Annotated in this window: 190 protein-coding genes, 3 tRNA genes, 1 pseudogene and 1 riboswitch (2 of these 195 running past the window's edge); of the genes and pseudogenes, 76 read left to right on the top strand and 118 right to left on the bottom strand. The window is 72.7% G+C overall.

What is annotated here, in order from left to right:
* On the top strand, positions 1-339 hold the 3' end of the coding sequence (locus ACZ56L_RS09060) for an ABC transporter permease (RefSeq protein ID WP_471062730.1). 2,190 nt of this gene lie to the left of the window's left edge; 339 of the gene's 2,529 nt are visible here — the last part of the coding sequence; its start codon lies off the left edge, out of view; the stop codon is at positions 337-339.
* A gap of 84 nt (positions 340-423) precedes the next feature.
* Here ACZ56L_RS09060 and ACZ56L_RS09055 read toward each other — a convergent pair whose 3' ends face one another.
* From ACZ56L_RS09055 to ACZ56L_RS09000, 12 genes are all read right to left on the bottom strand, one after another.
* Positions 424-1,758 carry a cyclopropane-fatty-acyl-phospholipid synthase family protein gene (locus ACZ56L_RS09055; protein ID WP_345222234.1) on the bottom strand — a complete coding sequence of 445 codons (1,335 nt, stop codon included), beginning with the start codon at positions 1,756-1,758 and terminating at the stop codon, positions 424-426.
* A gap of 221 nt (positions 1,759-1,979) precedes the next feature.
* Positions 1,980-3,386 carry an NAD(P)/FAD-dependent oxidoreductase gene (locus tag ACZ56L_RS09050; protein ID WP_471062727.1) on the bottom strand — a complete coding sequence of 469 codons (1,407 nt, stop codon included), beginning with the start codon at positions 3,384-3,386 and terminating at the stop codon, positions 1,980-1,982.
* A 371-nt stretch (positions 3,387-3,757) separates the two neighbouring features.
* The gene (locus tag ACZ56L_RS09045) at positions 3,758-4,678 is read right to left on the bottom strand and encodes a Ppx/GppA phosphatase family protein (protein WP_471062725.1); all 921 of its coding nucleotides are present in this window, start codon (positions 4,676-4,678) and stop codon (positions 3,758-3,760) included.
* The gene (locus ACZ56L_RS09040; protein ID WP_345222226.1) at positions 4,675-5,211 is read right to left on the bottom strand and encodes a DUF501 domain-containing protein; all 537 of its coding nucleotides are present in this window, start codon (positions 5,209-5,211) and stop codon (positions 4,675-4,677) included. Before ACZ56L_RS09040 ends, ACZ56L_RS09045 begins: the two co-directional genes overlap by 4 nt.
* A gap of 46 nt (positions 5,212-5,257) precedes the next feature.
* Complete coding sequence (locus tag ACZ56L_RS09035; protein ID WP_345222224.1) at positions 5,258-5,743, bottom strand: FtsB family cell division protein; 486 nt, start codon at positions 5,741-5,743, stop codon at positions 5,258-5,260.
* Between the two features lie 108 nt (positions 5,744-5,851).
* On the bottom strand, positions 5,852-7,147 hold the full coding sequence (gene eno, locus ACZ56L_RS09030; RefSeq protein WP_345222221.1) for a phosphopyruvate hydratase: 1,296 nt from the start codon (positions 7,145-7,147) through the stop codon (positions 5,852-5,854).
* Positions 7,148-7,658: 511 nt separating this feature from the next.
* Positions 7,659-8,372 carry a transglycosylase family protein gene (locus tag ACZ56L_RS09025; RefSeq protein ID WP_345222219.1) on the bottom strand — a complete coding sequence of 238 codons (714 nt, stop codon included), beginning with the start codon at positions 8,370-8,372 and terminating at the stop codon, positions 7,659-7,661.
* A 2-nt stretch (positions 8,373-8,374) separates the two neighbouring features.
* Positions 8,375-8,578, bottom strand: a riboswitch (cyclic di-AMP (ydaO/yuaA leader).
* 264 nt (positions 8,579-8,842) lie between these two features.
* Positions 8,843-9,970, bottom strand: a complete 1,128-nt coding sequence (locus ACZ56L_RS09020) for a transglycosylase family protein (RefSeq protein ID WP_471062722.1) — start codon at positions 9,968-9,970, stop codon at positions 8,843-8,845.
* Between the two features lie 115 nt (positions 9,971-10,085).
* Positions 10,086-11,369, bottom strand: coding sequence for a cytochrome P450 family protein (locus ACZ56L_RS09015; RefSeq protein ID WP_471062720.1), 1,284 nt, complete (start codon positions 11,367-11,369; stop codon positions 10,086-10,088).
* 74 nt (positions 11,370-11,443) lie between these two features.
* Positions 11,444-12,493, bottom strand: a complete 1,050-nt coding sequence (locus ACZ56L_RS09010) for a nucleoside triphosphate pyrophosphohydrolase (RefSeq protein ID WP_471062718.1) — start codon at positions 12,491-12,493, stop codon at positions 11,444-11,446.
* Positions 12,494-12,583: 90 nt separating this feature from the next.
* A complete protein-coding gene (locus ACZ56L_RS09005) occupies positions 12,584-13,261 on the bottom strand; it encodes a SurA N-terminal domain-containing protein (RefSeq protein WP_345222210.1) in 678 nt (225 codons plus the stop codon).
* Positions 13,262-13,322: 61 nt separating this feature from the next.
* Positions 13,323-14,351, bottom strand: a complete 1,029-nt coding sequence (locus ACZ56L_RS09000; RefSeq protein ID WP_380836801.1) for a glycosyltransferase family 2 protein — start codon at positions 14,349-14,351, stop codon at positions 13,323-13,325.
* Between the two features lie 122 nt (positions 14,352-14,473).
* Here ACZ56L_RS09000 and ACZ56L_RS08995 point away from each other — a divergent pair, with 122 nt between their 5' ends.
* Positions 14,474-17,005, top strand: coding sequence for a YfhO family protein (locus ACZ56L_RS08995; protein WP_471062715.1), 2,532 nt, complete (start codon positions 14,474-14,476; stop codon positions 17,003-17,005).
* 73 nt (positions 17,006-17,078) lie between these two features.
* Here the strand turns inward: ACZ56L_RS08995 and ACZ56L_RS08990 are convergent, their stop codons facing one another.
* The 5 genes from ACZ56L_RS08990 to ACZ56L_RS08970 all read right to left on the bottom strand — a co-directional run bounded on the left by ACZ56L_RS08990 (position 17,079) and on the right by ACZ56L_RS08970 (position 23,395).
* Complete coding sequence (locus ACZ56L_RS08990; protein WP_471062713.1) at positions 17,079-17,531, bottom strand: GtrA family protein; 453 nt, start codon at positions 17,529-17,531, stop codon at positions 17,079-17,081.
* Positions 17,528-18,439, bottom strand: a complete 912-nt coding sequence (locus tag ACZ56L_RS08985; RefSeq protein WP_345222203.1) for a class I SAM-dependent methyltransferase — start codon at positions 18,437-18,439, stop codon at positions 17,528-17,530. Before ACZ56L_RS08985 ends, ACZ56L_RS08990 begins: the two co-directional genes overlap by 4 nt.
* Positions 18,440-18,850: 411 nt before the next feature.
* Positions 18,851-20,380, bottom strand: coding sequence for a serine/threonine-protein kinase (locus ACZ56L_RS08980; protein WP_401754036.1), 1,530 nt, complete (start codon positions 20,378-20,380; stop codon positions 18,851-18,853).
* Positions 20,377-21,153: a hypothetical protein gene (locus ACZ56L_RS08975; RefSeq protein ID WP_471062710.1), complete on the bottom strand. Its 777-nt coding sequence runs from the start codon at positions 21,151-21,153 to the stop codon at positions 20,377-20,379. Before ACZ56L_RS08975 ends, ACZ56L_RS08980 begins: the two co-directional genes overlap by 4 nt.
* 145 nt (positions 21,154-21,298) lie before the next feature.
* Positions 21,299-23,395, bottom strand: a complete 2,097-nt coding sequence (locus tag ACZ56L_RS08970; protein ID WP_471062708.1) for an N-6 DNA methylase — start codon at positions 23,393-23,395, stop codon at positions 21,299-21,301.
* A 202-nt stretch (positions 23,396-23,597) separates the two neighbouring features.
* Here ACZ56L_RS08970 and ACZ56L_RS08965 point away from each other — a divergent pair, with 202 nt between their 5' ends.
* Positions 23,598-24,548: a hypothetical protein gene (locus ACZ56L_RS08965; protein ID WP_471062706.1), complete on the top strand. Its 951-nt coding sequence runs from the start codon at positions 23,598-23,600 to the stop codon at positions 24,546-24,548.
* Between the two features lie 76 nt (positions 24,549-24,624).
* Here the strand turns inward: ACZ56L_RS08965 and ACZ56L_RS08960 are convergent, their stop codons facing one another.
* The 4 genes from ACZ56L_RS08960 to ACZ56L_RS08945 all read right to left on the bottom strand — a co-directional run bounded on the left by ACZ56L_RS08960 (position 24,625) and on the right by ACZ56L_RS08945 (position 32,937).
* A complete protein-coding gene (locus ACZ56L_RS08960; RefSeq protein WP_471062705.1) occupies positions 24,625-25,350 on the bottom strand; it encodes an HNH endonuclease family protein in 726 nt (241 codons plus the stop codon).
* Between the two features lie 399 nt (positions 25,351-25,749).
* Positions 25,750-29,280 carry a transcription-repair coupling factor gene (gene mfd / locus ACZ56L_RS08955; RefSeq protein ID WP_401754051.1) on the bottom strand — a complete coding sequence of 1,177 codons (3,531 nt, stop codon included), beginning with the start codon at positions 29,278-29,280 and terminating at the stop codon, positions 25,750-25,752.
* A gap of 295 nt (positions 29,281-29,575) precedes the next feature.
* Entirely contained in the window at positions 29,576-32,152 is a 2,577-nt protein-coding gene (locus ACZ56L_RS08950) for an ABC transporter permease (RefSeq protein WP_345222182.1), read from the bottom strand.
* Positions 32,149-32,937 carry an ABC transporter ATP-binding protein gene (locus ACZ56L_RS08945; protein ID WP_345222179.1) on the bottom strand — a complete coding sequence of 263 codons (789 nt, stop codon included), beginning with the start codon at positions 32,935-32,937 and terminating at the stop codon, positions 32,149-32,151. The genes ACZ56L_RS08950 and ACZ56L_RS08945 overlap by 4 nt, the downstream gene beginning before the upstream one ends.
* A gap of 242 nt (positions 32,938-33,179) precedes the next feature.
* Here ACZ56L_RS08945 and ACZ56L_RS08940 point away from each other — a divergent pair, with 242 nt between their 5' ends.
* Positions 33,180-34,916, top strand: a complete 1,737-nt coding sequence (locus ACZ56L_RS08940) for an MDR family MFS transporter (protein WP_471062702.1) — start codon at positions 33,180-33,182, stop codon at positions 34,914-34,916.
* A gap of 387 nt (positions 34,917-35,303) precedes the next feature.
* Here the strand turns inward: ACZ56L_RS08940 and ACZ56L_RS08935 are convergent, their stop codons facing one another.
* The 3 genes from ACZ56L_RS08935 to ACZ56L_RS08925 all read right to left on the bottom strand — a co-directional run bounded on the left by ACZ56L_RS08935 (position 35,304) and on the right by ACZ56L_RS08925 (position 40,040).
* The gene (locus ACZ56L_RS08935; protein ID WP_471062700.1) at positions 35,304-36,191 is read right to left on the bottom strand and encodes a cellulose-binding protein; all 888 of its coding nucleotides are present in this window, start codon (positions 36,189-36,191) and stop codon (positions 35,304-35,306) included.
* A 192-nt stretch (positions 36,192-36,383) separates the two neighbouring features.
* Complete coding sequence (locus ACZ56L_RS08930; RefSeq protein WP_471062698.1) at positions 36,384-39,020, bottom strand: SUKH-4 family immunity protein; 2,637 nt, start codon at positions 39,018-39,020, stop codon at positions 36,384-36,386.
* Between the two features lie 36 nt (positions 39,021-39,056).
* A complete protein-coding gene (locus ACZ56L_RS08925; protein WP_345222172.1) occupies positions 39,057-40,040 on the bottom strand; it encodes an HNH endonuclease in 984 nt (327 codons plus the stop codon).
* A gap of 478 nt (positions 40,041-40,518) precedes the next feature.
* Here ACZ56L_RS08925 and ACZ56L_RS08920 point away from each other — a divergent pair, with 478 nt between their 5' ends.
* Complete coding sequence (locus ACZ56L_RS08920) at positions 40,519-41,121, top strand: YwqJ-related putative deaminase (RefSeq protein WP_471062834.1); 603 nt, start codon at positions 40,519-40,521, stop codon at positions 41,119-41,121.
* A gap of 10 nt (positions 41,122-41,131) precedes the next feature.
* Positions 41,132-41,659, top strand: coding sequence for an SUKH-3 domain-containing protein (locus tag ACZ56L_RS08915; RefSeq protein WP_345222168.1), 528 nt, complete (start codon positions 41,132-41,134; stop codon positions 41,657-41,659).
* A gap of 140 nt (positions 41,660-41,799) precedes the next feature.
* Here ACZ56L_RS08915 and ACZ56L_RS08910 read toward each other — a convergent pair whose 3' ends face one another.
* Complete coding sequence (locus ACZ56L_RS08910; protein WP_468687577.1) at positions 41,800-43,122, bottom strand: sensor histidine kinase; 1,323 nt, start codon at positions 43,120-43,122, stop codon at positions 41,800-41,802.
* 165 nt (positions 43,123-43,287) lie between these two features.
* Between ACZ56L_RS08910 and ACZ56L_RS08905 the strand changes: the two genes are divergently transcribed.
* The 6 genes from ACZ56L_RS08905 to pth all read left to right on the top strand — a co-directional run bounded on the left by ACZ56L_RS08905 (position 43,288) and on the right by pth (position 48,471).
* Positions 43,288-44,154, top strand: a complete 867-nt coding sequence (locus ACZ56L_RS08905; protein WP_401754070.1) for a hypothetical protein — start codon at positions 43,288-43,290, stop codon at positions 44,152-44,154.
* A gap of 14 nt (positions 44,155-44,168) precedes the next feature.
* Positions 44,169-44,240: transfer RNA gene (locus tag ACZ56L_RS08900), tRNA-Gln, on the top strand.
* A 110-nt stretch (positions 44,241-44,350) separates the two neighbouring features.
* Positions 44,351-45,799, top strand: coding sequence for a bifunctional UDP-N-acetylglucosamine diphosphorylase/glucosamine-1-phosphate N-acetyltransferase GlmU (gene glmU, locus ACZ56L_RS08895; protein WP_345222158.1), 1,449 nt, complete (start codon positions 44,351-44,353; stop codon positions 45,797-45,799).
* Positions 45,800-45,901: 102 nt separating this feature from the next.
* Positions 45,902-46,879, top strand: a complete 978-nt coding sequence (locus tag ACZ56L_RS08890; RefSeq protein WP_345222156.1) for a ribose-phosphate diphosphokinase — start codon at positions 45,902-45,904, stop codon at positions 46,877-46,879.
* A 263-nt stretch (positions 46,880-47,142) separates the two neighbouring features.
* Complete coding sequence (locus ACZ56L_RS08885; RefSeq protein ID WP_401754080.1) at positions 47,143-47,727, top strand: 50S ribosomal protein L25/general stress protein Ctc; 585 nt, start codon at positions 47,143-47,145, stop codon at positions 47,725-47,727.
* Between the two features lie 111 nt (positions 47,728-47,838).
* Positions 47,839-48,471: an aminoacyl-tRNA hydrolase gene (pth, locus tag ACZ56L_RS08880; protein WP_345222150.1), complete on the top strand. Its 633-nt coding sequence runs from the start codon at positions 47,839-47,841 to the stop codon at positions 48,469-48,471.
* A gap of 65 nt (positions 48,472-48,536) precedes the next feature.
* Here pth and ACZ56L_RS08875 read toward each other — a convergent pair whose 3' ends face one another.
* Positions 48,537-48,752, bottom strand: a complete 216-nt coding sequence (locus ACZ56L_RS08875; protein ID WP_468687572.1) for a DUF397 domain-containing protein — start codon at positions 48,750-48,752, stop codon at positions 48,537-48,539.
* On the bottom strand, positions 48,749-49,591 hold the full coding sequence (locus tag ACZ56L_RS08870; RefSeq protein WP_468687569.1) for a helix-turn-helix domain-containing protein: 843 nt from the start codon (positions 49,589-49,591) through the stop codon (positions 48,749-48,751). The genes ACZ56L_RS08875 and ACZ56L_RS08870 overlap by 4 nt, the downstream gene beginning before the upstream one ends.
* Positions 49,592-49,670: 79 nt before the next feature.
* Between ACZ56L_RS08870 and ACZ56L_RS08865 the strand changes: the two genes are divergently transcribed.
* Together ACZ56L_RS08865 and ACZ56L_RS08860 are read left to right on the top strand one after the other, a co-directional pair.
* Complete coding sequence (locus tag ACZ56L_RS08865; protein WP_345222135.1) at positions 49,671-49,922, top strand: hypothetical protein; 252 nt, start codon at positions 49,671-49,673, stop codon at positions 49,920-49,922.
* A 5-nt stretch (positions 49,923-49,927) separates the two neighbouring features.
* The gene (locus ACZ56L_RS08860; RefSeq protein ID WP_471062693.1) at positions 49,928-50,131 is read left to right on the top strand and encodes a hypothetical protein; all 204 of its coding nucleotides are present in this window, start codon (positions 49,928-49,930) and stop codon (positions 50,129-50,131) included.
* 63 nt (positions 50,132-50,194) lie between these two features.
* Here the strand turns inward: ACZ56L_RS08860 and ppc are convergent, their stop codons facing one another.
* The gene (gene ppc, locus ACZ56L_RS08855) at positions 50,195-52,924 is read right to left on the bottom strand and encodes a phosphoenolpyruvate carboxylase (RefSeq protein ID WP_345222130.1); all 2,730 of its coding nucleotides are present in this window, start codon (positions 52,922-52,924) and stop codon (positions 50,195-50,197) included.
* A 264-nt stretch (positions 52,925-53,188) separates the two neighbouring features.
* Between ppc and ACZ56L_RS08850 the strand changes: the two genes are divergently transcribed.
* Entirely contained in the window at positions 53,189-54,229 is a 1,041-nt protein-coding gene (locus ACZ56L_RS08850) for an acyl-CoA desaturase (RefSeq protein WP_471062691.1), read from the top strand.
* Positions 54,226-54,933 (top strand): TetR family transcriptional regulator, encoded by a 708-nt coding sequence (locus tag ACZ56L_RS08845; RefSeq protein WP_471062689.1) that lies wholly within the window; start codon positions 54,226-54,228, stop codon positions 54,931-54,933. The genes ACZ56L_RS08850 and ACZ56L_RS08845 overlap by 4 nt, the downstream gene beginning before the upstream one ends.
* 92 nt (positions 54,934-55,025) lie before the next feature.
* On the opposite strand, the gene ACZ56L_RS08840 is transcribed toward ACZ56L_RS08845, so the two are convergent.
* Positions 55,026-55,616 carry a Uma2 family endonuclease gene (locus ACZ56L_RS08840; RefSeq protein ID WP_471062687.1) on the bottom strand — a complete coding sequence of 197 codons (591 nt, stop codon included), beginning with the start codon at positions 55,614-55,616 and terminating at the stop codon, positions 55,026-55,028.
* Positions 55,617-55,758: 142 nt separating this feature from the next.
* Entirely contained in the window at positions 55,759-56,367 is a 609-nt protein-coding gene (locus ACZ56L_RS08835; RefSeq protein WP_471062685.1) for a TetR/AcrR family transcriptional regulator, read from the bottom strand.
* 113 nt (positions 56,368-56,480) lie between these two features.
* Between ACZ56L_RS08835 and ACZ56L_RS08830 the strand changes: the two genes are divergently transcribed.
* Together ACZ56L_RS08830 and ACZ56L_RS08825 are read left to right on the top strand one after the other, a co-directional pair.
* Positions 56,481-56,702: a hypothetical protein gene (locus ACZ56L_RS08830; protein WP_468687558.1), complete on the top strand. Its 222-nt coding sequence runs from the start codon at positions 56,481-56,483 to the stop codon at positions 56,700-56,702.
* A 167-nt stretch (positions 56,703-56,869) separates the two neighbouring features.
* Positions 56,870-57,475 carry a Uma2 family endonuclease gene (locus ACZ56L_RS08825; RefSeq protein ID WP_468687725.1) on the top strand — a complete coding sequence of 202 codons (606 nt, stop codon included), beginning with the start codon at positions 56,870-56,872 and terminating at the stop codon, positions 57,473-57,475.
* Here ACZ56L_RS08825 and ACZ56L_RS08820 read toward each other — a convergent pair.
* Together ACZ56L_RS08820 and ACZ56L_RS08815 are read right to left on the bottom strand one after the other, a co-directional pair.
* On the bottom strand, positions 57,462-57,830 hold the full coding sequence (locus tag ACZ56L_RS08820; RefSeq protein ID WP_401754112.1) for a VOC family protein: 369 nt from the start codon (positions 57,828-57,830) through the stop codon (positions 57,462-57,464). The two genes, ACZ56L_RS08825 and ACZ56L_RS08820, sit on opposite strands and share 14 nt — an antisense overlap.
* Entirely contained in the window at positions 57,827-58,630 is an 804-nt protein-coding gene (locus ACZ56L_RS08815; protein WP_471062682.1) for a trans-aconitate 2-methyltransferase, read from the bottom strand. The genes ACZ56L_RS08820 and ACZ56L_RS08815 overlap by 4 nt, the downstream gene beginning before the upstream one ends.
* An 89-nt stretch (positions 58,631-58,719) precedes the next feature.
* On the opposite strand from ACZ56L_RS08815, the gene tamR reads away from it, so the two are divergent.
* The gene (tamR, locus tag ACZ56L_RS08810; RefSeq protein WP_471062680.1) at positions 58,720-59,220 is read left to right on the top strand and encodes a MarR family transcriptional regulator TamR; all 501 of its coding nucleotides are present in this window, start codon (positions 58,720-58,722) and stop codon (positions 59,218-59,220) included.
* On the opposite strand, the gene ACZ56L_RS08805 is transcribed toward tamR, so the two are convergent.
* The 8 genes from ACZ56L_RS08805 to ACZ56L_RS08770 form a co-directional block, all read right to left on the bottom strand.
* Entirely contained in the window at positions 59,176-59,967 is a 792-nt protein-coding gene (locus ACZ56L_RS08805; protein ID WP_471062679.1) for a LuxR C-terminal-related transcriptional regulator, read from the bottom strand. The genes tamR and ACZ56L_RS08805 overlap by 45 nt on opposite strands.
* Positions 59,968-60,415: 448 nt before the next feature.
* Positions 60,416-61,573, bottom strand: coding sequence for a galactokinase (gene galK / locus ACZ56L_RS08800; protein ID WP_468687550.1), 1,158 nt, complete (start codon positions 61,571-61,573; stop codon positions 60,416-60,418).
* Positions 61,570-62,541 (bottom strand): UDP-glucose 4-epimerase GalE, encoded by a 972-nt coding sequence (gene galE / locus ACZ56L_RS08795; RefSeq protein WP_345222098.1) that lies wholly within the window; start codon positions 62,539-62,541, stop codon positions 61,570-61,572. The genes galK and galE overlap by 4 nt, the downstream gene beginning before the upstream one ends.
* A complete protein-coding gene (galT, locus tag ACZ56L_RS08790) occupies positions 62,542-63,585 on the bottom strand; it encodes a galactose-1-phosphate uridylyltransferase (RefSeq protein WP_345222095.1) in 1,044 nt (347 codons plus the stop codon).
* Positions 63,586-63,742: 157 nt separating this feature from the next.
* A complete protein-coding gene (locus ACZ56L_RS08785; RefSeq protein ID WP_345222092.1) occupies positions 63,743-64,423 on the bottom strand; it encodes a helix-turn-helix transcriptional regulator in 681 nt (226 codons plus the stop codon).
* A gap of 238 nt (positions 64,424-64,661) precedes the next feature.
* Positions 64,662-66,617, bottom strand: a complete 1,956-nt coding sequence (locus tag ACZ56L_RS08780) for an outer membrane protein assembly factor BamB family protein (protein WP_471062675.1) — start codon at positions 66,615-66,617, stop codon at positions 64,662-64,664.
* A 205-nt stretch (positions 66,618-66,822) separates the two neighbouring features.
* Entirely contained in the window at positions 66,823-68,631 is a 1,809-nt protein-coding gene (locus tag ACZ56L_RS08775; RefSeq protein WP_471062673.1) for an outer membrane protein assembly factor BamB family protein, read from the bottom strand.
* A gap of 303 nt (positions 68,632-68,934) precedes the next feature.
* Complete coding sequence (locus ACZ56L_RS08770; protein ID WP_471062671.1) at positions 68,935-70,746, bottom strand: ABC-F family ATP-binding cassette domain-containing protein; 1,812 nt, start codon at positions 70,744-70,746, stop codon at positions 68,935-68,937.
* A 265-nt stretch (positions 70,747-71,011) separates the two neighbouring features.
* Between ACZ56L_RS08770 and ACZ56L_RS08765 the strand changes: the two genes are divergently transcribed.
* The gene (locus ACZ56L_RS08765; protein WP_471062669.1) at positions 71,012-71,908 is read left to right on the top strand and encodes a COG4315 family predicted lipoprotein; all 897 of its coding nucleotides are present in this window, start codon (positions 71,012-71,014) and stop codon (positions 71,906-71,908) included.
* 70 nt (positions 71,909-71,978) lie between these two features.
* On the opposite strand, the gene ACZ56L_RS08760 is transcribed toward ACZ56L_RS08765, so the two are convergent.
* The 6 genes from ACZ56L_RS08760 to rsmI all read right to left on the bottom strand — a co-directional run bounded on the left by ACZ56L_RS08760 (position 71,979) and on the right by rsmI (position 78,085).
* Positions 71,979-72,872, bottom strand: coding sequence for a 4-(cytidine 5'-diphospho)-2-C-methyl-D-erythritol kinase (locus ACZ56L_RS08760; RefSeq protein WP_468687539.1), 894 nt, complete (start codon positions 72,870-72,872; stop codon positions 71,979-71,981).
* A complete protein-coding gene (rsmA, locus tag ACZ56L_RS08755; RefSeq protein WP_401754135.1) occupies positions 72,869-73,741 on the bottom strand; it encodes a 16S rRNA (adenine(1518)-N(6)/adenine(1519)-N(6))-dimethyltransferase RsmA in 873 nt (290 codons plus the stop codon). The genes ACZ56L_RS08760 and rsmA overlap by 4 nt, the downstream gene beginning before the upstream one ends.
* 49 nt (positions 73,742-73,790) lie before the next feature.
* Positions 73,791-75,512 (bottom strand): ubiquitin-like domain-containing protein, encoded by a 1,722-nt coding sequence (locus ACZ56L_RS08750; RefSeq protein WP_471062666.1) that lies wholly within the window; start codon positions 75,510-75,512, stop codon positions 73,791-73,793.
* A gap of 162 nt (positions 75,513-75,674) precedes the next feature.
* The gene (locus ACZ56L_RS08745) at positions 75,675-76,568 is read right to left on the bottom strand and encodes a TatD family hydrolase (protein WP_468687535.1); all 894 of its coding nucleotides are present in this window, start codon (positions 76,566-76,568) and stop codon (positions 75,675-75,677) included.
* A 47-nt stretch (positions 76,569-76,615) separates the two neighbouring features.
* Entirely contained in the window at positions 76,616-77,026 is a 411-nt protein-coding gene (locus ACZ56L_RS08740; RefSeq protein WP_401755590.1) for a hypothetical protein, read from the bottom strand.
* 180 nt (positions 77,027-77,206) lie between these two features.
* Positions 77,207-78,085, bottom strand: coding sequence for a 16S rRNA (cytidine(1402)-2'-O)-methyltransferase (rsmI, locus tag ACZ56L_RS08735; protein WP_468687720.1), 879 nt, complete (start codon positions 78,083-78,085; stop codon positions 77,207-77,209).
* 186 nt (positions 78,086-78,271) lie between these two features.
* On the opposite strand from rsmI, the gene ACZ56L_RS08730 reads away from it, so the two are divergent.
* From ACZ56L_RS08730 to ACZ56L_RS08705, 6 genes are all read left to right on the top strand, one after another.
* Positions 78,272-80,035 carry a dolichyl-phosphate-mannose--protein mannosyltransferase gene (locus tag ACZ56L_RS08730; RefSeq protein ID WP_471062664.1) on the top strand — a complete coding sequence of 588 codons (1,764 nt, stop codon included), beginning with the start codon at positions 78,272-78,274 and terminating at the stop codon, positions 80,033-80,035.
* 276 nt (positions 80,036-80,311) lie between these two features.
* Positions 80,312-80,503 (top strand): hypothetical protein, encoded by a 192-nt coding sequence (locus ACZ56L_RS08725; RefSeq protein ID WP_471062662.1) that lies wholly within the window; start codon positions 80,312-80,314, stop codon positions 80,501-80,503.
* Positions 80,504-80,628: 125 nt separating this feature from the next.
* Positions 80,629-82,275: a penicillin-binding transpeptidase domain-containing protein gene (locus ACZ56L_RS08720; RefSeq protein WP_471062660.1), complete on the top strand. Its 1,647-nt coding sequence runs from the start codon at positions 80,629-80,631 to the stop codon at positions 82,273-82,275.
* A 110-nt stretch (positions 82,276-82,385) separates the two neighbouring features.
* Positions 82,386-82,889, top strand: coding sequence for a YbaK/EbsC family protein (locus tag ACZ56L_RS08715; RefSeq protein WP_401754147.1), 504 nt, complete (start codon positions 82,386-82,388; stop codon positions 82,887-82,889).
* On the top strand, positions 82,886-83,737 hold the full coding sequence (locus tag ACZ56L_RS08710) for an EamA family transporter (RefSeq protein ID WP_468687526.1): 852 nt from the start codon (positions 82,886-82,888) through the stop codon (positions 83,735-83,737). The genes ACZ56L_RS08715 and ACZ56L_RS08710 overlap by 4 nt, the downstream gene beginning before the upstream one ends.
* Positions 83,738-83,922: 185 nt before the next feature.
* On the top strand, positions 83,923-84,825 hold the full coding sequence (locus ACZ56L_RS08705) for a D-alanyl-D-alanine carboxypeptidase family protein (RefSeq protein WP_345222061.1): 903 nt from the start codon (positions 83,923-83,925) through the stop codon (positions 84,823-84,825).
* A 102-nt stretch (positions 84,826-84,927) separates the two neighbouring features.
* Here the strand turns inward: ACZ56L_RS08705 and ACZ56L_RS08700 are convergent, their stop codons facing one another.
* Positions 84,928-86,094 carry a serine hydrolase domain-containing protein gene (locus ACZ56L_RS08700; RefSeq protein ID WP_345222059.1) on the bottom strand — a complete coding sequence of 389 codons (1,167 nt, stop codon included), beginning with the start codon at positions 86,092-86,094 and terminating at the stop codon, positions 84,928-84,930.
* 274 nt (positions 86,095-86,368) lie between these two features.
* Between ACZ56L_RS08700 and ACZ56L_RS08695 the strand changes: the two genes are divergently transcribed.
* Both ACZ56L_RS08695 and ACZ56L_RS08690 read left to right on the top strand, forming a co-directional pair.
* A complete protein-coding gene (locus tag ACZ56L_RS08695) occupies positions 86,369-86,821 on the top strand; it encodes an SsgA family sporulation/cell division regulator (RefSeq protein WP_468687520.1) in 453 nt (150 codons plus the stop codon).
* A 213-nt stretch (positions 86,822-87,034) separates the two neighbouring features.
* Positions 87,035-90,379 carry a S41 family peptidase gene (locus tag ACZ56L_RS08690; RefSeq protein WP_471062656.1) on the top strand — a complete coding sequence of 1,115 codons (3,345 nt, stop codon included), beginning with the start codon at positions 87,035-87,037 and terminating at the stop codon, positions 90,377-90,379.
* Between the two features lie 59 nt (positions 90,380-90,438).
* On the opposite strand, the gene ACZ56L_RS08685 is transcribed toward ACZ56L_RS08690, so the two are convergent.
* The 3 genes from ACZ56L_RS08685 to ACZ56L_RS08675 all read right to left on the bottom strand — a co-directional run bounded on the left by ACZ56L_RS08685 (position 90,439) and on the right by ACZ56L_RS08675 (position 93,802).
* Positions 90,439-91,317 (bottom strand): SDR family oxidoreductase, encoded by an 879-nt coding sequence (locus ACZ56L_RS08685; RefSeq protein WP_401754162.1) that lies wholly within the window; start codon positions 91,315-91,317, stop codon positions 90,439-90,441.
* Positions 91,314-92,219 (bottom strand): alpha/beta fold hydrolase, encoded by a 906-nt coding sequence (locus ACZ56L_RS08680; protein ID WP_471062832.1) that lies wholly within the window; start codon positions 92,217-92,219, stop codon positions 91,314-91,316. Before ACZ56L_RS08680 ends, ACZ56L_RS08685 begins: the two co-directional genes overlap by 4 nt.
* Before the next feature lie 65 nt (positions 92,220-92,284).
* Positions 92,285-93,802 carry a flavin-containing monooxygenase gene (locus ACZ56L_RS08675; protein ID WP_471062654.1) on the bottom strand — a complete coding sequence of 506 codons (1,518 nt, stop codon included), beginning with the start codon at positions 93,800-93,802 and terminating at the stop codon, positions 92,285-92,287.
* A 346-nt stretch (positions 93,803-94,148) separates the two neighbouring features.
* Here ACZ56L_RS08675 and ACZ56L_RS08670 point away from each other — a divergent pair, with 346 nt between their 5' ends.
* Positions 94,149-94,799: a MerR family transcriptional regulator gene (locus ACZ56L_RS08670; protein ID WP_401755598.1), complete on the top strand. Its 651-nt coding sequence runs from the start codon at positions 94,149-94,151 to the stop codon at positions 94,797-94,799.
* 58 nt (positions 94,800-94,857) lie between these two features.
* Here the strand turns inward: ACZ56L_RS08670 and ACZ56L_RS08665 are convergent, their stop codons facing one another.
* On the bottom strand, positions 94,858-95,661 hold the full coding sequence (locus ACZ56L_RS08665) for an exodeoxyribonuclease III (RefSeq protein ID WP_471062652.1): 804 nt from the start codon (positions 95,659-95,661) through the stop codon (positions 94,858-94,860).
* Between the two features lie 55 nt (positions 95,662-95,716).
* Between ACZ56L_RS08665 and ACZ56L_RS08660 the strand changes: the two genes are divergently transcribed.
* A complete protein-coding gene (locus ACZ56L_RS08660; RefSeq protein ID WP_345222045.1) occupies positions 95,717-96,202 on the top strand; it encodes a GNAT family N-acetyltransferase in 486 nt (161 codons plus the stop codon).
* A 357-nt stretch (positions 96,203-96,559) separates the two neighbouring features.
* Positions 96,560-97,345 carry a hypothetical protein gene (locus tag ACZ56L_RS08655; RefSeq protein WP_471062650.1) on the top strand — a complete coding sequence of 262 codons (786 nt, stop codon included), beginning with the start codon at positions 96,560-96,562 and terminating at the stop codon, positions 97,343-97,345.
* A gap of 142 nt (positions 97,346-97,487) precedes the next feature.
* Here ACZ56L_RS08655 and ACZ56L_RS08650 read toward each other — a convergent pair.
* From ACZ56L_RS08650 to galU, 7 genes are all read right to left on the bottom strand, one after another.
* Positions 97,488-97,561 (bottom strand) — tRNA-Ala (locus ACZ56L_RS08650).
* 86 nt (positions 97,562-97,647) lie between these two features.
* On the bottom strand, positions 97,648-98,910 hold the full coding sequence (gene sepX, locus ACZ56L_RS08645; RefSeq protein WP_345222041.1) for a divisome protein SepX/GlpR: 1,263 nt from the start codon (positions 98,908-98,910) through the stop codon (positions 97,648-97,650).
* Between the two features lie 130 nt (positions 98,911-99,040).
* On the bottom strand, positions 99,041-99,640 hold the full coding sequence (locus tag ACZ56L_RS08640; protein ID WP_345222039.1) for a GNAT family N-acetyltransferase: 600 nt from the start codon (positions 99,638-99,640) through the stop codon (positions 99,041-99,043).
* A 17-nt stretch (positions 99,641-99,657) separates the two neighbouring features.
* A complete protein-coding gene (locus ACZ56L_RS08635; protein ID WP_380836786.1) occupies positions 99,658-100,338 on the bottom strand; it encodes a MogA/MoaB family molybdenum cofactor biosynthesis protein in 681 nt (226 codons plus the stop codon).
* Complete coding sequence (gene moaC / locus ACZ56L_RS08630) at positions 100,335-100,814, bottom strand: cyclic pyranopterin monophosphate synthase MoaC (RefSeq protein WP_345222036.1); 480 nt, start codon at positions 100,812-100,814, stop codon at positions 100,335-100,337. The genes ACZ56L_RS08635 and moaC overlap by 4 nt, the downstream gene beginning before the upstream one ends.
* Positions 100,815-100,916: 102 nt before the next feature.
* Positions 100,917-102,269 (bottom strand): molybdotransferase-like divisome protein Glp, encoded by a 1,353-nt coding sequence (gene glp, locus ACZ56L_RS08625; protein WP_471062647.1) that lies wholly within the window; start codon positions 102,267-102,269, stop codon positions 100,917-100,919.
* Between the two features lie 3 nt (positions 102,270-102,272).
* A complete protein-coding gene (gene galU, locus ACZ56L_RS08620; RefSeq protein ID WP_345222031.1) occupies positions 102,273-103,175 on the bottom strand; it encodes a UTP--glucose-1-phosphate uridylyltransferase GalU in 903 nt (300 codons plus the stop codon).
* Between the two features lie 103 nt (positions 103,176-103,278).
* Between galU and ACZ56L_RS08615 the strand changes: the two genes are divergently transcribed.
* On the top strand, positions 103,279-103,944 hold the full coding sequence (locus ACZ56L_RS08615; protein WP_471062830.1) for a 5-formyltetrahydrofolate cyclo-ligase: 666 nt from the start codon (positions 103,279-103,281) through the stop codon (positions 103,942-103,944).
* On the opposite strand, the gene ACZ56L_RS08610 is transcribed toward ACZ56L_RS08615, so the two are convergent.
* Positions 103,922-106,702: a penicillin acylase family protein gene (locus ACZ56L_RS08610; RefSeq protein WP_471062645.1), complete on the bottom strand. Its 2,781-nt coding sequence runs from the start codon at positions 106,700-106,702 to the stop codon at positions 103,922-103,924. The two genes, ACZ56L_RS08615 and ACZ56L_RS08610, sit on opposite strands and share 23 nt — an antisense overlap.
* A 262-nt stretch (positions 106,703-106,964) precedes the next feature.
* Between ACZ56L_RS08610 and ACZ56L_RS08605 the strand changes: the two genes are divergently transcribed.
* The 6 genes from ACZ56L_RS08605 to mscL all read left to right on the top strand — a co-directional run bounded on the left by ACZ56L_RS08605 (position 106,965) and on the right by mscL (position 112,806).
* Positions 106,965-108,560, top strand: a complete 1,596-nt coding sequence (locus tag ACZ56L_RS08605; protein ID WP_471062643.1) for a potassium/proton antiporter — start codon at positions 106,965-106,967, stop codon at positions 108,558-108,560.
* Between the two features lie 206 nt (positions 108,561-108,766).
* Positions 108,767-110,053: an MFS transporter gene (locus ACZ56L_RS08600; protein ID WP_471062642.1), complete on the top strand. Its 1,287-nt coding sequence runs from the start codon at positions 108,767-108,769 to the stop codon at positions 110,051-110,053.
* A gap of 66 nt (positions 110,054-110,119) precedes the next feature.
* On the top strand, positions 110,120-110,452 hold the full coding sequence (locus tag ACZ56L_RS08595; RefSeq protein WP_345222025.1) for an FmdB family zinc ribbon protein: 333 nt from the start codon (positions 110,120-110,122) through the stop codon (positions 110,450-110,452).
* Positions 110,453-110,550: 98 nt separating this feature from the next.
* On the top strand, positions 110,551-111,393 hold the full coding sequence (locus ACZ56L_RS08590) for an S-methyl-5'-thioadenosine phosphorylase (RefSeq protein WP_471062640.1): 843 nt from the start codon (positions 110,551-110,553) through the stop codon (positions 111,391-111,393).
* A gap of 258 nt (positions 111,394-111,651) precedes the next feature.
* The gene (locus tag ACZ56L_RS08585; protein WP_471062638.1) at positions 111,652-112,152 is read left to right on the top strand and encodes a hypothetical protein; all 501 of its coding nucleotides are present in this window, start codon (positions 111,652-111,654) and stop codon (positions 112,150-112,152) included.
* A gap of 186 nt (positions 112,153-112,338) precedes the next feature.
* Entirely contained in the window at positions 112,339-112,806 is a 468-nt protein-coding gene (gene mscL, locus ACZ56L_RS08580) for a large conductance mechanosensitive channel protein MscL (RefSeq protein ID WP_471062636.1), read from the top strand.
* Positions 112,807-112,828: 22 nt separating this feature from the next.
* Here the strand turns inward: mscL and ACZ56L_RS08575 are convergent, their stop codons facing one another.
* From ACZ56L_RS08575 to pflB, 9 genes are all read right to left on the bottom strand, one after another.
* Positions 112,829-113,032 (bottom strand): hypothetical protein, encoded by a 204-nt coding sequence (locus ACZ56L_RS08575; RefSeq protein WP_471062634.1) that lies wholly within the window; start codon positions 113,030-113,032, stop codon positions 112,829-112,831.
* Positions 113,033-113,072: 40 nt separating this feature from the next.
* Positions 113,073-114,500, bottom strand: a complete 1,428-nt coding sequence (locus tag ACZ56L_RS08570) for an MFS transporter (protein ID WP_345222015.1) — start codon at positions 114,498-114,500, stop codon at positions 113,073-113,075.
* A gap of 5 nt (positions 114,501-114,505) precedes the next feature.
* The gene (locus ACZ56L_RS08565) at positions 114,506-114,934 is read right to left on the bottom strand and encodes a hypothetical protein (RefSeq protein ID WP_345222013.1); all 429 of its coding nucleotides are present in this window, start codon (positions 114,932-114,934) and stop codon (positions 114,506-114,508) included.
* A complete protein-coding gene (locus ACZ56L_RS08560; protein WP_471062632.1) occupies positions 114,931-115,620 on the bottom strand; it encodes a Rieske (2Fe-2S) protein in 690 nt (229 codons plus the stop codon). The genes ACZ56L_RS08565 and ACZ56L_RS08560 overlap by 4 nt, the downstream gene beginning before the upstream one ends.
* Complete coding sequence (locus ACZ56L_RS08555) at positions 115,617-116,216, bottom strand: 4Fe-4S dicluster domain-containing protein (protein WP_345222009.1); 600 nt, start codon at positions 116,214-116,216, stop codon at positions 115,617-115,619. The genes ACZ56L_RS08560 and ACZ56L_RS08555 overlap by 4 nt, the downstream gene beginning before the upstream one ends.
* Positions 116,217-116,222: 6 nt before the next feature.
* A complete protein-coding gene (locus ACZ56L_RS08550) occupies positions 116,223-118,511 on the bottom strand; it encodes a molybdopterin oxidoreductase family protein (RefSeq protein WP_471062827.1) in 2,289 nt (762 codons plus the stop codon).
* Positions 118,512-118,576: 65 nt separating this feature from the next.
* The gene (locus tag ACZ56L_RS08545) at positions 118,577-119,662 is read right to left on the bottom strand and encodes an MFS transporter (protein ID WP_471062630.1); all 1,086 of its coding nucleotides are present in this window, start codon (positions 119,660-119,662) and stop codon (positions 118,577-118,579) included.
* Between the two features lie 189 nt (positions 119,663-119,851).
* Entirely contained in the window at positions 119,852-120,679 is an 828-nt protein-coding gene (pflA, locus tag ACZ56L_RS08540) for a pyruvate formate-lyase-activating protein (protein ID WP_471062628.1), read from the bottom strand.
* Between the two features lie 152 nt (positions 120,680-120,831).
* Positions 120,832-123,120 carry a formate C-acetyltransferase gene (gene pflB / locus ACZ56L_RS08535; protein WP_471062626.1) on the bottom strand — a complete coding sequence of 763 codons (2,289 nt, stop codon included), beginning with the start codon at positions 123,118-123,120 and terminating at the stop codon, positions 120,832-120,834.
* Positions 123,121-123,392: 272 nt separating this feature from the next.
* Here pflB and ACZ56L_RS08530 point away from each other — a divergent pair, with 272 nt between their 5' ends.
* From ACZ56L_RS08530 to ACZ56L_RS08520, 3 genes are all read left to right on the top strand, one after another.
* On the top strand, positions 123,393-124,592 hold the full coding sequence (locus ACZ56L_RS08530; RefSeq protein ID WP_471062624.1) for a low temperature requirement protein A: 1,200 nt from the start codon (positions 123,393-123,395) through the stop codon (positions 124,590-124,592).
* A gap of 12 nt (positions 124,593-124,604) precedes the next feature.
* Positions 124,605-125,708 (top strand): P1 family peptidase, encoded by a 1,104-nt coding sequence (locus ACZ56L_RS08525; protein ID WP_471062622.1) that lies wholly within the window; start codon positions 124,605-124,607, stop codon positions 125,706-125,708.
* A 158-nt stretch (positions 125,709-125,866) separates the two neighbouring features.
* Positions 125,867-126,703: a DUF6227 family protein gene (locus ACZ56L_RS08520; RefSeq protein ID WP_345221997.1), complete on the top strand. Its 837-nt coding sequence runs from the start codon at positions 125,867-125,869 to the stop codon at positions 126,701-126,703.
* Positions 126,704-126,756: 53 nt separating this feature from the next.
* On the opposite strand, the gene ACZ56L_RS08515 is transcribed toward ACZ56L_RS08520, so the two are convergent.
* The 4 genes from ACZ56L_RS08515 to ACZ56L_RS08500 form a co-directional block, all read right to left on the bottom strand.
* Complete coding sequence (locus tag ACZ56L_RS08515) at positions 126,757-128,865, bottom strand: PTS fructose transporter subunit IIABC (RefSeq protein ID WP_468687479.1); 2,109 nt, start codon at positions 128,863-128,865, stop codon at positions 126,757-126,759.
* A 73-nt stretch (positions 128,866-128,938) separates the two neighbouring features.
* Positions 128,939-129,886, bottom strand: a complete 948-nt coding sequence (gene pfkB / locus ACZ56L_RS08510; RefSeq protein ID WP_471062620.1) for a 1-phosphofructokinase — start codon at positions 129,884-129,886, stop codon at positions 128,939-128,941.
* Positions 129,887-129,890: 4 nt separating this feature from the next.
* Complete coding sequence (locus ACZ56L_RS08505; RefSeq protein WP_468687477.1) at positions 129,891-130,652, bottom strand: DeoR/GlpR family DNA-binding transcription regulator; 762 nt, start codon at positions 130,650-130,652, stop codon at positions 129,891-129,893.
* A gap of 289 nt (positions 130,653-130,941) precedes the next feature.
* The gene (locus ACZ56L_RS08500; protein ID WP_468687475.1) at positions 130,942-132,510 is read right to left on the bottom strand and encodes an MFS transporter; all 1,569 of its coding nucleotides are present in this window, start codon (positions 132,508-132,510) and stop codon (positions 130,942-130,944) included.
* A 62-nt stretch (positions 132,511-132,572) separates the two neighbouring features.
* Between ACZ56L_RS08500 and ACZ56L_RS08495 the strand changes: the two genes are divergently transcribed.
* Positions 132,573-133,556 (top strand): helix-turn-helix transcriptional regulator, encoded by a 984-nt coding sequence (locus ACZ56L_RS08495; protein WP_345221988.1) that lies wholly within the window; start codon positions 132,573-132,575, stop codon positions 133,554-133,556.
* 264 nt (positions 133,557-133,820) lie between these two features.
* On the opposite strand, the gene ACZ56L_RS08490 is transcribed toward ACZ56L_RS08495, so the two are convergent.
* Positions 133,821-134,819, bottom strand: a complete 999-nt coding sequence (locus ACZ56L_RS08490) for a sigma-70 family RNA polymerase sigma factor (protein WP_345221986.1) — start codon at positions 134,817-134,819, stop codon at positions 133,821-133,823.
* Between the two features lie 515 nt (positions 134,820-135,334).
* Between ACZ56L_RS08490 and ACZ56L_RS08485 the strand changes: the two genes are divergently transcribed.
* A complete protein-coding gene (locus ACZ56L_RS08485; protein ID WP_471062616.1) occupies positions 135,335-136,351 on the top strand; it encodes a questin oxidase family protein in 1,017 nt (338 codons plus the stop codon).
* A gap of 93 nt (positions 136,352-136,444) precedes the next feature.
* Here ACZ56L_RS08485 and ACZ56L_RS08480 read toward each other — a convergent pair whose 3' ends face one another.
* Positions 136,445-137,227 carry a dioxygenase family protein gene (locus ACZ56L_RS08480; RefSeq protein WP_471062614.1) on the bottom strand — a complete coding sequence of 261 codons (783 nt, stop codon included), beginning with the start codon at positions 137,225-137,227 and terminating at the stop codon, positions 136,445-136,447.
* A gap of 130 nt (positions 137,228-137,357) precedes the next feature.
* On the opposite strand from ACZ56L_RS08480, the gene ACZ56L_RS08475 reads away from it, so the two are divergent.
* A complete protein-coding gene (locus tag ACZ56L_RS08475) occupies positions 137,358-137,885 on the top strand; it encodes a MarR family winged helix-turn-helix transcriptional regulator (protein ID WP_345221978.1) in 528 nt (175 codons plus the stop codon).
* 81 nt (positions 137,886-137,966) lie between these two features.
* On the opposite strand, the gene ACZ56L_RS08470 is transcribed toward ACZ56L_RS08475, so the two are convergent.
* Together ACZ56L_RS08470 and ACZ56L_RS08465 are read right to left on the bottom strand one after the other, a co-directional pair.
* Positions 137,967-139,502: an MFS transporter gene (locus ACZ56L_RS08470; RefSeq protein WP_471062612.1), complete on the bottom strand. Its 1,536-nt coding sequence runs from the start codon at positions 139,500-139,502 to the stop codon at positions 137,967-137,969.
* A 97-nt stretch (positions 139,503-139,599) separates the two neighbouring features.
* On the bottom strand, positions 139,600-140,268 hold the full coding sequence (locus ACZ56L_RS08465) for a TetR/AcrR family transcriptional regulator (protein WP_345221974.1): 669 nt from the start codon (positions 140,266-140,268) through the stop codon (positions 139,600-139,602).
* Positions 140,269-140,512: 244 nt separating this feature from the next.
* On the opposite strand from ACZ56L_RS08465, the gene ACZ56L_RS08460 reads away from it, so the two are divergent.
* Positions 140,513-141,922, top strand: coding sequence for a M6 family metalloprotease domain-containing protein (locus tag ACZ56L_RS08460; RefSeq protein WP_471062610.1), 1,410 nt, complete (start codon positions 140,513-140,515; stop codon positions 141,920-141,922).
* Here the strand turns inward: ACZ56L_RS08460 and ACZ56L_RS08455 are convergent.
* A complete protein-coding gene (locus ACZ56L_RS08455; RefSeq protein ID WP_471062609.1) occupies positions 141,909-144,005 on the bottom strand; it encodes a PIG-L family deacetylase in 2,097 nt (698 codons plus the stop codon). The two genes, ACZ56L_RS08460 and ACZ56L_RS08455, sit on opposite strands and share 14 nt — an antisense overlap.
* A gap of 112 nt (positions 144,006-144,117) precedes the next feature.
* Positions 144,118-145,812 carry a stealth family protein gene (locus ACZ56L_RS08450; protein WP_471062825.1) on the bottom strand — a complete coding sequence of 565 codons (1,695 nt, stop codon included), beginning with the start codon at positions 145,810-145,812 and terminating at the stop codon, positions 144,118-144,120.
* A 591-nt stretch (positions 145,813-146,403) separates the two neighbouring features.
* On the opposite strand from ACZ56L_RS08450, the gene ACZ56L_RS08445 reads away from it, so the two are divergent.
* The 3 genes from ACZ56L_RS08445 to ACZ56L_RS08435 all read left to right on the top strand — a co-directional run bounded on the left by ACZ56L_RS08445 (position 146,404) and on the right by ACZ56L_RS08435 (position 150,469).
* Positions 146,404-147,516 carry a hypothetical protein gene (locus ACZ56L_RS08445; protein WP_345221969.1) on the top strand — a complete coding sequence of 371 codons (1,113 nt, stop codon included), beginning with the start codon at positions 146,404-146,406 and terminating at the stop codon, positions 147,514-147,516.
* A complete protein-coding gene (locus ACZ56L_RS08440; RefSeq protein ID WP_471062607.1) occupies positions 147,513-150,365 on the top strand; it encodes a stealth conserved region 3 domain-containing protein in 2,853 nt (950 codons plus the stop codon). Before ACZ56L_RS08445 ends, ACZ56L_RS08440 begins: the two co-directional genes overlap by 4 nt.
* A 31-nt stretch (positions 150,366-150,396) precedes the next feature.
* Positions 150,397-150,469: transfer RNA gene (locus tag ACZ56L_RS08435), tRNA-Arg, on the top strand.
* A gap of 76 nt (positions 150,470-150,545) precedes the next feature.
* Here the strand turns inward: ACZ56L_RS08435 and ACZ56L_RS08430 are convergent.
* From ACZ56L_RS08430 to ACZ56L_RS08420, 3 genes are all read right to left on the bottom strand, one after another.
* Positions 150,546-152,108 carry a DEAD/DEAH box helicase gene (locus tag ACZ56L_RS08430; RefSeq protein ID WP_471062605.1) on the bottom strand — a complete coding sequence of 521 codons (1,563 nt, stop codon included), beginning with the start codon at positions 152,106-152,108 and terminating at the stop codon, positions 150,546-150,548.
* 298 nt (positions 152,109-152,406) lie between these two features.
* Positions 152,407-152,610 carry a cold-shock protein gene (locus ACZ56L_RS08425; protein WP_189825182.1) on the bottom strand — a complete coding sequence of 68 codons (204 nt, stop codon included), beginning with the start codon at positions 152,608-152,610 and terminating at the stop codon, positions 152,407-152,409.
* A gap of 713 nt (positions 152,611-153,323) precedes the next feature.
* Entirely contained in the window at positions 153,324-155,897 is a 2,574-nt protein-coding gene (locus ACZ56L_RS08420; RefSeq protein ID WP_471062603.1) for a D-alanyl-D-alanine carboxypeptidase family protein, read from the bottom strand.
* A gap of 204 nt (positions 155,898-156,101) precedes the next feature.
* Between ACZ56L_RS08420 and ACZ56L_RS08415 the strand changes: the two genes are divergently transcribed.
* The 3 genes from ACZ56L_RS08415 (at position 156,102) to ACZ56L_RS08405 (ending at position 158,553) form a co-directional block, all read left to right on the top strand.
* On the top strand, positions 156,102-156,863 hold the full coding sequence (locus ACZ56L_RS08415) for a GOLPH3/VPS74 family protein (protein ID WP_345221907.1): 762 nt from the start codon (positions 156,102-156,104) through the stop codon (positions 156,861-156,863).
* Between the two features lie 302 nt (positions 156,864-157,165).
* Complete coding sequence (locus tag ACZ56L_RS08410) at positions 157,166-158,029, top strand: helix-turn-helix domain-containing protein (protein WP_345221904.1); 864 nt, start codon at positions 157,166-157,168, stop codon at positions 158,027-158,029.
* Positions 158,030-158,343: 314 nt separating this feature from the next.
* The gene (locus tag ACZ56L_RS08405; RefSeq protein ID WP_401754303.1) at positions 158,344-158,553 is read left to right on the top strand and encodes a DUF397 domain-containing protein; all 210 of its coding nucleotides are present in this window, start codon (positions 158,344-158,346) and stop codon (positions 158,551-158,553) included.
* Between the two features lie 101 nt (positions 158,554-158,654).
* Here ACZ56L_RS08405 and ACZ56L_RS08400 read toward each other — a convergent pair whose 3' ends face one another.
* Positions 158,655-159,494 carry a hypothetical protein gene (locus ACZ56L_RS08400; RefSeq protein ID WP_401754306.1) on the bottom strand — a complete coding sequence of 280 codons (840 nt, stop codon included), beginning with the start codon at positions 159,492-159,494 and terminating at the stop codon, positions 158,655-158,657.
* Positions 159,495-159,574: 80 nt separating this feature from the next.
* Between ACZ56L_RS08400 and ACZ56L_RS08395 the strand changes: the two genes are divergently transcribed.
* On the top strand, positions 159,575-160,369 hold the full coding sequence (locus ACZ56L_RS08395) for an SDR family oxidoreductase (protein WP_471062600.1): 795 nt from the start codon (positions 159,575-159,577) through the stop codon (positions 160,367-160,369).
* A 72-nt stretch (positions 160,370-160,441) separates the two neighbouring features.
* Here the strand turns inward: ACZ56L_RS08395 and ACZ56L_RS08390 are convergent, their stop codons facing one another.
* From ACZ56L_RS08390 to ACZ56L_RS08330, 13 genes and pseudogenes are all read right to left on the bottom strand, one after another.
* Positions 160,442-161,572, bottom strand: a complete 1,131-nt coding sequence (locus ACZ56L_RS08390) for an ADP-ribosylglycohydrolase family protein (RefSeq protein ID WP_471062598.1) — start codon at positions 161,570-161,572, stop codon at positions 160,442-160,444.
* A gap of 146 nt (positions 161,573-161,718) precedes the next feature.
* Positions 161,719-163,161 (bottom strand): flotillin family protein, encoded by a 1,443-nt coding sequence (locus ACZ56L_RS08385; RefSeq protein ID WP_468687447.1) that lies wholly within the window; start codon positions 163,159-163,161, stop codon positions 161,719-161,721.
* A gap of 91 nt (positions 163,162-163,252) precedes the next feature.
* Complete coding sequence (locus ACZ56L_RS08380; RefSeq protein WP_345221890.1) at positions 163,253-163,768, bottom strand: hypothetical protein; 516 nt, start codon at positions 163,766-163,768, stop codon at positions 163,253-163,255.
* Between the two features lie 213 nt (positions 163,769-163,981).
* Entirely contained in the window at positions 163,982-166,597 is a 2,616-nt protein-coding gene (locus tag ACZ56L_RS08375) for a bifunctional FO biosynthesis protein CofGH (protein WP_468687445.1), read from the bottom strand.
* Between the two features lie 623 nt (positions 166,598-167,220).
* Positions 167,221-168,048 carry an LLM class F420-dependent oxidoreductase gene (locus ACZ56L_RS08370; protein ID WP_401754318.1) on the bottom strand — a complete coding sequence of 276 codons (828 nt, stop codon included), beginning with the start codon at positions 168,046-168,048 and terminating at the stop codon, positions 167,221-167,223.
* An 82-nt stretch (positions 168,049-168,130) separates the two neighbouring features.
* A complete protein-coding gene (locus tag ACZ56L_RS08365; RefSeq protein ID WP_345221886.1) occupies positions 168,131-169,729 on the bottom strand; it encodes an APC family permease in 1,599 nt (532 codons plus the stop codon).
* Between the two features lie 377 nt (positions 169,730-170,106).
* A pseudogene (locus ACZ56L_RS08360) lies at positions 170,107-171,765 on the bottom strand (discoidin domain-containing protein); the annotation flags it as partial.
* Positions 171,766-171,972: 207 nt separating this feature from the next.
* The gene (locus ACZ56L_RS08355) at positions 171,973-173,430 is read right to left on the bottom strand and encodes an aldehyde dehydrogenase family protein (protein WP_345221884.1); all 1,458 of its coding nucleotides are present in this window, start codon (positions 173,428-173,430) and stop codon (positions 171,973-171,975) included.
* Positions 173,427-175,169 (bottom strand): N-acyl-D-amino-acid deacylase family protein, encoded by a 1,743-nt coding sequence (locus tag ACZ56L_RS08350; protein ID WP_471062594.1) that lies wholly within the window; start codon positions 175,167-175,169, stop codon positions 173,427-173,429. The genes ACZ56L_RS08355 and ACZ56L_RS08350 overlap by 4 nt, the downstream gene beginning before the upstream one ends.
* A 553-nt stretch (positions 175,170-175,722) precedes the next feature.
* Positions 175,723-176,841, bottom strand: coding sequence for an LLM class flavin-dependent oxidoreductase (locus ACZ56L_RS08345; RefSeq protein WP_345221880.1), 1,119 nt, complete (start codon positions 176,839-176,841; stop codon positions 175,723-175,725).
* Positions 176,842-176,949: 108 nt separating this feature from the next.
* Entirely contained in the window at positions 176,950-177,735 is a 786-nt protein-coding gene (locus tag ACZ56L_RS08340; RefSeq protein WP_471062590.1) for an SDR family NAD(P)-dependent oxidoreductase, read from the bottom strand.
* A gap of 13 nt (positions 177,736-177,748) precedes the next feature.
* Entirely contained in the window at positions 177,749-178,696 is a 948-nt protein-coding gene (locus ACZ56L_RS08335; protein WP_471062588.1) for an LLM class F420-dependent oxidoreductase, read from the bottom strand.
* Positions 178,697-178,792: 96 nt separating this feature from the next.
* Positions 178,793-179,137, bottom strand: a complete 345-nt coding sequence (locus tag ACZ56L_RS08330; protein ID WP_471062586.1) for a YkvA family protein — start codon at positions 179,135-179,137, stop codon at positions 178,793-178,795.
* 203 nt (positions 179,138-179,340) lie between these two features.
* Here ACZ56L_RS08330 and ACZ56L_RS08325 point away from each other — a divergent pair, with 203 nt between their 5' ends.
* A complete protein-coding gene (locus ACZ56L_RS08325) occupies positions 179,341-180,267 on the top strand; it encodes an NAD(P)-dependent oxidoreductase (protein WP_471062584.1) in 927 nt (308 codons plus the stop codon).
* Between the two features lie 75 nt (positions 180,268-180,342).
* On the opposite strand, the gene ACZ56L_RS08320 is transcribed toward ACZ56L_RS08325, so the two are convergent.
* Positions 180,343-180,681, bottom strand: coding sequence for a MerR family transcriptional regulator (locus ACZ56L_RS08320; protein ID WP_345221871.1), 339 nt, complete (start codon positions 180,679-180,681; stop codon positions 180,343-180,345).
* Between the two features lie 668 nt (positions 180,682-181,349).
* A complete protein-coding gene (locus tag ACZ56L_RS08315; protein WP_471062582.1) occupies positions 181,350-182,669 on the bottom strand; it encodes an amidohydrolase family protein in 1,320 nt (439 codons plus the stop codon).
* On the opposite strand from ACZ56L_RS08315, the gene ACZ56L_RS08310 reads away from it, so the two are divergent.
* From ACZ56L_RS08310 to ACZ56L_RS08295, 4 genes are all read left to right on the top strand, one after another.
* Entirely contained in the window at positions 182,668-182,802 is a 135-nt protein-coding gene (locus ACZ56L_RS08310) for a hypothetical protein (RefSeq protein ID WP_471062580.1), read from the top strand. The genes ACZ56L_RS08315 and ACZ56L_RS08310 overlap by 2 nt on opposite strands.
* Before the next feature lie 100 nt (positions 182,803-182,902).
* Positions 182,903-185,851, top strand: a complete 2,949-nt coding sequence (afsR, locus tag ACZ56L_RS08305) for an SARP-family global regulator AfsR (protein ID WP_471062578.1) — start codon at positions 182,903-182,905, stop codon at positions 185,849-185,851.
* Between the two features lie 207 nt (positions 185,852-186,058).
* Positions 186,059-186,202, top strand: coding sequence for a hypothetical protein (locus ACZ56L_RS08300; RefSeq protein WP_468686924.1), 144 nt, complete (start codon positions 186,059-186,061; stop codon positions 186,200-186,202).
* Positions 186,203-186,381: 179 nt separating this feature from the next.
* Positions 186,382-186,756: a DUF6247 family protein gene (locus tag ACZ56L_RS08295; protein ID WP_468686922.1), complete on the top strand. Its 375-nt coding sequence runs from the start codon at positions 186,382-186,384 to the stop codon at positions 186,754-186,756.
* Positions 186,757-186,777: 21 nt separating this feature from the next.
* Here ACZ56L_RS08295 and ACZ56L_RS08290 read toward each other — a convergent pair whose 3' ends face one another.
* Positions 186,778-188,403: a FadD3 family acyl-CoA ligase gene (locus tag ACZ56L_RS08290; protein ID WP_471062575.1), complete on the bottom strand. Its 1,626-nt coding sequence runs from the start codon at positions 188,401-188,403 to the stop codon at positions 186,778-186,780.
* Between the two features lie 108 nt (positions 188,404-188,511).
* Here ACZ56L_RS08290 and ACZ56L_RS08285 point away from each other — a divergent pair, with 108 nt between their 5' ends.
* The 3 genes from ACZ56L_RS08285 (at position 188,512) to ACZ56L_RS08275 (ending at position 190,995) form a co-directional block, all read left to right on the top strand.
* Complete coding sequence (locus tag ACZ56L_RS08285) at positions 188,512-189,660, top strand: lipid-transfer protein (RefSeq protein WP_345221856.1); 1,149 nt, start codon at positions 188,512-188,514, stop codon at positions 189,658-189,660.
* 139 nt (positions 189,661-189,799) lie between these two features.
* Positions 189,800-190,225 (top strand): Zn-ribbon domain-containing OB-fold protein, encoded by a 426-nt coding sequence (locus tag ACZ56L_RS08280; RefSeq protein WP_471062823.1) that lies wholly within the window; start codon positions 189,800-189,802, stop codon positions 190,223-190,225.
* A complete protein-coding gene (locus ACZ56L_RS08275) occupies positions 190,222-190,995 on the top strand; it encodes an enoyl-CoA hydratase/isomerase family protein (RefSeq protein WP_471062572.1) in 774 nt (257 codons plus the stop codon). The genes ACZ56L_RS08280 and ACZ56L_RS08275 overlap by 4 nt, the downstream gene beginning before the upstream one ends.
* 94 nt (positions 190,996-191,089) lie before the next feature.
* Here the strand turns inward: ACZ56L_RS08275 and ACZ56L_RS08270 are convergent, their stop codons facing one another.
* The gene (locus ACZ56L_RS08270; protein WP_345221850.1) at positions 191,090-191,701 is read right to left on the bottom strand and encodes a hypothetical protein; all 612 of its coding nucleotides are present in this window, start codon (positions 191,699-191,701) and stop codon (positions 191,090-191,092) included.
* 231 nt (positions 191,702-191,932) lie between these two features.
* On the opposite strand from ACZ56L_RS08270, the gene ACZ56L_RS08265 reads away from it, so the two are divergent.
* Positions 191,933-192,499: a hypothetical protein gene (locus ACZ56L_RS08265; RefSeq protein WP_471062570.1), complete on the top strand. Its 567-nt coding sequence runs from the start codon at positions 191,933-191,935 to the stop codon at positions 192,497-192,499.
* 127 nt (positions 192,500-192,626) lie between these two features.
* On the opposite strand, the gene afsK is transcribed toward ACZ56L_RS08265, so the two are convergent.
* Positions 192,627-194,996, bottom strand: a complete 2,370-nt coding sequence (afsK, locus tag ACZ56L_RS08260) for a protein serine/threonine kinase AfsK (RefSeq protein WP_471062568.1) — start codon at positions 194,994-194,996, stop codon at positions 192,627-192,629.
* 165 nt (positions 194,997-195,161) lie between these two features.
* Complete coding sequence (locus ACZ56L_RS08255) at positions 195,162-195,977, bottom strand: VOC family protein (protein ID WP_468686904.1); 816 nt, start codon at positions 195,975-195,977, stop codon at positions 195,162-195,164.
* A 247-nt stretch (positions 195,978-196,224) separates the two neighbouring features.
* Here ACZ56L_RS08255 and ACZ56L_RS08250 point away from each other — a divergent pair, with 247 nt between their 5' ends.
* Positions 196,225-196,872: a TetR family transcriptional regulator gene (locus tag ACZ56L_RS08250; RefSeq protein WP_345221842.1), complete on the top strand. Its 648-nt coding sequence runs from the start codon at positions 196,225-196,227 to the stop codon at positions 196,870-196,872.
* A 142-nt stretch (positions 196,873-197,014) separates the two neighbouring features.
* Here ACZ56L_RS08250 and ACZ56L_RS08245 read toward each other — a convergent pair whose 3' ends face one another.
* Together ACZ56L_RS08245 and ACZ56L_RS08240 are read right to left on the bottom strand one after the other, a co-directional pair.
* Positions 197,015-197,590: a nitroreductase family deazaflavin-dependent oxidoreductase gene (locus ACZ56L_RS08245; protein WP_468686898.1), complete on the bottom strand. Its 576-nt coding sequence runs from the start codon at positions 197,588-197,590 to the stop codon at positions 197,015-197,017.
* Positions 197,590-198,708, bottom strand: coding sequence for an acyl-CoA dehydrogenase family protein (locus ACZ56L_RS08240; protein WP_471062565.1), 1,119 nt, complete (start codon positions 198,706-198,708; stop codon positions 197,590-197,592). Before ACZ56L_RS08240 ends, ACZ56L_RS08245 begins: the two co-directional genes overlap by 1 nt.
* Positions 198,709-198,838: 130 nt before the next feature.
* On the opposite strand from ACZ56L_RS08240, the gene ACZ56L_RS08235 reads away from it, so the two are divergent.
* On the top strand, positions 198,839-200,029 hold the full coding sequence (locus tag ACZ56L_RS08235) for a thiolase C-terminal domain-containing protein (RefSeq protein WP_471062563.1): 1,191 nt from the start codon (positions 198,839-198,841) through the stop codon (positions 200,027-200,029).
* 94 nt (positions 200,030-200,123) lie between these two features.
* Complete coding sequence (locus tag ACZ56L_RS08230; RefSeq protein WP_471062561.1) at positions 200,124-200,801, top strand: pyridoxine/pyridoxamine 5'-phosphate oxidase; 678 nt, start codon at positions 200,124-200,126, stop codon at positions 200,799-200,801.
* Positions 200,802-200,815: 14 nt separating this feature from the next.
* Here the strand turns inward: ACZ56L_RS08230 and ACZ56L_RS08225 are convergent, their stop codons facing one another.
* On the bottom strand, positions 200,816-201,253 hold the full coding sequence (locus ACZ56L_RS08225) for a Zn-ribbon domain-containing OB-fold protein (RefSeq protein WP_345221831.1): 438 nt from the start codon (positions 201,251-201,253) through the stop codon (positions 200,816-200,818).
* Positions 201,253-201,702, bottom strand: a complete 450-nt coding sequence (locus ACZ56L_RS08220) for a DoxX family protein (protein WP_345221829.1) — start codon at positions 201,700-201,702, stop codon at positions 201,253-201,255. The genes ACZ56L_RS08225 and ACZ56L_RS08220 overlap by 1 nt, the downstream gene beginning before the upstream one ends.
* Before the next feature lie 174 nt (positions 201,703-201,876).
* Between ACZ56L_RS08220 and ACZ56L_RS08215 the strand changes: the two genes are divergently transcribed.
* The 7 genes from ACZ56L_RS08215 (at position 201,877) to ACZ56L_RS08185 (ending at position 210,079) form a co-directional block, all read left to right on the top strand.
* On the top strand, positions 201,877-202,488 hold the full coding sequence (locus ACZ56L_RS08215) for a dihydrofolate reductase family protein (protein ID WP_471062559.1): 612 nt from the start codon (positions 201,877-201,879) through the stop codon (positions 202,486-202,488).
* 182 nt (positions 202,489-202,670) lie between these two features.
* Positions 202,671-203,864 (top strand): flavin-containing monooxygenase, encoded by a 1,194-nt coding sequence (locus ACZ56L_RS08210; RefSeq protein ID WP_471062557.1) that lies wholly within the window; start codon positions 202,671-202,673, stop codon positions 203,862-203,864.
* Positions 203,865-204,012: 148 nt separating this feature from the next.
* Positions 204,013-204,834: an NmrA family NAD(P)-binding protein gene (locus ACZ56L_RS08205; RefSeq protein WP_471062555.1), complete on the top strand. Its 822-nt coding sequence runs from the start codon at positions 204,013-204,015 to the stop codon at positions 204,832-204,834.
* A gap of 152 nt (positions 204,835-204,986) precedes the next feature.
* On the top strand, positions 204,987-205,649 hold the full coding sequence (locus ACZ56L_RS08200; protein WP_471062553.1) for a DinB family protein: 663 nt from the start codon (positions 204,987-204,989) through the stop codon (positions 205,647-205,649).
* A gap of 303 nt (positions 205,650-205,952) precedes the next feature.
* The gene (locus tag ACZ56L_RS08195; protein ID WP_471062551.1) at positions 205,953-208,256 is read left to right on the top strand and encodes an acetate--CoA ligase family protein; all 2,304 of its coding nucleotides are present in this window, start codon (positions 205,953-205,955) and stop codon (positions 208,254-208,256) included.
* A 298-nt stretch (positions 208,257-208,554) separates the two neighbouring features.
* Entirely contained in the window at positions 208,555-209,403 is an 849-nt protein-coding gene (locus ACZ56L_RS08190; protein WP_468686866.1) for an enoyl-CoA hydratase/isomerase family protein, read from the top strand.
* Between the two features lie 55 nt (positions 209,404-209,458).
* Positions 209,459-210,079, top strand: a complete 621-nt coding sequence (locus ACZ56L_RS08185) for a flavin reductase family protein (RefSeq protein ID WP_468686862.1) — start codon at positions 209,459-209,461, stop codon at positions 210,077-210,079.
* An 18-nt stretch (positions 210,080-210,097) separates the two neighbouring features.
* Here the strand turns inward: ACZ56L_RS08185 and ACZ56L_RS08180 are convergent, their stop codons facing one another.
* Positions 210,098-211,498, bottom strand: a complete 1,401-nt coding sequence (locus ACZ56L_RS08180; RefSeq protein ID WP_468686858.1) for an MFS transporter — start codon at positions 211,496-211,498, stop codon at positions 210,098-210,100.
* Positions 211,499-211,514: 16 nt separating this feature from the next.
* Here ACZ56L_RS08180 and ACZ56L_RS08175 point away from each other — a divergent pair, with 16 nt between their 5' ends.
* Complete coding sequence (locus tag ACZ56L_RS08175) at positions 211,515-212,513, top strand: GlxA family transcriptional regulator (RefSeq protein ID WP_345221811.1); 999 nt, start codon at positions 211,515-211,517, stop codon at positions 212,511-212,513.
* Positions 212,514-212,656: 143 nt separating this feature from the next.
* On the opposite strand, the gene ACZ56L_RS08170 is transcribed toward ACZ56L_RS08175, so the two are convergent.
* Both ACZ56L_RS08170 and ACZ56L_RS08165 read right to left on the bottom strand, forming a co-directional pair.
* Positions 212,657-213,706: a Zn-dependent alcohol dehydrogenase gene (locus ACZ56L_RS08170; protein WP_468686853.1), complete on the bottom strand. Its 1,050-nt coding sequence runs from the start codon at positions 213,704-213,706 to the stop codon at positions 212,657-212,659.
* On the bottom strand, positions 213,703-214,641 hold the full coding sequence (locus ACZ56L_RS08165; RefSeq protein ID WP_468686850.1) for an SDR family NAD(P)-dependent oxidoreductase: 939 nt from the start codon (positions 214,639-214,641) through the stop codon (positions 213,703-213,705). Before ACZ56L_RS08165 ends, ACZ56L_RS08170 begins: the two co-directional genes overlap by 4 nt.
* An 86-nt stretch (positions 214,642-214,727) precedes the next feature.
* Between ACZ56L_RS08165 and ACZ56L_RS08160 the strand changes: the two genes are divergently transcribed.
* The gene (locus ACZ56L_RS08160; RefSeq protein ID WP_345221803.1) at positions 214,728-215,654 is read left to right on the top strand and encodes a cyclase family protein; all 927 of its coding nucleotides are present in this window, start codon (positions 214,728-214,730) and stop codon (positions 215,652-215,654) included.
* A gap of 210 nt (positions 215,655-215,864) precedes the next feature.
* Here ACZ56L_RS08160 and ACZ56L_RS08155 read toward each other — a convergent pair whose 3' ends face one another.
* From ACZ56L_RS08155 to ACZ56L_RS08140, 4 genes are all read right to left on the bottom strand, one after another.
* Positions 215,865-216,644, bottom strand: coding sequence for an ATP-binding protein (locus ACZ56L_RS08155; protein ID WP_471062822.1), 780 nt, complete (start codon positions 216,642-216,644; stop codon positions 215,865-215,867).
* Positions 216,645-217,075: 431 nt separating this feature from the next.
* Positions 217,076-217,972: an acyl-CoA dehydrogenase family protein gene (locus tag ACZ56L_RS08150; RefSeq protein ID WP_471062547.1), complete on the bottom strand. Its 897-nt coding sequence runs from the start codon at positions 217,970-217,972 to the stop codon at positions 217,076-217,078.
* Positions 217,973-217,981: 9 nt separating this feature from the next.
* Complete coding sequence (locus tag ACZ56L_RS08145; RefSeq protein WP_345221795.1) at positions 217,982-219,124, bottom strand: acyl-CoA dehydrogenase family protein; 1,143 nt, start codon at positions 219,122-219,124, stop codon at positions 217,982-217,984.
* Positions 219,124-220,329 (bottom strand): amidohydrolase family protein, encoded by a 1,206-nt coding sequence (locus ACZ56L_RS08140; protein ID WP_345221792.1) that lies wholly within the window; start codon positions 220,327-220,329, stop codon positions 219,124-219,126. Before ACZ56L_RS08140 ends, ACZ56L_RS08145 begins: the two co-directional genes overlap by 1 nt.
* A gap of 153 nt (positions 220,330-220,482) precedes the next feature.
* Here ACZ56L_RS08140 and ACZ56L_RS08135 point away from each other — a divergent pair, with 153 nt between their 5' ends.
* Entirely contained in the window at positions 220,483-222,033 is a 1,551-nt protein-coding gene (locus tag ACZ56L_RS08135; protein ID WP_468686842.1) for a class I adenylate-forming enzyme family protein, read from the top strand.
* A 78-nt stretch (positions 222,034-222,111) separates the two neighbouring features.
* On the opposite strand, the gene ACZ56L_RS08130 is transcribed toward ACZ56L_RS08135, so the two are convergent.
* Entirely contained in the window at positions 222,112-222,639 is a 528-nt protein-coding gene (locus ACZ56L_RS08130; RefSeq protein WP_345221788.1) for an EF-hand domain-containing protein, read from the bottom strand.
* A gap of 104 nt (positions 222,640-222,743) precedes the next feature.
* Entirely contained in the window at positions 222,744-223,118 is a 375-nt protein-coding gene (locus ACZ56L_RS08125) for an STAS domain-containing protein (protein ID WP_471062544.1), read from the bottom strand.
* A gap of 250 nt (positions 223,119-223,368) precedes the next feature.
* On the opposite strand from ACZ56L_RS08125, the gene ACZ56L_RS08120 reads away from it, so the two are divergent.
* Both ACZ56L_RS08120 and ACZ56L_RS08115 read left to right on the top strand, forming a co-directional pair.
* Complete coding sequence (locus tag ACZ56L_RS08120; protein ID WP_345221784.1) at positions 223,369-223,971, top strand: sigma-70 family RNA polymerase sigma factor; 603 nt, start codon at positions 223,369-223,371, stop codon at positions 223,969-223,971.
* Positions 223,968-225,107, top strand: coding sequence for a zf-HC2 domain-containing protein (locus ACZ56L_RS08115; protein WP_471062542.1), 1,140 nt, complete (start codon positions 223,968-223,970; stop codon positions 225,105-225,107). Before ACZ56L_RS08120 ends, ACZ56L_RS08115 begins: the two co-directional genes overlap by 4 nt.
* Positions 225,108-225,147: 40 nt before the next feature.
* On the opposite strand, the gene purU is transcribed toward ACZ56L_RS08115, so the two are convergent.
* The 4 genes from purU to ACZ56L_RS08095 all read right to left on the bottom strand — a co-directional run.
* Positions 225,148-226,029: a formyltetrahydrofolate deformylase gene (gene purU / locus ACZ56L_RS08110; protein ID WP_345221779.1), complete on the bottom strand. Its 882-nt coding sequence runs from the start codon at positions 226,027-226,029 to the stop codon at positions 225,148-225,150.
* Between the two features lie 29 nt (positions 226,030-226,058).
* Positions 226,059-226,574, bottom strand: coding sequence for an SCO4402 family protein (locus ACZ56L_RS08105; RefSeq protein WP_345221777.1), 516 nt, complete (start codon positions 226,572-226,574; stop codon positions 226,059-226,061).
* 64 nt (positions 226,575-226,638) lie between these two features.
* The gene (locus tag ACZ56L_RS08100) at positions 226,639-228,102 is read right to left on the bottom strand and encodes a hypothetical protein (RefSeq protein ID WP_471062540.1); all 1,464 of its coding nucleotides are present in this window, start codon (positions 228,100-228,102) and stop codon (positions 226,639-226,641) included.
* Between the two features lie 260 nt (positions 228,103-228,362).
* Positions 228,363-229,676 carry the 3' portion of a transcriptional regulator gene (locus ACZ56L_RS08095; protein ID WP_471062538.1) on the bottom strand. Its footprint extends 75 nt past the window's final position, so 1,314 of the gene's 1,389 nt are visible here — the last part of the coding sequence; its start codon lies off the right edge, out of view — the gene reads right to left on this strand; the stop codon is at positions 228,363-228,365.

Below are 229,676 nucleotides of genomic sequence, written 5' to 3'. Positions count from 1 at the left end.
GTCAACACCCTCGCGATGTCCGTCTTCGAGCGTCAGCAGGAGATCGGCATGCTGCGGGCGATCGGCCTGGACCGCAGCCGGGTGAAGACCATGATCCGGCTGGAGTCCGTGGTGATCTCGCTGTTCGGCGCGGTCGTCGGCGTCGTCCTCGGCACCTTCATCGCGTGGGCCGTGGGCGAGACGTTCAAGGACAAGATCCCGGCTTACGCCCTGACCATCCCGTGGGACCGCATCGGGGTCTTCCTGCTGCTGGCCGGTGTGGTCGGCGTGCTGGCCGCCATGTGGCCGGCCCGCAGCGCGGCGAAGCTGAACATGCTCTCCGCGATCAAGGCCGAGTAGCCGGGGGAACGGGACGAGGGGGCGGCCCCGCCACGCACGACGTGGTGGGGCCGTCCCCTTTTTCGCGGCCCGCGTCCCAGGGGGTCAGCCGCCCCACACGCGGGACCGCAGCGGCAGCCCGGACGCCCCCGAGGCGGCGGGCTTCACGGCGAGGACCTGGTTCACGCCGATCTTGTTGTGCTCGAAGGAGAGCGCGGAGGCGGCCATGTACAGCCGCCAGACGCGGGCCCGGCCGGGGGTGACCGTCTGCACGGCGGCCTCCCAGTTCTTCTCCAGGCGGGCCACCCAGTGGCGCAGGGTCAGGGCGTAGTGCTCGCGGATCGACTCCAGGTCGCGGACCTCGAACCCGGCCTCCTCCAGCAGGGCGACCGTGCGGCCGACCGGCGCCAGTTCGCCGTCGGGGAAGACGTAGGAGTCGATGAAGGCGTCGACGTGGTACGTCTCCTCGCTGGTGAGCGGGCGCCGGGCGATCTGGTGGTTGAGCAGCCTGCCGCCGGGCTTCAGCAGGGCGTACAGATCGGCCGCGTACTCCCCGTAGCGGACCGCTCCGACGTGCTCGGCCATGCCGATGGAGGAGATGGCGTCGTACGGGCCGAATGGGGCATCCCCTGCTTGAGCGGAGCCGAGAGCTTGGGGAAGGACGTCGCGGTAGTCCTGCACCCGGATCTCGACGCGGTCGGCGAGGCCCTCCTCGGCGACGCGCTCGCGGGCGTGGGCGGCCTGCTCGGCGGAGATGGTGATGCCGGTGACGTGGACGCCGTAGTGGCGGGCGGCGTGCAGGGCCATGGAGCCCCAGCCGCAGCCGACGTCGAGGAGGCGCTGCCCCCGCTTCAGGTCCAGCTTGCGGGCGACGAGGTCGAGCTTGTCGCGCTGGGCGTCTTCGAGGGAGGCGTCGGGGTCGGGGAAGTAGGCGCAGGAGTAGACCATGGACGGCCCGAGGACCAGGGAGTAGAAGTCGTTGCCGACGTCGTAGTGGTGGCTGATGGCTTCCCTGTCGCGACGCCTGGTGTGCAGCCGGCCGGTGTGCCGGCGCAGTTCCTCGGGCGGCGGGGGCGGCGGCGGACAGGGGCCGCCGAGCTTCAGCAGCTCGCGGGCCGCGGCGCGCAGGCGGGGGTCCCGCAGCGCACGGACGGCGCCCGGGCCGTCGCCCTCGCGCTCCCAGATGAGGTCGGCGAGCAGGTCCAGGGCCTCGTAGAGGTCGCCCTCCACGTCGATCTCGCCGGCCACCCACGCGCGGGCGAGCCCCAGCTCGCCGGGCTTCCACAGCAGGCGGCGCACGGCCCTGCGGTCGCGGATCGCGAGGACCGGGGCGCCCGGCGGGCCCGCCTCGCTGCCGTCCCAGGCCCGGATGCGGACGGGGAGCGGGACGGAGAGGAGTTCCTCGGCAAGTCTGGTCAGCCGCAGTGCGGCATCGGCCATGGTGCACACCTCCAGGGTTCGCGATGACGTACGGGCATCGGCGTACTACTCGACATAACACCGGGGGGAGGGCACCGCATCCCGGGTCCGGGTCACGGGAGGGCAAAGCGCATGGTCGTTACACCTGGTTGGGCGCGGAAACGCCGAAGGGGCCGCCCGCACCACGGATGGCGGGCGGCCCCTTCGGACCGGACGTACGGAGCGCGACTGCTGACGAAGCGTCAGGAGGCGTTCGCTTCGGCCTTCTTCGGCTCGACGGCGGCCGGCACCTTCACCGCGTCGACCGGAGCCGGCGCGGGCTTGGCGGCCTCGTAGAACTCCTCGCGGGGAGTCTCCATGGCGCCGAGCGAGACGACCTCGCGCTTGAGGAACATCCCCAGCGTCCAGTCGGCCAGCACGCGGATCTTGCGGTTGAACGTCGGCATCGCCATGCCGTGGTAGCCGCGGTGGGCGTACCAGGCGAGACGGCCCTTGAGCTTGATCTTCATCTTGCCCATGACGATCATCGCGACGCCCTTGTGCAGGCCGAGACCCGCGACCGCGCCCTTGTTGGCGTGGCTGTACTCCTTCTGCGGGAAGCCCCGCATGCCGGAGACCACGTTGTCGCCGAGGACCTTGGCCTGGCGCAGCGCGTGCTGGGCGTTGGGCGGGCACCAGGCGTTCGGGTTGCCGTTCTTGCGGCCGACCAGGTCCGGGACCTGGGCGTTGTCGCCCGCGGCCCAGATGTAGTCGCTGCCCTGCACCTGGAGGGTGGCCTGGGTGTCCACGTGACCGCGCGGGCCGAGCGGCAGACCGTAACGCGCGAGAACCGGGTTCGGCTTGACGCCGGCCGTCCACACGATGGTGTTGGAGTCGACCTCGAGGCCGTTCTTCAGCACGACGTGGCCGTCGACGCAGGAGTCCATGGAGGTCGAGAGGTGGATCTCGACGCCGCGGGACTCCAGGTGCTCCTTGCCCCAGCGGCCCAGGTCCGGGCCCACCTCGGGAAGGATCTTGTCGGCGGCGTCGACGAGGATGAACCGCATGTCGTCGCGCGAGACGTTGGAGTACTGCTTGGCGGCGTCGCGGGCCATGTCCTCGACCTCGCCGATGGTCTCCGCACCCGCGAAGCCACCGCCGACGAAGACGAAGGTGAGCGCGCGGCGGCGGACCTCTTCGTCGTGCGTGGAGTCGGCCTTGTCGAGCTGCTCGATGACGTGGTTGCGCAGGCCGATGGCCTCCTCGACACCCTTCATGCCGATGCCCTGCTCGGCGAGGCCGGGGATCGGGAAGGTGCGGGAGACGGCGCCGAGCGCGACGACCAGGTAGTCGAAGGGCAGCTCGTACGCCTCGCCGACCAGCGGGGAGATCGTGGCGACCTTGCGGTCCTGATCGATGGTGGTGACCCGGCCAGTAAGCACCTCGGCCTTGGGAAGGACGCGTCGCAGCGGTACGACGACGTGCCTCGGCGAGATGTTGCCGGCGGCGGCTTCGGGCAGGAAGGGCTGGTAGGTCATGTACGAGCGCGGGTCGACGACCGTGACGGTCGCTTCCGCATAACGCATCTTCTTGAGAATGCGCTGTGCCGCGTACAGGCCTACGTACCCACCGCCTACTACGAGGATCCTGGGACGCTCCGTGGTGCTCATGGAATCGAGTATCCACCCCGCCGCGGGGGTCCCCTCGTGAGCCCCTTCACAAGGTCTTCGGCACCCTCTGCTACACTGCGCGGCCCACGTGACCCAGGTCATGCCCCGGGCGGGGAACCACTCCTCCTCCCGGCGCGTTGGAAACCCCTTCCCAACTGGCCCGATGGCCCCTTCCGGCGGGTGAACCACTTATCCGCCCCCTACCTCGGCGGCGCGCCCAGAAGCGTCCGTTATGCACACCCCCGGGCCCGAAGGCCCACCCCTTCGGCCCTCCGGCGCGAAAAAGGGGCCCATCGGGCCCCTTTTCCTTGTGAAGAACTTCACGAACTTCGTTCCGCGCCCGGCCTCGCCGCCCTCCGCAGGCACCCGGATCAGGCGATGGACCAGCCGATCCCGTCCAGGATGTCGTGCTCGGAGACCACCACTTCCGAGGCCCCCACGCGCTCCATGAGGGCCAGCAGGATCAGGGCGCCGGGGACGATGACGTCGACGCGGCCGGGGTGCATCGCGGGCACGGCGGCCTTGTCGTCGTGCGTGGCGGACACCAGCCACTCGGTGATCTCGCGGACCTTCTCGTACGGGATCCGGGAGCGGTGGATGGCCTGGGAGTCGTACTCCTCCAGCCCCAGCGCGATCGCGGCGACCGTCGTCACCGAGCCCGCGAGGCCGACCAGCGTGCGGGGGCGGCCGGTGAGCGGCACGGTCTCGGCGGCCAGGTCCAGGGCGGCCGCGATGTCCGCGCGGATCGCGGCGACCTGCTCGGGGGTGGCCGGGGCGGACGGCTGGTGGCGTTCGGTGAGGCGTACGCAGCCGATGTCGACGGAGCGGGCCGCCTCGACGCCCTCCCGGCCGACCACGAGCTCCGTGGAGCCGCCGCCGATGTCCACGACGAGGTAGTCCTCGCCGGAACCGGTCAGCTCCTTGGTGGCGCCGGTGAAGGAGAACGCCGCCTCCTGGTCGCCGGTGATCACCTCGGGCTCGACGCCCAGGATGTCCAGGACACCGGCGACGAACTCGTCCCGGTTCTCGGCGTCGCGGGACGCGGAGGTGGCCACGAAGCGGACCTTCTCGGCGCCGTGCGCCGTGATGATCTCCGCGTACTCGCGGCAGGCGGCGAACGTCCGCTCCAGGGCCTCGGGGGCCAGCCGGCCGGTGCGGTCCACGCCCTGGCCCAGGCGGACGATCGTCATGCGCCGGTCCAGGTCGACCAGCTCGCCCGTCCTCGGGTCGGCGTCCGCGACCAGCAGGCGGATGGAGTTCGTACCGCAGTCGACGGCGGCGACCCGGGTCACCGGGCGGCCTCCGTGTCGGCGCACGGCGTCACGCAGGGGCCCTTGGCCCACCACTCCGGGAGCAGGGCCAGCGCCTCGTCGCCGAAGGGGTTCACGCCGGGGCCGGCCACCAGGGAGTGGCCGACCAGCACGTGCAGGCACTTCACCCGGTCGGGCATCCCGCCCGCGCTGGGGAAGCCCACCAGCTCCTCGATCGCGTCGCGCCGCTCGAGGTAGTCCTCGTGGGCGGCCCGGTACTGCTCGGCCAGCTCCGGGTCGGTGGCGAGCCGCGCCTGCATCTCCTTCATGAGGCCGGAGCCCTCCAGGGTGCCGATGGCGCCCGTGGCCCGCGGGCAGGTCATGTAGTAGAGCGTGGGGAACGGCGTGCCGTCCTCCAGGCGCGGGGCCGTCTCGACCACGTCCGGGTTGCCGCAGGGGCAGCGGTGCGCGATCGCGCGCAGCCCGCGCGGCGGGCGGCCGAGCTGGAGCTTGAACGCCTCGATGTCCCTCTCGGTGGGCTCGGTGCGCGGCGTGGTCGGGGGCGGGGTCTGCATGCGTGCCTTCTGTCGGTCTGTTCCGGTGACGTTCTGCGGTGCGGGTCTACGGTTCGCCGCGGTCGGCCCGGTCGACGCCGTCCCACACGTTGGAGTACCAGGGCCGGTCGGCGGCCCCGTTCCCGTCGGGGCGCCGGGCCGTGCCGGGGGCCTGGGGGTCGTACATGGTGAAACCGGTCTCGCCCGGCTTCACGTAGTGCAGGTGCTCGCGGGAGAGGCGGACGACGTACGCGTCGTCCATCAGGCGGGCCTTGGCGTCGCGGAGCTGCTCCACCCGCCGGTGCGCCTCGTTCCTGGCCCGCTCCTGGTCGGCGATCTCGGTCGCCTGCGAGAAGTAGCTCCGTATCGGATACGCGAGGGCCACCACCAGCGTGCACAGCACGAGCACCAGCAGGGCGGCCCGGCCGGTGAGCCGGGAGCGGCGGGCCTGTCGGCGGGTCTGGGAGCGGTAGACGCGGGCGGCGGTCTGCTCGCCGAGCAGCCGCAGCCGGGTGGTGGTCGAGAACCGGTCGCCCTTGTTGCGTGCGGCCATCCTTGAGTCCTCCCCGTTACGCGCCGACGTCCCCGCACACGGTACGGGACCGGGTACGGGGACGTACGGAGGCGTGGACCCCCGGCGGGGGGCCGGCCCTTGCCGCTGCTACTGGTTCGCGGCGCGGAACCGCGGGAACGCGGAGCGGCCGGCGTACACCGCGGCGTCGTCGAGGATCTCCTCGATGCGCAGCAGCTGGTTGTACTTCGCGACGCGGTCCGAGCGGGCCGGGGCGCCGGTCTTGATCTGGCCGCAGTTCACGGCGACGGCGAGGTCGGCGATGGTGACGTCCTCGGTCTCGCCGGAGCGGTGGCTCATCATGCACTTGAAGCCGTTGCGCTGCGCGAGCTCGACGGCGTCCAGCGTCTCGGTGAGCGAGCCGATCTGGTTGACCTTGACCAGGAGGGCGTTCGCGGAGCCCTCCTCGATGCCGCGGGCCAGGCGCTCGGGGTTGGTGACGAAGAGGTCGTCGCCGACGATCTGGACCTTGGAGCCGATGCGGTCGGTGATGACCTTCCAGCCCGCCCAGTCGTCCTCGTACAGCGGGTCCTCGATGGAGACCAGCGGGTACGCGGAGACGAGCTCCTCGTAGTACTCGGTCATCTCGGCGGCCGAGCGGGACTTGCCCTCGAACTCGTACTTGCCGTCCTTGTAGAACTCGGAGGCGGCGACGTCGAGCGCGAGCGCGATCTGCTCGCCGGGGATGTAACCGGCCTGCTGGATGGCCTCGACGATGAGGTCGAGGGCGGCGCGGTTGGACTCCAGGTTCGGCGCGAAGCCGCCCTCGTCGCCGAGGCCGGTGGACAGGCCCTTGGTCTTCAGCACCTTCTTGAGGGTGTGGTAGACCTCGGCGCCCCAGCGCAGGGCCTCGGAGAAGGACTCGGCGCCGATCGGCGCGATCATGAACTCCTGGATGTCGACGTTGGAGTCGGCGTGCGACCCGCCGTTGAGGATGTTCATCATCGGGACGGGCAGCAGGTGCGCGTTCGGGCCGCCGAGGTAGCGGAACAGCGGCAGGTCGCTGGCCTCGGAGGCGGCGTGCGCGACGGCCAGGGAGACGCCGAGGATGGCGTTGGCGCCCAGCGAGCCCTTGTTCTCGGTGGCGTCCAGGTCGAACATCGCCTGGTCGATCAGGCGCTGCTCGGTGGCGTCGTAGCCGACGAGCTCCGGGCCGATCTGCTCGATGACGGCGAGGACGGCCTTCTCGACGCCCTTGCCCAGGTAGCGGTTCGGGTCGCCGTCACGGAGCTCGATGGCTTCGAAGGCACCGGTGGAGGCGCCGGACGGAACGGCAGCACGACCCGTGCTGCCGTCGTCGAGGCCGACCTCGACCTCGACCGTGGGGTTGCCTCGGGAGTCCAGGATTTCCCGGGCTACGACGACGTCGATGGACGGCACGAGCATCTCCTTATGGGATGTGACGCGAAGGTGGCGGGCCCCCGGAAGGGGCACACGGCGCAGGGTCTCTTTCGGCCTTGCGACAAGAGCCTAACCGGCTCCAGGGCATCGGCCAGCCGATCGACCGCACGCTGGGACGAAAAGATGCCCGAATGCCTGTAATACAGGACGAAGGACCCCGGTGACCTCACCGAGGGTCACGGATCTGTTCTCCCGCGAGCACGGCCCGTGTGCACGCCTGAGTGCTGACGCGCACGGGTGAGCCCTCTCGGGCCGACGCGGCCGGCGGCGCCCGCCCGTACAGGGGACGGCCCCGGCGGGACGCGTTCGGGGGGAAGTCGCGTCCGGCCGGGGCCGGGGTGCGGAAGGGGGCGGGGGTGAGCCGCCCCCTTCCGCTGCGGACTCCGGGCGGGGGTGGGCCGCCGGAGGTCCGCGGTGCGGGAACCGGGCGGGGGTGGGCCGCCGGGGTTCCCGCGGGGCGGGGACGGACGGGGGTGGGCCGTCGGTCCCCGCTGGATCAGCGCAGGTGGAGCTGCTGACCCGGGAAGATGAGGTCGGCGTCGGAGACGACGTCCTCATTGAGGTCTGCGATGTGCTGCCAGCCGCCCTTGACGTTCTTCGCCTCGGCGATCTTCGACAGGGTGTCGCCGGCCTTCACCTGGTACTCGCCGTCACCCTTCTTGATCGGGCCACCGGCCTTGGACTCGACCTTCGGCACCGAGCGGGTCTGGCTGCGGGAGGCGGCCGGGGCCTCGCGCTTCTTCTCCGCCTTGGGGGCGGACTTCACGGACTTGGTGGACTTCGCGGACTTCTGCGAGGAGCCGGAGCCCGTGCTGACGCCCGGGTCGACACCGTCGTTGCTCAGGTTGCCCGCACCGGCGCAGGCCCAGGCGCCGGGGCCCTGGATCTTGAGCAGCTTCTCGGCGGTGGCGATCTGCTGGCCCTTGGTGGCCAGGTCGGCGCGCGGGGCGTACTTGGTGCCACCGGCGGCGGCCCACGAGGAGTTCGTGAACTGCAGGCCGCCGTAGTAGCCGTTGCCCGTGTTGATGGACCAGTTGCCGCCGGACTCGCACTGGGCGACGGCGTCCCAGGTGTCGACGGAGGCGGCGGAGGCCGAGGTGGCCCCCATCAGCGGGGCGGCGACCGCGACACCGGTGACGCCGGCGATGGCGGCGGCACGGGTGGCCTTGGACGGACGGCGGTGCTTGCCCTTGCTGCTGAAAAGCGACATGGATATTCCCTCACCGACGCCTTCGAGGTGAGCTGTCGGGTTCGGGCTGTGAGTTCGCCCGGCCTCCGGTCCGGATTTCCGCACACTGCTTGCTGCGGCATTCCGTTTCGGCGGCTTCACCCCAAGCCGTTCCCGTCACGTCTCTCAACGTCCGGGCCCGGCACTTACCTTGGGTCCCCCGCTCCTGCCTACGGCGCTTTCGCGACGACTGCTGCCGAGGCCCGCCGGCAGGATTCGGCGTGCGGGCTCCGGTGCTCACCGGTGGCGAGCGATGACGACCGTAATCACAGGTGCCCCGGATGTTCAAAGAGGCACATCCGGGACATCTGCCCCGTACTTGCCCTCTCCTCCCTTGCGTTTACGCAGGTCAGAGGGGGCTTACCGGGAGTCGCCCGAAGGGACGCGCCAGTTGGGGCGAAGAGACTCATGTCTCACTTGCGCAAATATGGACACAAGCCCCCCAACCACCCCTACTTTTCGCTCTTCTCCGCCGTCTGACCCTCGCTCAGATCCAGGTGCTGACCAGGCTTGATGAGGTCCGGGTCGGTGCCGAGGGACTTCTTGTTGGCCTCGTAGAGGGCCGACCAGCCGCCGGGGACCTCCGCGGCGTCCGCGATGTGCCAGAGGTTGTCACCGGGGCGCACGGTGTACGACTCCTGCTCGGGCGCGCCGCCCGGCCCCTTCTCGCCGCCGCCCCGCGAGGCGTGCCGCCCGGCGTCCCGCTCGGCGAGTTCCCCTTCGGGCGAATCGTCCGGTGCGAGGGAGGAGTTCTCCGGCGCGGGCACGCCGCGGTGCTTGCCGGTGCCGGACGTGCCCCGGTCCTCGGCGCCCGGGGCGCCGGTGGCGTCGGGCACGCCCGGGGGCGTGGTGGCGTCGCCGCCCGGCCCGGTGCTGGGCGAGACGCTGGAGCCGGGAGTGGGCTCGACGGGGACGGCGGTGCCGGCGTCGGGCGTGCCGGCGTTCGGGTCCGGGGTCGCGGAGGCGTCGCCGCTCGGGACGGCGCCGGGGGTCCGGTCGCCCGGGGCCTGGTCGCCCAGGGGCCGGTCGCCCGCCGGGGTGTCGTCGCCGGGCCCGGCGTCGGCCGCCGCGCCGTCCGCCGCGTCCGGCTTCGCGGAGTGCGCCGGGGGCGTGGGAGGCGTACGGGAGTCGATGCCGGCGATCGCGCCGGGGTCGGCGGCGTCCACCCCCGCCCCGCCGGAACCGGAACCGGACTGCCCGCCGCCGCCCGGGGCGAGCCCGGAGATGACGGCGCAGCTCGGCCAGGCCTGCGGGCCCTCGGCCCGGAAGACCTTCTCGGCCACCTCGATCTGCTGCGAGCGGCTGGCGAGGTCGGCCCGCGGGGCGTAGGCGTCGCCGCCGTACTGCTCCCACTTGTCCTGGGAGAACTGGAGCCCGCCGTAGTGCCCGTTGCCCAGGTCGGCGCTCCACGCACCGCCGCTCTCGCACTCGGCGACGCGGTCCCAGGCACCTGCCTCGACCGCTCCGGCGCTGGTGGCGCCGAGAAGCGGAATCGCGAGCGCGGAGCCGGTGACCCCGGCGGCGACGACGAGTGCGGGGGCCTGACGCGGGCGGCGGTGTTTACCGTTCCCGGAACGCATGCGGTTGCCTTTCGCTGACGGTGACTCGGCTTCTGGCGAAACAGCCGGGTCGCCCGTGAACGTAGCCGCAGTCGAACACCCGTCACAAGTCGGTGCAGCGGAGATCACGTAAAGGTCACATCGCTGCCGACCGGTCATTTCCGGTGCCCCGCACGCCGCTTCCGAACTCCACCGGCAGCGTGCGCAGTCCGCGCATGATGAGCCCGCCGCGCCACCGCAAATCAGCAGGTTCCGCCGCGAGTCGCAGGTCAGGAAGACGGGTCAGCAGGGTCGCCAGCGCGGTCTGCGCTTCGAGCCGCGCGAGGGGCGCGCCGAGGCAGTAGTGGATGCCGTGCCCGTACCCGAGATGCTGATTGTCCCGACGGCTGAGATCGAGGGTGTCCGGATCGTGGAACCGCTCGGGGTCGCGGTCGGCGGCCGCGAGCACGACGAGCACGGGGTCGCCCACCGCGATCGGCTGCCCGCCGAGGGTGAGCGGTTCGGTGGCGTACCGCCAGGTGGCGAGCTCGACGGGCCCGTCATAGCGGAGCAGTTCCTCGACGCCGGTGGCGAGGAGGGCGGTGTCGCCCGCGGCGAGGGCCGCTTGGAGCCGCTCGCGCTGCTCCGGGTGGCGCAGGAGGGCGTAGGTTCCGTTGCCGATCAGGTTGACGGTCGTCTCGAAGCCCGCGAAGAGCAGGATGAACGCCATCGCGGCGGCTTCGTTCTCGGTGAGGTGCTCGCCGTGGTCGCCGGCCCGGATGAGGTCGGAGATGAGGTCGTCCCCGAGGTCCTCGCGCTTGCGGTGGATCAGCTCGGCGAGGTAGTCGCGCATCTTCTTCACCGACCGGGCCACGCCCCCGCGCGGCCCGCCGCCGTGCCGGATCATCATCCCGGCCCAGTCCCGGAAGTCGTCCTGGTCCTCGCGGGGCACGCCCAGCAGGTCGCAGATCGCGTAGATGGGCAGGGGGAAGGCGAACTCGTGGATGAGGTCGGCGGACCCCCGGTCCGCGAAACCGTCGATGAGCCGGTCGGTGAGCTCCTGCACGCGGAGGGCGAACTCGGCGACCGTGCGCGGGGTGAACGCCTTGGACACGAGGCGGCGCAGCCGGGTGTGGTCCGGCGGGTCGATGTTGAGCAGGTGCGTCATGAGGTCGGCACTGCGCTCGCCGGGGATGCCCGTCTTGCCCTTGGCGTGCGCGGAGCCGGCGTGGTTCGCCGGGTTCTTGCTGAGCCGCTGGTCGGCGAGGGCCTGCTTGGCGTCGGCGTACCGGGTCACCAGCCAGGCCTCGACCCCGCTGGGGAGGCGGGTGCGGTGCACGGGCGCGTGCTCGCGGAGCCAGGCGTAGGCGGGGTAGGGGTCGGTGGCGAACTCCCAGGTGAAGAGTTCGGGGGCGGGGTCGGCGGGGGGTGCGGTGCTCACCCGTCGACGGTAGCCCCTGGCGTCCCCGGGCGTTTTCCGAGCCCGGCGGGGCGGTCCCGGCAGCGCCGGGCGGGTCAGGCGGCTCCGGCCTCCGCCGCGAGGATCGCGTCCCGGTACGCGCGCGCGGCGGCGCGCAGGGCGGTTTCGGGGTCGACGCCGTCCGCCTCGGCGCGGGCGGCCAGGGCGAGGAGCTGGTAGCCGATGCCGCCGTCGCCCGGGGGGAGGGGGACGGCGAGGCCCGCCGTGCGGGTGCGGGACGCCAGCTTCGCGGCGAGGGCGAGGGCGGGCTGGGCCAGGGGGACGCCCTCCGTCACCGAGGTGCGCTGCTTCTCGACGGCCTTGGTGCGCAGCCAGGTGGCCTTCACGTCGGCCGGGGTGGCGGCCGTCTCGTCGCCGAAGACGTGGGGGTGGCGGTGGATCAGCTTGTCGATGAGGGTCGCGGCGACGTCGTCGATGGAGAAGGGGCCCTCGTCCGGGTCCGCGTCCGGGTCGGCACCGGCGTCGGCGGGGGCCGGGTCGGCGTCCTCGGCGATGCGGGCGTGGAAGACGACCTGGAGGAGCACGTCGCCGAGTTCCTCGCGGAGCTCGGTGCGGTCGCCCGCCTCGATGGCCTCGACGAGTTCGTACGCCTCCTCGATGCCGTACTTGGCGAGCCCCTCGTGCGTCTGCTGCGAGGACCACGGGCACTCGCGCCGGATGCGGTCCATGACCTGGACCAGGTCGAGGAGGCGGGCGCCGGGGAGGTCGTAGGAGCCGGGGAGCAGTTCCAGGTCGGGCATCTGGACGCGGTGGGAGCCCGCGAGGCGGGCCAGTCCGTCGGTGAGCCGGGCGTCGCCCTCGCCGGAGCCCTCGGAGGAGGGGACGACGACGACGGTCCGGGCGCCGTCGGCGCAGTAGGCGACCAGTTCCTCGGCGTCCGGCGTCTCCCGCGAGACGCGCACCCCGGCCTCGTACAGGTACGGCAGCTGCGGGTGCGCGGGGTCGGCGCACAGCACCCGGTCCGCGGAGCGCAGGGTCTGCCAGGCGGGCCAGGACAGCAGGCCGGGGGCGACCCGGTGGCTGGCGGTGAGCAGGACGATGCGGCCGGGGGCGGCGGGTGCGTCGAGGGGTGCTTCGGTGGTCACCCCACGACCGTACCCGCGCCCGCTCCCCCGCCGCCGCCCCGGTGCCGGGACCGGCCACCGCACCCGTCGCGGCACCGGTCGCCGCTTCGGCTACGGCATCTGCTGGGCCCCGGCGTCGGCGGCCGCCTGGGCCTCCTTGTCCTTGGTCTTCTGGACGATCCACGGCGTCTTCTTCGCGACCAGCATGATCTGCTCGTCGTTCCACGCGCCGAAGCGCGGGTTGACGTTGATCTTCAGGTCCTTGGACGCCTTCGCCAGGACGGCGGTCATCTTCTGCATGCCCTGGTTGGTGGAGAGGTCCGCCCGGTGCCGGGCCGCGAGCTTGGTGAGCTGGATGTCGCGGCGTACCGCGGACTCGATCTGCTCGGGGGCGTACCCCTGGCCGAGGAGGTCGGAGCGCAGGCGCTCCTCCGAGCCCTTCTGCTGCACGGCGGCGGCGCGGGCCTGCTGGACCTCCTTGCGGCTGACCGTGATGCCCGCGTCCTCGGCGGCGCGTTCGACGACCCGGCGGAAGAGGGTGATCTGCAGTTCGGCGCGGGTGAGCTGGCCGGTGCCGCTGATGACCTCCTTGCCCTGCGGGGTCTTCGCCTGGGCGGCGCGTACGGCGTTGGCCTGGCCCTGGAGGGCGGACACCTCGATCCGCTCGCCGCCGACGAGGGCCGCGGCTCCCGGGTGGGACTGGCTGCCGCAGGCGGTGAGGAGGGGGCCTGCGGCGAGCAGTCCGGCGGCGGCGAGGAGGGTTGAGCGGGTGCGCGTACGGCGGTGCAAAGGGTGCCTCCCGGGGGCGGTGATCGTGCGGCGTTGCACAACAGCCTTGCGGTTGTCGATGTTAGGCAGCCGGAGTGGTCCGGGCCACTGGTTCGACCAACGAGTCGCGGGTGAGGGGGGATGCGGCGGCGGGGGCCCCGGGCGCGTTCCCGGCGTCGGCGTCGGTCTCGCCGATGAGGAAGTGCGGGCGGCGCTTCGCCTCGTAGTAGATGCGCCCGACGTATTCGCCGACGACGCCGAGCAGCACCATCTGCACGCCGGAGAGCGCGGTGACGGCGACGAGCAGGGTGACGTATCCGGGAGTTTCCACGCCGTTGACGAGCGCGTCACCGACGATCCACGCGGTGTACGCCAGCGCAACGGCGAGGAGAAGGAGGCCGAGGTAGAGGGCGGCCCGGAGTGGTTTGTTGTTGAAGGAGATGACGCCGTCGAGACCGTAGTTGAGGAGTTTCCCGAAGGTCCATTTGGAACGCCCCTCTTCGCGTACCGCGTTCTCGTAGGCGAAGGTCTCGGTCGGATATCCGATCCAGGCGAAAATGCCTTTGGAGAAACGGTTGTACTCGGTGAGGCGGAGCACGGCGTCGACCGCCCGCCGGGAGAGCAGCCGGAAGTCGCCGACGCCGTCGACGAGTTCCACGTCGACAAGTCGATTCACGAAGCGGTAGTAGGCACGGGCGGTCAGGGTGCGGGTGACGCGGTCGCCCGCCCGGGTGCGGCGGGCGACGACCTGGTCGTTTCCCCGTACGTGCAGGGTGATCATGCGGGCGATGAGCTCGGGCGGGTGCTGGAGGTCGGCGTCCATGATGACGACCGCGTCGCCGCGCGCGTGCCGCAGGCCGGCGAGCATGGCCGCCTCCTTGCCGAAGTTGCGGCTGAAGGAGACGTACCGGGCGCGGGGGTCGTCACCCGCGAGGGACCGGAGATGGCTGAGCGTTTCGTCACCGCTGCCATCGTCCACGTACACGAATTCAAAAGAGATCTCGAAGGGAAAGGCGGGCGCGAACGAGGCGATTTCCCGGGACACGTGCGCGTGAAATCGGCGCACGACTTCCGCCTCGTTGAAACAGGGCACGACGAGGGAGATGAGCATGTGCCATGGGAGCGCGGCCAGATGACGTTCTCTCAGGAGTCGGATGACGGGGAAAGGGCGGTTCGGTTAACGGAATCGCAGGGTGGTGGTGAAAGGGCCGGTGGCGTGTTTACGGTCGAGCCATGCTGAATCGGCTCCGGTTTTCCCGCCCGCGTGTTCGTCCCGTCGTCGCGTCGTCGCTGCTCGCCGCCGTCCTGGCCGCGTTCGCGCACTGCCTGGGGTCGGCGCTGGCGGGCAGCCGGCCCTTCGGCGCGATGAACCGGAACGTGAACGACCTGGGAACGCAGTTCGTCCCCTTCCACGCGCACCTGTGGGACGTGCTGCACGGGCGGGCGGACGGCGGCTGGCTGATCAACTGGCAGTCGGGGTACGGCTCCAGCTTCCTGCCCGACGTGGGCACCTACCTGTCGAGCCCCTTCTCGTGGCTGGTCGCCGTCTTCCCGCGCGAGGAGATCGATCTCGCGGTGTACGTGACGTCGGTGCTGCGGATCGCGGTGGCGGCGGCGGTGATGGCGTGGCTGCTGCTGCGCGTGCGGCCGGGCGGGCGGTGGTGGCTGGCGGGCACGCTGGGGGCGGCGTACGCGCTGTGCGGGTGGTCGGTGATCGAAGCGTCGTACAACCCGATGTGGCTGGACGGGCTGATCGCGTTCCCCCTGCTGTGCGCGGTGGGCGAGGCGATACGGGACGGCCGGCGGCCGGTGCGGTGGTTCTTCGGCGGCGTGCTGCTGGTGGCGTACGTGTGGGTGGCGAACTTCTACACGGCGTACATGGCGACGCTCGGCGCGGGCCTGGTGCTCGCGGCGCGCCTGCTGATGGACGGCGGCCCGTGGCGGCCCCGGCTGCGGGTGGCCGGGAAGGCGTGCGCGGTGGTGGGGCTGGGCGTCGGGCTGTCGGCGCCGCTGCTGCTGACGGTGTACGCGGGGACGCGGCACGCGTATCCGGGGATGGGGCTGACGTTCCGGCCGGCGGGGTGGGAGGACCTGCTGGGGCGGCTGCTGCCGGCGACGTACTCCTTCAGCTCGCCCGCGATGTACGTGAGCGGGGCGGTGCTGGTGCTGGCGTGTGCCCTGCCCTTCCACCGGGGGTTGGCGGCACGGGTGCGGGTGGGGTGGCCGGTGCTGGCGGTACTGGTGGTGCTGTCGATGCAGTGGGGGCCGACGCACTTGGCGTGGCACGCGTTCGCGGAGCCGAACGGGAGCCCGTACCGGCAGACGTTCGTGCTGAGCGGGGTGCTGGTGCTGGCGGGATGGGCGGCGGTGGGCGAGGGGGCGCTGCCGCGCCGGGCGCTGTGGGGTGGCGTGGGGTGCGTGGTGCTGGTGGGCCTGGCGGGGGCCGGCAGTGCCTTCGTGGTGCGGTGGTCGTGGGCGGGCGCGGCCCTGGGACTGGTGGCGGTGGCGGGGGCGCTGGTGCTGCTGGGGCGGGAGCGGGGACAGGGGCGGGCGCGTCGCGGGTATGCGGTGGCGGCGGCGGTGCTGCTGATCGGCGTCACGGTGGGGCAGTCGGCGCTGACGACGGCGTGGGGGGCGAAGCGGAGGGTGGCGGCGCAGGACGACCACGCGCCGTACGGGCCCCGGCAGGTGGCGCACCGGGCGACGATCGCGGAGGTGGACGGCTGGCCCCGGTACCGGACGGACCCGGGCCGGACGCAGACGGTGCACAACGACGCGATGGTGGTCGGCGGCCAGGGCGCTTCGTACTACAGCAGCGTCACGTCGGCGGTCCTGACCCGCACGCTGTCCGCGCTGGGCGACGGCTGGAACGGCAGCGGGCGCGCCCCGCACAGCCTGGACAACCCGGTGACGGACGCGCTGTGGGGGGTGGGGGCGCGGCTGCGGTCGACGTACCGGCAGGGCGCGGACACGGAGTTCACGGTGGTGCGCGGGGAGGCGGCGCCGCTGGTGACGGTGCGCGACGCGCTGCCGGCGGGGGCGGGGTACGGGCGTTCCGCCTTCGCCAACCAGGAACTGCTGCTGGGGGCGCGGGTGTACGAACGGGTGCCGGGGACGGCGGGGACGTGCACGCCGGGGGCGCCGGTGTTCGTGTGGGCGCCGGGACTGAAGGGTTCGGCGCGGCTGGGCGCGGGGCAGCCGGTGGGCTTCGACGCCAGGCGGGGCCGGGTGCGGGCGCCGATGCAGCAGGTGGGAGTGGCTCCCGGGGACGGGCGGGTGCGGGTGCGGCTGGAGGGGTCGGGGAAGCGGGGCGCGGAGGTGGCGTGCCTGCGCGGGGACCGGCTGGCGGCGGCGGTGCGGGAGCTGCGCGGCGCGGCGGAGGTGTCGGGCGTCTCGTTCGGTGACGGAACGGTGGAGGCGCGGGTGCCGGGAGGCACGGGGAACCGGATGGCGGTGGTGGCGGCGCCGAGGATCGCCGGGTGGCGGTGCGGCGTCGCGGGGGCGGAACCCGTCCCGGCCGCTTCCTACTTGGGGATGCTGGCGGTGCCGGTGGGACCGGGGGGCGGACTGGTGCGGTGCGAGTTCCACCCCCCGGGGCTGCGGGCGGGCTCGGCGGTGGGGGGTGCGGCACTCGTGGGTGCGGCGGGGACCGGGGCGGCGATGTGGTGGCGCCGGCGGCGGGGCGGGGCGCCGGGGACGGAGACGCGGACGGGGGCGGCCCCGGTGCGGGAGGGGGAGGTCGCGGGGGTGGGCGCGGGGGCTTGAGGCGTCTCCGGGGCGGTGCGCCCCGGCCGGCCGGGGCGGGAGCCGCCCTGCGCAGGGGGGGCGGGGCGGCCGGTCAGCCGGGGCCCGGGCGGCCCGGCGCGGGGGTGGGACGGGCCGGTTCCGCAGGGGTGTCCGGGACGTCGGCGGCCGGGTCGCCCTCCGTCAGGAGGATGCGCCGGGACAGTACGTACGTGACCGGGATCGCGGCCGCCGCCGCCAGGAGCGGCGCGATCCGCTCCCCCACCCTGCACCACTCCACCAGCACGAACACTCCCACCGACGTCACCACGAAGTTCGTGAGGTTCGTCAGCGGGAAGAGCAGGAACTTCCGCCAGGTCGGGCGGGTCCGGTACGTGAAGTACGTGTTCAGGAAGAAGGAGCCCACCATGCTCACCCCGAACGCCAGCACGTACGCCGGGTAGTACGGCAGCCAGGCGTGCAGCACGAGATAACAGCCGTAGAAGGTCGCGGTGTTGACCCCGCCCACGAGGGCGAAGCGCGCGATCTGGAGGAGTTGCGGGTTCACTGTCCGGGACGCGCCCGCAGGAAGGCCGAGGTGGCCACCCGGCCCAGCAGTTCCAGGCGGGAGCCGCCGTCGGCGAGATGTTCCGCGAGGGCTTCGCCGACGCCCGGCCAGGCGGTGTCGCCGTAGTCGTCGAGGACGACGACGCCCCCGTCGGCGACGACCTCCTCGGCCCAGCGCAGGTCGGTGCGGACGCCCTCGCGGGAGTGGTCGCCGTCGACGATCACGACGCCGTAGCGCCGGTCGGACACCGCGGCCCGTACGTCCGTGTCCTGCGAGAAGCCCCGTTGGATACGGAAGTCGGCGTCGGCGAGCGCGAGGTTCGCCCGTACGACGTCCTCCCGGACGGGAGTGCCCGTGGGGTCGTCCGCCTCCCGCGCGGCGTCCGGCTGGAGCTGCGAGCCGATGAGCGGATCGACGACGGTGAGCCGCGCCTCGACGCCCTCGCGGTGCAGCATCCGCGTGAGGGCGGTGGCGAACAGGCCGTACAGGGTGCCGATTTCGAGCACGTCGGGGTGCTTGGGCGGTGCCAGCAGGGGGATGGTGGCGAGCTTGCCGCAGACGTTGGACGTGCCGCCCGCCATCCGGCCGACGCCGAGGGCCTCCAGGGCGACGACGGTACGGAACGCCGAGGTCACCGCCCGCCGGGCGTGCCCGCTGCCGCTGACGTCGGCCACCTGGGCGACGAGGATGTCGATCTGCCCGGCGGAGGGCATCCGGTGGGCGCCGCGGCCGGTGCGGTCGAGGAGCAGACCGACGGCCGTGCTCTGCTTCTTGAGGGCGTCCACCTCGGCCCGCAGCGCGTCGAGTTCGGCACGGGCCCCCCGCGTCTGGCTGCGTACGCGCTGGTCGACGAGGTCCGCGAGGGGGCGCAGGGCGCGCCGGGCGAGGGGATGCGTCAGCAGGGGCATGGCGGGGACGGTAGGGGATGCGGGGGTGCGGGGCGTGGCGGGCGGCTGTCGACGGGGCGAAGGGGAGGTGTCGGGGCGGGTCGCCGCACCGGGCCCCTGCGGGGGGCTCCGGGACGCCTCCTGGAGGCAGCCGCGATGCTCCCCGAGACCGCCGCGGCTCCCACGGGGTCCCACGGGTCCCACGGGGTCCCACGGGCCTCCCGGCGGGCACCGTGACCCTCCCGGTGGGCGCCGCGCCCCACCCGGCGGGCACCGTGACCCTCCCGGTGGGCGCCGCGCCCCACCCGGTGGGCGCCGCGCCCCGCCCGGGGCCCCCGCGCCCCTCCCGGAGGCGGAGGCTCCTCGACGGGCGCGGGGACCCGCGCGATCAGCCACGGCGCGCCCGCACGGCCCGGGGCCCGCCCCCTCCGCTCAGCGGGGGCCGCCGAACTGCCGCTGCCGGTCCAGCCCGCGCCGGATCTCGCCCACCAGCGGGTGGTACGAGCCGTACACCCGCTCCACGTCGTGGAGCAGCGCCTGCGACTGCCGCCCCGCCTCCCCGTGGTCCCCCATCGCCAGCAGCAACTGCGCGATCCGGTGCCGGAGTTCGAAGGCCCGTGCCGGGTCGCCCCCGGAGACGTAGCCGTTCTCGTAGTACGGGAGCAGTACCCGGTACTCGCCGAGCGCCGCCGCCGGTTCGCCCAACTGCTCCAGGCACTGCGCCGCGTCGTACCGGAACTGGAGCGCCTGCGGGTCCGCCGGCCCCGATTCCGCCGCCCGTTCGTCGGCCAGGCGGCGCAGCTCGGGCAGCGCGCGCCGGTACTGGCCGTCGTCCAGCAGGGTCGCCGCGTACTGCTTGCGCAGGATGCGCACCACCGGGGAGCGCTCGCCGTGCTCGGCGGCGGCCGCCGGGAGGATGTTGCCGAGCAGGTCGACGGCCTGGGTGATGCGGCCCTCGCCGAGGAGCTGCTTGACCTCGTCGACCGCTCCCGCCACGTCGGGTTTCGCGGGAGTCGGCGGCTGCACGGGCGGCGCAGGGGGCGGGGCCGCCGCCCGGTCCGGCCAGGGCGCCTGCGGCCGCAGGAAGGGGCGGGTCGGGTCGAGCGGCCCGGCCGGCAGGCCCCGCGCGGGCAGCAGCGGCGCCAGCCGCTCGTACACCTCGTGCACCGAACCGGGCCGGTGCTGCGGGTCCTTGGCGAGCAGGTGCAGGACGAGCGCCTCCAGGGCCGGCGGCACTTCGGGGCGCGTCCGCCGCACCGGCGCCGGCGCCTCGTACAGGTGCCGGTGCAGGATGCCGAGCGCGGTCGTCCCGGCGAAGGGGACGTCGCCGGTGAGCAGTTCGTGCAGCAGCACGCCGAGTGCGTACAGGTCGGTGTACGGCCCGACCGCGCCGCCCATCGCCTGTTCCGGCGCCATGTACGCGGGGGTGCCGATGGGGGTGCCGGTGTGGGTGAGGCGGGTGGTGTCGGTGTCGAGGACGGAGGCGACGCCGAGGTCGAGGACGGTGAGGGTGCCGTCGGGCTTGACCATGACGTTGCGCGGCTTGAGGTCGCGGTGGACGATCGGCACCGCGTGCACGGCGGCCAGCACCGCGCACAACTGGGCGGCGACGGACACGGTCCACTGCCAGGGGTACGGGTCGTCGTGCTCGGCGAAGTGGTCGGCGAGGTCGGCGCCTTCGACGTACTGCATGACGAGGTAGAGGTCGTCGTCGTCGCTGCCCGCGTCGTGCACGGTGACCAGGCCCGGGTGGTCGACCTGGGCGGTGACGCGGCACTCGCGCACGAAACGGCGGCGCATGTCCTCGGCCTCGGTGGCGGCGTGCATCCGGTCGGGGCGCAGCAGCTTGACGGCGACGCGCCGGTCGAGGCGCTGGTCGTACGCCGTCCAGACCTGGCCCATGCCGCCCTGGCCGATGAGGGTGGCGAGCTCGTAACGGCCCGCGATGACACGGCCGTTCACGGACGGCGTCCCCCGCCCTGGCCGTCCTGGCCGCCCGCGCCGCTCCGGCCGCCCGGACCGCCCTGGCCGTCCCGGGGGTCCTTGCGCAGCAGCTCGCTCAGTTCGTCCAGCTCGGCGCGCACCTGGTTGATCCGGGGCTGCGGCTGCCCGGACGGCTGGTACGGCTGCGGCTGCCCGGACGGCTGGTACGGCTGCGACTGCGGCACGGGAGGCTGCCGATGCACGGGAGGACGCTGGTGCACGGAAGGCTGCTGATGTGCGGGGGGCTGCTGGTGCACGGGCTGTTCCCGTACCGGCGGATACCCGTACGCGGGACCGGCGGTGGGCTGCTGCTGCGGGTATCCGTACGGGCCGACCGGGTGCCCGGGGCCGGCGGGCGGCGGGGTCCCCCACCCGTACGCCGGGGCCGGCGGCTGCCGGAAGTGCTGGACGTCGGCGATCAGGAAGTGCGTCGCGGAGGCGATCGACACGGCGATCAGGATCGCCAGGCAGACGTAGTCGACGCCGTTGGACTGCGTCGGCACGTCCGGGTCGTCGGACGGCGGCGCGCCGAACGCCCCCATGACGATCACCGTGGTGATCACCACGACCAACTGGCCCGCGAACAGCAGCCAGTCCGAGGTCCGCTTGCGCAGGACGGCGGTGCGCAGGGGGGCCGCCCAGGAGAGCAGTCCGCAGGAGCCGAGGGCGAGCACCGTGAACACCACGCGGAGCGTGATCAGCCCGGCGGGCGTGGGCTGGCTGCGCGGCGGCGTGAGGCCGGGGCCGTGCATGGCTGCTCCTGGGGTGACGGCACGTGGCGGAACGTGCTGGGGGACGGACGACGAGCGTATACAGCGACTCCGACAACGGCCCCGGGGTTGTACGGATCGGACCACTATTCCGGGCGGCCGTGCCGACGGCAGCCCCGAGGCCCCCCTACTGCTGCTCCGACGGCTGCTCCGGCGGAACCGTCCCGTCCGCCAGCCCGTCGTACCACCGCTGCACCAGCCGCTCCCCCAGCCTGCCCGCCAGCCGCAGCGCGTCCTCGAACGCGGCGAGCGCGCGGAAGCGGTCGCCGTAGCGGCGCTGGTCGGCGAGCGGCAGCCGGGGCAGTTGGAGGCGGCGCACGTCGAGCCGGGCGGCGGTGGAGGCGTAACTGCTGGCCTGCCGGTTGTTGGCGGTGCCGCGCAGGAACCCGGCGAGGAACCACGGGTCGAGGGCCGCCGGGTCCGGCCGCAGCAGGTGCAGGTTGCGCCCGAGCACGGCCCCCGCTCCCGCCCGGTCGATGACGCGGGCCACCGCGCCGCCGCCCAGCACGGGTACGACGACGTCACCGGGCTCGGTCAGCACGGCGTCGCCGTCCCCGGCGTCGGCGGACGTACCGGACGCCGCGCTTCCGGTGAGTACGTCCTGCTCGGTGAGCACCCGCGCGCCGTCGGGGCCGCCACCGGCCGATCCGGTGCGCAGCACCAGCGCGCCCGCGCGGGCGAGTTCGCCGACGGTGGTGACGGGCCAGTGCGCGGGCGGCGCGCCCGCACCGGCTTCGGCGCCGGCCCCCGTGCCCGTGCGCGGCGTCAGCTCGGCCGTCAGCCGCAGGGTGTCCGCCAGTTCCTCCGTTGCGGTCGCCAGCTCGGCGGCGCCGCCGTCGGCGGCCGGGGGCGGCAGGTGCCGGGCGGGGGCGAGGTCGACGTCGTCGTCGAGGAGTTCGATGACGGGCACGGCGCGGCTCACACCGGGGCGTTCCTCGACGGTGCCCGCGCTGTCGAAGGCCTGCCAGGTGCCGAGCACGGCGGTGTGCAGGGCGGCCCAGTCGAGCCGGTCGCGCCCGGCTTCGGACAGGTCGGCGGTGTCGACGACGAGGAGTTGCGGGGCGTTGCGCGCACCGGGGCCGGTGCCGGTGGCCGGCTTGCGCAGGACCCACAGGTGCAGTGGGACTCCGTACGGCGGGGCCGCGCCCGCGGGCAGGGCGACGACGGCGCGCAGCGCTCCCCGGCGCAACAGGTCGGCGCGGACGCGGCGGCCGGAACGGCGGGAGGCGGCGGCCGGGGGCATCAGCAGCACGGCGGTGCCACCCGGGCGCAGGCGGGCCAGCGCGTGCTGCACCCAGGCGAGTTCGGACTCGGTGCGGGCGGGGAAGCCGTACTCCCAGCGCGGGTCGTAGGCGAGTTCGTCGTGCCCCCAGTTGCGTTCGTTGAACGGCGGGTGACTGACCACCGCGTCCACCGCGACCTGCCGGAACACGTCGGCGCGCAGGGTGTCGGCGGCGGCGGCCCGCACCTCGGTGGCGCGGGCGTCGACGCACAGGGCGAGCCGCAGCGCGGCGAGGGCGGCGAGGTCGGGGTCGGCGTCCTGCGCGTACAGGGTGCTCGGCCGGTCCGCCTCGCCGCCCGCCTCCAGGACGGCGCGGAGCAGGGAGGCGGTGCCGCAGGCGGGGTCGAGGACGGTGCGGGGGCGGCCCGCGAGAGCGGCCATGAGGGCGGCGGGACCGGCGGGGGTGAGCGTGTACTGGCGCGGGTTGGCGTCCAGGTGCCGGCCGAGCAGGAACTCGTAGACCTGCGACGGCCCGTCCTGCGCGGCCAGTTCGGCAGCGGCCCGCAGCAGCGGCACGGAGGAAGCGAGAGCGGCCGGGTCCGGTGTGCGCACGGCCCGCAGCCACTCGCCGCCGAGCCGTCCGTCGAGGACCTGGGCCACGGCCAGGGGCAGGAGTTCGGCGCACCGGGCGTCGGACCCGGCGGCGGCGGTCTTCCACGCCGTCGGCCTCTCCCGTACGAGAAGGAGCGCGCATCCGGTGTGCATCAGGGCGGTGCTGGCACCGGCGGGGTGGCCCGCCACCTGCTGCCAGACGCGCTCGCGCAGGGGGACCTCGGCCAGCTTGCCCTGGGCGCGGAGCCAGGCCTCGACCTCGGCGAGCGCGAAGGAGGGGCTGGTCTCGGTGCCGCCGACCGGCTTGGGGAAGTCGCCGTGACGGCGCCGCCAGTTGCTCACGGCGGCCCTGCCGACTCCGGCCAGCCGGGCGATTCCGGCTGCGGTCACCTCTGTTGCGTTGTCCGGCACCGCGGTTGCCCCTCTCGGCGTATGAGCTGTGTTCCGAGCATACCGACAGTCGCGTTCACACCTCACTTCACAGCGTGAACTCTCCCTTTCTCGTGAACTTGGTTGACTCGGTTCACAGCTTCTGTTGTCATTGACCCAACGCACCCCGTCCCCATCGAGGGCCACCGCCGGAGGGCATCCCATGTCTCAGTACTCGCACCAGCCGACGCACCCGCAGGGCCCCGAGCCGCAGTACTACGGCACGCCCGGAGGCCATGGCGGAGGCCATGGCGGAGGCCATGGCGGCGGGCCCTACGGCGATCACGGCGGCCATGGCGGTCACGGTGGTTACGGTGGTCACGGCGCGCCCCGCGCCGCCCGCAACGGCCTGGGCACCGCAGCCCTGATCCTCGGCATCGTCGGCGCGCTGTCGGGCCTGATCCCGCTGATGTTCTGGCTGGCCGGAATCCTCGGCCTGATCGCGCTGATCCTGGGCCTGACGGGCCACGGCCGGGTCAAGCGCGGCGAGGCGACGAACAAGGGCGTGACCCTGACCGGCGCGGCGCTCGGTCTGGTCTCGCTGGTCCTGTCGGTGGTGGGCGCGGTACTGCTGTTCAAGGCGGTCGACGAGGGGATCAAGGAGGTGGACAAGGCCCTGTCGGGGCAGGAGGCCACCAAGAAGGACGGCACGGCCGGCGGGGCGAAGACCGACGGCAAGGGCGGGGACGACGGCACGGGCGGGTCCGGCGAGAAGGCCACCGACAAGGCGCTCGGCGCGGGCGACTCCGCCGAGTACGGCGACAAGCTGACCGTCACGGTGTCCGCACCGGTGAAGTACACGCCCAGCGCGTACGCGGCGGGTCACACCAAGGGCAACAAGGCCCGTCTGGTGACGGTGGTCATCCACAATGCGGGGACGAAGAAGTTCGACGCCACGGGCGTGCTGGCGACGGCCCGCGCGGGCAAGGACGGCACGCAGGCCGAGCAGATCTTCGACGAGAACGCCGGCACGATGTTCCAGGGCGGCATCCTGCCCGGCAGGAAGGCCACCGTGAAGTACGCCTTCAGCGTCCCGGCCGACGCGAAGAACCTGACCGTCGAGATCACCCCGGGCTTCGAGCACAAGGCGTCGCAGTGGGAGCTCACGCTCTGAGCTCCGGCGGCAGAACGCGCCGCGCCCCGACAGGGCCCCTGGAGGGGGGCGGCCCTGCCGGGGCGCGGTGCGTGCGTCACCGCCCGGCGGGGGCCTCGGTCGGGTTGCCGCCGCTGGGCAGCCCCTGCCGCGGGCAGTCCTTGAGCACCGCCTTCATGGCGTCGCGCTCGCCCGGGGTCACCCACAGCCCGTACTTCTTCTTCACCGCGACCTGCGAGGCGACGTACGCGCACCGGTAGCCCTTGTTCGGCGGGAGCCAGGTGGCGGTGTCGCCGTCGCCCTTCCTGCGGTTCGCGGAGGCCTCGGCGGCCAGCAGGTTCAGCGGGTCGTTGGCGAAGGCCAGCCGCTTGCCCTTGCTCCACTGCTGGGCGCCCTTCTGCCAGGCGTCCGACAGCGCCACCAGGTGGTCGATGTCGACCTTGCTCGCACCGCGCCGGTACTCGACGCGGGTGCCCGTGTACGGGTCGTCGGCCAGCACACCGGAGGAGACCTTGCACTTCTTGGCGTCGCCGAAGGCCACGTCCTTCAGGTCGCGCTTGAGGATGTCGTCGCGGGTTCCGCAGCCGTTGTCGTCGGTGTCGGCCCAGGCGCGCCCGAACGAGGCGCGCTGGTAACCCGTCTTCGGGGCCCGGCCCTTGACGGCGAGGTCGTCCACGGCGGCCAGCGCGGAGCCGGGCTTCCCGACGGTGCCGCCCGGCCCAGAACCCGAACCCGCCCCCGAACCGGGCCCCGTGCCGGACCGCACGGCGTCGCAGCCGACGCCGCCGAGCAGCAGGGCGGCCCCAAGCCCCGCCGCGGACACGGCTTTCCAGGCACTCCTGGACGTACGAGCTGTCACGACGAACCCCACCCCACGACTTCTTCGGCTGTTGCGCACCGGCGGACGGCCCACGCGCGGTCGCACACCGCGAACGGCCCACGCGCGGTCGCACTCCGGCGAGCGGCCCACCCTAGGAATGCCTGCCCCGAACGGACGGACCGACCCGCGACGTACCACCGAAATGTGTCCCGCTCCACATGTCGCGCCGACGGCTCCCGGCGCGCGTGATCCCGTCCCCGGGCGTAGCGTCTGAAAGGTCCCGTTCGTCCGCACCGCAGGCGTCCGGCACCGGACGGCACCTCCGGACCCCCGCCCGCGAGGCCGCTCTTCGCGGTCTCGCGGGCGGTGTCTTGCCCGGCTCCCGGCGGGGGCGGGCCGGTGTCAGCCCAGGATGGTGGTGAGGAACTCGCCCGTCCAGGACAGCAGCTCGCGGCCCACCACCGGCTTTCCGCCGATCTTCCCGCCGGTCGGCCGCGGCACCAGGATCTGGTGCGCGGTCGGCTTGATCACCGTCCGCGGGTACAGCCGCTTCAGCCGCAGCTCCTGCGACTCCCTCAGCTCCACCGGCGCGAACCGGATGTTCGGGCCCTGGAGGACGATCTCCCCGACCCCGCAGGCCCGGGCCAGCATCCGCAGGCCCGCGACCAGGAGCAGGTTCTCCACCGGCTCGGGCAGCTTGCCGTAACGGTCGGTGAGTTCCTCCCGCACCGCCGCGATGTCCGCCTCCGTCGTCGCCGCCGCGATCGCCCGGTACGCCTGGAGGCGCAGCCGCTCACCCGGCGCGTAGTCGTGCGGAACGTGCGCGTCCACCGGGAGTTCGATCTTGACCTCCAGCGGGGCCTCTTCCTCCTCCGTCCCGTCGACCGCCGCCCGGTAGTCGGCCACCGCCTCGCCGACCATGCGGATGTAGAGGTCGAAGCCGACGCCCGCGATGTGGCCGGACTGCTCGCCGCCGAGCAGATTGCCCGCGCCGCGGATCTCCAGGTCCTTCATCGCCACGTACATGCCCGCACCCATCTCCGTGTGCTGGGCGATCGTCGCGAGCCTCTCGTGCGCGGTCTCCGTGAGCGGCTTCTCCGGCGGGTAGAGGAAGTACGCGTAACCACGCTCGCGGCCTCGGCCGACGCGGCCGCGCAACTGGTGGAGCTGCGAGAGACCGAAGTTGTCGCCGCGCTCCACGATCAGGGTGTTCGCGTTGGAGATGTCGATGCCGGACTCGACGATCGTCGTCGACACGAGCACGTCGAACTTCTTCTCCCAGAAGTCCACGACGACCTGTTCGAGCGCCGTCTCCGACATCTGGCCGTGCGCGGTGGCGATGCGCGCCTCGGGCACGATCTCGCGCAGCTTGGCCGCCGCCCGGTCGATGGACTCCACCCGGTTGTGGATGTAGAAGACCTGGCCCTCGCGCAGCAGTTCGCGGCGGACGGCCGCGCCGATCTGCTTCTCCTCGTACGGACCGACGAAGGTCAGCACGGGGTGCCGCTCCTCGGGCGGGGTGGTGATGGTCGACATCTCGCGGATGCCGGTGACCGCCATCTCCAGCGTACGGGGGATGGGTGTCGCCGACATGGTCAGTACGTCGACATTGGCCCTGAGCTTCTTGAGCTGTTCCTTGTGCTCGACGCCGAAGCGCTGCTCCTCGTCCACGACGACCAGCCCCAGGTCCTTGAACCTGGTCTCCTGGGAGAAGAGCCGGTGCGTACCGATGACGATGTCGACCGAGCCGTCCGCGAGCCCCGCGAGGGTGGCCTTCGACTCGGTGTCGGTCTGGAAGCGGCTCAGCGCCCGCACGTTGACGGGGAACTGCGCGTACCGCTCGGTGAACGTGCCGAAGTGCTGCTGCACCAGCAGCGTCGTCGGCACCAGCACCGCCACCTGCTTGCCGTCCTGCACGGCCTTGAAGGCGGCGCGCACCGCGATCTCGGTCTTGCCGTAGCCGACGTCGCCGCAGATCAGCCGGTCCATGGGGACGGACTTCTCCATGTCCTCCTTCACCTCGGCGATGGTGGACAACTGGTCGGGCGTCTCCACGTACGGGAAGGCGTCCTCCAGCTCGCGCTGCCAGGGGGTGTCGGGGCCGAAGGTGTGGCCGGGCGCGGCCATGCGCGCGGAGTACAGCTTGATGAGGTCGGCGGCGATCTCCTTGACGGCCTTCTTGGCCCGCGCCTTGGTCTTCGTCCAGTCGGCGCCGCCGAGCCGGTGCAGCGTCGGGGCCTCGCCGCCGACGTACTTCGTCACCTGCTCCAGTTGGTCGGTGGGGATGTACAGCCGGTCGCCGGGCTGGCCGCGCTTGGCCGGCGCGTACTCGACGAGCAGGTACTCGCGGGTCGCGCCCTGCACCGTGCGCTGCACCATCTCGACGTACCGCCCCACACCGTGCTGCTCGTGCACGATGAAGTCACCGGCCTGGAGGGTGAGCGGGTCGACGGACTTGCGGCGGCGGGCGGGCATCCGCCCGAGTTCCTTGGTGGCGGTGCGCTGGCCGGTCAGGTCCGTCTCGGTGAGGACGGCGAGCTGGAGCGCCGGGTCGACGAAGCCGTTGTCGAGGCCGCCGCAGGCGACGTGCACGACGTTCGGGGAGAGCTCGGCGAGGCCGGATTCCAGGCGTGCGGCGATGCCCTCACCCGACAGGACCTCGACCGTACGGGCGGCGGTCCCGTGCCCCTCGGTCACGAACACCACGCGCCAGCCGTCGGCCAGCCACCCCTTGGTGTCGGCGAGGGCCTTGGCCGTGTCGCCCCGGTACAGCTCGGGGGCGTGCATGCCGAGCTTGAGGGTGTCGTCCTCGAACTCCGCGTCGTCGGCGGCGAACGGCGAGACCGACCACCACATCATCCCGAGCTCGCGCGCCCGGTCCCGGACGTCGGCGATGCCCCACAGCGAGGCCGCGCCGACGTCGATCGGCGCCTCGCCGCCGCCGGCGGTGGCCGCCCACGACGCCTGGAGGAACTCCTGGCTGGTCGCGACGAGGTCCGCGGCCCGCGTCCGCACCCGCTCGGGGTCGCAGACGACCGTCATCGAGCCGCCGGGCAGCACGTCGAGCAGCAGCTCCATGTCGTCGACGAGAACCGGGGCGAGGGACTCCATGCCCTCGACCGCGATGCCCTCGGCGATCTTGTGCAGCAGCTCGCCCAGCTCGGGGTGCTCCTCGGCCAGCGCGGCGGCCCTCTGCCGCACGTCGTCCGTCAGCAGCAGCTCCCGGCACGGCGGCGCCCACACCCCGTGTTCGGCGACCTCCAGGGACCGCTGGTCGGCGACCTTGAAGTACCGGATCTCCTCGACGTCGTCGCCCCAGAACTCCACCCGCAGGGGGTGCTCCTCGGTCGGCGGGAACACGTCCAGGATTCCGCCCCGTACGGCGAACTCGCCGCGCTTCTCGACCAGTTCCACCCGCTGGTACGCGGCCGCCGCCAGCGCGTCGGTGACCGCTCCCAGCTCGGCGGTCTGCCCGGACCTGATGGACACCGGCACGAGATCGCCGAGCCCCTTGACCTGCGGTTGCAGCACGGACCGCACGGGAGCCACGACGACGCTGACGGGTCCCGCGGCCGGGTCGTCGGGGCTCGGGTGGGCGAGCCTGCGCAGGACGGCGAGCCGCCGCCCGACGGTGTCCGACCGGGGGGAGAGCCGCTCGTGCGGCAGGGTCTCCCAGGCCGGGAACTCCGCCACGGAGTCCTCCGGCAGCAGGGTCCGCAGGGTGGCGGCCAGCTCCTCGGCCTCCCGCCCGGTGGCGGTGACGGCCAGCACGGGCCGCCCGGCGTCACGGGCGAGGGCGGCGAGGGCGAAGGGGCGGGCGGCGGAGGGCCCGACGAGGTCGACGTGCATGCGGTTGCCGTCGACGGCGGCCTTGACCGCTTCGGCGAGCGCCGAGTCTCGTACCACTGCATCCAGCAGGCCGTGCAGGCTCATGAAAGGCATCCATCCGAACGCTTGGATCACTGAGGTGGACCGCGCACGCCCGGGGGCCGGGGGCCGAAGGGGCAACGCGAGCCGCCCGACACGTCGCACGGGCCGGGGCCTCCCAGCCTACGACGCCGTCCGCCGGCCCGCTGGCCGAAGCGGGCCGGCCCTCCGGGGGCGAGGGCGCTGAGGCCCTGGACCCCTTGCGGCACGGGCACTGGGGCGGGGCGGAGCCCCCGGGGGGGCGGGAGCGGGCGGGGCAGCCCCCTTTTGCCCGCCCCCCCGGGGGACCCCGGTGCCGGGGTCAGTCCGTGGCGATGGCGTTCAGGATGTTGAGGCGGCCGGCGCGGAAGGCCGGGACCAGGGCGGCCAGCAGGCCCACCAGGGCCGACGCCGCGAAGACGGCCAGGATGGTGTTCCAGGGGATCTCCAGGATCCCGATCCCCTCCAGCGCCAGCAGCTTCTGCGCCGCCGTCCCCCACGCCAGCCCGAGCCCGAGCCCCAGCACCGCCCCGAACAGGGCGATCACCACCGACTCCAGCCGGATCATCCGCCGCAGTTGCCGCCGCGACAGCCCGATCGCCCGCATCAGCCCGATCTCCCGGGTCCGCTCGACCACCGACAGGGCGAGGGTGTTCACGACCCCCAGCACGGCCACCACGATCGCGAGCCCCAGCAGCCCGTACACGATGTTGAGGAGCTGATCGATCTGCGCCTTCAGGTCCTTCTTGTAGTCCGTGGAGTTCAGCACCTTGTACTGCGGGTACGGCTCCACGGCCTTCTTCATCGCCGCGTACGCCGCGTCCGCCTGCCCGTCCGCCGCCTTCGCGAAGAGCATCATGTCCTGCGGCATGGACCGGGCCGGTATGTGCCGGGCGGCGGTCGCGATGCTCAGATACATCGCCCCCCTGTCGACATTGACGTCGTCCGACGTCACCGCCGCCACCTTCAACCGCACGCTCCCGCCCCCGGGGAAGACGACCCCCAGCTCGTCGCCGACCCGCACCCCGTGCCGTTTCGCGTACTCCTCGCCCACCGACATCGCCCCGGGCTCGTACGCCTTCGCCAGCTCGCCGGAGACCGTCGCCCGCTTCAGGTCCCGCAGGTAGGAGGGGTCGGTGGCCGACAGCACGTGCCGCCCGGAGGTCCCGTCCGGGGCGGTGACCCGGGCGTCGACGCCCTTGTAGTGGGTGACGTGGGCGAGCCCGGCCACCTTCTCGACGGCCTCGCGCGCCTGCGGCAGCACCGGCTGCCCGTTGGTGGACCGTACGGTGAAGTCCGCCCCCACCGAACGGTCCAGCTCGTCCGTGGCCGAGGCGACCATCGAGGACGCCCCCACCGACAGGCACGCCACCAGCGCGAGCCCGATCATCAGTGCGGACCCGGTGGCTCCGGTGCGCCGGGGATTGCGCAGCGCGTTGCGCTCGGCCATCCGCCCCACCGGCCCGAACACCCGCAGCACCACCGCCGACAGTCCCTTGACCAGGAACCCCACCAGCAGCGGCCCGATCACCACGAACCCGATGAGGCTGCACACCACGCCCACCCCGAGCAGCAGCGCGCCCTCGCCCGACTTCGTCGCCTGCGCCGCCGCGTACAGCCCCGCGCCACCCGCGAGAGTCAGCACCGCGCCCAGCACGGTCCGTACCCGGCCGGACTTCCCGTCCGCCGGCACGCCGACCTCCCGCAGGGCCGCCATCGGCGACACCTTTCCGGCCCGCCGCGCGGGCAGGTAGGCCGCCACGACGGTGACGACGACGCCCAGCACCACCCCGATCACCGGGGTCGGCCACCGGAAGGTGAGGTCGGTGGTGGCCAGCCTCATGCCGATCGCGCCCATGAACTTCATCAGTCCGACGGCCAGCCCCACCCCGGCGGCGACGCCCAGCAGCGAGCCGACGACGCCGAGCAGCAGCGCTTCGAGCAGCACCGACCGGTTGACCTGCCGACGGCTCGAACCGAGCGCCCGCATCAGCCCGATCTCCCGGGTGCGCTGGGCGACCAGCATGGAGAAGGTGTTGATGATCAGGAAGACGCCGACGAGGAGGGCGATCCCGGCGAAGCCGAGCATCGCGTACTTCATGACGTCGAGGAACGAGGCCAGGTCGCTCTTGTTCGCCGCCGCCTCTTCCGTCTTGGTCTGGTACGTGTACGTGCCCGCTCCCAGCGCGGCGCTCACCGCGGCCTTGAGCCGGGTCTCGGAGAGACCGTCGCCGGCGGTGACGTTGATCCCGGTGAACCGGCCGGTGCCGCCGAGCAGTCGGCGCTGCGCGGTCGCGGTGTCCAGGAAGACGAGGGTGGCCCCCGGGTTGGTGGTACGGAAGGTGGCTATCCCGCTGATCCGCGCGGTGTGGTCGCCGGTCACGGCGATGGTCCGCAGTTCGTCGCCGAGCTTCAGCCCGTGCTTGTCGGCGGTGTCGGCGTCGACCATGACCTCAGTGGGGCCGCGCGGGGCGTGCCCGGAGGTGATGTCGAGGGAACGGGCGTCGCTGGAGGACCAGTTGCCCGCGAAGGTGGGGGCGCCGCTCTCGGAGCCCACGTTCTTGTTGTCGCCGTTGACGACGGTGACGGAGCCGCTGCTGACGGTGCCTTCGGCGTCCTTCACCCCGTCGGTCCGCTTCAGCGTGTCGACGGCGGCGGCCGGAACGGTGAGCGGGCGGCCGGCGTTCTCCGCGGACCGGTCGCCCTTCTCCTTCTTCGGCGTCACGGTGACATCGGCGGTGGTGCTCGCGAAGAGCTTGTCGAAGGTGGTGTTCATGGTGTCGGTGAACACGAGCGTCCCGCAGACGAACCCGACCGACAGCAGGACGGCGACGGCGGAGAGCGCCATGCGCCCCTTGTGCGCGAAGAAGTTGCGCAGCGAGGTCTTCCAGACGGTCATGACGTCCGCCCCCGCCCGTCGAAGGCCTTCATGCGGTCCAGTACGCGTTCGGCGGTGGGCCTGCGCATCTCGTCGACGATCCGGCCGTCGGCGAGGTACAGCACGCGGTCCGCGTACGAGGCGGCCACCGGGTCGTGCGTCACCATCACGATGGTCTGGCCCAGCTCGTCCACGGACAGCCGCAGGAAGTCCAGCACCTCGGCCCCGGACCGGGAGTCCAGGTTCCCGGTCGGCTCGTCACCGAAGATGATCTCCGGCTGGGCCGCCAGCGCCCGCGCCACCGCGACGCGTTGCTGCTGGCCACCGGAGAGCTCGGTGGGCCGGTGCTTCAGCCGGTCCCCCAGCCCCACCGTCTCCACGACCCGCCGCAGCCACGCGGCGTCGGGCCTGCGCCCGGCGATGTCCATGGGCAGCGTAATGTTCTCCAGCGCGTTGAGCGTGGGCAGCAGGTTGAACGACTGGAAGATGAACCCCACCCGGTCCCGCCGCAGCCGCGTCAGCCGCTTGTCCTTCAGTCCGGTGATCTCGGTGTCGGCGAGGTGGATCTCGCCCGAGGTCACCGTGTCCAGTCCCGCGAGGCAGTGCATCAGCGTGGACTTGCCCGACCCCGAGGGGCCCATGATCGCCGTGAACTCCCCCCGCACGATGTCGACGTCGACATGGTCGAGCGCCACGACACGGGTCTCCCCCGTCCCGTACGCCTTCACGACCTGCCGTGCCCGCGCGGCGACGGCCGCGTTCCCGTGTGCGTCCCCCTGCTGGGGTTTGCCTACCGCCGTTGTCATGCCGAGTCCCCCTGTGCGCTCCCGAACTTCACCTGAAACCAAGCTAGGGAGGGGACCGTCCGGGCACGTCGCCCCTGGGTACCAAGCACGGGCTGGACCCAAGGGGGGAATCCGGCCCCTGCTTCTCAACCCTGGGGTGGAGCACGGGGTCCGGGGTTCTCCACCCGCTGCGCGCCCTCCCCCGCCCGACCTGCGGGTGAGACGCTGTGCCGAGAAAATACGTGCAGGGGGAAGGGAACGCGGTGGCCGACAAAGATGTAAGTGGCACGGGCAACGCCCCTGCCCGCGACGGCACTTCGGACATCGACGGCAACGCCCCCGACGGCGCTCCGGGCGTCGACGCCACCACCCCCGACGGCGCTCCGAGCGGCAACGGCAACGTCCCCGCCGGCGCCCCCGGAGCGGACGCGGGCCGTCGCGGGCCGGTCGTCGCCGCGCTCATGCTGGGCATGGCGCTGGCCGCCCTGGACGGCACGATCGTCTCGACCGCCGTACCGCAGATCGTCGCCGACCTGGGCGGTTTCACCGTCTTCTCCTGGCTCTTCGCCGGTTATCTCCTCGCGGTCACCGTCACCCTCCCCGTGTACGGCAAGCTCTCCGACACCTTCGGCCGCAAGCCGGTCCTGATCACCGGCACAGCCCTCTTCCTGCTCGGCTCCCTGCTCTGCGCGCTCGCCTGGAACATGCCGGCACTGATCGCGTTCCGCATCGTGCAGGGCCTGGGCGGCGGGGCAATACAGGGAACCGTCCAGACCATCGCCGCCGACCTCTACCCCCTCAAGGAACGCCCCAAGATCCAGGCCAAGTTGTCGACCGTCTGGGCGGTGTCGGCGGTGGCGGGCCCGGCGGTCGGCGGCGTCCTGGCCACGTACGCCGACTGGCGCTGGATCTTCCTGGTCAACCTGCCGGTGGGGGCGCTGGCGATATGGCTGGTCGCGAAGTACCTGCGGGAGCCCGGCCGGGTCCGGGAACCCTCCGCCGCGCCCGTCCGTTCTCGTGTCGACTGGCCCGGTGCGCTCGCCGTCTTCGCCTGCGGCGGGCTGCTGCTGACGGCGCTGGTGCAGGGCGGGGTGGCCTGGCCGTGGCTCTCCGCTCCGTCCCTCGCGCTGCTGGCGGCGAGCGCCGTGCTGGTGGTCGTGGTCGTGCTGGTGGAACGGCGCGCCGCCGAGCCGATCCTGCCCGGCTGGGTGTGGCGCCGGCGGACGATCGCGGCGGTGAACGTCGCACTGGGCATGCTCGGGCTGCTGATGGTGGCCCCGATGGTCTTCCTGCCGACGTACGCCCAGTCGGTGCTGGGGCTGGGCCCGACGGCGGCCGGCTTCGTGCTGTCCGTCATGACGCTGAGCTGGCCGTTGTCGGCGGCGCTGAGTCAGCACGTGTACGGGAGGATCGGCTTCCGTCAGACGGCGGTCGTCGGGATCTCGCTGGCGACGGTGATCCTGCTGGCGTTTCCGCTGCTGCCCTTCCCCGGCTCGGCGTGGATGCCCGCGCTGATCATGCTGCTGCTGGGCGGGGCGCTCGGCCTCTTCCAGCTCCCGTTGATCGTCGGGGTGCAGTCGACGGTGGGCTGGTCGGAACGGGGGACGGCGACGGCGTCGATCCTCTTCTACCGGCAGTTGGGCCAGAGCGTGGGGGCGGCGGTCTTCGGGGCGGTGGCGAACGCGACGCTGGCGGGGCGGCTGGAGTCCGCGCCGGCGTCGCTGCGGGACGGGCTGCCGGGGGACCTCGACTCGGTGTCCCACGCGTTGAGCGACCCGGACTCGACGCTGGGGGCCGGGGCGGCGGAGTACCTGCGCAGGGCGGTGGACGCGGCGGTGGACCACGTGTACGTGGGGGCGGCGGCGGCGGGGTTCCTGGCGCTGGTGGCGTTGCTGGTGCTGGCGCCGAGGAGGTTTCCGGTGCTGGGGGACGGGGCGGGGGGCCCGGGGGCGGCCGAGGGGAGCCGGCCGGGGGCGGTCGACGGGGCGGGTGCGGGGTAGGGGGTGCGGGGCGCTGAGGGCCGGCGGCCGGGCCGCGGCCTCGTTGCGGAGGTACCCGGTGTCGGGTGGATTTTCCCCTGCCCGCCCCTTCCCGTAACCCTGCGGGGCTGGGAGGGGGCCTGGGCGGTGAGCGGTGTCGTGCGGGTGCATCGTGGCTGGTCGCGCGGTTCCCCGCGCCCCTTGCAGGGGCAGCCCAGCAGGGGGCCCAGCAGGGAGGGCGGGCAGCCGAGCGGGAAACCCCAGCCGCGTAGCCGCGCATCGTGGCTGGTGTCGCGGCAGTCCCCCGCGCCCCTTGCAGGGGCGTCCCGGCAGGGGGCCCAGCAGGGGTGCCCCGTCAGGGACGCGGGGGACCGAGCGGGGAACCCCGGTCGTGCGGCCGGCGGGAGGTCAGCCCTCCGTGGTCGCGCGGCCCGTCAGGGTCGCCAGGCTGTTGCGGACGTGGGCCATGTGCGCCTGCACCTCCTCGCGGGCCTCGTCGTGCTCCCGCAGCACCCGCTCCGTCTCCCGTTCGATCCGCGCCTCGACCCCCCGCGCCTCCGCCACCAGTTCCGCGGCCCGCGCCTCCGCGTCCTCCTGACCGTGGCGGGCCTCCTCCTCGGCCTCCGCCAGGTCCTTGCGGGCCGCCGCCAGCACCGCCTCCGCCCGCGAGGTGAGCGCCGCGAAACGTTCGTCGGCCTCCGCCTCGCGTTCGGCGACGGCCCGCTCGGCCGCCTCCCAGCGTGCGGCGTGCTCCTGCTCCTGATCGGTACGGATGCCCTCGCTCCGCTTACGGGTCTCCTTGAGGGCGGCCTGCGCCTCGGCCCCCCACTCCTCGGCGTCCCGGCGGGCGGCGGTCCGTACCTCGTCGGCCACCGTGGCCGCCTCCGTCAGCAGCCGCGACGCCGTCTCCTCGGCCTCCGCGCGGACCCGCTCGGCCGCCGCCCGCGCCGCTTCCCGTACCGCCGAACCCTCCGCCACGGCCGTCGCCCTCAGCTCCGCGGCCTCGTCCTCGGCCTGCGTCCGCAGCTCGTCCGCCGACTCGCGCGACAGCGCCAGGATCGTCTGCGCCCGCTCGCCCAGCGACTCGTACGTCTGCGGCGGCAACTGCGCGACCCGCTCCCGCAGGGCGGCCGCCTCCGCCTCCATCTGCTTGGCCAGCACGGTCAGCCGCGCCGCCCGCTCCCACGCGTCGTCACGGTCGCGGAACAGCGCGTCGACACGGCGGTCCACCTGTTCCGGACGGTAGCCGCGGCCCCGCACCGTGGTGAAACCGTGGGGCGACGTCGATGCGTTCATCCTGTTTTCCCCTTTTCTCTGCGGCGACCAGGAAACAGGCCAGCACATTGCGACAGATCCCGATGTATCGGACTCAAGTGTCCGTAACCGAACACTCTGCCTGATGGCCACCCCCGTTCGAGAGAGGAGAACGACCGGGGCGTACGACCCGGTTCCTCAGGTCGTACGCCCCGGTCCCGCGACGGCCGCGCCCTACAGCAATCCGTCCCACATCTGTTCCAGCAGCACCGACCACCAGCTCTCCGGCGACGCCAGCGCCGCCGGGTCCAGCGCCGCCAACTGTGCCTGGAAGTCCACGGTCCAGCGCCCGGCCTGCTCGGGATTGAGCCCGAACCGCAGCCGCCACATCCGTCCCAGCAGGGCAAGCGACCGTACGAACTCGGGCAGGCCGGTGTTCACGAACTGCGGCGGCACCGGCGCACCGCCGGGGCCCGCCTCGACCGGCACGGCCACGATGTTCGCCGAGCCGTACTGCACGCACAGCGCACGCCCGAAGTCCGACCCCATGACCAGGTACGACCCGGCGTCCGACGCGGGCTGTACCCCCCGCTGCTGCGCCAGCTCGGCCAGCGTCGGCACCGGCTGCCCCGGCACGGCCTGCGCCCAGAAGAACGGCCCGAAGTCGACCGGCAGCCCGGCCCACATCAGCGTCACCGCCACCGCCTCCGGCACGCCCTGGCGCGACACCGCGTTCTGGTCGAAGCGGAAGACCGCCTGCGGACCGAACGCCGAGACCAGCTCGTGCGCCACCCCGTCCGGACCCACCGGCGGGATCTGCGGCAACTGGCTCGGGTGCGGCAGCGGCGCCCGCACCGGGGCCGGCCGCGCCGGACCGTCGGCGACCTGGTGCAGCTCGCCCTGGTGGGTGAGCAGGTGCCGCATGCCCTGCTGGCGCGAGGTGTGGTCCGTACCGTACGGAGCGACGCTCGTGATCCGCACCTGCGGCCAGGTCTCGCGGATCATCCGCGCGCAGTAGCCGCCCGGCAGCTCGCAGGACGCCAGCTCCGTGTGCAGTTCGAGCACCTGCTGCGGCGGGACCTGCATCGCGCGCAGCTCGTGCAGCATCTGCCACTCGGGGTGCGGGGTGCCGGGCGCGCTGCGGCGGATGAGCTGCTGCTCGGAGCCGTCCTGGGCGCGGTAGCGCAGCACCGCCTGGTAGCCGGGGCCGACCGTGGGCAGTCCGGGCGGGGGCTGCTGCGGGTAGCCGTAGGCGGGCGGCGGCTGGTGCACGGCGTGCGGGGGCGGCATGTTCGGCGGCGGCATGTTCGCGGGCGGCGGCTGCAACGAGCCGTGCGGGGGCGGCATCGCACCGGGCGGGCCGGGCGGACCGGGCGGCTGCGGAGCCCCGGGACCGCCGGGCGGCGGACTGGCCAGCATCGTCGCGGCGTGGTGCACTCCCCCGCCGGGCGGCGGCGTCGACCCGGGAGGACCGGGCGGGCCGGGCGGCCCGGGCGGCTGCGGCGCGCCCGGAGCGCCGGGCGGGCCCGGAGGCCGCATCCCGCCACCGGCGGACGGCGGACCGGCGAGCATCGTCGCCGCGTGGTGCACTCCCCCGCCGGGCGGCGGCGTCGACCCGGGAGGACCGGGCGGGCCGGGCGGACCGACCGGACCCGGCCGGCCGGGCTGCTGCGGGGAGCCCGGTCCGCCGCCGGAGCCCAGATGCGGAACCAGGGCCGTCGGCACGTAACCGCCCGCCGGAGCGCCGGGAGCCCCCGGTGCCGAGGGCGGAGGCATCGCACCGGGACGGGCGCCCGGGGTGCCGGGCGCGCCGGGCGGCGGCGGGGTCGTCGAGGCGCCGCCGCGCCGGGCGCCGGGCGGCAGGGTGGCCTTGCTGGTCGCGGCGTCGGCGATGTCCTCGGCCCCGGCGGGAAGACCGGGACGGCCGGGGGCACCGGGGGCCGCAGGAGCCCCAGAGGTCCCCGGGGCTCCAGGAGCCGACGAAGCGCCCGGCGGCGGCGTAGCGGAACCTGCTGCGGGCCCCGGAGCGGAACCCGCTCCCGGCAGCGGCTGGGGGGCCGACGGGTCGGGCACCACCGGTGCCACGGCGGTGCTGGGGAGCCGGCTGCCGCCCTGGATCAGCGAGGTCTTGGCCTCGGGCCCGACGCCGGGCGGCGGGGTGTCGTCGTCGTCCGCCCCGACCAGCGGGGGCGCGAACACGGTGGCGGGCAGCGGAACCCCGCCCGCGTCCGAGGAGTTGGTGTCCGTCCCGGCCCACGGGGTCGCCCCGGCGGGAGAAGCGGGAGATGCGGGAGGAGCGGGAGTACCGGAAGCGCCGGGGCCCGAACCGGCCCCGGCGGGCGACCCCGCACCCGTACTCGAAGCGGAACCGCTCCCCGTACCGGAAACGGAGGAAGAAGCGGAGGCCGAAGCCGCCGCGGAACCGGACGTCCGGGATGCCTCCCCGGAACCGGCCGATCCCGAACCGGACGACCCCGACGGCCTCCGGTCCGGTACGCCCGCCCGGTCCGCCGCCTCCTGCAACCACTCCGGCGGCGTCAGCAGGAAGGACGTCTGTTGCAGGTCGACGCGCTGCGGCGGTGCCGGAACAGGCTCGTCCGGTTCGCCCGCCGGGCTGCCGTATGCCTCCTCGTACCGCCTGATCACCTCGCCCACCGGCATCTCCGGCCACAGCGTGGCCTCACCGCTGTCGCGGGCGATGACCAGGCGCTGCCGGCCGCCGTCGGAGACCGGACCGTTCTCCCGGTCCTCCGCCCACACCACGAACCCGAGGTCGAACTCCCGCACCCGCACCTCACGGTGCTGGTACGCGGGCACGTCCCCGTTGACCCACTCGTCTGCGCGCTCCTGCGCCTGCGCGAACGTCACCATCGGACCGTCACCCCCGTCGTACTCGTACTCGTCACGTCACACCTCGTCGGCGACGGGGACCACGCGGGCGAAACCGCCGTCCACCATCAGGTCGGCCACCGTCTGCAACTCCGGCGGGCTGCCCGCCAGCCGCTGGAGGAATTCGTCGAAGTCGTCGCCGCAGGGCAGCAGCAGCCGCTCCACCCGCTCCTGGACCGACCAGCCGTCCTGGTCCCGCGCGTCGTCGTACGCGCAGAACCACACCGAGCCGGTGTTCTCGCCGCGCACCTTCACGGCGAGGATCCCGCCCTGCACGAAGGTGACGCCGAGGTAGTCCTTGGTCAGGTGATCGCGCAGACACTTGTTGACGTACACCAGGTCGTTGACGCCTGCCTCGTCGCGCACCGTGAAGAACGGCTGGTCGACCAGCAGGCCCAACTCCGCGTCCAGCGCCGCCCCGACGGGCGCGCAGCCGCCCGCCGCCTTCAGGAACGAACGGTAGGCGCCGGGCAGCCGGTAGCCCAGGTCCTCCTCCACGCCCAGCACCTGGGACTCCGACACCGCGACCGTTCCCTTCGGCAGCCCGAAGTGCACGGGTCGCGTCTCCGCGAGCGGGCGGGTGCCGCGCTTGTCCTGGTCGACCGCCGTCGTCGCGAGTCCGCCGTGGTGCCGCAGCAGCGCCTTCACCTCGACCGGGACCAGGTGCATGCGCCGGGTGTGCGGTACGTGGTGCCAGGTCCAGCCGTGCGGGGTGGCGACCGGGTCGAGGGTCTCCCACAGCTCGTGGCCGTCGGCGTGCAGGGCGGCGTTGGCCGACACGTAGTCGGTCAGCCGCAGCTCGTCCACGCCGAAGCCCTCGGGGGGCTCGGCGATCTCGGCGGCGGCGCGGGCGTAGGGCGAGAAGTCCGGGAAACCCTCGTCGTCCACCCGCACCCCCTGGGGGTGGCGGGCGGCCCGGACCGGGTCCGGGAAGTTCACGAGCTGCCCGGCGTAGGCCGCGTTCGGTGGCGCGGCCTCGTGCCCGAGCCGACCTGTCGTCATGGCTGTTGCCCCCTGCTGCGTCCGGCGGATTCACCACAGCCTATGCGGTGGGGCAACAGGGGGACCGCCCCCGTGGGGCGGGTGTGACGCTCGTACGAAAGGGCCGTGACCGGCGGTGGACCGCCCCTCCACGGGCCGTCACGCGCAGGCGTCCCGGGGCCCCGCACGCCCCGCCCGCAAGCCGTCCCCACCCCGTCCGCGCCCCGCGGAAAAGGCGTGCGCCATCACTCGCACCGGGGTCTCTCAGGGAGGCGCGCACAAGGGCCCGGATCGGGGCACTAGGCCGAACCGGTGCCCCAGCTTCCCCACGACAGGGCACATTTGGCAGGCTGTCCCCGCAACTCGGGGGATTGCAGGGAGGGAACGCACCACCATGCACACTGCACAAACAGGAAACCCGCTCACGATGCGGGCAACGGGGACAACAGAGACGTCAGGAGCCGCGAGCACACCAGGAAGCGCCACCACGCATCCCACGATCCACCTCACGGGCAAGCGCGACGCGACGCCACCGGCACCGGCACCACCCACGCCGTCGGCACCGGCAACGCCGTCAGCGCCGTCGGCATCAGCGGCGTCCCCGGCGGACCGCCCCTCCGGCGACCCCCGGCTCAGTTGGAGCAGCACCGGCGCCCCGCCCGCGCCGCCCACCCTCCGGCACCGCCGCGACGGCATACTGCCCACCGTGGCCGCCGCCCTGTCGGTGCGCGGCGCGAACACGCTCACCTGCACCGCGGGCAAGGGCGACCAGCCGCCCGCCCTGCACCCCCTCGTCCAGGACTTCCTGGACACCCTCACCAGCAACCAGCGCACCCGCGCCACCGGCCGCTGCCCCGAGGCGATCCTGCTCTCCCGGCACATCACCGCCGCCGAGTCCAGCCGCTCCAAGCGCGCCGCCCGCAAACCGCTCACCGCGAACGAGGCACGCCGCTCGCTCAAGCACTCCAAGCTCACCGCGCGCCGCATCCGCGAGGACGGCGACCCGCTGCACGGCAGCTACGCACCGCCCTGCCGCTCCTGCGCACCGCTCCTCGCCCACTTCGGCGTACGTCCGGTGGACCCCACCGCCGAGAAGGGCTGATCCGCACCCCATGCCCCCCACCGCCCCCAACGGGCCCGCACACCTCAACACCAGCACCACCCGCTTCCCGGTCGCCGTCGACGCGGCACTGCGCGACGCGGGCTGGCAGCCGGGCCGCTGGGACATAAAGCAGGCCGAGCACTGGGCCGACACCCTGCGCGCCCACGTCTCCCCCGCCGGCCACCACCACACCGTCTTCCCGGCGGCGGTCGAAGCCTGGGCGGAATTCGGCGGCCTGCACATCAACCCGCCGGGGGCGGGCCGCCAGATCGCCCCCAGCGCGGTCCACCTGGACCCCCTCCACGGGCTCCACCTGGCCCGCACCTTCGCGGACCTCGGCCGCGCCCTGGACACCGGGATCTGCCCCCTGGGCCAGGAGGCCACCCCCGCCGGCGTCCCCCAGGCGACCCTGGCCATCGACGCGGAGGGCCGGGTCTACAGCCTCGACCACACGGGCGACTGGTACCTGGGCCACACCCTCGACGCGGCCCTCGCCACCCTGATAACCGGCACCCAGCCGCCCCGGCTGACCACCTGACACCCCGGGGCGGCACGGGCGGGCCGGGGCCCCCGCCCGCCCCGGTCCCGGACGCCCGCCCCGCCGGGGCCGAGCCACCCCGTACCCCCCACAGCGGCGGCACCCCCTACAACCGCGACACCCCACCACCGCACCACTCCCTACAACGGCAGCACCGCCGACACCCGGAAGCCGCCCGCCTCCGTACCCCCCGCGACGAACACACCCCCCAGCGCGTTCACCCGCTCCCGCATCCCCACCAGGCCGTTCCCGCCGCTCGGCAGGCCGACCTCGACCGCCCCCGCGTCCGACACCCCGTTCTCCACCTGCATCGCCACCTCGCCCTCGCGATACGCCAGCCGCACCCGGACCTTCGCCCCGGCCGCGTGCTTGTGGACGTTCGTCAGCGCCTCCTGCACCACCCGGTACGCCGTCTGCTCGACCAGGGCCCCGCACTCGGCCGGCTCCCCGTCCACGGACAGCTCCACCACCATCCCGGCCGCCCGTGACTGCTCGACCAGCGCCTCCACGTCCGCCAGGCACGGCCCGCCCTCGGCCGCCGCCGCGGCAGCCGCCGCCGCGGCCCCGACCGCCGCCAACGGCACCGGCCCCTCGGCGGCGCCCGGCCCGGCCGCCGCACCGCGCACCCCCTCGCCCGACCGCAGCACCCCGAGCATCTCCCGCAACTCGGTCAGCGCCTGCCGGCCCATGTCCCCGACCAGGGCGGCGTTCTTCACCGCCTTCTGCGGGTCCTTCAACGCCACCGCCTGCAACGCCGCCGCGTGCACCACCATCAGGCTCACCCGGTGCGCCACCACGTCGTGCATCTCGCGCGCGATCCGCGTCCGCTCCTCCGTACGCGCCCACTCCGCCCGCTCCTCGGCCCGGTCCGCGAGCAGCGACAGCTCCCGCTCCAGCGAGTCCGCCCGCTCCCGCAGACTCTCCATGAGCCGCCGCCTGGCCCCTATGTACAGCCCCAGCAGCATGGGCGGCGCCGCCATCCCCAGCGCCAGCACGAACGAGATGACCGCCGTGTACCCGACCCCCGGGTCGAACTCGGCGGCATCGTCACCCGCCAGCGTCCGCAGCCGCACCCACGACGCCACCAGCGTCCCCACGAACGACATCGACGCCAGCAGCGCGGTGATCCGCCGCGGCACCTCGGACGCGGCGAGCGTGTACAGCCCGATGATGCTCAGCAGGAAACCCATCTCGGCCGGCGACACCGCGATCGACACCAGCACCACCGCGATCGGCCACCGCCGCCGCACCAGCAGCGACGACCCGACCACCAGGCCCAGCAGCACGCCGAGCACCGTCGGCACCCCGGTCTCGTTCGCGAACGAGAGCCCCTCGACCACGCACTCGCCCGCCGACACCACGGCCAGCCCGGCATCGAGCACGACACCGCGCCGCCGCTCCCACCACCAGAACCGCGGACTGGTCAGGTCCACGTCGCCCCGGCTCTCCCCCGTAACGGTCATGCGAACCAGCCTACGGGCGACCCCCGCCCCGTTTCCTGCGACTTCTCCAGCCCGGTCAGGCACAGAAAAGATCACACGGCCACCGGAACACCCCCACACCACCCGGACACATGAATCCCCACCGAACCCGGCACACACGTCCACTCAGCGAACAAAGCTGCCCGCATGGCGACCACACCCTCGCGCAACAAGTACGCGGACTTCGAGGAACTGCGCACCCAGGCCATCGCCCTGCGCCGCGACGGCCTCAGCCGCCGTCAGATCCGCGACCGCATCCACGTCGACAACAACGACCTCCTCAACCGCCTCCTCGACGGCGAGCAGGCCCCGGAGTGGACCAAGCGCCCCCACCCGAAGGACGACCTCCGCGAGAGGGCGCGCGAACTGCGTCTGGAAGGCATGACGTACGACGAGATCCAGGTCGAGCTGGGCTGCTCGAAGAGTTCGATCTCGCTGTGGGTACGCGACCTGCCGAAACCGGATCGCGGCACCCCCTCGGAACGAGCCAGGCTCGCGGGCCAGAAGCGCTGGGAACACGAGAACGCCGTCCGCGAAGCAGAGAGGGCGCGCACCAAGCAGGCCGCCCGGGACGAGATCGGCACCCTCACGGATCGTGAACTGTTCCTGCTCGGGGTCGGGCTGTACTGGTCCGAAGGCACCAAGGACAAGCCCTACGCACGCCGCGAGACCGTCGCCTTCATCAACAGCGACCCGGGGATGATCCGGGTGTACCTGGCCTGGCTCGCCCTGCTGGGCATCGCGAGCGAGCGCATCCAGTACCGCGTGATGATCCATGAGCTGGCCGACGTGAGCGCGGCCGAACGCTACTGGGCCGACCTGGCGGGGGTCGAAGTCTCCGCTCTGGCCAGGACGACCCTCAAGAAGCACAACCCGAAAACGGTCCGCAAGAACGTGGGCGACGACTACCGGGGGTGCCTGGTCGTCCGCGTCGCCAAAGGGGCACAGCTCTACCAGCGCATCGAGGGCTGGTGGGCCGGGATCATTGCCAACTACCCGGGAGTCCTCGGGTAAGGTCTACGCAATGATCCGCCGTGGGGTAGCGGCATCCCGCAGGCCTTTGGAGCCTTGAGACGCTGGTTCGAATCCAGCCGGCGGAGCAGCAAGTTCGGGTCCTGGCCTCTCGGTCGGGACCCGCACTCGTTTCCCCCTCGTAACCCCCCGGTATCCTGCGGAAGTCCACCCCCCGTAGTAGCCGAAGGGCACCACCGTGAGCGCCAACAGCCCGGCAGCCGTCGTCGTCCTCGCAGCGGGTGAGGGCACCCGCATGAAGTCGGCCACCCCGAAGGTCCTGCACGAGATCAGCGGGCGCTCGCTCGTCGGTCATGTCGTCGCCGCAGCGCGCGAGCTGGACCCGGCCGACCTGGTCGTCGTCGTCGGCCACGCCCGCGAGAAGGTCGTCGCCCACCTCGGCGAGATCGACGCCGACGCGCACACCGCCGTGCAGGAGCAGCAGCTCGGCACCGGTCACGCGGTGCGCATGGGCCTGGAGGCCCTCGGCGGCAGCCCGTCCGGCACGGTCGTCGTGGTCTGCGGCGACACCCCGCTGCTGACCGGCGACACCCTCACCGCCCTCGCCGCCACCCACTCCGCCGACGGCAACGCCTGCACCGTGCTGACCGCCGAGGTCCCGGACTCCACCGGGTACGGCCGCATCGTGCGCGACCCGCAGACGCAGGCCGTGACGGCGATCGTCGAGCACAAGGACGCCACCGACGCCCAGCGCGCCATCCGCGAGATCAACTCCGGCGTCTTCGCCTTCGACGGCGAGCTGCTCGCCGACGCGCTCGGCAAGGTGCGCACCGACAACAGCCAGGGCGAGGAGTACCTCACCGACGTGCTCGGCATCCTGCGCGAGGCCGGCCACCGCGTCGGCGCGTCCGTCGCCGCCGACCACCGCGAGATCCTGGGCATCAACAACCGCGTGCAGTTGGCGGAGGCCCGCCGCCTGCTCAACGCCCGCCTCCTCGAAGCAGCCATGCTCTCCGGCGTGAGCATCATCGACCCGCAGTCGACCTTCGTGGACTGCACGGTCACTTTCGGCCAGGACGCGATCGTCCACCCCGGCACCCAGCTCCTGGGCGACACCCACATCGCCGCCGACGCCGAGGTCGGCCCGAACACCCGCCTCACCGACACCACGGTCGGCATCGGCGCGCGCGTGGACAACACCGTCGCCGTGCGGGCGGAGATCGGCGCGGCCGCCAGCGTCGGCCCGTTCGCTTACCTGCGTCCGGGCACCAAGCTCGGCGTGAAGTCGAAGATCGGCGCGTACGTCGAGGCGAAGAACGCGACGATCGGCGAGGGCTCCAAGGTTCCGCACCTCTCCTACGTCGGCGACGCGACGATCGGCGACCACACCAACATCGGCGCGGCCAGCGTCTTCGTGAACTACGACGGCGAGGCCAAGCACCACACCACGATCGGCTCGCACTGCCGCACGGGCTCCGACAACATGTTTGTGGCGCCTGTCACTGTCGGGGACGGCGCGTACACCGCCGCCGGGTCCGTGATCACCAAGGACGTGCCGGCCGGTTCGCTGGCCGTGGCGCGGGGCCAGCAGCGGAATATCGAGGGTTGGGTGGCCCGCAAGCGCCCCGGCAGCGCCGCCGCGCAGGCCGCCCAGGCCGCCTCCGCCGAGTCCACCGACGAAAGCTGACCGGAAACGGGTGCTCCGCGCACCGCGTACCGTGATAGACGCACACCATTTCGGCTGGCTCGCAGGCTGCGGCGGCCAGAAACACTCTGAGGAGACCGTGCTGTGACCGGGATCAAGACGACCGGCGAGAAGAAGATGATGCTCTTCTCCGGCCGCGCACACCCCGAGCTGGCCGAGGAGGTCGCACATCAGCTGGGCATCGGCGTCGTGCCGACGAAGGCCTTCGACTTCGCCAACGGTGAGATCTACGTCCGCTTCCAGGAGTCCGCGCGCGGCGCCGACTGCTTCCTGATGCAGAGCCACACGGCTCCCATCAACAAGTGGATCATGGAACAGCTCATCATGATCGATGCGCTGAAGCGGGCCTCGGCCCGTTCGATCACGGTGATCGTTCCGTCGTACGGCTACGCCCGTCAGGACAAGAAGCACAAGGGCCGCGAGCCGATCTCGGCCCGGCTGGTCGCCGACCTGCTGAAGACGGCGGGCGCGCACCGCATCCTCACCGTCGACCTGCACACCGACCAGATCCAGGGCTTCTTCGACGGCCCGGTCGACCACCTCACCGCGCTCCCGGTCCTCGCGGACTACGTGGGCGCGAAGGTGGACCGCTCCAAGCTGACGATCGTCTCCCCGGACGCCGGCCGCGTGCGCGTCGCCGACCGCTGGTGCGACCGGCTGGACGCCCCCCTGGCCATCGTGCACAAGCGCCGGGACAAGGACGTCGCCAACCAGGTGACCGTCCACGAGGTCGTCGGCGAGGTCAAGGGCCGCGTCTGCGTCCTGGTCGACGACATGATCGACACCGGCGGCACGATCTGCGCCGCCGCCGACGCCCTGTTCGCGCACGGCGCGGAGGACGTCATCGTGACGGCCACGCACGGCATCCTGTCGGGCCCGGCCGCCGACCGGCTGAAGAACTCCAAGGTGAGCGAGTTCGTCTTCACGAACACCCTCCCGGACCCCTCCGACCTGGAGATGGACAAGATCACCGTGCTGTCCATCGCCCCGTCGATCGCGCGCGCGGTGCGCGAGGTCTTCGAGGACGGTTCGGTGACGAGCCTCTTCGAGGAGCAGTCCTAGTACGCCGTAGCTGTTCCTGGTACGTCGTAGCTGTACGGAGAAGGGCCGCCCGGTACGCCGCCGGGCGGCCCTTCCCCGTACGGGGCGGATGATCGATTGGGCTGTCCGGGGCAGGCCCGGGTACAGTGGCGAGGTTGCTCGGCGAGGGAGGCCCCGGAGGCTCTCCGTTATCGACGCGCTCTTCGTAGCAGGCTCCGCAGCGGGCCGTTCGTGTGGCCGGGTGACGACCTACCCCGTTTCCACCATTTACGAGGAGCGCAATCATGGCTGAAGTCAAGATCGCCGCTGAGGTCCGCAACGACTTCGGCAAGGGTGCCGCCCGCCAGACCCGTCGCGCCGGCAAGGTTCCCGGTGTCATCTACGGTCACGGCGCCGAGACCGTGCACATCACGCTGCCGGGCCACGAGCTCATGATGGCGCTCAAGACCCAGAACGTGCTCATCTCCCTCGACATCGACGGCCGCAACGAGCTCGTCATCCCGAAGGCCGTCCAGCGTGACGCCATCAAGCGCACCCTGACCCACGTCGACCTGCTCGCGGTCAAGCGCGGCGAGAAGGTCACGGTCGAGGTCGCGGTCATCTCCGAGGGCGACCTCGCGCCGGGCTCCAACCTCCTGGAGAACGTGCTGAACACGATCTCCGTCGAGACCGAGGCCACGCACATCCCCGAGTCGGTCACCGTCTCGGTGCAGGGTCTGGACGCCGGTGACGCGATCCACGCCAAGGACATCACGCTGCCCGAGGGCACCACGCTGGTGACCGACGCCGACGCCGTCGTCATCCAGGTCGTCTCCGCGCAGGCCGAGGAGCCGTCCGCGGACGCCGACGCCGAGGGTTCCGAGGCCTGAGCCCCGTAGCTTTCCGTTGTACGGTTTCGGCCGCCGCCGCGCGCCCTTCGGGGTGCGGGGCGGCGGCTTCCGTATGTGCGGGCCACCGGCAGGACGTAAGGAGACATGCAGATGACGACCCCGAGCCGGGCCGCCTCCCCGGCTTCCCCGGCCGCCCCTGACCCGTCGGCCCCCTGGCTGGTGGTGGGCCTGGGCAATCCGGGCGGCGAGTACGCGGCGAACCGCCACAACGTGGGCTGGATGGTCGCCGACCTCCTGGCTTCGCGGATCGGCGGCAAGTTCAAGTCCCACAAGGCGCGTGCGCAGGTCCTGGAGGGCCGGATCGGTCCCCCGGGCCCGTTCAACCGCCGGGTGGTCCTCGCCAAGCCGCTCTCGTACATGAACCTGTCGGGCGGCCCGGTGACGGCGCTGCGTGACTTCTACAAGGTGCCCGTCGCGAACATCGTGGCGATCCACGACGAGCTGGACATCGACTACGGCGTGCTGCGCCTGAAGCTGGGCGGCGGCGACAACGGCCACAACGGCCTGAAGTCGATGACGAAGTCGCTGGGCCCCGACTACCACCGGGTCCGCTTCGGCATCGGCCGCCCGCCGGGCCGGATGCAGGTCGCCGACTTCGTCCTGAAGGACTTCTCCGGTGCGGAGAAGAAGGAGCTGGACTACTTCGTGGACCGCGCGGCGGACGCCGTGGAGGCCCTGGTGATCGAGGGCCTGGAGCGGGCGCAGTCGACGTACAACTCGTGAGGTGCTGGGGCCCTTCGACTCGCGTCAGAGGGCTCCACTCTTCACTGCGTTGACGGACAGGTCCGTCACATACCGCTGAGCGGACCGTTCTTGACGGCTTCTACGAAAGTTGCCCACCCTGCGTGCGGAATCACCAGGGCCGCGCCCTCGGGCACCTTGCTGTCCCGTACCGGGACGACGCCCGCGAGGCCGTCCAACACCTCCAGGCAGCTTCCGCCCTGGCCGTCGCTGTACGAAGACTTGCGCCAGCTCTTTGCGTTCGGCTCGCTCGCAGTGCTCATCTGATCCGGTATTCCTCTGCCGCCGTGGTGAGCAGGTCAAGGGACCTCGCTGGTGACAACGCGGTAGCCCTGACGCGATCGTACGTCTCCCGGTATCGGTCAACCAACGGCGGATCTTCCATGAGTTGCCCGATCCCCTCCCCTTCCGTGTAGACGGTGGTGGGCGCGTCGTTGAACGTGAAGAGGGTGGTCGTGCCGTTGATGAACGCCTCGGCCGATGCCTCATAGGGCAGCACCTGAAGCGTCACCCGCCGCGTGCGTCCCATCTCCACCAGATGCAGGAGCTGCGGTCCCATCACGGCAGCGCCGCCGATGGGAACTCGCAGTACGGTCTCGTGCAGAATGGCCCACAACAACGGGCTGGTTGGGCAGCCGAGGATGCGTTGCCGCTCCATGCGGAGCCGCACCAGGTCATCCACCTCTTCGGGTTCCACATAGGGCAGGGTGACTTGCGTGAGGGCCCGCGCATACGCCTCCGTCTGCAACAACCCCGGCACCAACAACGGCGCGTACTCGCTGATGGTCACCGCCAACTTCTCCAGCTCCGCCGCGTCCGCGAAGTAATCCGCGTACTTGGACTTGCGGGCCAGCTCGCAGAGGCGCCGGAAATGCCGGCCGGTGCCGAAGACCTCGTCGAACATCCGGGAGATGTCCGGCTGCGGCCTCCTCACCGCCGCCTCGAACTGGCCGATGTACGTCCCGGAGCAGAAGCAGCGCTCGCCCACCTCCGTCTGCGACAGCCCCGCCTCCTCGCGGACGCGGCGCAGTTCGGACCCGTAGAAGGTCTTCGGGGAGGTGTACGGATCGGGCCCGGCGTTCTGGTCGTGCTGTGCGGTCATCGCGCACCCCTCCACCCGCAAAATCACTGTTGGCTACGAAGCACTACTCACCGTAGCCCCGCTCGTCCAGGCTTGAGGCATGAACCAGGAAAACAGGGAACTCCCCTCCCCCTCGGACGCGTTCAGCGACAACCCCACCGCCGAGGCGTACGCCCTCACCGACGAGCTGGCCGAAATCCTGGCCCGGCACGGCATCACGCTGCCGTCCCTGCGCGTCGACCTGCCCTCCTGCACGGCGGTCCCCGCGCGCCCGCTCATCGAGCTGGGCCGGGCCAACGCGACGACCGTGCGGCTGCTCGTCGGCGTACTGGCCAAGGCCGCCACGCGGTGACCCCCATGCCGGGAACCGTCGTCGTGGACGAGCGGGACGGCCGGGTCGGGGTGCTCATGGGCTGCGAAGGCCCGTACGTACAACTGCGCCCCCTGGCCGGCGGCCGGGAGTGGGACGTGCCGCCGGAACGGGTGCGTACGGCCTCCACGACGGAACGCATCCGCGCGGGCGTCGCGGCGGCCAACGAGTACAGCAGGGCGCTGCGCTGAGCAACGCGAGAAGGGCGCCCCCGGAGCATTCCGGGGGCGCCCTTCTCACGTGTCGCCGGGTGATCAGCCGGTGTTGCGCAGACCCGCCGCCACGCCGTTGACGGTGAGCAGCAGGGCGCGGGCGAGGAGCGGGTCGGGCTCCTGGCCGGCGGCCGCCGCGTCGCGCTGGCGCTTGAGCAGGGCGACCTGGAGGTAGGAGATCGGGTCCAGGTAGGCGTCGCGGATGGCGAAGGTCTGCTGGAGGACCGGGCTGGTGTCCAGCAGCTCGCTGCCGCCGGTGATCCTGAGCACTTCCTGCACGGTCAGCGCGTGCTCGGCCTCGATGCTGTCGAAGACGTGCTTGAGCTCGTCGGGGACGAGCGTGTCGACATAGTGACGTGCGATGCGCAGGTCGGTCTTGGCGAGGGTCATCTCCACGTTGGAGAGGAAGTTGCGGAAGAAGTGCCAGCGTTCGTGCATTTCCTCCAGGACGCTCTCCAGGCCGGCCTCGCGCAGCGCCTTGAGGCCGGAGCCGACGCCGTACCAGCCGGGGACGATCTGGCGGGACTGGGTCCAGCCGAACACCCAGGGGATGGCGCGCAGGCCGTCGAGGGAGACGCCGGAACCGGGGCGGCGGGAGGGCCGTGAGCCCAGGTGCAGGTCGGCGAGCTGGTCGACGGGGGTGGAGGCGAGGAAGTACGTCGGCAGGTCGGGGTCCTCGACCAGCTTGCGGTACGCGGTGTGGGCGGCCTCGGAGACGGTGTCCATGGCGGCGTCCCAGCGGGCGAGCGCCTCGTCGGACTGGCGGGGGGCGGTGTGCAGGGCGGACGCCTGGAGGGTGGCGGCGACCGTCAGCTCCAGGTTCTCGCGGGCCAGCGACGGCACGAGGTACTTGTCGGAGATGACCTCGCCCTGCTCGGTGACCTTGATCTCGCCCTCCAGCGTTCCCCACGGCTGGGCGAGGATCGCGTCGTGGGAGGGGCCGCCGCCGCGGCCGACGGTGCCGCCGCGGCCGTGGAAGAGGCGCAGGCGCACGCCGTACCGGTGGGCGACGTCGCGCAGGCGGCGCTGGGCGCGGTGGATCTCCCACTGGGAGGTGGTGATGCCGCCGAACTTGGAGGAGTCGGAGTAGCCGAGCATGACCTCCTGCACGTCACCGCGCAGGGAGACGAGTCGACGGTACGAGGGGTCGGCGAGCATCTCGTCGAGGATGACGTCGGCGGCGCGCAGCTCGTCGGTGGTCTCCAGCAGCGGCACGATGCCGATCTTCGCCCAGCCGGCGTGCAGGTCGACCAGTCCGGCCTCGCGGGCCAGCACGGCGGCGGCGAACACGTCGTCGGCGCCCTGGCACATGGAGATGATGTACGACTCGATGACCTCGGGCCCGAAGCGCTCCAGGGCCTCCCTGACGGTGAGGAACACCCCGAGGGTCTTCTCGCCGTCCTTGTCGAGGGGCGCCGGCACGGGGGCGAGGGGCCGCCGGGAGCGGAGTTCCTTGGCGAGGAGCTTCTGCCGGTACTCGCGGGGCATGTCGGCGTAGCGCCATGACTCCTCGCCGAGGCGGTCGAAGAGCTGGCCGAGGGCGTGGTGGTGGGCGTCGGCGTGTTCGCGCACGTCCATGGTGGCGAGCTGGAGGCCGAACGCGGCGAGCGTGCGGATGGTGCGGTCCATGCGGCCGTCGGCGAACAGGCCCGCCTTGTGCTCGCGCAGCGAGGTCTGGATGAGGGTGAGGTCGTCGATGAGCTGGCCGGTGCCGAGGTAGTCGCAGCCGGGGCGGTGGGGCGCGCCCTTGGCGAGGCGCTCGCGGGTGTTGACGAGCTTCTGCCGGATGCAGGTGGCCTTGAGCCGGTAGGGCTCCTCGGCGTTGAGGCGCTTGTAGCGGGGGCTGATCTCGGGGAGGTGCTCCAGGTCAGCCCGGAGGGACTCCAGCAGTTCGTCTGTGGCGCCGGTGTAGCGGATCGAGTTCGACAGTTGTCCGCGCAGCTTGTCGACCAGTTGCAGGGCGTCCTCGATGCCGTGCTCGTGCTGGAGGATCAGGACGTCCCAGGTGACGGCCGGGGTGACGTTGGGGTTGCCGTCGCGGTCGCCGCCGATCCAGGTGCCGAAGGTGAGGGGGCGCGTGCCGGCGGGGAGCTGGACGCCGACGCGCTCCAGTTCGGCGGCGAGGTCCTCGAGGACGTCGCCGACGGCGTTGGCGTGCAGTTCGTCCAGGTAGTAGATGGCGTTGCGGGCCTCGTCCGCGGGTTCGGGACGTACGACGCGCAGCTCGTCGGTCTGCCAGATCAGGTCGATGTTCTCGGCGAGGCGGACGTCCTGGCGGCGGCGGTCGGAGGCGATGACCGGGGTTTCCAGCAGTTCGGCGATGCGGCGCAGCTTGTTGAGGACGGAGCGGCGCGCGGCCTCCGTGGGGTGGGCCGTGAAGACGGGCCGCACGTTCAGGTTCTTGACGGTCTGCTGGAGGTGCTCGGGGTCGGCGTCCTTCAGCAGGTCGGCGGTGCGGGCCAGCAGCCCGCCCTCCTGGGCGCGCAGTTCGCGCATCTCGCGCCCGCGGTGCACCTGCTCGGTGACGTTCGCAAGGTGGAAGTAGGTGGAGAAGGCCCGCACGAGGCGCGCGGCGGTTTCCAGGTCGGTGTCGCCGAGCAGTTCTGCTGCGGCTTCGCCGTCGGTACGGGTCAGGGCCCGGACCCGCTCCACGAGCTCCAGCAGCTCGGGGCCCTCCTGCCGCACGAGCGTCTCGCCGAGGAGGTCGCCCAGTCGGCGGATGTCGGCGCGCAGCTCGGGGCTGGTGTTGGGGGTCTGGTCGGCACTGCTCACAGGTGCGGCTCCTTGCAGTGGGGATTACGCGAACGGCAGGAACTCGGACCGCGCTGTCCGACGCGTCCAGGATATGTGTCCACTCATTCGGGTACTCGCCGACCTCGTGTGGCGGGCCGCACATTCCGGTGCGGGTCCGGCCGCGCGATTCCGGGCCCCGTCGGCCTCGTGCGGCGGGCTTCACCGCTGCCATACTTACGATGCCGTAGGTTACGGAACCGTAGCCAAGGCGTCAGCCGCTTCCTCACCCCCCAGGGGACCTTCATGACCCTCAGCCCCGGTCTACTCAATGAGGACCAGGAGTCTTCCGACGGCAGCACGCCGTCCGCCGGCTCCTCCACCACTTCCGTCACTCCGGTGCCGCTGGCGACGCGCGGCGGGGAGTCGAAGCGCTCCATCGAACAGATCGCGTTGCTCCTGTTCATCATCGTCCCCTTCGTGGCGCTCCTCGCGGCGATTCCGCTCGCCTGGGGCTGGGGGGTGAGCTGGCTCGACCTGGGCCTGCTGGTGTTCATGTACTACCTGGGCTGCCACGGCATCACGATCGGCTTCCACCGCTACTTCACGCACGGCAGCTTCAAGGCCAGGCGTCCGCTGCGCATCGCGCTGGCGATCATGGGGTCGATGGCGGTGGAGGGGCCCCTGGTCCGCTGGGTGGCCGACCACCGCAAGCACCACAAGTTCTCGGACGCGGAGGGCGACCCGCACTCGCCGTGGCGCTTCGGCGAGGACCTGCCGTCCCTGATGAAGGGGCTGTGGTGGGCGCACATCGGCTGGATGTTCGACGAGGAGCAGACGTCGCAGGAGAAGTACGCCCCGGACCTGATCAAGGACCCGGCGATCAGCCGCATCTCGCGCGACTTCATCTACTGGACGATGCTCTCGCTGGCGATCCCGCCGCTGGTCGGCGGCCTGGTCACGATGTCCTGGTGGGGCGCGTTCACCGCGTTCTTCTGGGGTTCGCTGGTGCGCGTGGCGCTGCTCCACCACGTGACGTGGTCCATCAACTCCATCTGCCACGCGGTCGGCAAGCGGCCGTTCAAGTCCCGGGACCGCTCGGGCAACGTGTGGTGGCTGGCGGTCCTCTCCTGCGGCGAGTCCTGGCACAACCTGCACCACGCGGACCCGACGTCGGCGCGGCACGGCGTGATGAAGGGTCAGGTCGACTCCTCGGCGCGGCTCATCCGCTGGTTCGAGCAGGCGGGCTGGGCGTACGACGTCCGCTGGCCGACGGCGTCGCGGCTGGCCTCCCGGCGCAAGGGACAGGACGCCCCGGACAAGACCAACGCGACAGAAACGGCATGATGGAGCCTGTGGCGACCGAAGGCAGCAGCACCTCAGGTACGAATCCGAGCGCGAGCGGCGACAAACCCCGCACCGTGCCGCGGCGGGCCCGCCGTGTCCGCATGACGGGCGCGGAACGCCGCGAACAGCTGCTGGACATCGGCCGCACCCTGTTCGCGGCGAAGGGCTTCGAGGGCACGTCGGTGGAGGAGATCGCGGCGAAGGCCGGCGTCTCGAAGCCGGTCGTCTACGAGCACTTCGGCGGCAAGGAGGGCCTGTACGCGGTGGTGGTGGACCGCGAGATGCGGTCCCTCCTGGACATGGTGACCAGCGCCCTGACCGCCGGCCACCCCCGCGAGCTCCTGGAGCAGGCCGCGTTCGCCCTCCTCGACTACATCGAGACGTACACGGACGGCTTCCGCATCCTGGTCCGCGACTCCCCGGTCGCCCAGTCCACCGGCACCTTCGCCTCGCTGATCTCCGACATCGCCACTCAGGTCGAGGACATCCTCGGCCTGGAGTTCAAGGCCCGCGGCTTCGACCCGAAACTGGCCCCGCTGTACGCCCAGGCACTGGTCGGCATGGTGGCGCTCACGGGCCAGTGGTGGCTGGACGTCCGCAAGCCGAAGAAGGCGGAGGTCGCCGCCCACCTGGTGAACCTCTCCTGGCACGGCCTGGAGAACCTGGAGTCGAAGCCACGGCTCATAGGACACCGCAGGAACTGAGCGGTGTCGCTCGACGCTCGTGCTTGTGCTCGTGTGCTCGTACGAAGGGGCCGCGCCCGGTGTGCACCGGGGGCGGCCCCTTCTTGCTGCGCTCACGCCCCGGTGAGGTCGCTCCCGATGACGAAGCCCCCGGCGGGCCCGGACGGAACGACGGCGTCCTTGCCGTACGGGACGCGGTGCTCGTCGGTGTACGCGGCCTTCGCCGGGTCGGGCGAGGTGAGCACGACGACCGCCCCGTCCCCGTCGAAGTCGTCCACGAGGACGTACACGGGGGTTCCGGCACGGGCGTACTCGCGGCGCTTGCGGACGCGGTCGCGCTGGGTGTTCTGGCGGCCGGGGGAGACGACCTCGATGACCGTGCGGACACCGGACGCCGTGATTCCGTAGCCGTCCTCGTCGCCGACCGCTTCCATGTCAATGGGGGCGACCACGAGGTCGGGCTGCCAGGCCTTGCGGCCGTGGAGGACGATGACGCCGGCCCAGACCTGGTGGCCCTGCCCGGTCAGGTGTCCGTCCAACGCGCGGCAGAGGCGGTTGAGGAGCACTCCGTGCCGCAGGCTCCCGACCGCCGAGATCTCGATGGCGCCCTCCACGACCTCGCCGCGACAACCCTCCGGGAGGTCCATGGCCTCCCAGGCCCGCCACAGGACTTCGTCCAGTTCGGCGGCGGAGCCGTCGCTCATGACCGGAGACTCCTCGTGTGCGCGTACGTCATCCTGCGCCTCCTTCCGCCAACCGAGGCTAGGCGTCGGAACCGACGTACGCTCCGGAACGGCCGTCCTCCATCCGCACGAGTGAACATGCCCCGGGCATATCCCAGCCCACTCACTCCCGGCCGAGCACCCCCTCCAGGTGGTACCCGAGCACCGTCTCCGCCGCCTCCACCGTCCGCAGGCCGAGGGCCACGTCGACGCCCAGGCCGGTGGCCAGGGCCCAGCAGATGTCCGCGTCGACACGGGGGTCGCCGGTGGCTTGCTTTCCCCGTTCGGTGCGGGCACCGGCGATCAGGCCGGCCGTGAGGTCGAGGAGTTCGCCGTCATCGGGCGCCATCGCCCGCGCCAGCGCCGGATCGGAGACCGCCCGCCCGAAGACGGCCACCGACAGCCGCAGCAGCCTGGCTCCCTCCTCGTCCCGGCCGAGCATCGCGTACAGGCACTCCCGCAGGATCACCTCCGCGGACGCCTCCTCCCCCGCCGCGGCGGCCTTCACCGAGGTCTCGATGCGGGCGTTGAGCGCGGCCACCGCCCGGGTGACCGCGTCCCGGACCATCTCCTCCCGCGAGGCGTGGTAGTGCTGCACCTGCCCCATGGACACCCCGGCCTCGGCCGCGACCTTCCGCAAGGTCACGCCCTCCAGCCCCTCGCGCAGCGTCAGCTCCCACACGGCCTCGGCCAGCCGCTGCCTGCGGTCCTCGTGGTCCACCACCTTGGGCATGAACGCACCCACCTCCTTTTCCCATGCGATCGCATTGCATCCGCCCCCGCCGCTCAATACAATGCAAGCGCATTGTATTAGCCGCGTGTCCGCGCAGGGAAAGGCAGTACGCCATGAAGTTCGACATTCTCCAGATCATCGGTGCGGTGCTGGTGGTCGTCGGTGGCCAGGGCGCGATCCGCCTGCTGATCGACCACGACAACACCGGCCTCCTCGGCGGCCTGGGCGCCCCCTTCACCGTCAACCTGGTCACGTACCTGACGGCCACCCTCTTCGGCGTGATCCTCGCGGGCTGGGCCCACGACCGCGCGAAGGCGCTGGGCCGCCGCGGGTGACGCCGCCGCGAGTCCGCCAGGCGTGATCGCCCCCATGGACAGCCCCGACCCGCAGCTCACGAGCGTTTCGGAGAGCGGGGCGCGTCACTCTTTGTGAGTACGTGCCGCGATCTCGGCCGCTACCGTGAGGGAGCAGGCCCAGAATCCCGTCCATGGGAGGAATCACCATGACCGCCGAGCCGATCGCCGAGTCGTCGGGTTGCCGTTGGCCGGTGCCGCCGCAGGACGGCTACACCGTGGACGACCTTTTCACGCTGCCCGATCTCCCGCCGCACACCGAGATGATCGACGGGAGTCTGGTTTTCGTGAGTCCGCAGCGGGATTTCCACAGCACGATGATCGACCTGCTGGTGACCGGCCTGCGCAGCAGCGTTCCCGCCGATCTGAAGGTGCGACGGGAGATGACCGTGGTGCTCGACCGCCGCAACGGTCCCGAGCCCGACGTCTCGATCGTCCGGGCCGAAGCCGTCACCAGCACGGAGCAGACCCGTTACCAGGCGGCCGACCTCCTCCTCGCCGTCGAAGTCGTCTCCCCCGACTCCGAGTCCCGCGACCGCGACACCAAGCCGCGCAAGTACGCCGCGGCCGGCATCCCGCATTTCTGGCTCGTCGAGATGACCGGCGCCGACCAGCACCCCGTCGTCCGCGTCTACGAACTCGACCCCCTGACGAAGACGTACGCGCTGACCGGCATCCACCACGACCGGCTCAAGGTCGGCGTGCCGTACGGGATCGACGTCGACATCTCGCTCGACGCCCTCAGGACGCTGTGAGCCGTTCCAGGAACTCCAGCCGGTTGCCGGCCGGGTCCTCGGAGTAGAAGCGCCTGTGGCCCGGGAGGCCGTCGTCCCAGAGGACCGTCGCCCCGTGCCCGGCCAGGCGCGCGCCGTACGCCTCGATGTCCGTGACCCGGATTCCCGGGTGGGCCTTCTTCGCCGGGCGGAAGCCGTCCTCCACGCCCAGGTGGAGCCGCACCCCGCCCGCCTCGAACCAGCAGCCGCCCCGCGCCGCCAGCAGCGGCGGCTTGGGGATCTCCCGCATGCCGAGCACCGTGACGTAGTACGCGCGCAGCTCGGGCTCCGAGCCGACGGGCGCGGCGAGCTGGACGTGGTCGAGGGCGGCGATCACCGGCGGGTTCCGATCGCGAAGATGCGGCGGAAGGGGAAGACCGTGCCGGCGGGGGTGGGCGGGTAGGCCGTGCGGAGGGCCGCTGCGTAGGAGGCGGTGAAGGCCGCCGCCGCTTCCGGGTCGTCGGCCAGGGCGGTGAGGACCGGGCGCAGGGCGGTGCCCTTGACCCAGTCGAGGACGGGGTCCTCGCCGGGGAGGAGCTGGAGGTAGGTGGTCTCCCAGACGTCCGCCGCGCAGCCGAGGGAGGTGAGGAGGGAGAGGTAACGGGCCGGGGTCTCCACCGCGCCCGACCGGTCGCCGACGCCCGACAGGCGGGAGCGCCAGCGGGGCGACTCGCGCAGCTCCGCCAGGATCGTGTGGCTCGGGGCGTCGAAGTTGCCGGGGACCTGGAAGGCGAAGGTGCCGGTGGGGGTGAGGCCCTCCAGCCAGGCGGGGATGAGCGCGGTGTGGCCGGGGACCCACTGGAGGAGCGCGTTGGAGACGATCAGGTCGTACGAGGCGGGGGCCGGCGCCCACGTCGTCGCGTCGGCACGGGCGAAGGTCAGGCGGTCGGTGGCGTGCTCGGCCGCGCGGGCGAGCATCTGCGGGGAGTCGTCGAAGCCCGTCACCCGGGCGTTCGGCCAGCGGTCGGCGAGCAGGCGGGTCACGTTGCCCGCCCCGCAGCCGAGGTCGGCGATGCGGGCGGGGTCGCGGGGCGGCGCGATGCGGGCCAGGAGGTCGAGGAAGGGGCGGGTGCGGTGGCCCGCGTGGCGGAGGTACTGGGCGGGGTCCCAGACGGGGGAGGAGTCACGGGCGGTCATGCCGGCAAGCGTGACCGCAAAAGTGTCTTGATGTCAAGAGACTTGATCTGAAGAGACTTCATGTCGACAGACCCCCTACACTGATCCGCATGGAGGACGAGGTCGACCGACTGGTCGCAGCATGGCGCCGAGAGCGCCCCGACCTCGACGTGGAGCCGCTTGAGGTGCTCAGTCGGGTGTCCCGTCTGGCGCGCCATCTCGACCGGGCGCGCCGGCTGGCGTTCTCCGAGCACAGCCTGGAGCCGTGGGAGTTCGACGTCCTGACCTCGCTGCGGCGGGCCGGGGACCCGTACCAGCTCTCCCCCGGGCAACTGCTGACCCAGACGCTCGTCACGTCCGGGACGATGACCAACCGCATCGACCGGCTCGCGAAGAAGGGCCTGGTGGAGCGGCTGCCCGATCCCAGTGACCGGCGGGGCGTGCTGGTGCGGCTGACCGACGAGGGGCGGGACCGGGCCGACCAGGCGCTCGCGGGGCTGCTGGCGCAGGAGCGCGCGATCCTGGGCAAGCTGTCGCGCGCGCAGCGGGGTGAACTGGCCGGTCTGCTACGCCAGTTGACCGCCCCGTTCGACAACGTCCCCGGGAACTAGGTCCGCGGGTCCGACCCCGGCGCGGCGCGCCAGGGCGACGGCGGCGAGCGTGGAGTGGACGCCCAGTTTGCCCAGCACGTTCTGCATGTGGGTGCGGACCGTGTGGGGCGAGAGGAAGAGGCGTTCGGCGACGGCCTTGCGGCCGAGGCCGGCGACCATGCAGCGCAGCACCTCCCGCTCGCGCGGGGTCAGGGACTCCACCAGGCGTTCGCTCTCCGTGCGGTGCTTGCGGGCGGCGGTCAGCTCGCGGAGCACTCCGGTCAGCAGAGCGGGCGGCAGATGGGTCTCGTCGCGCAGGACGCCCCGGATGACGGCCAGCAGGCGTTGCAGCGAGCAGTCCTTGGCGACCCAGCCGGACGCTCCGGCCTGGAGGGCGAGGGCGGCCCGGCGCGGGTCGTCCTTCTCCGCGAGGACGACGGTGCGCACGCCCGCGTGTCCCGTACGGACACCCGCGACCAGGGAGATGCCGTCGACCAGGCCGTCCTGGTCGGCGCCCGGGTGGTCGGGGACGGCCACCGGATGGTGGTTCGGGTGACCGCTCAGCGGCAGGGCGGCGCCGAGGTCGGCGTCGATGAGCATCACGTCGAAGGTGCGGCCCTCCGCCGCTCCCCGTTCCAGACAGCGGAGGGCGACGGGGCCGCTGCCCGCTGCCGCCACGTCGACGTCGGGCTCCGCCGCGAGGGCGGCAGCCAGCGACTCGGCGAAGATGCGGTGGTCGTCGACCACCAGGACCCGGATTCGAACCACTGCCTCAGACACCCCCATGGGTCGGAGGACGGACATGCGCGGACGCGGCGCTCGGGAAGGGGACTCGGGTGGTGCGGGTGCGTGCACGGCCGCCGCCGTGCGGTGCGATCCCTACCCCTGCCCCGGGCGCCGTATCCGACTGTCTCGCCCCCTGATCAGCATCGGCCCCCACCGGTGCTCAAGCCTCAGAGTACGGGCGGGGGCGTTGATCGGAAGGGTATTTGCAGAAGTGTTTGGCCTCGGGGGCCGACGTGGGATCGGCGTGTGGGGTTGTGGCGGAAGGAGAGAGGAGATGGCCCTTCCGTGCACGGGTCCCGGCCCTTTCCTGTCGTACTCCCGTGGCTGGTCGAGGCCAGTGGACCGGGCTCCCGCGCCTGGTCGAGGTCAGCGGACCGGGCTCCCGCGCCTGGTCGAGGTCAGCGGACCGGGCTCCCGGGGCTGGTCGGGGTCAGTGGACGCGGTGCGCGCCCCGTGACGGCGCCGCCGGGAAGATCCCCGGGGCGGCATGGCCCGCCGCGGCGAACGCCGAAGTGAGGGCCTCGGCCACGGCCGGGGCGGCGGCCGTCTCGGTGAGGACGACGGCGGAGCCGCCGAAGCCGCCCCCGGTCATCCGCGCGCCCAGCGCCCCGGCCTCCGCCGCCGCCGAGACCACCAGGTCCAGCTCCGGGCAGGAGACGCGCAGGTCGTCGCGGAGCGAGGCGTGCCCCTCGGCCAGGATCTCCCCGAGACCGCGCGGGTCGCCCGCGTCCAGGCAGGCCACCGCCCGCTTCACCCGGTGGTTGTCGGTGACGACGTGGCGCACGTAGCGGCGCACGCGTTCGTCGCCCAACTTGCCGAGGTGTGCGTCCAGTTCCTCGTACGGGACGTCCCGCAGCCGGGACACGCCCAGTTGCCGGGCCCCCTCCTCGCAGCCCTCCCGGCGTTCCGCGTACGCCCCGTCGCCCAGCGCGTGCTGGACCCGGGTGTCGACGACCAGCAGCTCCAGCCCCTGGGCGGCCAGGTCGAAGGGAACCTGGCGCCGGGTCAGGTCCCGGGTGTCGAGGTGGAGGGCGTGACCGGCCTCGCAGCACGCGGAGGCGGTCTGGTCCATGATGCCGGTCGGCACTCCGACGAAGCGGTTCTCCGCCCGCTGGCAGAGCAGCGCCAACTCGGGCCGTGACACCGGCAGTCCGTGGAGGTCGACCAGGGCGAGGCCGACCGACACCTCCATCGCCGCCGAGGAGGAGAGGCCCGCGCCGGTCGGCACGGTGGAGCGCAGGTGCACGTCCGCGCCGCCCGCCACCTCCTCGTGGCCCGCTTCGAGCAGCGCCCAGACGACTCCCGCCGGATACGTCCACCAGCCGCCGCCCGGCCGGGGGGCGAGGTCGGCGACGCGCACCTCCGTGACGCCCGCCTCGATGTCGCCGGAGTGCAGCCGCAGCAGCCCGTCCGTGCGGCGGGCGACGGCGACCCGGGCGGTGTGCGGGAGGGCGAACGGCATCACGAAGCCGTCGTTGAAGTCCGTGTACTCGCCGATCAGGTTGACCCGGCCGGGGGCCGCCCAGACGCCCTCGGGCGCGGAACCGTACAACGCGGCGAATTCCGCGGTGGGTTCGGCCGTGCTCATACCCGCTCCCCCTCGCTCCGCCTGTCCTGGGCGAAGCGCCACGCGTCGCCGATGATGTCCGTCAGTTCCGTGCGGGAGGGCCGCCAGCCCAGCAGGGTGCGGGCCCGGTCGGCCGAGGCGACCAGGGTGGCCGGGTCGCCGCCGCGGCGCGGGCCGACGACCTCCGGGATCGGGTGGCCGGTGACCTCGCGGGCGGCGTCGATGACTTCGCGCACCGAGAAGCCCGTGCCGTTGCCCAGGTTGCAGATGTGGTGCGTGCCCGGCTGGGCGGCGGTGAGGGCGAGGAGGTGGGCCTCGGCGAGGTCGGCGACGTGGATGTAGTCGCGGACGCAGGTGCCGTCGGGGGTCGGGTAGTCGTCGCCGTGGACGGAGACGGAGTCGCGGCGGCCCTGGGCGACCTGGAGGACGATCGGGACGAGGTGCGACTCGGGGTCGTGGCGTTCGCCCGAGCTCCCGTACGAACCGGCGACGTTGAAGTAGCGCAGCGAGACGGCGGCCAGGCCGTGCGCCGCGCACTCACCGGCGATCATGTGGTCCACGGCGAGCTTCGAGGCGCCGTACGGGCTGGTGGGGGCGGTCGGGCAGTCCTCCGTGACGGGCGTGACGGCGGGTTCGCCGTAGGTGGCGGCGGTGGAGGAGAAGACGAGGCGGCGCACGGCGGCCTCCCGCATGGCGGCGAGCAGGTCCAGGGTGCCGCCGACGTTGTTGCGCCAGTACTTCTCCGGGTCGGCGACGGACTCGCCCACCTGGGAGAACGCGGCGAAGTGCAGGACCCCGTCGTAGGAGGCGTCCAGCACCCGCCCCGCGTCCTGGACGCGGCCCTCGACGAACCGCGCACCGGCGGGGACGCCCGCGCGGAAACCGGTCGAGAGGTCGTCCAGGACGGTCACCTCGTGGCCGGCCTCCAGCAGGTGGGCCGCCACCACGCTTCCGACGTATCCGGCGCCCCCGGTCACCAGGTACTTCACTCAGCTCGCCACCTCTCGGATCCGCTGCGCCGCGCTCTCCGGCGACACGTCGTTGATGAAAGCACCCATTCCGGATTCGGAGCCCGCGAGGACCTTCAGCTTGCCGGTGGTGCGCCGCACGGTGAACAGCTCCAGGTGCAGGGCGAAGTCCGCGCGCAGGGGGTGCCGGAAGGGGGCCTGGTGCCAGGCCGAGATGTACGGCGTCGGAGGCTGGCCGGGGCCGAAGATGCGGTCGAAGCGGCGCAGCAACTCCAGGTAGAGGGACGGGAGTTCGGCGCGGGCGGCGTCGTCCAGGGAGCGGAGGTCGGGGACCCGGCGCAGCGGGTAGAGATGGACTTCGTACGGCCAGTGCGCGGCGTACGGGACGAAGGCGACCCAGTGTTCACCCGCAAGGACGACGCGGCGGCCGTCGGCGCGTTCACGGGCGACCACGTCGTCGAAGAGGTTGGCGCCCGGGGTGCGCTCGGCGTGCGCCGCGAGGGAGCGGAGCATCAGGGAGGTGCGCGGGGTGACGTAGGGGTAGCCGTAGATCTGGCCGTGCGGGTGGCCGAGGGTGACGCCGATCTCGGCGCCCCGGTTCTCGAAGCAGAACACCTGTTCCACGGCGGGGAGTCGGGCGAGTTCGGCCGTACGGTCCGTCCAGGCCTCGACGACGAGGGCGGCCTGTTCCTCGGTGAGGTCGGCGAAGGAGGCGTCGTGGTCGGAGGTGAAGCAGACCACCTCGCAGCGTCCGGAGTCGCCGGCCAGGGAGGGGAAGCGGTTCTCGAAGACGGCGACCTCGTAGTCGGCGGCCGGGATCTCGCTCTCGTGGCCCGGCCGGGTGGGGCAGAGCGGGCAGGCGTCGGCGGGCGGCAGATAGGTGCGGTCCTGGCGGTGCGAGGCGACGGCGACGCTGTCGCCGAGCAGGGCGTCGTACCGGATCTCGGACGCGGTGGCGACGGGGGTGAGGGGGCGCCGGTCGACGGCGTCGCGGACGCGGCCGTCCGCCGTGTCGTAGTAGAGGAGTTCCCGCCCGTCGGCGAGCCGGGTCGACGTCTTCTTCACTGCCACCTCATCCACCCACAACCACCAACAGAAACGAACACAACAAACCACAGGCGCACAGCATCGTCAATGCGGTGCGCCCGTGGGCACGTCGGTCGGCGCGTCGGGCCCGGCCGGGCGGCCCCGGCGGGCGGCCCCGGCGGACGGCACGGAACCGCTAGGACTCCCGCTGCGGCAGGGTCGCCCGGTCGAGCAGCCCGGTGCGGGCCGCGAGCGCCGCCGCCTCCAGCCGGGACCCGACGCCGAGCTTCATCAGGACGCGCTGGACGTGGGTGCGCGCGGTGCTGGGCGCGATGCCCATGCCCGCCGCGATCAGCCGGGTGTCCTCCCCGTCGGCGACCCGCACCAGCACCTCCACCTCGCGCGGGGTGAGCAGGTGCAGCAGCCGCTGCCCCTCGTCGTCGGGCTGGGCGGCGGGGTTGAGCAGCTCGGCGAAGGCCCCGTGCAGGAGGCCGGGCGCGATCGCCGCCTCCCCCGCCCGCGCCTTCACCATGGCGCGCTCGACGCCCTCTATGCGCTCGTCGTGGCGTACGTATCCGGCCGCCCCGGCGGCGAAGGCCGCGGCGATGCCGCGGGGGCTGGGAACGGGGCCGAGGACGACCACCGCGACCTGGGGGCGCTCGCGTCTGATCCGTACGATCGGGTCGAAGGCGCCCGGCGCCGCCGGGGTCGCCGTGCCGAACAGGCAGACCTCCGGGGCCCGGCTCACCACGAGTTCGGCCGCGCCCGCGGTGGGCGCGGCGGCGGCGAGCACGCGGTGCCCGCGGAGCTTGAGGGCGGAGGCGAGCGCCTCGGCCAGCAGGCGGTGGTCGTCGACGACCATGAGCCGCACACCCATCGGACAACCCCCACTTTCCCCCAGAAGCAGGCCCCCCGGCCTCCTGACCCGGCAAGCTACACGCTTGTTCGACGTTGCGCGCCCCCTACCCGCGAGAAGCCACTCGAAGTTGCCAAATGCCCGCGTTCGGCGTGCAGTTGGACTGATCACGCGGTAGCCGCCGGTCGCGCGGTCCTCCGGGCCCGGACGGCGGAAGGGGCGGTGGCGGACGTGCCGCCACCGCCCCTCCTGCCACCGCCTACTTCGCCGGCACGAAGGCCAGCGCCAGGAACTTCCTGGACGACGACGGGTCAGCGCTGATCAGTTGGGTGCCCATGTACAGGCGGCCCTTGTGGAACTTGACCTCTTCCAGCTTGATCGTCATGCTCTGCTCCGCGTCCCGCACCGCGCGGTCGGCCGGGTTGTCCAGCAGCACGGTCTGCTTGCCGGAGCCGCCGTCGATGCTGGCGACCTGACCGCCCTTGTCGTACGGCGGGAACTTGTAGACGAGCAGGTTTCCGCCGTCCATCCGCAGCGGCACCATCGTGTACCGCTCGCCCGACGCGAAGTTGTCGGTGGTGGGCTTGCCGGTGGCGAGGTCGAAGGAGACGATCTCGTTGGTGCGGCCGGTCTCGGCCTGGCCCTTGTGCTCGACGGTGGACAGGTAGACGCGGCCGTTGCCGACGGCGATCTTGGTGCAGTTGCCGACGTCGTCCAGGTCGCACTCGATGGTGAACTTCGAGCTGTCCACGCCGATCTGGGCACGCTGCTTGCCGGTCTTCTCGTCGATCGAGAAGAGGTGGCTCATGCGGGTCTTGTACTCGCCCGACTCACCGACGTTGGCGCCGACGACCAGCGGCTTGGTGGAGACCACCGAGACGTACTTGGACGCCGCCGGCATCTTGAAGGTGCTGATCGGCGCACCGGTCGCGGTGTTGAGGTTCTGGATGAGGTACGACTGGTCGTCGAAGTTGCCGCACTGGCGCACCGCGATCAGGTTGGCGCCGCCCGCGTAGCCGACGTCGTTGCACTGGTCGGCGGAGGCCTTGGGGGCCCACCGCACCGCGCCGTCGGCCAGGGCGAGGCCGCCGCCGCCGGACACGCCGGCCGCGGCCACCGTGTCGCCGGAGATGGTGACCATCTCCAGGCGCTCCTTGCGGTCGCCCTCCGGGAAGCTCTTCTGCCAGAGCAGCTTGCCCGCGTTGAGGTCGATCAGGCCGACCTCGGTGCAGGAGGCGATCTTCTCGCCGGGCTGCTTCTTGCCCTGGAAGACGATCGCGGCCTTGTTGTCCGGGGTGACCTGGAGGGAGCCGCCGCAGGGCGAGCCGTCGAGCGGGAGCTTCCACTTCTCGGTGCCGTTCACCGGGTCGTACCCGATGACGCTGTCCACGGCGCTCTTGGCGTACACCGTGTCGGTGGCCCAGGAGCCGCGGACGGTGGTGATCTCCTTGACGACCGGCAGCGGGACCTGGAAGCCGACCTTCGCCGTGGTGACCGGCGGGGCCTGCTCCTTGCCCGCGCCGTCCGGGGCCTTGGGGGAGTCGCCGCCCTTCGCACCGCCGCCGCCGGTGGAGTTGCCCGCGACGTCCTCGGGCTCGTCGCCGCTGGTGGCCTTGTAGACGACGCCGGCGGCGACGATCACGACGACGGCGACGACCGCCGCGATGATGATCTTGAGCTGGTTGGACAGGCCGCCGCCGTTGCCGCTGCCGCCCTGGACGACCGTGCCCGGGGCCGGGCCCTGGGGCGGGTGCATGCTGTACGAGGCGGGCTGGCCGGGCTGCTGGCCGGGGTAGCCGTAGCCGGGCTGCTGCTGGCCGCCGTACGGGTTCGGCTGGGGCTGACCGGGCTGTCCCGGGTAGCCGTAACCGGCCGGCGGAGCCTGCGGGGGCCGGCCCGGAGCGGCCGGCGGCGGCGCGGGAGCGCCCTGCGGGGGCTGGGGGTAGCCGTAGGCGGGCTGGCCGGGCTGCTGGCCCGGCGGGGGCGGGGTGGGTGCGCCGAAGCCGTCGGCCGGCGGCGGGACGGGGGCTCCGAAACCGCCCGCGGGCGGCGGGGTCGGGGCGCCGAAGCCCTCCGCCACGGTGGGCGGCGGCGGCGACTGCGGCGGCGTGTCCTGCGGGGCGGGCCGGTGGCCCGGCTCGGGGGACTTGCCGAACGGGGAGGGCTGGGGTGCCCCCTCCCCGTTCTGCGGGGGCTGGTTGGGCGGTTGCGTCATGGTGGTTCTACCTCTGGGCCGGTGGGGACGAAGGGGGGTGGCAGGTCGAAGGCGCGCGGGCCTTCACACGTCGTGGCGGGCGCGGGCCCCGGACGTCGGGAGGGGTACGGGCTCCCGGACGCCGGGACGGGCGCGAACCCTCGGACGTCGGGACGGGCGCGGGGCGGGGCCGGCCGCGAGGGGCCGCGCTCCCGCCCCGCGCACCTCAGTTGCCGAAGGCCAGAATGGCCTGCGGCTTCTCGTCGTCCTTGCCGGAGATCCGGTCGGAGGACATGAACAGCCGGCCGCCCTCGTAGGCGATCCGCTTGGAGAACATGGTCCGCTCGATCGCCGACACCGACGCCGGGTGCCTGAGCACGGGAGCCGGGCTGCCGCCCGCCACCGGGACCTTCACCAGGCCGCCGGCCTTGTCGTACGACGGCTCGGTGTACGCGAAGACGCTGCCGTTCTCGACCTTCAGCGGCGTCATCGCGACGCCGTCGCCCTTCGAGGTCCACTTCCGCTTGCCGGTGCTGACGTCGTAGGCGCGGATCTCGTTGCTGCGGCCGGAGCCGAGGCCGCTGCCGGACTTGGGCTCGCTCGACACGTACAGGGTGTTCTGGTCGGCGGCGACGCCCGAGCAGTCCTGGAGGCCGGACTTCAGGATGGCCCAGCCGCACTGGAGGTCGGGCAGCTCCTCACCCACGGCGAGCTGCGCGCCCAGCGTCCCGTTCGGCTTGATGAAGGAGATGTTGCCCGCCTCCTTCTTGCCCTTCTCCAGGTAGAGCACGATCGGGTCGACCGACAGGACGCGCTTGATGGTCCACTTCGGATCGACCTTCCAGGCCCACTTGGTCCTGCCGGTGACCGGGTCGATCTCGCTGAGCTGCGAGGTGGCCTGGTCGGGCTTTCCGCAGGCGTCGACCGTGAGCATTTTGGCCGCGGAGGAGGCGAACCCGTCCCTGCGGCACCCGGCGGTCCGCACGTCGCCGAAGAGCTTCGAGCCGTCGCTGATCCGGAAGGCGCTGGGGAAGGTGCGCTCGGCCACGACCGTGTCGCCGGAGACCACGAGGTCCTCGACGTCGCCGTCGAAGAGGTTCTCCTTCGCGACCTCCTTGCGCCACCCGGCCTTGCCGGTCTTCAGGTCGACCTGCTGGAGCTGGTTGCAGTCGCCGCTCTCGCCGTTGGTCTTCTTGACCCCGATGACGATCTTGTCGTCCTTGCCGACGGTCTTCGGCGCGACGCACACCTCGGTCGGGAACGGCAGTTCCCAGCGCTTCTTGCCGTCGGCCGCCCCGTACGCCGTCATCTTCTTGTAGTACGTGTGGATGACGGTGTCGCCGACGAACCACATCGGCATCACCTTCCCGCCGCCGCTCGGCAGGTCGACGTCGTTGGCGTGGTTCCACAGGACCTTGGAGTCGCCGGGCTGGCGGCCCGCGTTGAGGTCCGCGCCCCCGTCGCGGCCCGGGGCGTCGCCGCCGTTGCCCTTGCCGTCGCCCTTGTCGACACTGGGGGCGGCGGAGGGGTCGGCCGCGCCGGTGGGCTTGGCGACGGGTTCCTCCTCGCCCCCGGAGACCAGGTAGACGCCGCCCGCGATGACGATCAGGGCGGCCACGGCCGCGCCGACGACCAGCATCAGCTTCTGCTTGTTCTGCGGGCCACCGCCGCCGCCCGGACCGGGCGCGCCCGGGTAGCCGGGAGGCTGCTGCGGCGGCTGGCCGGGGTAGCCGTAGCCGGGCTGGGGCTGCTGGCCGTACGGATTCGGCTGGCCGGGCTGGCCGGGCTGGCCGGGCTGGCCGGGGTAGCCGTAGCCCTGCGTCGGCTGCGTCGCGTACGGATTCTCCGCGGCCGGCGGCGGCGTCTGCGGGTAGCCGTAGCCGGGCTGGACGCCCGGGGGCGGACCCTGCGGCGGCTGCGGCGCTCCGGACGGCGGTCCCGGAGGCGGGCCCTGCGGAGCCCCGGCGGGCGGGGTCTGCGGGTCCTGCGGTGCGCCGAAGCCCCCCTGCGGCGGCTGGTTGGGCGGCTGAGACATCAGCACTTACCTCTTCACACGGGTGTCCCGCCGCCCGGTCGGTCTCCCCCGCGATTCCGGGCGGTCAAACCCCCCGGAAAGGAGCGAATCGGGCTTGGGTCCCGTAGATCTACGACAGTCGAGCGGGGCTTCTTTCTATCACCGGAGTCACCTCGGACAAGGGGCCGGTCCGCCCCTGTTCCCAAGGGAGGACCGGCCTGTGATGCGCTCGTTATGAGGTCTGTACGTCTTCTCTACGACCGGCCCGGACCCCGGAACCACCTGACGGGATGCCAGATTTCGGGACCCCGCGGACCCGGCGGCTCAGGCGTCCTCGGCCAGCTCCAGCCAGCGCATCTCCAACTCGTCGCGCTCGCCGATCAGTTTGCGCAGCTCGGCGTCGAGCTCGGCGACCTTGCCGAAGTCGGTGGCGTTGTCGGCGATCTGCGCGTGCAGCACGGTCTCCCGCTCGGACATCTTGCTGAGCTGCCGCTCGATCCGCTGGAGCTCCTTCTTGGCGGCCCGCTGGTCGCCGGAGGACTTCTCCGGCTTCGCGGCGGACGCGGCCACCGGGGCGGGGGCCGCGGCGACGGCGGCCGCGACGACCTGCCGGCGGCGCTCCAGGTACTCGTCGAGGCCGCGCGGCAGGTTGCGCAGGCTGGCGTCGCCGAGCAGCGCGAACACCTTGTCGGTGGTGCGCTCGATGAAGAACCGGTCGTGCGAGATCACGACCATGGACCCGGGCCAGCCGTCGAGGAGGTCTTCAAGCTGGGTGAGGGTCTCGATGTCGAGGTCGTTGGTGGGCTCGTCGAGGAAGAGGACGTTCGGCTCGTCCATGAGGAGGCGCAGGATCTGCAGCCGGCGGCGCTCACCGCCGGAGAGGTCGCCGACCGGCGTCCACTGCTTCTCCTTGGTGAAGCCGAACTGCTCGCAGAGCTGCCCGGCGGTCATCTCCCGGCCCTTGCCGAGGTCGACGCGGTCGCGGACCTTCTGCACGGCCTCCAGCACGCGCAGGTTCGGGTCGAGCTCGCCGACCTCCTGGGAGAGGTACGCCAGCCTGACGGTCTTGCCGACGACGATCCTCCCGGCCGCTGGCTGCGCGTCGCCCTGGGTGCGGGCGGCCTCGGCGAGGGCGCGCAGCAGGGAGGTCTTGCCCGCGCCGTTGACGCCGACCAGGCCGACGCGGTCGCCGGGGCCGAGCTGCCAGGTGAGGTGCTTCAGGAGGACCTTGGGGCCGGCCTGGATCGTCACGTCCTCCAGGTCGAAGACGGTCTTGCCGAGCCGGGCGTTGGCGAACTTCATCAGCTCGCTGGTGTCGCGGGGCGGCGGCACGTCGGCGATCAGCTCGTTCGCCGCCTCGATGCGGTAGCGGGGCTTGGAGGTGCGGGCGGGGGCGCCGCGCCGCAGCCAGGCCAGCTCCTTGCGCATCAGGTTCTGTCGCTTCGTCTCCTCGGTGGCGGCGATGCGCTCGCGCTCGGCGCGGGCGAAGACGTAGTCGCTGTAGCCGCCCTCGTACTCGTGGACGGCCCCCCGCTGCACGTCCCACATGCGGGTGCACACCTGGTCGAGGAACCAGCGGTCGTGGGTCACGCAGACGAGCGCGGACCGGCGCGACTGGAGGTGCTTGGCGAGCCAGCTGATGCCCTCGACGTCGAGGTGGTTGGTGGGCTCGTCGAGGACGATGAGGTCCTGGTCGGCGATGAGCAGCTTCGCGAGCGCGATGCGCCGGCGCTCGCCGCCGGACAGCGGACCGATGACGGTGTCCAGGCCCTGCCCGAAGCCGGGGAGGTCGAGACCGCCGAAGAGTCCGGTCAGTACGTCGCGGATCTTGGCGCTGCCCGCCCACTCGTGGTCGGCCATGTCGCCGATGACCTCGTGGCGGACGGTGGCGGCGGGGTCCAGGGAGTCGTGCTGGGTGAGCACGCCCAGCCGCAGGCCGCCGACGTGGGTGACGCGGCCGGAGTCGGCCTCCTCCAACTGGGCGAGCATGCGGATCAGGGTGGTCTTGCCGTCGCCGTTGCGGCCGACGACGCCGATCCGGTCGCCCTCCGAGACGCCGAGGGAGACGCCGTCGAGCAGGGCGCGGGTGCCGTACACCTTGCTGACTGCCTCGACATTGACCAGGTTGACGGCCATGAGTGGGTGCTCCAGGGGGCGGGGACGGATAGACCTCCCAGCCTAGTCGGCACGGGGAGGTGCCCCGGGGAGCGGGGGCGGAGGCCGTGGCCGGGCGGGGGCGGAGGGCGCCCGGGGGGCTGTGGCGGCGGCGCGGGGAGCGGGGGCGGGAGTGCCGGACAGGGACACCCGAACGGGCGTATCGAAGGCTCCCCGGCGGGCCGGAGCCGCCCGCCGGCGTTCTGCTGGTTCCGTACCCCCGGTACCGACCCAGAGGCAGGACGTCATGCACACCTCCACCTCCACCTCCACCTCCCGTACCGCCGCCGCCACCGCCGCCGCAGCCCTGCTGCTGGCCCTCGGCGCGGGCGGCGGGGCCGCGTACGCGCTCGACTCCCCCACCGACCCCGGTGAACTGACCGTCATCGACACCTCCGAGGGCAAGGCCCTCGCGGACAAGGACGGCAACGCCCTCTACGCCTGGGCGGGCGACGAGAAGGACAAGTCCCACTGCACCGGCGACTGCGCCAAGACCTGGCCCGCCGCGACCGGTTACCCGACCAAGTCGTCGGACGTCACCGGGGAGACGAACCAGATCGACCTCGCGGGCAGCGACAAGAAGCAGGTCGTGCTGGACGAGAAGCCGCTGTACTACTTCAAGGACGACGCCAAACCCGGCGACACCAAGGGCAACGGCGTCAAGGGCCCCGACGGCAAGGTCTGGAGCCTGGTCGGCCCGGACGGCAGGGCCCTCGCTGCGGCCGCCGCCGTACCGGACGCCGGCGACTCCCCCTCCGCCGAGGCGAGCGCCTCGCCCTCGGACGCGGCGTCGGCATCGGCTTCGGCTTCGGCTTCGGCTTCCGAGTCCGCCTCGGCGTCTGCCTCCGAGTCCGCGTCTGCTTCGGCTTCGGCTTCGGCTTCGGCAAGCCCGAGCGAGAGCGCCACGGGCACGGCCGAGCCGACCGCCCCCGTCGCCCCGGTCGTCCCGGGCGAGACCACCAAGCCGGGCAAGCCGACGCAGCCGGACCGGGCGACGCCGTCCGGCGCGGTCAAGGCGGGCGCGGAGGTCGCCGACCGGGACGACGGCGCGACCGGCGCCCTGCTCGGCCTCAGCGCCGCGACGGCGCTCGCGGCGGCCGGCGCGGTGTACGGCGTACGACGCAGGAACGCGGGCCGGCACTGACCCCCACCGGCCCGGTCCGGGGCGGGGGCCGCGAAGCCCCCGCCCCGCTCCCCAGGGGCTCCCGCGAGCGCTAGAGCACCACGGCGCCCGGTACCGGCGCCACCGCCACCCGGGCGGCCACGCACGTCCCCGACGCCAGCAGCGCCTGCGCGACGCGGTCCGCGCCCTCGGCGTCCTTCGCCAGGAAGGCGGTCGTCGGCCCGGAGCCGGACACCAGTGCGGCGAGGGCCCCGGCCCGCGTCCCCTGCGCGAGGGTCTCGGCGAGGGAGGGGCGCAGGGAGAGGGCCGCGGCCTGGAGGTCGTTGCTCAGGCCCGCCGCGAGCGCGGCCGTGTCGCCGGTGCGGAGCGCCGTCAGCAGGGCCGCGGAGGCCGCCGGCTCCGGGACCTCGGTCCCGGCGGTGAGCCGGTCGAACTCCCCGTACACGGCCGGTGTCGACAATCCGCCGTCCGCGACCGCGAACACCCAGTGGAACTCCCCGCCCACCTCCAGCGGCGTGAGCTGTTCGCCCCGCCCGACGCCGAGGGCCGCTCCGCCGACGTACGAGAAGGGCACGTCGCTCCCCAGCCCGGCGCAGATCGCCAGGAGCTGTTCGCGCGGCGTTCTCGTCCCCCACAGCACGTCGCACGCCAGCAGCGCGCCCGCCGCGTCCGCGCTGCCGCCCGCCATGCCGCCCGCGACGGGGATGTCCTTGTCGATGTGCAGGTGCACGTCGGGGGCGAGGCCGTGCAGCTCGGCGAGGGCGATCGCGGCCCGGGCGGCGAGGTTCGTCCGGTCGAGCGGCACGTACTGCGAACCGGGACCACTGCACGTGACGCGCAGTTCCCGCGCCGGGGCCGCCGTCACCTCGTCGTACAGCCCCACGGCGAGGAACACGTTCGCGAGCGGATGGAAGCCGTCGCCCCGCACGCCGCCGACGGCCAGTTGCACGTTCACCTTGGCGGGCACCCGCACGGTGACCGTCATGCCTTGGCCTCCGCGATCCGCGCGAACTCCTCCACCGTCAGCGCCTCGCCGCGCGCCTGCGGCGAGATCCCGGCGGCGACGAGCGCGGCCTCGGCGGCGGCGGGCGACCCGGCCCAGCCGGCGAGCGCGGCGCGCAGCGTCTTGCGCCGCTGGGCGAAGGCGGCGTCGACGACCGCGAACACCTCCCGCCGGGTGGCGGTCGTCGCGACCGGCTGCGCCCGCTTCACCAGCGACACCAGCCCGGAGTCGACGTTCGGCGCGGGCCAGAACACGTTCCGCCCGATCGACCCGGCGCGCTTGACGTCCGCGTACCAGTTGGCCTTGACGGACGGCACCCCGTACACCTTGTTGCCCGGCCTGGCGGCGAGCCGGTCGGCGACCTCCGCCTGCACCATGACGAGCGTGCGCTCGATGGTGGGGAAGTGCTCCAGCATGTGCAGCAGGACGGGCACGGCCACGTTGTACGGGAGGTTGGCGACCAGCGCGGTCGGCTCGGCGGGGAGCTTCTCGACGAGCATGGCGTCCGAGTGCACGAGGTCGAACCGGCCGGCCCGCTCCGGCATCCGCGCCCGGACGGTGCTCGGCAGCGCCGCCGCAAGCACGTCGTCGATCTCGACGGCGACGACCCGGTCGGCCGCCTCCAGGAGGGCGAGCGTCAGCGAACCGAGCCCCGGCCCGACCTCGACCACGACGTCGTCGGGACGCACCTCGGCGGTGCGGACGATGCGGCGGACGGTGTTGGCGTCGATGACGAAGTTCTGCCCGCGCTGCTTGGTGGGGCGCACGCCGAGGACTTCGGCCAGCTCGCGAATGTCTGCGGGCCCGAGGAGGGCGTGCTCCGGGGGCGCGGGGGGTTCAGGGGTGCTCACCGCACCAGCGTAAAGGGGCCGGCCGCCCGGGACGGCCCCCGCCGGTCCGCTACAGCCTGCGGCCGCAGTGCGGCCAGGGGCTCGCGCCCCGCTGGACGTAGAGCTTCTTCGCGCGGAAGGTCTGTTCGGCCGCCGGAGCCTCGTGCGCGGCACCCTTTCCGCCCAGGGACTGCCACGTCTGGCGGTCGAACTGGTACAGCCCGCCGTACGTCCCGGTCGGGTCGGTGGCGTTCGCCCGTCCGCCCGACTCGCACTGCGCCAGCCCGTCCCAGTTGAGCCCGTCCGCGCCCGCCACCGACGACGGCATCGTCTTGGTGCCGACCCGGACCACCTGGTCGACGGGCTCCCGGGCGATTTCCTCCGAGAGTCTCTTCGGCTTCTGCTTGACCCCGTTGACCGTCCTCAGGACGTACGTGACCCGGCGCGACCCCTTCACCCCGGCCCGCTCGACCTCCTCGGTGCCCTTGAAGAGCGAGGCGTCGTTCCTGCGGATCACCCTGAAGTCGATGGGCTCCTCGCGGACCTCCTTGCTGCCGGTGATCCGCATGACGGTGACGGTCTGCCCGTCGCGGGGGAAGCTGTCCAGGGGGACGGACAGGGTGTCCTCCGCGCCCAGGGTGATCCCGGCCTCGCCGACCGCCTCCTCGACGGTGGCCGCGTTGGTGCGGATGGTGTGCTCGCGTCCGTCGGCCATCACCGTCAGGGTCCGTTCCGTACGGACGTCGAGCGTGAGGCCCTTGCGGCCGATGGCCGACGACCGGGACGCCGACAGGTAGGCGCCCTCCGCCCGCACCCCGAACTGCTTGAGGGCCCCGCCGACGGTCTGCGCCGTCGTCCACACCTGCCGCCGCCGGCCGTCGAGGGTGAGCACGACGGGCCGGCCGTAGCGCACGACGACCTCGTCGCCGCTGGCGAGCGCCTGCCCGGGGCCGGGGGCCACCAGGTCGTGCTCGCCGATGTGGACGCCCTCCTGCTCCAGGAGTTCGGTGACGTCGCCGGCGAAGGTGTGCAGGGTGCGCGGCGCGCCGTCGACGCTCAGCTCGATGGCCTTGTCGTTGGCGACGAAGGCGGAGGTGCCGCCCGCGAGGAACGCCACGACCAGCGCCTGCGGCACCAGCTTGCGGAGGGTGTCGGGCTTCTCCGCCCCCGGTACGGCCGCCGTGCCGCCCCTGCGCCGACGGGCCGTCCGCCGGCCGTCGCGGTCGCTGTCGCCGCCGGGGCGGCCGTCCTGGAGCCCGGCGGGCAGGGGGTGCTGCCGTGGCAGGAGCGGCTCGTCGGTGGCGGCGGCGGACGGGGCGATGTCGTAGAGGCCGAGTGCGGGGCCGGACGCGGGGGCGGGGTCGCCGGCGTACTGCGCCGTGTACGTGTCGTACGCACCCGGCGTCTCTGGCGGGTATACGGCGTACGGGTTTCGCACGGCGGTGGCGTGATGTCCGTACGGGTCGTGCGCGTCGTGCACGGCGGTGGCGTGGCGTTCGTACGGGTCGTACGGGTCGTGCGGGTCGTGCACGGCGTGCGCGTCAGAGGCGACTGCTGAGTCCTGCTGCCCGGTGTCGTACGCGTTTTCCGCGCCCTGCCGAGCGGCGTCGTACGCCGTATAAGAAGCCGCCGTATACGAAGCCGCTGCGTACGAGGCCTCCCCGTACCCGGGCCCTCCGAACGGCCCAGTCCCGTACGCCGCCCCGTCGTGCCCGGCGGCGTACGGCTGCGGCTCGTACGACGTCCCGTACTGCGCCTCGTACGACAGCGCACCACCCTGCGTATTGCTCACGTCGCTCCCGGTCCGCGCGAATCCGCCCGACGGGCAGACCGGTGTCCCGGCCTGCCACTGCTGCGGGCCGGGACACTAGCGGAGCGGCCGTCACTCTCCAAAGCGGCACGGCTACGCAGGGTCGCGCGACGAACTCCCGTGCGAAGCGGGCGGAGCCCGGGCTCAGTAGCCGAACGCGCGTGCCGTGTTGGCGGCGATCGCGGTCGCCATGGCGTCCTCGTCGACGCCCTTGACGGCGGCCATCGCGCGCACCGTGATCGGGATCAGGTACGGGGCGTTGGGCCGCCCGCGGTAGGGGGCGGGGGTCAGGAACGGCGCGTCGGTCTCGACCAGCACCCGGTCCAGGGGGGCCACGGCGAGCGCGTCGCGCAGCGGCTGGGCGTTCTTGAAGGTGACGGTGCCGGCGAAGGACAGGTAGTAGCCCTCGGCCGCGCAGATCCGTGCCATGTCGGCGTCGCCCGAGTAGCAGTGGAAGACGGTGCGCTCGGGGGCGCCCTCCTCGTCCAGGACCCGCAGGACGTCCGCGTGGGCGTCCCGGTCGTGGATGACCAGGGCCTTGCCGTGCCGCTTGGCCATCTCGATGTGGGCGCGGAAGGAACGCTCCTGCGCGGCCTTGCCCTCCGGTCCCGTACGGAAGAAGTCGAGGCCGGTCTCGCCGACGCCCAGTACGTGCGGGAGGGCGGCGAGCCGGTCGATCTCGGCGAGCGCGTCGTCGAGGGCGGCCTCGCCGCCGCCGGGACGGGCCCCCTGGCGGGACCAGCCGTCGGGGTCGCCGAGGACGATGCGCGGGGCCTCGTTGGGGTGCAGGGCGACGGCTGCGTGGATGTCGTCGTACGCCGCCGCGGTCTCGGCGGCCCATCGGGAGCCCTTCACGTCGCAGCCCACCTGCACCAGGGTGGTCACCCCGACGGAGGCGGCCGTGGCGAGGGCCTGCTCGACGGTGGTGTCCTGCATGTCCAGGTGGGTGTGCGAGTCGGCGACCGGCACGCGGAGGGGCTCGGGTGCGGGCGGCGCTGTCTTCTTGTCGACATTGTCGCCGACAGGGCGGGGGCTCATGCGGTCGATCCTACGAAAGCGCCGCCCGGCCCCGGCCCGTGCGTCCGTTACGGCTGCTTGCGGTGGAAGGGGTGCAGCAGGTCGGCGAGGTGCCAGTGGTGCGGCTCGCGCGGCTGGGGCGCGCCGGCGGCCGCGGACTCCGCGGGAACGGGTCCGGCGGCGGAGACCGTCTCCGCGTTGCGCCGCTGGAGGTCCTGGACGGAGGACACCTGGCCGGAACGCATGATGCGCACCACGGTGCCGCCGCAGTTGAGGCAGGAGGGGCGGGACAGCGGGGAGGGCACGCGCTCCCCGTCGGCGCGGTAGACGACGAAGGGGTGACCGGAGCCGTCCGTGTGGTGCTCTATCTCGTACGCCTGCTCCCAGCCGTGCCCGCACTTCATGCAGGCGAAGGCGTACGCCTCCCGGACCGCCCCGTGTGCCGCGTCGTGCGTCGTGCCCCGTGCGGTGCCCTGCATGGTGCCCTGCGCCGTGCTGCTGCCGGCTGCGCCCTGCGCGATCTCGCTCATGCCAGCTCCTTTCCACTCACCTCCAGTGGACGCCTTTTCGGGCACAAGCGCGACAGACCTGCCAAAACGTGGGGAGCATTTGGCGTCCGCCCGAGAAAGTTGGCTTATGCACGGGATTCGCTTTGCCTTTCAGGGCTTTCCTTTGCCTTCGCCCGCCCCCGCGGCCTGCGAACGAGCCGCGTTCTTTGCCGCGACGACCGCATCGAACACCTCCCGCTTGGGCAGCCCCGCCTCGGCCGCGACGGCGGCGATGGCCTCCTTGCGCCGCTCCCCCGCCTCCTCGCGCACCTGCACCCGGCGCACCAGCTCCCCGGCGTCCAGCTCGGCCGGACCCGCGTCGGGCGCGCCCTCCACGACGACGGTGATCTCGCCGCGCACCCCCTCCGCGGCCCACTCCGCGAGCTCCTTGAGCGGCCCGCGCCTGACCTCCTCGTACGTCTTGGTCAGCTCGCGGCAGACGGCGGCCCGCCGGCCCTCGCCGAACACCTCGGCCATCGCGGCGAGGGTGTCGTCGAGCCGGTGCGGGGCCTCGAAGTACACGAGGGTGCGCCGCTCGTCGGCGACCTCCCGCAGCTTGCCCAGCCGCTCGCCCGCCTTCCTCGGCAGGAACCCCTCGAAGCAGAACCGGTCGACCGGCAGCCCGGACAGTGCGAGCGCGGTGAGCACGGCGGAGGGCCCCGGCACGGCGGTGATCCGCAGGTCCTTCTCGACGGCGGCCGCCACCAGCCGGTACCCGGGGTCGGACACCGACGGCATGCCGGCGTCCGTCACCAGCAGCACGCGCGCGCCGCCCTCCAGGGCCTCGACCAGCTCGGGCGTGCGCGCCGACTCGTTGCCCTCGAAGTACGACACGACCCGCCCGGTGGTGAACACGCCGAGCGCCTGGGTCAGCCGCCGCAGCCGCCGGGTGTCCTCGGCGGCGATCACGTCGGCGGCCGTCAGCTCCTCGGCCAGCCGGGGCGGGGCGTCGGAGACGTCGCCGATGGGCGTCCCCGCGAGGACGAGCACCCCGGCGGAGGAGGCGGACGCGGGGGCGGGGGCGGCGGACGCGTGGGGTGCAGTCGATCCAGTCACGCCCCCATCCTCCCAGGGCCCGCCCCCGGCGGTGTCCGGCGTGCGCCCGCCCGCCGACCCGCCCGCACCGCGCCCGGCCTGACAGGCGACGCGCACAGCCCCGTTACCTACGATGGCGCGGTGACGAGTACTGCGCCCCCAGCCCAGCACGGACGGGCCCCGCACGAGGAGCCGCCCTCCTGGCAGCGAAGGCTGCGCCGGTTCGGCTACGCGCCCCGGACCACGACGGGGCTGCGCGAACGCCTGGTGCCGCCGTACGCCGTCATGCCCTACCGCGCGCACGTCTGGCAGTTCCTGCGGGTCTCCCCGGCCGTCTTCTACGCCGTACGGCGCACGCTGCCGTGGGTCGGCCCGCTGCTGGTCACCCTCCTCGCGGGCGTGCTGCGGTTCTGGAACCTCGGCAACCCGAAGGCGGTGATATTCGACGAGACGTACTACGCGAAGGACGCGTGGGCGCTGGTCCACCAGGGCTATGAGGGAAGCTGGCCCAAGGACGTCGACAAATCGGTTCTGTCGTCTCCCGACGCGGTTCCGGTCCCCACCGACCCCGGTTACGTCGTCCACCCCCCGGTGGGCAAGTGGCTGATCGGCTGGGGTGAACAGCTCTTCGGCTTCTCCCCCTTCGGCTGGCGCTTCGCGGTGGCGGTGCTCGGCACGCTCTCCGTCCTGCTCCTGTGCCGCATCGGCCGGCGCCTGTTCCGCTCGACCTTCCTGGGCTGCCTGGCGGGCCTGCTGCTGACCGTCGACGGCCTGCACTTCGTGATGAGCCGCACCGCGCTGCTCGACCAGGTGCTGATGTTCTTCGTGCTGGCGGCGTTCGGCTGCCTGCTGGTCGACCGCGACCGCAGCCGCCGGCGACTGGCCGAGGCGCTGCCGGTGGACGCGGACGGCGTCCTGCGCCCGTCGTCGGAGGTGGCCTCCCGGCTGCGGCTGGGCCCGCGCCCGTGGCGGCTGGCGGCCGGACTGTGCCTGGGCCTGGGCTTCGCGACGAAGTGGAGCGGCCTCTACACGCTGGTCGCCTTCTGCCTCCTCACCGTCCTGTGGGACGTGGCCGCGCGCCGTACCGCGGGGGCCCGCCGCCCGTACGCGGCGGTCCTGAAGCGGGACGTGCTCCCGGCCTTCGTCTCGACCGTCCCGGTGGCGGTGCTGACGTACATCGCCTCCTGGACGGGCTGGATCCTCACCTCGAAGGGGTACTTCCGGGACTGGGCGAAGGGCCGGGCCGGCCTGTCCCCCGACCACATCGGGCCGATCCCGCTCCCCCGGTTCGACATGACGTGGGTGCCGGAGTGGCTGCGCAGCCTGTGGCACTACGAGAGCGAGGTCTACACCTTCCACATCGGGCTGACCTCGGGCCACACCTACCAGTCCAACCCCTGGTCGTGGATCCTGGCCGGCCGTCCGGTCTCGTACTACTACGAGTCCCCGAAGCCGGGCGCCGCGGGCTGCCCGCGCACGGAGACGGAGAAGTGCGCGAGCGAGGTACTGGCCCTGGGCACCCCCCTCCTGTGGTGGGCGGCGGCCTTCGCGCTGCTGTACGTCCTGTGGCGCTGGTTCTTCCGCCGCGACTGGCGGGCGGGGGCGATCCTGGCCGGGGTGGCGGCGGGCTGGCTGCCCTGGTTCCTCTACCAGGAACGGACGATCTTCTACTTCTACGCGGTCGTGTTCGTCCCCTTCCTGTGCCTGGCGGTGGCGATGCTGATGGGGGCGGTGCTGGGCCGGCCGGGCGCGGACGAGCGACGCCGGGCGACGGGGGCGATCGGGGTCGGAGTCCTGGTGCTCCTCATCGCCTGGAACTTCATCTACTTCTGGCCGATCTACACGGGCCAGACGATCCCCATCGACGAGTGGCGGCACCGGATGTGGCTCGACACGTGGATCTGACGGCGGGCGGCGATCGGCCCCCGCACGTCACCGACCGTACTCATTCCGAGAGGCCCGGGAAGGAGTCACCGATGAGCGTCGGAGCGATCATGCACACCCAGTTCCCCGCCGGGCACACGGTCTTCTTCGGCGTCGGCGGAGAGGTGATCACGACTCCGCGGAGCGAGGAGCATTCCAGCACGACTCCTGATCGCCGAGGTCGTCCCCGTCCCTTCGGCGCGCAAGGGCTACGACGAACGCACCGCCGAGTACGGGCGCTGCGGCATCCCGGTCTGCGTGGTGGTCGACCCGTACGCCGCTGAGGCCGTCGTCCGCACCCGGCCCGCCGGAACCGGCTGCCACGCCGCTGACCGCCACCCGTACGGCACGGGCGAGCTGCCCATCGGGTTGGCCGACGGCCGCACCCGCACGCTCGACCCGGACGAGCTGCCCCGGGCCGGGGCACAGGGGCCCCGGCGTCGGCCGTAGTCGCACCCCTGTACCAGTCCCGTAACGCCGTAGCACTCCTGTCACCCCGACCCCGTAGAGTCACTCCCCGACAACTCCGGGCAGCATTCCGCGCTCCCGGCGAGCTCCTGGGAGAGGACCGCGTCATGCGCAGCGGAGCCAAGGTCGCCGTCGTCGGCGGCGCGTTCGTCCTGGTCGCCGGTGGTGTCGGCTACGGCGGTTACAACCTGTACACCGGTCTCACCGGCGGCAGCGGCCCCGGCGGCTCGGGGCAGGGCGGGATCAACACCCAGAACGCGCCCGTCAGAACCGGTCCCCCGGCCCCCGAAGAGGTCCGGTCCGCCTCCGATGCCTTCTTCGCCGCCTGGGCCAAGGGCGAGCCCGGGACCGCCGCGCAGCTCACCAACAACGCGGCCGACGCCACCGCCGTCCTCGCCTCGTACGCCGACGAGGCCCACATATCGGGCCTGAAGATCACCCCCGGCACGGCGGTCGGCACGAAGGTCCCCTTCACCGTCACCGGCAAGGTGGGCACCGAGGACGCCGCCAAGCCCCTCTCGTACGAGAGCTCGCTGACCGTCGTACGCGGCAGGACGACCGGCAAGGCGCTCGTCGACTGGCAGCCGACGGTCGTCCACCCCGAGCTGAGGAAGGGCGAGACGCTCAAGACGGGCACGGCGTCGGCGCCCCCCATCGAGGCCGTCGACCGCAACGGCAAGGTGCTGACCCGGGAGGACCACCCCTCCCTCGGCCCGGTCCTGGACCAGCTCCGCAAGAAGTACGGCGAGAAGGCCGACGGCAAGCCGGGGGTCGAGCTGTTCATCGAGCCCGCCGAGGCCGACCAGCCGACCCGCACCCTCCTCACGCTCTCCAAGGGCGTTCCGGGCAAGCTCAGGACGACCCTCGACGCGGGGGTGCAGGCGGCGGCGGAGAAGGCGGTCAAGCGGTTCGAGGGGGGCTCGGTCGTCGCGCTCAGCCGCCAGAGCGGCGCGATCCGGGCGATCGCGAGCAATCCCGCATCGGCGTTCAGCCCGGCCGTCAGCGGCACCAAGGCCCCCGGCTCCACGCTCAAGGTCATGACCGCCGCGATGTTCCTGGAGAAGGGCGTCCTGACCCCGGGCACGACCGTCGAATGCCCCCCGGACGTGACGTACGAAGGCCGCAAGATCAACAACCTCAACCACAAGGGTTACGGGAACATCCCCTTCTCCCAAGCCTTCGCCGTCTCCTGCAACAGCGCCTTCATCAAGCAGATCCGCAAGGTCGGCGACGACGGCGCGCTGCCCGCCTTCGCCGCGTCCCACTTCGGCATCGGCCCCGAGTGGCAGACCGGCATCAGCACCTTCGACGGCAAGATCCCGGCCGGCCAGGGCGGCGAGGCCGCGGCCCAGTACATCGGCCAGGGCCAGACCCAGTTCAACCCGCTGAACATCGCCTCCATCACCGCGACCGCCACCACCGGCACCTTCCGCCAGCCGTACGTGGTCCCCGCCGACCTCGACGGCCGCCCCTTCGCGAAGGCTCCCTCCAGCCTCTCCGCCGCCACCGTCCAGGGCATCCGCTCGATGATGCGCCTGACCGCGACCTCCGGCACGGCCGCCAAGGCGATGGCCTCCGTCGGCGGCGACAAGGGTGCGAAGACCGGTTCCGCCGAGCTCGACGGGCAGGAGGCGTCCGACAGTTGGTTCACGGGTTACGCGGGTGACCTGACGGCGGCGGCCATGGTCCTCAAGGGCGGCCACGGCGGCGACGCCGCCGGCCCGATCGTCGCGAGCGTCCTCAACGCCCGCTGAGACCCCGCGACATACCGGCTCATCACCCCCGGCCGCGCTCCGGTCACCCCCCGGGCCACCCCTCGGAACGCACTCGCCCGGCCCGCACGCGCAGCAGTAGCGTGCGGGCCATGAGCACTTCACCAACGCCTCCCGTTCACCCGCTGTTCGCCGAAGCCCTCCGGGAGATGGGGCTCGCCGGCCTGGAAGCCGAGGTGCGACGCTTCCCGGACGCCACCCGCACCGCCGCCGAGGCCGCCGCCGCCATCGGCTGCGACACCAGCGAGATCGTCAAGTCCCTGGTCTTCGCGGCGGACGGCGCACCGGTCCTGGTCCTGATGGACGGCTCCTCGCGGGTCGACCTGGATCTCGTGCGTGCCGAACTCGGCGCGACCGCGGTCAAGCGCGCCGACGCCGACCTGGTGCGCGCCACCACCGGCTACGCGATCGGCGGCGTGCCCCCCTTCGGCCACCGCACCCGCACCACCGTCCTCGCCGACCGGGGCCTGCTCACCCACCCCCTGGTCTGGGCGGCCGCCGGAACCCCGCACTCCGTCTTCCCCATGGCCCCGAAGGACCTGATCGCCCACGCGGGGGCGGAACTCGTCGACGTACGCGAGGAAACCGCGTCGTGACCCCGCTCGTCATATCCGCCGTCCTGCTCGCCGCCGTCACGCACGCGAGCTGGAACGCCATCGCGCACCACATCAAGGACCAGCTCGTCTCCTTCACGCTGATCTCCGGCGGCGGCCTGCTCATCGGCCTGGTGATGGCCGCGTTCGTGCCCTTCCCCGCCGCCGCGGCGTGGCCGTTCCTGGTCCTCTCCGCCGCCCTGCACGTCGCGTACATGCTGCTGCTCATGCGCTCGTTCACGCTGGGCGACTTCGGGCAGACGTACCCGATCGCGCGCGGTACGGCGCCGCTCGCGGTGACCGCGCTCGCGGCGGTCTTCGCCGACGAGATCCCCACCGGGTGGCAGCTCGCGGGCGTGGCGGTGGCCTGCACGGGCCTGGTGGGCGTGGCGCTGTGGGGCATCCGGGGCTCGGGCAGGAAGCCCCAGTGGGCGGCGATCGGGGCGGCGTTGGCCACGGGTCTCGCGATCGCGCTCTACACCACGGTCGACGGCCTGGGCGTGCGCGCCTCGGGCACCTCGCTCGGTTACGTCGCCTGGCTGATGGTCCTGGAGGGCATCGCGATCCCGGTGTACGCGCTGTACCGGCGGCGCGGCCGGCTCGCCGCCCAGGTGCGCCCGTACGCGGTCCGCGGCTTCGCGGGCGCGGCCCTGTCGGTCGCGGCGTACGGCCTGGTCCTGTGGGCCCAGACCCGCGCGCCGCTCGCTCCGGTCGCCGCGCTGCGCGAGTCGAGCATCATCGTGGGCGCGGCGATCGGCGCGGTCTTCCTGAAGGAACGGTTCGGCGGCCCCCGGATCGCGGCGGCGGGCCTGATGGTGGTGGGCATCGGCCTGATGCTGCACACCAGTTGACCGGCGGGACCCGGCGACGGCTCCCGGGAGGCGCCGCAGGGGGCGCCGTTCCCGGATGTGGGCCGTTCAGGTTGAGGTTTGGTAAAGACTGCGGTCGCACCACATCCATTTGCCCTTCACCGGCGTCACACGTGCAGGCGGCCCCCTCATACGGCCCCCCTTTCAGGGCATTTGGAGCATTCACGGTGAAAACTGGAATCAAGGCGATCTGTCGCATAACGGCGACTCTCGTCACCGCCGGTTCGGTCATGACCGCCGGCGCGCTCGTCGCACCCGCCGCGCAGGCCGCACCGGCCGCGGCCCCCAAGGTGCCGTCGATCGTCGCCAAGGGCGGCTTCCTGATGGACAGCGCGTCCGGCCGCACGTACTTCTCGAAGGCCGGCGACACCCGGCTCTCCACCGGTTCCACGACGAAGATCATGACCGCTCAGGTGGTGCTCGCCACCAAGGGGCTGAACCTCGACACCAAGGTCACGATCCAGAAGGCGTACAGCGACTACATCGTCCGCAAGGGCGCCTCGTCGGCGCGGCTGATCGTCGGCGACAAGGTGTCCGTGCGCACGCTGCTGTACGGATTGATGCTGCCGTCGGGCTGCGACGCGGCGTACGCGCTGGCCGACAAGTTCGGCTCGGGCTCGACGCGGGACGCGCGGGTGAAGTCGTTCATCGGGAAGATGAACACGACCGCGAAGAACCTGGGGATGAAGAACACCAGGTTCGACTCCTTCGACGGCATCAGCAACGGGTCCAACTACTCGACCCCGCGCGACCTCGCGAAGCTCGCCACGGCGGCACTGAAGAACGGCAGCTTCCGGACGATCGTGAAGACGAAGTCCACCTCGCAGCGGACCACCACCAAGAACGGTGGCTACCGCACCATGCAGTGGACCAACACCAACAAGCTGCTGGGCAGCTACAACGGTGCGATCGGCGTGAAGACGGGTTCCGGCCAGCAGGCGAAGTACTGCCTGGTCTTCGCGGCGACGCGCGGCAAGCGGACGGTCGTCGGCGCGGTGCTGGCCTCCACCAACGAGGCGAACCGGACGGCGGACGCCAAGAAGATCATGGACTACGGCTTCAAGCGGTAGTTCCGGTACGGACACGGGACGGGGCCGACCTTCCGGGGCGGCCCCGGCAGTTCCGGTACGGACACGGGCAGGGGCCGTCCCTCGGGGCGGCCCCTGCGGCGTTCACCCCCGCGCCAGGCTCTCCTTGACCGCCGCGATCAGCGCGAGCGCGCGCGGGTCGGCGGTGACGCCCTTGCGGAGGCCGTTGGTGACGTAACCGAGGGCGATGCCCGACTCCGGGTCGGCGAAGCCGAGCGAACCGCCCCGGCCGGGGTGCCCGAACGAGCCGGGGCCCAGCAGCGGGGAGGCCGACCCGTGCAGCATGAAGCCCAGGCCGAAGCGGGTGTTGACGACCAGCACGCGGTCCGGACCCGCGGATTCCTCGGTACGGGCGAGGGTGAGCGTCGCCGGGGCGAAGAGCCGGGGTCCGTCGTCGACGGGGCCGATCATCGCCGCGTAGCAGCGGGCGAGGGCGCGGGCGGTGGAGATGGCGCCGGAGGCGGGGAGTTCGGCGGCGCGGTAGGCGGGGTCGTTCTCGTCCGGGAGCGGGTCGATGGCCCCGAAGGCACGCCGGGTGAGGGAACGGGGGTCGGCGTACGCCTCGCTGACGGCCCGCTTGGGGCGGAGCCTGAGGCCGGAGGCGGACGGCGGCTCCTCGACGGGCCCGAGCCGGCCGACCCGGTGGGCCTCCTCCCTCGGCAGCCCGATCCAGAAGTCGAGCCCGAGCGGACGGGCGATCTCCTCCGCCACCCAGCGGCCGATGGTGCGCCCGGTGACCCGGCGGACCAGCTCGGCAACGAGGAAGCTGTACGTCTGCGCGTGGTACCCGTGGTCGGTGCCGGGCTCCCACACCGGGGCCTGGGCGGCGACCGCCCGCGCCCCGGACTCGCCGTCGCAGGCCTCGGCGGCGGTCAGCGGCCGGTCCAGCACCGGGAGCCCCGCCCGGTGCGAGAGCAGGTGACGTACGAGGACCCGCTCCTTGCCCGCGGCCTTGAACTCGGGCCAGTACGTGCTCACCGGCGCGTCGAGGTCGATCTGCCCGCGCTGGTGGAGGAGCAGCGGAACGGCCGCGGCTATGCCCTTGCCGGCGGAGCGGACGACCTGGGCGGTGTCGAGGGCCCAGGGGACGCCGCCGTCGACGTCGCGGGTGCCGCCCCAGAGGTCGGCGACCTTGCGGCCGTGGAGGTAGACGGCGACGGCGGCCCCGCGGTCGCCGCGGGTGTGGAAGTTGCGGAGGAAGGCTTCCCTGACGGGCTCGAAGGCGGGGGCGACTGAGCCTTGGACGTCCACGCGAGGGCTCCGCTTCCTGGGTGCTGGGGGACGGGGTCGGGGTGGTGCTGACCACCATGGTGCCGGGTGGGGGACAACCGCCGCGGGCGGGGTGCCCTTGAGCGGCCGCACCGGCTCGTGGGGGCGCATCGGGGGCGCGTGCTGGGGGCGCACGGGGAACGGGCAGGGAGTACGCGAGCGCAAATGTTTTCGGCCCGGCGTGACGTTATGGGACATTGAGTGTCTATTGATCGTGATTGCGAGTGTTGCGTACATACGAGGTGAGGAGGCGGGCATGTCCCGCACCGTTGAGGACCGCCCCCTCGGGGGCTCCGACGCCGAGAGCGCCGCCGCCGGGGCCACGGCCGCCGAGAGCCCGGCCGGACGTCCCGCCGAGGCGCGGCCCCCCGCGGAGGCCCGCCTGCGCGCGAACCTCGTCACCGACGCACCGGTCCCCACCTGCCTGCCGGTCGTCCTGCGGTACGCCCCGGTGGGCGACCGGCGCGATGTGAGCATCGAGCTGCCGGTGCCGGGCCCGCCGGGCGGCACGGGCGGCCGCCCCACCTGGACCTTCCCGCGCGCGCTGCTGGAGGCGGGGCTGCGCGCCCCGGCCGAGCAGGGTGACGTGCGCATCTGGCCGTGCGGGCGGGTGCAGGCGGTGCTGGAGCTGCACGCGGAGCAGGGGGTGCTGCTGGTGCAGTTGGACAGCGCGCCGCTGGTGCGCTTCCTGCGGCAGACGTACGCGTAGGCGTCCGCGCTTGACGCCGTGGGCGGTGTCGCGCGCGGCCTGCGGCGATACGGGCGGGGCCTGGTGGTACCGGACGCGGCCCGCGGCTGTGCGGGCGGGGCCTGCCGCTACCGGACGCGGCCCGCGGTCGTGCGGGCGGGGCCTGCCGGTGAGGTACCCGAAGATCCAGCCGTACGAGTTGCCGCACCCCCCTGGCGCGGAAAGCATGAGGGCATGCGAGTGCCCACAGACGCGACCGCCCAGGAGCCCGGCCTCCCCCACTTGGCCCAGTCCGAGCCGCCCGCCTATCTCCGCTTCCCGCACCTGCACGGCGACACCCTCGCCTTCGTGGCCGAGGACGACCTGTGGGTGGCGCCCCTCGCCCCGGCCGGGCACACGCCGGGACGGGCGTGGCGGCTGACGGTGGACCGCACCCGCGTCGGGCACCCCCGGTTCTCACCGGACGGCCGTCAACTCGCGTACACGACATGGCGCAGCCTGGACCCCGAGGTGCACGTCGTCCCCGTCGCGGGCGGGCCGTCGCGCCGGCTCTCCCACTGGGGTTCGGTGGACGCCCGCGTCTGCGGCTGGACCCCGGACGGCCAGATCCTCGCCGTCTCCTCGCACGGCCAGCCCTTCTCGTACTTCTCGTGGGCGTACACGCTGCCCACCGACGGCAGCCCCGGCCGCCGCCTCCCTTGGGGTCCGGTGTCCGCCATCGCGATCTCCGACACCCTCCCCGGCTGCAACGGCGAACGCCGCACCCTGCTGCTCACCGGGAAGCCGCCGCACGAGCCCGCCGCGTGGAAGCGTTACCGGGGCGGGGCGACGGGCCGCCTGTGGCTGCACGGCGAACGCCTGCTGCCCGAGCTGAACGGCCATCTGGACACGCCGATGTTCGTGGCCGGCCGGATCGCGTTCCTCTCCGACCACGAGGGCATCGGCAACCTCTACTCCTGCCTGCCCGACGGCTCCGACCTGCGCCGTCACACCGACCACGCCGACTTCTACGCCCGGCACGCCTCGTCCGACGGGACGCGGGTGGTCTACCAGTGCGCGGGCGAGCTGTGGCTCGTCGACGACCTGTCGCCGACGGGGGCGCCGCGCCGGCTGGACGTCCGCCTGGGCGGACCGCGCTCCGGGCGCCGCGTCTACCAGGTGCCGGCGGCGGGCCACGTGGGCGGGCTCGCGGTCGACCCCACGGGCCGGGCGAGCGCCGTCTCCGTGCGCGGCAGCCTGTACTGGCTGACCCACCGCGACGGCCCGGCCCGCACGATCGCGGACACTCCGGGGGTACGGGTGCGGCTCCCGGAGATGCTGGGCGCCAGCGGGCAGGTCGCGTTCGTGACCGACGCGGAGGGCGAGGACGCGGTGGAGATCGCGTACCTGCCCCGGGCGGCCGGGGTGCGCGCCGCGCGCCGGCTCGCCGCCGGTCAGTTGGGGCGCGTACACGAGCTGGTGGCGGACCCGGACGGGGCGCGCACGGCGATCGCGTCGCACGACGGGCGGCTCCTGCTCCTCACCGTCACCGAGGGCGAGGAGTCCCTGACCGAGGTGATCCGCTCGGTCAACGGGCCCGTCCGCGACCTGGCCTTCTCGCCCGACGGGGCGTGGCTGACGTGGTCGCACCCGGGGATCGGGCGGTCGCTGCGGCAGATCAAGATGGCGCGCATCCATTCCCCGAGCGCCGCGAAGGACGCGGGGACCGCCCTGATCGTGGACGTCACCAACGGCCGCTTCGAGGACGAGAACCCGGTCTTCACCAGCGACGGCCGCTATCTGGCCTTCCTCTCCTGGCGCGGTTTCGACCCGGTGTACGACGTCCACACGGGCGACCTGTCCTTCCCGCTGGGCTGCCGGCCGTACCTCGTACCGCTCTCCTCGGCGACCCCCTCCCCCTTCGCGCTGTCCCCCGACGGCCGCCCGGCGGCGGGCGGCCTGGACCCGGACGAGGCGTCGGAGGGCGACGGCACGGTGACGGTGGAGGTGGAGGGCCTGGCGAACCGGGTGACGCCCTTCCCGGTGGCGGCCTCCAAGTACTCGTCCCTGTCGGCGGTCGCCGGGGGCGGCCTGGTCTGGCTGCGCTGGCCGATCTCGGGCGCGCTCGGCGAGACGTTCGCGAACCCGGCCGACACCTCGGGCCGCCCCACCCTCGAACACTTCGACCTCGCCAAGGCCCGCAGGACGGAACTCGCCGACGACCTGGAATGGTTCGCCGTCAGCGGCGACGGCAGCCGCCTGGTCGTCGTGGAGGACGGCGAACTGCGCGCGGTCCCCGCCACCGAACGCGGCGACGGCGACTCCACCGTCCACCTGGACCTGCGCCGCATCCTGCACGACGTGGACCCGGCCGCGGAGTGGCGGCAGGCGTACGCGGAGGCGGGCCGCATCGTCGACTCCTACTTCTGGGAGCCGGACATGGGCGGCATCGACTGGCCGGCGATCCTCGACCAGTACCGTCCGCTGGTCGAACGCGTGGCCTCCCCCGACGAGTTCGCCGACCTGCTGCGGGAGGTGCTGGGCGAACTGGGGACCTCGCACGCGTACGTCGCCGGCGCGCGCCGCAACGAAGGACCCCCGCACTACCAGCGGGCGATGGGCCTGCTGGGCGCCAACTTCTACGTCAAGGACGGCAACTGGACCGTCTCCCGGATCCTGCCGGGCGACTCCTCCGACTCCAAGGCGCGGTCGCCGCTGGCGGGTACGGGGATCCGGGTCGGGGCGGTGCTGACGCACGTGGACGGCCGGCCGGTGGACCCGGTGACGGGGCCCTTCCCGCTGCTGTCGGCCGCCGGCGGCACGACGGTCGAGCTGACGTTCGTGCCGGAGGGGCCCGCCGGGGAGGTACGGCCGCGGCGGGTCGCCGTCGTCCCGCTGGTGGACGAACGCCCGCTGCGTTACCAGGACTGGGTGGCCAAGCGCCGGGAGGTGGTCCGCGACCTGAGCGGCGGCAAGTGCGGTTATCTGCACATCCCGGACATGGGGGGCTCGGGCTGGGCCCAGTTCAACCGCGACCTGCGGCTGGAGGTCTCCCGCCCGGCGCTGATCGTCGACGTACGCGGAAACGCCGGCGGGAACATCAGCGAGCTGGTCATCGAGAAGCTGACCCGCCGCATCCTGGGCTGGGACCTGACGCGGGACGCCCAGCCGGTGTCGTACGCGTCCAACGCACCCCGGGGCCCGGTGGTCGCCCTCGCCGACGAGGCGACGGCCTCCGACGGCGACATGATCACGGCCGCCTTCCGGCTGCTGTCGCTGGGGCCGGTGGTGGGTCAGCGGACCTGGGGCGGGGTCGTCGGCATGACCGGCCGTCACCCGCTGGGCGACGGCACGGTGATCACGGTGCCGATGAACGCGGCCTGGTTCGACGCGTACGGGTGGGGGGTGGAGAACCACGGGGTCACCCCGGACATCCCCGCCCTGCGCACCCCGCTGGACTGGGCGGAGGGGCGGTACGCGGTACTGGACGACGCGGTGAAGGTCGCCCTGGACCTGCTCGCGTCGACCCCGGCGGCTGCCCCGCCGGACTACTCCTCGGTCCCGGACAAGCGGCGGCCGAAGCTGCCGCCGAGGGGGTGAGGGGAGGGGTCCGGGCGGGGCGGGGCCGGGGCGGCGAGCGGCGGGGCTCCGGCCGGGGGTCAGGTCCGCACGCCCCGGGTGGACTCGTCCGCGGCGCCTCCCGCGCCGACGAGCCCCTTGCTCACGCCCGCCAGCCTCGGCGCGAACCGCTGCATCTCCCGCCGGCCGGCCGTCCCGATGACCGCGGGCAGGTAGCCCCGCACCGACTGCATCCCCCGCAGCCACCACTGCGCGTACACGTGGTGGCTGCGGCGCTCGATGCCCGCGACGATCCGGTCCACGGCCGGCCCGAGCGGGTACGTGCGGTTGGACGGCCACGGCAGCCGCTGCCGCAGCTCGCGCATCACCTCGTCCTGGTCGGCGCCGCGCACCATGTCGGTGTCGGTCCACGACAGGTAACCGACGCCCACCCGCACCCCGCGGTACCCGACCTCGGCGCGCAGACAGTGCGCGAACGCCTCCACACCCGACTTCGACGCGCAGTACGCGCTCATCATCGGCGCCGGGGTGATCGCCGCCAGCGAGGCGATCTGGAGGAAGTAACCGCGGCTCTCCAGCAGCACCGGGAGGAAGGCGCGAGCGGTGACCGCGCCGCCCACCAGGTTGACCTCGATGACCCGCCGCCACGCCTGCGGGTCGGAGTCGACAAAGGGACCTCCGGAGGCCACGCCCGCGTTGGCGACGACAATGTCGACTTTCCCGAAGCGCTCCTTGACCTCGGCGGCGACCTGCGCCATCGCCTCGTGGTCGGTGACATCCGCGTGCCACCAGTCGCTCTCGGTGTGCAGCCTGCCGGTGACCTCCTTCAGCAGCTCGGGCTCCAGGCCCACCAGCGCCACGTTGGCCCCGCGCGCGGAGAGCTTGCGGGCGAGCAGCTCGCCGACGCCCCGCGCCCCTCCGGTGACGACCGCGACCTGTCCCTCAAGGCTGTACGTCATGCCACTTCCTCCCCAACTCCCACACCAGCACCAGCACTCGCACTCGCACTCGCTACGACATAGCTGTCCATCAGCTCGCGGATCCTCCCGTTCACGACTTCCGGTGCCTCCACGGGCGTCATGTGCCCGACCCCGGTGAGCAGCGTCAGCCCCAGCGACTGCCGCAGCGCCGCCTCGATCTCCCGGGCGTGCACCGGCGGCGTGAGCCGGTCGTCCGCACCGGCGACGACCGCCACCGGCACGCGCAACTCACCGACACCGCGCACCAGGTCGAGCCCGGCCAGCACGTGCGACCACCCGACCCGCGCCTGCCTGGGGCACGCGTGCACGATGCGAGCGCATTGCGAAACCCGCTCCGGTGACGTGCCGCGGCCCATCGTGACGTACTTCAGCACCGCCCGGGAGACGGGCGTGACCGGTCCGAGCGGAGCCGTGGCCCCCAGTACGGCCCGGGTCAGCCGGGTCCGCAGCCGGCCCGCCCGCAGGGGCAGCACCAGCGACTCGGCGGTCAGTCGCGCACTGCCGGTGCTGCACAGGAGCACGGCCGCCGCGTGTTCGGCGACGGCGGGCCGCCCCGCCGCGGCCATGATCGTCATGCCGCCCATGGAGTGACCGGCCAGCACCGCCTTCTCGCCCGGCGCGAGCGTCGCGGTGAGCACGGCCTCCAGGTCGTCGGCGAGCCCCTCCACCGCGTACGCGCCCGAGTCGGGCGAACGGCCGTGCCCCCGCTGGTCGTACGCGACGACCCGGAAGTCGCGCGACAGTTCGCGGATCTGGGCCGCCCAGAAACCGATGGAACATGTCCACCCGTGCGCCAGCACCACCGCCGGCGCGCCTTCCTCGCCGTACACCTCGACATGCAGCCGTGCACCGTCGCGCGAGGTGACGGTCAGCTCCCGCACGTCGAGCCCGAGACCGCGCCCCGGCCCGCGTCCGCGCCCGAACCCGCGTCCGCCCGCGACCCGGCTCACGCGACGGCCCCCTCGACCTCGGCCGGAGCGGGGACCTCGGCCCGCACCACGTCGTACTCCGCGAGGTTGACCTCGCGCGTGGCCCGCCGGAACTCCGAGGTGGTGCCCGGCCAGACGGTCGTGTTGCGGCCGTTGGCGTCCAGGTACCAACTGTCGCAGCCGCCCGTGTTCCACACGGTGCGCTTCATGCGCTCCTGCACCCGGCGGTTCCACGCGCCGACTGCCGAGGGGCGCGCGACGAGGGCGACCCGTCCGCCCAGCGTGTCCAACTGCCGCAGGTAGTCGGCCAGGTAGTTGAGCTGCGCCTCGATCATGAGGATCATCGACGAGTTCCCCAGCCCGGTGTTCGGACCGATGATCGTCATCCAGTTCGGGAAGCCGACGGCGCTCGCACCGCGCAGCGACTCCATGCCGCCCTTCCACGTCTCGGCGAGGGTGATGCCGTCGGCCCCGACGACGCGGTCGGCGATGGGCATGTCGGTGACGTGGAAGCCCGTACCGAAGATGATCGCGTCGACCTCCGCCTCCGTACCGTCGGCGGCGACCACGGTCGACCCGCGCACCTCGCTCAACCCGGACGCGACGACATCCACGTTGGGCTGCGCGAGCGCCGGATAGTACGTGCTCGACAGCAGGATGCGCTTGCAGCCGATGCGGTAGTCGGGCGTCAGCCTGGCGCGCAGCGCGGGGTCCTTGATGGACTTCGCCATGTTGGCCTTGGCGATGGTCTCGATGAAGCCGAGCTCGTCGGGGCGCTTGGTGAAGGCCTGCACCTGGAGCTCGCGGATGCCCCACAGCAACCCGCGCCGGGCCTTGCCGGTCGCCGGCACCGTGCGGTGCAGCCAGCGCTCGGCGCCGCTGATCGCGCGGTCGGCACGCGGCATCACCCACGGCGGTGTGCGCTGGAAGAGGGTGAGTTTGTCGACTTGTGGCTGAATGGCCGGCACGATCTGGATCGCGGACGCACCGGTCCCGATCATCGCGACGCGCTTGCCCGTGAGGTCGTAGTCGTGGTCCCAGCGCGCCGAGTGGAAGACCCTGCCGGGGAAGGTGTCGAGCCCGGGAACGTCCGGCGTCTTCGGGTCCGACAGCGGCCCGGTCGCCGACACGACCACGTCCGCGACGAGCGTCGTGCCGTTCGCCGCCTCGATCTTCCACCAGAGCTTCTCGGCGTCCCAGGTCATCATCGTGACCTCGTGGTTCAGCCGGATGTGCGACCGCAGCCCGAAGGTGTCGGTCACGTGCTCCAGGTACGCCCGGATGTGCTCCTGGCCGGAGAACGTGCGCGGCCACTCGGGGTTGGGCGCGAAGGAGAACGAGTACAGGTGGGACGGTACGTCGCAGGCGCACCCGGGATAGCTGTTGTCGCGCCACGTCCCGCCCACCGCGTCCGCCCGCTCCAGCACGACGAAGTCGGTGACCCCTTCCCTGCGCAGCCGGACCGCGGCCCCCAGGCCCCCGAACCCGGACCCGATCACCGCCACTCGTACATGCTCGTGCTCGAACTCGGCCATGCCCGACGCCTCCCGCACTCAACAACCCAACGACACGTGGTGACACGCTGCAACCATGCCAGCAATCACTGGCATGGTTGGGAGAGTAGAGCAGTGGCGTACTGATCGGTAGGGGTACGACCGAGGAAAGTTACCGGTGGTACGACATAGGCTTCCGGGCGTGGAAGAGGCACCGGAACCCCCCGCCCAGGACGGCATGTCCACCGGCACGCAGGACGCGACGTCCCACCGCGCGCAGGACGCGACGCCCGGCGCCGGCCAGGTCGCGACGCCCGACGCCGGGCAGGACGGCGCACCCGTCGGCACGCGCCCCGCCGAGCCGCGCCGCCCGTACCGCGAGTACCGCATGGAGGAGCTGGCCGACGCGGCCGGCATCCCCGTGCGCACCCTGCGCTTCTACCGCGAGCGCAAGCTCATCGGCCCGCCGCGCCGCGAGGGCCGCATCGCCTGGTACAACGACCACCACCTGGCCCGGCTGCGCACCATCGCCGCCCTGCTGGAGCGCGGCCACACCCTCACCGGCATCGCCGACCTCGCCTCCACCTTCGACAGCGGCCGCGACATGGGCGACCTGCTGGCGCTCGGCACCCCGCCGGAGCCCACCGAGGAGACCCCCGTCCGCCTCACCCCGGAGAACCTCGCCGACTACTTCGAGGGCGAGGTCACCCCCGAAAACCTCGCCTCCGCGATGTCGCTCGGCTACCTCACCGTCGACGGCGACGAGATCGTCCACATCAGCCGCCGCCTGCTGGACGCGTCGGCGGCCCTGGTCCGCGAGGGCGTCCCGCTCTCGGAGGTGATGGCGGCCGGCCTCCAGGTCCGCGAACACGCGGACGTCCTCGCCCGCATCTTCATCTCGCTCGTCACCACCCACCACGCCGACCCGCAGCGCCTGCGCCCGCTGGCCAAGAGCGTGGTCGAGGCCGAACTCTCCATGGCCCTGGACCGCCACCTGCCCCCGACCGGGCCCACCACCGCCGAGCGGCCCCGCCCCTGAGACCGCCCTGTGCGCGTGCAGCGCCGCGCCCCCGCACGCGCACGCATGCACGTACGCCCTACTGCTTCTCCTCGTACGCCACCGTCACCGGCGCGTGGTCACTCCACCGCTCCCCGTGGCTGGCCGCCCGCTCGACCCAGCCCTTGACCGCGCGGTCGGCCAGGCCGGGAGTCGCCACCTGGTAGTCGATCCGCCATCCACTGTCGTTGTCGAAAGCCCGCCCCCGGTACGACCACCAGGAGTACGGCCCCTCCACATCCGGATGCAGTTTCCGCACCACATCCACATACCCGGCCTCCTCGAAGACCCGCCCGAGCCACTCCCGCTCCTCGGGCAGGAACCCGGACGACTTGCGGTTCGCCCGCCAGTTCTTCAGGTCGGCCTCCTGGTGCGCGATGTTCCAGTCACCGCACACCACGACCTCACGCCCGTCCGCCGCCGCACGCGCCTTCAGCGCGACGAGGTAGAGCATGAACTCGTCCATAAATCGATATTTCTCGTCCTGCTTCTCGGTCTCGACCTCACCCGACGGCAGATACAGGCTGGCGACCGTCACACCGGGCAGGTCGATCTCCACGTACCGCCCGCTCGCGTCGAACTCCTCGCTGCCGAACCCGATCTGCACCCGCTCCGGCTGCTGCCGCGAGTACACCGCGACCCCGGCCCGCCCCTTGGCCGTCGCGGGCGCAAGCACCACGTGCCATCCCTCGGGCGCCCGCACCTCCGCCGGCAACTGGTCGGCCTCGGCCCGTACCTCCTGGAGGCACACCACATCGGCGTCGGTCCCCGCAAGCCACGGCACGAAGCCCTTCTTGGCGGCGGCCCGCAGGCCATTCACATTCACGCTGGTCACAGTGAGCATCCAAAAACCCTACCGACCCTGCACGCCCTCCCCGCTCGCTCGTACGCTCGTACCCATGGATTTCCGTCCCGTCGCCTACGACCACCCCGACGCCGTCAAGCTCCAGGCCGACGTCCAACTCGAATACGCCGAGCGCTACGGCGAGGGTGACCTCACCCCGCTCGATCCGGCGATGTTCACTCCCCCGCGGGGCCTGTACCTGATCGCGTACGACGACGAGGGCTTCCCCGTCGCCACCGGCGGCTGGCGCGCCCAGCGCGCGGACGAGGAGAACTACGCCGACGGCGACGCCGAACTCAAGCGCATGTACGTCGTCCCCGCCGCCCGCGGCAAGGCACTAGCCCGCCGGATGCTGGCCCTCCTGGAGGCCGACGCCCGCGCCGCGGGCCGTACCCGCATGGTCCTGGAGACCGGCACCGAACAGCCCGAGGCCGTCGCCCTCTACCTCTCCAGCGGCTACACCCCAGTCCCCCTGGCCGACCGCTTCGGCCTCTACCGCCACACCGACGAAAGCCGCTGCTTCACCAAGCCCCTGCTGTAACCCACCTCACACCGGAACACACACAGCAACTCGCACAGCAAAGGGAGCCGGCGCTCACCCGGCTCCCGAAGACCGCTTCCCGATGCCGCGATGATCGTTCCCCACCCGTGAGCTCTGCCGGGCCGGGGAACGACCCTGGTCTGCCCGCTACAAGTGCTTGATCTTCTCGAAGGGACAGCCGCCGGCGACGACAACTACCAGCCCGTACGCCGCGAGGCTGTTGGCCCGCCGGCACAGCTCCGGATCGGACGCCACTCCGGCCGGCACCTCATAACCGACGGAGGGACTGAGTTGTCCGAGCAACAAGCCGCCGCCCAGCCAGGAATCGACCCTGCGGGCCACCGCACGGCGGGCCCCATGTTCGCCGCCTTTCATGGCGCTCTGGCCCCGCACCCGTGGCGCGACCCGGAGTCCGAGCACGACGCGTACCAGCTCTTTCACCAGCGGTCCGCTGCCATGGGGTGGCTCGACGACCGATCCAGCGCCGCTGGAGACGAGCGGGCGGCCAAAGCGCCGGGCCTGTGGGCCATGAACAACGCCACCTATAACAACCACCCTGCCGATACCGAGCCCTTCGCCTGGTTCCAGGTCGAGTGCAGTACGCCGGCGAGTGACCGCCCGCTTCCCGTGCAGCCGTTCCTGCGCTGCGCCGAGGACACCCTTGCGCGCATCGGCACGGCACACCTGTCCGCGGTGCAGATCCTTCTGCCCCTCCAAGGACTCGCCCCCGCCTCCCGCCCGCGCAACGCACTCATCCCCTCCATGGGGACCTGCGACTGGTTCGCCGAGCGCGACCCGCAGGCCGTGACTCCCGTGATGATCAGCATCAACAGCGGGCGCGACACTGCGATCCCCGCCGTCGCTCGACAACTCACCAGCCGCCTCGGCCGCCTGGAGCAGAAAGTGTTCCTCCCAAGCGGATCGGAAAGCGCCGGCAAGGACGTCACCCTGCCCCCACCGTTCGCCGACGAATTCCGGAACGGGCCGCCCCTGCACGGCCTGACCCTGCGAGGCGAGCTCGCCGAATGGTCCTGCGACGCGGTCGGCTGGCTGGCCGCGACCATCGCCGACTCCGCTGCCCAGCTCGGTGTACGTACGCCACTGCTGCTCTCTGTCGTACGAGATCGCAGGACAGGTACGTGACTGCCCACCCAGCCGAGCCGGGCTTCCCCGAGCGGCATCCGCGTCGTACCGAGCCTGGAAAACACGAAATCCCGCCCAGTTAATTCAACTGGACGGGATTTCGTGAACCGATCCCGAGTTGACTCGCGAACGGTTCGTTGTGTGGACCTGTGGGGATTTGAACCCCAGACCCCCTCGATGCGAACGAGGTGCGCTACCAGACTGCGCCACAGGCCCTTGCAACGAGATGAACTCTAGCACCTCTTCCGGGGTGCTCGGTAATCCGTTCCTTCCACCCCCTCAGGCCCCCCACCTGCGGCGGGTCACTCATTGGCCGCGCGTGGGCGGTCGTCCTCGTCGTACTGGTCGAAGAGCGGGGTACGGCCCCGGTCGCGGGAACGGCGGCCGGCCGGGGGGCGGCGGGCGCCCGGCGTGGGCAGGTCGTCCGTGGCGGGCTCGGCGGGGGCCGCCGGGTCGGCGGTGCTGGAGCGGGCGGAGCTCCAGGTGCCCGGGGCGCCCAGGTCGAGTTCGCCGGTGGCGCGGGGGGCGACGGGAGCGGTGACGTACGTCGGCAGGGGGACCGGGACGGGCTCCCAGCTCTCGCCACGGGCCGCGCCGCGCTCGCGTTCGCGCTGCTGGTCGACCCACTCGGCGTGGTCCGTCTGCTCGACCAGGGCGCGCCGTCCGGCCTCCTGGGGGGAGACCACGGGGGCGGGCTCGGGCTCCGGGCGGTCGTCGTCCTGCTCACCGTGGGACTGCGAGGCGTGGGAGTGCGGCTGGTGGCCCTGATGGGCGGGGTGGCCCTGGTTCGCGTGGGGTCCCTGGTGTGCGTGGTGGCGCTGCGGGTGGTCCGGCGACGGGGCCGGCACCGGGCGGCGGACCTGCTGGGTGCGCTGCTCGCGCAGGCGCTGCGCGGCGAGTTCCGCGCGGCGGCGGTCCATGGTGAAGGCGAACCGGCGCTTCTCCTGGTTGCGCAGATGCACGATGTACGTACTGAGGAGCACGGCCGGGATCCCGGGGGCCCACAGGTAGCGCAGTCCGCCGACGGCGGCGACGATCGCGCCGAACGTGAAGGCGGCGAAGAGCAGCACCGTGGTGCGCCGGCGGCGGGCCAGGACCTTGGACCGGCGGGCGCGCTCGACCGCCGCCGGCGAGGGCTTGGCGGGGCGGGGCCGCTTCCGCTCGCGCACCGGCTGCGACTCGCCCGGAGCGGCGGCCTCCTCGCGCTCGGCCCCCTGCTGCGCCGTGCGTCCGGCCCCGGAGGCGGCCTTGCGCTCGGCCCTGGAGGAGGGCGCGGCGAAGGCGCGGACGTCGACCGAGTCGGTCACCGGGTCCGCGTCGGACGGGGCGTCGGGGTCGCTGGGCTCCGTGCCTTCGGTGCCTTCCGCGCCGTCGGCGCGCTGCTGGAGCTCCTTGGCGTACCGGCGCTCCATGGCCGCGCGTCCCGACAGCAGTCGGATGGCGGTGCTGAAGCGTTCCGTCGGACGAGCCTCGTTGAGTTCGTCCTGCCTGCGGAGCCACATCGGCACCAAGTAGGCGGCCCAGGCCCCGACGATGACTGCGTAGATCAGGCCGCTGCTGCTCACACCCCACACCGTAGAGGGGCCCGGAGGGGGGCATCCGCCAATTGGGCCGGTGTGTCGGGCGTATCTGTCTGATATTCCGAACTTTTTTGACGCGAGAGCCGGTAGCCTCGGTCAAATTCGAGCACTTGTTTTATTTTTGCGAGGCGGAGCGGCGCCGCCAGCGCCCCAGGACGCCCTCGGGGACCTCTTCCGAGGTCAGGGCGAAGACGAGGTGGTCGCGCCAGGCGCCGTCGATGTGCAGATAGCGCGGGCGCAGGCCCTCCTCGCGGAAACCGAGTTTTTCCACCACGCGACGGCTGGGCCCGTTCTCCGGGCGAATGCACACCTCCATGCGGTGCAGCCCGACGGTGCGGAAACAGTGGTCGACCACGAGCGCGACGGCGGTCGGCATCACGCCGCGCCCGGCGACGTCACGGTCGACCCAGTAGCCGACGTGCGCCGAGCACATCGAGCCCCAGGTGATCCCGGCGACCGTCAGCTGCCCGACCAGCTCGCCCCGGTACTCGATGACGAACGGCAGCATCCGGCCCGCGTTCGCCTCCGCCCGCAGGTGGCGCACCATTTGGCGGTACGTCGGGCGGTGGGCGACCGGGCCGGTGGGCGCGGGCGGCGGGATGGTCGCCTCCCAGGGGCGCAGCCAGTCCCGGTTGCGGCGGTTGACCTCGCGCCAGGCCCGCTGGTCGCGCAGCTTTATCGGGCGCAGGACCACGTCCCCGTCCCTGAGCTCCACGGGCCAGGCGGCGGTGTTCAGTTCGTCCCCCCGGAAGTACCGGTGGGCCCGGGGTGGTCGCCGCCGCGGAGCTGGTCGACGGCGTGCAGCAGGATGCGGTCGAGGACCGCGAGGCCGTCGCGGACGCCGCCGGTGGAACCGGGCAGGTTGACGATCAGGGTGGTGCCGCCCGCGACGCCGGCCAGCCCCCGGGAGAGGGACGCGGTGGGCACGTGCGGGCGGCCCTCGGCACGGATGGCCTCGGGGATGCCGGGGATCTCGTAGTCGATGACCCGGCGGGTGGCGTCGGGGGTGCGGTCGGTGGGCGAGATGCCGGTGCCGCCGGTCGTCACGATGACGTCGTACGCGAAGAGCACGCCGTCGCGCAGGGCCGCTTCGACGGGGTCGCCGTCGGGGACGACCTCGGGTCCGGTGACGGTGAACCCCATCCGGGTCAGGCCTTCGGCTACCAACGGGCCGCCCCTGTCCGCGTACACCCCGGCGGAGGCGCGGTTGGAGGCGGTGACGACGAGCGCGCGGTAGGGGCGGGTGCCGGGACCCGCGTGCAGGGGCTCGCCGGGGACCTGGGACTCGTAGCCGGGCTCGGAGACCGGGCCGGGTACGGCGTCGGGGCGGGCGTGCGCCTCGGAGTGGCGGTCGGCCTCGGTGTCGGCGGGGGTGTCGGGGGCGAGGGCGGACGCCGGGTGCCGGGTGCTCATGCGCGGGTCCAGTCGCCGGACTTGCCGCCGGTCTTCTCCTCGACCCGCACGTCGGTGATGACCGCGCCCTTGTCGACGGCCTTCACCATGTCGACCACGGTCAGGGCCGCGACGGTGACCGCGGTGAGGGCCTCCATCTCGACGCCCGTACGGTCCGTGGTCTTCACGGTGGCCAGGATCTCCACGGCGTCGTCGGCGACGGTCAGCTCGACCGTGACGCCGGAGACGGCGAGCGGGTGGCAGAGCGGGATCAGGTCGGGGGTGCGCTTGGCTCCCATGATCCCGGCGATGCGGGCGGTGGCGAGGGCGTCGCCCTTGGGGACGCCCTCGCCGCGGAGGAGTTCGATCACGCGCGGGGCCACCCGCACCCGGCCACTGGCGCGGGCGGTGCGGTGAGTGACGTTCTTCTCGGAGACGTCCACCATCCGGGCCGCGCCGGCCTCGTCGATGTGCGTCAGGCTGCTGTGCGTACTCATGTATCCGCCTCGCGATCAGGCGCCGGTCCGTCGCGGCCCGGCAGTCGTTGCCTTCGGCCGTTGCCTCGGCGCAGCGGCAGACACCGTACCGCCACGGGCACGTCAGCGCGTGAGCAGGACCACGTCCACCTCGCTTCCGGGGGCCAGTGCCGTGGTGTCCTCGGGGACGACGAGCAGGCAGTCCGCGTGGGCGAGGGCGGCCACCAGGTGGGAGCCGGCGCCGCCCACAGGGGTGACCGTGCCCGTGTCGGCGTCGTGCGTACCGCGCAGGAACTGGCGCTTGCCGGACGGGGAGGCGAGCTCCCTGTCCGCCTTCAGCGTGGCGCGGACCACCGGCCGGTGGACGTCCGGGAGGGCCATCAGGGCGCGGATCGCCGGCCGTACGAACAGTTCGAAGGAGACGTACGACGAGACCGGATTGCCGGGGAGGGCCAGCAGCGGGGTGTGGTCGGGGCCGATGGAGCCGAAGCCCTGGGGCTTGCCCGGCTGCATGGCGAGCTTGCGGAAGTCGACGCCGCTGCCGGGTTCGTCCTCGTCGCCGGTGTGCGCGAGGGCTTCCTTGACGACGTCGTACGCGCCGACGCTGACGCCTCCGGTGGTGACCATCAGGTCGGCGCGGACCAGTTGGTCCTCGATGGTGTCGCGCAGGTGCTCGGCGTCGTCGGTGACGGCGCCGACCCGGTAGGCGATGGCTCCGGCGTCGCGGGCGGCGGCGGCCAGCGCGAAGCTGTTGGAGTCGTGGATCTGGCCCGCGGACAGCTCCTCGCCGGGCTGGACCAGTTCGGAACCGGTGGACAGGACGACCACGCGCGGGCGCGGGCGCACGAGCACGGTGGCCCGGCCGATCGCGGCGAGCAGCCCGATCTGGGGCGGGCCCAGCACCGTACCGGCTGCGAGGGCGGTGTCTCCGGCCCTGACGTCGCTGCCGGCCGCGCGGACGTGCGCACGGGCCGTGGCGGGGCGGTGCACGCGCACCTCCCCGGCGGAGTCGCCGGGGTTGGCGCCGGCGGAGCGGAAGGCGGTGGCGGGGCCGCCGCCGCTGCCGCCGTCGGTCCACTCGACCGGGACGACGGCCTCGGCGCCCGGGGGCAGCGGGGCGCCGGTCATGATGCGGGCGGCCTCGCCGGGGCCGACGGTCGGCCCGGCACCACCGGAGCCCGCCGCCACGTCGCCGATCACGGTGAGCACGGCGGGGAACTCCGTGCTCGCGTCCGCGACGTCGGCCACCCGGACCGCGTAACCGTCCATCGAGCTGTTGTCGAAGGGCGGCAGCGAGACGGGGACGGTGACGTCCTCGACGAGGACACAGCCCTGGGCGTCGAGGAGTTGCAGCTCGATGGGCTCCAACGGGTGGATCGCGCCCAGGATGTCGTCGAGGTGCTCGTCCACCGACCAGACGCGGTCGGGGCCGCCCCCGTCGCCGACGGTGGCGGGCGGTGCTTCGGTGGTGCTCACGTGCTACATCTCCTCGGTGACGTAACTGCGCAGCCAGGTCTGGAAGTCCGGGCCCAGGTCCTCACGTTCGCACGCGAGTCTGACAATCGCCCGAAGATAGTCTCCGCGGTCCCCGGTGTCATAGCGCCGGCCCTTGAAGACCACACCGTGGACAGGCCCGCCGGCCTTCTCGTCGGCCGCCAGTTTCTGGAGGGCATCGGTGAGCTGGATCTCGCCGCCGCGGCCGGGCTCGGTCTCGCGCAGTATCCCGAAGACCGCCGGGTCCAGGACGTACCGGCCGATGATCGCCAGGTTGCTGGGCGCGTCGGCGGGCTCCGGCTTCTCGACCAGGCCGGTCACCTTGACGACGTCGCCGTCGGCGGTGGGCTCGGCGGCGGCGCAGCCGTAGAGGTGGATCTGCCCGGGGTCGACCTCCATCAGGGCGATGACGCTGCCGCCGTGCTGCTCCCGGATCTCCACCATGCGCGCGAGCAGGGGGTCGCGGGGGTCGATCAGGTCGTCGCCGAGGAGGACGGCGAAGGGCTCATCGCCGACGTGCGGGGCGGCGCACAGGACGGCGTGGCCGAGGCCCTTGGGGTCGCCCTGGCGGACGTAGTGCATGGTCGCGAGGTCGCTGGACTCCTGGACCCTGGCCAGGCGGCCCGCGTCGCCCTTCTTGGTGAGGGCGGACTCCAGTTCGTAGTTGCGGTCGAAGTGGTCCTCGAGCGGGCGCTTGTTGCGGCCGGTGACCATCAGGACGTCGGAGAGGCCGGCCGCCGCGGCCTCCTCCACGACGTACTGGATGGCGGGTTTGTCGACAACCGGGAGCATCTCCTTGGGCGTCGCCTTGGTGGCGGGCAGGAAGCGGGTGCCGAGTCCCGCTGCCGGGATGACAGCCTTACTGATCCTGGGATGAGCCTGAGTCATGCGCGGAACGATATCGGGTGACCCTTCACGGAAGGTCGGCTTCCGGCCTTTTGTTACGGTACGAGCGAATTGCGAGGGTGAAGTGGCCGTAGGCGCTGAGGAGATGCCGGACCGGGCCGCACAGAAGCAGGCGCTGCGGCGTGAACTCCTGGAGCGCAGGAAGCTGTTGTCCCCGGAGGACGCGGCGGCGGCCGCCGCGGTTCTCGCCCGGCGGGCGCTGGAGCTGCCGGAGCTGGTGGGCGCGGGGACGGTCGCCGCGTACGTCTCGGTCGGCCGCGAGCCGGGCACCCGTGCGCTGCTGGACGCGCTGCACGCGCGCGGGGTGCGCGTACTGCTGCCGGTGCTGCTGCCCGACAACGACCTGGACTGGGGGGCGTACGAGGGCGCGCAGGGGCTCGTACGGGCCGGGCGCGGGCTCCTGGAGCCCGCGGGGCGCCGGCTGGGCGTGGACGCCGTGCGGGAGGCGGACGCGGTGCTGCTGCCGGGGCTGGCGGTGGACGCGCGGGGGATGCGGATGGGGCGCGGCGGCGGGTCGTACGACAGGGTGCTGGCGCGGCTGGCGGGGAGCGCCGCGCACCGGGTGGTGCTGCTGTACGCGAACGAGGTGGTCGCGCGGGTTCCGGTGGAACCCCACGACCACCCCGTGCACGCGGTGGTGACGCCGGACGGCGTCCGGCGCTTCGGGCCGGGCGCGCGCGGTGGGCCTTGTGGACCCGGTGCGCCTGATGCCTCCGGTGGGAGGCCCGTCAGCCCGCCGGGCCCGGCTTGAGCACCAGGGTCTCGGCAGTCGACTTGTCGACGGCCGCCTTGCTGAAGGACCAGTCGAGCAGTTCGCCCTTGGCCCACTTCTCCGTCTGGTCGCTGTAATTACTGTGGTAGGCGTGCCCGGAGGCGCCGGTCAGGTTGATCCAGCGGGACTTGTCGAGGTCGCTGAGGTTGACGACCATGCGCATGGACGGCACCCAGACGACCTCGTAGCCGCCGGCCGCGTTCCAGCCGGTGGCGTTGACGGCCGCCTCGCCGCCGCCCAGGTTCCAGGGGCCGCGGTTGAGCAGGTGCTGGATGAAGCCCGGGCCCTCGGTGCCCAGCGTCTGGTTCTTCAGCGTGAGCTGGTGCAGACGGCCCCAGTTCCAGGTGTTGATGTTCTTGCCGAGCTTGGCGGTCAGCTCCCAGCGGGCGTCCTCCATGGCCCGCGCGAACAGTTCGTCGCGGGTCGTGGTGGCCTTGTCGGTCCGCGAGGCCGGCGAGGACCACCAGTCGCTCTTCTCGTCCTTCACCAGGTTGCGCACGACCTCGAACCAGCGGTCGCCGCCGTCGGGCTGCGCGGCGTCCGCGTCGCGCTCGCCGCACTCGCGGGTGGGCTTGGCCAGGTCGTCGACGGGGCCGTCGGCGGAGCGCACGTACAGGCACTGACCCTCGACGCGCAGTTCCTTGGGCATCTTGTTGCCGAAGGCCAGCTTGAGGATGTTGCGCCAGACGCCGTTGAAGTAGGCGGCGGCCGCCGAGTCGGACTCCTGGGTGTAGTCCCAGCCCTCCAGCAGCTTCTGCGCCTCACGGATCTGCGGGTCGTCGATGTCGATCTTCAGCAGGTAGGGCGTGAGCAGCTTGGCGATCTCGCTGCTGTTGTCCATCTGCATGGTGCGCATGTCGTCCGTGCTGATCTTGCCGCCGTCCTTGGTCTTGGACTCGATCAGATCGTTGATGCGCTGCGAACGGGCGCCGTAACCCCAGTCCTCGGTGAGCTTGAGGTCCGGGTACTTGCGGGAGTCGACGACGGCCTGGTTGGCGGTGACGATGTAGCCGCGCTTGGGGTTGTACTCGTACGGCATCCGGCTCTGGGGGATGAAGCCCTTCCAGTCGTTCCTGGAGTCCCAGCCGGCGACCGGCATGCGGCCGTCGTGGCCGTTCTGGCGGAGCGGGATGGTGCCCGGGGCCTGGTAGCCGATGTTGCCGGCGGTGTCGGCGTAGATGAGGTTCTGCGAGGGCACCTCGAAGTGCGCCGCCGCTCCGCGGAACTCCTTGAAGTTCTTGGCGCGGTTCATCTCGAAGACTGCGTCCATGGACCTGCCCGGCTGCAGGGCGGTCCACTTCAGGGCGACCGCGTACCCGTTGCCGCGGTCGGGGGCGGCGTTGGACACGGGGGCCTTCTGGCCGACCGACTCCATTTCGGCGTTGCGGTCGGAGACCAGCGGGCCGTTGTCGGTGGAGCGAACGGTGATCTTCTTGCTGCCGCCGCCCGCGACCTTGATGGTCTCGACGCGGGTCTTGAAGCTCTTTTCCTTGTTGTCGTAGAGATACGTGTTGTTGGGGCCGACCTTCTCCAGGTAGAGGTCCGAGACGTCGGCGCCCAGGTTGGTCATGCCCCAGGCGATGTCCTGGTTGTGGCCGATGACCACGCCGGGCATGCCGGAGAAGGTGTAGCCGGCGGTGTCGTACTGGCACTGCGCGGAGATCTCGCGGCAGTGCAGGCCCATCTGGTACCAGAGGGACGGCATCTGGGGGGCCAGGTGCGGGTCGTTGGCCAGCAGCGGCTTGCCGGTGGTGGTCTTCGAGCCGGCGACCACCCAGGAGTTCGATCCGATGCCGTTGCCGTTGGGGCCGAGCAGCGCCGGGATCTTGTCGAGGTTGGCGGAGATGCGGGAGAGCTGGGCCTGGAGGCCCTGGGCGGAGCCGACGCCGTTGTTGCCGCCCGTACCGATGCCGGAGCCGGGGTTGCCGGTGTTACCGGGAGTGCCGGTGTTTCCGGGGATGCCGGTGTTGGAGGAGCCGCTCTTGGCGAGGTTCTCCTCGACGATCGGCTTGTGCCGGTCGAAGGGATACTTCGGGTACAGCTCGTCGATCTGCTTCTTGTCCAGGCGGCTCGTCATCAGCGAACGGTCGATCTCGTCCTGCATGTTGCCGCGCAGGTCCCAGGCCATCGCCTTGAGCCAGGCCACCGAGTCGACCGGGGTCCACTCCTCGATGGTGTAGTCCGTGGTGAAGCCGAGGGCCGCGTACTCGACGGAGATGTCCTTGCTGGAACGTCCCCTCAGGTACTCGTTGACGCCCGCCGCGTACGCCTGGAGGTACTTCTTCGTCTCCGGCGACAGCTTCTTGTCGTACTCCTGCTGCGCGACCTGGCGCCAGCCGAGGGTGCGCAGGAAGGCGTCCGTCTCGACCTGCCCCGAGCCGAACATCTCCGAGAGGCGGCCCGACGTCATGTGCCGGCGGACGTCCATCTCCCAGAAGCGGTCCTGTGCCTGGACGTACCCCTGGGCGCGGAAGAGGTCGGCGTCCGTGGAGGCGTAGATCTGCGGAATGCCGTGGGCGTCGCGCTTGACGTCCACGGGCTTCGTCAGCCCGTCGAGCGTCAGCTCACCACTGGCCTGGGGGAAGGAGGCACGTACGGTGCTGACGCTCCAGTACGTGCCGTAGCCGACGCCCGCGACGATCGCCAGCACCAGCACGATGACGAGCAGGCGGGCGCGCCCCCTCTTCTTTTTCTTGCCTGCGGGAGCAGCGGAAGGGGCGGTGGAGGTGGCGGGCATCGCTGTCCTTAGAGGGGCAGGGTGGTCCTGGAGTGCTGGAGCAACCATAGGCGCAGCCCCGTGCCGCTCCCGACTCGGTCTCCGGAAGCCCTCTTTGCGGCAGTTGGGGAAACGCGTTAAGAGAGCGTCAAAGATTAGGTAAGGTAATGAAACTACCTCTCCCATATGCCCTGCCGCTGGAGGAACGATCCGGCTGGCCCCAGGAAAGGACCGGCCCCTGACTGTCCACCAGCTCAATGAACTCCTGCTCATCTGCGCTGTCGTGCTGCTCGTCGCCGTCGCGGCGGTACGGCTGTCCTCGCGCAGCGGACTTCCCAGCCTGCTGATCTACCTCGGGATCGGCATCGCGCTGGGCCAGGACGGCATCGGCAACGTCGCGTTCGACAACGCGGAGCTGACCCAGGTGATCGGCTACGCCGCCCTGGTCGTGATCCTGGCCGAGGGCGGCCTGGGCACGAAGTGGAAGGAGGTCAAACCCGCGCTGCCGTCGGCAGTCGTCATGTCGACACTCGGCGTCGCGGTGAGCGTGGGCATCACCGCTGCCGGTGCGCACTACCTGGTGGGCCTGGACTGGCGGCAGGCGCTGATCATCGGCGCGGTGGTGTCGTCGACGGACGCGGCCGCGGTCTTCTCGGTGCTGCGCAAGGTGCCGCTACCCTCGCGACTGACAGGCGCCCTGGAGGCCGAGTCCGGCTTCAACGACGCCCCGGTCGTCATCCTGGTCGTGGCCTTCTCGGCGGCCGGCCCGGTGGACCACTGGTACGTCCTGGTGGGTGAGATAACACTGGAACTGGCGATCGGCGCGGCCATCGGCCTCGCGGTCGGCTGGCTCGGTTCACTGGGACTGCGCAGCGTGGCGCTGCCGGCCTCGGGTCTGTACCCGATCGCGGTGATGGCGATCGCGGTCACCGCGTACGCGGCGGGCGCCATGGCGCACGGCAGTGGGTTCCTGGCGGTCTACCTGGCCGCGATGATCATGGGGAACTCCAAGCTCCCGCACTGGCCGGCCACCCGTGGTTTCGCCGACGGGCTCGGCTGGATCGCGCAGATCGGCATGTTCGTCCTGCTGGGCCTGCTGGTCACCCCGCACGAGCTGCTGGACGACATCTGGCCGGCGATCGTCGTCGGCCTGGTCCTGACGATGGTGGCCCGCCCCGCGTCCGTATTCATCAGCCTGCTGCCCTTCGGCACCTCCATGCGTGAGCAGGCGCTGCTGTCCTGGGCGGGGCTGCGCGGGGCGGTGCCCATCGTGCTGGCCACCATTCCGATGGTGGGCGGCGTCGAGGGCAGCGACCAGATCTTCAACATCGTCTTCGTGCTGGTCGTCGTCTACACGCTGGTGCAGGGGCCGACGCTGCCCTGGGTGGCCCGGCGGCTGAAGCTGGGGGACGGAACGGAGGCCGCCGACCTGGGCATCGAGTCCGCGCCGCTGGAGCGGCTGCGCGGACACCTGCTGTCGGTGGCCATCCCGGAGCAGTCCCGGATGCACGGGGTGGAGGTCGCGGAACTGCGCCTGCCGCCGGGCGCCGCCGTCACCCTGGTGGTGCGGGACGGCACCAGCTTCGTACCGCTGCCGACGACGGTGCTGCGGCGCGGGGACGAGCTCCTGGTGGTGGCCACCGATCCGGTACGGGACGCCGCCGAGCGCCGGCTGCGGGCCGTCGGCCAGGGCGGCAAACTGGCGGACTGGCTGGGCACGGGCGGCGAGCCGGCACCGCGGCCGGCGGCGGGCCGGGCATCCAGGCCGATGTCGGCCAAGCCGTCGGGACCCGCGGCAGTCGCGACGGGGCCGGTGTCAGCGAAGTCACGGCGACCGGCGGATGCGAAAGCAAGGACAACCAGGCGAAAGCCCCTGTAGCATGAAGGTGAATTGATCGACCAACTCTGCCTGACGCAGGGCTGGCGCGACCGCACGGCGGCCTGCCCCCACTACTAGGGGCGCCTGGTATCTACCGCCGGTCCTGCGCAAGAGGACAGCTCTCGGCGGCTTCCGCACGCACTGCGTGCCCGCGTACGACGTACGCGCAAAGGGATGCGCTACCAGGCGGCAGAAAGGCAAGGGCCGTGACGAACACGGTCACGACCGACGCCACGAAGACCGGCAAGCGCCCCGGGTACGGGCAGCTGCTGCGCACCCCCGGGGTCTGGTCCTACCTGATTCCCGGGTTCCTGGCCCGGCAGCCCTTCGCGATGCTGACCATCGGCATCGTGCTGCTGGTGCAGCACACCTCGGGGTCCTACGGCACGGCGGGCATCGTCGCCGCCGTCACCGGTGTCTCGATGGCGCTGTTCGCGCCGCAGAGCGGCAAGCTCGCGGACCGTTTCGGGCAGCGCGCGGTGCTCGTGCCCGGCGTACTGGTGCACGCGGCGGCCGTGAGCGCCCTCACCGCGCTGGCACTCGCCGACGCACCCTTGTGGGCACTGTTCGCGGCGGCCGTTCCTGCGGGTGCTTCGGTGCCGCAGGTGGGGCCGATGGTGCGGGCGCGCTGGGCGGCGAAACTGGAGGGCTCTCCGCTGATGTCGACGGCCGCAGCCTTCGAGTCGGTGACGGACGAGTTCACCTTCGTGGTCGGCCCGGTACTGGCGACCGCGCTGTGCACCGGTGTGCACCCCGCCGCGGGTCTGATCGCCGAGGCGACGCTCACCCTGGCGGGCGGCCTGTTCTTCGCCGCGCAGCGGCGGACGCAGCCGGAGCCGAGCCGCCGCCACGGCGGTCCGAAGGTCAAGCACGTCTCCGCGCTCTCCGTGCCCGGTGTCCGGGTGCTCGCGGTGGCGTTCCTCGGCATCGGTTCCGTGTTCGGCGGCATGCAGGTGTCGCTGACCGCCTTCGCGCAGGAGGCGGGCAACCCGGGCATCAACGGACTGCTGTACGGCATCTTCGCGGGCGGCAACATGCTGGCGGGCATCGTCTGCGGCACCATCGCCTGGAAGATCGGGCCGCGGCGTCGCCTGATGGCCGGGTACGTCGGTCTCGCCCTCTTCGCGTCCGGACTGTGGGCGGTGCACTCCGTGCCGCTGCTGGCCGGCCTGGGGCTGCTGGTCGGCCTGTGCATCGCGCCGGCGCTGATCACCGGCTACACGATGGTCGAGACGCTGGTGCCCGCCACGGCGCGTACCGAGGCCTTCACCTGGCTGACCGGCGCGGTCGCGTTCGGGCAGGCCATGGCCGTGACGGTGGCCGGCAGGCTGACGGACGCGCACGGTTCCAGCGCCGGATTCCTGGTGCCGCTGGGCGGTACGGCGCTCGCCCTGGTGGTGCTCGTGGTGCTGCGTTCGCGCCTGCTGCCGCCGTCGTCGGGGCGGGTTGCGGCACGTGGTGTGGGTCACCGCGTGCCGGTCACGGTGGACTGATCCAGCGGAATACGTCACTATGGACCGTCGTTAGCACTCATCGAGTGAGAGTGCCAGGAGGAGCAAGTGCCGACCTACCAGTACCAGTGCACCGCATGTGGCGAAGGCCTTGAGGCAGTGCAGAAGTTCACCGACGACGCACTGACCGAGTGCCCGGCCTGCAAGGGACGCCTGAAGAAGGTCTTCTCGGCGGTCGGCATCGTCTTTAAGGGATCCGGTTTCTACCGGAACGACAGCCGCGGCTCCTCGTCGAGCAGCTCGCCGGCGTCGTCGTCGGCCGCGAAGACCGCGTCGCCGTCCTCGTCGGGCTCGTCCGGCTCCGACTCGAAGCCCGCGGCTTCGTCGTCGACATCGTCGTCCTCGTCGAGCTCCTCCACGGGGTCGTCCTCGGCCGCCTGAGGCATACGTTTTCCCGAAGTGGCTTTCCCGAAGTCCCCGCTGTCGTTCGCGACCGCGGGGGCTTCGGCGTTCCCCGGCCGGGAACTAGGGTGACGGCCATGGTGAACGCAGCGCAGGCAGAGATCGGTGTCATCGGCGGCTCGGGCTTCTACTCCTTCCTGGAGGACGTGACCGAGATCCAGGTGGACACCCCGTACGGCAACCCCAGCGACTCCCTGTTCCTGGGTGAGATCGCGGGCCGCAAGGTGGCGTTCCTGCCCCGGCACGGGCGTGACCACCACCTTCCGCCGCACCGCATCAACTACCGGGCCAACCTGTGGGCGCTGCGCTCGGTGGGCGCCCGGCAGGTGCTGGGGCCGTGCGCGGTGGGCGGACTGCAGGCCGAGTACGGACCGGGCACGCTGCTGGTGCCGGACCAGTTGGTGGACCGTACGAAGGCCAGGGCACAGACGTACTACGACGGCGTCACGCCCGTGGACGGCATCCTGCCCGAGGTGGTGCACATGTCGTTCGCAGACCCGTACTGCCCGGTGGGGCGTGGCGTGGCGCTGGAGGCGGCGCGCGGGCGGGAGTGGGAGCCGGTGGACGGCGGGACGCTGGTGGTCGTCGAGGGGCCGCGCTTCTCGACCCGCGCTGAATCGGTGTGGCACGCGTCGATGGGCTGGTCGGTGGTCGGCATGACCGGGCACCCGGAGGCGGTCCTCGCGCGTGAGCTGGGACTCTGCTACACGTCGATGACTCTGGTCACGGACCTGGACGCGGGGGCGGAGACGGGCGAGGGCGTCAGCCACGAAGAAGTGCTGAAGGTGTTCGGGGCGAACGTGGACCGGCTGCGCGGAGTTCTGTTCGACGCGGTGGCGGGGCTGCCGACGAACGCCGAACGGAACTGCCTGTGCGCACACGCGCTCGACGGGATCGCGACGGGCATCGCACTGCCCTGACGAGGACGGGTCGCGTTGCCCCGAGGCGCCGGCGTTGTTGCCGTGTCAGCGGCCCCTTCCCCCGCAGGGGTGAGCGACTTTTCCACAGTGCGGGAGCTGTCCACAGGGTCCGGCGGGATCGGTGCCGAAGGTGGATCGTGAGGGAGTCCAGGTCGTACACCTCTCGTGATCCGGTGGTGATGCTCCGTGTCGTCTCTCGCTCCGCCTCCTCGGCCGGCTCTGCCCGCGCCCAGCAGTCCTCCCGCACCCCCTCTGTGCGTGGTACCTGAATTCGCTCCGCTGCGGGTGCGAAGGCGCGGCGGGTGGCACCGGTGGCGCAAAGCGGTACGGCGCAGGCGGCGGGTGCTGGCCGTCGGGCTGGCGGTGTCCGCCGCCGCGCTGGCCGCCGTGACGCCAGCGCCCACGGAGCGTGCCGGCTCACCCCCGCAGGCAGTCGATGACACGGAACAACAGCAGCGGCGGGCGGCCGCGCGCCCCGAGGTGGTGTCCGCGCCGGTACGGATCGCGGACGCGGCGACCGTACGGCTGCTGCGGCCCGGCGACCGGGTCGACGTCATCGCTTCCGCGAACTCCCCGATCAGCGGCGGGGGTTCTGCGGCCCGAGTAGTGGCGGCCGGGGTTCGGGTGGCTGAGGTACCGGACCCGGGGCAGACTTCTGCGGACGGCGGGGCGCTAGTGGTGCTGTCCGTGCCTCGACCGACTGCCACGCAGCTGGCCGGCGCGGTCGGCACGTCCCGGCTGGTGGTGACACTGTGCTGATCCCTGTATTGCTCCCCGTAGCGATGCCTGTGCTGACCACAGGGCTGGTGGACGAAGCGTCGATTCGCGCTGACGAACAGTGGGGTCACCGATACGAGTTGCCGGATTGGACAGCGGCGGCCGGTGCTGTCGAGAGTTGCGGAGAAATTTGCACTGCCCCCTGCACATGCGAAAAGAGGCTCATTCGTGAGCGAGGAGAAAACCAGCCTGCTGGAAGGCTTCAAGGCCTTCCTGATGCGCGGCAACGTGATCGATCTCGCGGTCGCCGTTGTCATCGGTGCCGCGTTCACCAACATCGTGAACTCGATCGTCAAGGGCGTGATCAATCCGCTTGTCGGCGCATTCGGCACGCAGGACCTGGAGAAGTACAGCTCCTGCCTGAAGGATCCGTGCAAGGTCATCGACGGTCAGATGCAGGGCATCCCGATCATGTGGGGATCGGTCCTCAGCGCCGCGCTGAGCTTCCTGATCACCGCTGCGGTCGTCTACTTCCTGATGGTCCTGCCGATGGCGAAGTACCTCGCCCGGCGTGCGGCCAGGGCGAAGGCGAAGGACGCGACCGAGGAGGTCATGGAGGCCACCGAGGTCGAGCTCCTCAAGGAGATCCGGGACGCCCTCGTCGCACAGCGCGGGACCGGGCACAACAACCCGTAGCACCGCGCTCGGCGCGGTCGGGTCAGACGTGGTGCGGCGGCTTCTCGTCCAGGAAACGGGCGAGGTCCGTCGTGCCGCCGCTCGTGGTGGGGCGGTCGCCCCAGGCCAGGCCCGTGTCGTCCGACGACTGCAGGTCGAGTGGGTCGTCGAAGGCCAGCCGGGGCTTGGGACGCGTCGCCGGTTCGGGGAGGCCCGGGCCGGGGGCGGCGTGGTCGGAGGTGTTCATTCCTCCAGAGTACGGCGAGGATCCGGGACCGGACCTCCGGTCAGCTGGGGGCCTCGGCACCCTTGCGGGCGTAGAACCACCAGCAGACGGCCAGGCACGTCACGTAGAAGCCGACGAACACCCACAGGGAATTGACCACGGGGAAGTTCGCGAACATGGCCGGGATGAAGAAGAAGCCGTAGGCGGCGATGCCCGAGCTGAAGCCGGTGACCGCGCCTGCCTCCATCTCGGACTGCTTGAGTGCTGCTGCGTTCGCCTCCGGGCCCTTGCCCGCCGCCTCCTTGAGGTGCTGGTTGCGGAAGATCACCGGGATCTGCCGGAAGGTGGAGCCGTTGCCCAGGCCGCAGAAGAGGAACGCGACGAGGAAGCCGGCGTAGAAGACCCAGAAGTTGCCGTTGTCGCCGCTGTGCGGGAGTGCGCCGATGACGACGACCAGGGCCACGCCCATGCCGACGAACGACAGCATGGTGACGCGGGCGCCGCCCATCTTGTCGGAGAGCCAGCCGCCGCCCCAGCGGGCGAGGGCGCCGATGAAGGGACCGATCCAGGCGTACGTCGTGGCCGAGTAGGCCGAGTTGATCGGGGTGAACGTGGTGTTGATCAGGTTGGGCAGGGCCGCGGCGAAGCCGATGAACGAGCCGAAGGTCCCGACGTACAGCCAGGTCATCAGCCAGTTGTGCTTCCGCTTGAAGATGATCTTCTGCTCGCTGAATGGGGCGGCGGCGACCTTGAGGTCGTTCATCAGGAACCAGGCCAGCAGGGTCATGATCACCAGCAGCGGTACCCAGAGGAACGCGCCGTTCTGGAGCCAGACGTCCTCGCCCGTCTTCTTGCTCTTCAGTGGGCCGCCGGCCGGGGCGAAGAGCACGGCGGCGGTGATCACCAGCGGGGCCACCAACTGGACGACGGAGACGCCCAGGTTGCCGAGTCCGCCGTTCATGCCGTTGGCGTTGCCCTTCTCCCGCTTGGGGAAGAAGAAGCCGATGTTGGCCATCGAGGACGCGAAATTGGCGCCGCCGAGACCGCAGACGGCAGCGATCAGGGCCATTTCCCAGTACGGGGTGGAAGTGTCCTGGAGGGCGAAGCCGAGCCAGAGCATCGGGGCGATCAGGATGATCGTGGAGAACGCGGTGAACTTCCGCTCGCCGAAGATCGGCCCGATGAAGGTATAGAGAATCCGGAAGGTGCCGCCGGTGATGCCGGGGATGGCGGTCAGCCAGAACAGCTGCGACTTGGAGTAGCCGAAGCCGACGTCGCCGAGCTTGACGACGGTCACCGACCAGACCTGCCAGACCACGAAGCCCAGCATCAGGGCGGGGACCGAGATCCACAGGTTGCGGTTGGCGACCTTGCGGCCGGTGGACTGCCAGAAGGACTCGTCCTCGGGGCGCCAGTCCGTGATCGTCGTGCCCGGCTTGTACGTGTCGAGGCCCTGGGCCGGAGAGCCGGTGGGGGTTGCTGTTGCCACGGGAGTCACCGGTCCTTGGGGTCGATGAGCCAGAGGAGCAGGACAGCCACGAAGGACAGGCAGAGGAAGCCCGCCCCCCACCAGGCGGTGGTGGTGTCGCCCTTCATCCACTCGTTGACGGTGATGAACAAGGCCCAGAGCTGGCCGACGACGACCGTCATCGCCAGCGTGAGGCGGGCGTTGAACTTGGCGGCGCGTTCGGGTTCCTGCTCGGTGCCCGCGCCGGGGCCCGGCCCGGTGCGACGGATGCGGGGGTCGCCGTAGCCGCTGGTCGGGCGGATCTGGGGATAGCGATCGTGGACCGGGCGGTTCAGCCTGGGGTTGGCACTGCCGGGGTGGTAGACGGGGCGCGGCGGGGGGCCGGGCGGGGTGCGCGGGGGCTGGGGCGGGGTGTTCGGGGACGGGGCGTTCGGGGGCTGGGTCGGCTCGGTCATGTCTGCCTCCTGTTCTGCTGGCCGGGATCGGTCTGCGGGTCGCGGCGCAGGGACGCTCCCGGGCAGCCGACGCGGGCCGCGAACTCGGGGCGTTCGTCGACGATCTGGCGGCACAGGCCGTCCTCGACGCTTTCGCCGGAGCGGGTGGTGCCGATCGCCCAGATGCTGCCGTCGGTTTCCTCTACGACCACCACCTTGGGCAGGCCGCGGGGCGGTGGGCCGGCGGTGACCTCTCCGGTGCGGGCGTCGAAGACGCCCTCGTGGCAGGGGCAGTACAGCTCGCCCCCGGAGCCGCGTTCCTTGCGCCACAGGACGGCGCAGGCCAGGTGCGTACAGACGGCGGAGTAGCCGACGAGGGCGCCGTCGTCGAGGCGGACGGCGACCGCGCGGTCCTCGTCACCGGGGTAGCGGAACGCGATCGACTCGCCGGCCGGGAGGGCGTCGGCGATCTTCTTCGCCTTGGGGAGGCCGTCGCCGTCGGGGTCGCCGTGCCGGTGCAGCACTCCCCCGGCGACCGCCAGGCCGCCGACGGCGAGGCCGCCGGAGACGGTGGCGACGATGCGCAGGTAGTCGCGGCGGGAGGTGAGGGAGTCGGCGCTGATCCGGTCGTGGAGGTCGGCCTGGTCGTCGTCGATGTCGACGTCGGAGCGGCCGGCGGTGTCCCCGGGGGGCTGGATTGTGCTCATCGGACGTCGACTCCGTTCACCTCGACGACCGGGAGCCCGCCGGGCACCGGCCACTGGACCTTGTCGGCGGGGACGACCATGGCGACGCCGGTGGAGACCATCACGTCGCCGAACGCGAAGGAGTCGGCGACCTGGACACCGGGACGCTCGGCCTGGAGCTCTTCGAGAGTTCCGTAGAAGAGGGCGCCGGTGGGGCAGACCGTGGCGCACATCGGGGCCAGCCCGTAGGCGGTGCGGTCGTAGCAGAGGTTGCACTTCATCTGCAGCTTGGCTTCGAGGTCGATCTTGGGGACGCCGAAGGGGCAGGCGTTGACGCAGTTCGCGCAGCCGATGCAGCGGGTGGTGTCGGCCTGCTGCACCACACCGTCGGCGGTGACGAGGATCGCCTCGGCGGGACAGACCTCGGCGCAGGGGGCGACCGGGTCCTCGCAGTGCATGCAGACGGTGGGCAGGGAGGCGACGGACTGCCCGGGTTCGGTGTAATCGAGGTGGATCATCGATTTGCCGCGGTGCGAGTCGCATTCGCGGCAGGCGGAGACGCAGGCCTGACAACCGATGCAGCGACCCGGGTCGATGAAGATCGTTTTGCCCATCATGGCTGGTCAGCGCCTCTCTTCTGCGGTCGCCCTACCCTGCGGGGCGGTGGGCGGCAGGGCGTCGGTGCGGGAGACCTGGGTCTCGGGGTACGCCACGTGGCCGGGGGCTACGGGCGGGGCCGGCACCTCGTCGATGGAGTCGGCGCGCTCGATGCGGCAGGCGCAGACCTTGTACTCCGGGATCTTGGAGCGGGGGTCCAGGGCGTCGATGGTGAGGATGTTGGCGGCCGTCGGGGCGGGCCAGTGGTACGGCACGAAGAAGGTGTCGGGGCGGATCGCCTCGGTGACCAGCGCCGGGAAGACGGCGCTGCCGCGGCGGGTGACGACACGTACCGGATCGCCGTTCTGGAAGCCGTGGCAGGGGTGCAACTCCACCCACGGGCGCGGGGTCTGTTCGACGAGCGCGCCCAGACGCCGGGTCTGGTTGCCGGAGAGGAAGTGCGCGACGGTGCGGCCCGTGGTCAGCGACATGGGGAAGTCGTCGTCGTACGGGTCCATCGGCTGGTGCCATTCGACGACCTGGAGGTGGATCTTGCCGTCGGGGTGCCAGGTCTTCCCGTCCTCGAAGAGGCGAGGGGTGCCGGGGTGACTGGTGTCCGGGCAGGGCCAGGCGATGCCGCCGGTCTCCTCCAGGCGCTCGTAGGTGATGCCGTAGTAGTCGTTGACGGTGCCCGAGGAGGCGGTGCGCAGTTCCTCGAAGACCTCGCGGGAGCCGGCGAAGGCGAATTTGTCGCCGACGCCGAGACGTTGCGCGAGCTGGCACATCACCCAGGTGTCGGTGCGGACGCCCGCGGGGGGCTCCTGTGCCTTGTTGTGCTTGACGACGCGGGCCTCGGCGTTGGCCATCACGCCCTCGTCCTCCGCCCAGGTGGTGACGGGGAAGACGACGTGCGCGTTGGCGGCCGTCTCGGAGAGGAAGAAGTCGAACTGGGCGTGGAACTCCGTGGCGTCGTAGCCCTCCTTCGTCACCCGGTAGTTGGGGAGGGACACGAAGGGGTTGTTGCAGACACCGATCAGACCGCGGATCTCGCCGCGCTGCATCTGCCAGACCATTTCCATCATGGAGGTTCCGGCGGGTGGGAGTTCGGACTCCTCGATGCCCCAGATCGCGCAGATCTGGCGGCGGTGTTCGTCGTTGAGGATGGAGCGGCCGCCGGGCAGCATGTCGGACTTCTGGCCGTGTTCGCGGCCGCCCTGGCCGTTGCCCTGGCCGGTGATGGTTCCGTAGCCGGCGCCGGGCTTGCCGAGGTTGCCGGTGGCGACGCACAGGTTGATGACGGACAGGCAGTTCTCGACGCCCTGCGAGTGGTGCTCGATGCCGCGCGCGTGCCAGGCCATCGACTTGCCCGCGCCCGCGAAGACCCGGGCGACCTGTTCGATCTGGGCGGCCGGCACCCCGCAGATCTCCGCCGCGCGCTCCGGCGGGTACTCGGCGACCTTGGCCCTGACCTCGTCCCAGCCGGTGGTGTGCGCCGCGAGGTAGGCGGCGTCGACGAGGTTTTCGCGTACGACGACGTGGAGGACGGCGTTGAAGAACGCCGAGTCCGTGCCGGGCTTGAGGGCGACGTGGATGTCGGCGGTGCGGGCGACGGCCGTCTCCCGCGGGTCGACGACGATCAGCACCGCGCCCCGGTCGCGCGCACCCCACAGGTACTGGGTCATCACCGGGAAGCACTCGCCGACGTTGGAGCCGGCGATCAGCAGGCAGTCGGTGAGGAGGATGTCGGAGAAGGGGTTGCCCGCGCGGTCGATGCCGAAGGCGAGCTTGTTGGCGCCGGCGGCGGAGACCATGCACAGGCGACCGTTGTAGTCGACATGTCGAGTTTTGAGGGCCACCCGGGCGAACTTGCCTACCAAGTACGTCTTCTCGGAGAAGAGGCTCGCGCCGCCGAGCATTCCGAAGGCGTCGTTGCCGTACGTCTGCTGGATGCGGCGGATCTCGGCGGCGGTGTGGTCGAGGGCCTCCTCCCAGGAGACCTCCCGGAACTCCTCGTCGCGCGAGCGGCGCAGCAGCGGGGCAGTGAGCCGGTCGGGGTGGTTGACCTGCTGGTAGGCGTTGATGCCCTTGGGGCACAGGCGCATGCGGTTGATGTCGTGGTTGCGGGGTTCGACGCCGAAGACCTTGCCGCCTTTGTCGACACGCAGGTACATGCCGCACTGCACGCCGCAGAAGCAGCAGTGGGTGGGGACGAGGGTCTCGCCGTTCTGGTCGGCGTGCCACTGGTCGGCGGGGATGCCGCCGGCGTCGCGGAAGCCGCGGGTGCCGGGCGGGGCGATGGCGGGGTCGAGCGGGATGCGGCCGCCCGCCGGTGCGGGCCTGCCGGTCCGTACGGACGGTCCCAGCGGGACGCCTTGCGCGGTCACTTGAAACCCTTCTTGACGTGCGAGAGGTAGGCGTTGCCGCGCAGTTCGCGTTTGCAGCGCGGGCAGTACTCGGCCCATTCGGCGAAGTCGAGCTTCAGGTCGCGCATGGTCGCTTCGAGGTTCTCGACGTACGGCGCGGTGTCGATCGGCGTGTCGCAGCGGCGGCAGTGGAAAACCTCGTCCTTCTGCCGGGCGGTGTACTTGAAGAGCTGCATGCCGACGGCGGCGGGCCGCTGCACGATGTGGAAGAACTTCCCGAACGGGATGTAGATCAGGGTGAAGACGACCGAGACCATGTGCAGCAGCGCGAGGAACTCGTAGCCGCCGCCGTGCAGGAAGATCGAGGAGAAGGTCAGCAGCAGGCCGGTGACCGAGACGACGATGAGGGCGATGAGCGGGACCAGGTCGTAGGCGAAGCGCTGGCCGGTCATCGCGCCGCGGTCCTTCATGCGCCGGTACAGGAAGTACGAGGCGCCGGGGATGACCAGCACGGCGGCGATGTCCAGGCCGTGGAACAGCAGCCAGCCGACGAGGCTGGAGGAGTCGTAGCCGAGCACCTTGAAGCCCCAGATCCGCATCTCGTAGCCAGGGCCGGCACCGGTCGACGACGTGAAGGTGAACCAGCCCCAGGTGAGGGGGAAGGTGATCGCAGCGGCCAGGACGCAGCCCCAGAAGATGAGCTGGTGGGCGGCCCAGCGGGCATGGCTGCGGGCACCGAGGAACTTCTGGAGGCCGAGGTAGGTCGCGATCATCCTCGGCAGGGCGGTGGGGGCCTTGCGGAAGTTCTCGACGGAGAAGAGGCTGCCCCAGCCCTTGGTGAAGAGGCGGCGGGCGCCGGGGGCGGAGATCCACACGGTGTAGCGGTAGGCGACGCCGAACGCGAGGAAGACCGTCGCCACCGCATACGGGATCAGGGCGGAGTCGAAGTCGCGCAGCAGGCGGCTGCCGAAGTAGATCGCGAGGATCAGCAGCAGCGAGACCACGGTGGCGACGAGGGTGGCACGACGGGTCACCGAAGGCGTGGACCGCGGGGGACCGAGCCGCGGCGCGGCATCAGTGGCGCCCGTGCCAGCGGCGGGCACACCTCCCGCACGCCCGGCGGGCGCGCTCGTGGAGGGTGCACCGCCTGCACTCGTGGCGGGCACGGTTCCCGCGCCGGCAGGCGGCGCGCCCCCCGGGCTCGGAGGCGGAGTGGGGTCCGGTGCGGAGGGAGAGGGCTCGGTCACCCCACCAAATTAGGACTAACAGTGCATTTGCACCCTCTGGTGTACTCAAACGGCGTACAGCCCGTGTTCCTGGAAGATCTCGCGGGCCGCCGTCACCTCGGCCGGCCCCGGCGACGGGGTGTCGTGCAGGGTGAAGTTCTTGCCCAGCGCCTGCCACTTGGCCTCGCCCAGCTTGTGGAAGGGCAGGACGTCGACCCGCGAGACGACCCCGAGCGAGGCGGCGAAGGCGGCGACGCCGTCGATGTTCGCGGGGTCGTCGGTCAGGCCCGGAACGAGCACGAACCGTACGTGCACCTGCTTGTCCAGGGCGGCCAGGCGGCGGGCGAAGTCGAGGGTGGGCCCCAGTTCGCGGCCGGTCACCTTCGTGTACGTCACCGGGTCCCAGGACTTGATGTCCAGGAGGACGAGGTCCACGTCCCGCAGCAGGGCGTCGGTGGCGCGGGCACCGAGGAAGCCCGAGGTGTCCAGCGCGGTGTGCAGGCCGAGTTCGTGCTTGAAGCGGTGGAGGAGTTCGCCCGCGAAGACCGGCTGGAGGAGGGGTTCGCCGCCGCTGATGGTGGCGCCGCCGCCGGAGGCCCGGATGAAGGTCGTGTACTTGGCGGCCTCGGCGACGATGTCGTCCGCCGCGTACCGCTTCCCGTTGCGCATCCTCATCGTGTCGGGGTTGTGGCAGTACAAGCAGCTCAGCGGGCATCCGGAGAGGAAGGTGACGAAGCGCGTGCCGGGGCCGTCGACGCCGGTGGACAAGTCCCAGGAGTGCACCGCGCCGGTGACGGGGCGGTGGGTCGCCGCGCCGGCCGGGGTGGCGCCCTCGGGGGCGGCCGGGGCGGCGGCCCGTACCGGAATGTCGCTTCCGAGCAGTACGGCGGTCATGGCAGGAGCCTCCTGGGAGGAGTGGCGAGAGGAGGTGCGGAGGAGAAGGGGAGGGAGAAACGTTTCCGTACGGCGCCGGGACTGGGTGGGGGTCAGGGGGGACCGGCCCCGGCACCGTACGGATCGCGGGCCCCATGGGGGGGCGGGCGGCTCTAGAGGGAGCCGTGGAAGGTGCGGTTGATGACGTCGAGCTGCTGCTCGCGGGTCAGCCGCACGAAGTTGACCGCGTAACCGGAGACCCGGATGGTGAGCTGCGGGTAGTTCTCCGGGTGCTCCATGGCGTCTTCGAGCATCTTCTTGTCGAGGACGTTGACGTTCATGTGGAAGCCATTGCTGGCCATGAAGCCGTCGAGGACGCCGGAGAGGTTCTGCACCCGCTCCTCGGGGGTGCGGCCCAGCGCGTCCGGGGTGATGGTGTTGGTCAGCGAGATGCCGTCCTCGGCCTCGTCGTAGGGCAGCTTGGCGACCGACAGGGCCGAGGCGATGTAACCGTGCTCGTCGCGGCCGTTCATCGGGTTGGCGCCCGGGGCGAACGGGGTGCCGGCGCGGCGGCCGTCGGGCGTGTTGCCGGTCTTCTTGCCGTAGACCACGTTCGAAGTGATCGTGAGCACGGACTGGGTGTGCACGGCGTCGCGGTACGTCGGGTGCTTGCGGATCTTCTGCATGAAGTCCTCGACGATGCGCCGGGCGATGGCGTCCGCGCGGTCGTCGTTGTTGCCGTACGCCGGGTAGTCGCCCTCGATCTCGTAGTCGACCGCGAGGCCCGTCTCGTCCCGGATGACCTTGACCTTGGCGTGCTTGATGGCCGAGAGGGAGTCGGCGGCGACGGAGAGGCCGGCGATGCCGCAGGCCATGGTGCGCAGGATCTCCTGGTCGTGCAGGGCCATCTCGATGCGCTCGTATGCGTACTTGTCGTGCATGTAGTGGATGACGTTGAGCGCGTGCACGTACGTCTTCGCCAGCCAGTCCAGCATCGCGTCGTAGCGCGGGGCGACGTCGTCGTAGTCGAGGTAGTCGCCGGTGACCGGTTCGAAGCCCGCCACGACGGTCTTGCCGGTCTTCTCGTCACGGCCGCCGTTGATCGCGTACAAAAGCGCTTTGGCGACATTCACGCGTGCGCCGAAGAACTGCATCTGCTTGCCGACGGCCATCGCCGAGACGCAGCACGCGATGGCGGTGTCGTCGCCGTACTTCGGGCGCATCAGCTCGTCGGACTCGAACTGGATCGCCGAGGTGTCGATGGCGACCTTCGACGCGTACGCCTTGAAGCCCCGCGGCAGTCGCCGCGACCAGAAGACGGTGAGGTTCGGCTCCGGCGCGGGGCCGAGGTTGTAGAGCGTCTGCAGGGCGCGGAAGGTGGTGCGCGAGACCAGCGGCCGGCCGTCGTCGCCGATGCCGGCCATCGACCAGGTCACCCAGGTGGGGTCGCCGGAGTACAGCTCGTTGTACTCGGGGGTGCGCAGGAAGCGGACGATGCGCAGCTTGATGACGAAGTCGTCGATGAACTCCTGGGCCTGCTCCTCGGTGATGAGGCCCCTGTCGAGGTCGCGCTGGAGGTAGATGTCGAGGAAGTTGTCGATGCGGCCGATCGACATGGCCGCGCCGTTCTGCTCCTTCACGGCGGCCAGGTAGGCGAAGTACAGCCACTGGACGGCCTCGCGGCCGGTGCGGGCGGGGCCGGAGATGTCGTAGCCGTACGAGGCGGCCATCGCCTTGAGCTCGTTGAGCGCCTTGATCTGCTCGGAGATCTCCTCGCGGTCGCGGATGACGTGCTCGGTCGCCCACCGCTCACCGAGGCGCGCCTTGTCGGCCAGCTTCATGTCGACAAGTCGGTCTACCCCGTACAGGGCGACGCGGCGGTAGTCGCCGATGATGCGGCCGCGGCCGTAGGCGTCGGGCAGGCCGGTGATGATGCCGGAGGAGCGGCAGGCGCGGATCTCGGGGGTGTACGCGTCGAAGACGCCCTCGTTGTGGGTCTTGCGCAGGTGCGTGTAGACCTCGCGGACCCGGGGGTCGGCCTCGTAGCCGTAGGCGTTGAGGGCGTTCTCGACCATGCGCCAGCCGCCGTTGGGCATGATCGCCCGCTTGAGCGGCGCGTCGGTCTGCAGGCCGACGATGAGGTCCTTGTCGGGGTCGATGAAGCCGGGCGCGAAGGCGTCGATGCGGGAGGGGGTCCTCACGTCGACGTCGTGGACGCCCCTGCTGTTCTCCTCGGGGAACATGCGCAGGAGCTTCTGCCACACGGCGGTGGTGCGCTCGGTGGGCCCGGCGAGGAAGGAGGCGTCGCCCTCGTACGGGGTGTAGTTGCGCTGGACGAAGTCGCGGACGTCGACGGCGTCGCGCCACAGCCCGTCCTCGAAGCCGTCCCAGGCGTCCGCGGTCTCGGCGGCGGCATCGGCCTGCGTGTGGTTCGCCGCGGTCTTCACGGGGGCTGTGGTCATCGTCCGCACCTTCCGTTCCTGCTTCGTCGCTGTGACTCCATTCGACTCCTCGCGGACGGTCCGCGGACCGCGCAATGGTCCTCAACCGAGGACCGAAGGACCCCACTCCTGCCCGCCCGACAGCGGATTCGGCGCTCTGACCAGCAGTTCCGTCAGGGACCAATGTCATTGGTTCACTTGTGAATGCATTCACAAAGAATGTCCGGCCACTGCGGGAAAAGCCCCCGGCATCCCTCCGCGCGCTCCGCCGACTCCTCTGGTCTCATGTACCCATGAGTCATCCGACCGCCTCCACCGGCCTGCTGCGCCGCATGACGGCGCGCAGTCCTGTCGAGGGACACCGTGCGGCCACCGTGCTGGAACTGTTCTTCGACCTGTGTTTCGTCGTCGCCGTGGCCCAGGCCGGGGTGCGCCTGGTGCACGCCGTCGCGGAGGGCCACTTCGGCAGCGGCACCCTCGGCTACGCCCTGGTCTTCTTCGCCATCTGGTGGGCGTGGGTCAACTTCACCTGGTTCGCCTCCGCCTACGACAACGACGACGTGTTCTACCGCCTCGCCGTACTGGTGCAGATCGCGGGCGTCCTGGTGTTCGCGGCCGGCATTCCGCGCGCCTTCGACCACGGCAACTGGGCCGTCTGCATCGCCGGCTACGTCGTGATGCGCCTGGCCATGACCTGCCAGTGGCTGCGGGTCGCCCGGCACAACCCCGGCCCCGAACGGTCCACCGCGCTGAAGTACGCGACCGGCCTGGTGATCTGCCAGCTCGGCTGGCTGGCGATGCTCTTCGTGCCGGAGGGCGCGCGCCTGTACTGCTTCGTGCTCCTGGCCCTGGCCGAGCTGAGCGTTCCGGTGATCGCCGAGAAGGACTTCAGCACCTCCTGGCACCCGCACCACATCGCCGAGCGGTACGGGCTGTTCACCATCATCGTGCTGGGCGAGTCCATCACCGCCGCCACCATCGCCGTGCAGAAGGCCCTGGACGAGCACGAGGAGCTGGGCGAGCTGCTGTCCATCGCGGGCGGCGGCCTGCTGATCGTCTTCTCCGCCTGGTGGATCTACTTCTCCTCCCCGGCGCAGAAACGTCTCACCTCCCTGCGGCGCGCCATCACCTGGGGCTACGGCCATCTGCTCATCCTGGGGTCGGCGGCGGCGATCGGCGCGGGCATCGAGGTCGCGGTCGAGCAGGTCACCGGCCAGGCGCACATCTCCGCCGTGGCGGCGGCGGCCGCGGTGACCCTCCCGACGGCGCTGTTCCTGCTCACCGGCTGGTTCCTGCAGGCCCGGCACTTCAAGCGGAGCGTCGCGGAGAAGTCGCTGATGCCGGTGACGGTGGTCCTGGTGCTCGCGTGCACCTTCCTGGGCACCTGGGCGGTGCCGGCGGCGGGCCTCGTCATGGCGCTGGCCGTCGCGGTCGGCGTACTGCTGTCGGACCGGCCGGACAGCGCGGGCCTTCGCACGCCGCAGACGCCGTGATACGCAGGGCCCATGGACGCCCCCACCGGGAAGCCGGGACCGCATGACGCACTGACCGACGTGGCCGGCCTGCGGGTCGGCCACGCCCGCGTGGCGACAGCCCTCGCCCTGACCGGGAGCACCGTCGTGCTCGGCCCCGAGGGCGGCTTCACCGCGGCCGTGGACGTACGGGGCGGCGGGCCCGGCACCCGCGAGACGGACGCGCTGGACCCGCGCAACCTGGTGCAGCGCACGGACGCGATCGTCCTCACCGGCGGCAGCGCGTACGGGCTCGACGCGGCGTCCGGGGTGGTGGCCTGGCTGGAGGAACGGCACCGCGGCTACCGCGCAGGCCCGGACCCGGCACAGGTGGTACCCGTGGTGCCCGCCGCCTGCCTCTTCGACCTGGGGCGCGGCGGCGACTGGCACGTCCGCCCCGACGCGGCGACGGGACGGGCCGCCGTGGCGGAGGCGGCGCGCACCGGGCCCGGCGCACCGGTGGCACAGGGCGCGGTGGGTGCGGGCACCGGCGCGGTGGCGGGCGGCCTCAAGGGCGGTGTGGGCACGGCGAGCGTGCTGCTGGACTCGGGCGCGACGGTGGCGGCGCTGGTGGTGGTGAACGCCGCGGGCTCCCCCGTCGACCCGCTGACCGGCGTGCTGTACGGGGAGTACTTCCAGGGGCCGGTGACGTACCCGCGCACGGAGGTGCACCGGGAGGCGCTGCGGCGTGCGCGGGAGGCGCGAGAGGAGTCCGCGCGACGGTACGCCGCCTCCGTGCGCCCTCCGCTGAACACCACGCTCGCGGTCGTCGCCACCGACGCCGGGCTCACCCGCGCGCAGGCGCACAAGCTGGCCGGCACCTCGCACGACGGTTTCGCCCGGGCACTGCGTCCGGTGCACCAGCTGACCGACGGCGACACGGTCTTCGCCCTGTCCACCGGGGCGCGCCCGCTGGTCGCCGAGCAGCTCGCGCACGGCGGGGACCAGTTGACGGCCGCCGCCCTCAACGAGGTGCTCGCGGCGGGCGCGGACACGGTGACGCGGGCGATCGTGAAGGCCGTGCGGGCGGCCGAAGGCGTCGACGGACCCGGCGGGGTGTTCCCGGCATACCGGGAGCTCTACCCGCAGGCGGGGTGAATCGTAGAACTGCGGTATTTCGGGGGCGCCTTGCGGGAACCTCTCGTACATCTCCCTTCGTTCACCGGCAAATAAGTGCCATCCCCCGGCGCGATGTCAGACCCACCGGCTACGTTGTGTCCCCAGAGCGTTACCTGTGGCGACGGCCTGGAGAAGCCTTGAACGATCCGTACGAGTACGAGAGCGACGGCCTCGACGAGCACGACGTGCTCGAAACCACCGAGGAGCACCTCGGGCAGCTCCTGGGCCGTGCGCTGAACTCCTTCGACCTGCCCGACGAGACGGTCGACCGCCTGCAGTCGGCGTTCGCGCACAGCTCCTCGCTGCGCTCCTCCCACCACAGCGCCGGCCTGCGCCGCTCCCTGTACCGGCATGCGTTCCTGCTTGCCGACGGGTCCTCCCTCACCCTGTGGGAGCTGGTGCACAACGCGGGCCGCGACCGGCACGTCGAGCACGAGCTGTACACCGACGTCACCGAGGCCAGGCTCGCCGCGAACCGGCTGGCGCCCCGGAGCGGCGCGCACCCGGACGAGGTGCCGATGTTCCCGGAGTGCACGGACGGACCGGACTGCCCGGACGCCCTCGTCGTCCCCGACAGCCTCGCGGTAGGGGCGGGGGACGACCTGGACGCCCTCTTCGCCGGACCCCGCCGGCCGGCCCGGCGCTCCTTCGTGCCGGACGACTCCGCCGACCACGCGCGCCGGGTACTGCGCCGCGCGGAGAACGCGGACCGGCCGGGCGAGGAGACGGCCCGGCTGCTCAGGGACGCGCTGGCGCACGAGATCACTCAGGTCTTCGGACGGCAGTGCCGCAGCCGGGGGCGGGACGTGGGCTTCACGCTGTACGAGCACGCGTTCCTGCTGATGGACGGCAGCGAGCTCAGCCTCTGGGAGGTCGAGCACACGGCGACGCCGGACGGGCGGCACATGTGCGAGGTGTACGCGGACAAGCACACCGCCCGCGAAGCGATGGGGCTTCGCGGGCGGGTCCGGTGACCGGCCGGGCCTAGCCCGCCCTCCGCGCGGGGCGGGGGCGCGGGCCGGCCAGGTCAGGCGGCGACGGTCACCTGCTGCTCCGCGTCGCCCGCCCGCGGGCCGGGGGCGGACGCGGGCTTCCGCCGGATCCCCTTGAGGAGGACGACGAGTCCGGCGGTCACCACCACACCGGCGGCGACGGCCACCAGGTACAGCAGCGGGTTGCCGACCAGCGGGGCCACGAACACGCCGCCGTGCGGGGCGCGCAGGGTGTTCGCGAAGGCCATCGACAGGGCACCGGTGACGGCGCCGCCCGCCATGGAGGCGGGGATGACGCGCAGCGGGTCGGCGGCGGCGAACGGGATCGCGCCCTCGGTGATGAAGGACGCGCCGAGCACCCAGGCCGCCTTGCCGTTCTCGCGCTCGGTCCTGGTGAAGAGCCCGCCGCGCACGGTGGTGGCGAGCGCCATCGCCAGCGGCGGCACCATGCCCGCGGCCATCACGGCGGCCATGACCTTGAGGTTGCCGTCGTTGGGGTTGTCGGCGATGCCGCCGATGGCGAAGGCGTACGCGACCTTGTTGAGCGGGCCGCCGAGGTCGAAGCACATCATCAGGCCCAGGACGACGCCCAGTACGACCGCATTGGTACCGGACATGCTGCCCAGCCAGTCGGTCAGCGCCGACTGCAGCTCGGCGATGGGTTCGCCGATCACCAGGAACATCAGGAAGCCGACGACGATCGAGGAGATCAGCGGGATCACCACGACCGGCATGATGCCGCGCAGGGCGGCCGGGACGCGCACCCGCTGGATCGCCAGGACGACCGCGCCCGCGAGCAGGCCGGCGACCAGGCCGCCGAGGAAACCGGCCTTGATGGTGACCGCGATGGAGCCGCCGACGAAACCGGGCACCAGGCCGGGGCGGTCGGCCATCCCGTACGCGATGTAGCCGGCCAGCACCGGGATCAGGAACGCGAAGGCCAGGCCGCCGATCTGGAACAGCAGTGCCGCCCAACTGGTGTGGTCGCCCCACGCGAAGTGCTCCAGCACGGAAGGCGCTTTGTCGATTCCGTAACCGCCGATGGCGAAACCGAGTGCTATCAGCAGGCCGCCCGCCGCGACGAACGGGACCATGTAGCTGACGCCGCTCATCAGCCAGGTGCGGAGCTTCGCACCGTAACTCTCGTCGGCCTCGCCGGACTCCTCGACCGGCGTCCCCTTGCCGGGGGCCGCGGAAACGTCTCCTCGGGCGGCCTTGTCCCTGGCCTCGGCGATGAGTTCCAGGGGCCGGCTGATGCCCGCCTTGACGCCGACGTCGACGGTCGGCTTCCCGGCGAAGCGTTCGCGGTCCCGTACGGGAACGTCGTGGGCGAAGATCACCGCGTCCGCGGCGGCGATGACCGCCGGGTCGAGCCGGGTGAAGCCCGAGGAGCCCTGCGGCTCGACGGTGAGCTGCACACCGGCGCCGTCGCCCGCCTGTTCGAGGGCTTCGGCAGCCATGTAGGTGTGCGCGATGCCGGTGGGGCAGGAGGTGACGGCGACGATACGGAAGGGACGTCCGGCGTCGGGGACGGCCGCCGGTGCCGACGCGGCCTCCGGTGCGGGTGCGCGCGCGGCCACCGCAGCCGGTGCGGCCTCCGGTGCCTGCGCGGCCTCTGATGCCTGCGCGGCCTCCGGTGCTGATGCGCGCGCGGCCGCCTCCCCTCCCGGAGCAGATGCCGGTGCGGGTGCCGGTGCCGGCACCTCGTCCCCCCGGATCAGGGCCGCCGCCGACTCCGGGTCCCCCACCGCCCGCAGCGCGTCCGTGAACGCGGTGTTCATCAACTGCCGGGCCAGACCGGAGAGGATCGTCAGGTGGGCGTCGTCCGCGCCCGCCGGAGCGGCGATCAGGAAGATCAGGTCCGCCGGGCCGTCCGTCGCGCCGAAGTCGACACCGGAGGCGCTGCGCCCGAAGGCGAGCGTCGGCTCGGTGACGTGCGCGCTGCGGCAGTGCGGGATGCCGATGCCGCCCTCCAGGCCGGTCGGCATCTGCGCCTCGCGTGCCGCGACGTCGGCGAGGAAACCGTCGAGGTCGGTGACCCTGCCGAGTCCCGCCATCCGGGTCGCCAGCGAACGGGTCGCCTCTTGCTTGGTGGGGGCGGCCAGGTCGAGGTCGACCAGGTCCGCGGTGATCATCTGGCTCATCGCGGGCTCCTTTGCACGGATGTCTGCACGGGATGCGGGAAGGGGGCGGCAGGCCGCGGGACATTCGGGATGGTCATGACGTGGGCTCCGTCAGTACGCGGTCCAGCGGGACGTCCGCCGTCACCGTCACCGCCGCCGGGTCCAGGTCGGACGGCGTCGGCATCACGCTGCCCGGCAGCCGTACCGCCGCCGCACCGTGCGCGACCGCCGCCGCGAGGGCCTCGGGCCCTTCGCCCCCGGCCGCCAGGAAACCGGCCAGCGAGGCATCACCGGCGCCGACGTTGCTCCGTACGGCATCGGCCTCCGCCGAGCCGAACCACACTCCGGAACCGGTGACCAGGAGCTGCCCGTCGGCGCCCAGGCTGGCCAGTACCGTCCGGGCGCCCAGGGCGCGCAGGTCCCCGGCCGCGGCGACGGCGTCACCGATCGTCCTGAGCGGGCGCCCGACCGCCGCGGCCAGCTCCTCCGCGTTCGGCTTCACCACGTCGGGCCGCTCGCGCAGCGCGGCGAGCAGCGGGGGCCCCGAGGTGTCGAGCGCGATCCGCGCCCCCGCCTCGTGCGCGCGGGCCACCAGGGCGGCGTACCACCGTGGGGCGAGACCGCGCGGGAGGCTGCCGCAGCAGGCGATCCAGTCGGCGTCGGCGGAGTGCGCGCGCACGGCGTCGAGCAGTGCCTCGGACTCGGCGGCGGTGAGCTCGGGCCCGGTCGCGTTGATCTTGGTGAGGGCGCCGTCGGGTTCGGCGACGGAGATGTTGGACCGGGTCTGCCCCGCCACCGGCACCGCGGCGACCGCGATGCCCTCGGCGCGCAGGAGTTCGGCGACGAGGGCGCCGGGGGCGCCGCCCAGGGGGAGGACGGCGAGGGTGTCGCGGCCGGCGGCGGCGACCGCGCGCGAGACGTTGACGCCCTTGCCGCCGGGGTCCATCCGGTCGGAGGTGGCCCGCAGCACTTCGCCCCGCATCAGGGTGGGGACCTCGTAGGTGCGGTCGAGGCTGGGGTTGGGGGTGACGGTCAGGATCATCGGGTCACACTCGCTGTACTTCGGTTCCGGCCGCCTCGATGGCGGCGGCGTCCTCGGGGCCGAGCCCGGAGTCGGTGATGAGCAGGTCCACGTCCGCGAGGCCGCCGAAGCGCGCGAAGTGCTCCTGCCCGTGCTTGGCGGAGTCGGCGAGCAGCACGACCCGGCGGGCCGAGGCGATCACCGCCCGCTTCACGGCCGCTTCGGCGAGGTCGGGGGTGGTCAGGCCGTGGCGTACGGAGAATCCGTTGGCGCCGAGGAGGACGACGTCGGCGCGGATCTCGCCGTACGCGCGCAGGGCCCAGGCGTCCACGGCGGCGCGGGTGCGGTGGCGCACCCGGCCGCCGACCAGGTGGAGGTCGATGCCAGGGTGGTCGGCGAGGCGGGCGGCGACCGGCAGGGAGTGCGTGACGACGGTCAGGCCGCAATCCAGCGGGAGGAGGGCCGCGAGGCGGGCCGTGGTCGTGCCGGCGTCGAGGACGACGCTGCCCTCGGTGGGCAGTTCGGCGGTGGCGGCCCGCGCGATGCGGTCCTTCTCGTCGGCCGCCGCGGCCTCGCGCTCGGCGAGGTCGGGTTCGAAGTCGAGCCGCCCGGCCGGGATGGCGCCGCCGTGCACCCGGCGCAGGAGGCCGGCCCGGTCGAGGGCCTTGAGGTCGCGGCGGACGGTCTCGGCGGTGACCTGGAAGGTGTCGGCGAGGGACAGCACGTCGACGCGTCCGTCCTCGCGGGCGAGGCGGAGGATTTCCTGCTGGCGCTCGGGTGCGTACATGAGGGGTTACGTCCGTTTCAATGCCCGAACCTGTGGTTTCACCGGCAGGGTACGCCCCTCCACCCGACCGAGTAAACACATACGGGCCACGAACGGGCACGAACGGGCTTCCGGTCTGGTCGGAAATGAGTCATGCGGGCCTCGGGTCCGGACCGGAGGGCCCCTGGCGGTGCCGCGCGGGTTCCCCGCGCCCGGTCGGGACGCTTCTCCTGCGGAGCCGTACGACGGCCACAGGCCCGCGCGGTCCGGGGACCGGGCGGGCCTGTGGCCGCAAGAGCGCCGAGCGGTGTCAGACGGTCAGGGCGGGCTCCTTGCAGACCTCGTCCTCGAACGGGGCGGCGGCGTCCGGCGCCTGGTGGCCCGCCGTCTTCCTCGGCAGCGCGAACATCAGCAGGAAGATCACCAGCAGGACGCCGACGACCCAGCCCAGCGCGCTCTGGAACGCGTCCACGTACGCCGGCCCGATCGCGCTCCGCGCGCCCTTCGCCAGCTCCACCTTGTCGTCGATGACCCCGAAGAAGACCACCGACACCAGGCCGATGCCGAAGGCGTTGCCGGTCTGCCCGGTCGTGTTGATCAGCCCGGACGCCGAACCCGAGTGCTCCTTGGGCACCTCGGAGAGCACCGCGTCGGTGAGCGGCGCGACGATCAGGCCCATGCCGAGACCCATCACGGTCAGCGGCAGCGCCATCTGCCAGGGGGAGATGGCCGCGCCGAAGTGGTGCGCCTCCCAGATGTAGAGCAGCAGCCCGGCGGCCATGGTGAGCGCGCCCGCCTGGAGCACCTTGCGCCCGAAGCGCGGCACCAGCTTCTGCACCGAGATGCCCGCCGCCACCGAGACCGCGACGGAGAAGGGGATGCCGGTGACGCCCGCGCGCAGCGCGCTCCAGCCGAGCCCGATCTGCATGTAGAGCGTCCACACCATGAAGAAGATGCCGCTGAAGACACCGAAGGTGAGCTGCACTGCGATGCCCGCCGCGAAGCTCTTGACCCGGAACAGCGACAGCTCCACCAGCGGCGATCCGTCGCGCCGCGTCTTCCACTTCTCGTACGCCACGAAGGCGGCCAGGATCAGCAGGCTGCCCGCCATCGACAGGTGGCCCCACAGCGGCCAGTCCAGCTCGCGGCCCCGGGTCAGCGGGTAGATCAGCGCCAGCAGGCCCAGCACCACCAGGGCGACGCCCGGCAGGTCCAGCTTCAGCGCGCGCGGCGCCTTGGACTCGGTGATGAACTTGGCGCCCAGGACCAGCCCGGCGACGCCGACGGGCAGGTTGATCAGGAAGATCGGGCGCCATTCCAGGCCGAAGAGGTTCCACTCGGTGAGCAGCGCGCCCAGCAGCGGCCCGGTGACCGCGCCGAGGCCGACAATCGCGCCGAACAGGCCGAAGACCTTGCCGCGCTCGTGCGCCGGGAAGGTGGCGTGCACGATGGAGAGCACCTGCGGGACCATCAGCGCCGCCGTCGCGCCCTGCAGGACGCGGGAGGCGACCAGCACGTCCGGGTTGGCGGCGAAGCCGCAGAGCGCCGAAGCGGCGGTGAAGCCGCCGATGCCGATGAGGAACAGCCGCTTGCGGCCGTAGATGTCGCCGAGCCTGCCGCCCGTGATGAGCCCCGCGGCGAACGCCAGGGCGTAACCGGCGGTGATCCACTGGATGGCGCTGAAGCTCGCGCCCAGGCTGCCCTGGATGCTCGGGATGGCGATGTTGACGATCGTGACGTCGACCAGGTCCATGAAGGCGGCGGTCATCACGATGGCGAGCGCGAACCAGCGACGGCGGTCGCCCGGCTGCTCGGCCCGGGGTGCTGCGGCGGATATCGGAGACGCCTCGGAAGTCCCCGACGGGGGTGCTGAAGTCATGGTCGAGACGGTAGTCCCCATGTAGGACACACTGTGTCCCACATCCGGCGCATGCTTGGTGCATGACGGACACACCGGCACGGCTGCTGCAACTGCTCTCGCTGCTCCAGACGCCCCGCGAATGGCCGGGCAGCGAGCTGGCGACCCGCCTCGACGTCTCGCGCCGGACGGTGCGCAGGGACATCGACCGGCTCCGCGACCTGGGTTATCCGGTGCAGGCGACGATGGGGGCGGAGGGCGGGTACCGCCTGGTCGCGGGCAAGGCCATGCCCCCGCTGGTGCTCGACGACGAGGAGGCGGTGGCGATCGCGGTGGGCCTGCGGGCCGGCGCCGGGCACGCCGTGGAGGGCATCGAGGAGGCGTCGGTGCGGGCGCTGGCCAAGCTGGAGCAGGTGCTGCCGTCGCGGCTGCGCCGCCAGGTCTCGGCGCTCCAGGCCGCGACGGTTCCGCTGACCAGCGGCGACGGGGCGAGCATCGATCCGCAGACGCTGACCGTGATGGCGGGCGCGGCGACCGGGCAGGAGCGGCTGCGGTTCGCCTACCGCTCCGGCGACGGCACGGCGACCAAGCGCCTGGTCGAACCGCACCGGCTGGTCAGCACGGGGCGCCGCTGGTACCTGGTGGCGTACGACATCGACCGCGAGGACTGGCGGACGTTCCGGGTGGACCGGGTGAGCGAGCCGTTCGCGACGGGGGCACGGTTCGTGCCGCGCGGGCTGCCGACGGGGAACGCGGCGGACTTCCTGCGCCAGTCCATGCAGGCCCTGGGCGGGATCGGACAGAACGAGCCGTTCCGGCTGGTGGCGACGTTCGAGGCGCCCGCCGCCTTCGTCGCGGCGCGGCTGCCGCGCTCACTGGGGACGCCGGTGGCCACGGGCGAGCACACCTGTCGGCTGGAGGCGGAGCTGGGCGACTCGCCGGAGTGGGTGGGGCTGCGGCTGGCGCTGGTGGACTGCGAGTTCACGGTGCGGGAGCCGCCGGTGCTGGTGGAGTACCTGGCCTCGCTCGGCGCGCGCATCGGGCGCGCGGTCGGCCCGGCGGCGTGACGCCGCCGGGTGGGGAGCCCCGGCGCTCGGGGGGACGCGCCGGGGCTTCGTCCCGGGAAGGGCCCGGCGGCCCGGGGTGGGTGGTGGCCGCCGCGTCGTGGTCGGTGCCGTACGGCTTCGACGCCGTACGGGGGTTTCTGGGTCCTGCGCAACGGCGGGGCCGTGCCGGGGAGCGGGTACGGAGGGGACCCGGCCGTGCGGGGACGGCACGGCCCGGCCGCGGCAGCCGCGCGGCTGCCGCCGGCGCCGTACGTCGTACCCGCCTCACGCCGCCGCGTCGAAGCCCGTGTCGTGCGCCATCTTCTTCAGCTCCAGCAGCGCGTGCTTCTCGATCTGGCGGATGCGCTCACGGGTGAGGCCGTGCTCCTTGCCGACCTCGGTGAGCGTGCGCTCCCGGCCGTCCTCGATGCCGTACCGCATGCGGATGATCGAGGCCGTGCGCTGGTCGAGCTTGCCTATCAGGTCCTCCAGCTCCTCGCTGCGCAGCATGGAGAGCACCGACTGCTCGGGCGAGACCGCGGAGGTGTCCTCCAGGAGGTCGCCGAACTGGGTCTCGCCGCCGTCGTCGACCGGCATGTTCAGCGAGACCGGGTCGCGGGCCCAGTCGAGCACGTCGCTGATGCGCTGCGGCTTGGCGTCGAGCTCCTTGGCGATCTCCTCGTGCTCGGGATCGCGGCCGTTCTCGCGGTTGAACTCGCGCTGGACGCGGCGGATGCGGCCCAGCTCCTCCACCAGGTGGACGGGCAGGCGGATGGTGCGGGACTGGTCGGCGATGGAGCGGGTGATGGCCTGACGGATCCACCAGGTCGCGTACGTGGAGAACTTGAAGCCCTTGGCGTAGTCGAACTTCTCGACGGCGCGCACCAGGCCGGCGTTGCCCTCCTGGATCAGGTCGAGCAGGGGCAGGCCGCTGCGCGGGTAGCGGCGGGCGACGGCCACGACCAGACGCAGGTTGGACCGGATGAACAGGTCCTTGGCCCGCTCCCCCGCCTCGTAGAGCGCTTCCAGCTCCTCGCGGGAAGCGACACCCGCCTCCTTGGAGTCCGCCACCTCGCCGTCGAGTATCTGGCGTGCGTACACACCGGCTTCGATGGTCTGGGACAGCTCGACCTCCTTGGCGGCGTCGAGCAGGGGCGTCCGTGCTATCTCGTCGAGGTACATGCCGACCAGGTCGCGGTCGGCGATCTCCCCGCCTACGGCGCGAACGCTGCTGGCCCTGGTCGATCCGGTCGAGGACCGACGGGCGACGGCACGGGTTGCCATGCGGGTGCTCCCTTGCGTGTGTAGGTCGCTGGTGTGGCTGTGGCTGCCGGGACTCCTTTCGGGTTCCCAGCTTCCAAAAGAACCAACGGCCGGAATCCGGACAGAATTCCCCTCACCGGCACTCAATTTCGTGATCTTGCAGTACCCTGTCGCCCCGTTCGAGGGTGATGTCGGCCCAAATCACCACAGAGGTGCAGGTCAGAGCGGGTGCGGGGGTCGACCCGAGGGATCTCGCCGATCTTTACGGCCACTTCACCGGTGAGACGTCGATCACCCCGACGCGACTCCTTTTTCCACCCGGGGAGCGCCGCCCGTGGCCGCCCTCCCGCCCTTGGAGACGGCCCCTGCCGCCGCATGGTTGCTCGCGATGTCCGAAGTGCCCGAATTCCGGGTCCGGCGGGCGCGGGCGCGCCGAACGCGCCGGCCGACCGGGCCCGGCGGCGGACGCGCTCGGTCCCGGGGCCTAGGTCCCGCGCCCGTTCCGTACGGCGGTACGGGCCCCTACTGTCCGGCCCATGGACACCACGGGGATCTACGACGAGGCCCTGCAGCGGCTGCACGGCTACGGGCCCGAGCGGCTGGGGCGGCTCACCAATCACGCGCCGATGGCCGTCGAGGCGCTGGCCGCCCGCGGACGCGCCGCGGCCGTGCACCGGTGGCTCGACGTCTACGCGGCCAAGCTGGAGGAGTTTCCCGGCGCGCACGCGCGGGTGACCGACGAGAACTGGGCCGGGGCCCTGGGCGATCCGCGCCGGGCCGCCGACTGGATCGCGTTCTTCGAGCGCCTGCTCGCCGAGCACCCGTGGCGCGACGTGCTCGCCCAGTGGTGGCCGCGGCTGCTGCCGGGGATGTACGGCGGCTCCACGCATCCGGTGATCCGGGTCGGGCACGCGGTGCGCGGGCTGCTGTCGCAGGAGTCCGCGCCCCGGCTGGCGGAGCTGGCGCACGGGCTCGGCTACTGGGCCGCCCGGCACCACGCCGACCCCGACGCGGCACCGGTGCCGGGTGCGGCGAGCGCCGCCGGGGCGCTGGACGCCGTACCGGCCGTCGCGGTACGGGAGGGGGGCTTCCCGCAGCGGCTGGCGCGGGTGTCGCGGCTGCCGGTGTGGGCGCCCGCGCCGGCGACCCCGCAGGAGGCGCGCGCGAGACTTCAGGAGCTGGTGCGCGCGGCCGTGCACCGCTATGCCACACACGGGCACGGCGAGGAGACCATGCTGGTGCACGCCTCGACCGCCCCGAACGCCGTGCTGCGGGTGCTGCCCGCGCTGCCGTCGGCGCTGTGGACGCCGAGCCTGCGCGCGGCCTGGACGGCGTCGGCGGCGGTGACGGCGATGTACGCGCCCGACGAGGCGGTCTCCCACCGGGACCGGGCGCGGGGGCTGGCACCGGAGGAGGTGTTCGAGCGGGCGGCCGCCCACGGCGACGAGCACGTGGTGAAGTTCGCCGACACCGCTCTGGACGTCGGCGACGGGCACGCCCTGTCGGCCACGCTGTACGCGGTGGAGATCAGCACGCCGCTCAGCCGGACCTGAGGAGCAGGGCCCGAACCCGGGCACGAGGGCGCCGCTCGCCCGAGCCCGGGAGAGACCGTGCCGCTCGTCCGCACCCGGGAGACGGCCCGCCCGTCAGCCGAACTGGAGCGAGCGCTTCGCCAGACCCATCCAGAAGCCGTCGATGACGCTGCGCCCGCTGCCCAGCTCCCCCTCGGCGGCGCCCAGCGTCACGAACAGGGGGGCGAAGTGCTCGGTGCGGGGGTGCGCGAGGCGGCCGGCGGGGGCCTTGTGCTCGAAGTCCAGCAGGGCGTCCACGTCGCCGGCGGCCAGCGCCCGCTGCCCCCAGTCGTCGAACTCCGCCGACCATCCGGGCACACCGGGGCCGGTGTGCCGCAGGGCGGCCAGGTTGTGGGTGAAGAAGCCGCTGCCGACGATCAGGACGCCCTCGTCGCGCAGGGGCGCCAGCCTGCGGCCGAGGTCCATCAGCCGCTGCGGGTCCAGCGTCGGCATCGACACCTGGAGCACGGGGACGTCCGCGCCGGGAAACATCTCCACGAGGGGGACGTACGCACCGTGGTCCAGCCCCCGATCGGGTACGTCCTGCACCGGCGTCCCCGGGCCGCCCAGCAGCCCCCGCACGGCCCGCGCCAGCGCCGGTGCGCCCGGGGCCGGGTACCTGACCGCGTAATAGTGCTCGGGGAAGCCCCAGAAGTCGTACACGAGCGGCACGGTCTCGGTGGCCCCCAGCGCCAGCGGCGCCTCCTCCCAGTGGGCGGAGACCACCAGAATGGCGGTGGGCCGGGGCAGGCCGGCGGACCAGGCGGCGAGCTCGCCCGGCCAGACCGGATCGTCCGCCAGCGGAGGTGCGCCATGGCTGAGGTAGAGGGCGGGCATGCGCCGCGCTGCGGTCACCATGGCGGTCTCCTGCTCTGTCGGACCCATCTCCGTCACTCCCCACTCCATCACGCTTGAACTTTCAAGCGTCACCGCAAGAGCCTAGCGCGAGCTAGTTTAAGTTTCAATGAGAGGCCGTACAGTGGAGCGCATGAGCACGAAGAAGAACGCGGCCCGCACCGAGGCGCCCTCCGCCGAGCCGCGCTGGCTCACCGACGAGGAGCAGCGCGTCTGGCGTGCGTACATCCACGCCACCACGCTCCTGGACGACACGCTCGACCGCCAGCTCCAGCGCGACGCGGGCATGCCGCACATGTACTACGGGCTGCTGGTGCAGCTCGCGCAGGCGCCCGGCCGCAAGCTGCGGATGACGGAGCTCGCGAGGAGCGCGAAGATCACCCGCTCCCGGCTCTCGCACGCGGTCGCCCGGCTGGAGAAGAACGGCTGGGTGCGCCGCCAGGACTGCCCCTCCGACAAGCGCGGCCAGAACGCCTTCCTCACGGACGAGGGATTCGCGGTCCTTCAGGAGGCGGCGCCGGGACACGTGTCACTCGTACGAAAAGCCATGTTCGACCGGCTCAGCGAGGAGCAGGTGCGCCGGCTGGGCGAGATCATGTGCGTCATCGCCGACGGGCTGGAGCCGACGGGCACGGGCGCGGACCTGCCCTGGCTCCGCTGACCGTCACGGCGGCGGAACCAGGGCGGGGCGCGCAGGGGCCGTCCCGCGTCCCGAGGAGCTCGGGGCGGGACGGCCCCCGGGTCAGTGCGCGACCACGGGAACGCGCACCTCGTCCGGTGCGTCCTGACTGTCGCCGGAGGACGCCGTGGCGGTGCCCGGGCGGCCGGTGGTGATCAGGGCGAAGGCGATGCCGGCGGAGACGACCAGGATGCCGACCGCCCACCAGATGGCGTTGGCGTAGCCGTGCACCATGGCCTGCGCCTGGAGCAGCCGCTCGTCGGTGGCGCCGGCGGCGTGGGCCGCGACGTACGCCGTGGTGGCGCTCGCCGCGATGGTGTTCAGCAGCGCGGTGCCGATCGCGCCGCCGACCTGCTGCGAGGTGTTCACCATGGCGGAGGCGACCCCCGCGTCGCGGGCCTCGACGCCATGCGTGGCGAGCGACATGGCCGGCATGAACGCCGTGCCCATGCCCAGGCCGAGCAGGAGCTGCGCGGGCAGGATCAGACCGGCGTACGAGGAACCGATCTCCAACTGGGTGAGCAGCAGCATGCCGAGCGCGGCGAGCAGGAAGCCGGGGCCCATCAGCAGCCGCGGCGGCACCCGGGTCATCAGGCGGGCGCCGATCTGGGTGGAGCCGGTGATCATGCCCGCGATCATCGGCAGGAAGGCGAAGCCGGTCATGACCGGCGAGTAGCCCTTGACGATCTGCAGGTAGTACGTGAGGAAGAGGAAGAGGCCGAACATCGAGATGACGGCGAGCCCCAGCGAGGCGTAGACGCCGCCGCGGTTGCGCTCCAGCAGGACGCGCAGCGGCAGCAGCGGGTGCTTCACCCGTGCCTCGACGGCCACGAAGGCGGCCAGCAGGACGATCGCGGCGGCGAACAGGCCCAGGGTGGAGCCGGCGAGCCAGCCGTCGCCCTCGGCGCGCGTGAAGGCGTACACGAGGGCCACCAGGCCGAGGGTGGAGAGCACCACGCCCGGGATGTCGAGCGGGGCGCGGTTGCGGCCGCCGGCGGGCTCCCGGATGAAGAAGTACGCGCCCAGGGCGGCGACCACCGCGAAGGGGATGTTGACGAAGAAGGTCCAGCGCCAGTTCAGGTACTCGGTGAGGAAGCCGCCCAGGATCAGGCCGACCGCACCGCCGCCGCCGGCGATGGCGCCGAAGATGCCGAACGCCTTGGCGCGCTCCTTCATGTCGGTGAACGTCACCGCCAGCAGGGAGAGCGCGGCGGGGGCCAGGAGGGCCCCGAAGACGCCCTGGAGGGCGCGCGAGCCGAGCATCATGGCCTCGCCGGTCGCCGCGCCGCCGAGGGCGGAGGCGGCCGCGAAGCCGATCAGGCCGACGAGGAAGGTGCGCTTGCGGCCCCACAGGTCGGCGAGGCGTCCGCCGAAGAGCAGCAGGCCGCCGAAGGCGAGCGCATAGGCGGTGATGACCCACTGCCGGTTGGCGTCGGAGATGCCGAGGTCCTGCTGGGCGGACGGCAGCGCGATGTTCACGATCGTCGCGTCCAGGACCACCATCAGCTGGGCCAGGGCGATGAAGACGAGCGCCTTCCAGCGGTTGGGATCGGGTATGGAATCGGCCTTCAGGGGCGGATTGAGGTCTGTTCTGGGCATGGGAGGAGCCACCTAGGGTGCGAAAGGCCAAGGAAAAGCAGGAGAAGTCAGGGAAAAGAACGTGAGCCGGGCCGGCGGCTGAGCCGGCTGCCGGAAGTCATCGGGGACGGCGCAGGTCGTCCAGGGTCGCCGCGGCGCCGGGGAGTTCGGAGCGTGCGGGCGCTTCGAGCCCGTCGAGGAAGAGCTGCAGGTGGCGGTGGACGAACTGGTCGAAGTTCACGCAGCCGCCACTGCCGGGCAGCGGGCGGGTGAGCTGGGACAGCGCCACCATGAGGTCGCCGACGGCGACGTCGGCGCGGAGCCGGCCGGCCTTCCTGGCCCGGCCCATCAGGTCCTCGACCGCCGCTTCGAGGCGCTCGCGTCCGGCGAGCAGGTCGGCGTGGTTCTGGTCGAAGCCCTCGGACAGCATGGGGCACAGCGCCCCGATCCGTTCGTCGGCGGCGTCGTGCACGAAGCGCCGCAGGGCCCCGAAGGGGTCGCCGCGCTCCTCGGCGATGTCGAGCACGGCCGCTTCGGCGCGCTCGGCCGTCCGGGAGAGCACCGACAGCACGACCTCGTGGATCAGGTCCGCCCGGTCGGGGAAGTGCCGGTAAAGCGTGGCGTTGCCGACCACGGCGCGGCGGGCGATCTCGTCGAGCGGGACCTCCGGCCCCTGCTCGACGAACATCTCGCGGGCCGCGGCGACGATCCGCTCCCGGTTGCGCAGGGCGTCCGCGCGCGGACGCGGGGCGCTGCGCGCGACGGGCGCTCGGGTTCCACTCGGCACTGCGGCTCTCCTCACTGCTTCCGAAACGGGGATCGGTTCCCCGCTTCCTGCGGACACAGTTCCAAACGGGGAATCACCCCCCGGTTATTTCCCCGTCGCCCTGTGACCTGAGTCACAAGCATCCCCACCTTCGGCTCACCCGACGAGCGCCTCCGCGACACCCGCCAGAGGGTGGGACAACAGGAGCAGTCAGGACTGTCCGGGACGGAACGGACAGGGCTGCATGGAGCGGAAGGCGATTCCCATGCAGCAGCCGCGCCCCCGCCCCGGCATATCCGGCGACCCCCGCCCCACCCGGGACGACCGCCCGCCGGGCCGCCGCAGACCCTCGCGCCGGGCGCTGACCCTCACCGCCGCCGCGGCCCTCGGCATCGCCGCCGTGACCTCGGCGGGCACCCCGCTCGGCGACTCCGGCCGGGCCTCGGCGGGACCGGCCGGAACACACCGCGCGAGCGGGATGACGAACGTGCGCACGCATCCGCAGGCGCGGCCCGAGGGCCCGCCGGGCTCCCCCGAGGCCGCCGAGGCGGCCGCACAGCCGTGCCGGATATCCGGCGCCCAGGGCGTGCAGATGTCCGAGGGCATCCCCACCCCGTCCGGGTACACGCGCTCCACCGGCGAGGTCCGCGCCCTCAACCTGATGATCGACTTCCCGGACGCGCCCGGCGAGGGCCGCGCCCTGGACCGCTTCCAGGAGTTCGCCCCGCAGACCGCCGCCTGGTTCGAGACCAGCAGCTACGGGCGGCTGCGGTACACCCCGGAGGCGCCCGTCGCCGACTGGCTGCGGATGCCGCTGCGGTTCGCCGAGTACGGGATAGAGCGCGGCGCCCCCTTCGAGCCCGGCTACCAGCAGCTCGTGCGGGACATCGTGGCCGTGGCGGACCCCCGGGTGGACTTCTCCGCCTACGACCTGGTGAACGTCCTGGTCACCCCGAACGCGGGCCCCTCGGCCCTGGAGACCGTCCTGTCGGTGACCTTCTCCGGCAACCACGAGGCGCCCGTCGCCGACGGCGTGCCGCTGGCCAACACCTCGTTCGTCTACAGCCGGCAGGACGACGGCTCCGGTTCGTACGCGGAGACCGGCTTCCGGGTGCTCCCGCACGAGAACGGCCACGTCTTCGGGCTGCCGGACCTCTACACCGCCGACGGCGGCGCGTCCGTGGGCCACTGGGACATCATGTCCGAGGACTGGGGGGCCAACAACGACTTCCTGGGCTGGCACAAGTGGAAGCTGGGCTGGCTGGACGCCGGGCAGATCGGCTGCGCCGCCCGCCCCGGCCGGACCGAGCTGACGCTGGCCCCGCTGGCCGCCCCCACGTCCGGCCGCAAGCTGGCGTTCGTCCCCCTCGACGGCTCGTCCGGGTACGCCGTCGAGGTGCGCACCCCGGCCGGGAACGACGAGGCGGTCTGCAAGCCCGGTGTGCTGATCTACCGGGTGGACGCCGACGTCGACACCGGCAACGGGCCCGTCTCGGTGGCCGACAGCGAGCGCGCCAGCGGCGGCTGCACCCGGCGCCCCAACGTCCACCTGGAACTGTCGGACGCGCCCTACGAGCCCGGCACGTCCTTCACCGACCCGGAGCGCCGGGTACGCGTCGACGTCCTGGGCGCGGACGGGTCGGGCAACCACCGGGTGCGGATCACGCGGAAGTGACCCCCGGCACCGGCACCGTCTGCAAGGAGGCGTCCGGTGCCAGACGGGCGAGCAGCGTGCCGCCGGTGGGGCCCGTCCCCAGGGCGGCGGCCCCCACCACCGTGCCGGTGACCGTGGTCCACCGCGGGGCGTCGGCGGTGCCCAGGGTGGCCAGGCTGGTGCCGCCGTCGTTGTTGCGGGAGGCGAGCAGGACGCTGCCGTCCCGCTCGGCGTGCAGGGCGAGGACCCCGTAACCGCGGGCCACCAGTCCCGTGCGCAGCGGGCTCCACGTCCTGCCGTCGGCGGACAGCCGGTGCGCCAGCGGCTCGCCCGAGCCGCCCGCGCGGTACGCCAGCAGCAGCGTGCCGTCGCCCTGCGCCAGGACGGCCGGCGGGTCGGCGGGCGCCGGGAGCCCGGTCGCGGCGAAGGCGACGGGTCCCTCGGCGCGCTTCTGCCGCCAGTGGTGCACCGTGCCCCGCGCGCTGGCGAAGACGTGCACGCGTCCCGCCGTGTCGGTGACGGCGCACAGCCCCTCCTGCACCTCCGCGCCGCCCAGGTCCTGCCAGGGGCTCCAGCGGCCGTCGGCGCCCTGTCGGCGGCAGGAGACGCCCTTGGCCCAGTTCCGTACGAACAACCAGACGGTGCCGTCGCCCGCGGTCGCCACCACCGGGGTGCCGACCCGGCGGCCGCGCGCGGGGTCGCTCTCGGGGTTGCCGAGCGACGACCAGGCGCCGAACGGGCCGCCCCTGCGCTGCTGCGCGGCGGTGACGACCTCCCGGCGGTTGTCCCTGGCCTTCGGCCCCAGCTCGGTGTTCCGCGTCGCGAACAGCCGCCGGCGGCCGTCCTTGTCCTGGGAGACCGTCAGCCCCGGCTGCAGACCGTCGCCGCCGAGCAGGCGCGGCTTCGACCAGGTGCCGTCGGCGGGGTCCTCCTGCCGCCACATGGCCGCCTGCCCGGACAGCACCGCGAACGCGTACAGCGTGCCGTCGGCGTCCTGGAGCAGCCGGGGGGCGGCGGTGGGGTGCCGGTGGGAGGTGCGCTGCGCCCAGCCGGTTTTCCGGGAGCGGTTGCGGCCGACGTCGTAGTCGCCGCACCCGGCGACGAAGTCGCAGCCCTCGGGGGTGCCGCCGTAGGCGTTCAGGGCGCTCACCTTGGCGGCGAGCAGGTGCCGGGGCAGGTTGTCGGGCCAGCGCTCGTTGAAGTAGCCGCGGTAGGAGACGACCGCGCAGGCGTCCGTCCCGCGGCGCTTCTTGAGGTGCTGGGCCAGGGCGGCCTGGGTGAACAGGGCGGCGACGGTGTGGTCGGGGTGGTCGGAGTAGCCGGGCTGGTCGTGGTGGACGCGGTGCAGGGCGTCGTGGACCTGCCGGTCCGGGTCGGCGTCCAGCATCCGTACCAGCGTGGGCCGGTGGCGGTCCATCAGGTGGGCCAGCGCGTCGATCAGCGAGCGGCGGGTGACCGGGGACGGGTCGGTGACCGGGGAGCCGGTGCTCACCAGGGTGCTGGTGACCATGTCCGGGTCCAGCCACAGCTTCGGCAGGGTCTGGTTGCCGGCGCGCGGGCCGCCCGGGCCGTGCTGGCGCACGCCCAGGAAGACCAGTTGGACGCCCTCGTGGTCGTCGAGGGTGTTGGTCTCCACGCGCAGGCCGCCGGGCAGTTCCTCGGCCCGGGCGGTCCAGGGGGACTTCGGGTCGCCGGTCGCCATGAACGCGTACGCCTGACGCAGTCCCTGCCGGCGGGAGCCGGCGTAGCCGGGGACGTCGGGCTTGGGCTTGGGGCCGCCGGGGACCTTGTTGCGGCCGTTGCTCTCGCCGCAGTTGACGTACACGCTGACGACGGTGTCGTTGGCGTCCAGGGACTGCTGGGTCTCCGGGTTCATGAAGTACAGGTCGTCGTCCGGGTGGGCGAGCACCTGGAGCACCCGGGTGCCGCTCTGGCCGTCCTCGGCGGGCTGCACCGCCGCGCGCGGGGAGCCCTGCACGTCGGCGAGGCGGTTGCCGGGCACGGCGGCCGGCGGTCCCACGGACGTACGGGAGGTGCAGCCGACGGCGGCGGCCGCGACGGCGAGACCGGCCACGACGGCACGGCGGGAGGGCAGGGGGCGCACGGCGACTCTCTTGCGGACGGGCCGGTACGGACGGGCCGGTACGGCGGCGGGTGGCACGGGACGGGCGGACGGAGCCGGTCCCGAACGGGCCGGACACGGCGGGCGGAGCGGTTCAGTCCGACGGCAGCTCGTAGCGGCCGGGGACCGGGAAGTACGTCTCCAGGAAGGGGCGGAGCAACGCCGTGCTGCGGGCGATGTCCGCCTCCGTGGAGAGGGTGTCGTTGAGGCAGAACGCGGCCTTGTCGCGGTCGAGGAGCAGCCGGTCGAGACGGTTGGCCGCGTTCGGCTTGGAGACGTCGATGTAGGAGTACTCGATGTCGCTGGGCAGCGCCCGGCGGGTGTGGAAGGCGTAGTAGTGGTACAGCGACGACGGGATGGCGATGTCGCTGCTGCTGCGGAAGCGCTGGGCGGCGGTCTGCCGGTGCTGGGCGGCGAACTCCTCCTCGATCTCCGCGAGCACGGTGCGCGACAGCGCGTGCGGGACGTGCCGCATCTTGCCGACGGGGGTGGTGCCGAAGCGCTCCTCGATGAGGGCGCGGTTGTTCTTCCCGGCGATGGAGACGGGGACGTCGTCCGCGCTGGGCGGGCCGAGGGGCACCAGGGCCGGCGACGGGAAGAACTTGGTGAGCCCGTTGGAGAGGAAGAAGTCGGTGGGGGACGCCTCCGCGCCGAGGAAGACGTCGTCGTTGAAGTAGAGGAAGTGCTCCGCGAGGCCGTCGATGTGGTGCAACTGGCTCTCGATGGCGTGCGAGTTGAACGTCGGCAGCACGGAGGGGTCGCTGAAGATCTCCCGGTGGCTGATCACCTTGAGGCCCGGCTGCGAGGTGTCCAGCCAGGCCGGGACCTGGTCGTCGGTGACCAGGTGGATGGTGCGCACCCAGGGGGCGTACATCTCCAGGGAGCGCAGGGAGTAGCGCAGTTCCTCGTGGTCGGCGTACCGGGCGGCGTTGGCGGCCTCCTCGTGGTACGAGCTGCCGGACACGGAGGCGCGGCGCTCCAGCCAGGCCGGGTCGGAGCCGTCCACCCAGGTGTAGACGACGTCGACCGGGAAGGGGATGTCGTCGGGCAGGACGGTGACGAACTCCTCGCGGGTGCGCACCGTCAGGGGCGAGACGTCACGCGTGCCGTGCGGCGCGGTGAAGGTCGCGACGGGCACCTCGACCGGCTCGGCCACCACGGGCACCGACTCGGTGACGGCGTTGCGGCGCAGCGCGGGGGCGGTCAGCCGGTCGTCCGTCTCGCGCGTCCAGAACTCGACCTCGCAGCCGTTCTCCGGGCCCAGGACGAGGCGGCGGGTGGCGTCGGTGCGGTACCAGAAGAGGTGCACCGACGACGCCTGCTCGTAGCGGCGCCAGCCGGCGCCCCGGTAGGCGGGGGCGACGCGCGGCTTGTCGTTGCCGTGGGCGCCGAAGTAGCCGGGGAAGGTGCGGCACAGCTCCTGGAGCGTCTCCAGGGTGCGGCCCCGGTCCACCGCGGAGACGGCGACGGTGGTAGTGCTGGTGCTGGTGCCCCGTACGCAGAAGTAGTCGATGCCGGCGGCCTCCAGGGCCGCCGTGACGGCCGTGAGGTTGGCCCTGCGGGCCGTCTGCGGGGAGAGCCGCTGCTCGGTGAAGGCGATGCGCGGGCGGCCCTCCACGGCGACGACGGAGCCGCCGGAGGACGCGATCAGCGGGCGGTGCTGGGCGCTGAGCCGGGCGTTGCGGGCCTGGCGGACGCCCTGCACGACGGTGGCCGCGCTGACGGCCTTCTTGATGCCGCGGCGCATCTCGGGCGAGTACCGTCCGGCTATCGCGCGCCGCAGCCGCATCGGGGCGACCTTGCGGTACGCCGTGACCAGCGGGGACGCCTCGGTGTTCACGGCGCCGGCGGAACGCACCACGCGGCTGCTGGCGGCGGGGGCGCCGGAAGCGCCGGCGGCAGCAGCACCGTCACCGGCCGCCGCGGGGGGGCCGGTGGATATCTCCGGGCCCGGTGCGGCCGAGGCTGCGTCGTCGGTCGCGGCCGTCGGCACGGCCCGGCCCGCGGCCTGCCGTACGGTCGCCTTCGCGTCCTCGATCTGCTTCATTACCCCTCGCCCGCCCTCGATGATCGGGACCGGTACCGGACCCCTTCACCTAAACTTTACAAACGGACCAGTCAAGCCGTGCCCGCCGCACTCCTCTCACCCTTGAGGACAGAGGGAATTTGGCGGGAGTTCGCTCCCCGGCCACGAGGTGACGTTGATCACACGCCCTGGTACGGGAGTTGAGCCGCTCCCGGGAATTTGCCGCAGCGCGCGCGGCCTTGGCAGGATGCCGGGACCCCGGGCCGCCCAGCGGCCGAACAGAGAGATGGACATCACCATGAGTGACGAATCCGTGAGCGCGGCACGTGCCCGTGCCGCCCGCCCGAGCGGCTCATGAACGACGCCCTGATCGCCCAGGCCGTCAAGGCGGTCCACCGCGCCCGGCGCACCGCGGGCCGGGTGCGCCGCCGGGTGGAGCGCATCAACACGGTTCCGGCGCTGGGCGCACGGGTCGGCCCGCGGCCGACGCTGCCGCCCGTGCACCTCTCCCTGATCTCCGGCCGCACCCTGAACCTGGCCGTCCGCTGCCCCTTCCCGGGCACCCCGCCGGAGCAGGCCCGGCTCGTCTTCGAGCACCGGGGACGGCGACAGAGCGTGACGCTCGCTCAGGAAACGCACCCCGAGGGGCTGCTCCTGACCGCCACGGCGTCCCTGCGGCACGACGTGCACGACGCCCCGGACGCGCCCGGTCCGCGGCTGTCCGACGGTGTGTGGAGGCTCACGGTCGTCACCACCGACCGCGCGGGCAACGAGAGCCGCTTCGGGATATCCGACGTCACCGCCACGGCTCCCGAGGGACCCACCCTCCCGCACTCCCCCAGCAGCACGAGCGGGGCCGTGTTCCGCCCGGTGCGCTCGGTCGACGGACACACCATGATCAAGGTGACCGGGCCCCGTGAGCAGGCCGAACTGCTCGGCTTCGACCTGTACTGGGACCGCGTCACGGTGCAGGGCCGGCTGCTGACCGCCGCCACCCCGTACGCCGCCTGGACCGTCGAGGCGGTGCGCCGCGGGAGCTCGTCGGCGACGGTGCGCGTGACGCCCGTCTGGGACGGCGACCGCTTCACCTTCGACGTGCCGCTGGACGCCATGGCCGGCGGCGCCAGGACGGCCCGGATGTGGGACTTCCAGCTCCACCGCGGCCGCAGCAAGGCCAGGATCGGCCGCAGGCTCACCGACGTGCGCCATCCCAAGAAGGTGCTCCGTACGCCCTTCAGGACCATCGCCACCCCGGCCGGCGCCCTGCTGCGCGTCCACGCGCACCTCTCCCCGGCGGGCACCTTCGCGGTGAACCTGGCCCCGCTGCCGAACCCGGCCGCCGCCCGCACCGCCGCGGCCCCGCCGCCGGACCCGGCCGCCCGGACCACCGCGGCCCCGCCGCCCGTCAGCCCCACCGCCCAGAGCACCGCAGCTCCCGCCCCCACGCCCGAGGACTCCGCCCGATGAAGATCACGTTCCTGCTCACCTGGGGCGACGAGATGGGCGGCACCGAGCTGGCCGTCTACACCCAGGCCGCCCACCTCGCCCCGCACCACGAGGTCGAGGTGCTCAGCGTCGTGAAGACCCGGGAGGAGCCGTTCTTCCCGGCCGGGCGCGAGATACCGCGCCGTTACCTGGTCGACCGCACGGGCCCGTACGCACAGCCCGTGCGCGAGCACGGCCTGGACCCGAAGACCTGCCGCACCCTGGCCGCGCTGCCCAGCGAGATCATCAAGCCCGAGTGGGAGCCGACCTTCGACCGGCTCACCGACATCGAGATGACCCGGGCGCTCAGCTCGCTCGACAGCGACGTCGTGGTGAGCACCTCCCCCGCGCTGATGGCCGCCGTCGCCGACCTGGTGCCGTCCCGCGTGATCACCGTCAACCAGGAGCACCGCGCCTCCCAGCAGCGCGGCGCCGACGTCGAACCGCTGCTCGCGCAGGCCTGCCGGATCGACGCCCTGGTCGCGCTCACCGACCGCACCAAGGACTGGTTCGCCGACTCCCTCGGCCGCTCCGCCCCCGAACTGCACGCCATCCCCAACGCCGTCCCGGACGGCTTCCGCCCGCGCTCCGACCTCGGCAACAAGACCATCGTCATGGCGGCCCGCCTGATGGCCGGCAAGCAGGTCGACCACGCCATCGAGGCGTTCGCGCAGATCGCCGGCGAGCACCCCGAGTGGCGGCTGCGCATCCTGGGCGACGGCCCGCACGAGGTGCGGCTGCGCCGCCTGATCGAGGGCCTCGCCCTGCACGACCGGGTCGAGCTCCTGGGCCGCAGCGCCAACATGGAGCAGGAGTGGGCGGCGGCCGGGCTCTCCGTCCAGTCCTCCCGCAGCGAGGCGTTCCCGCTCGTCCTGCTGGAGACGTTCGCCGCGGGCGTGCCCGTCGTCTCGTACGACGTGGTGACCGGCCCCGCCGAGATCATCCGCCACGGCGTGGACGGCCTGCTCGTCCCGGCGGGCGACAAGGACGCCCTCGCCGTCGCGATGTCGAAGCTGATGGCGGACGACGAGATGCGCCGCGCGTACGGCCGGGCGGCCCGCGAGGGCGTCTACGAGCGCTTCGGTTCGCACCGGATCACCGCGCTCTGGGAGGACCTCTTCCAGCGCCTCGTGGCGCGCCGCGACGACCCCCGCCGCCTCGCCGAGCGGGCCGACCGCACCGCGCACCGCATCGCCGCCGGCGGCAGCCGCAGCTTCACGCCGGCCGCGCCGGTCTCGCTGCTCGCGGGCTCCTCCGACGAGCAGAAGGCCCGCGAGGTGCTGCTCCAGGCGCAGGACCGCACCGGCACGCTGGTCCGCTCGGCGGGCCGGCTCGCCGAGGTCCGCGACGACATCCTCGCCCAGCGCATGGCCGACTGGAACCTGGAGCTGGCCACCGACGCCCTCACCGCCCACGGCGTCCCGTACGTCGTGCTGCGCGACGACGCCTCCTCGCACCGCGTCGCCGTCGAGGCGGAGCGCCGCGAGGCGGCCCTGGCCGCGCTGGCCAGCGCCCTGCACGGCAAGCCGGTGTACGCCGAGCTCGTCGGCCCCGACGGCCCGGCCCCCGGCGCCGTGCTCGCGGAGCGCCTGCGCGACGTGGGCGGAGTGGCGGGCGTCCGCGTCTTCAAGCCGGTCGCCACCGAGAGCCGTTCGCTGCGGTACGGTCCGGCCTTCGGCTGCACCGTGGAGTTCTGGACGCTGACCGACGAGGACGACGAACTGCCCGGCTGGCGCGCGGCCCCCCGGGGCACCACCCTGCTCGGCCCCCGCCTGCCGCACCTGGACGCCGACGCCACCCTGCGCGTGGGCGAGCGCGACCACCCCACCATCGCGGCCTTCACCGAGAAGCTGATGTGGGAGGTCGACTTCCCCATCGACGTGGTCTACACCTGGGTGGACGACTCCGACCCGAAGTGGCGCGAGCGCCGCGACACGGCCAAGCGCGCGGCGGGCCTGCTCCCGGCGGGCGTCGACGCCGACGCCGGTGACGTCCGCTTCCGCAACCGCGACGAACTGCGCTACTCCCTGCGCTCGCTCGCCATGTACGCCCCGTGGGTGCGCACGATCTACCTGGTCACCGACGACCAGACCCCCGAGTGGCTGAACACCGAGCACCCGGGCGTCAAGGTGGTCGGCCACCGGGAGATCTTCAGCGACCCCTCCGTGCTGCCGACGTTCAACTCGCACGCCATCGAGAGCCAGTTGCACCGCATCGAGGGCCTCTCGGAGCACTTCCTCTACTTCAACGACGACGTCTTCCTGGGCCGCCCGGTCAGCCCGCGCGACTTCTTCTCCAGCAACGGCCAGGCACTCTTCTTCCGCTCCCCCACGGCCATCCCGCCGACGCCCTTCGCCGCCACCGACGAGGGCTACTTCGGAGCGGCCAAGAACAACCGCGAGCTCCTCAAGGAAGCCTTCGGCCGCACCGCCACCCACGGCTTCCTGCACACCCCGCACCCGCTGCGCCGCAGCGTCCTGGCGGAACTCACCGAGCGCTTCCCCGCCGAGGTCACCGCCACCGCCCGGAGCCGTTTCCGCGCCCCCACGGACCTCTCAATGGCGGCCTCCCTGCACCACCACTACGGCTACCTCACCGGCACCTCGGCCCCCGCCGGCATCTCCTGCACCATCGTCAACGCGGGCTCCTACGCCCACCACACCCGTCTCAGCCGCCTGCTGTCCGCCCGCAGCCACACCATCTTCTGCATCGGCGAGTCCCCGTCGGCCGAGGTCCCGCCGGACGAACAGGACCGCGTGGTCCGCGCCTTCCTCGGCGCCTACTTCCCCGTCCCCTCCCCCTTCGAGCGCCCCGCCCCCTCCATCCGCTAACCTGTCCAGAGCCGCCCTCCGGGGCGGTGTCGCCTCCGTAGCTCAGGGGATAGAGCACAGCTCTCCTAAAGCTGGTGTCGCAGGTTCGAATCCTGCCGGGGGCACAGCGAGAAGGGCCAGTACCAGGGTCATGATCCCCGGGTACTGGCCCTCCCGTGTGTGCGCGGTCGCGCCCCCGCGTTACGAGGACCTGCGGACCGCCGCCGCCTTGCGGGCCGCGGCCAGCTCCGCGCTTTCGCGGCGGCCCCGGGAGGGGGCCGGGGAGCGGCGGGCGCGGGGGGCGCGGGTGCGGGTGTCGGGGGCGGTGGGGGACTTCGGGGCGCGGACCGGGACGCCCGAGGGGGCCTGGGCGCCGGTGATGCGGGTCAGCTCGGCGTCGCCGGAGCGGACCTGCGCGGTCTCGGGGCGGATGCCCGCCTCGCGCATGAGGCGGGAGAAGTCGCGGCGCTGGTTCGGGGTGACCAGGGTGACCACCCGGCCGGACTCGCCCGCGCGGGCGGTGCGGCCGCCGCGGTGCAGGTAGTCCTTGGGGTCGGTCGGCGGGTCGACGTTGACGACGAGGTCGAGGTTGTCGACGTGGATGCCGCGGGCGGCGACGTTCGTGGCGACGAGGACGTTGATCTCGCCGTTCTTGAAGCGCTCCAGGGTGCGCGTGCGCAGCGGCTGCGACTTGCCGCCGTGCAGGGCGGCCGCGCGGACGCCGGCGGCCAGGAGGTCGGTGGTGAGGCGGTCGACCGCGTGCTTGGTGTCCAGGAACATCAGGACGCGTCCGTCACGGGCCGCGATCTCGATGGTGGTGGCGTGCTTGTCCGCGCCGTGCACTTCGAGGACGTGGTGCTCCATGGTGGTGACCGCGCCCGCGGAGGGGTCCACGGAGTGGACGACCGGGTCGGTCAGGAAGGTGCGCACCAGTTTGTCGACATTGCGGTCGAGGGTGGCGGAGAAGAGCATCGTCTGCCCGTCCTCGCGCACCTGCTGGAGCAGTTCGGTGACGTCGGGCATGAAGCCCATGTCGCCCATCTGGTCGGCCTCGTCCAGGACCGTGATCCTGACCTGGTCGAGACGGCAGTCGCGGCGCTCGATGAGGTCCTTGAGGCGGCCGGGCGTGGCGACCACGACGTCCGCGCCCCGGCGCAGGGCGGAGGACTGGCGGCCGATGGACATGCCGCCGACGACGGTGGCGATGCTCAGCCGCAGCGCCTTCGCGTACGGGTCCAGGGCGTCCGTGACCTGCTGCGCGAGTTCACGCGTCGGTACGAGGACGAGCGCGAGGGGCAGCTTGGGCTGGGCCCGGCGGCCGTACGCGGCCGTACGGGTGAGCAGCGCCAGGCCGAAGGCCAGCGTCTTGCCGGAACCGGTGCGCCCGCGCCCGAGCACGTCGCGGCCCGCGAGGGAGTTGGGCAGCGTGGCGGCCTGGATGGGGAAGGGGGTGGTGACGTTCTCGGCGGCCAGGGCGGCCTGGACCGGGGCCGGGAGGTCCAGTTCGGTGAAGGCGGTCACCGGGGGAAGGCCCGGGGTGACCGTCACCGGCAGGGCGAATTCGCCCTTCAGCGGGACCGGGCGGCGGGAGCGCCCGCCGTTGCCGCCCGCGCGGGAGGTGTTCGTACGGCCGGCGCTCGTGCCCGCGCCCGCACCCGTCCTCGGGCGGCCGGCGCCGCGGTTTCCGTTGCCGGAACCGCCGCCGGATTTCTTGCCGGCGCTGGTGTCCCGGTTTCCGCCGAAGCGGGCGTAGTTCGTACTCACAAGGGAGTCCTCTCGATACCGGCACGTATCGAGGAAATCCCGGCGCACCGCGGGAAGCGGGCCGCATTTCAAGAACGAGCCGAATGTCAAATGTCAATGGAAAGCAAAAAGTCGGTCCGGAAGGTTTGAACAACGTCCGGGCCGGTTTTGTTCCCGGGTCCGCGCGGCAGTCGCCGCGGCCCGGCGCAAAAACGGGCTGGGACCCACACCCCAGGGTGCGAGTCCCAGCCGCGCTTGTCACCGCTGATCAGGCACGGAGCCGATGATCAGAGATCACTGATCGAAGATCGGTGATCAATTAGGCGGGGACGATGTTCTCCGCCTGCGGGCCCTTCTGGCCCTGCGTGACGTCGAAGTTCACCTTCTGGCCTTCCTGGAGCTCACGGAAGCCGGAGGTGGCGATGTTCGAGTAGTGGGCGAAGACGTCGGCGCCGCCGCCATCCTGCTCAATGAAGCCGAAGCCCTTTTCCGAGTTGAACCACTTCACGGTGCCAGTAGCCATGTCATTCTCCTTCGGGGTGAAACCCGGGGAACACACACTGTGCATGTTCCACGTCGCGCGATGATGACCCCGTCCGGGAGAACTGCACCGGAAATACAAAAGAAAAGTGCGCCCAACGAAACCGAATGTGACGATTCCGAGGAGAGCACTTGTAAGTCTTTTCGGGAACCACAACTGCAACTGCTAATCACCGTAGCATGCCGCGAGCATTTCGGCACGGCGAGTATTCGTGTCGCCCGGCCGGGGCGGGGATGCCTCGGCGGGGCGGACGGATCGTGGTGCGGGTGGGAATGTACCCGGGGGGTGGCGGGGTAATCGTCGGCGGTGCGGTGCCTCGTCCCCTTGGGCGGTGGGGCCCCCGGGGAGCGGGCGGGCAAGGGGCAGCCCCTTCCGCTTCCGGACCCGCCCGGGTGCCGCGCCCTGCGTGAGCGCCTGTGCCGGACGTGCGACTTCGCCGAGGCCGTGGGCTCAGCCCCGGCACCGGGCCAGGCCGCCCCGCCCGGCTCGGGCAGGGCGGCCCCGGACCCTTCCCCAAGCTCTCCACCTCGTTCGAGCAGGGGAGACCCCATCCTTTCCCTGAAGCGCTCGCCGCGCGGCCAGGTGCACGGTTCCGGGCAGATCCGTCGTAGCTGGGCGCGCAGTTCCCCGCGCCCCCTCAGGGGCGCGTCGTGGTTGCTTCGCGCGGTTCCCCGCGCTCCTGAGGGGGCGAGAGGTCAGCCCAGGCGTTTCAGTTTGGCGGTGAAGCCCGGTTCGGCCAGGGGGGACTGGAGGGCGACCGGGGCCGACTGCTTGCCCGGGCCCGTGCCGACCGTGATCTCGCCGACCACGTCCCCCTTCTTCCCCGCGTGCGGCACGGCCCTGCCCGCCTGCGCCCCCATCGCCAGCTCGACCTTCAGGCCCGGCCAGCCGACCGCCTTCAGGTCCTTCGTGGCCACCACCGGCGTCTGTCCGCCGAGCCCGTCGTCCACGTACCCGACGACCGTGCCCTTCTTGACCACCTGCGCCGAGGCCGCCACCTGCTGCGCCTTCTGGATCAGCTTCAGGCTCTGGTCGATCGCCCGCTGGAGCTTCTTGCCGAGCTGGTCGCCGGTCTGCTGGTTCATCACCGCGCCGATGATGCGGTGCGTCTCGCCGTCGACGACCGTGTTCGCCGTGAACAGCAGGTTGCCGCCCGCCGGCGTCGTGGAGCCCGTCTTGATGCCGTTGACGCCCGGCTGCAGCAGGATGTTGTTGTTGTTGTAGATCCGGCCGGGCAGGCCGGGGATGTCGACCTGCGGCATGTCCACGATCTCGCGGAACACGCCGTTCTTCATCAGGGCCCGGCCCAGCTTGATCTGGTCGAGCGGGGTGCTGACCGTGCCCTTGTCGAAGCCGCTGGAGTCGGTGTACTTGGAGTTGGTCATGCCGAGGTCCTTGGCCGCGGCGTTCATCTTCTCCAGGAACTTGTCCTCGGAGCCCGCGTCCCAGCGCCCCAGCAGCCGCGCCACGTTGTTGCCCGACGGGATCATCAGCATCATCAGCATCTGCCGCTGGGTGTACTGCTGGCCCTTCTTGATCTGCGCCGTCGACTCGTCGCCCTTGCCCGCGTCGTCCTCGCCCTGCTGGTCCACCTCGATCTTCGGGCCGTTCTCCTTGCCCTTGAGCGGGTGGTCCTTGAGGATCACGTACGCCGTCATGGCCTTCGCCATGCTCGCGATCGGCGCGGGCTTCTGCGGGCCCTCCGTGCCCATGCTGCCGACGCCCTCGATCTCGATCGCCGACTGGCCCTCGCCGGGCCACGGCATCTCCGTCGTGCCTCCGCCGAACGTGTAAGTCGGCTTGGCGCTCAGCGTCAGCTTCGGGTCCGGCAGCGGTCGCACGAGCTGCACCAGCGCGAAGATCAGCAGCAGCAGGAGGATCAGCGGCGTCCAGATCTTGAAACGTCGCACGGTCGTGCGCACCGGGGTCTCCGGCGGCGCGGGCTTGTTCGTCAGCTCGGCCAGCAGGTCCAGCGGCGGCTTCGGCGGCAGCGGCTGCTGCCGGGTCCGCTCGGTCTCCGGCTGTCCGGGGCCGGCCTGCGGCGGCAGGGGCCGCGACGGCTCGGCGGCCGCGCCCGGCGTGCGCGGCGGCCTCGGGGTCCGTACGTCGTCGGGCTTCAGCGGTACGAACGTGCTGGTCTGCTCGGCGTCCGACTCGGGCTTGGGCAGCGGGGACGACTTGGCCGCCCCCGCCCCCCGGGGCTTGATCTGCTCGTCGGAGGGCAGCTTGAGCATGGCGGTGGGCTGATCGACCCGGGGCGCGTCCGGCCGCCTGGTCGTGAACACGGCCGTCGCCTGGTCGACGCCCTCGCCCTTGGTCCCGGCCTTGTCCTCGGACCCGGCCTTGCCCTTGCCTTCGTCCTTGGCCTTGGTCTTGCCTTCGTCCTTGGCCTTGTCCGCGCTGTCGTCCGTCGCGTCGCGGTCGTCGTCGCCGTCCTCGGCGGGGGCCGGGGACTTCTTCGCCGGTACGGCAGCGGGGGCGGCCTTGCCGACCGGCGCGGCCGGGGTCTTCTCGTGCTCGACCTCGGGCTCGGGCTCGACCTCGGGCTCGGCCTCGGCCTCCGTGTCCGCGTCCGTCGTCGCGGCCGGTACGGGTTTCTTCGCAGCCGGTACGGGAGCGGGGACGGCCTTCCCGTCCCCGGCCGACGGGGACCCGTCCTCGTCCTCCTCCGGTGCCGCGGAGGATTCCGGTTCCGGGGCGGTCTTCGTCTTCGGTACGTCCTTGCCGGTGGTCTCGGCCGCCGTGTCACCGGCCGGTGACACAGCTTCCGCCTCCGGGTCGTCGGCCGGGTCGTCCGAGGTCGCCACCCAGGCCGCCACGGCCTCACGCAGCCGGGAGTCGCCCGTCTCCGGGGTGTCCACGGGCTCGGGCTTCTTCGTCGCGGCGGGTGCGTCGTCGGGGTCGGCGGGCTCGTCCGCCGGGGACTCAGATCGGGATTCCGCTTCCGGCTCCGGCTCCGGCTCCGGCTCCGGCTCCGACCCAGATTCCGGTTCCGATTCCGGTTCCGGGTCTTCCGTCGGCTCGGGCTTCGGTGCTTCCGTGCCCCTCGGGCGGGTGCGGAACGTCGCCGTCGGCTGGTCCGCGCCCTCGTCCGTGTCCGGGCCCTGGTCCTGGTCCGGGCCCTGGTCCTTCGAGGAGGCGCCGGAAGCACCACGCGGTGCGGCCGGGTCCTCGCGGAAGACCGCGAGCCTCGGATCACGCTCATCGCTGCCAGCCGTCTCCCCCGACGACTTCCGCTGCTCCGACTTGCCGGGGGACTCGCCCGCCACCGATGCCTCCTCAACGCCAACAACAGTCGTGGCGGGATCTCCCCGCCCGTCCGATCCTGGGACCAGTGTCCCGCTACGGGACCCGCACCCACGTGCTAGACGAGAACGACATACCTACTGGTTCCCGTACGAAGCACCCAGGCACTCTCGACAGATGAATGTGAGAGGGGTCACCCTGTCATTCATCCACGCGGGGAGGCATGGATGGGCAGGAGCCGCAGAACAATTCCGGAGGAGCTTCTGCTGCTCGCTCTGGACCCGGCAACGGGTACCACAGCGCAGCCGCAGTCGCTCGACCTCGGCCTGGCCGGGGCACAGCTAGTGGAGCTGGCTCTGGCAGGACGGATAGCCCCTGACGGGGATCGTATCGCCGTGGTGATGCCACGGCCGACCGGAGATCCGACACTGGACTCCGCGCTGGAACTGCTGCGCCGACGCGGCAGCCCGGTTCGGGCAGTGAACTGGATCGGCGGGCCCCGGCTGGGGCTGCGCCAGATCTATCTCGCGCACCTGGAGCGGTGCGGCATGGTGCATGCCGTATCGGGTCAGATGTGCGGGGTCTTGCCGACGACTCGCTACCAGGCGACCGACACGGCAATCAGCCGGGACATCCGTGCCCGGCTGGACAGTGCGATCCGCACCGGCGTACCGCCGGACCCGCGGACCGCGGCGCTCGCCGCGCTGGCCCATGCGGTCGGACTCGGCAAGCACCTGTATCCCGGCAACGAGGGCCGGTCGTCGAGGTCCCGTCTGCGGGATCTCATTCGGCACGACCCCATGGGCGGACTCGTGGCGCACGCCGTGATGGACGTCCAGAACGGGGTGGCCGCCGCGCCACGCCGTGCAGCACCCGGCACGTCCTCCGGCCAGGGCTCCCCTGGCGGCGGCGGGGCCGGCGCACGTCCGTCGGCGGCCGTGTCCGCGCAGCCGCACCGCGGCAGCATGGCCAGGGCCGCAGCTCACTGACGTACGGCAGCTCACTGGCGTACGACAGCACGACGTACGAACGCACCACCCGAACGACAGCGAGCCGCAGCGAACGCGCGGGGCAGTGGACCGGCCGTCCGGACGAGGACCGGGCCACTGCCCCGCGCGTGCGTTTCCCGCAGGCGCGTTCCCGGGAGAGCCGGGAAACACCGGGAACCGGTACGGATGTGTGCCCGGCGCACCACCCTGTGTCGCCGTTTCCCGGCGCGGGCAGCCGAGTTGGTGGCAGGCTGCAAGGACCGAGCAGAGCATTCGCAGCACGCAGCCGGAGGTGCAGTCCCGTGGCGTCCCCCAACATCAACCCGACCGTCAGGCGACGTCGACTGGGCCAGGAGCTGCGCAGGCTCCGCGAGACGAAGGGCCTGACCGCGGAAGGCGTGGCCGAGCGGCTGCTGGTCTCCCAGTCGAAGATCAGCCGCCTGGAGAACGGCCGCCGCAGCATCAGCCCGCGCGACGTGAGGGACCTGTGCGGGGTGTACGAGGTGGAGGACCCCAGGGTCGTCGAGTCGCTGATGCAGATGGCCAAGGACTCGCGGCAGCAGGGCTGGTGGCACGCCTTCGGCGACATCCCGTACAGCGTCTACATCGGCCTGGAGACGGACGCCGAGAGCCTGCGCGTGTACGAGCCGCAGGTCGTCCCTGGCCTGCTCCAGACCACGGAGTACGCGGAGGCGGTGATCTCCGGCGCGCTGCCCGAGAGCACGCCGGAGGAGTGGAAGAAGCGGGTCGGCGTCCGGCTGCGCCGCAAGGAGCGCATCACCGCGGCGGCGGTGCCGCTGCGGCTGTGGGCGGTGATCGACGAGTCGGCGCTGTGCCGGGTGGTCGGCGACCGGCACCTGATGCTGGCGCAGTTGGAGCACCTCCAGGAGCTCTCCAAGCTGCCTCATGTGACCATCCAGGTCCTGCCGTTCTCGGCGGGCGCGCACACGGGGCTCAGCGGCCACTACGCGATCCTGGAGTTCCCGGAGACGACCGACTCCAGCGTGGTCTACATCGAGGGCGTCACCAGCGACCTGTACCTGGAGAAGACGGGTGACGTGCAGAAGTACACCGTGATGTACGAGCACCTGCGGGCGAAGGCGATGAGCGCGGAGGACTCGCTGGAGTACATCGACGACATCGCGAAGAGGCTCTACGCGGACTAGCGGAGGCGTCGCGCGGGCCGGCCCGGGGACCGGCGAGGACCGCCGCGCGGGCCGCCGGCACCCTCGGAACCCCTGGTGGTTCCAGGAGCCCCAGCAGGCCCCCGGGTCCCGGCAACCGCGCACCGTACACCTTCACCACGTTCGAGTGGAAGACCCGCCGGTATATGCCATCCGGTCGAGTGAACGACCCCTGTGGGCACCGGAGTTCCGGCGTAGCGTCGATCACGTCAAGCGAAACCGCTGGCAGCCCACGGCGAACGCCTTCGGTGGACGCTCGCGGCGATCGACGAACGACTGGTGGAGGCTGAAGGAACATGGCGATTCTCAAGGGCGCTACGGCCGAGTGGACGAAGTCCTCGTACTCCGGTGGGAACGGCGCGTGCGTGGAGGTCAAGTCCCCCGCGGTGCAGGCGATCGACGTACGGGACTCGAAGGCGCCGGACGGTCCCTCGATCTCCTTCGCGCCGGGTACGTGGACGTCGTTCGTCACCGAGGTCGGCCAGGGAAGCCTCGGTAACCGCTGACACCGCTGCACGGCCTTCGCCGTACAGCGTCCGAGCCCTCTCGACCGGCCCGCCGTCCTGGCCGAGGGGGCTCTCCGGCTTTCCGGGGCCGGCCGGCCCCGCTATCTGAGCCGGTCGACGTAGCGGTCCGTCCCCACCACCGTCGGGATGAACGGCGCGACCAGCTCGACCCGCCCGAGCCCCGTCCCGGCGACCGCCTCCCCGAGTCCGCCGAAGCGCTCCTGCCACTGCTCGCGGGGGTCCTCCTCCAGGAACCAGAGCAGGGTCAGCCGGGTGTCGACACCCTCCACCTGCTTGACGTACGTCATCCGGTCGCCCGGCAGCGGTGTCGGCCGGAAGACGGTGACCATGGCCGCCGGTGAACCGGCGAGCCGCTCGGGCAGGTGCGCGGTGCGCAGCCATTCGGCCAGCTCCGCGCGCTGCGACGGGCTCTGACTGTCCAGCACCTCCAGTACGAGCCCCTGGTAGGGGTGGTCCAGGGCGTGGAAGTCGCGCGGTCCGGCCGCCCCGTCCCGGTAGACGGTCGCCACGTGGTCCTGGAACGCCGTGAAGACGTGGGTGCGGGCCTGGTGGACGCGCCCGTCGCGGTTCAGGCGCTTGTTGATGGCGACGGTCCACTTCATGTGCTCGTCGTAACGGCCTTCGGTGATCCAGTAGGTGGACAGGTAGCACCCGGCGGTGACGGGGTCCGCGACCGCGGACTCGGCCGGGTGGCGCAGGAGTTGAAGGTCGCGGGTGGCGACCCAGCGGCGTCCCGCGTACATCCAGGGCATGGCCATGGCGCCGGCCATGTAGTGGTCGTCCTCGTACCAGCGGTTGTACGCGTACTCCTGCCCCGGGTGCGGTTCGACCAGGGTGATCAGGGCGTGCCCGGGGCGCACCCCGTACGGCCCGACGGCCGCCAGCTCCGCGTACGTCCCGCTGTGCGTCTCCTCGCTCATTCCCGCCCCTTCCAAGTGGCGTCCCGGCGACCTACCCTGACGGACCGTCAGGGAATTGGCCAGGGTCTGGGGGCAGTGACGTGCGCAGCGAGCTGTTGGCGGGGAAGACGGTCGTCGTGTCCGGCGTGGGCGCGGGCCTCGGCCACCGGGTGGCGGAGGCGGTGCTGCGCGACGGGGGCAACGCCGTCCTCGGCGCGCGTACGGAGTCCCGGCTCGCGGAGTGCGCCGCCGCGCTCGACCCGGACGGCGGGCGGACGGCCTGGCTGCCGACCGACATCACCTCCGAGGCGGCCTGCGGGCGGCTCGCCGCCCTCGCGGTGGAACGGTTCGGGGCGATCGACGCGGTGGCCCACGTCGCGGCGTACGACACCTGCTTCGGCGGTCTGGAGTCGGCCGACTTCGCCGTCTGGCAGCAGGTCCTGGACGTGAACCTGCTCGGCACACTGCGGATGACGCGGGCCTGCCTGCCCGCGCTGAAGGCGGGGCCGGGCGGGTCGGTCGTCATCATCGGCACCCAGTCGGCGATCGCCGCGCCGACGGAGGTGGAGCAGGCCGCCTACGCGGCGTCCAAGGGGGCCCTGACCTCGGCGATGTACTCCCTGGCCCGGGAGCTGGGCCCGCACCGGGTCCGGGTGAACACGGTGCTGCCGGGGTGGATGTGGGGGCCGCCGGTGGAGGGGTACGTGGCGTACGCGGCGGAGGCGGAGGGGGTGCCGGAGGCGGTGGTCAGGGACCGGCTGAACGCCCGGATGGCGCTGCCCGCGATGGCCACGGACGCGGAGGTGGCGGACGCGGTGGTCTTCTTCGCGTCGGAGCGGTCGCGGGCCGTCACGGGGCAGCAGTTGCTGGTGAACGCGGGGGAGGTGATGCGCTGAGGGGGCGGGTGTGCCGGGGTCGGGCGCGTGGTTTCCCGTGCCCCTGAAGGGTCACTTCGCGCAGGGACGGGATCATCCGCGCGGATACCGGGCGAGCCAGCCCGGGGCGCCCGTGCCGGGGCCGTGCAGCGAGGGGCCCTGGGTCATCTCCATGGCGAAGTCGTCCGCCAGTTCCAGCACCGTGGCGCGGCCCTCCACCTCCACCACCCAGCCCGCCGGCAGCGCCGTCTCCCCGTGCATCGCCCCCAGCAGCGCCCCGCACAGCGCTCCCGTCGCCGCCGACGCCCCGCCGTGGTTCACCGCCAGCCGCAGCCCGTGCCCGACGTCCTGCCCGACGAGGGCGCAGTAAACGGCCACCGCCAGCACCCCTTCCGGGCTGCGCCCGTCCCCGAGCCCCGCCACCCGTTCCGGCGACGGCAGCCCCTGCCGCACCCCCTCCAGCGCGCCCCGCAGCGCGTCGCTGACCGGCTGGTGGCCCGGCCGGGCGGCGAGCTGCGCCAGTGCCCCCTGCACGGCCGCGTCCAGCCCCTCGCCCCGCGTCAGCCCGTGCACCACCACCGCCAGCGCGCCCGCGGCCAGGCAGGACGCCGGATGCCCGTGGGTCTGCGCCGCGCACTCGGCGGCGAGCTGGAGGACGAGCGGCGCCTCCCACCCCACCAGCAGCCCGAAGGGGGCCGCCCGCACGACGGCCGCCGGGTCGCGGGAGGCCGGGTTGTGCGGGGCCTCCAACGTGCCCATGGCAGGCTCGCGCAGCGCCCCCAGGCACTCCCGGCCCGGGGAGCGGCGTACGTACAGCCACTCCTCGCGGGCCAGCCAGCCGTCCTCGGCGCGCCGCTCGTCGGGGCCCCAGTCGTGCTGGGTGGCGGCCCACCGCAGATAGGCGCGGTGCACGTCGGTCGGGGGGTGCCAGGCTCCGGTGTCGCGCCGCACCTGGGCGCGGATCAGCCCGTCCACGGTGAAGAGCGTCTGCTGGGTCCCGGCGGTGACCGCGCCCCGCCTTCCGTACGCGGGGACCAGGTCGACGACGCCCGCCTCGCCGTGCCGCTCCCGGATCGCGTCCAGGGAGAGCGGGTCCACGGCGGCTCCCAGGGCGTCCCCGATCGCGCCGCCGAGCAGCGCGCCGCGCACCCGGCTGCGGAAGTCCTGCTGCTCCCTACGGCCCCAGAGGCCGGACGCGGCGGCGGTGGCGGCAGTGCTGCTCATGGCGCGCCACGATAGTTGATCGGCTTGCGTCGTTTCAGGTCCGGGAGGAACTCGGAAAGACGCAAGCCGATCGGAAGCGGGCGGATTCGGTCTCCGCGGGGCTCGGTCGGGCTCGGTCGGGCTCGGCCGGGCCCAGCCGGCCGGGCTCAGTCGGTGATGGGGATCTGCCCGTTCGCGGTGGTGCCGCCGGTGGAGGCGCCGGCTCCGGTGACCGACCCCGTCCCCTTCTGGGCGATCCCCTTCAGCAGCGCCGCCAGGTCGACCCCGGTCGTGGAGCTGAGCAGTTCCATCCCCTGTGCCACGTTGTCCGTGACCGTGCGGGACAGTTGCGAGGCCCCGTCCGTGGAGATCACCGTCATCTTGTCGATGGCGCTGAGCGGCTCGGAAGCCTTCGCCACCACCTGCGGCAGTGCCTCCACCAGCATCTGGATGACGGCCGCGTCCCCGTACCGCTCGAACGCGTCGGCCTTCTTCTGCATGGCCTCCGCCTCCGCCGAACCCTTCGCGGCGATCGCGGCGGCCTCGGACTCGCCCTCGATGCGCACCGCCTCGGCCAGCGCGGCACGGCGCAGCTTCTCGCCCTCACCGGTGAGCCGGGAGCGCTCGGCGTCCGCCTCGGCCTCCTTGACCTGGCCGATCCGGCGCGCCTCGGCCTCCTGCTCGGCCTGGTAGCGGGCGGCGTCGGCGGGCTTGCGGACCTTGGTGTCGAGCTCGCGGTCGGTCAGCGCGGCCTGCCGCTGGGCGACCTTCTCCTGCTCGGAGAGGACCTCCTGCTGGCGCGCCGCCTCGGCGAGGGGTCCCGCGGCGTTCGCCTTCGCGGCCGCGGCCTCGGTCTCGACGCGGATCTCGGCCTGCTTGAGGTAGAAGGTCCGCTCCGCGATGGCGATCTCCTCGGCCGCCTTCAGCCGGGCCTGCTCGGAGGCCCGCTTGGCGATGGCCTCCGCGATGTCGGCCTCCTGGCGGGCGCGGGCGGCCTCGGGGCGGCCCAGGTCCTCCAGGTAGGAGCCCTCGGTGGTGATGTCGTGGATCTGGAAGGCGTCGAGCACCAGGCCCTGCCCGGAGAGGCTGGCCTCGGCCTCCTCGGCGACCTGCCCGGCGAACGCGGCCCGGTCCCGGATGATGTCCTCGACCGACATCCGCCCGACGATGGCGCGCAGCGCGCCCGAGAGCACTTCCTGGGTGAAGCTGACGATCGAGCCCTGCTGCTGGAGGAAGCGCTGGGCGGCGGCCCGGATCGCGTCCTCGTTGCCGCCGACCTTGACGATGGCGACGCCTTCGAGGTTGGCCTTGACGCCGCGCAGGGTGACCGCGCCGCGCACGGAGATCGGGATCTGCCGGCTGGACAGGTCGAGCGTGGACTTCTGCTGCACGAACGGCACGACGAAGACGCCGCCGCCGACCACGACCTTCTGGCCGCTGTTGTCGGTGCTGATCCGGCCGGTGACCGGATCGGTGGACTTCTTGCCGCGCCGGCCGGTGATGATGAAGGCCTCGCTGGGCCCGGCGACCTTGTAGCGCGAGATGACGACGAGGGCGATCAGGACGAGGAGTACGACGACTCCGACGACCGCGATGACGACTGGACTCATGAATCATTCCCCCGATGTGGGTAGTGCGGGTCGTGGCAGTGCAGGGGCGGCCGTGCGGACGGTCCGTGCGGACACGTCAGCGGTGGGCGGTTCAGCGCTCGACGGGCCGGACCGACACGGAGGTCGAGGACAGGCTCGCCTCGACCCACACGTCGGCGCCCCGGGCCACCGGCAGCGCGCTCTTCGCCGCGTACTTCACCGGCTGCCCGCCGAGGCGCACGAGCACTTCTCCGTACCCCCCGGCCGGAATGGCGGTGACCACCCAACCGGTCGTCCCGATCAGGTCCTCGCCGCGCGGGGTCGCGTCCGTCTGGTCGCGCATGAGCACCCGGGTGAACTTCCAGGTGGCCCAGGCGGCGACGAGTCCGGCGACGATGCCCACCCCCGTGGCGGCACCGGCGCCCAGACCCGTCGTGCCGAGCGTGATCGCCCCGGCGAAGCCGAGCATCGCGGTGAAGCCCGCGATCACCGGCAGCGACAGCAGCCCGTCGAACAGGCCCTCCAGGGCGGAGAATCCACCGAAGAGGCCCTCCAGTATTCCGTCGAAGACCAGCGCGAAGAGCAGCAGCACCACACCCGCGATGCCGAGACCGAGAAACAAGGTCATGCCTGCCCCTTCCCCGTGAGCGCCGGAGTTCCTGACTTCACTGAGCTGAGGGAACTCTCGCACATGGCACTGACATTCGACATTGCCCGATTCCGGCAGTCTTTACGCGTTCTTGATGCCGGGCGTGCCTGCCGGGCGGGCCCGGCGTCGCGAGGATGCCGAAGGGCGCCGCCGCACCAGCGACGACGCCCCTGCCCGGCGGGTGGTTCCGGGTCAGTCCCCCACGATCGGCAGCAGTTCCGGAAGGTGTCCGTCCGAGGCGTGCGCGGCGTCCACGCGCTCCTGCGGCACCTCGCCGTACAGCGTCGTGCGCGGCTTCGAGGGGCGGCCCGCCGCGTCCGCGATGGCCACGAGGTCCCGGATCGAGCGGTACGAGCCGTAACTCGACCCGGCCATCCGGGAGATGGTCTCCTCCATCAGCGTGCCGCCGAGGTCGTTCGCCCCGGAGCGGAGCATCTCGGCCGCGCCCTCCGCGCCCAGCTTCACCCAGCTCGTCTGGATGTTGGTGATGTGCGGGTGCAGGAGCAGACGGGCCATCGCGGTGACGGCCCGGTTGTCGCGGACGGTCGGTCCCGGGCGGGCGATCCCGGCGAGGTAGACGGGCGCGTTGGTGTGGATGAACGGCAGGGTCACGAACTCCGTGAAGCCGCCGGTCTCCTGCTGGAGGCGGGCCAGGGTGCGCAGGTGGCCGAGCCAGTGGCGGGGCTGGTCCACGTGTCCGTACATCATCGTGGAGGAGGAGCGCAGTCCGACCTCGTGGGCGGTCCTGATCACGTCGATCCACTCGGCGGTGGGCAGCTTGCCCTTGGTGAGGATCCAGCGGACCTCGTCGTCGAGGATCTCGGCGGCGGTGCCGGGAACGGACCCGAGCCCGGCCTCCTTGGCGGCGGTCAGCCACTCCCGGAACGAGAGCCCGGTGCGGGCGGCCCCGTTGACCACCTCCATCGGCGAGAAGGCGTGCACGTGCATGCCCGGCACCCGGTCCTTGACGGCCCTGGCGATGTCGAAGTACGCCGTGCCGGGCAGGTCGGGGTGGATGCCGCCCTGCATGCAGACCTCGACCGCGCCGACCTCCCAGGCCTGCGCGGCCCGGTCGGCGACCTGGTCCAGCGACAGCGTGTACGCGTCGGCGTCGGTGCGGCGCTGGGCGAAGGCGCAGAAACGGCAGCCGGTGTAGCAGACGTTGGTGAAGTTGATGTTGCGCGTGACGATGTACGTGACGTCGTCGCCGACCACGTCGCGGCGCAGGGTGTCGGCGATCCGGCACAGCTCGTCCAGGGCGGGGCCGTCGGCGTGCAGCAGCGTCAGCGCCTGGGCGTCCGTCAGCTTCGTCGGATCGGCGGCGGCTTGGGACAGCGCGGCCTTGACCTCGCCGTCGACGCGGCTGATGTCGCCGCTCATCTGCGAGGGCACCATGCCGGGGGCGGCGGCCTCGCGCAGTGCCTCCCAGTCGCCGTACACCGCGTCGAAGTCGTCGCGGCGGTCACCCGTGCGGCCGGTGGTGTCGATGGTGCGGTGCAGGTCGGTGCGGCCCGCGCCGGTGAAGGCCTCGTCGGGCTCCTGCCAGGGGAGACCGGCCGGCGTCACGTCCGTACGGGCGAGGCCGGTGGCCGGGTCGGCGAGGGCGGTCACGTGCGGGACGATCCGCGGGTCCAGCCAGGGTTCGCCGCGCTGGATGAACTCCGGGTAGACGGTGAGGCGTTCGCGCAGTTCGAAACCCGCGTCGCGGGTCCGCGCGGCCAGTTCGTCGATGTGCGGCCAGGGACGCTCGGGGTTGACGTGGTCGGGGGTCAGCGGGGACACCCCGCCCCAGTCGTCGATGCCCGCGCCGATGATCAGCGCGTACTCGTCGTCGACGAGGTTCGGCGGGGCCTGGATGCGGGCCGAGGGGCCGAGGATGTGGCGGGCGACGGCGATGGTGGCCGCGAGCTCCTCGAGTTCCGCGTCGGGCATCCTGCCCATCGCCGTGCCCGGCTTGGCGCGGAAGTTCTGGACGATGACTTCCTGGATGCCGTGGTAGGCGCGGGCCGTCCTGCGCAGCGCGAACAGGGAGTCGGCGCGCTCCGCGTAGTCCTCGCCGATGCCGATCAGGATGCCGGTGGTGAAGGGGACGTTGGAGCGGCCCGCGTCCTCCAGCGCGCGCAGGCGGACGGCGGGCTCCTTGTCGGGGGAGCCGTGGTGCGGGCCGCCGGGCTCGCTCCACAGCCGGGTCGCGGTGGTCTCCAGCATCATCCCCATGGAGGGCGCGACGGGCTTGAGCCGCTGGAGCTCGGTCCAGGTCATCACGCCGGGGTTGAGGTGCGGGAGGAGTCCGGTCTCCTCCAGGACCCGGACGGCCATCGCGCGCACGTACGCCAGGGTGTCGTCGTACCCCTCGGCCGCCAGCCACTCCCGGGCCTCGGGCCAGCGGTCCTCGGGGCGGTCGCCGAGCGTGAACAGGGCCTCCTTGCAGCCCATCCCGGCGCCCTTGCGGGCGATGTCCAGGACCTCGTCCGGCGACAGGAACATGCCGTGTCCCGCGCGGCGGAGCTTGCCGGGGACGGTGACGAAGGTGCAGTAGTGGCACTTGTCACGGCAGAGGCGGGTGAGGGGGATGAAGACCTTCTTGGAGTACGTGATGACGCCGGGCCGGCCGACGGCCGCCAGCCCCGCGTCCCGCACGCGGGCCGCGGACGCGGAGAGGTCCGTGAGGTTCGCGCCGCGCGCTTGGAGGAGGACGGCGGCCTCCGTGGCGTCGAGGGCGACGCCGTCACGGGCGCGTTTGAGGGCGCGCCGCATCGCGTTGTCCGTGGGGCCTTGGCTGGGGGGGTGCGTTGCGGGGCTGGTCATGTCCCGAGGATACGTTCGACGCGGGGGCGGGGTGCGGGGCCGGAGGGCGCCCGGTGAGGCAGCCCGTCACCTCACCTCCCCGCCCTGCGGGCCACCGCGGCCGTCCTGGCGCCCCGTGCGCTACGGCATCGCAGCCGTCCTGCCCCTTGCGCGAGGCCGCCCCGCCTTCCCCGTCCCCGTGGGCACCGCAGCCGCCCTTCGTCCCCGAGCCCCCTTGGGCGACGGGGCCGCCCCAAGGGGGCGAGGGGGGTACCCCCTGCTCGAGCGAAGCCGAGAGCTTGGGGGAGGGCGGGCAAGGGGGCGGCCCCTCCCGCTCCCGGCCCATCCGGGCGCCGCCCCCGCGCAAGCGCCTGTACCGGGCAAGGGACTCCGCCAGGGCCGTGAGCTCAGCCCCCGCGCCGGATGCGTCAGCCCCGCCCGGTTCGGGCAGAAGAGGCCCCGGACCCGCCCCTTTCCCTAAAGCGCTCGCCGCGCGGCGAGGTACACGGTTCCCGTGCAGATCCGTCGTGGTTGCTCGCGCAGTTCCCCGCGCCCCTGGAGGGGCGCACCGCTCGGTGGGAGATGTGCGGGTGCGTCGTGGCTGCTCGCGCAGTTCCCCGAGCCCCTGAACGGGGTGTCCGGCGTTACAGGTAGGTCGTGTACTCGTCGAGGAGGGGGAGGAGCTTCTCGGGGGTGGACGGGGGGAGTTGGAGGACCACCTCCGGCACGTCCAGGGACGCGTAGTGGGCCAGTTTGCCCGTGCTCGGCAGCACCGCGTACGGCACCACCTGGAGGTCCTCCGGGTCGCGTCCCGCCTCCTCCCACACGCCCCGCAGCACCGGGATCGACTCCGCCAGCCCCCGGCCCCCGATCGGCATCCACCCGTCCGCGTACGCCGCGATGTCCGCGAAGAGGCGCGGGCCCGCCGCCCCGCCCAGCAGGATGCGCGGTGCGCCGCCCGCCGGCTTCGGGTGGGCCTCGCTCGCCCGGACCGAGTTGAACCCGCCCTCGTGGGCGGTGGGCGCGGGCGCCCACAGGGCCCGCATCAGCGCGACCCGGTCGCGGGCCAGGTCCCGGCGCGTGGACCAGTCCACCCCGTGGTCCGCGGCTTCCTCCTTGTTCCAGCCGAAGCCGACCCCGAGGGTGAAGCGCCCGCCGGAGAGGTGGTCCAGGGTCGCCACCTGCTTGGCCAGGTCGATCGGGTCGTGCTGGGCGACGAGGGTGATGCCGGTTCCGAGGGCAAGGCGTTCCGTCACGGCCGCCGCCTGGGCCAGCGCGACGAAGGGGTCGAGCGTGCGGCCGTACTCGCGCGGCAGGTCGCCGCCGCCCGGGTACGGGCTCTCCCGGGACACCGGGATGTGCGTGTGCTCCGGCAGGTAGAGCCCGGCGAAGCCCCGCTCCTCCAGTTCCCGGGCCAGCCGTACCGGCGTGATCGTCTCGTCGGTCAGGAAGATCGTCGCAGAAATCCGCATGGAAGCCCCTCCGTCGGTCGCCTGTCGGCCGCCTCACGCTACGGCGTGCCGTGCCGAAAGCCGAGGGCCCGCGGGCCGGGGGTCAGTCCCGGACGGTCATCGGCGGGGTGTCCTTGGTCAGGACGGCGCCGCGGAAGAACGCCGGGCTGCGGCGCTGCATCACCAGCATGATGACCAGGCCGACCAGGAGCAGGCCCACACCGATCACGAAGACCGAGCCGACGCCGAAGACGGACGAGCCGCTGCCGTACGCCGGGTCCCACATGTCGTAGAGGGTCTTGAAGAAGACCGCCGTCAGGAGCGCCCCGCCGAGGACCGGGAAGACGCCCTTGAAGAGGGCGTCGCGCGCGGACGCGGTGAGGTCGCGGCGGAAGTACCAGGCGCAGGCGAAGGACGTCAGCGCGTAGTAGAAGCAGATCATGAGGCCCAGCGCGTAGATCGTGTCGACGAGGACGTGCTCGCTGACCAGGGTCATGACCGTGTAGAAGACGCCGGTCGCCACGCCCGCGTGGACGGTGGCGCGGCCCGGGCTCTTGAAGCGGGGGTGCACGCGCGCGTAGGAGGCGGGCAGCGCCTCGTACGCCGACATGGCGAGGACCGTGCGGGCGACCGGGATGAAGGTCGTCTGGAGGCTCGCGGTGGCGGAGGCGAGGACCGCGACGAAGAGCGCGATGCCGAGGACGGGGCCCATGACCGGGCCCGCGAGGGCGGCGAAGACGTTGTCGGAGGTCTCCGGGTTGCCGAGACCCAGGCCCTGGTCGCCCGAGCCGACGGCCATCTGCGCGGCGACGGCGGTGGCGAGGTAGGAGCCGACCAGGACGACCATCGCGATGAGGGCCGCGCGGCCGGGGGTCTTCTCGCTGCCGGTGGTCTCCTCGTTGGCGGTGAGACAGGCGTCCCAGCCCCAGTACATGAAGATCGAGAGGGAGAGCCCGGCGGTGAAGGCGGCGAAGGAGCCGACCGAGAAGGGATTGAACCAGGACCAGGAGAAGTCCACGCCGCCCGCGAACCCGGGCAGGCCGCTGCCCGCCTTGCTGAACGCCATCACGACGAAGACCGCCAGGACCGCGAGCTGGAGGCCGACCAGGGCGTACTGCACGCCCTTGGTGGCCGTCATGCCCCGGTAGCTGACCAGCGTCGCCAGGGCGATCAGGGCGAGGCAGGTGAGGATGTGGACGGGTTTGTTGCCCTCCAGGGCGGCGATCTTCTCGCTGCCGGTGAGCTCCCCCGCCAGGAGCCAGAAGTACGAGGTGGCGACGCCGGCGAGGTTGGAGAGCACGATGATCGTCGCGACGACCAGGCCCCACCCGCACATCCAGCCGACCCGGGGGCCGAAGGCCTTCACGGTCCAGGTGAAGGAGGTGCCGCAGTCCGGCATGACCTTGTTCAGCTCGCGGTACGCGAAGGCGACCAGCAGCATCGGCAGGAAGCCGGCGAGGAAGATCGCGGGCATCTGGAGGCCGACCTCGCCCGCGGTGGAGCCGAGGGTGGAGGTCAGGCAGTAGACGGGGGCGACGGTGGAGATGCCGATGACCGCGCTGCCGAGGAGGCCGACGGAATTGCCGCCGAGGCCCTTGCTGCGTACGCCGTCGCCGGAGGTGTTCAGGGCTGCCCCCTCGGTCCCCTTGGCGACGCCCCTTACCGGGTCTCCGGTCTGCGGCCTTGATTCCACCTGAGTCATGAAAGGGACGTTAGGCCCTGCGGTTTCCACATCCGGAGGGTGAAGTTCCGTTTCAAGATCCTTGAGTTGAAAGGGTGGAGACCCGGTTTCATGCGAGGTTATCGCGGGTGTAATGCTCCGTACACCTTTGAAGCGGAGGCCGCGGAGGGCGTCCGCACATTGCGGAAACCGTAGGACCGTCCGGTATGCCCGTTTTCAAAATTTCCCGTCCTCCGTCGCGAGCACCACATGTGCACCCGGCGCGGACTTCCGGGGCCCGTCCCGCGGAGCGTCTTTCCTGATCTTCGCGGCACGGGAGGCGGTCGGCGCGCGAAGGGCGCCGACCGCCTCCGTCACCGGGCAGCCGTGCCGGGCGGCACGGGCCGTGCCGTCCACGTCGCGGGGCCGGCCGGGGGCCGGTGCCTCTCGGTGGCGCTCCAGGTGGTGAGGTAGGACTCGGCACCCGTCATCAGGTCTTGGACGGTGTCCTGGCCGCCGCTGAGGCGGATCTGCTCGATCCAGTCGGGGACCGTGCCGACGTGGGCGGCGCCGTCGGTGTTGAGGTCCCAGACGCGTTCGCCGGTCCGCTGCCGGTCGACGAGGGAGCCGCCGTCGGCGGTGCGGAAGGGGTACTTCACCGCGTTGGGGGCGTCCGGGCCGCCGGGAGCGGGCCAGCCGCCGACGCCGTTCATGTCGGTGCCGTAGCCGAGGCCGACCCCGTACTTCTGGCGCAGCGGCCTGGTGCCGGCGGCCTCCTGGTGGAAGCCGGCGGCGGCGGTCATGTACCCGGCCTTGAAGCCGCCCAGGCGGTAGAGGCGCTCCAGCCAGCCGTCGTCCATCCAACTGTGGCTGGAGAGGACGCCGGGGTAGTCCGCCGACTCCAGGAGGTCGAGGGTGCGGGCGGCCGCCTTGACGCTCATGTGGTCGATTTCGAGCATCATGTTGCGCTTCATGAGGCCCTTGACGGCGTACTCGCCGAGGCCGGTGAGCCCCCGGACGTTGCACTTGCCGCCGTTGTCGGCGGGCACCCGGACGCCCGGGGGCAGCAGCCTGGTCACCTCCGCGGGGGCCTTCGCGTCACCGGCCGGGTTGTCCTGCCGCGGGCCCGCGCACTGCTCGGTGCGCCAGAAGGTGCCGGTGGAGAGGAACTGGCCGATGTTGACGGCGGTGCCGATGGCGCCGTTGTCCATCCGCACTCCGCACAGCGCGTTGTCGAACTTGTGGCACAGGAACATGCTGCGTACGCCCAGTCCGTACAGCTCGTCGAGACCCCTGTCGATGTCGCCCCTGCCGCACTGGGGGACGCCGAGGATCTGCTTGCAGCCGAAGGGCTCGGAGGTCTCCACGCCGAGGACGACGGCCAGCTTGCCCTGCTCGGCGACCTTCCGGGCCTGGGCGGAGTCGGTGACGATGCGGAAGAAGCCCTTGCCGGGGCCGCCGTAGACCTTGTCGACGTAGGCCTGCATCTCGTACGTCTTGCGGGCCTGGAGGCGGATGGAGTCCATCTCGTCGCAGCCCCGGTCGCGGGCGTAGACCGAGCAGAGCAGGCCGTTGGAGACGAGGTCGTTGACCAGCACCCGCTGGCCGCCGCGCCAGGCGCGCTCCAGCCAGGCGTAGTAGTTCTGCTGGTGGCTCAGGGAGTCGTGGGCGGGCCAGTCCTTGAAGGTGGGCCAGCCGACCGGGTCGTGGTGGCCGTCGGCGCCGCCGGTGAGGTTCTCGAAGAGGGCGAGGGCGCCGTCGGGGTAGTGCTCGGGGCAGTCCTTGAGGGCGGTGGCGACGCCGGCCTCGTCGAAGGGCTTGCCGCAGATGATGCGGCCGCCGAAGCCCTCGTTGGACATGAGGTGGTTGTGGGCGTCGACGAAGCCGCGCACCTCGCCTCGGCCGTCGGCGCCCCGGAAGGGTTCGCCGGTGACGTTGATCTGCGAGTCGGCGGCGGGCCGGGCGGCCGGTTCCCACCAGGGGGTGTCGGCGCCGGCGGCCCGGGGGGCGGCCAGGCCGAGGGCCAGCAGGAGGGCGACGACGGCGGCGTGGAGGCCGTGTCTGCGATGAGGGGTCATCCGGGCTGCCTCCGGTCCGGGACGGCACGCGCCGACGGACGACCCCGTGAGGTGTGACGGTCGTTACCCGCGCGTAGGTCCGTCGAGGATCGCCGCCACCTGACACACAGTCAAGAGGCGGCGCACAACAGCTCGTTGACGTCTCAAGAGCCGCACCGGACCGCCACAGCACCTTCGCTCCGAGCGGCGGACGGACGGCGGGGGCGGTCAGCCCGGCCAGACCACCGCCTGCACTTCGCTGTAGGCGCGCAGGGCGTAGGAGCCCACGTCGCGGCCCACCCCGCTCTGCTTGAAGCCGCCGAAGGGGGCCTCCATGTTGCGGCCGACGGTGTTGACGCCGACGCCTCCGGCGCGCAGACGGCGGGCGACCCGGAAGGCCCTCGCCACGTCCCCCGACCAGACGTAGTCGATCAGGCCGTAGTCGCTGTCGTTGGCGAGCGCGACGCCCTCCTCCTCGTCGTCGAAGGGGACGGCCACGACGACCGGCCCGAAGATCTCCTCGCGGACGATCCGCATGTCGTTGGTGCAGTCGGCGAAGAGGGTGGGGGCGACGTAGAAGCCCCGGTCGAAGGACGGCCGTTCACCGCCCGCGAGCAGACGTGCGCCTTCCTTCCTGCCGAGTTCGACGTACGACTCGACGCGGTCGCGGTGGGCGGCGGAGATGACCGGGCCGACGACGGTCCCGGGGTCCTTCGGATCGCCGATCCTCAGATGCGTGAGGTACGCCCGCAGCCTCTCCAACAAGGGTTCGTACACCGCACGTTGGGCCAGCACCCGGGTGGGGGCGGTGCAGATCTGGCCGCTGTAGAAGGAGAAGGTGGTGCCGATCCCCCGCACCGCCGCGTCGAGGTCCGCGTCCTCGAAGACGAGCGCGGCGCCCTTTCCGCCCAGCTCCATGAGCTGGCGCTTCATGCCGCGTCCGCAGACCTCCGCGATGCGCCGGCCCACCTCGGTGCTGCCGGTGAAGCTGACCATGTCGACGTCGGGGGCCGCCACGGCCGCCTCGCCGACGCCGACCGCCGCGCCGTTGACGACGTTGAGCACCCCGGGCGGCAGGCCCGCCTCGGTGAGGGCCTCCGCCATCGCGAAGACGCTCAGCGGGTCCTGCGGGGCGGGCTTCACCAGCACCGTGTTGCCCGTCGCGAGGGCGGGGGCGATCTTGCCGGCCGGGTTGGCCCAGGGGTTGTTGTAGGAGGTGACGCAGGTGACGACGCCGACCGGGTGGCGGACTTCGACGGCTCCGAAGACGCCCGCCCTCCCCATCGGACCCGCCTCGTTGATCTGCGGCGGGAGCGGTGTCTCGGTCGGCTCCAGCGCGCCCTTCGCGTACCGCCGGAAGCGGGCCTCGCCCACCGCGACCTGCATGCCGCGCGCGGTGCCGGTGGTGGCGCCGGTCTCCGCCCGGGCGAGCCGGGTATAGGCGTCCGCCTCGCGCCGGACGATGTCGGCGGCCCGGTCGAGAACGGCCGCGCGCTCCTCGGGGCGGGTCCTGGACCAGGAGGCGAAGGCCTCGCGGGCGGCGGCGGCGGCCTCGTGCACCTGCTGCTTGCTCGCCTCGGGGGCGAGGCCGACGACCTCCTCGGTGGCGGGGTCGATCACCTCGTAGTGCCCGGCGGCAGGCTCGACCCACTCGCCGCCGATCAACAGCTTCTGCCGGCGCGTCACCTGGTGCTCACCGTCCTCGTGTCGCGGCCGGAGCGCAGGACCGTGCCCGGGACCGCGCCGGTCACCCGGTCGTCGCGGATGGTCTCGACGCCGTTGACGCGGACGCTCACGATGCCCAGCGCCTTGGAGTCCAGGCGGGGGCTGTCGCCCGGCAGGTCGTGTACGAGGGTGGCGGGGCCCGCGTCGACGCGCTCCGGGTCGAAGAGGACCAGGTCGGCGTGGAAGCCCTCCTCGATCCGGCCGCGGTCGCGCAGGCCGAGGAGCCGGGCGGGGTCGTCGGTGAGCATCTTCACGGCCGTTTCGAGGGGCTGGAGCCTGCGGCCGCGCAGGCAGTCGCCGAGGAAGCGAGTCGTGTACGGGGCACCGCACATCCGGTCCAGGTGGGCCCCGGCGTCGGAACCGCCGAGCAGCACGTCCTCGTGGGTCCAGGTCTCACGGCGCAGGGCCCAGGAGGCGGGGTCGTTGTCGGGCGGCATGGGCCACAGGACGGTGCGCAGCTCGTCGTTGGCGCATATCTCGACCAGGCAGGTGAAGGGGTCCTGGCCGCGTTCGGCGGCGATGTCGCGCACGACGCGGCCGCTGACGCCCTCGTTCGCCTCGCTGTACGTGTCGCCGATGACGTACCGGCCGAAGTCGGCGAGGCGGCGGAAGACGCCGGCCTCCCTGGAGTCGGCGCGGCGGAGCATCTCCGTACGGACGACCGGGTCGCGGAGCCTGGCGATCCGCTCGGGGACGGGCAGGGCGAGGACGTCTCCCCAGCCGGGGATGAGGTTGAGGGCGCAGAAGGTGCCGAGCGACATGTTCATGGGCGTGAGGATCGGCATGGTAAGCGCGACGATCCGGCCGCCGGCCTTGCGGGCGCGTTCGCTGGGGACGAGCTGGCGGGGGACGCGTTCGGGGACGGCGGCGTCGACGGTGAGGACGTTCCAGTTCAGGGGGCGTCCGGCGGCGGCGCTCATCTCCACGAGGAGGTCGATCTCCGCGTCGTCGAACTGGTCGAGGCAGCCCGCGACGATGGCTTCGATCTGGGTGCCCTCGTGCTCGCCGACGGCCTTGCTGAGGGCGAGGAGTTCGGCGGGGCGGGCGTGCCGGGAGGCGACGGGCCTGCCGTCGCCGTCGGAGTGGGTGGAGGACTGGGTGGTGGAGAAGCCCCAGGCGCCGGCGTCCATGGCGTCGTGGAGGAGACGGACGAGCTCGGTGAGTTCCTGCTGGGTGGGCTGCCGGCCGGTGACCGCGTCGGGGCCCATGACGTAGCGCCGGAGCGCGCAGTGCCCCACCATGAACCCCGCGTTGACGGCGATCCGCCCTTCGAGGGCGTCGAGGTACTCGCCGAAGGACGACCAGGACCAGTCGACGCCCTCTTCCAGCGCGGCCAGGGCCATCCCCTCGACCTTGGACATCATGCGGCGGGTGTAGTCGGCGTCCTCGGGACGGTCGGGGTGCAGGGGCGCGAGGGTGAAGCCGCAGTTGCCGCCGGCGACGGTGGTGACGCCGTGGTTGAGGGAGGGGGTGGCGTACGGGTCCCAGAAGAGCTGGGCGTCGTAATGGGTGTGCGGGTCGACGAAGCCGGGGGCGAGGACGAGGCCGGTGGCGTCCTCCTCGGTGCGGGACGCTTCGGTGAGGGCGCCGGGGGGTGCGATCGCGGCGATGCGGCCGTCGCGGATGCCGAGGTCGGCGGGGCGGGAGGGGGTGCCGGTGCCGTCGACGAGGGTGGCGTTGCGGATGAGGTGCTCAAGCATGGGATCCTCTCGGTTTTCATTCTCTTCCCGGCCGGCCGCGCGGGCGTGCCTTCCGTGCCCCTTCAGGGGCGCGGGGAACTGCGCGACCAGCCACGACGCATCCGCGGTGAACCGGGGGCAGCCGCGCGGCGAGCGCTTTAGGGAAAGGGGCGGGTCCGGGGCCTCCCCTGCGTGAGCCGGGCGGGGCTGGGTGTCCCGGTACCGGGGCTGAGCTCACGGCCTGGGCGAAGTCGCGTGCCCGGCGCAGGTGCTTGGGCAGGGGGCGGCACCCGGGTGGGCCGGGAGCGGGAGGGACCGCCCCCTTGCCCGCCCGTCCCGCCCCCTTGGGGCGGCCCCGTCGCCCAAGGGGACGAGGGAAGCGGGAAGGGCGGCCCCGTCGCCCAAGGAGGCGGGGCGGCGGGGCAACTGCGACGCCCGAGGGGAGGGGGGTGGCAGGGTGGCTGCGAAGTCCAAGGGGGTGGGGGAAAGGGCGGGCCCGTTGTTCATGGGGGTGAGGGGGGGTGGCCGAGGGGGTGCCGGGGGCAGGGGGGATGGGCCGCCCCCCCCCGGGGGGTCATCCCTGGCGCATCCGGGAGGTCCGGTGCACGGGATCCGTGTCGATCCCCGGAATCACATGCTCCCCGATCAGCCGGATCGTGTTCATCGTGTCCTCCCGCGACACCCCGATCGGCAGCCCGAACGACAGTTGGTCCGCCCCCGCCCGCTCCCACCGCCGGCACTGCTTCAGCACCTCGTCCGGGTCCCCGCAGATCATCAGCTCCTCGGCGATGAGCAGCTCGATGATCTCCTCGCTGTACTCCGGCAGCAGCTCCGGCCACTCCGGAATCCCCTCCGGCCGCGGAAACGTGTCGTGGTAGCGGAACAGCAGCGACTGCAGGTAGTTCAGCCCCCCGTTCACCGCCACCTGCACCGCCTTCTCGTGCGTCTCGGCGCAGATGGCGGTGGACGTGACCATCACGTTGTCGTTGACGAACGCCCCGACCGGCTCCGCGTCCTTGACCGCCGTCTTGTACGACTCGACGACCCACTCCATGTCCGCGACCTTCTGGACGCTGAAGCCGAGCACCCCCAGCCCCTTCTTCCCCGCCATCGCGTACGACGACGGCGACCCGGCCGCGTACCACATCGCCGGGTGCGCCTTCCCGTACGGCTTGGGAAGGATCTTCCGCGGCGGCAGCGACCAGTGCTTGCCCTGGAAGCCCTGGTACTCGTCCTGGAGCCACATCTTGGGGAACTCGGAGATCGTCTCCTCCCAGATCTCCTTGGTGTGGTTCATGTCGGTGATCCCCGGCATGAAGCCCAGGATCTCGTGCGACCCGGCCCCCCGCCCGCTCCCGAACTCGAACCGGCCCCCGCTCAGGTGGTCGAGCATGGCCACCTTCTCCGCGACCTTGACGGGGTGGTTCACCGGCGCGAGCGGGTTGAAGATGCCCGACCCCAGATGGATCCGCTCCGTGGCGTGCGCCAGGTACCCCAGGAACACGTCGTTCGCCGACAGGTGCGAGTACTCCTCCAGGAAGTGGTGCTCGCTCGCCCACGCGTACTTGAACCCCGACTTGTCCGCCTGGATGACGTACTCGGTCTCCTCGATCAGAGCCTTGTGCTCCGCCTCGGGGTCGACCTTGGCACGCGCGGCAGGCACGTAACCCTGCACGAAGAGACCGAACTCCACTGAAGTTCACCGTCCTTGAGGTTTTCTGACGCACCGTCAGTTCTCTGTGCGACCGACTGTTCCACCGCGCCACCGGACCGTCAATACTGACGGGCCATCAGATGGCGGTCAGGCCACGGAGACCCCCGCGAGCCATCCCCCGTCCACCACGAACGGCTGTCCGGTGATGTACGAGGAGTCCTCGGAGGTCAGGAACAGCGCCAGCGCCGCCACCTCCCGCGGGCGGCCGATCCGACCCAGCGGCACCAGCTTCCGGTAGAGCTCGGCCACCCCCGCCGCGGCCCGCACCGGGTCCGCGTCCGGGTCCAGCGACGCCGGATCGGTCATCGGCGTGTCCACCGCCCCGGGGCACACGGCGTTCACCCGGATGCCCTTCGCCGCCAGCTCCAGCGCCGCCACCCGGGTCAGGCCGAGGATCGCGTGCTTCGTGGCGGCGTAGGCGCCGACGTACGCCATTCCCGTCAGCGCGGTGTACGAGGCGGTGTTGACGATGGTGCCGCCGCCCGCCGCCGCGATCTCGGGCGCGACGGTGCGTATGCCGAGGAAGGCGCCGACCTGGTTGACCTGGATGATCTGCTGGAACTCCGCCAGCGGGGTGTTCAGCAGCTCGTTGAAGCGCAGGATGCCGGCGTTGTTGACCAGCCCGTCGATCTTCCCGAAGGTCTCCTTGGCGGCGGCGACGGCCGCCGTCCAGTCCTCCTCACGGCTCACGTCGAGGTGGACGTACAGCGCCGCCTTCTCCCCCAGCTCCGCCGCCAGCGCGGCCCCCTGCTCGTCCAGCACGTCCGCGAGCACGACCTTCGCGCCCTCCGCCGCGAAGAGCCGCGCCTCCTGCTCGCCCTGCCCGCGCGCCGCTCCCGTCACGACGACGACCCGGCCGTCCAGCTTGCCCATGCCCACCACACCCCTACTGGTTGAGGAGCGGTGCCACCTCGGCGGCGAACACCGCCATCTGCTCCGTGAGTTCGTCCACGCCCCGGCTGCGGAAGCGCACCTGGATCTGGTCCACGCCCATCTCCCGGTACGTCCGCAGCGACTCGGCGACGGCGTCCGGTGCGCCGGTCAGCGTCCGCCGCCCGACGTCCCACCCCGGCGCACCGACGTACAGCGGCTCGGCGATGGCCCCGATCTCGATCGGCTCCTCGATCCCCGCCTCGTCGCGCAGGCGCAGCAACTTAGCTATCTGCGAGGGGAGTTCGGCGCGCGGGTCGCCCTGCGGCAGCCAGCCGTCGCCCCGTACCGCGGCCCGGCGCACCGCTGCGGGCGACGACCCGCCCACCCACACCGGGACCCGCTCCCGCGCCGGACGCGGACGCTGCCCGAGGCCGCTGAACGCGTACCGCTCCCCCGCGAACTCCGGGAACTCCTCCGGCCCCAGCGCCGCCCGCAACGCGTCGATCGACTCGTCCAGCACCGCCCCGCGCCCGGCGAAGTCGGCGCCGAGCGCGGCGAACTCCTCCCGCACGTGCCCGGCCCCCACCCCGAGCACCAGCCGGCCCCCGCTGAGGTGGTCCAGGGTGGCGTACTGCTTGGCGGCCGCCAGCGGATGCCGCAGCCCCACCACCGCCACATGGCTCAGCAACTGCACACGCTCGGTGACGGCGGCCAGATAGGAGAGGGTGGCCACCGGGTCGTACCAGACCGTGCCCATCGCGTCGGCCAGCCGGCGCGGAACGGCGACGTGGTCGCAGACCGCGATGTACGCGAATCCGCTGCGGTCGGCGACACGTGCCACCTCGGCGAGCTCGGCCGGTCCGGCCGCCGCCTCCCACCCCTCCGCGTAGATGACGCTCTGCGACTGCACGGGAAGCTGCATCCCGTACGACAGCCGCCCTTCGGGCAGGACCCGGACCATGAGCTGACCCCCTGATCTGACGGACCGTCAACGGCGCGACGACCGCCCCATCGTCATTGCTGACGGGCCGTCAGGCAAGGGGTGGAACGCCGTCGGTTACCTGACGGGCCAGTCGGCCCGTTCGACCGCCACCGGCTCCCGCCGCTCACGTCCGCGCCCGCGTCCCACGCCCGCCTTCTCGGCGGCCGCGTACAGCGACCGCAGCGCGATCAGCATGACCCCGATGTCGTCGAGCAGCACGGGATCGGGCAGCAGATCCACGGGGCTGACGAGATACGCCACGGCCCCCCAGAACAGGACCTTGTTCTCGACCGGAATCCCCGCCTCCGTCAGGAGCTTCCGGGCCTTCACCATCTTGACCAGCAGGATCACGGCGAACACGACCATCGCCGCGACCGCGAGCCCTGCCAGGACCAGCAGGACGACCGTCCCGTCACTCATATGCCCTCCTCGTCGCTCCGCCCGTCGGGCGTCCCCCTCCGTGTACCCGGACGAAGCCGTTCCGCCACGCACCGCACCCGGGTTCCCCCGGGTGCACCGACCACCCACCTTTAAGTGCGTACTTGAGCGCGGCGGCATGGGCCCCGAAGCTGGACGCAGCCCACTCGGGCCCCACTCCACCCCCTCCGCAAGGGAGCTCCGCCATGCCCGCACCCGCCACCGAGACCCCCCTGTCCTCCCTGGCCCCCCTGGTCACGAAGCCCCCGGTGACCGTCCTGGGCCTCGGCCTGATGGGGTACGCCCTGGCCGACGCCCTGCTCACGGCGGGCCACAGGGTGACTGTCTGGAACCGCACCCCCGCCAAGGCGGCCCCGCTCGTCGCACGCGGCGCGCACCTGGCGGGCTCCGTCCGCGAGGCCCTGGAGGCCGGCCCCCTCACGATCTCCTGCGTCCTGGACTACGCCGCCCAGCGCGCCCTGCTGGCCTCCGCCGCCGGGGCCCTCCACGGCCGCACCCTGGTCAGCCTCACCAACGGCACCCCGGCCCAGGCCCGCGAGACGGAGGCGTGGGCGCTGGCCCTGGGGGCGACGTACCTCGACGGCGGCATCATGGCCGTCCCCCACCAGATCGCGACACCGGAGGCCTTCCTCTTCTACAGCGGCGCGCAGGACCCCTTCGACCAGCACCGCGCCACCCTCGCGGTGCTGGGCACCCCGCACCACCTGGGCCCGGACGTGTCCCTGGCCTCCCTCTACGACCTGGCGCTGCTCAGCGCGATGGACATGATGTTCGCGGGCTTCCTCCACGCGACGGCGGTGGCCACCTCCCACCGGGGCACCACCGCGACGGACTTCGCCTCGCACGTGGTCGCCTGGCTGACGAGCATGCTCGGGATGGTCCCGGTGATGGCCGCCGACATCGACTCCCCGGCCCCGCCCGCCTACGCCCAGTCCATGGACCTGGTGGTGGCCGCCGCCCAGAACATGGCCGACGCGGCCCGCGAGGCGGGCGTCCGCCCGGACCACTTCGACCGCACGGTGACGGAGCTCAAGCACCGCATCGCCGCCGGCGAAACGGAGTACACCGCCGCCTCGGCCCTCACCCACCTGCGCCTCCCGGCCCGGGTCTGAGCCGGGCGCCGGACGTCGCAGACGGTGGGCGGTGCGGCGCGGGCGCCGGACCGCCCCGTTGCGCTGCGGGTCGGGTCAGGGGGACGGCGGGGAGGTCTGCGGTTCGGCGGCGCGGCGGTATTCGGCGTTGAGCCGCTGGGCCTCTTCGAGCTGGTCCTCGAGGATCACGATGCGGCAGGCGGCCTCGATGGGGGTGCCCTGGTCGACGAGTTCCCGGGCGCGGGCGGCGATGCGCAGTTGGTAGCGGGAGTAACGGCGGTGGCCGCCCTCGGAGCGGAGCGGGGTGATTAGCCGGGCTTCGCCGATGGCGCGCAGGAAACCCTGCGTGGTGCCGAGGAGTGCGGCGGCCCGGCCCATGGTGTAGGCGGGGTAGTCATCGTCGTCGAGACGGCCGAGCGAATCATCCACTGTCATTGGCACCTCACTGTTGTCATGTACGCCTCTCCGATGGAACGCGTGGAGGGGCCCTGGTGCTCTTCGCACCAGGGCCCCGAAGGAACTGCTACACCATCTGTCGGCCTGAGTACTGCGCCGACCTTCTGTTTCCGCCTACCCGGTCCGTACTGCGCCGGGGCTGCGGGGATCGCGGTTGCTTGACCGGAGACCACCTCACTATCGCGATGTCCTGCGGTACCCGGGCACTCACTCTTTCACCCGGGCGATCCTGATGGCGTCTGGCTCCTCCGTTCTCCCTCTGGGAACAACTTGCCGTACTGCTACTTCGGTACTGCGGGGTACTTCTCACTGCGGGTACTGCTGGTACTGCGGGTGGCGGCCCCTGATCACTGCGGGCCACCCGGTCCGGTCGCCAGTCCCGTCGCCGTCCTGCACATTCCCTGGCTTCGACACTCCGCCACCGGGCCGTTCTGCGTACTGCGGTACTGCGGTACTGCGGAACTTCGGTACTGCTGCCCGCCAGTTCGTGTCTGGCGAGCCCTGCTCGATCTCTCGATCTCGGCTACAAGAAAAACCATAGCCCTGTCGCCGACGAATGTCTACCTTCGCCAGAGCAGATTTTCGGTGGCGTCCGAAGAAGGCAGTCGGCGGTCACGGGTGAGGGCCCTGGCGGGCCGCGCCGCCCCTCACCTGCCCGGCCACAGGCCGTCCGGGGTCAGGCCGAGGAGGTCGATCGCGTTGCCGCGCACGATGCGGTCCACCACGTCCGGAGCCAGGTGGCCCATCTGGTCCTCGCCGACCTCGCGCGACCGCGGCCAGGTGGAGTCCGAGTGCGGGTAGTCCGTCTCGTACAGGACGTTGCCGACGCCGATCGCGTCCAGGTTCCTCAGGCCGAACGCGTCGTCGAAGAAGCAGCCGTAGACGTGTTCGGCGAAGAGCTCGGACGGCGGGCGGTGCACCTTGTCCGCGACTCCGCCCCAGCCCCGGTTCTCCTCCCAGACCACGTCCGCGCGTTCCAGGATGTACGGGATCCAGCCGATCTGGCCCTCCGCGTACATGATCCGCAGGTTCGGGAAGCGTTCGAACTTGCCGCTCATCAGCCAGTCCACCATCGAGAAGCAGCAGTTGGCGAAGGTGATGGTCGAGCCGACGGCGGGGGGCGCGTCCGCCGAGGTCGAGGGCATCCGCGAGGACGAGCCGATGTGCATCGCGACGACGGTGCCCGTCTCGTCGCAGGCCGCGAGGAAGGGGTCCCAGTCGTCCGTGTGGACGGACGGCAGGCCCAGGTGCGGCGGGATCTCCGAGAAGGCGACCGCGCGGACGCCCCGCGCGGCGTTGCGGCGGACCTCGGCGGCGGCGAGTTCCGCGTCCCAGAGCGGGACGAGGGTGAGCGGTATGAGCCGGCCATGGGCCTCGGGGCCGCACCACTCCTCCACCATCCAGTCGTTGTACGCCCGCACGCCCAGCAGCCCCAGTTCGCGGTCGGACGCCTCGGTGAAGGTCTGGCCGCAGAAGCGGGGGAAGGTCGGGAAGCACAGGGCGGACTGGACGTGGTTGACGTCCATGTCGGCCAGCCGGTCGGGGACCGAGAAGGACCCCGGGCGCATCTGCTCGTAGGTGATGACTTCGAGCTTGATCTCGTCCCTGTCGTAGCCGACGGCGGTGTCCAGGCGGGTCAGGGGGCGGCGCAGGTCCTCGTACACCCACCAGTCGCCGATCGGGCCCGCGTCGCCCTTCTCGCCCATCACCGGTGCGAACTTCCCGCCCAGGAAGGTCATCTCCCGCAGGGGGGCGCGCACGATGCGCGGGCCGGTGTCCCGGTACCTGGCCGGGAGGCGGTCCTGCCAGACGCCGGGGGGCTCCACCGTGTGGTCGTCCACCGAGATGATCTTCGGGAAGCCGTCCGTCCCGGCTGTTCCGGCCGTTTCCGTCGTTCCGGCTGTTCCCGCCGTTCCTGTCGTTCCGGCCGTCCCCGTCGTTCGGGCCGTTCCGGTCGTCGCGTCCATGGCGCACGTCTCCCTGCTCGTCACCGCACCTGGCTCCAACGAGCGCCACGGTACCGCCGATCTGACGATCCGTCAGGTGTCCGTGCGCACCGGACGGCCGCGCCCCGCACCGGCATTCCTGAGGTTCCTCTGAGGTTCCCCTGCTGACGCCCTCGGCATGGACAGGGCAAACTGGCCCTGTCGACAAGAGCCGGGACAAGGGCGCCACGGGAAGCAACAGCAGAGGGAGTGCGATGGACGGCATACCGGGCGGCCGCGGCCTGCCGAACGACGACCGCCTCTCCCCCGCCGGCCTGCGCTTCAGCGTCCTGGGACCGGTCCGCGCCTGGCGTGGCGGCGAGCCCGTGCCCGCCGGGTCGCCCCAGCAGCGCGCCCTGCTCACCCTGCTGCTGCTGCGCGAGGGCCGCACCGCGACCGCCGCCGAGCTCATCGACGGCGTGTGGGGCGAGGAGCCGCCCTCCCAGGCGCTGGCCGCGATCCGGACGTACGCCTCCCGCCTGCGCAAGGCACTCGGCGCGGACGTGCTGGTCAGCGTGGCCGGCGGATACGCGATCCGGCCCGTGCCGGGCGCCCTGGACCTGGCGGTGGCGCAGGAGCTGGCCGCCGACGCCGACAAGGCCCGCTCGGCCGGGGACCGGTGCGCGGCGCGCACCCTGCTGGGCGAGGCGCTCGGGCTCTGGGACGGGGAAGCGCTGGCGTCCGTGCCGGGGCCGTACGCGGAGTCGCAGCGGGCCCGGCTGGAGGAGTGGCGGCTCCAGCTCACCGAGACCCGGCTCGACCTGGACCTGGAGGTCGGCTGTCACGCGGAGGCGGTGTCGGAGCTGACCGCGCTGACCGCCGCCCATCCGCTGCGCGAGCGGCTGCGCGAGCTCTTGATGCTGGCGCTGTACCGGTGCGGGCGGCAGGCGGAGGCGCTCGCCGTGTACGCCGACACGCGCCGGCTGCTCGCCGATGAACTCGGGGTCGATCCGCGCCCCGAACTGGCCCGTCTCCAGCAGCGCATCCTGGCCGCCGACGAGGAGCTGGCCCGCCCGGTCGAGGCCCCGGCCGCCGTCGCGCCCGCCCCGCTGCGTCCCGCCCAGCTCCCGGCGGCCGTCGCCGACTTCACCGGCCGGGCCTCCTTCGTACGCGAACTCGGCGAGCGGCTGGCGCAGGCCGAGACGAGCGTGATGGCGGTCTCGGCGATCGCCGGCATCGGCGGCGTCGGCAAGACCACCCTCGCCGTGCACGTCGCGCACGCGGCGCGGCCGCACTTCCCCGACGGGCAGTTGTACGTCGACCTCCAGGGGGCGGGGGCGCGGGCCGCCGAGCCGGAGACGGTCCTCGGCGCGTTCCTGCGCGCGCTCGGCACGGCGGAGACCGCGGTCCCCGACTCGCTGGACGAGCGGGCCGCCCTGTACCGCTCGACCCTGGACGGCCGCCGGGTCCTGGTCCTGCTGGACAACGCGCGCGACGCCTCGCAGGTCAGGCCACTGCTGCCGGGGACGCCGGGGTGCGCGGCACTGATCACCGGCCGCACCCGGATGGTCGACCTCGCGGGCGCGCACCTGGTGGACCTGGACGTCATGTCGCCCGACGAGGCGCTCCAGCTCTTCACCCGGATCGTGGGCGAGGAGCGGGTGACGGCCGAGCGCGAGGCGGCGCTCGACGTGGTCGGCGCGTGCGGGTTCCTGCCGCTCGCGATCCGGATCGCCGCCGCCCGGCTGGCCGCGCGCCGCACCTGGACGGTCTCGGTCCTCGCCGCGAAGCTGGCGGACGAGCGGCGCAGACTGGACGAGTTGCAGGCGGGCGACCTGGCGGTGAAGGCCACCTTCGAGCTGGGGTACGGCCAGTTGGAGCCCGCCCAGGCCCGCGCCTTCCGCCTGCTGGGCCTGGCCGACGGCCCCGACATCTCGCTGGCCGCGGCGGCGGCCGTGCTGGACCTGCCGCTGTACGACACCGAGGACCTGCTGGAGTCCCTGGTCGACACCTCGCTGCTGGAGTCGGCCTCGCCGGGCCGCTACCGCTTCCACGACCTCGTCCGGCTCTACGCGCGTGCGTGCGCGGAGCGGGACGAGCAGCCGCCCACGGAACGGGCGGCGGCGCTGTCGCGGCTGCTGGACTTCTACCTGGCGACGGCGGCGGGGGTGTACGCGATCGAGCGGCCGGGGGACCGGCTGGTCGAGCACCTGGAGCACACCCGGCACCCGGGCCTGGTCTTCGCCGACCGGACCGGCGCCCAGGACTGGCTGTACACCGAGGCGCCCTCGCTGCTGGCCTGCATCCGGCAGTCCGCCCGGGACACGACCCTGCGGCGGGCGATCGACCTGCTGTGGACCGCCGTGGACCTGGCGGAGTCGGGCACCAACTCCCGGGAGTACGAGGCCACGGCGGCGGACCTGCTGGCGGCCGCCGTACGGTGCGCGGACCGCAGGGCGGAGGCCCGGGCCCGGGTCGCGCTGAGCAACGCGCACCTGATCGCCGGACGGTTCGACCGGGCGGACCGCGAGGCGGCACAGGTCGTCGCGGCCCCCGCCGGACCGGCCCAGGACCTGCTGCCCGTGTGCTGGGCCGACAACATCCGGGGCGTCATCGCGCTCTACCAGAACCGGCACGCGGAGGGCCGGGAGCTCCTGACCCGGGCCATCGCCCACTTCCGCACCTGCCAGGACCTCCCCGGCGAGGCCAGTGCCCTGTGCAACCTCTCCCGCATCCACCTGGCGACCGGGGACACCGCGGAGGCCATCGCGCTCGCCCGGCGGGGCACCGAGATCTACGACGCCATGGGCAACTCGCTGCGCGGCGCCAACGGGCGGTACGCGCTGGGGCTCGCCCTGACCCGGAGCGGGCAGTTGTCCGCCGCCCGGGACCGCCTCTCGGAGGCCCTGGACACCTTCCGGCAGAACCGGCAGCGGATCTGGGAGGGGCTGACGCTGTGCCGCATCGCCGAGGCCGACCTCGCCGCGGGCCGGCCCACGGAGGCGGCCGCGGGCGCGGAGGCGGCGCTGTCCGTGCTGCACGACATCGGCGGGCGGTGGCGCCGGGCCATGGCGCTCACCGTGCTCGGGCAGGCCCTCATCGGCCTCGGCCAGCCCGGCCGGGCACAGGCCTGCTGGCAGGAGGCGCTCGTCCACTACGAGGACCTGGGCTCGCCGGAGGCGTCCGACCTGCGCGTCCGGATGGCGTCGGTGGCGGCCGGATAGCCCTCGGCCCGGGCGTTCATCGTTCGTTTATCGCCGCCCGGCACTCTTCTGGTGTCGGAGCCGTCGCGTCGGGGGGCAGGCGGAACCGACATCGGCGGCCCCGTCCGGGGCGCGCCCGCCGAACGCCCGCCCGACTGTCGCACGGGGGAACAGTGGGGCGGGCTCCTCGGCCCCTGCCGCAGAACGAGACTTCAGGAGTTGATCAGTATGGGCGAGCAGAAGAAGACCGACCAGGACCTCCGGCCCACGGACGTGCACGCCAACGGCGAGCAGGTCGCCCCCAAGGACGTGCACGCCAACGGCGGCGCCGGCACGGAGGACGTGCACGCCAACGGCGAGCCCGCGAAGTAGACCTTCCTGCACGGGGATCGGCCGCGGCGGCGCGGAGGGGGAGCCGCCGCGGCCGCACGCCGTTCGGGGCCGGTTGCCCCACGCGTCGTATCCGCAGGTCGAACGGGTATTCAGGCGGAGGCAACCCATACCCCCCATTTCGCCCTCCTCCCGTACGAGACCTCCTCGGAAGGACCGGAATGACCGCCCAGCGCAACCCCTCGTCCCACCCGGACCGCACGGAGGCCCTCCTCCCCCGCCCGGACCGCACCACGGCCTCGCTGCGCGCGGCGGTGGCCCGGCTGGCCCCCGCGCAGCTCCCGGAGATGGAGCGGCAGATGGAGGAGGCCCTCTCGCTGGCCGCCCGCACGGGTTCGCTGGCTCCGCTCACGGCGTTCCTGGAGAGCTGGTCGGTGGCGACGGAGATCGCCCGCGTCCCGGCAGCGGCCGAGCGCCTGCGCACGGCGGAGTGCACGGCCCGGACGGCGGCCCCCGGCTCACCGCAGTGGCGTGCGGCGATGGAGGAGATCGGGGCGGTGCAGGGCGAGGCGCGCCGGGCGCTGGCACAGGACTGAGGGCGCGGCCGGGCCCGCGGGTCAGCGTCCCGCGCGTCCCCGCAGCTCCCCCTTCAGCACCTTCCCGCTCGCGTTCCTGGGCAGTTCCGGCACGAACTCGACCTCTCTGGGGACCTTGTAGTTGGCCATTTCGCGGCGGGCCCAGGCGATCACGTCGTCGCCCGTCAGGGAGGTGCGCGGGCGGCGGACCACGTACGCCCTGCCGACCTCGCCCAGCCGGGGGTCCGGGACGCCGATGACGGCGACGTCGGCGATCCCCGGATGCAGGCCGAGCACCCGTTCGATCTCGGCGGGGTAGGCGTTGAAGCCGCCGACGATGAACATGTCCTTGATCCGGTCGGTGATCCGGAGGTTGCCCGCCGCGTCCAGCACGCCCACGTCTCCGGTGCGCAGCCAGCCGTCCGGGGTGAGGGCGGCGGCCGTGGCGTCGGGGTCCTCGAAGTAGCCGCGCATCACGTTGAAGCCCCGGACCAGGACCTCCCCCGGGGCGCCGGGCGCCGCGTCCACCCGTACCTCCGTGCCCGGTATCGCCCGTCCCGAGGTGGCGGCGACGGTGTCCGGGGCGTCGTCCCGCCGGCACATCGAGACGATGCCGGACGCCTCCGAGAGGCCGTAGGCGGTGAGGACGGTCGCGATGTGCAGCTCGGAGCGGAGGCGTTCGACGAGCCGGAGGGGCACGACGGCGGCTCCCGTCACCACCAGCCGCAGGGCGGTGAGGTCGTGGGCGCCGCGGGCCGGGTGGTCCAGGAGGGACTGGTGGAGGGTCGGGGGGCCGGGCAGGACGGAGATGCGTTCGGCGGCGATGTTGGCGAGAACGGTGTCCACGTTGAAGACGGGCTGCGGGACCATCGTGGCGCCGCGGGTGAGGCAGGCGATGATGCCCGCCTTGTAGCCGAAGGTGTGGAAGAAGGGGTTGACGATCAGGTACCGGTCGCCTTCGCGCAGGCCCGCGAGGTCGGCCCAGATGTCGTAGGCGCGCAGGGTCTGGGCGTGGGTGATGACCGCGCCCTTGGGGCGGCCCGTGGTGCCGGAGGTGTAGACGATGTCGGAGGGGTCGCGGTCCTGGATCTCCGCCGCCCGCGCCCGTACCGTCTCCCCGCTCACCTCTTCGCCCGCCGCGAGGAAGTCCTTCCAGGTCAGGAAGGTGGCGGGGGCGGCGTCGTCGGACAGGACGACCACGTCGGCCAGGTGCGGGAGGCCGGGCAGGGGGCCGTCGCCGGGGCCCTCGGACGTCGCGCGCCGCAGGGAGGCGACGTAGGAGGTGCCGAGGAAGGTGCCCGTGACGAACAGCAGCCTGGCGCGGGACCGGGCGAGGACCTGGGCCGCCTCGGCGCCCTTGAACCGGGTGTTGAGGGGGACGAGGACCGCGCCCGCCGTGACCGCGCCGAGGGCGGAGACGATCCAGTCGAGGGTGTTCGGGGCCCAGACCGCCACCCGGTCGCCGCGCCGCACGCCCCGGGCGAGGCAGGCGGCGGCGGCGCGCTCGACGCGCTCCCCCAGTCCGGCGTACGTGACGCGGGTGCGGCCCTCGACGACGGCCTCCCGCGCGCCGTACCGCCCGGCGGCGTGCCGGACGAGTTCGGGGACGGTGGCCCACCGGGCGCGTCCCGGGGCGCCGGTCACGTGGTCCTGTGCGTCGAACTGCATCGCGAGCCCTCCCACACCACTAGCTGACTATCCGTCAGATTAGCTGTAGCCTGACGCGCTGTCAGCAGTCGGTCGACGGCCGGGACGAGCGCGGAGAGGCTGTGGAGCATGCCGGGACTCAAGGACGCGACGGCGATAGTCGGCATCGGGCAGACCGAGTTCGCCAAACAACTCCCGCAGAGCGAAAAGGAGTTGGCCTGCCGTGCCATTCTCGCCGCGCTCCACGACGCGGGGATCGACCCCGCCGAGGTCGACGGGTTCGCCTCGTACACGATGGAGGAGACGGACGAGGTCGAGGTCGCGAAGGCCGTCGGGACCGGGGATCTGACCTTCTTCTCCAAGGTGGGCTTCGGCGGCGGCGGCTCCTGCGCGACCGTCGGGCACCTCGCGGCCGCGATCGCGACGGGGCAGGCGAGCGTGGGGGTGGCCTGGCGGTCCCGGAAGCGGGGCAGCGGGCCCCGCCCGTGGAAGAACACCACCGTCCAGCTCCCCACCCCCGCCCAGTGGACCCGCCCCTTCGGCCTGCTGCGGCCCGCCGACGAGATCGGCATGCTGGCCCGCCGCTACTGCCACGAGTACGGGGCCACTCGCGACCACTTCTTCAACGTCGCCCTCGCCTGCCGCAACCGGGCGAACCAGAACCCGGCGGCGATGATGTACGAGCGCCCCCTCACCCGGGACATGTACATGAACGCCCGCTGGATCAGCGAGCCGCTGTGCCTCTTCGACAACTGCCTGGAGACGGACGGGGCGTTGGCGTGCGTGATCGTCGGCGCCGAACGGGCCCGCGACTGCCGCCGGAAGCCCGTGTACGTCCACTCCGCCGCCCAGGGGCTGCCCGCCCAGCACCACGGCATGGTCAACTACTGGAACGACGACCCGCTGACCGGGCCCGCCTGGACCGCCGCCCGGCACCTGTGGAAGCAGGCCGACTTCGGGCCGCAGGACGTGGACGTGGCGCAGATCTACGACGCGTTCACGCCGCTCATCCCGCTCTCGCTGGAGGGCTACGGCTTCTGCGGGCGCGGCGAGGGGGCCGCCTTCACCGAGGGCGGGGCGCTGGAGATCGGGGGTCGGCTGCCGGTCAACACCGGCGGCGGCGGGCTCTCCGAGGCCTACGTCCACGGCTTCAACCTCATCACCGAGGGCGTGAAGCAGCTCCGCGGCACCTCCACCGCCCAGGTCCCGAACGCCGCCACCTGCCTGGTCACGGCGGGCGAGGGCGTACCGACGTCCGCACTGCTGCTGAGGAGCTGAGCACACCACCATGAGCGACGACCCGCGCTCCCCCGCCGACTCCCGCCCCTCCACCGGCTCCCGCCCCCCGACCGGCTCCCGCCCCCCTACCGGCTCCCGCTCCTCCGCCGACTCCCGCTCCCCTGCCGCCGAGGGCCTCCTGTCGCCCGTCGCCGACGCCGACGGCGCGCCCTTCTGGGAGTACGCCGCCCGCGGCGAGCTCCGCGTCCAGGGCTGCTCCGACTGCGGCGAACTCCGCTTTCCGCCCCGCCCGTGCTGCCCGCACTGCCACTCCTTCGCCTCCGCGTGGCGGCCGATGAGCGGCCGGGGCACGATCTGGTCGTACGTCGTCCCGCACCCGCCCCTGCTTCCCGCGTACGCGGCGCGGGCCCCGTACAACGCGGTGCTCGTGGAGCTGGCGGACGCCCCCCGCATCCGGCTCGTCGGCAATGTCGTCGCCTCCCCCGACGCGGCACTCGACTCGGTCGATCCGGGGCGGCTGCGGATCGGGGCCCGGGTGCGGGTGGCCTTCGGGAGGCTGCCGGACGGCACGGCGGTCCCGCGCTGGCTGCTGGAGCGGCCGTGACGACGGTACGGGTGGCACGCGACAAGGACACCGGGGTCGCCGTCGTCACCCTGGACCGCGAGGCGAAGCTGAACGCCGTCGACCTGGCCACCGCCGCCGAACTCGCAGCCCTCTGGCGGGAGTTCCGCCACGACGACACCGTACGGGCGGCCGTCCTGACCGGGGCGGGCCCCAGGGCCTTCTGCACCGGCTTCGACCGCACGGCCGTCGTGCCGCAGCCCTCCTCCCCGTACTCGGTGGACGACCCCCTCCTCGCCATCGGCCCCAAGGCCAACGACCTCTGGAAGCCGGTGATTGCGGCGGTGCGCGGGATGGCCTGCGGCGGGGCGTTCTACCTGCTGGGCGAGTCGGAGTTCGTGGTGGCGGGCGAGAGCGCGACCTTCTTCGACCCGCACACGACGTACGGCATGGTCAGCGCGTACGAGACGGCGCTGCTCGCCCAGCGGATGCCGTACGGCGAAGTGGCCCGGACGGCCCTGATGGGCACGGCGGAGCGGATGTCGGCGCGGCGCGCGTACGAGGTGGGACTCGTCTCCGAACTTACGGCGGACGGCGAGGAGTTGACGGCGGCGCTGCGGTCGGCCGAGGTGATCGCGGGGCATCCGACGGAGGCCGTGCAGGGGACAGTCCGCGCGGTGTGGGCGGCCAAGGAGGCGGCGTTGGCGCCGGCGTACGCGCAGGCGCCGCACCTGATCGCCCTCGGCAGCCTGCCGCCGCGGCGGCAGGCGGAGCTGTTCGCGCGGCGGGGCACGGGGTTCCGGATCCGTTGAGGGGCCCGCCGGGGGGCCCGGCCGTGCGGACGGCCGGGCCCCTCGGGACACGGGCGGGACTCAGGAGCCGGCGGGGCCCAGGAGCAGGCGGGACTCAGGAGCTGGTGCGGGTGGCGTACTTGACCTCGCAGCGGCCCGAGAGCGTCTCGGTCGAGCGCTTCACGTACACCGTGGAGACGTCGACGGAGCGGGACTGGCCCGGGGCGACGGCGATGATGCTGGTGGAGCGGGAGCCGATGGTGGAGCCGTTGTTCGTGAAGCGCACCGTGAAGCTGTAGTTGTAGGTGCTCGACGAGCTGCTGTTCGTGGCGGTGATGGTGGCGAGCATGCCGCGCGACGGGTCGTACTTGCAGTCCGCGATGCGCAGGTCGCGGTTGGCCGCGTTGCCGCCGCCGCTCACGCCGGGCACGGAACCGCCCGAGCCGGAGGAGCTGGAGCTGTCCGAGCCGCCCGTGGTGGAGGAGCTGGAGCCGCCGCTGGAGGAGCTGGAGCTGCTGCCGTCGTAGCCGCCCGTGGAGGCCTGGTAGTCGCCGCTCGAGGAGCTGGAGCTGCTGCTGGAGTCGCTGCCCCCGCTGCTGGAACTGCTGGAGCTGCTGGAACCGCTCGAACCGCCGCTGCAGCTCCCGCCGTGGGAGCCCCGGGCTCCGGTGAGTGCGACGACGGCGATGCCGAAAACGGCCACTGCGCGGACATGGCGGAGCTTCATGCTTCCAACCCCCGTTGATGTGAAGCGAGATGGGACGAAATGGGCGTTCACGCCCCGGGTGGCACTGGCAGGAGCCACCCCGATGTAAAGAAAACATAAGGGCGAGTGCATGACACCCTAACAGCGCTCGTCGCGTGGCGGGTGCCGGTCCTCGGGCGTAGCGTCAAAGCTCCGCGAACCCTCACAGAACCCCGACATCGCTCGACATCTCTCGACCCCGAGGAGCCCGAGATGGTCAGGAACGCCCTCGGCGCGGTACTCGCTGTCGCCGGTGCGACGGCCGCCGTGTGGAGCCCTTTCCGGGCCTGGAACGACGGTCGGCGCGGCCGTGACTACCGCGTCGAAGACCTCTTCAACGGGATCACAGACGTCTCGGCTGAGCCGATCGGTTCCCTGCTGCTGCCGTTCCTTTTCGCGGCGCTGCTCGTGCTGGTCGCGGTGTTCCTGTGGACGCGTCCGCTGCGGTCCCGCCCGCTGCTGGTGCTGGCGGGGCTGATCACGCTGGGCTGCACCGTGCTGTGGCTGGTGCGGCAGGGGCAGGCGGCGGGCGGCATCGCGGTGAACGCGGACGGGACGGGGCTGGGGATGGGAGTGGCGAGCGCGGCGGGGGGCGGGGTGCTGATGCTGCTGGCCGCCGCGGTGATGAACGGACGCCGGCGGGCGCGTCCGCTCCTGCCCGGGCGCCCTCGGGCGCGCCGCGGGTGGCGGGGCGCGGACCCCGCGGACGCGCCGGACCAGGGGGCGACGTACACCCGGCCGGCGCCGACGGCGGACGAGCTCCGTCAGGGCCGGGGGTGACCGCACGGACGGCCTCGGCGCAGCCGCGCGGCGGGCGGCGCGGCGAGCGCTTCCCGCGCGGGCGCGGGGCCGGGGCGGTTCCGCGCGGCGGAGCAGCGAGCAGCCGCCGACCCGCCCCCGGAGCCCCTCAGCGGGCGCGGCCCGTCGCCGTGCCCTTGACCGCGTCCAGCGCGTACACGCAGCGGTCCTTGCTGCAGGCGTAGACGATTCCGGCCTCCGCCACCGGTGAGCCGGTGATCTCGCCGCCCGTCTTGAGCTTCCAGCGGAGCTGGCCGCCGACCGCGTCCACCGTGTAGAGGCAGTGGTCCGCCGACCCGAAGTGGACCCGCCCGTCGGCCACCACCGGCGCCCCGACCAGCTCGCCGCCGGCCGCGAAGCGCCACTTGGGCGTGCCGGTGACCGCGTCCAGCGTGTAGAGCGCGCTGCCGCTGCCCACGTGCACGTGGCCGGAGGCCACCAGCACCGGTTCCGTGGACTGGCGGGACTCGGTCGCGATCCGCCACCGGTCCTTGCCGGTCGACGCGTCCAGCGCGTACACCGTGCCGAGGTAGTCGGCGAGGTAGACGCCGCCGCCGGTGACCGCCGGGCCCGGCGCGAAGGCGGGCGGGGAGAGGAAGACCGCCGGCGCCTCGAAGTGCCAGCGGACGTGCCCGGAGTCCTGGGCGATGGCCAGCACCCGGGTCCCGGCGGAGACGTACACGTAACCGTCCTCCGCCGAGGTGACGCGCACCGGCACGTTCCCGCAGGAGGCCGCGTCGCCGACCGGGTACGTCCAACGCTCCACGCCGGAACGGGAGTCGAGGGCGCGCAGCCGGGCGTCCTGCCACACGAACACGGTGTCGCCGTGCACGTCGGGCCCCGCCTCCGGGGTCTCGAAGTCGGTCTGCGCCCCGGTGATCTCCCACAGCTTCTGCCCGTTGGACGCCTCCCAAGCCTGCACGCCGCCGCCCCGCGTCCCGGTCACGACGGTGCCCCGCGCGGCCTTCAGCGAGTACACCCAGGCGTCGCTCTGGAGCCGCCAGCGCTCCGCCCCGTCCGCCGCGTCCAGCGCGTACAGCGTCGGCCCGTCGGAGGCGTGGATGCGGCCGCCGGAGACGGCCATCGCCCAGGCGACGTCCCGCGTCTTGAACTGGCGGCGGCCGGACGCGACGTCCAGCGCGTGCACCTCGAAGGACGTGACGTACACCAGGTCGCCCGCGACCGCCGGGGTCCCCCACACGTCGTTCGACATGCGGAAGCGCCACGGCCGCCACCCGCTGGGCGACGGCCCCTCGGGCGGCTGCGGGGGCACGACGGCGGGCGCGGGCGGCGCCCCGTTCACGGCGGCCCCGCCGGGCGCGCGCACCCAGCCGGTGGCGGACTCGGCCACGGCGGCGGTGGCCGCCCCGCGCCCGTCGGCCACCCGGGGCCCCGGCCCGATCGGCACCTTCGCCCCGGCGAGCCTGACCGGTCCGTCGGCGCGGGAGGGCGGCGGGGCCTGCCCGGTGCGCGGGTCGGGGTACGGGTCGCGCGGGTGCGGCGTGTACGGGGGCGGGCCCGGCGGGAGCGGCGGCGGCGCGGGCCGCTGCGGCGCCGGCACGACGGGGGCGGCCGGGGTGACGCGGCCGCCGCCGCGGCGCTGCTCGATCATCGCGGTGGCCCGCTGGGGCAGCCACGCCGACGCGGTGCCGGAGTCGTCGCCGCCGGAGGAGAAGAGGTGCGGGGCGAGCTGGGCCTGGAGGTCGGCGGGGCTGGGCCGCAGGGCGGCCTCCATGCCCATGCAGGACTCGATCAGCGGACGCAGTTCGTCCGGGAGCCCTTCCAGGTCGGGGCCCTCGCGCAGCAGCATGAACACGGTCTCGACGGGGTTCGCCCCGTGGAAGGGGGCATGCCCGGTCGCCGCGAAGACCAGGGTCGAGCCGAGCGAGAAGATGTCGCTGGCCCCGGTGACGCCGCGGGAGTCGCGGGCCTGTTCGGGCGACATGTACGCGGGGGTGCCGACGGCGACGTTGGTCATGGTCAGCCGGGTGTTGGAGACACCGGACGCGATGCCGAAGTCGATGACCCGCGGCCCGTCCTCGACGACCAGGACGTTGGACGGCTTCAGGTCGCGGTGGACCAGGCCCGCGCCGTGGATGGACTGGAGGGCCTCGGCGATGCCGGCGGCCAGCCAGCGCACCGCGTTCGCGGGCATGGGCCCGCACTCGTTCACTATTTCCTCGAGCGAGGGCGCGGGGACGTACGCCGTCGCCAGCCACGGGACGGCCGCCCGGGGGTCGGCGTCGACCACGGCCGCCGTGTAGAAGCCGGACACGGCGCGCGCCGCCTCGACCTCACGCGTGAAGCGGACCCGGAACAACTGGTCCTCGGCGAGTTCCGTCCGCACGGTCTTGATCGCCACCCGGCGACCCGACGCGGAACGCGCCAGATAGACGAGCCCCATCCCGCCGGCCCCGAGCCGTCCGAGGACCTCGAACGGGCCGATCCGCCGCGGGTCGTGCTGCGTCAGCTGCTCCACTTGCCTGCCACCTCCCCGTACCAGGCCGCGAAACACAGCCCCGGGGGCATTCTTCCTGCCGGAGGCGGCCGTGGCTAACCCGGGGCCGGAATGGAATGTTTCCCCCCATTTCGTACACATCTGGTGGGGATTCCGGTCGCAAGCGGAGGCGGAACGACCGCCCCGTCACTCCTCGGGTTCGGCCAGCACCGCGAAGACCGCTCCCTGATTGTCGGCCAGGACCGCCATCCGTCCGTACGGAACGTCGCTGGGGGGCTGGGTGACCCGGCCGCCGAGCCGGGTGGCCGCCGCCGCGGTCTCGTCGCAGTCCTCGACCATGAAGTACGAGAGGAAGTGGGCCGGCAGCTCCGCGGGCAGCGCGTCCGTGATGACGGCCCGTCCGCCGACGGCGGTGTCGTCGCCCGGCTCGGTCCCGGCGGGCGACCAGGTGCGGAAGGGCACACCGGCCGCTTCGTCCGTCAGCTCGGGCAGGTCCCGTGCGCCGAAGCCGAAGACCTCCTCGTAGAAGGCGTCGACGCGCTCCACGTCGGCCTCGCGGACATAGGCCTCGGTCCAGCAGAAGGCGCCGGGCGCCGCCGCCCGCTCGAAACCGGGGTGGCTGCCGCCCTGCCAGACGCCGAAGACCGCGCCGCCGGGGTCGGCGATCTGCGCCATCGTGCCGTACGGGCCGACGGGCATCGCGTCCATGACGATCTGGCCGCCCGCCGCGCGGGCCCGGGCCACCAGGGCGGCGGCGTCCGGGGTGGCGAAGTAGACGCCCCAGGCGGTGGGCATGCGGCCGTCGGTCTTGGCGGCGAGCGCGGCCACGTTCGCGCGGTCCTCGCCCTCGCCGACGTACGCCTGCGTGTAGGAGCCGTACGCCCTGTCCGCGGGCTCGCCGAAGGTCCAGCCGAACAGACCGCCGTAGAAGCGCCGGCCCGCCTCGACGTCGGGCAGCGCCACATCGATCCAGCAGGGCACACCTTCAGCGAATGCGGTCATGGACCGATCCTTCCCGCTTGGGGAGATCCCCGCTCGGAGATATCCACCGACGTTGTCCACAGGCTGTTGATAACACTATTGGAGGACACCTGTGGACGCCCTGCCAGGTACCGCCATTCGAAGTCCCCGGCCCCTCGTGCCCCCCGGCGGCCGCCCCTACCGCCCCGTCAACTCCGGCCAAGTCTGGCCGGAAACCCATTTGCACTCGCCGAATCGCGCTCCGATCACCCCTCGGTAAGCTGACGGCATGACAGGACAAGTACGCACCGTCGACGGCCGCGTGGCCGGTCGACGCGGTCAGGCGACGCGGCAGAAGCTGCTCGACTGCCTCAGTGAAATGCTCAGCTCGTCCCCCTACCGGGACGTCAAAGTCATCGACGTGGCCCGCAAGGCCGGAACCTCGCCCGCCACCTTCTACCAGTACTTCCCCGACGTCGAGGGCGCCGTCCTCGAGATCGCGGAGGAGATGGCGAAGGAGGGTGCGGGACTGACCGACCTCGTCGCCGGGCGCTCGTGGGTCGGCAGGGCCGGGGCGCAGACCGCCGAGCAACTCGTGGACGGGTTCCTCGACTTCTGGCGGAAGAACGACGCGATCCTGCGGGTCGTCGACCTCGGTGCGGCGGAGGGCGACAAGCGGTTCTACAAGATCCGCATGAAGATCCTGAACTCCGTCACCAACTCCCTGACGGAGACGGTGAAGGACCTCCAGGCGAAGGGCAAGGTCGACAAGGACGTGTCGCCCGCGGCGATGGCCGGCTCGCTCGTCGCGATGCTCGCGGCCGTGGCCTCGCACCAGAAGGGCTTCACGACCTGGGGCGTCAAGCAGACGGAACTCCGCCCGAACCTCGCACAGTTGGTCCACCTGGGCATCACAGGGAAAAAGCCCGCAAAGTAGCCCCATCCGCACCGGACGAACCCCCACCAAGTCCTGTCACCCGATGGCGGACCACGCATGTGGTCCGCCATCGGCGTATCCGCGGACGGGTCGGCATGTCCGTGCGCCGGCCGGCGTGTCCGCGCGCCGGTCCGGGCGGGGTTCAGCGCCGCTCGATCCGGAACAGCCGGATCTCCCGCTCGATCCGCTGCTGGTACGCCGCGTACGGCGGCCAGAACCGCAGCACCGCCTGCCACGCGGCCGCCCGCTCCTCCCCCGCGAGCAGCCGGGCCCGCACCGGCACCTCCTGCCCCTGCCAGTGCACGGACACCTCCGGGTGGGCCAGCAGGTTGCCGGTCCAGGCGGGGTGCCCCGGACGGCCGAAGTTGGACCCGATGAGGATCCAGGTCCCCCGGTCCGGCTCCGGCATGCAGGCCAGCGGGGTGTGCCGCGGCTGCCCGGTCCTGGCACCGCGGGCGTGCAGGACCACCCCCGGGAGCAGCCGGGTGCTCAGCATCGTCCGGCCCCCGCTGAGCCGGTGGACGGCGCGGTCCACGGCGGGGATGAGGAGGGGGGCGACGCGGGCGAAGGCACGGGTGGCGGAGACTCTCTGGACCAGCTTCGTGCCGAAGGCCCCGCGCGCCGCCGGGCCGGTCCGCTTGCCCAGTCGCTTGCCCGACCGCTTGCCGGGCCCCGCGCCGGGCCCCGCGCCGGACACCCCTTCGTCGGTCGCGGCCATCACACGGCCTCCTTCGCCCCGGCCGTTCCGGCAGCCCCGGTCGTTCCGACCTCCCTGGCACCCCCGGCCGCCCCGCCTGCCTCCGTCGCCCCGCCGTCGCCGGTACGGCCGAACAGCCCCGCCGTCTCCACCGCCCACGCCCGCAGCCGCTCGACCGGCCCGAACAGCAGTTCGTCGCCCGCCGCCCTCGCGAAACACGCCCGCGCCTCGCCGGACCCGCCGTCGCCGCCCCGCATGGCCTCCGTCGCGGCGGTGCGGAGCGCCTCCAGCCCCTGCGCGAGGGCGAGCGGGGCGTTGCCCGCGTCAGCCGGCTGCCAGACGGTGCGGTACGCGGCCGAGCGCGCCGCCTGCACCGCCGCGTACACCTCGGCGAACCGGGCCCGCCCGCCGTCCCCGGCGGCGGTCCGCCCCAGGAGCCGTTCGGCGGCCCCGGCCGCCTCCACCGCGAGAACGGCGGCGGCGCTGCGCCCGACCGCGCCGAGCGCCTGCGCGACCCCCGCCCCGCTGCCCAGCAACTCCGCCTCCGCGTCGCGCAGTTGCAGCGTGCCCTGCGGGCGTGCCCCCTCCGCCGCCGTCCGCCGTACGCGCGTCGGCCCGACCGCGTCCTTCGCCCGTACGAGAAAGAGCAGTGCCCGCCCCCGGGCGAAGCCCCCGGTGTGCGCGGCCACCAGGAGCAGGTCGGCGCTGTGCCCGTCGAGCACCTGTTCGGCCTGCCCGTACAGCACCCATCCCCGCTCGCCCCGCCGCGCCTGCACGCCACCGGAACGGCCGCCTCCGGCCCAGCCGCCCCCCGCGTTGTCCCCCGTCAGCCCGAGTGCGACGGAGAGCGCGCCGGCCGGGACGGCGAGCGCGGCACCGCTGCGACCGGCCGCGAGGTCCGGCAGGAGGGCGGCGCGCTGCTCCTCGGAGCCGAGGGCGGCGACGAGCGGTGCGGCCAGCACGGCGGTCGCGAGCAGCGGCGGGGCGAGCGGCACCCGCTCCAGCCCCGCGGCGAGCTGCCGCCAGAGTTCCCGGAGGCGCTCTCCGCCGACCCCCTCGCCGCTCGGGCCCCCCGTGACGAGCAGTTCGGTCAGCGTACGGCGGATCGCGTCCTGCTCCGCGGTGAAGGCGGCATCCATCCGGTGTGCTCCTTCCCTGAATCTGACGGGGCGTCATGCTAGAGCGCGGTCGCGCGGATGCCCATAGCCGAAGCCGCCCCAATCGGCCTGCTCCGATGCGAACTTGCTGATCTGATGTACCGTCAGTTTCATGTCATCCACGCCTCGAAGGACCCCCCGGGCCGGGACTCGCAAGGTCGCTGTCGCCGGTGTCGCGCTCGCCGACTGCGGCCGGGTGGACGACGCCACCCCCTACGCGCTGCACGCCCAGGCGGCCCGCCGGGCGCTCGCGGACGCGGGCCTGGACCGCACGGTGATCGACGGGTTCGCCTCGGCCGGACTCGGCACGCTCGCGCCGGTCGAGGTCGCCGAGTACCTGGGCCTGCGCCCGCGCTGGGTGGACTCGACGTCGGTGGGCGGCGCGACGTGGGAAGTCATGGCCGCACACGCCGTCGACGCCATTTCCGCGGGTCACGCCGGTGCCGTACTCCTCGTCTACGGTTCGACGGCGCGCGCCGACCTCAAGGCGGGCCGGCGCACCTCGAACCTCTCGTTCGGCGCCCGGGGCCCGTTGCAGTTCGAGGCGCCGTACGGGCACACGCTGGTCGCGAAGTACGCGATGGCCGCCCGTCGCCACATGCACGAGTACGGGACGACCCTGGAGCAGCTCGCCGAGGTGGCGGTGCAGGCGCGGGCGAACGCGGCGACGAACCCGGACGCGATGTTCCGCGACCCGCTGACGGTGGACGAGGTGCTGTCGGGCCCGATGATCGCCGACCCCTTCACCAAGCTGCACTGCTGCCTGCGCAGCGACGGGGGCTGCGCGGTGCTGCTGGTGGCGGAGGACCACGTACCGGACATGGCGAAGGAGCCGGTGTGGGTGCTGGGCACGGGCGCCTCGGTCTCGCACACGACGATGTCGGAGTGGGACGACTTCACGGTGTCCCCGGCGGCGCTGAGCGGCCGGCGGGCGTACGCGGACGCCGGGCTGTCCCCCGCCGACGTGGACCTCGCGGAGATCTACGACGCCTTCACCTACATGACCCTGGTGACGCTGGAGGACCTGGGCTTCTGCGCGAAGGGGGAGGGCGGGCCGTTCGTGGAGAAGGGCCGCCTGCTGCGGGACGGCGCGCTGCCGGTCAACACGGACGGCGGCGGGCTCTCGGCCTGCCACCCGGGGATGCGGGGTCTGTTCCTGCTCGTGGAGGCGGTACGCCAGTTGCGGGGCGAGGCGGGGGACGGCCAGGTCCGCAAGGCGGGCGGCCGCCTGCCGGAAGTGGCGCTGGCCTCGGGAACGGGCGGCTGGTTCTGCTCCTCGGGCACGGTGCTCCTGGGACGGTGACCGCCCCGGCACCGCGCCCGCCCGCACCCCCGCGCCCGGCACCCCCGGCACCACCGAGCCGCGCCCGCCGCCCCGCACCCGGCACAATCGCCCCATGACCACCGACGACCCCGCCTCCCGTGACTTCCGCGACCTCCTGCACTCCCTCCGGGTGTGGGACGGCGTCGACCTCCCCGCCCTCGACCCGGCGGCCGCCCCCGCCGCTCCCCTCCCCCTCTTCCGCGCCTGGCTGCGCGAGGCCGCCGCGGCAGGTCAGGCCGAGCCGCACGTCATGACCCTGGCCACGACGGACGCGGACGGCCGCCCCTCCGCCCGGGTCCTGACCCTGCACGACGCGGACGAGGACGGCTGGCACTTCGGCACCCACAGCACGAGCCGCAAGGGCCGTGAGCTGGCCGCCCGCCCCGACGCCGCCCTCACCTTCTACTGGCCGGTCCAGGCCCGCCAGGTCCGCGTCGAGGGGACGGTCCTCTCGGGCACCCCGGAGGCCGCGACGGCCGACCTGCACGCCCGCTCCACCGGGGCGCTCGCCGCGGCCCTCACCGGGCGGATGAGCGAAGTCCTCGCCTCCCGGGCGGAGTTGACCGAGGCGTCGGAGTCGGCCTGGGCACGCGCCGAGGCGGACCCCACCCTGTCCGCGCCGACCTGGACGCTGTACGCGCTCGTCCCCAGGGAGGTCGAGTTCTTCCAGGGCGACGCACGGCGTCAGCACGTACGACTGCGGTACCGCAGGTCGGACGACGGCTGGGTGCGCGACCTGCTGTGGCCCTGAGCGACGCGCCCGCCCTACCCGCCGCCCTCCCCGGCCATCCGGAACACGGGCACCGCGTACTCCCCCCGCACCCGGAAGGCGACCTCCAGGCCGGCCCCGATCCGCAGGGCGGACTCCGCGCAGTCCACGACCTCGGTCATCATCCGGGGCCCCTCCGCGAGGTCGACGACGGCGGCGACGTACGGGACGCGCTCGCCGAAGGGCGGGAGGTCGTTGCGGTGCACGACGGACCAGGTGTAGAGGGTGGCGCGGCCACTGGCCCGCTCCCACTGGACGTCCTCGCTCCAGCAGTACGGACAGAACTCGCGCGGGTAGTGGTGCGGGCGGGTGCACGCGGCGCAGCGGCGGACGAGCAGCCGGCCCTCGGCGGCGGCCTGCCAGTAGGGGCGGGTGAAGGCGTCGACGCCGGGATCGGCGGGGGACGGCACGGGCGTGCTCGCGCGGGTGGTCATCAGAGGAGTCCGATCGCGTGGTCGAGGGACCAGGTCTGCCAGGAGACGGCGAGGAGGGCGACGAGGGAGATGAGCGCCATCATGGCGTTCTGCCCCTGTTCGGCCCAGTCGTGGATCATCAGGACGAGGTAGAGGAGGTTGAGCAGGAGCCCGCAGACGAGCGCGACCGGAGTGAGGAAACCGGCCACGAGCCCCAGACCCAGGGCGAGTTCGGCGTACACGACGACGTACGCCATCACCTTGGGGCGAGGGGCGACGACCCGCTCGAACCCCCGCTTCACGACGGGCCACCTGTGCTTGCCCGCGACGTCGGCGGCCCAGGCGATGCCGGTGCCGCGCTCGAACCAGCCCTTCTTGTCCTTGTGCCGCCAGCTCTCCAGCCACCAGAGGCCGAGACCGATGCGGAGAACGGCGAGCCATTCGGCGCCGGTGAGCCAGATGGACTCCACGTGAACCCCTTCCCCGGGACCATTCCTGACGGTCCGTCAGTTCACCGGACGGACGCCCGCTCCGCAAGAGCCGGTACCGTCTTCCCTCGCTCCACCCCGTACCGGCGATGTGTTCCGGAGGCGGCAGGAGTCCTGTTCGACGAAGGCCGACCGTCAGAACGGAAAGGACCCCCCATGCCCGCGCGCACCGGACCGCACCGCAAGGTCGTCGCCGACGCCGTCGTCTCGATGGACGGATACACCGGCACCGGCCCCGACGACGACATGGGCTGGGCCATGGAGCACATCACCAGCGAGCAGAGCGAGATCATGTACGAGGGGATCTGGCGCGGCGTGAGCACGGCGGTCGTCGGCCGCGTCAACTGGGAGGGCTTCACCTCCGTATGGCCCGGCCTGGTCAGCGATCCGGCCAGTTCGTCCAGGGCCCGTGATCTCGGCAACTGGCTCGCCGTCGTCGACAAGGTGGTCGTCTCCACGACTCTGCGGCAGTCCGATCTCGACGAGTCGCCGTGGACCAACGCCCGGGTTTGCCGCGACCTCGAAGCCGAGGTGCGCTCCCTCAAGGCCGGGCCGGGCCGCGACATCCTCGTCCTGAACAGCGCGAGCGTCATCAAGGCGCTCCTCAGGGCCGACCTGGTCGACGAACTCTGCATGACCGTGCTCCCGAGGACCCTCGGTCACGGAGTCCGCCTGCTGCCCGACGGCCTCTCCTCGGCCTGGCGGCTCTCCCACGCCACCACCGTCCCCGCCACCGGCGCCGTCGCCCTGCGCTACCACCGTCCCTGAGGCTGTCGCGACCGCTTCCGGAAGCGGCCCCGTACCGGATCGGGAAGCGGCCCCGTGCCGGGTGCGGCGGCCCAAGTCGCCCCCGTTTTCCCGACGAAGCGCCCCGCGTGATCAATTCGCAACCCGATCCCCCACGTGACCGAGACCCGGCGACCCCGTCCCCGCCACTACGCTCACGCCCCATGCCCCCCACCGACCCCACTCGCGGCATCGCCACGACCAACGACCGCCCGGTCTACGTCATCGGCGGCGGCCCCGGCGGACTCGCCGCCGCGGCGGCCCTGCGCACCCGCGGCGTACGGGCCGTCGTCCTGGAGAGGTCCGACCGGGTCGGGGCCTCCTGGCGGGCCCACTACGACCGCCTCCACCTGCACACCACCCGCGCCCTCTCAAGCCTCCCGGGCCTGCGGATGCCGCGCTCCTTCGGCCGCTGGGTGTCGCGGGACGACGTCGTCCGGTACCTGGAGAAGTACGTCGAGCACCACGAGCTGGAGATCGTCACCGGCGTCGAGGTCCACCGGATCGAGCGCGCCGAGCGCAATCCCGGCGAGACCGCCTGGCTGCTGCACGCCAGCGGCGGCCGCGAGCTGACCGGCTCGGCGGTGGTGGTCGCCACCGGCCACAACCACACCCCGAACCTCCCCGACTGGCCGCACTCGTCCGCGTACCGGGGCGAACTCCTGCACGCCTCCGCCTACCGCAACCCGGCCCCCTACCGGGACCGGGACGTGCTGGTCGTCGGCGTCGGCAACACCGGTGCCGAGATCGCCGCCGACCTCGCCGACGGCGGCGCCTCGCGGGTACGCCTCGCGGTGCGCACGCCGCCGTACATCGTGCGCCGCTCCACCGCGGGCTGGCCCGCCCAGCGCACGGGCATCCTGGTGCGCAGGCTTCCCGTGCCGCTGGTCGACAGGGCGGGCGACCTGGTCTGCCGCGTCTCCGTCCCGGACCTCTCCGCACAGGGCCTGCCGCGCCCGTCCCACGGCCTGTACTCCCGCGTGAAACAGGGCGCGATACCCGTCCAGGACGTCGGCCTGGTCGCCGCGGTCCGCGCCGGACGGGTCGAACCGGTCGCCGCGCTCGACTCCTTCGACGAGGACTCGGGCGACGCGGTGCTCGCCGACGGCACGCGTCTGGCGCCGGACGCGATCATCGCCGCGACCGGCTACCGCCGCGCCCTGGAGCCCCTGGTCGGCCACCTCGGCGTACTGGACGCCGACGGCCGCCCCACCGTCCACGGCGCGCGTACGTCCCCCGAGGCGCCGGCCCTGCACTTCACGGGCTTCACGAACCCCATCTCGGGCATGTTCCGCGAAATGGCCCTCGACGCGGAACGCATCGCCCGCGCCCTCGCCCGCCCGGCGAAGCGCCGCTGAAGCGCGGCCCCCGGCTCCGGCGCGGGACGGACGCCTGTTGGTCCTGTTCCCCAACCGGGCTGCCCGGCGGCCCACTTGACACCTACCCTCGGTCGTACGGCGGACCGCGTGCCCGCCGTACGGCGGCCGGCGCGAGACGAGGAGCGGCATGACGATTCTGGTGACGGGTGCGACGGGGAACCTCGGGCGGCTCGTGGTCGGGCGGCTGCACGAGGACGGTCGTACGGTACGGGCCCTGACGCGCGATCCGGCCGACGCGGCCGGCCTCCCCGACGGCGTCGAGGTGGCGGAGGGCGACCTCACCCGGCCGGACACCCTGGCCGCCGCCCTCGACGGGGTCACCGCCCTGCACCTCCTCGGGGCCACCGGGCACGACCACACGCCCCTCACCACCGGGGTGGAGATCCTGGACCTCGCCGCCGGGGCGGGTGTGCGGCGACTGACGGTCCTGGCGGCCGGTGACGGCGCCTGGGGCAAGGCGGTGCGGGCGAGCCCCCTGGAGTGGACCTTCGTCTGGCCGATCGACTTCATGTCCAACGCCCTGGGCTGGGCGGACGTGATCCGCGCGGAGGGCGAGGTCCGCGAGCCGTACGCCGCGCGCCGCACCGCGTCCGCCGACGAGCGCGATGTCGCCGAGGTCGTCGCGGCGATCCTGACCGGCGGCGGTCACGCCGGTCAGCGGCTGGTCGTGACGGGTCCGGAAGCCCTCACCCCCGCCGACAAGGTGGCGGCCATCGCCGCCGCCACCGGCCAGGACCTGCGCTTCACGGAGCTGACCGACGACGAGGCGCGGGCGCAGTGGCGTGCGGAGGGCTGGCCGGAGGAGGGCATCGAGTTCATGCTCCGCATGTGGGCCACCGTGCCGGAATCCGTGGCCCGCACGACCACCGCCGTCCAGGACGTGCTGGGCCGGCCGCCCCGCTCCTTCGCGGACTGGGCCGCGGAGCACGCGGCGGACTTCCGCCCCTGAGAGGTCCCGCCTCCGCCGCAACACGTCTGCTCGCCGGTCGAGTTGCCGGTCCGGCGGCGGGAAAAACAGGCCGGTCCCAACCGGTGCGCCCGCCCGGACCGTGGGGCATGATCTCCGCACGGTGTTGTCCGGCAACGCGAGAGGGGCCGCAAGTGACCGCTGAAACTGGGTGGCAGGACTTGTCCCTGGGGCTCTTCCGACGCCTCCGGGCCGAGCTGGTCCGGTCCGTCGACGGCCTCGACGACGCGGCCCTCCTGTGGGCCCCCTCCCCCGGCGCCAACCCCATCGGCTGGCTGGTCTGGCACGTGGCCCGTGCACAGGACCGGGACCTGTCCGAGGTCATGGCGGCCGAGCAGCTCTGGCTGACCGACGGCTGGGCGGACCACTTCCACCTCCCCGCCGACGCCCGCGACACCGGCCACGGGCACTCGCCCGCGCAGGCGGCCGCCTTCCGCGCCCCCGGGGCCGCGGACCTCCTCGCCTACCAGGCCGCCGTGCACGACCGCGCCGAGCGCTACCTCGCGGACGCCCCCGCCGGTGATCCGGCCCGCGTCGTGACCAGCCCCACCCTGCGCGACGACCACACCGTGCAGGAACGCCTCCAGGGGCTCCTCACCGACTCCCTCGCCCACGTCGGCCAGATCGCGCTGCTGCGCGGCCTCCTGCCCGGCCGGCTTCCCGCCCGGGGCGGAAACCGGCCGAGCGACATCCCGCACCCGTCGGGGCCCGCCGCCCCGAACGGCCTCGCCCGGCCCGCGTCGTCCCGCACCTCTTCCCGTACCGTCTCCCGCACCTCCTCCCGCCAGCGCGCCTAGGCCGGCCCCGGCTCCCGGCCGGTGCCGCGGACGTGCAGCCGAGAGCTGCCGACCGGCGCCGGCTCCGCGCTGCCCGGCACCGGCCCGCGCATCCGTCCGTGCACCGTCCCGCACCCCCGTCCACGCATCCGTCCGCGCCCCCGCCCGCACATCGGTCCGCACGCCCCCCCTCCTCGTTCCGCGCCGCCAAGTGAACCGACCTCTCCCGCCCTGTTCCTGACGGACCGTCAATTCAGTAATCTGACACAGCGTCAGTGAACTGCCATTCCGGTCTCCGAACAACGAGCAGGAGCGGGCTCAGCGATGCTTGGATCAACACACGGCACCCTCACCTCCGGTCTCCGCGCCCGCGTCGTCGCCTGCGGGGACGACGCCCGGTCCGCCTCCGTCCACGGCACGACCGCCGCCGCGACCAGGGCCCCGGGCGCGTCCGCCCCGGTCGACGCCGCCGTCGCCGCCTGCGGAGCCGCTGCCGCCACCGCCGCCGACCTGGACGTCAGCGGGCGCCCGCTGTACGCCCCGGTCCCGGACCTGGACCGGTTCTTCCGCCCCGAGTCCGTCGCCGTCGTCGGCGCCTCCGACACCGAGGGCCGGCCCCACACCGGCATCACCCGTCAGCTCCTGGCCTGGGCCGGGCGCGTGGGGGCCCGCCTGCACCCCGTGCACCCGAGCCGGGAGTCGGTGTTCGGGCTGCCCTGTGTGCCCTCCGTCGCCGATCTGCCCGAGCAGGTCGATCTCGCTGTGCTCCTCGTACGGGACCCCCTTCCGCTCATTGATCAACTGGCCGACGCCAAGGTCAGGTTCGCCGTCGCCTTCGCCTCCGGTTTCGCCGAGACCGGTGCGGACGGGGCCGCCGCCCAGGCCCGCCTGGCCGCCGCCGTCGCCGCCACCGAGTCGGGGCTGCGCCTGCTCGGTCCCAACACCAACCTCAACGCCTTCGAGGAGTTCCGGGACGACCTGGAAGGCCCCGCCATCGCCCTCATCACCCAGTCCGGCCACCAGGGCCGCCCTGTCTTCTCCCTCCAGCAGATCGGGGTACGGCTCTCCCACTGGGCCCCCACCGGCAACGAGGCCGACCTGGAGACCGCCGACTTCATCTCCTACTTCTCCACGCGACCCGAGGTCGGCGCGATCGCCGCCTACATCGAGGGGCTGAAGGACGGCCGCTCCTTCCTCCTCGCCGCCGACCGCGCCGCCCGCGCCGGCGTGCCCGTGGTCGCCGTCAAGGTCGGCCGCACCGAGACCGGGGCGCGTACCGCCGCCTCCCACACCGGGAAGCTGACCGGCGCCGACGACGTGGTGGACGCGGCGATGCGGCAGTTCGGCGTGATCCGGGTGGACGGGCTCGACGAGCTCCAGGACACCGCCGCCCTGCTGGCGCGCGCCCGCAGGCCCCGGGCCGACGGCGTCGTCGTGTATTCGATCTCGGGCGGAACGGGCGCGCACTTCGCGGACCTGGCGACGGCGGCGGGGCTCGGCCTGCCGACGCTGAGCGACGCCAAGCAGGCGGAGCTGCACACCTGGATACCCGAGTACCTGAACGTCGCCAACCCCGTCGACAACGGAGGCCATCCGGTCGGCGACGAGCGCGGCCGGAAGATCATCGACGCGATTCTCGCCGACCCCTCGGTCGGCGTGCTCATCTGCCCGATCACCGGGCCCTTCCCGCCCATGAGCGACAGGCTCGCCCAGGACCTGGTGGACGCCGCCGAGGCGACGGACAAGCTGGTGTGCGTGGTGTGGGGGTCGCCGGTGGGCACCGAGGCCGCCTACCGCGAGACCCTGCTCGGGTCCTCCCGGCTGGCCACCTTCCGCACCTTCGGCAACTGCATCACCGCCGTCCGCGCCTACCTCGGCCACCACCGCTTCACGGCCTCCTACCGCTCCCCCTTCGACGAGGCGCCGCGCACCCCGTCGCCCTCGTTCCGCAAGGCGCAGGCACTGATGCGCCCGGGCCAGCAGCTCAGCGAGCACGCGGCGAAGCAGTTGCTGCGGGCGTACGGCATCCGCGTACCGCGCGAGCAGCTCGTGACCAGCGCGGCGGCGGCGGTGCGCTCGGCCGCGCAGGTCGGCTACCCCGTCGTGATGAAGGCCTCCGGACCGCAGCTCGCCCACAAGACCGAACTCGGCCTGGTGAAGGTCGGGCTGACCTCGGCCAGCCAGGTCCGGGACGCCTACCGGGAGCTGACCGACATCGCCGCGTACGAGAACGTCCCGCTGGACGGCATCCTGGTCTGCCAGATGGTCGCGCGGGGCGTGGAGATGGTCGTCGGCGCGGGCCGCGACGCGCTCTTCGGCCCCACGGTCACGGTCGGCCTCGGCGGCGTGCTCGTGGAGGTCCTCGGGGACGCCGCCGTGCGCGTGCCGCCCTTCGGGGAGCCGGACGCGCGCGCGATGCTCGGCGAACTGCGGGGGCACGCCCTGCTGGCCGGGGTCCGGGGGGCGCCCCCGGCGGACGTGGACGCGCTCGTCGAGGTGATCCTCCGCGTCCAGCGGATGGCCCTGGAACTCGGCGACGAGCTCAGCGAGCTGGACATCAACCCGCTGATGGTCCTCCCCCGGGGACAGGGCGCCGTGGCTCTCGACGCACTGGCCGTCTGCCGCTGACGGACGACGTGCCGGCGACGGGTCGCCCGCAGCCGACGGGCCCCCCGCCCTTGACGGGCCGCGCGCCGGCGACCGGCAGCCCGCCACCGACGAGCCCGCTGCCGTCGACGGGCTTACCACCGGCGGCGGGCCCCCCGTCGGCGGAGGGAACCCCACCACCGAGCCGCCCACCGCCGACGGACCGCGAGCCGCCGACGGGCAACCCGCCGCCGGCCAGCCCCGCGCCGCCGACGCCTCGGAAACCACGTCCCGCACCCCCCTGGCCACGCCCCGCCCCCCGAACTGGAGCCCTGCACCCATGACGCCCCCCTCCTCGTCCTCGGACCCGTCGGACAGTTCGTCACTCTCCGTAGATCAATTGGTACTCCACGCCACTGACAACGCGGTCTCCTGGATCACCCTCAACCGCCCCGCCGCCCTGAACGCCCTCACCCGGGACCAGCGGGAACGCGTCATCGCCCTGCTCGGCGAGGCCTCCGCCGACCCCGGCGTCCGGGCGGTCGTCGTCACCGCCACCGGCAAGGGCTTCTGCGCGGGCGCGGACCTGCGGGGCAACGGCCCGGCCGCCCCCGCGCACGACCGTGTCCCCGGCGACGTCGCCCGGACGATCCGGCTCGGCGCGCAGCGCCTGATCACGGCCGTGCTCGACTGCGAGAAACCGGTGATCGCCGCCGTGAACGGCACCGCGGCGGGCATCGGGGCCCACCTCGCGCTCGCCTGCGACCTGGTCGTGGCGGCCGAAGAGGCAAAATTCATCGAGGTGTTCGTCCGGCGCGGCCTCGTCCCGGACGGCGGCGGCGCCTATCTCCTGCCCCGGCTGATCGGCCCCCAGCGGGCCAAGGAGCTCATGTTCTTCGGCGACGCGCTGCCCGCCGCCGACGCCGAGCGCCTGGGCCTGGTCAACCGGGTCGTGCCGGCCGGCGAGCTGGAGAAGACCGCCCGCGCCTGGGCCGAGCGGCTCGCCGCCGGGCCCACCCGGGCCATCGCCCTGACCAAGCAGCTCGTGAACGCGTCCCTCGACTCCGACCGCACCGCCGCCCTGGCCGCCGAGGCCGCCGCCCAGGAGATCAACATGACCACCGCCGACGCCAACGAGGGCGTCGCCAGCTTCGTCGAACGCCGCACCCCGCGCTACCGGGGCCTGTGACCGCAGGCCCGTACGCCTTCCCATCTGACGACCCGTCAGCTTCAATGGAAGGGTGATGGGACACGCAGGGATGGCGGCCACCGCCGTCCGATACCTCAGGTCCGTCGGCGCCGCCACGGCCGCCGAGCCGCAGGCAGTCCACACGCTGCCCCGCCCCGATCTGCGCGCCGTCGGACCGGACGAACGGCTTCCGCTGGACCCGGCCGAATTCCGTCGCGTGCTGGGGAACTTCGCGAGCGGCGTCACCGTTGTCACGTCACCGGGCAGTCCTCCCGCCGGATTCGCCTGCCAGTCCTTCGCGTCGCTGTCGCTGGACCCGCCGCTGGTCGTCTTCATGGTGGCCCGTACGTCGACGACCTGGCCCCGCATCGCCCGCGCCGGGGTCTTCTGCGTCAACGTCCTGGGCGCGCACCAGGGCAAGCTGTGCCGTGCCTTCGCCCGCAGCGGCACGGACAAGTTCGCGGGCGTGGCGTACGACGCCGCGCCCGTGACCGGCTCGCCCCGGCTGGCCGGGGCGCCGGCCTGGATCGACTGCGCGATCCAGACCGTGCACACGGGCGGCGACCACCTGGTCGTCGTCGGCCGCGTCGAAGCGCTGGACGCGAGCGCCCCGGACGCCCCGGGGAGCGCCCCGCTGCTCTACCACCGGGGCGCGTTCGGCACCTTCAGCGGATAGCGGCCGGGCGCGGCCCCGTCACGCCGTCCCCGCCGCCACGGGCGTGCCGCCCGGACCCGCCGCCGGCCGCTTGCGGATGACGAGCGCCATCAGCGCGGCCATCGCGCAGAGCGCCCCCGACGCGTACCAGACCACGTCGTACGACCCGAAGACGTCGCGCGCGACCCCGCCGAGGAACGCCACCAGCGCCGCTCCCACCTGGTGGGATGCCAGCACCCAGCCGAAGACGATCGCGCTGTCCTCGCCGAAGTACTCGCGGCACAGCGCGATCGTCGGCGGCACGGTCGCCACCCAGTCCAGGCCGTAGAAGACGATGAACAGCACCATCGGCGGGTGGACGGACGGGGCGAGCAGGAGGGGCAGGAAGAGCAGCGAGACACCGCGCAGCGTGTAGTAGACCGCGAGCAGGCGGCGGGCCTCGAAGCGGTCGGTGAACCAGCCGGAGGCGATCGTTCCGATCACGTCGAAGACACCGATCACCGCGAGCAGTCCGGCAGCCATCGGGATCGGCATGTGGTGGTCGTGCGCCGCCGGTACGAAGTGGGTCTTGACCAGGCCGTTCGTGGACGCCCCGCAGATCGCGAAGGTGCCGGCGAGCAGCCAGAAGGGGCCGGTGCGGGCCGCCGAGAGCAGGACGGTCACCGCGCGCCGGGCGGCCCCGCGCTGCGGCACCGGCTTCGGGACGACCTCCGTCGCACCGTACGGCGCGAGCCCCACGTCCGCCGGGTGGTCGCGCAGCAGCAGCCAGACGAACGGCACCACGGCCAGCGCCGCGAGCGCCACGGTGATCGAGGCGGGCTGCCAGCGGTAGGTGTCCACCATCCACGCCAGCAGCGGCAGGAAGACGAGCTGGCCGGAGGCCCCGGCGGCCGTCAGGATGCCGGTGACCAGCCCGCGCCTGGCCACGAACCACCGGTTGGTGACGGTCGCCGCGAAGGCCAGCGCCATCGAGCCGCTGCCCAGGCCGACCAGCACGCCCCAGTACAGGACGAGTTGCCAGGCCGCCGTCATCGTGACGGTGAGCGCCGCGCCGACGGCGATGACGGTGAGGGCGCAGGCCACCACCCGCCGGATGCCGAACCGGTCCATCAGCGCCGCGGCGAAGGGCGCGGTGAGCCCGTACAGCGCGAGATTGACCGAGACCGCGAAGCCGATCGTGCCGCGGGACCAGCCGAAGTCGCGGTGCAGCGGTTCGATCAGCAGACCCGGCAGGGACGCGAAACCGGCCGCGCCGATGATCGTCACGAAGGCGACGGCCGCGACGAACCAGGCGCGGTGGACGCGGGGCCGACGGGGCCCGTGGGACGGGATGGGCTCAGTGGGGAGCGGCTCGGAGGGCCGTACCGGAGGTGTCGTCTGGGTCACGGGAACAGCTTCCGGGAGGCGCTCACCGCGATCGAGTGGCCCGGAGGACAGCATTCGCTACGATCGGGCCATGCCCGCGACAGACGAAACCCCGAAGCGCCACCGCGTCGCCGTCCTCGCCCTGCCCGGGGTCATCCCCTTCGAGCTCGGCATCCCGCACCGGATCTTCGGACGGGCCTACGACGAGAGCGGATCGCCGCTGTACGAGGTCGTGACCTTCGGCACCGGGCCCGGTCAAGTGCTGGGCACCCAGGCCGACTTCAAGCTGTACGTCGAACACGGCCCGGAAGTGCTGGCCGGGGCGGACACGGTGATGGTCCCGGCCGCGTACGAACCCGCCCTGCTGTACCGCGAGGGGCGGCTGCCCGACGAGGTGGCCGAGGTCCTCCGCCAGGTGCGCCCGGGGACGCGGCTCGCGTCGATCTGCACCGGCGGGTACGTCCTGGCCGCCGCCGGCCTCCTCGACGGACGGCCCGCGACCACGCACTGGCACTGGGCGGAGCACTTCCAGCGGCTGTTTCCGGCGGTGCGGGTCGACCCCGAGGTGCTGTACGTCGACGACGGCGACGTGCTGACCTCGGCAGGGGTCGCGGCGGGCATCGACCTGTGCGTGCACATGGTGCGCCGGGACTTCGGGGCGGCCGTCGCCAACGACGTGGCACGGCGCAGCGTGGTGCCGCCGCACCGGGACGGGGGCCAGTCGCAGTACATCCGCCGTCCGGTGCCGGAACCGCAGTTGGCGACCACGACGGCGGCCCGGGCGTGGGCGCTGGGGCATCTGCACGAGCCGATCCAGCTCCGGGACATGGCCGAGCAGGAGGCCATGTCGGTACGGACCTTCACGCGGCGGTTCCGCGAGGAGGTGGGGGTGAGCCCGGGGCAGTGGCTGGCGCAGCAGCGGGTGGAGCGGGCGCGGCACCTGCTGGAGTCCAGCGACCTGTCGATGGAGGGGGTGGCCAGGGAGGCGGGTTTCGGGACGGCGCAGTCGATGCGGGGGCACGTGCAGGCGGCGCTGGGTGTCTCACCGACGGTCTACCGGCGCACCTTCCGCACGGGGCGAAGCGCCTGACCCCTGGGCGCGACGTCCCGCACGGGGCGAAACGCCTGACCCCTGGGCGCGACGTCCCGCACGGGGCGAAACGCCCGCCCCCTGGCGTACGACGTCCCGCACACGACCCCGGCTCCCCCCTCCCCGGGCCCCCTCCCGCCCGTTCAGAACGTCAGCACCCCGCGCGCCACCCTCCCCCGCCCGGCGTCCGCCGCCGCCTTCGCGAAGTCCTCCACCGGGTAGGTCGCGGTCACCAACTCGTCCAGCAGCAGCCGCCCCTGGCGGTACAGCTCCGCGTACCGCGGAATGTCGCGCTGCGGCCGCGAGGACCCGTACCGGCAGCCCAGAATGGACTTGTCGAGGAACATCGCGGCGGGCAGGAAGGTCGCCTCGTCGGTCGGCGCGGTCATGCCGAGCAGGACCGCCTGACCGTGCCGGTCCAGGAGGTCGATCGCGCTGCGCACCAAGGACGTCCGGCCGACGCACTCGAAGACGTGGTCCGCGCCCGTCGGCAGCACGTCGCGCACCGCGTCCGTCGACGTCAGGAACTCCGTCGCGCCGAAGAGGCGGGCGGAGGTCTCCTTCGCCGGGTTGGTGTCGACCGCGACGATGCGCGACGCGCCCGCGACGCGCGCGCCCTGGATGACGTTCAGGCCGATGCCGCCGGTGCCGATGACCACGACCGTGTCCCCGAGCGCCACCCGCGCCCGGTTGAGGACCGCGCCCACCCCCGTCACCACGCCGCAGCCCATCAGCGCGGCGGAGGTCAGCGGAATGTCGGCCGGAATCCTGATCGCCTGGACCGCCTTCACCAAGGTCCGCTCGGCGAAGGCGGAGTTGGCGGCGAACTGGTACAGCGGGCGCCCGCCCCGCGAGAACGGCTGCCCCGGCAGCCCGATCGCCTTGCGGCACATCGTCGGCCGCCCCCGGTCGCACTCCCCGCACACCCCGCAGCCCGCGAGCGTGGAGAGCGCGACGTGGTCGCCGGGGGCGACGTGCGTGACGCCCGCGCCGACCGCCTCCACCACCCCCGCGCCCTCGTGGCCGAGCACCACCGGCACCGGGAACGGAATGGTCCCGTCGATCACCGAGAGGTCGCTGTGGCACAGGCCCGCCGCCCGGATCCCGACCAGCACCTCGCCGGGGCCCGGGTCCCGGATCTCCAGGTCGTCCACCACTTCGGCCCGTTCGCCGTCGAAGACGACCGCCCTCATCGTGTTGCCCCTTCGCCGCCCGCCGCCTGCGGCCGTTCCTTCTTCGCCGCCGCCTCGCGCATCGCCGCCAACTGCGCCAGCATCGGCATCGGGTCCGTGCCCACCGTCCCGGGCAGGAAGTCCGCGATCGACTCCGGCGTCCAGGAGCCCGCGGCCGCGTAGCCCGCACGCAGCTCGCGGGGCTGCGCCCACACCGCGATCTTGGGCCCGGCGACCGTGTAGACCTGCCCGGTGATGCCCTCGGCGCGGGCCCGTTCGGAGAGGAGGTAGACGACGAGTGCCGCCACGTCCTCGGGCTCGCCGATCTCCTTCAGTTCCATGGGCACGTTCGCGGACATGCGGGTACGGGCCACGGGCGCGACCGCGTTCGCCGTCACCCCGTACCGGTGCAGGCCGAGCGCCGCGCTGCGCACCAGCGAGATGATGCCGCCCTTGGCCGCGCTGTAGTTGGCCTGGGAGACGCTGCCCTGGTGGTTGCCGCTGGTGAAGCCGACGAGGGCGCCCGAGCCCTGGGTGCGCATCACGGCGGAGGCGGCCCGGAAGAGGGTGAAGGTGCCTTTCAGGTGGGTGGCGACGACGGGGTCCCACTCCGCCTCCGACATGTTGAAGAGCATCCGCTCGCGCAGGATTCCGGCGACGCAGACGACGCCGTCGACACGTCCGTACCGGGCCAGCGCGGTGTCCACCACCCGCTGCCCGCCCGCCATGGTGGAGATGTCGTCCGCGACGGCGACCGCCTCCCCGCCCGCCGCCTCGATCTCCTTGACCACCGCCGCCGCGACCTCGCTCGTCGGCTCCGCGCCCGCCACGGAGACGCCGTAGTCGTTGACGACCACCCGCGCGCCCTCGGCCGCGCACGCCAGCGCCACCGCCCGCCCGATCCCGCGCCCCGCTCCGGTCACCGCTATGACCTTGCCGGCCAAGAAGTTCCCCATCACCACGCCTTCCCAAGGTTTCTGACGGACCGTTAGATTTTAGGACCGGTACGACGCCCCGGCACAAGACCCAGGAGGCCCGCAACATGTCACTGCCCGCGGAGTTCCACGACATCGCCAAGCGCGTGAACAACTGGGGGCGCTGGGGAGCGGACGACGAGATCGGCACGCTCAACCTCATCACCGACGAGGTGGTCCGGGCCGCCGCGCGGACCGTGCGCACCGGCCGCCGCGTCCCGCTCGCGCTGCCCCTGAAGCAGGACGGCGTGCAGACCGGCATGATCCCGGGGCGGGTCAACCCGCTGCACTCCATGGTGCAGATCAACCAGGAACTCTTCGGCCCCGGCACCGTCGCCACCAGCGACGACGCCGTGACCATGGGCCTCCAGGCGGGCACCCACTGGGACGCCCTCACCCATGTCTCGCACTCGGGGAAGATCTACAACGGCCGTCCCGCCGACACCGTCACCGCGCACACCCGCGCCGCCTTCAGCGGCATCGACAAGGCCCGCCACGTCGTCTCGCGCGGCGTGCTGCTGGACGTGGCCCGCGCCCGGGGCGTCGAACGGCTCACCGGCGACCCGGCGGTGACGCCCGAGGACCTGTCGGCCGCCGAGGAGCTGGCGGGCGTCACGGTCGGTCCCGGCGACATCGTTCTCGTACGGACCGGACAGGTGCAGGTGTACCTGGGGGGCGACAGGCACGGGTACGGACACCCCTCACCGGGGCTCTCGATCCGTACGCCCGAGTGGTTCCACGCGCGGGACGTCGCCGCCGTCGCGAACGACACCCTCACCTTCGAGATCTTCCCGCCGGAGATCGAGAACCTCTGGCTGCCCGTGCACGCGCTCGACCTGGTCGAGATGGGGATGCTCCAGGGGCAGAACTGGAATCTGGAAGAGTTGTCCACAGCCTGTGCACAAGAGGGCCGGTACGCGTTCCTGCTGTCCGCGATGCCGGAGCCGTTCGTCGGCGGCACGGGCACCCCGGTCGCCCCGGTCGCGATCCTGTAGTCCCCGCCGCCCGCAGGAGCCGCACCGCCCGTCCCGCACGGGTCGGCGCAGCGGAAGGCGGCCGTCCACCAGGGGCGACCGCCGCACGTCCCGACCCGCACTCGCCGAGGAGGCCGGTGCTCCGCCTCGACGTCCCCTCGCTCACGAATCGCTCGTCCAAGCGTGATCAGGGCATCCGAGGGCGTCAACAGCACCTCGGTGAAATGTTCGTTACGTACGGTTTGTGACGGCGCACGGCGGCTTGTACGAGGGCTCGAAGGGGGGCTCGTACGGCGCCCCGAAGGCCGACGCGGCCCCCGGCTCGCGGCACACGCCCCGCGCGGCGTCCCGGGCGGTGTCGTACGGCTTCTCCGACAGCCCCTCCCCGAGCCCTTCGCAGCCGGCCGCTTCGGCCCGGTCGGCGCAGGCGCTCTCCGGTGTCCGCACCCGGCGGTCCACCTCGCACCAGATGCGCTTGCCCGCACCCTCGGCCTGCCAGCCCCACCGGTCGGCGAGGCCGTCGACGAGCTCCAGACCGCGCCCGTTCGTGTCGTCGCCCTCCGCGCGCCGGGGCCTGGGGGGGCAGGAGCTGGCGTCCGCGACCTCCACCCGCACGGTGCCGTCCGGCATCGCGGGACCGGAAGCGGGCCCGAAAGCGGAACCGGAAGCCGCCGCCTCGTCGGCGCCGCTCGCCCCGTGGGGGCGGCTTACGCCGTTGACGGCGTGCGGGCCGCCCGCGGCGGCCACGCCTCCCGCGTCACCCGGGCCGTCCGCGCCGCCGGCGCCGTTCGCCGGGGAGCCGGCCTCGTCGGACCCCCCCGGCAGCAGCATCCGCAGCACGGCCGGACAGCCCGTGTGCACCACCGCGTTGGTCACCAGCTCGGAAATGAGCAGCACCAACGTCTCGGCGACCGGCTCGTCGGCCTGTATTCCGCATCCCACGAGCCTGGACCGCGCCCACCTGCGGGCCCGCCCCACTTCCGCGGGGTCGGCCCCGACCTCCAACTGCATCTGAAGCACCTGCACCGCTCACACCATCCGAACCGGCGGACACAACGCCTCGCGTCTCCACAGGGTCACGGAACGTGATTCCCTTGCAGAGCAGCATGGTTGACGTACAGTCACCGCAACAAGCGCTTCAGGCATATTCCAGCGCGAAGGAGTACACGTGCTGCATACTGTGCGACGCACGCTGCGGAGAGTCGAACGTGAGCACTTGTGGCGCCTCCGTCCGACGCGAGGAGCGGTTACGCCGAAGCGCGCCGTCCGGTCCGGGGCCGCCGTACAGGCCGTACCGGGAATCGGGCGCTCCACCACCACTCGCATCTGACGGAGCGTACCCGAGCGACGGCCCGACTCCGGCCCGTGACGACTCCTGCAAAGGACACAACCCGATATCGACACAGGGTGACCCGTTCATGACCTCTTCTGGCAGCGGCCGTTCACCCCGGATCACCCAGCAGAGCGGCCGCCAGTTCTTCCTCCGCCTCCGCCTTCGAAGGTCCGCGTCCGGCCCGCACCCACGCCCGCTTCAGATGGAGGTGCACATCGGACTCCCAGGTGAAGCCCATGCCGCCGCACACCTGGAGGCAGTCCCGCGCGTTGCGCACGGCCGCCTCGTCGGCCAGCAGCTTGGCCGCCGCGCCCTCGACGGCCGCGCCGGTGACCGCTGCCGCGTACACGGCGGTACGGGCGGTCTCGACCCGCACGAACATCTGCGCGCAGAGGTGCTTGACCGCCTGGAAGCCCCCGATCGGCTGCCCGAACTGGACGCGCTCGCACGCGTGTTGGACGGCCAGTTCGAGTGTGCGGGCGGCGGTGCCGACCTGTTCGGCCGCGGTGAGCAGCACGCCTTCGCGGGGGTACGGGTGCGGGGCCGGCCCGGGCAGCCGGTGCAGCGGTGTCAGCGGGTCGACCGAGCGGATCGGGGCAGCGGCCCCGTGCGGGCGCCCGGCGTCCGCGTGCCGGACGACGTCGGCGTCGGCGAGGTGCGCGACCAGCCTGCCGTAGGGGGCGGTGACCACCGCCTTCCCCTCGGCGGCCCCCGCCACCTCCCCCGCCGCGAGGTGGGTGTCCACCAGCGGGCCCGGCAGCAGGGCCCGCCCCGCCTCCTCGAAGAGCAGCACCGCCTCCGGGAGCCCGAGGCCGACGCCGCCCGCCGCCTCGGGCAGCCGCAGGGCGAAGAAGCCCGCGTCGCCGAGGGCCCGCCACAGGCCGCGGTCCACGCCGCCGCCCGCGTCCACGGCCGCGCGCAGGGCGGTGCGGTCGAAGCGCCGGGCGAGGAGCGCCCGCAGACCCTGCCGCAACGCCCTCTGGTCGGGGGTGAGTTGGAAGTCCACGGGAGCGGCTCACCGGCCCTTCGGGAGGCCGAGGACGCGCTCGGCGACGATGTTCCGCTGGATCTGGGAGGTGCCGGCGGCGATCGTGTACGAGAGGGCGGAGAGCCGGTCGACGGTCCAGGTGCGGCCGAGGTCGAACGCGTCGGGCCCCAGGACCTCGGCGGCCGTGTCGTACAGCTCCTGGCGGGCGTGCGAGTAGCGGAGCTTGAAGACCGAGCCGCCGGCCCCGGGGACGCCGCCGGTGCGCTGGGCCTCGCTCACGTTCCACTGGGTGAGCCGCCACAGGGCCAGGAACTCGGCGTTCAGGCGGCCCAGTCGGCGTCGGAGACCGGGGTCGTCCCAGCTCCCGTTGGCGCGGGCCTCGCGCGCGAGTTCCGCGAGGGTGCGCCGGCACGCGACGACCTCGCCCACGAAGGCCGTGCCGCGCTCGAAGGAGAGGGTGACCATGGTGACGCGCCAGCCGTCGTTCTCCGCGCCGACCCGGTTCGCGACCGGCACCCGCACCTCGTCGAGGAACACCTCGGCGAACTCGGCGGACCCGGCGAGCGTGCGCAGCGGGCGGACGGTGATGCCGGGCGCGTCCATCGGCACCGCGAGCCAGGTGATGCCCTTGTGCTTGGGGGTGTCGGGTGTGACGGGCGCGGTGCGGACGAGGAGTTCGCACCAGTCGGCGACCTCGGCGTGCGAGGTCCAGATCTTGGACCCGGTGACCACGTAGTGATCGCCGTCGCGGACCGCCCTCGTACGGAGCGCGGCCAGGTCGGAGCCCGCGTCGGGCTCGCTGAAGCCCTGGCACCAGACCTCGTCGCCGCGCAGGATCGGCGGCAGCCAGCGCTCCCGCTGCTCCGGCGTGCCCTCGGCCGCGATGGTGGGGCCCGCGTGCAGCAGCCCGACGAAGTTCGCGCCGACGTACGGGGCCCCGGCGCGCTCGGTCTCCTCCAGGAAGATCAGGTGCTGGGTGGGGGTGCCCTCGCGCTGGAGGCCGGCGTACCCCGCGTCGTACAGCGTCCGCTGCCAGGCCGTGTCGTACGCGCGCCTGCCCGGCCAGTCCAGCGGATCGGGCCTGGCGGGCAGCCCCGGCAGCACCGTGCCCAGCCAGCTCCGCAGCTCCGCCCGGAACTCCTCCTCCTGCTCCGTGTACGCGAGGTCCATCAGCGCGCCCGCCGGTCCCTGTCCAGGTCGAGTCCGAGCATGCGGATGGCGTTGCCGCGCATCAGCTTGTAGACCGTCTCGTCGTCGAGGCCCTTGACGTGGTCGAGGGCCACCTCCTTGGTGTGCGGGAAGGTCGAGTCGACGTGCGGGTAGTCGGTCTCGAAGGTGGCGTTGTCGCGGCCGACGACGTCGATCGAGGCGACGCCGTGCTTGTCGCGGAAGAAGCAGCAGAAGATCTGCCGGTAGTAGTACGTGGAGGGCGGCTCGGGGATCAGGTCCTTGACCCCGCCCCAGGCGCGGTGCTCCTCCCACACGTCGTCGACGCGCTCCAGGGCGTACGGGATCCAGCCCATCTGGCCCTCGCTGTAGGCGAGTTTGAGCTGCGGGAACTTCACCAGGACCCCGGAGAAGAGGAAGTCCGTCATCGAGGCCATGGCGTTGTTGAAGGAGAGCGCGGCCTGGACGGCGGGCGGGGCGTCGGGGGACGCGGCGGGCATCTGGGAGCTGCTGCCGATGTGCATGTTGACCACCGTCCCGGTCTCCTCGCAGACCGCGAAGAAGGGGTCCCAGTAACCGGAGTGGATGGAGGGGAGCCCGAGGTGGGTGGGGATCTCGGAGAAGGTGACCGCGCGGACCCCGCGGGCCGCGTTGCGGCGGATCTCGGCCACCGCGAGGCCGATGTCCCAGAGCGGGACGATGCACAGCGGGATCAGCCGGCCGCCGCTGTCGCCGCACCACTCCTCGACCATCCAGTCGTTGTACGCGCGCACGCAGGCGAGGGCGACCTCCTTGTCGTGGGCCTCGGCGAAGGTCTGGCCGCAGAAGCGCGGGAAGGTGGGGAAGCACAGGGAGCCCTCGACGTGGTTGAGGTCCATGTCCGCGAGGCGGGCCTTGGGGTCCCAGCAGCCGCGCCGCATCTCCTCGCGGGTGATCCCCTCCAGGGTCATCTCGTCGCGGTCGAAGCCGACGGCGGCGATGTTGCGCTTGTACGGGAACTGCAGGTCCTCGTAGATCCACCAGTCGGTGGGCGGCCCGTCCGGGTCCATCGTGATCCGGTACTTGCCCGCGACGTAGGCGAGCTCCCCGATGCCGGCGGTGAGCGGTTGGGGCCCGCGGTCGCGGTACTTGGCGGGGAGCCAGGTGGAGAAGAGGTGCGGGGGCTCGATCACGTGGTCGTCGACGCTGATGATCCGAGGCAGTTCCATCCGGCGCTCCCCTTCGGGTGTTCGCTGATCTGCTGAACTGGATCTGATGACCCGTCAGAAATCAGGCTAGCCGCCGGACCTCTGGACCGACAAGGCATAGCGCCCTACGCTCACCGTCAATTCTGACTGTCCGTCAGTTACCGGGAGCGTGACGTGACTTCACCCCTGCACACCGCCCGCCCGCTCGACGCTTCCGGCACGTTCTGGGAGCTGGTGGAGCGCCGCGCCCGCCTCACCCCGCACCGCCCGGCGCTCCTCCAGGAGGACCGCTCCCTCACCTTCGGCGAGCTGCGGGAGCGCGCCGAGCGGGCCGCCGCCGGGCTGTACGAGCTGGGGGTGCGGGCCGGCAGCGTGGTGGTCTGGCAACTGCCCACCCGCATCGAGACCGTCCTGCTCTCCCTCGCGCTGGCCCGCCTGGGCGCGGTCCAGTCGCCGGTCATCCCCTTCTACCGGGACCGCGAGGTCGGTTTCGCGCTGCGGGAGTCGAAGGCGGAGTACCTGGTGGTGCCGGGCGAGTGGCGCGGCTTCGACCACGCGTCGATGGCCCGCCGCCTCGCGCGCCGTCTCCCCGGCCCCCTCGTCGTGCTCCGGGCGTACGACGAGCTGCCGGACGGCGACCCGGCCCTCCTGCCGCCCCCGCCCGGCGACGGGACCTCCGTGCGGTGGATCTACTGGACCTCGGGCACCACCTCCGCCCCCCGGGGCGTGCTGCACACCGACCGCTCCCTGCTCGCGGGCGGCTCCTGCCTGGCCCACGCCCTGCGCCCGACCCCGGACGACGTGGGGTCGATCGCCTTCCCGTACGCGCACATCGGCGGTCCGGACTACCTGGTGATGCTGCTCCTCCGCGGCTTCCCGGCCGTCCTCTTCGAACAGTTCGCGATGCCGGACGCTTTGGCCGAATACCGCCGTCACGGGGTGACGGTGGCGGGCGGCTCGACGGCGTTCTACTCGATGTTCCTGACCGAACAGCGCAAGAACCCGGCCACCCCCGTACTGCCGACGCTGCGGCTGCTGGCGGGCGGGGGCGCGCCGAAGCCCCCGGAGCTGTACCACGCGGTGGTGCGGGAGCTGGGGTGCGAACTCACCCACGGGTACGGCATGACGGAGGTCCCCATGATCACGATGGGCTCCCCGGACGACACCCCCGAGAACCTCGCCGCCACCGAGGGCCGCCCCCCGCGGGGCATGTCGATCCGCATCACCGACCCGGCGGGCGAGCCGGTGCCGGCCGGGACCGACGGGGAGGTGCGGCTGCGCGGGGAGGCGGTGTGCCAGGGCTACCTGGGGGCGGCGGCGGACGCCGGGACCTTCGACCAGGACGGCTACCTGCTCACCGGCGACCTCGGGCACCTGACGCCGTCCGGGCACCTGGTCCTCACCGGCCGCCTCAAGGACGTCATCATCCGCAAGGGGGAGAACATCTCGGCCAAGGAGATCGAGGACCTGCTGCACGAGCACCCGGCGGTGGCGGACGCGGCCGTGATCGGCCTGCCGGACGCGGAGCGGGGCGAGCGGGTCTGCGCGGTCCTGGAACTGCGGGACTCCGCCGCCCTCGCCCCCGCGGAGGCGGTCGCGTACCTCCGCGGGACGGGCCTGGCCGGGCACAAGCTCCCGGAGCAGGTGGAGGTGGTCGACGCCCTCCCCCGCAACGAGGCCCTCCGCAAGGTCCTGAAGTACCGCCTGCGCGAGATGTTCGGATAGCGGAGGGCGTCGACGGGGCCGGAGGCGGGGACGGGCCGCGGAGACCGCCCGCCCGGGGACCGGTGTCCACGGGGCCGGCTACTGGGGGTCGGGTCCGTCGACCGTGTAGTACGTCGCGAAGGCGGTCAGGGTCTCCTCCTCGGTGATCCTGCCGTCCCCGTCCGCGTCCAGCGCCGCCGCCACCTGCTCCGCCCGCCGCTCGTCCGCGCCCAGGACCCGCAGCAGCCGGATGGCCGCCCCGACCGTCACGCCGCTGTCCTCCCCCTCCGCCGCCGCGATCTCGATCGCCGCGTGCAGGAAGGGCCGGGCGATCTCGGCGAACCGCTTCGGGTTGTCCCGCAGCCGCTTCACCGCCCCCGTCACGAACTCGTCGCGGCTGACCCGCTGGTCCCCGTCGACGTCGGCGATCCCGGCCATCCCCTGCCAGAACGCCTCGGCCCCGCTGTAGAGGGCCTGGCCCTTGTCGCAACGGGCGGTCGTGCCGAACTCGGCAAGGATGGCGGCCGCCGCGGCACTGAAGTCCTCGCGGTCGATGTAACCGTTGCCGTCCTGGTCGAAGGAGGCGAAACGGGCCGCCGTCTTGCGCTCGTACTCTGCGCTGTCCATGCAGGGGAGGGTACGTCCTTGACGTGCGGAAGAAGCCGTTTCCGCGGGGAAATCATCCACCGGTGGGGCAGTCGGACACCAGGGCGACGGACGGGACGGGCCGTTCACGCGGACAGCGCCCGCGCGGTGTCGTCGACCGCCGTGTCGACATCGGGGAACACCTCGAACAGCCGCCGCACCCCGAGCGCCGCGAGCACCCGGTTCACATGGCTCCCGTCGACCGCTCCCCGCGCCGGGAGGATCAGCCGCAGGCTCCCCCGGCACGAGCGCATGAGCCGCCGCGCGGCGATCAGCACCCCCACCCCGCTGGAGTCGCAGAAGAGCACGTCCGACAGGTCCAGCACCACCCGGTGCCGTCCGTCCGCGACGGCCCGGTGCACGCGCTGCCGCACGGCCGGCGAGGTCACCAGGTCCAGTTCGCCGGAGATGTGCAGCACGGCCCAGCCGCCGTGCTCTGCCTCTGTCACCTTCAGCGTCACGCGTCGGACCTCTCAACTAACCGGAAGTAGTCCTTCCTCATCGCGGCTGCCCTCGCCGCGCTCCCATGAAACACCGGGTGCCTGTGAGCCCCGTGCGCGGGAGGCGCGCGATGACCGGATCATTACCATCCCGAACTGCGTACCAGGCGCACTTGCCACAAAGGTGCGTGCACCGCCCGGTCTCGCACTACATTCGAAAGAGCAGCCGCTGCGGGGCGCGGCGGCACGGGGCCGGGGTTGGGGGGAAGGGATGCCGAAGGACGCACCGCCGCGCTGGGACCGCAGGATGCAGCAGCGGCTGGCGCGGGGCGAGGCGGCGGCGCTGGGCGAGCTGTACGACAGGTTCGCCTCCCTGGTGCACGGCCTGGCGCACCGGGTGCTGGACGACGAGGACGCCGCCGACCAGGTCACCCGGGAGGTCTTCGGCCACGTCTGGGAGAACCCGCAGTCCTTCGACCCCAAGGACGGCTCCATGCGGGCCTGGATGGCGCGCCTGACGCACCGGCGCGCCGTGCACCGGCTGCGGCAGGCGGAGGCGGCCGCCCTGGCGGACGGCGAGGGCACCGCGGAGGAGCTGGAGCTGAAGGTGTGCCGGGCGGCGGCGGCAGCCCGCGCGGACTACATCGTGACGTCCATGCCCGCTCCCCTGCGGGAGGCCCTGGAGCTGGCGTACTTCCAGCGGCACGACTACCGGCAGACCGCGTCCCGCCTGAGTATCACCGAGGACGAGGCCCGCCGCAGGCTCCGGCTGGGGCTGCAGCTGCTGTCGACGGCGCACACCGTCCCCGGCTCCGGCCCGGGCTCCGGCCTGGACACCGCCCCCGGTGCTCCCGGCTTCGGGAGCGCGCTGTGAGCGAGGAGCACGGGGGCCACCGGGAGCGGACGGCCGGCGGTCTGTCGCACCGGGTGCTCAAGTCGCTGCTCGGGGCCTGGGCGCTGGCCGCCTGTTCCGCCGAGGAGACGCTCGCCGTGGAGGAGCACCTCACCGCGTGCGCCCCGTGCGCGGAGGAGGCCCTGCGGCTGCGGGACGCGGTGGGCCTGCTCCAGGCCGAACGCGGCCTCGACCTGGACCCGACGCTGCGCTCCCGGGTGCTGGCCGCCTGCCTGGGCCGCCGTCCGGCCCGCATCCCGGTGCCGGCCTGGGCCCGGCCGTACGACACGGAGACGGCCCGGCTGGACGCCCTGCTCGCCGACATCGACCCCGGCGAGTGGCACGCGCCCGTGCAGCTGCGCTGGTTCGAGCAGGACCGTCCGGTACGGCGCAAGGCGACGGTGGCCGCGGTCATCGGGCATCTGATGACCGTCGACGGCCTGGTGGCCGACGCGCTGGGCCTGGCCGACCCGGCCGCGTCCGACGGCCCCGGCGACCCCACCGGCCGCACCGAGGCGTACTGGCGGGGCTCCCGGCAGCCGCCCACCCGCGCGGTGCGCGTCCCCTGGCGCGAGCAGAGCCACACGCTGGTGCGCACGGTGTCCTTCGCCGGACGCGGCTCCGCCGAGCTGGCGGTGTCCTACGGAGCCTTCTCGCTGCCGCTCAAGGACGCGCTGCTGGAGCGGGCCTTCGAGTGCTGGGTGCACGCGGAGGACATCGCCCAGGCCGTGGACTACCCGTACGAACCCCCGTCGGGGGCGCATCTGCACGCGCTGGTCGACCTGGCGGCCCGGCTGCTCCCCGGCACGCTGGCCGCCCGCCGCCGGACCGGTCTCGCGCCTCCCGCGCGGGAACTGGTCGCGGCGGGCGCCCCGGGACGCACGCTGCACCTGGAGGTGGAGGGCGCGGGCGGCGGGCACTGGTACATCCCGCTGGACTCCCCCGCGGCCGCCGCCGTCCCGGACCACGAAGTGGCGCACATCGCCCTGGACGGCGTCGAGTTCTGCCGGCTCGCGGCCGGGCACGTGCCGCCGCACGAGGCGGCGGCGGGCCAGGACGGCGACAAGGCGGCGGTGCGGGACGTGCTGTTCGCGGCGGCCTCGCTGTCCCGGCTGTGACGGCGCACTCGGGCAAGGGGCGGCAGAGGCGTCGGGAGCGTCAGGCGAACACGACCGTGCGGTGCCCGTTGAGCAGCACCCGGTGCTCGCTGTGCCACTTCACCGCGCGCGCCAGCGCCTGGCACTCCACGTCGCGGCCGACCGCCACCAGTTGCTCCGGGGTGACCTCGTGGCCGACCCGCTCGACCTCCTGCTCGATGATCGGGCCCTCGTCGAGGTCGGCCGTCACGTAGTGGGCGGTCGCGCCGATCAGCTTCACTCCGCGCGCGTGCGCCTGGTGGTAGGGCTTGGCGCCCTTGAAGCTCGGCAGGAAGGAGTGGTGGATGTTGATGATCCGGCCGCTGAGCTGCTTGCACAGGTGGTCGGAGAGCACCTGCATGTAGCGGGCGAGGACGACCAGCTCGACGTTCTCGGCGTCCACCAGGTCGAGGAGCCGCTGCTCGGCCGCGGCCTTGGTGTCCTTCGTCACGGGGATGTGGTGGAAGGGGATGCCGTACGAGCCGACCAGCTCGCGGAAGTCCGGGTGGTTGGAGACGACGGCGGCGATCTCCACCGGCAGGGCGCCGATCCGCGACCGGAACAGCAGGTCGTTCAGGCAGTGACCGAACCTGCTGACCATCAGCACGATCCGCATCCGGTCCTCGGCCCGGTGGATCTGCCAGTCCATCCGGAAGGAGTCCCCGACGGCCGCGAAACTAGCCCGCAGCTTGTCCACCGACACCGGGGCCCCGGCGGAGAAGGCGACCCGCATGAAGAACAGACCCGTGTCGTGGTCGCCGAACTGCCTGCTGTCCTCGATGTTGCAGCCGGTCATGAAGAGGTAGCTGGACACGGCGTGCACGATGCCCTGCTTGTCCGGGCAGGACAGGGTGAGGACGTAGTGGTCGGTTTCGGACTGTTCGGCAGGCTTGGGGTCGCTCATGACCCCAGAGGATCGCACACCGGGCTGCTTCAGGCCGACCTGGTCAGAATGCGGATGACCTCCAGCGAGCGGGGAGCCGCGTCCGGGTCGTCGCCGTCGCTCTGCGCCATGCGCACGTGCGCCTCGCGGGCGGCGCGCACGGCCTCGGGCCAGCCGGGGTCGGCCAGGTACGCCGAGACGGGGGCGTCCGCGCCGACCTGGTGCATGATCCGCAGGACCCGGAGCACGGCCACGTCCACGAGGGCCGCCTCGTCCGGGTCCCGGAATATGGACCCGACGTACTTCTCGGCGGACCAGTTGTCGAGCCAGGTGTCCTCGACGAGCCGGTAGACGGCGTCGGTGATGTCCCCGTACCCGTCCACCCCGGCGAGCCAGCACTCCTGGTGGAAGACGGGGTCGGAGAGCATGTGCAGCGCAGAACGCACCTGAGTGCGCCAGCGCCACCACGGCATGTCATTCAGCGGCATGCCGCCCATGGTGGTGGAGCGACGGCCGCGACGGGAAGGGTTCGCTGAACTTTGCACGGTCGTCGATCGTACGGGCATACGAATCCGGAGCGGACGAAGGTCCCGCGCGGGGCTCGGACGGAGGCCCCGCGCGGGGCACGGGTCACAGCTCGTTCGCCTGGTGCTCGGTGAGGCCGTACTTCCCGGCGATCGCGTTCCAGGGGTTCACCGCCTGCTGCTTCTGCTGCGAGGCCTTTCCGCTCTCGCGGTCGCCCGCGCGCCGCTCCTGGGTCGCCTTCGCCCGGCCGCCGCGGCACAGGCGGTCCTTGTCGCCCGCCACCTTGTCCGCCCACGCCGCGTAGTGGTCGTCGGCGGCGGCCGAGGCCTCCCACGCGCCGTTGAGCGCGGCGGTGAGCGCCTCGTGCCCCTCCAGCTTGTCGACCTTCAGGACCTTCAGCCGGGTGACCAGACCGCGCCGCTGGGTGGCGGCGGCCCGCAGGTCGGTGGCGGCCTTGGCCAGGTCGCCGCACTGGCCGATGGCGGCCACCGCGTCGATCACCGAGGCGCGGCTGTCGTTGCTGTCGGCGAGCAGCTTGTCCAGCGCCTGCGCCTGGCCCTTCGCGCCGTCGGCGACCTTCTCGGCGGCGGTCTCCCGGTTGGGCAGTTCGGCGCCGGCCGCGGTGTTCGTGGCGTCGGCGCCCTCGCCGGTGCCGTCGCCGCCGAAGCTCGCCAGCGCGCCGATGCCGAGGCCGATCACCGAGCAGCCGACCACCACGGCGGCGATCATCGGCACCGGCGAGATCCTGCGCCGCCGCGGCTCGGGGCCGCCCTGCCGCGCGGCGGGCTGCTGGAACTGCTGGTAGCGCGCCTCCTCCTGCTCGGCCTCCTGCTGCCGGGGCGGCAGGAAACGCGGCATCTGCTGCGTGGAGCCGGCCGCCTCGCCCTGCCCGCCGCCGGCCGGCGCCTGGGTGCGGAAGAGGCTGTCGAACTCGGCGGGCGGCTGCCGCTCCCCGGGCACGCCGGGCAGCACGGGCCCCCCGTGCGTGCCGTGCTGCGCCTGCTGGTGCTGTGCCTGCTGATGCTGCGTCTGCTGGTGCTGCGGTGCCTGCTGGTGCTGCGGTACGCCGTCGGGCCTGGGCGCGTACGGGGCGTCCGCCGGGACCGGCGGGAGGTACTGGGTGGCGTCCGCGTCCGAGCCCACGGGCGGCTGGAGCGCCTGCTGACCCAGGAACGCGGTGCCGTCGAGCTGCCCGGCCTGCTGCGTCCCGGCCTGCTGGGCCTGCTGGGCCTGCGTCCCGGGCTGCCCGGCGGGGGCCTCCGGCGGCAGCGCGCCGGGCCCGGACGGCACGGGCGGCATGAACTGCGTCGGCTCGCCGTCACTGCCCGGCGCGACGGGCTCCGCCGGCACCGCGGGCATGTACTGGGTGGGCCCGGCGTCGGCGTCGGGCGCGGCGGGCGCGCCCCACACGGCCTGCTGCGGCTGCTCCGGGGGCAGCCCCTGCGGCGCGCCCGGCCCCCACGGCGGGCCCCAGCTCTGCCCGTGCGGCGGCATCGGGCCCGGCGCCTGCGGCGGCTGCCACTGCTGCTGTGCCGGGGGCAGCACTACGCCCTCGTGTGCGGGGCGCACAGCGGGATGCTGCGGCTCATCACCCTGCTCGCTTCGCGTCAACGGGGGCTCCTGCCATCGGTTCTGAACGGCCTCGCCGCGCGGGCGAGGGACGGAATCACCGCTTCACGCTACCGGGTGAATCCTCCCTCGGGCCACGCACCCACGATCCGCGCAGGCCAGGGCCGTACCCCCGCCTCCTCCCCGTAACGGACGGAGGGAAGTTGACGCTGTTCAAGCACCGCGTTGACGAGCCTCGCCCCCGGCGGGACGCTCCCCCCTCACGCCGCCTGGACCTCCATCCGGGCCCCGAACTCCCGCACCGCGGGCTCGTCGCGGTACGGCGCGAGCCGCTGCTGGAGGTCCTCCAGGTACTCCGCGCCCCGGTTCGAGCGCAGGGTGCTCAACAGTTCCACCGCCCGCGTACCGGTCTGGCAGGCCTCCTCCACCTCGCGCTGCTGCACCTGCGCCGAGGCGAGCAGCACCAGCCCGATGGCCCGCCTGCGCACCCTGCTGTCGGGGTGCCCGGCGAGGCTCTCGCGGGCCCGGCGCGCGGCCGCGTCCGCCTGCCCCAGGTCGCGGTGGCAGTGCGCCAACTCGTCGGCCAGGTACGCCTGGTCGAAGTGGGTGATCCAGACCGGGTCGTCGCCCGTGTCGCCCGCGTCGTGCGCCTTGTCCATCGCGTTCTGCGCCTTCGCCGACACCACCGCGCAGGTGCGTTCGTCGCCGAGCAGGGCGTGCCCGCGCGCCTCCGCCGCGTAGAACATTGCCTCCGCGCGCGGTGTCACCCTCCCCCGCGCCCCCTCCTGCGCCGCCCGCGCCAACTGGGCGATCTCGCGCGGGTTCCCGAGCTGCGCGGCCAGGTGGCTCATGGACGCGGCCAGGACGTATCCGCCGTAGCCGCGGTCCCCGGCCGCCTGCGCGAGCCGCAGCGCCTGGATGTAGTACCGCTGCGCCAGCCCCGGCTGCCCGGTGTCGACGGCCATGTATCCGGCCAGCTCCGTCAACCGGGCGACGGCGGCGAAGAGTTCACGCCCCACCGATTCGCGGTAGGAGCCCGACAGCAGCCCGGAGACGACGCTGTTGAGGTAGTGCACGACGATCGGGCGCACATGCCCGGCGCCGAACCGGTGGTCGAGCGTCTGGAGCGCCTCCGTCGTCGCCCGCACCGCCGCCACGTCGCCGGGTCCCACCCGCGAGCCCGCCGTGCGCGCCACCTGGTGGTCGGCGCCCGTGATCAGCCAGTCGCGGCTCGGCTCCACCAGCGCCGACGACGCCACCGAGGAACCCGACAGGAAGTCCCGCCGCCCCACGTCGCTGCGCCACAGCTCGCAGACCTGCTCGATGGCGCCCAGCACGGTTGGCGAGAACTGGAGCCCGATGCCGGACGCCAGGTTCTTGCCGTTCGCCATGCCGATCTCGTCGATGGTGACGGTGCGCCCCAGCTTGCGGCCGAGCGCCTCGGCGATGATGCCCGGGGCCCGCCCCCTGGGCTGCTGGCCGCGCAGCCACCGGGCCACCGACGTCTTGTCGTAACGGAGATCGAGCCCGTGCTCCGCGCCGCACATGTTGACCCTGCGGGCGAGTCCGGCGTT

It is taken from the genome of Streptomyces sp. NPDC039736 (assembly GCF_055596485.1).
Note: the sequence above shows the minus strand (reverse complement) of the source record. Positions and strands in the feature narration are given on the sequence as shown.

Bases quoted from the DNA above. Each gene is read 5' to 3' on its own strand.
- ACZ56L_RS08405 (WP_401754303.1), top strand. From the start codon at position 158,344: ATGGCGATTCTCAAGGGCGCTACGGCCGAGTGGACGAAGTCCTCGTAC.
- ACZ56L_RS08670 (WP_401755598.1), top strand. From the start codon at position 94,149: ATGGAGGAGCTGGCCGACGCGGCCGGCATCCCCGTGCGCACCCTGCGC.
- pth (WP_345222150.1), top strand. From the start codon at position 47,839: ATGACGACCCCGAGCCGGGCCGCCTCCCCGGCTTCCCCGGCCGCCCCT.
- ACZ56L_RS08195 (WP_471062551.1), top strand. From the start codon at position 205,953: ATGCTTGGATCAACACACGGCACCCTCACCTCCGGTCTCCGCGCCCGC.
- ACZ56L_RS08350 (WP_471062594.1), bottom strand. From the start codon at position 175,169: ATGCTTGAGCACCTCATCCGCAACGCCACCCTCGTCGACGGCACCGGC.
- ACZ56L_RS08835 (WP_471062685.1), bottom strand. From the start codon at position 56,367: ATGCCCAAGGTGGTGGACCACGAGGACCGCAGGCAGCGGCTGGCCGAG.
- ACZ56L_RS08845 (WP_471062689.1), top strand. From the start codon at position 54,226: ATGATGGAGCCTGTGGCGACCGAAGGCAGCAGCACCTCAGGTACGAAT.
- ACZ56L_RS08255 (WP_468686904.1), bottom strand. From the start codon at position 195,977: ATGACCGCATTCGCTGAAGGTGTGCCCTGCTGGATCGATGTGGCGCTG.
- ACZ56L_RS08475 (WP_345221978.1), top strand. From the start codon at position 137,358: ATGAGCACGAAGAAGAACGCGGCCCGCACCGAGGCGCCCTCCGCCGAG.
- ACZ56L_RS08555 (WP_345222009.1), bottom strand. From the start codon at position 116,216: ATGATGGGCAAAACGATCTTCATCGACCCGGGTCGCTGCATCGGTTGT.
- ACZ56L_RS08500 (WP_468687475.1), bottom strand. From the start codon at position 132,510: ATGACTTCAGCACCCCCGTCGGGGACTTCCGAGGCGTCTCCGATATCC.
- ACZ56L_RS08155 (WP_471062822.1), bottom strand. From the start codon at position 216,644: ATGCAGTTGGAGGTCGGGGCCGACCCCGCGGAAGTGGGGCGGGCCCGC.
- ACZ56L_RS09000 (WP_380836801.1), bottom strand. From the start codon at position 14,351: ATGCTCATCTCCCTCGTCGTGCCCTGTTTCAACGAGGCGGAAGTCGTG.
- eno (WP_345222221.1), bottom strand. From the start codon at position 7,147: ATGCTCGTGCCGTCCATCGACGTCGTCGTAGCCCGGGAAATCCTGGAC.
- ACZ56L_RS08165 (WP_468686850.1), bottom strand. From the start codon at position 214,641: ATGGGGAACTTCTTGGCCGGCAAGGTCATAGCGGTGACCGGAGCGGGG.
- ACZ56L_RS08335 (WP_471062588.1), bottom strand. From the start codon at position 178,696: ATGGTCCGGGTCCTGCCCGAAGGGCGGCTGTCGTACGGGATGCAGCTT.
- ACZ56L_RS08140 (WP_345221792.1), bottom strand. From the start codon at position 220,329: ATGGAACTGCCTCGGATCATCAGCGTCGACGACCACGTGATCGAGCCC.
- ACZ56L_RS08780 (WP_471062675.1), bottom strand. From the start codon at position 66,617: ATGACGCAACCGCCCAACCAGCCCCCGCAGAACGGGGAGGGGGCACCC.
- ACZ56L_RS08145 (WP_345221795.1), bottom strand. From the start codon at position 219,124: ATGGACCTCGCGTACACGGAGCAGGAGGAGGAGTTCCGGGCGGAGCTG.
- ACZ56L_RS08315 (WP_471062582.1), bottom strand. From the start codon at position 182,669: ATGGACGCGACGACCGGAACGGCCCGAACGACGGGGACGGCCGGAACG.
- ACZ56L_RS08480 (WP_471062614.1), bottom strand. From the start codon at position 137,227: ATGGTGACCGCAGCGCGGCGCATGCCCGCCCTCTACCTCAGCCATGGC.
- ACZ56L_RS08205 (WP_471062555.1), top strand. From the start codon at position 204,013: ATGACGATTCTGGTGACGGGTGCGACGGGGAACCTCGGGCGGCTCGTG.
- ACZ56L_RS08615 (WP_471062830.1), top strand. From the start codon at position 103,279: ATGCCGGACCGGGCCGCACAGAAGCAGGCGCTGCGGCGTGAACTCCTG.
- ACZ56L_RS08265 (WP_471062570.1), top strand. From the start codon at position 191,933: ATGGTCAGGAACGCCCTCGGCGCGGTACTCGCTGTCGCCGGTGCGACG.
- tamR (WP_471062680.1), top strand. From the start codon at position 58,720: ATGGAGGACGAGGTCGACCGACTGGTCGCAGCATGGCGCCGAGAGCGC.
- moaC (WP_345222036.1), bottom strand. From the start codon at position 100,814: ATGAGTACGCACAGCAGCCTGACGCACATCGACGAGGCCGGCGCGGCC.
- ACZ56L_RS08240 (WP_471062565.1), bottom strand. From the start codon at position 198,708: ATGGATGCCGCCTTCACCGCGGAGCAGGACGCGATCCGCCGTACGCTG.
- ACZ56L_RS08445 (WP_345221969.1), top strand. From the start codon at position 146,404: ATGAACGACGCCCTGATCGCCCAGGCCGTCAAGGCGGTCCACCGCGCC.
- ACZ56L_RS08385 (WP_468687447.1), bottom strand. From the start codon at position 163,161: ATGAGTCCAGTCGTCATCGCGGTCGTCGGAGTCGTCGTACTCCTCGTC.
- ACZ56L_RS08390 (WP_471062598.1), bottom strand. From the start codon at position 161,572: ATGAGCAGCACTGCCGCCACCGCCGCCGCGTCCGGCCTCTGGGGCCGT.
- ACZ56L_RS08490 (WP_345221986.1), bottom strand. From the start codon at position 134,819: ATGGCAACCCGTGCCGTCGCCCGTCGGTCCTCGACCGGATCGACCAGG.
- ACZ56L_RS08440 (WP_471062607.1), top strand. From the start codon at position 147,513: ATGAAGATCACGTTCCTGCTCACCTGGGGCGACGAGATGGGCGGCACC.
- ACZ56L_RS08825 (WP_468687725.1), top strand. From the start codon at position 56,870: ATGACCGCCGAGCCGATCGCCGAGTCGTCGGGTTGCCGTTGGCCGGTG.
- ACZ56L_RS08365 (WP_345221886.1), bottom strand. From the start codon at position 169,729: ATGACTCAGGTGGAATCAAGGCCGCAGACCGGAGACCCGGTAAGGGGC.
- ACZ56L_RS08380 (WP_345221890.1), bottom strand. From the start codon at position 163,768: ATGACCTTGTTTCTCGGTCTCGGCATCGCGGGTGTGGTGCTGCTGCTC.
- ACZ56L_RS08310 (WP_471062580.1), top strand. From the start codon at position 182,668: ATGGCGCACGTCTCCCTGCTCGTCACCGCACCTGGCTCCAACGAGCGC.
- ACZ56L_RS08495 (WP_345221988.1), top strand. From the start codon at position 132,573: ATGACGGACACACCGGCACGGCTGCTGCAACTGCTCTCGCTGCTCCAG.
- ACZ56L_RS08865 (WP_345222135.1), top strand. From the start codon at position 49,671: ATGAACCAGGAAAACAGGGAACTCCCCTCCCCCTCGGACGCGTTCAGC.
- ACZ56L_RS08850 (WP_471062691.1), top strand. From the start codon at position 53,189: ATGACCCTCAGCCCCGGTCTACTCAATGAGGACCAGGAGTCTTCCGAC.
- pflB (WP_471062626.1), bottom strand. From the start codon at position 123,120: ATGACCACAGCCCCCGTGAAGACCGCGGCGAACCACACGCAGGCCGAT.
- ACZ56L_RS08340 (WP_471062590.1), bottom strand. From the start codon at position 177,735: ATGGGCAAGCTGGACGGCCGGGTCGTCGTCGTGACGGGAGCGGCGCGC.
- ACZ56L_RS08885 (WP_401754080.1), top strand. From the start codon at position 47,143: ATGGCTGAAGTCAAGATCGCCGCTGAGGTCCGCAACGACTTCGGCAAG.
- ACZ56L_RS08950 (WP_345222182.1), bottom strand. From the start codon at position 32,152: ATGACCGTCTGGAAGACCTCGCTGCGCAACTTCTTCGCGCACAAGGGG.
- ACZ56L_RS09035 (WP_345222224.1), bottom strand. From the start codon at position 5,743: ATGGCCGCACGCAACAAGGGCGACCGGTTCTCGACCACCACCCGGCTG.
- ACZ56L_RS08660 (WP_345222045.1), top strand. From the start codon at position 95,717: ATGGATTTCCGTCCCGTCGCCTACGACCACCCCGACGCCGTCAAGCTC.
- ACZ56L_RS08860 (WP_471062693.1), top strand. From the start codon at position 49,928: ATGCCGGGAACCGTCGTCGTGGACGAGCGGGACGGCCGGGTCGGGGTG.
- ACZ56L_RS08215 (WP_471062559.1), top strand. From the start codon at position 201,877: ATGCCCGCGCGCACCGGACCGCACCGCAAGGTCGTCGCCGACGCCGTC.
- ACZ56L_RS09040 (WP_345222226.1), bottom strand. From the start codon at position 5,211: ATGCAGACCCCGCCCCCGACCACGCCGCGCACCGAGCCCACCGAGAGG.
- ACZ56L_RS08470 (WP_471062612.1), bottom strand. From the start codon at position 139,502: ATGCCCAGAACAGACCTCAATCCGCCCCTGAAGGCCGATTCCATACCC.
- ACZ56L_RS08415 (WP_345221907.1), top strand. From the start codon at position 156,102: ATGGGCAGGAGCCGCAGAACAATTCCGGAGGAGCTTCTGCTGCTCGCT.
- ACZ56L_RS08290 (WP_471062575.1), bottom strand. From the start codon at position 188,403: ATGCAGTTCGACGCACAGGACCACGTGACCGGCGCCCCGGGACGCGCC.
- ACZ56L_RS08285 (WP_345221856.1), top strand. From the start codon at position 188,512: ATGCCGGGACTCAAGGACGCGACGGCGATAGTCGGCATCGGGCAGACC.
- ACZ56L_RS08450 (WP_471062825.1), bottom strand. From the start codon at position 145,812: ATGCGGCTGCGGCGCGCGATAGCCGGACGGTACTCGCCCGAGATGCGC.
- ACZ56L_RS08590 (WP_471062640.1), top strand. From the start codon at position 110,551: ATGGTGAACGCAGCGCAGGCAGAGATCGGTGTCATCGGCGGCTCGGGC.
- pfkB (WP_471062620.1), bottom strand. From the start codon at position 129,886: ATGATCCTGACCGTCACCCCCAACCCCAGCCTCGACCGCACCTACGAG.
- ACZ56L_RS08565 (WP_345222013.1), bottom strand. From the start codon at position 114,934: ATGACCGAGCCGACCCAGCCCCCGAACGCCCCGTCCCCGAACACCCCG.
- ACZ56L_RS08210 (WP_471062557.1), top strand. From the start codon at position 202,671: ATGCCCCCCACCGACCCCACTCGCGGCATCGCCACGACCAACGACCGC.
- ACZ56L_RS08935 (WP_471062700.1), bottom strand. From the start codon at position 36,191: ATGAACGCATCGACGTCGCCCCACGGTTTCACCACGGTGCGGGGCCGC.
- pflA (WP_471062628.1), bottom strand. From the start codon at position 120,679: ATGACCGCCGTACTGCTCGGAAGCGACATTCCGGTACGGGCCGCCGCC.
- ACZ56L_RS08695 (WP_468687520.1), top strand. From the start codon at position 86,369: ATGTCCCGCACCGTTGAGGACCGCCCCCTCGGGGGCTCCGACGCCGAG.
- ACZ56L_RS08400 (WP_401754306.1), bottom strand. From the start codon at position 159,494: ATGAGCGAGGAGACGCACAGCGGGACGTACGCGGAGCTGGCGGCCGTC.
- ACZ56L_RS08830 (WP_468687558.1), top strand. From the start codon at position 56,481: ATGAAGTTCGACATTCTCCAGATCATCGGTGCGGTGCTGGTGGTCGTC.
- ACZ56L_RS08715 (WP_401754147.1), top strand. From the start codon at position 82,386: ATGAGCACTTCACCAACGCCTCCCGTTCACCCGCTGTTCGCCGAAGCC.
- ACZ56L_RS09020 (WP_471062722.1), bottom strand. From the start codon at position 9,970: ATGCGTTCCGGGAACGGTAAACACCGCCGCCCGCGTCAGGCCCCCGCA.
- ACZ56L_RS08870 (WP_468687569.1), bottom strand. From the start codon at position 49,591: ATGACCGCACAGCACGACCAGAACGCCGGGCCCGATCCGTACACCTCC.
- ACZ56L_RS08515 (WP_468687479.1), bottom strand. From the start codon at position 128,865: ATGAGCCAGATGATCACCGCGGACCTGGTCGACCTCGACCTGGCCGCC.
- ACZ56L_RS08975 (WP_471062710.1), bottom strand. From the start codon at position 21,153: ATGCACGGCCCCGGCCTCACGCCGCCGCGCAGCCAGCCCACGCCCGCC.
- afsR (WP_471062578.1), top strand. From the start codon at position 182,903: ATGGACGGCATACCGGGCGGCCGCGGCCTGCCGAACGACGACCGCCTC.
- ACZ56L_RS08105 (WP_345221777.1), bottom strand. From the start codon at position 226,574: ATGCCCGTACGATCGACGACCGTGCAAAGTTCAGCGAACCCTTCCCGT.
- ACZ56L_RS08815 (WP_471062682.1), bottom strand. From the start codon at position 58,630: ATGACCGCCCGTGACTCCTCCCCCGTCTGGGACCCCGCCCAGTACCTC.
- ACZ56L_RS09055 (WP_345222234.1), bottom strand. From the start codon at position 1,758: ATGGCCGATGCCGCACTGCGGCTGACCAGACTTGCCGAGGAACTCCTC.
- ACZ56L_RS08375 (WP_468687445.1), bottom strand. From the start codon at position 166,597: ATGACCAGCCCCGCAACGCACCCCCCCAGCCAAGGCCCCACGGACAAC.
- ACZ56L_RS09025 (WP_345222219.1), bottom strand. From the start codon at position 8,372: ATGTCGCTTTTCAGCAGCAAGGGCAAGCACCGCCGTCCGTCCAAGGCC.
- ACZ56L_RS08330 (WP_471062586.1), bottom strand. From the start codon at position 179,137: ATGAGTGACGGGACGGTCGTCCTGCTGGTCCTGGCAGGGCTCGCGGTC.
- ACZ56L_RS08575 (WP_471062634.1), bottom strand. From the start codon at position 113,032: ATGAACACCTCCGACCACGCCGCCCCCGGCCCGGGCCTCCCCGAACCG.
- ACZ56L_RS08230 (WP_471062561.1), top strand. From the start codon at position 200,124: ATGACCACCGACGACCCCGCCTCCCGTGACTTCCGCGACCTCCTGCAC.
- ACZ56L_RS08295 (WP_468686922.1), top strand. From the start codon at position 186,382: ATGACCGCCCAGCGCAACCCCTCGTCCCACCCGGACCGCACGGAGGCC.
- ACZ56L_RS08770 (WP_471062671.1), bottom strand. From the start codon at position 70,746: ATGGCCGTCAACCTGGTCAATGTCGAGGCAGTCAGCAAGGTGTACGGC.
- ACZ56L_RS08995 (WP_471062715.1), top strand. From the start codon at position 14,474: ATGCTGAATCGGCTCCGGTTTTCCCGCCCGCGTGTTCGTCCCGTCGTC.
- ACZ56L_RS08635 (WP_380836786.1), bottom strand. From the start codon at position 100,338: ATGAGCACCCGGCACCCGGCGTCCGCCCTCGCCCCCGACACCCCCGCC.
- ACZ56L_RS08665 (WP_471062652.1), bottom strand. From the start codon at position 95,661: ATGCTCACTGTGACCAGCGTGAATGTGAATGGCCTGCGGGCCGCCGCC.
- ACZ56L_RS08840 (WP_471062687.1), bottom strand. From the start codon at position 55,616: ATGAGCGACGGCTCCGCCGCCGAACTGGACGAAGTCCTGTGGCGGGCC.
- ACZ56L_RS08185 (WP_468686862.1), top strand. From the start codon at position 209,459: ATGGGACACGCAGGGATGGCGGCCACCGCCGTCCGATACCTCAGGTCC.
- ACZ56L_RS08485 (WP_471062616.1), top strand. From the start codon at position 135,335: ATGGACACCACGGGGATCTACGACGAGGCCCTGCAGCGGCTGCACGGC.
- ACZ56L_RS08655 (WP_471062650.1), top strand. From the start codon at position 96,560: ATGTTCGCCGCCTTTCATGGCGCTCTGGCCCCGCACCCGTGGCGCGAC.
- ACZ56L_RS08525 (WP_471062622.1), top strand. From the start codon at position 124,605: ATGGACGCCCCCACCGGGAAGCCGGGACCGCATGACGCACTGACCGAC.
- ACZ56L_RS08120 (WP_345221784.1), top strand. From the start codon at position 223,369: ATGCCGAAGGACGCACCGCCGCGCTGGGACCGCAGGATGCAGCAGCGG.
- ACZ56L_RS08460 (WP_471062610.1), top strand. From the start codon at position 140,513: ATGCAGCAGCCGCGCCCCCGCCCCGGCATATCCGGCGACCCCCGCCCC.
- ACZ56L_RS08180 (WP_468686858.1), bottom strand. From the start codon at position 211,498: ATGCTGTCCTCCGGGCCACTCGATCGCGGTGAGCGCCTCCCGGAAGCT.
- galU (WP_345222031.1), bottom strand. From the start codon at position 103,175: ATGACTCAGGCTCATCCCAGGATCAGTAAGGCTGTCATCCCGGCAGCG.
- ACZ56L_RS08505 (WP_468687477.1), bottom strand. From the start codon at position 130,652: ATGTACGCACCCGAGCGCCAGCAGGAAATCCTCCGCCTCGCCCGCGAG.
- ACZ56L_RS08675 (WP_471062654.1), bottom strand. From the start codon at position 93,802: ATGGCCGAGTTCGAGCACGAGCATGTACGAGTGGCGGTGATCGGGTCC.
- ACZ56L_RS08370 (WP_401754318.1), bottom strand. From the start codon at position 168,048: ATGCGGATTTCTGCGACGATCTTCCTGACCGACGAGACGATCACGCCG.
- ACZ56L_RS08740 (WP_401755590.1), bottom strand. From the start codon at position 77,026: ATGCAGGGCACCGCACGGGGCACGACGCACGACGCGGCACACGGGGCG.
- ACZ56L_RS08925 (WP_345222172.1), bottom strand. From the start codon at position 40,040: ATGACGACAGGTCGGCTCGGGCACGAGGCCGCGCCACCGAACGCGGCC.
- ACZ56L_RS08235 (WP_471062563.1), top strand. From the start codon at position 198,839: ATGTCATCCACGCCTCGAAGGACCCCCCGGGCCGGGACTCGCAAGGTC.
- ACZ56L_RS08905 (WP_401754070.1), top strand. From the start codon at position 43,288: ATGGCGACCACACCCTCGCGCAACAAGTACGCGGACTTCGAGGAACTG.
- ACZ56L_RS08760 (WP_468687539.1), bottom strand. From the start codon at position 72,872: ATGACGGTCACCGTGCGGGTGCCCGCCAAGGTGAACGTGCAACTGGCC.
- ACZ56L_RS08560 (WP_471062632.1), bottom strand. From the start codon at position 115,620: ATGAGCACAATCCAGCCCCCCGGGGACACCGCCGGCCGCTCCGACGTC.
- ACZ56L_RS09050 (WP_471062727.1), bottom strand. From the start codon at position 3,386: ATGAGCACCACGGAGCGTCCCAGGATCCTCGTAGTAGGCGGTGGGTAC.
- ACZ56L_RS08225 (WP_345221831.1), bottom strand. From the start codon at position 201,253: ATGACCACCCGCGCGAGCACGCCCGTGCCGTCCCCCGCCGATCCCGGC.
- ACZ56L_RS08915 (WP_345222168.1), top strand. From the start codon at position 41,132: ATGCCCCCCACCGCCCCCAACGGGCCCGCACACCTCAACACCAGCACC.
- ACZ56L_RS08775 (WP_471062673.1), bottom strand. From the start codon at position 68,631: ATGTCTCAGCCGCCCAACCAGCCGCCGCAGGGGGGCTTCGGCGCACCG.
- ACZ56L_RS08530 (WP_471062624.1), top strand. From the start codon at position 123,393: ATGAGTCATCCGACCGCCTCCACCGGCCTGCTGCGCCGCATGACGGCG.
- mfd (WP_401754051.1), bottom strand. From the start codon at position 29,280: ATGAGCCTGCACGGCCTGCTGGATGCAGTGGTACGAGACTCGGCGCTC.
- ACZ56L_RS08325 (WP_471062584.1), top strand. From the start codon at position 179,341: ATGCCCGCACCCGCCACCGAGACCCCCCTGTCCTCCCTGGCCCCCCTG.
- ACZ56L_RS08170 (WP_468686853.1), bottom strand. From the start codon at position 213,706: ATGAGGGCGGTCGTCTTCGACGGCGAACGGGCCGAAGTGGTGGACGAC.
- ACZ56L_RS08785 (WP_345222092.1), bottom strand. From the start codon at position 64,423: ATGGGTGTGCGGCTCATGGTCGTCGACGACCACCGCCTGCTGGCCGAG.
- ACZ56L_RS08690 (WP_471062656.1), top strand. From the start codon at position 87,035: ATGCGAGTGCCCACAGACGCGACCGCCCAGGAGCCCGGCCTCCCCCAC.
- ACZ56L_RS08985 (WP_345222203.1), bottom strand. From the start codon at position 18,439: ATGCCCCTGCTGACGCATCCCCTCGCCCGGCGCGCCCTGCGCCCCCTC.
- ACZ56L_RS08965 (WP_471062706.1), top strand. From the start codon at position 23,598: ATGTCTCAGTACTCGCACCAGCCGACGCACCCGCAGGGCCCCGAGCCG.
- ACZ56L_RS08245 (WP_468686898.1), bottom strand. From the start codon at position 197,590: ATGGCCGCGACCGACGAAGGGGTGTCCGGCGCGGGGCCCGGCGCGGGG.
- ACZ56L_RS08130 (WP_345221788.1), bottom strand. From the start codon at position 222,639: ATGGACAGCGCAGAGTACGAGCGCAAGACGGCGGCCCGTTTCGCCTCC.
- purU (WP_345221779.1), bottom strand. From the start codon at position 226,029: ATGAGCGACCCCAAGCCTGCCGAACAGTCCGAAACCGACCACTACGTC.
- ACZ56L_RS08765 (WP_471062669.1), top strand. From the start codon at position 71,012: ATGCACACCTCCACCTCCACCTCCACCTCCCGTACCGCCGCCGCCACC.
- ACZ56L_RS08320 (WP_345221871.1), bottom strand. From the start codon at position 180,681: ATGACAGTGGATGATTCGCTCGGCCGTCTCGACGACGATGACTACCCC.
- ACZ56L_RS08250 (WP_345221842.1), top strand. From the start codon at position 196,225: ATGACAGGACAAGTACGCACCGTCGACGGCCGCGTGGCCGGTCGACGC.
- ACZ56L_RS08875 (WP_468687572.1), bottom strand. From the start codon at position 48,752: ATGAGCACTGCGAGCGAGCCGAACGCAAAGAGCTGGCGCAAGTCTTCG.
- ACZ56L_RS08685 (WP_401754162.1), bottom strand. From the start codon at position 91,317: ATGACGTACAGCCTTGAGGGACAGGTCGCGGTCGTCACCGGAGGGGCG.
- ACZ56L_RS08175 (WP_345221811.1), top strand. From the start codon at position 211,515: ATGCCCGCGACAGACGAAACCCCGAAGCGCCACCGCGTCGCCGTCCTC.
- galK (WP_468687550.1), bottom strand. From the start codon at position 61,573: ATGAGCACGGCCGAACCCACCGCGGAATTCGCCGCGTTGTACGGTTCC.
- ACZ56L_RS08425 (WP_189825182.1), bottom strand. From the start codon at position 152,610: ATGGCTACTGGCACCGTGAAGTGGTTCAACTCGGAAAAGGGCTTCGGC.
- ACZ56L_RS08300 (WP_468686924.1), top strand. From the start codon at position 186,059: ATGGGCGAGCAGAAGAAGACCGACCAGGACCTCCGGCCCACGGACGTG.
- ACZ56L_RS08160 (WP_345221803.1), top strand. From the start codon at position 214,728: ATGTCACTGCCCGCGGAGTTCCACGACATCGCCAAGCGCGTGAACAAC.
- ACZ56L_RS08720 (WP_471062660.1), top strand. From the start codon at position 80,629: ATGCGCAGCGGAGCCAAGGTCGCCGTCGTCGGCGGCGCGTTCGTCCTG.
- ACZ56L_RS08270 (WP_345221850.1), bottom strand. From the start codon at position 191,701: ATGAAGCTCCGCCATGTCCGCGCAGTGGCCGTTTTCGGCATCGCCGTC.
- ACZ56L_RS08745 (WP_468687535.1), bottom strand. From the start codon at position 76,568: ATGAGCCCCCGCCCTGTCGGCGACAATGTCGACAAGAAGACAGCGCCG.
- ACZ56L_RS08190 (WP_468686866.1), top strand. From the start codon at position 208,555: ATGACGCCCCCCTCCTCGTCCTCGGACCCGTCGGACAGTTCGTCACTC.
- ACZ56L_RS08945 (WP_345222179.1), bottom strand. From the start codon at position 32,937: ATGACAACGGCGGTAGGCAAACCCCAGCAGGGGGACGCACACGGGAAC.
- ACZ56L_RS08610 (WP_471062645.1), bottom strand. From the start codon at position 106,702: ATGCCCGCCACCTCCACCGCCCCTTCCGCTGCTCCCGCAGGCAAGAAA.
- ACZ56L_RS08930 (WP_471062698.1), bottom strand. From the start codon at position 39,020: ATGGTGACGTTCGCGCAGGCGCAGGAGCGCGCAGACGAGTGGGTCAAC.
- ACZ56L_RS08910 (WP_468687577.1), bottom strand. From the start codon at position 43,122: ATGACCGTTACGGGGGAGAGCCGGGGCGACGTGGACCTGACCAGTCCG.